Raw genomic sequence first — 170,359 nt, forward strand, 5'->3', positions numbered from 1 at the left:
CCGCCCAGCCAGCGCTCGTAGTCCTGGCCCTTGTTGCGGAAGTACTGCGCCACCTCGGGGTGGGGTAGCACCAGGAAGCGGCCGTCCTGCATGGCGGCCAGCACGTCGCCCGCCACCTGCTCGGGCGGCAGGATGCCGTCGTGCGAGGCCGAACCCCCATCGCCCGTGACCATGGCGGTCTGCACCGACTGCGGGCACAGGCAGGCGACACCCACGCCCTTGCGGCCGTAGGCGATGCGCAGCCACTCGGCAAAGGCCACGGCCGCATGCTTGGTGACGGCGTAGGGCGCGGACTCGACGATGGTCAGCAGCCCCGCCGCCGAGGCCGTGACCAGGAAGAAACCCTCGCCGCGCTCCACCATCTCGGGCACCACGGCGCGGGCGGCCCAGACATGGGCCATGCCGTGGATGTTCCACATCGCGTCCCACAGCGGGTCTTCGAGCTCGATGCCACCTGGGCGGCCCAGGATGCCGGCGTTGGAGATGTAGGCATCGACCCGGCCGTAGCGCGCGCGCGTGGTGGCCACCAGGGCCTTGATGTCGGCCTCGCGCGCAACGTCGCAGCGCACCGCCAGGCCACCGATCTCGTCGGCCACGGCCTGGGCTGGTTCCAGGTGCAGGTCGGCGACGACCACGGCGCACGCGCCCTCCTGTGCAAAACGCCGCGCGATGCTACGGCCGATGCCGCTGGCGCCGCCGGTGACGATGATGACCTTGTCCTTCGGGTCCATGGAATGCTCCTCTTGTGTGAGGGCGCCAGTGTCGGGCGGCTTGCCGGGCGCAGCAGCCGCGCAGGTGACAAGCTCAGTCCGCCTGGCGGATGGCGGCGCAGCAAAGCTGTTCCACGCCATGGGCCCACTGCCGCATCTCCTCGGGCCCCAGCTGCAGGAGCAGAACGTAGCGCCTCCCGCCCCAGGCGGACAGGTGCAGCTTGCGAGCCAGGTCCGGGGCCGTCGTCCGGGGCAGATCGGTGCAGGCCGCCAGCACCCGGCCCCACGCGGTGACGAGTTCCTCATGCGCGCGGCGGTGGTCGCGGGGCTCGGCCATCTGCGCTTCCAGCGCCAGCATCCCGGGGTAAAAGGTCGGCAGCTCGGGCGCATCCACGCCGCAGACCAGGCGCACCAGCTGGTGGATGCGCTCCTCCCAGGGCAGGCCGGCGGGCTGCACGGCCTCGCGCTCGATGGCCGCGAGCAGGGTTTCGATGCAGTGGCGCACGTAGCCTGAGAGCAGGGCCGTCTTGTTGGGGAAGTAGTCGTAGAGCGTGCCCACGGCGATACCGGTCTCCAGCGCCACGTTGCGCGTGGTGAGCTTGTCCCAGCCGTCGCGCTGCCAAATCCGAACAAAGGCGTCGTAGATGGCCTGCACGGTAAAGCGGGCCCGCGCCTGGCGCGGCCGTTTCAAAGGCCTGGCGGCTGCGGAGGGGGTGGCGGGCGGGGCCTTCATCGGTTTCCGAACCCGCGGCAGGGCCCGGCGCCATACAGTGACCAGAGCGCCTTTTCACACCCGTACCGGAGACACACCATGACCATGCAGACCCGCCTGTTGACCGACAAGAACGCATTGAATCACACACGCACTGTGCAGTCGCCCCTGGCACCGCTGCAGCCCGGCGAGGCCCTGCTGCGCGTGGACCGCGTGGCCGTGACCACCAACAACATCACCTACGCGGCCTTCGGCGATGCCATGAAGTACTGGGATTTTTTCCCCACCGGCGAAGCGGGCTGGGGCCACATGCCGGTCTGGGGCTTTGCCGAGGTCGTGGCCTCCGATGTCGAGGGCGTGGCCGTGGGCGAGCGCTTCTACGGCTACTGGCCGATTGCCAGCCACTTGCGCATGCAGCCTGTGCGCGTGACGGCGCGGGGCTTCTACGACGGCGCGGAGCACCGCCAGGGCCTCACCTCGGCCTACAACCAGTACACGCGCACCAGCGCCGACCCGGCCTACCGCGTAGCCGACGAGAACTGGCAGATGCTGGTGCGCCCGCTGTTCATCACCTCGTTCATGCTGGCGGACTTCCTCTCGGACAACGCATTTTTCGGTGCGAAGCGCCTGGTGTTCTCCAGCGCATCGAGCAAGACGGCCTTCGGCACCGCGTTCTGCCTGCAGGGGCAGGAGGGCATCGAGCGGGTGGCGCTCACCTCGCCACGCAACAGCGCCTTCGTGCAAGGCCTGGGCTGCTACGAGCGCACGGTGGCCTATGGCGAGCTGGAGGCGCTGGAGACGAGCGTGCCCACGCTGTACGTGGACTTTTCGGGCGACGAGGGCCTGCGCGCGCGGGTACACCACCACCTGGGCGCTGCCCTGGTCTACGACTGCTATGCGGGTTCGGCGCAGAACACGCAGTTCCTGCGCGATACCGCCTTGCCCGGGCCGGCCCCGGCGTTCTACTTCGCGCCGGTGCAGATCCGAAAGCGCAATGCCGACTGGGGGCCGGAGGTGGTGAACCAGAAATTCAACGCCGCGCAGCGCGCCTTCATCGAGCGCATCAGCGACGCCCGCCAGCCCTGGATGCGGGTGCAGGAGCACGCGGGCTTTGCCGCTGCGCAGGCGCTGGTGGAGGACCTGCATGCCGGACGCATCGATCCGCAGCTGGGACATGTCGTCACGCTGTAGACGTGGCATGCCGCGTGCTTTTACTTATAATGCGCGCATCCGAGGAGCGTTGCAGCGTCCCCAGCACTGGCGGGGCGTGAGGCTCGGAGTCATCTAGCAACGACGCTCATCCACTTCTCGTGTGGTGAGTGAGCCTTCCGTCTCATCCCCGCGCTGAACGTGGTCTTTCAAACATGCTTTGGAGCACACCACCATGAACGCACGCGTCAACGCCCCGGTCGTCAACACCGACTGCATCATTGCCGACATCGGCCTGGCCGCCTGGGGCCGCAAGGAAATCCGCATCGCCGAAACGGAGATGCCCGGCCTGATGGCCATCCGCGAGGAATTCGCCGCCCAGAAGGCCTTGAAGGGCGCCCGCATCACCGGCAGCCTGCACATGACCATCCAGACCGCCGTGCTGATCGAAACGCTGCAGGCCCTGGGTGCCGACGTGCGCTGGGCTTCGTGCAACATCTTCTCCACGCAGGACCATGCCGCCGCGGCCATCGCCGCCACCGGCACGCCGGTGTTCGCCATCAAGGGTGAAACCCTGGCCGAGTACTGGGACTACACCCACCGCATCTTCGACTTCGGCCCTGCCGGCAGCGAAGGTGAAGGCCCCAACCTGATCCTGGACGACGGTGGCGATGCCACGCTGCTGATGCACCTGGGCCAGCGCGCCGAGAAGGACGCCTCGCTGCTGGACAATCCCACCAGCGAAGAAGAAACCTGCCTGTACGCATCGATCAAGGCCAAGCTGGCCGTGGACCCGACCTGGTACACCCGCAAGAGCGCCCAGATCATCGGCGTGACCGAAGAAACCACGACCGGCGTGCACCGCCTCAAGGAAATGTCCGCCAAGGGCACGCTGCTGTTCCGCGCGATCAACGTCAACGACTCGGTGACCAAGAGCAAGTTCGACAACCTGTACGGCTGCCGTGAATCGCTGGTGGACGGCATCAAGCGCGCCACCGACGTGATGATCGCCGGCAAGGTGGCCTGCGTGGCCGGCTACGGCGACGTGGGCAAGGGCAGTGCCCAGGCCCTGCGCGCGCTGTCGGCCCAGGTCTGGGTGACCGAGATCGACCCCATCAACGCCCTGCAGGCCGCGATGGAAGGCTACAAGGTCGTGACCATGGAGTACGCTGCCGACAAGGCCGACATCTTCGTGACCACCACCGGCAACAAGGACGTGATCACCCACGAGCACATGAAGGCCATGAAGGACCAGGCCATCGTCTGCAACATCGGCCACTTCGACAACGAGATCCAGGTCGCCACGCTCGAACAGTACGAGTGGGAAGAGATCAAGCCCCAGGTGGACCATGTGATCTTCCCGGACGGCAAGCGCATCATCCTGCTGGCCAAGGGCCGCCTGGTGAACCTGGGCTGCGGCACGGGCCACCCGAGCTTTGTGATGTCCAGCTCGTTCGCCAACCAGACCATCGCCCAGATCGAGCTGTTCATGCACAAGGACCGCTACGAGAACGGCCAGGTCTATGTGCTGCCCAAGCACCTCGACGAAAAGGTCGCACGCCTGCACCTGAAGAAGGTCGGCGCCATGCTGACCGAACTCTCCGACGAACAGGCCGCCTACATCGGCGTGTCCAAGCAAGGCCCTTACAAGCCCGACACCTACCGCTACTGATCAGCGGTCGCCGCCGGCCGCTCTTTCCCAGGGGGAAGGGCGCCGGTGGCGCAGAACACCTTGGTGCCCTTGGGGCCATGAAATCCATTGCCTCCCGGCGAGAGAGTGACGCATGCGTGCAGATGTTTTTTTGGTGGAATTCGGCCATGCGGCCACGCGCTCGCAGGCGCAGCGGCTGATCGCGGCCGGGGTGGAGTGGCGCCTGTCGCCGCTCGCACCCTGGCAGAAGGTGGCCAAGAACGGTGACGACATTCCGTCGGTGGCCGAGCTGCGGCTGCTCGATGACTCCGAGGCGAAGTACCTCTCGCGCGGCGGCCTCAAGCTTGAGGGCGCGCTCGCCGCCACCAAGCTGTCCGTTAAGGGGCTGCGCTGCCTGGACGTGGGCCAGAGCACCGGGGGCTTCACCGACTGCCTGCTGCAGCAGGGCGCTGCCCAGGTGATCGGCGTGGACGTGGGGCAAGGCCAGTTGCATGAGCGGCTGCGCAACGACCCGCGTGTGGTGGGCGTGGAAGGGCTCAATGCCCGCGCCATGACAGCCGATTCGCTGCAGGAAGCCTGCGAGGAGGCCCTGTCCGAGCATGTGGAAACAGATATCGACGACAACGACACCCAGCCCGTGGCCCCCTATGCCTGGATGCGCAATGGCGGTGAAGTGGACGACGGGTACGACGACAGCGACGATGCCAAGGAACAGGACGTGGAGGCCTTCAAGGCCGAGCGCGTCGCCAAGGCGCGCGCGCGGGCTGAAGGCATCGTGCGCACGGTGCGCCGCCGCAGGGCGGGGCGGGAGCAGGTGGACATCACGCCCACCTTCGATCTGGTCACCGGTGACCTGTCGTTCATCTCGCTCACCCTCGTGCTGCCCGCGCTGGTGCCACTGTTGGCGCCGGGTGGGCAGTTGCTGATGCTGGTCAAGCCGCAGTTCGAGCTGCAACCCGGCCAGGTCGGCAAGGGCGGCATCGTGCGCGACGAATCCCTGTATGCGGTGGTCGAGCAGCGCATCCGCGACTGCTGCGCCGGCCTGGGCCTCGCGGTACAGGCCTGGCTGGAAAGCCCCATCGGCGGTGGCGACGGCAACCGTGAATTCTTTGTTTTTGCGAGGAGGGCCGCATGAACGCAGCCAAGGCACAGGCCACTGGCTTTCCGGTGAGCCTCGAATTCTTTCCGCCCAAGACACCTGCGGGCGCCGACAAGCTGCGCGCCGAGCGCCAGCAGCTGTATGTGCTGAGCCCAGAGTTCTGCTCCGTCACCTACGGTGCCGGCGGCTCCACGCAGGAGGGCACTTTCGGCACCGTGCGCGAGATCCTGGCCGAGAGCGTGCCAGCGGCCTCGCACTTCTCTTGCATCGGCGCCACACGCGCATCGGTGCGCGAGCAGCTGGACCAGCTCAAGGCCATGGGCGTCAAGCGCCTGGTGGCCTTGCGTGGTGACCTGCCCAGCGGCTATGGCGCGGGCGGCGAGTTCCAGTACGCCAGCGACCTGGTGGCCTTCATCCGGGCCGAGACCGGGCGCGACTTCCATATCGAAGTGGCCGCCTACCCCGAGGTGCATCCCCAGGCCCGCTCACCCGAAGCCGACCTCAAGGCCTACCTGGCCAAGGTGCAGGCAGGCGCCGACGCGGCCATCACCCAGTACTTCTACAACGCGGATGCCTATTTCCGCTTCGTGGACGACGTGCAGGCCCTGGGCGCCAGCATCCCTGTGGTGCCGGGCATCATGCCGATCACCAGCTCTACCCAGCTCTTGCGCTTCTCGGATGCCTGCGGCGCCGAAATCCCGCGCTGGATCCGCCTGCGCCTGCAGGCTTTCGGGGACGATATGGCGAGCATCAAAGCCTTCGGCCTCGACGTGGTGACGGATCTGTGCGACCGGCTGCGCAGTGCAGGCGTGCCTGCATTGCACTTCTACACCATGAACCAAAGCGCCGCCACCCTCGAAATTTGCCGCCGCCTGGTGTTGTGAGCGGCGTCCAACGGTAATATTCACACCCTTTGTTTCATTTTTTCTGGTGCGCCATGAAGGTTGTATTTGCCGTGATGCTGGCCCTGCTGGGGGCCTTGGGTGCATCGAGCGTGGGGGCGCAGACGCGCTACCACTGCCGCGATGCCAATGGGAATGACTATTCCCTGTCGCGTCCGTGCCCGAGTGGAAGCACCACGCGAACTGTGGAAGCGGGCCCTGCCCAGCCAACCTATTCCTACAGCCAACCCTCCCGCTCCACCGTGGTGCGCACGGCGCCCGATGTGCCGGACCACTACAGCTACATGAGCGGGCGCTGCCGCTCGCTGGACGAAAACATCCGCAATGCCTACTCGCGCAAGATCGCACCGGATGTGGTGCAGGGCATGCGCAATGAATACCGCCGCGACTGTGCACAGGAAGAGCGTGATGCGTCCGATCGCTTCTACCAGGAGCGGCGCGACGGGGACAGGCAGCGCCGCGATGAGGAAAAATCTGCCCAGATGGCGGCCCAGTCGGCCCGTGAGATGGATGCCCGCCAGGCCCAGCAGTGCGCTGAGTCGCAGCGTATCCTGAACAACAAGAAAGCCCGTACCGACCTCACCGAAGGGGAGCGGGCCGACCTCAAGCGCTTTGAAGAGGCGTTTCTTGCGCGCTGCAAGCGCTGATCTTTCGCGAGCAATTGCCTGCGCGCTGGTGGCCTGCTGCCTGCTGTGGTGGCCAGCGGCATGGGGCGAGGAAGCGGGTGTGCGTCTGGATGGCGCCACGGGCAGCGACCTCAGGGTGCCGCCGGACCCCGCCGAGACCCTGCCATTGCGCCCCGGGGCCGTGGGGGTGCAGGGATTGACCCGCCCCAGCCTGTCGGCGGATGTGGCGGACATGGATGAAGATGAGGACGACGACGCCCTCGGTGCGGACGAGGGCCCCCTGGAAACGGGCCTGGCCTCCTGGTATGGCCAGCGCTTCCACCGGCGGCGCACGGCCAGCGGCGAGTTGTTCGACATGAATGCGATGACGGCGGCGCACCGCACGCTGGCCTTTGGCACCCGCATCTGCGTGCGGGACCGGGAAACGGGCAAGGGCGTGGTGGTGCGGGTCAACGACCGGGGCCCGCACGTGGCCAACCGCATCGTCGACCTGAGCCGTGGTGCGGCCTTGGCCCTGGGGGTGCAAGGGGGGCTCAAGCCCGTGGATGTGTTCCCTGTGGGTGGCGATGCCGTCACCTGCCCACCCGCTCCCCTCGATAACCTTCCGCAGCGCTTTGCCCTGCCTGCGGCCCGCGAAACGCAGGCGCCAGCGGCCAACGCGCGCCGCAGCCGTGCGGCTGCGCCGCGCCTGCTGCGTTCCCCCTGAGCGTTGCGAGCGCCGCCGTGGCAGCCGTCCTGCTTATCCGCCGGACTCCAGGGTGTGCGTCGCGTTCCGGTCCTGCGCCAGCAGCTCCGCCATCTGCGGCAGGGCGTCCTTGAGCGCCGCCTTGAGCGTGAAGGGTGGGTTGATCAGGAACATGCCGCTGGCCGGCAGGCCGGGGCGCTTGGTGTCGCCGCTCGCGGTTTCGGTCATCTTGCTGGACTTGACGGTCAGCGTGGCATGCAGCCAGCTTTTCCCCGCCTTGGTGGCCAGGGTCTTCAGGCGGCGCGGCAGGTCATGGGCTTCGGGGCGCGGGATGATCGGGTACCAGAAGGCATAGGTGCCGGTGGCAAAGCGCTTGAGCGAATCCGCCGCCATGTCGAGCACCTTGCCGTAGTCATTTTTCATCTCGTAGCTGGGGTCGCACAGCACCAGCGCGCGCCGGGCCGGCGGAGGCAGGAATTTCTTGATGCCCTCGAACCCGTCCTCGTGCAGCACCGCCACCTGTCGCCCGGCTTCGAGCTGGGCCACGTTGCCGGCGAGTGCGCGCAGGTCGGTGGGGTGCAGCTCGAACAGCTTGAGCTTGTCATGGTCGCGCAGCAGGCGCTGGATGATGAAGGGCGAGCCCGGGTAGACGCGTGTGGCCGCCCCCTGGTTGAAGGCGCGCACCATGTCCACATAGGCCTGCAAGGCGGGTTTGAGCGCGGGTGCCCCGGGTGCGACCAGCCGGGCGATGCCGTCGGCGGACTCGGCGCTGGTATTGGCATAGTCGCCGTCCAGCCGGTACAGGCCTGCGCCTGCATGGGTGTCCAGCACGGTCAGGGCCGCGTCTTTCTCGGTAAGGTGCTGCAAGGTGGCAATCAGCACCGTGTGCTTGAGCACGTCGGCGTGGTTGCCTGCATGGAAGGCGTGGCGGTAACTGAACATGCCCCAATGGTAACGATTGTCAGCGCCTGGACCGATATTTCGGCGCTGGCCGCCGGATCAGATGGCCCCACTCCCGTCAATTGGGTCTTTCAGGCGCCACAGGTGGCATGGACAATGCAGTACAGGGCAGAATTGCGTGCTGGGAGGTTCCTGCGTGACGTTTTTGGCAGATATGTGGCTTTTTGTTTCAATGCCACCGGCTGTCATGCATCATGATCGCAGGTGCCGCGGGACGGCCCCTCTCAGCGGTTTCCTGCCCCCCGTCCCGGCGGCCTGTCCGCCCAGCCTTTTCGCACAATGACCGAAACCTCTGTTCCTGCTCCTGCCAGCGCCGTCAGCCATGTCGATGCGCTGCCGCCTGGAACGCGGCTGGCCGAGTTCGAAATCCTGGCCTTGCTGGGCGTGGGTGGTTTCGGCATGGTCTACAAGGCCTTCGACCATTCGCTGCACCGGGCGGTGGCGATCAAGGAGTACATGCCTTCGGCGCTGGCCGGGCGTGCCCAGGGTCAGTCGCTGTGGGTGCGTTCCTCGTCGGACCAGCAGACCTTCCACGCCGGCCTCGAATCCTTTGTGGGCGAGGCCCGCCTGCTGGCGCAGTTCGACCACCCCTCGCTGGTCAAGGTGTTCCGCTTCTGGGAGGCCAACAACACCGCCTACATGGTCATGCCCCTGTATTCCGGCATGACCTTCAAGCAGGCGCGCGCCCAGATGCGCACGCCGCCCACCGAGGAATGGCTGCGCAAGTTGCTGTGGTCGGTGCTGGGGGCCCTGCGCGTGCTGCACGACGGCAAGACCCTGCACCGTGACATCTCGCCGGACAACATCTTCCTGCAGGACAGCGGGCCACCGGTGCTGCTGGACCTGGGCGCGGCGCGCCATGCGATCAACGACAAGGACCACAAGCACACCGCCGTGCTGAAGGTGAACTACGCACCCATCGAGCAGTATTCCGAAGGTGACGACGACCTGCGCCAGGGGCCCTGGAGCGACCTGTACTCGCTGGCGGCCGTGGTGCACGGCTGCCTGTGCAACGACACGCCCCTGCCGGCCACCCTGCGCTCCATCAAGGACCGCATGGTGCCGTTCTCGCGGGTGGCCAAGACCGTCAAGAAGCAACTGGGGGTCGAGTATTCGCCGGCCTTCGTGGCCGCGGTCTCGCAGGCGCTGTCGCTCAGGCCGGAGGACCGGCCCCAGAGCATCGACGCCTTCCTGCAACTGATGGAGATGACCAGCCCCCCTGAGGGGGTGGAGCATTTCGACTTCCGCGCCGACCTGGGCGATATCTGGGTGGAGCCTGCCGACCAGCCCGGTCCCGGCCTGCTGACCCCGACGGTGGACGTGACGGCGGCCCCTGCCATCGTGGCCCAGATCGAGGCCCAGGTGAACAAGGCGCTGGAGGCGAAAGCCGAGGAGGCCCAGGCCGAGGAATACCCCGATACCGTGCAGCGGGGCGCGGCCGACACCGTCTTCATGGACCCCGTGGACACGCAGGTCCTCGAGGTGCCCATGCCCGGCGCGGACCGCAAGACTGCGCGCCACGGCCGTGGCGATTCCAGCGGCGCTGCGGGCCGGGTGCGCGCGGCCCTCACGGAGTCCGAGCGTGCCAGCGCAGCCCTGGCGGCGCGCGCCGACCGGCGTTCGAGTCGCATGCCGGTGTGGCTGGTGCTGGGTGCGGCCGGGTTGGCCGTGGCGGCTGCCGGGGTCTGGTGGTCGCAAGGCCGTGGTCCGAAAGCAGCCCCCGTGGACGACATCATCACCGAGATGGCCGAGCCGGCGCCCGCTGCGTCCGAGGCGGTGGCGGTTCTGGTGCCCGCATCGGAGCCCGCAACCACCGTGGCCAGCGCGCCTCTGGGGGCCACGCCGACGGTGGCCGAGGCTGCATCGGCGGCTGCGGCGGCCAAGCCCGTGCCCAAGCCGAAACGCGCCGTGGCCTCCGAGTCTGCGCCTGCGCCCGTCGTGGTCCATGAGGAGCCGCCACCGGCGCCACCGCCACCGCCACCGGTGGAGCGCCCCCGTCCCGCGCCGGTGCGCGTGCCGTCGCCGCAGGAGACCTGTGCCGACGCCAGCTTCCTGGCCCGTCCCATGTGCATCCACAACGAATGCCAGAAGCCGTCCCAGGCTGGATCCGCCATTTGCGTGGAGAACAAGCGCCGCTACGACGCCGAAGAGGCGCGCCGCCGCCAGTCGCCCTGAGCCTTCCCGGCGTGGAGCCGGGCGCCTTGCGCGGCTTTCGCAAGGCATGGCTTGCGCCGCAGGCTTGGTAATTCGTATAATCGAGGGCTTCGCAGCGCTTTGTGGTCCCGCGGCGAGGAATTTCATGCCACCTAAGAGGCTTCCTTCAGAGAAGCACCGACCGTGGAAAAGGACCCGCCAAACCCTCTTCAAAGAGAAAACTCATGACTACTACTTTCAGCGCCAAGCCCGCTGAGGTCGTGCACGAGTGGTTTGTGATTGACGCGACCAACAAGGTCCTCGGACGAGTAGCCAGCGAAGTTGCTCTCCGTTTGCGCGGCAAACACAAGGCCATTTACACGCCTCACGTCGACACCGGTGACTTCATCGTCATCATCAATGCCGCCCAGCTCAAGGTCACCGGCACCAAGTCCCTGGACAAGGTGTACTACCGCCATTCGGGTTACCCCGGCGGTATCACGGCCACGAACTTCCGCGACATGCAAGCCAAGCACCCCGGCCGCGCGCTGGAGAAGGCCGTCAAGGGCATGCTGCCCAAGGGTCCCCTGGGCTACGCAATGATCAAGAAACTCAAGGTGTATGGTGGTGCAGAGCATCCCCACACCGCCCAGCAGCCCAAGGCTCTGGAAATCTAAGGAGCCTTGAGATGATTGGTGAATGGAACAATGGCACCGGCCGTCGCAAGTCCAGCGTCGCCCGCGTGTTTCTGAAAAAAGGCACTGGCAAGATCACGGTAAACGGCAAGGACATCCAGTCCTACTTCGGCCGCGAAACCTCGATCATGATCGCCAAGCAGCCCCTGGCACTGACGAACCATGTCGAAACCTTCGACATCCAGATCAATGTGCACGGTGGCGGTGAATCCGGCCAGGCTGGCGCTGCCCGCCATGGCATCACCCGCGCCCTGATCGACTACGACGCGACGCTCAAGCCCGCACTGAGCCAAGCCGGCTTCGTGACGCGCGATGCCCGCGAAGTGGAACGTAAGAAGGTCGGTCTGCACTCTGCACGCCGCGCCAAGCAGTTCTCCAAGCGTTAAGCCTGGGCTGCCCTGCAAAAAAACCGCCTTCGGGCGGTTTTTTCGTTTAAGGTGCGCTCTTCGTTTTCGAGCACCCGTTTCCGCCTCCCATGCGTTTGCGCCTTCTTCGCCGCCGGCTGACCATCAGTGCCCCCCGTGTGGCCATCCGCAGCGCCATGCCCTGGCCTGTGCGCTGGCTGCTGCTGGCGGTGGTTTTCGGCTTGTGCGCCGCCGTGGCGCTATGGGCCTTCGAGTTCGGCAAGTCCATCGCCGGGCTCGATTCCGGCGCCCGCGAGGAGCTGGTGCGGCTGCGCGGCGAGGTGGCACGGCTGGTGGAGGAGACGCAGCGCCAGCATGCCGTCTCGCAGACGGCCGAGAGCATCCTCACCGCCGACCGGGCCACCCTGCAGACCCTGATGGCCCAGGTACGGCAGCTCGAGGCCGAGAACCGCACGCTGCGCGAGGACCTCGGGTTCTTCGAGCGCCTCATCCCGGCAGGCTCCACGGAGGGCGTGGCCATTCGCGGCCTGCACGCCGAAACCGTGGGCGGCATGCAGTTGCGCTGGCAGGTGCTGGTGATCCAGGCCGCGCGCAACGCGCCGGAGTTCAATGGCAAGCTGGAACTGGTGCTGGCGGGAACGCAGGACGGCAAGCCCTGGACGCAGACCTTTCCTCAGGGCGCAGCCCTGCAGCTGCGCCAGTACCGGCGCCTGGAGGGGATGTTGACCCTGCCACCCGATGCCGTGGTAAAAACCGTGACCGCGCGGGTGCTGGATGGCAGCACCCTGCGCACCTCCCAGACCATGGCCCTGGCGGCGGAATAGCCGCCACCTGCCGTCGCCCGCCACCTTGTGTGCGGAGCGGGCAGAAAGCCAGGGTTCTGCCTTTCATTTTTGCTGCGGATGGACCGACCGCCTGCCGACGCCCCTGGCGCCTGCGGGCCGCCATCCCTGACCCAGGAGTTTTGCCCATGTTTTCCCGAAAGAAGCAGCCCCCGATCAAGAGCCTGGTGGCCCATGGCACCCGCATCGACGGCAATGTGCTGTTTGGCGAGGGGATGCGCATCGATGGCGAGGTGGTGGGCGACATCCGCTCGGGCACCGAGCAGCCCAGCATCCTGGTGATCTCCGAATCAGCGCGTGTCGAGGGGGCAGTGCATGCCGACCACGTGATCGTCAACGGCTCGGTGACCGGCCCGGTGCATGCGGCCGAGCTGCTGGAGCTGCAGCCCAAGGCGCGCATCACGGGCAACGTGCACTACAAGGCGCTGGAAATGCACCAGGGCGCCATGATCACGGGCCAGATGTGCCCGCTGGCGGTGGTGGCCGACGAAAAGCCCCCACTGCAGTTGTCGTCAAAGCCGGCAGCCCCTGAATCCCCGACTGCTTTGCAGTAGTATTGGCCCCAAACCTGATAACGGAGCCCCCCATGAGCGCAGTTGCCGAGAACATCCAGACCGAAATGCCCGCCCCCATCCTGTTCACCGACAGTGCTGCGGCGAAGGTGGCGGACCTGATCGCGGAAGAAGGCAATCCCGACCTCAAGCTGCGTGTCTTCGTGCAGGGTGGCGGATGCTCGGGCTTCCAGTACGGCTTCACGTTCGATGAAATCACGAACGACGACGACACCACCATGACCAAGAATGGCGTCTCGCTGCTGATCGACGCCATGAGCTACCAGTACCTGGTCGGTGCCGAGATCGACTACAAGGAAGACCTGCAGGGCGCCCAGTTCGTGATCAAGAACCCCAACGCCACGACCACCTGCGGCTGCGGCTCCAGCTTCTCCGCCTGAGGCCGCCGGGTCGTGCCTACGGCCCCGGTGACCACAGCAAGCCGCCTTCGGGCGGCTTTTCATTTGGGGCTCTCGATTTCCCCGTAGCCTGGCAGCGCATGCAGCAAGAACAATCCCGCAAGGTCCTTCTCTGGCTGGTGGCCATCGGCTTCTTCATGCAGACGCTGGACGCCACCATCGTCAACACCGCGCTGCCGGCCATGGCGCGCAGCCTGGGTGAGAGCCCGCTGCAGATGCAGTCGGTGGTGGTGGCCTATTCGCTGGCCATGGCCATGCTGATCCCGGCCTCGGGCTGGCTGGCCGATCGCTTCGGCTCGCGCCGCGTCTTCTTCTCGGCCATCGTGCTGTTCGTGCTGGGCTCGGTGTGCTGCGCCATGGCCCAGAACCTTCCCCAGCTCGTGGCAGCCCGCGTGGTGCAGGGGCTGGGCGGTGCGCTGCTGCTGCCGGTGGGGCGGCTGGTGGTGCTGCGCACCTTTCCGCGCGAGCAGTTCCTGCAGGCCATGAGCTTCGTCGCCATCCCCGGTCTCATCGGCCCGCTGATCGGCCCCACGCTGGGCGGCTGGCTGGTGGAGGCCGCTTCCTGGCACTGGATCTTCCTGATCAATGTGCCCGTGGGGCTGGTGGGCTGCATCGCCACGCTGCGCTTCATGCCCGGGGAGCCCGTGACCTTCGTGCCCCGTTTCGACCTGGCCGGCTACCTGATGCTGGCCTTCGGCATGGTGTCGCTGTCGCTGGCGCTCGATGGCCTGGCCAGCATGGGCCTGCGCCAGGCCAGCGTGCTGGTGCTGATGGTCTTCGGCCTGGCCAGCCTGGTGGCCTACTGGCTGCACGCCGCGAGCCGCGCCGATCCGCTGTTCTCTCCGAGCCTGTTTTCGGTCGACACACTGCGCATCGGCCTGCTGGGCAACCTGTTCTCGCGGCTGGGCAGCTCCTGCATGCCCTTCCTGATCCCGCTGCTGCTGCAGGTCACCATGGGCTACTCGCCGATGCAGGCGGGCATGATGATGCTGCCGGTGGCGATTGCCGGCATGTCGATGAAGCGTTTCACCACGCCGCTGATCACCCGCTTCGGCTACCGCCAGGTGCTGGTGGGCAATACCCTGCTGGTCGGCCTGACCATGGCCAGCTTCGGCCTGGCCGATCCGTCCCAGCCGCTGTGGGCACGCGTGCTGCAGCTGGCGGTCTTCGGTGCAGTGAACTCCCTGCAGTTCACGGCCATGAACACGGTGACCCTCAAGGACCTGGACCATGCCACGGCCAGCAGCGGCAACAGCCTGCTGTCCATGGTGCAGATGGTGGCCATGGGCATGGGCGTGGCGGCTGCGGGCGCGGTGTTAGCGGCCTTCACTGCCTTCTTCCAGCCACCAGGCGCGGCGCACACGCTTTCGGCCTTCCAGGCCACCTTTGCCTGCATGGGGCTGATGACGGTGGCGTCGGCCGGCATCTTCTGGCAGCTGTCGCCCGAGGACCGGGCCAGCAGCAAGGCAGCGACCACGGCCGACGCCGCAGACCACGGCTGAGCTGAGAGCCTGTTTACGATCTTTTCAGGGTCGTGCAAGTACCTTGCCGGGATGGGATGCAAGGCGCGGGGTGCAGCCAATAGCTCGGCTATGGCAAGCGCCGCAACGCAGCAGACCGCCCGGCAAGGCACTTGCCCGAAGGGTTGAGGCGAAATCGGGCGATTGAGTGCCTCGGCTGCTTGCATGGGCATGGGCCCATGCAGCGCACCCGAAGCATCCACTCATCCCGATTGCGCCCCAACACGACCCCGAAAAGATCGTAAACAGGCTCTTATGCCGGGTAGAGGGCGCCCAGAATGCGCCCGCCGGCAGCGCCCGTCACGCTGGCCAGGTTGCCCGGCTGGCTGCTGATGGCCTGGCGCGCCAGCCAGGCAAAGGCGGCCGCCTCGACCTGCAGGGCGGGCAGGCCCAGGGCGTCGGTGGCGAGTACCTGCAGGGCAGGGCAGGCGGCCTGCAGCCGGGCCATGAGGTGGGCATTGAGCGCACCACCGCCGCAGACCGCCAGGGTCTTGGCGCCCGCAGCATGGCGGCTGGCATCGTCGGCGCAGGCCAGCGCCGTGAACTCCGTGAGCGTGGCCTGCACGTCCTGGGGCGCTGCGCCCAGGAAGGATTCCAGGCGGCTGGCGAGCCAGGCGGGGTTGAACAGGTCGCGCCCCGTGCTCTTGGGCGGTGGCTTGTGCAGAAAGGGCTCCTGGCGCAGCAGGGCCAGCAGTTCGGGCAGCACCTGGCCGCTGGCGGCCCAGGCACCGCTGGCGTCGAACGCCTGGCCGGTGTGCCCCTGGCACCAGTGATCCATCAGGGCATTGCCGGGACCGCAGTCGAAGCCCAGCACCTGGCCGTCGGCGCCGAGCACGCTGAGGTTGGAGATGCCGCCGATGTTGAGCACCAGCATGGTTTCGCCCTCGCGGCCGAACACGCCGCGGTGGAAGGCCGGCACCAGCGGCGCACCCTGGCCGCCGGCCGCCAGGTCGCGGCTGCGGAAATCCGCCACTACGGCGATGCCCGTGCGCTCGGCCAGCAGGGCTGGGCTGTTCAGTTGCAGGGTGTAGCCCGTGCCATCGAACTCCTGCGGGCGATGGCGCACGGTCTGGCCGTGGGCGCCGATGGCGCGAATGGCCTGGGGTGCCAGCCCGCTGCGTTCCAGCAGGGTTCGCACCACGCCGGCATAGGCGCGGGCCAGGGCATTGCCCGCCAGGGCGGCGCGGTGCAGCTCATCGCTGCCAGGGGTGTTGAGGGCCAAAAGTTCTGCGCGCAGTCCGGGCGCGAAAGGCGCGCTGGCATGGTGGGTCACCACCATGCGGTCATCCGCGAAATCCGCCAGCACCCCGTCGATCCCGTCGAGGGAGGTGCCTGACATCAGGCCGATGTACAGCTCGGACATGGCCGAGGGATGCTTATTCAGCGCTGGCTTGCTCGATGGAGACCGCAGCCGAGAGCTGGATGCGCATCGCGGAGGCCAGGCGGTCGAAGGCTGGGCGACCGGCCTTCGACACCGGTGCCGCGGCTTCGCTCGCGGCCACGATGGTCTGTGGATCCTGGTGCTGGCCGTTCACGCGGAATTCGAAGTGCAGGTGCGGGCCGGTGGCCCAGCCCGTGGAGCCCACGGCGCCCAGGGTCTGGCCCTGTTCCACCGACTGGCCCTGGCGCACGTCGATGCGGCTCAGGTGGGCGTACACGGTGACATGCTGGTTGCGGTGCTTGACGAAGACCACGTTGCCAAAGCCGTTCTGCACGCCGGAGAACTCCACCACGCCGTCGCCCACGGTGCGCACGGGCGTGCCCGTGGGGGCTGCGAAATCGGTGCCCAGGTGGGCGCGCCAGGTCTTCAGGATGGGGTGCATGCGCATCTTGAAGCCGCTGGTCACGCGCGAGAACTCCACGGGGGAGGTCAGGTAGGCGCGGCGCATGCTTTCGCCGTCCAGCGTGTAGTAGGCGCCTTTGGAAGCGTTGGCTTCCTGGAACCAGATCGCCTGGTGGGTCTTGTTGTTGTTGACGAACTCGGCGCTCAGCACGCGGCCGCTGCTCAGCGGCTCGCCATCGGCTTCGAGGGTTTCGTAGACCACCGAGAAGCGGTCACCCTTGCGCAGCGAGCGGCGGAAGTCGATATTGCCCGAGAACAGCTCGGCCATCTGCACGGCCACGGCATCGGGGATGTTGGAGGCATCGGTCGCGGCGAACAGCGAGCTGTTGATCACGCCGCCGGCCAGGCGGCTGCTGGTCGTCAGTTTGGCGGTCTCGACGCGCGAGCCGAACTTCTCGCCGGTGCGCTCCACGATCAGGCGGCGGAAGTTGCCGCTGTCGTCAGGCACCCAGCGCGCGGTCAGGCGCACCAGGCGGTGGTCGTCGGTGGTCTCGGCCGACACGAAGCGGCCGGTGCGGCCCAGCATGTTCTGTCGGACAGTATTGTCACCACGCAGGAAGGCAGCGGCGGCCGGATCGGCCACGCCCATGCGCTGCAACAGCGATTCGGGGGTGTCGCTGCTGCGCACCTGCTCGGAGCGGAACAGCGAGAAGCCGGGCGCATCGAGCTGGCCCAGCACCAGGTTCTCGGCCAGCGATTCCACCGGGTAGTTCACCATGCGCACCGGCATGTCGGCTGGATCGGGGGCGAACGAGGCCACGGCAAACGCGCCGCCGCCGCCCGTGAGCAGCAGTGCTGCGATGGCGGCGGTGATGCGTTTCGGGTGTTGTTGGATGCTCTGGGACAGTCGGTCTAGCAAAGCCGCGCTGGCGGTGGTCAAGCCGTGAATCAAAGGTCTATCCCCAGTGTGAGAGTGGTCTCCTGGCACTTCCCCGGTGTGAATACGGGGCAAGGCAAGGCGCACAGACTGTCTGTTTGCAGCGATTCGACAGAGCCCAGGGCGGGTCGAAACAGCGGGCCCATTAGAATCCGCCTCTGCAATGTGGGCTGGAGTATAGCGGTGCGCGCTGTATAGACATCCCAAAAAACCCTTATGAATCAATCTGCTGTTACAACGAACCCGGTTTCCGATGGTGTAGGACGGGCGCTTGAAATCTCGCTGCGCGGCGTGCAGGAGCTGCTTCCCCAGGACGAATGGGTCAAGAAGCTGGCGCGCTCGGAGGCCACGGGCAAGCCCTTGCGCATCAAGCTGGGCCTGGACCCCACGGCCCCAGACATCCACATCGGCCACACCGTGGTGCTCAACAAGATGCGGCAATTGCAAGATCTGGGCCACCAGGTGATCTTCCTGATCGGGGACTTCACCAGCCTGATCGGTGACCCCTCGGGCCGCAACAGCACGCGCCCGCCGCTCACGCCCGAACAGATCAAGGCCAATGCCGAGACCTACTACCGCCAGGCCAGCCTGGTGCTCGACCCGGCCCGCACCGAGATCCGCTACAACAGCGAGTGGAGCGAGCCCCTGGGTGCCAGCGGCATGATCCAGCTGGCCGCCAGGTACACGGTGGCGCGCATGATGGAGCGCGACGACTTCCACAAGCGCTTCACCACAGGCCAGTCCATTGCGGTGCACGAGTTCCTGTACCCGCTGATGCAGGGCTACGACTCCGTGGCCTTGAAGAGCGACCTGGAACTCGGTGGCACGGACCAGAAGTTCAACCTGCTCATGGGCCGCCACCTGCAGCAGGAATACGGCCAGGAGCCACAGTGTGTGCTCACCATGCCGCTGCTGGTGGGCCTGGACGGCGTGGACAAGATGTCCAAGTCCAAGAACAACTACATCGGCATCTCCGAAGAGCCCAACACCATGTTCGCCAAGGTGCTGTCGATCTCGGACACGCTGATGTGGGACTGGTTCACGCTGCTGTCCTTCCAGTCGCTGGAGCAGATCGCCGCCCTCAAGGCCGAGGTGGCGGGCGGGCGCAACCCCAAGGACGCCAAGGTCATGCTGGCCAAGGAGATCACCACGCGCTTTCACAGCGCGGCCGCGGCCGAGGCGGCAGAGCAGGACTTCCACAACCGCAGCAAGGGCGGCGTGCCTGACGAGATCCCGGATGTCAGCCTGTCCGGCGCCCCACTCGGTATCGGCGCGCTGCTCAAGGGCGCCAATCTGGCCCCGTCCAGCAGCGAAGCTGGCCGCCTGATCGATGGCGGCGGCGTGCGTGTGGATGGCAGCGTGGTCAGCGACAAGGGCCTCAAGCTCGAAGCGGGCACTTACGTGGTGCAGGTCGGCAAGCGCAAGTTCGCACGCGTGACCCTGGGCTGAACGTTCCTGCCTTGTCCTGCCAACGCCCTGCCGGCCCGCGCCGTCGGGGCGTTTTTCATGGTGCGCTGGCCACGGTGCGCAGCGTGGCCAGCATGGCCAGGGTGTGCGGGTCGGTTTCTGCCGTGCGGTAGGCCAGGTACAGGGTCGACGCGGCGTCCGGTTCCAGGATCGGCTTGTAGATTACCCCTTCGAGTCCGATGCAGCGCGTGTCCTGCGGCACGATGGCGATGCCCAGGCCAGCAGCGACCAGGCCGATCATGAAAGCCGGTTCGCGCGCCTCGCGCACCACCCGGGGGCGAAAGCCGGCCTGGGCGCACAGCTGCATCACCGGCCAGTACAGGCCGATGCCGGCATCGCGCGGGTAGGTGATCAGTGCCTCGCGCTGGAGGTCGGCCATGCGCACCGCCTCCTGGCGGGCGAGTGCATGCCCCTCGGGAACCGCGGCCACCAGCGGCGCCCGGTACCACTGCTCCAGGTGCACGCCCTCGGGCGGCCGCATGTCGGGCTTGCGCAGGATGCCCACGTCCAGCACGCGCTCGTACAGCGCGCCCAGTTGCGCCACGGAGGCCATTTCCTGCAGGTCGATCTCCACGTGCGCATGGCCCTGGCCAAAACCGCGCAGCGCGCGCGGCAGACGCTCTGTGAACATGGCCGAGGCCGTGACCCCGAGCGCGATGCGCCCGAAGATGCCGGCCGATGCACTGCGCGCCGCCTCCGTGGCCTCCTGGGCGGCCGCCAGGATGGCGCGGGCGCGCACCAAAAACTCCTTGCCTGCCTGGGTCAGGAACACGCGCCGCGTGTCGCGCACGAAGAGCTCAGCGCCGATCTCCTCTTCCAGCGCGCGGATCTGCGTGCTCAGCGGCGGCTGGGCGATGTGCAGCCGAAGGGCCGCGCGGGTGAAGTTGAGCTCTTCGGCCACGGCCACGAAGTAGCGCAGATGGCGCATTTCCATATGGGGGCTCCTATGGGTCAGGGTTGTCAGGGGTTATTTATACTTTTTTGGTACTGATTTTTATCCAAAAACAGTATTTCCAGATATCGATGAGGGTCCCTAGCATCCGTCCTGTCGCCGCCCGAAACGGTGCGATCCATACCAACAGGAGACAAGCTTGAACCCCCACCAGCCATCTGCCCGGCCTGCCCGCGCGTTCCCCACCCCCGCTTCGCGCGCCGCCTGGGCGCTGGCTGCCGGCATCGCGGCCGCTGCGCTCGGCACGTCAGCCCATGCACAAAGCGGCGTGGCCATCTTCGGCACGCTCGACCTCAACATCACCCATGCCAAGGCCGGTGGCGCCTCGGCCACCACCATGTCCTCGGGTGGCAACCTGGTGCCCAGCAGGCTGGGCTTTCGGGGCACCGAGGACCTGGGTGGCGGCCTGGCCGCGAGCTTCTGGCTCGAAGCCCAGTTGCTGCCCGACTCCGGCGCGCTCGAGGGATCGGCCCTGTTCCACCGCCGCTCCACCGTGAGCCTGTCCAGCGCCTCCTGGGGCGAGGTGCGCCTGGGGCGCGACTATGCGCCCACGTTCTGGAACGTCTCGCAGTTCGCGCCGTTCGGCACGGTGGGCGTCGGCGGCTCGGCCAACCTCATCGAAGGCTGGCCTTTCGGGACCGGCGGGGCCCGCACCTTTGTGCGCTCGGCCAACTCGCTGGGCTACCTGCTGCCGCGCAACCTGGGCGGCGTCTATGGCCAGGCCATGGTGGCGGCGGCCGAAGGGGCCGATGGCGCGCGCTATACCGGTGCCCGGTTGGGCTACGCCGCCGGCCCGGTGGACGTGGCGGTCGCCTACGGCGAGACTCCGGCCAAGGGGCAGACCAGCAAGGTGGCCAACATCGGCGGCGCGTACAACTTCGGCGTGGCCAAACTCATGGGCTACTGGCTGGACCAGCGCGCCACGGGCAGCAAGCATTCCAACTGGTTGCTGGGCGCCACCGTGCCGGTGGGCGAGGTCGGCACCGTGCGCGTGTCGGTGGCAGAGGCCAAGGCGCGCGGTGCTGCGGTGGTGGGCGACGGTGCGCGCCAGATGGCCGTGGGCTATGTGCATGCGCTGAGCAAGCGCACGGCGCTGTATGGGGCGTACTCGCGCATCACCAACCGGGGCAATGCCGCGTTTGCGACCGGCGAGTCCCCCGAAGGCGCTCCGGGCGTGAATGCCTCGGGCCTGCAGTTCGGCATCTCGCACAACTTCTGACCGTGGTATCGGAGTTTCAAACCATGCACAAGCGCAACCTCCTCCTGGGCGCCCTCGCCGTTACCGTCCTGGCCTGCACGGCCCACGCCCAGTCCACCCCGGGCTGGCCCAACGGGCCGGTGCGCCTGGTCACGCCCACACCGGTGGGCGTGGGCGCCGACGCCTTTGCCCGGCTCTATGCCGACCGCCTGTCCAAGCTGCTCTCGGCCCCCGTGGTGGTCGAGAACCGGCCCGGGGCATCGAGCACGCTGGCCACCGATGCCGTGGCCAAGTCCCCGGCCAATGGCCAGGTCTTCCTGTTCTCCACCAGCCTGCCCATCACCACGGTGCCGCACCTGATGGCCAAGCTGCCCTACCACCCCGAAAAGGACCTGGTGCCCGTGGCGGCGCTGTTCCGCGGCGGCTCCTTCATCGTGGCCAGCCAGTCGTTTGCCGGCAAGTCGCTCAAGGACCTGGTGTCTATCGCCAAGGCCAAGCCCGGCAGCATCAACTACGCCACCTACGGGCCCGCGAGCACGGCCAACCTGGGCATGGAGCTGCTGCAGGACGCAGCGGGCATCGACATGGTGCAGATCGCCTACAAGCAAAGCGCCATGCCCGACCTGATGGGGGGACAGCTCGATGTGGGCTGGGAACCGGCCTCCTCGGCGCTGCCCAACATCCGCTCGGGCAAGTTGCGTGCGCTGGCCTATACCGGTGACAAGCGCAGTCCCACGCTGCCCGATGTGCCCACCTTGTCCGAGCTGTACCCCGGCCTGGAGCTGTTCACCACCATCGCTGTCTGGGCACCCGCCGGCACACCGGCGCCGGTGCTGGAGCGCATGCGCAAGGCGCTCGAAGCCGCGTCCAAGGACCCGCAGGTCGCCAGCGCCCTGCAGGAGACGGGCAACGAGGTACTCAGCATCACACCCGCCCAGATGCAGGCCAACCTGGCGCGCGAGTCGCAGTCCATGGAGCGCCTGATCAAGGCCAAGAAGATCGCCATCAACTGACCCACCGAAGCCACGCATCCATGTCTGTCCCACTCCCATCCTCTTTGTCGCCCGCCTCCGGGGCCCCCTGGCTGATCGACCGGCTCACGCGGGGCCAGCCGGTGGCCGCCTTCGGTGTGCGCGGTGCCCGCACGCCCGAGATCGCCCGCCTGGCCAAGGCCAGCGGCCATGAGGTCATCTGGGTGGACCTGGAGCACAGCACCATGGCCATCGACGTGGCCGGGCAGATCTGCGCCTGCGCGCTGGACATCGGCCTCATGCCGCTGGTGCGTGTGCCCGAGCGCGAGTACGGCGTGATCGGGCGCCTGCTCGATGCGGGCGCCCTGGGGATCATCGCGCCCCGGGTCGAGACTGCCGCGCAGGCGGCCGACATCGTGGCCGCCTGCCGCTTTCCGCCGCAGGGCCACCGCTCGGCCATCGGCACGCTGCCCCTGGTGCAGTACCGCCGCTTGGCGCCCGAGGCCCTGTACCGCGCGGCCGACCAGGCCACGCTGGTCAAGGTGCTGGTCGAAAGCCCGCTGGGCATCCGCAACCTGGCCGAGATCGCGGCCGTGCCCGGGGTGGACCTGGTGGCCATTGGCACCAACGACCTGAGCGCAGAGCTGGGCGTGCCCGGCGACTTCCGCCACCCCACGGTGCGTGCCGCGCATGAATCGGCGCTGGCCGCCTGCCAGGCGGCGGGCAAGCCCCTGGCCATTGGCGGCATCGGCGACGCCGCCTACAGCGCCGAGCTGGTGCGCCTGGGTGCGGCGCCGCTGCTCATGACGGCCATCGATACCGACCTTCTCCTGGCTGCCGCGCAAGCCCGCGTGGCGCAGGCCCTTGCAACCCTGACCTGAACTCCCATGGCTTCCGAGATCCTTGTTCCCACCCCCACGCGCAGCGCAGACACCCTGTCGCGCCCCGCTTTCCCCATGCCGGCCGGCGCCTGCGACAGCCATGTGCATGTCTTCGGCCCGGTGGACCGCTACCCCCATGTGGCCCAGCCGCACTACACCCTGCCCGACGGCCCGGCACCGCTGCTCGACCGCATGACCCGCGGCCTGGGCCTGGATCGCTTTGCCATCGTGCAGCCGAGCTTCTACGGCACCGACAACTCCTGCATGCTCGACGCCCTGGATGAACTGGGCGGGCGGGCGCGCGGCGTGGCCATGGTCGAGGATGGGGTGGACGACGCCACGCTCGATGCCATGCACCGGCGCGGTGTGCGCGCGCTGCGGCTGGACCTGTTCCTGCGCGCGCAGTGGCCCATTGCGCGCATCGTCGACTACATCCAGCGCAGCGCCGAGCGCATCCGCCCCTGGGGCTGGCACCTGCAGTTCTACACGCCTGGCACCGTGGTGCGCGACCTGGTCCCGGCGATGCCCGATATCGCCTCGGACTTCGTGATCGACCACATGGGCTACATGCTGGAAAGCGATGGCCTGACGCGCACCGACTTCGACCGCCTGATTGCCGCCGTGGCCGGCGGCCGGGGCTGGATGAAACTCTCGGGCCCTTACCGCATCGCCAAGGACGGCAACTACGCACGCCTGCTGCCCTATGCCCAGGCCATTGCCGAAGCGCTGCCGGAGCGCACCATCTGGGGCAGCGACTGGCCGCACATTCCCAACGGCCAGATGGACACCGGCGCCCTGCTGAACCTGCTGGGCGAGTGGGTGCCCGATGCGTCCCGCCGCAACCGCATCCTCTGCGACAACCCGGCACGCCTGTACGATTTCCAGCCATGACGATGCACCCTCCGTCTGCCACCATGGCGCTGCGCGAAATCCAGCGCCTGCCCACCAGCGCCGCACGCGCCGTCGAGCCCTTCGCCATCGATGGCGTGCAGTACCTGGCCATCGCCCAACTGTCCGTGGACATCCCGGGCACTGCGCCCGGCATGGGTGCGGGCGACAGCGATGTCGAGACCATCGTCTACCGCTGGGACGGCGCCGCCTTCACCGAGTTCCAGCGCCTGCCCGTGCCCGGCGGCGAGGACGCCGAGTTCTTCACGCTAGACGGCCGCCACTTTCTGGCCACGGCCAGCCTGCGCAGCGGCCGCGGGCCCTACGACATGTCGCCGCCTTCGGTGGTCTACGAATTCGTGCAGGGGCGCTTCACGCCCTTCCAGCGGATCGCGGGCACGGCGGCCAAGCAATGGCATTTTTTCCGCGTGCAGGGCCGCTCGTTCCTGGCACTGGCCCAGGGCGCGGCCGGCCATGGGGTGGCGGTGGACGCATCGGCGCAGTCGTGCATCTTCGAATGGAATGGTGAAACCTTCGTGCCGTTCCAGGCCGTCGAGTCCGCCTGGGGCTACAACTGGCTCGCGTTCGAGGTGCAGGGCCGTACGCTGCTGGCCTATGCCGACCATGTCGCGCCCTCGCGCCTGCTGGTGTGGAACGGCACGGCGTTCGAGACCCTGCAGGTGCTCGACGGCACCAGCGGCCGCGCCTTCTGCCACTTCCATGCGTCGGGCACCGACTGGCTGGTGTTCGCCAACCTGCTGGGCGAGACCTGGCTGCTGCGCTGGGATGGCGCACAGTTCTCCGCCCACCAGCGCCTGAGCGGCCCGGGCGGGCGCGAATTCACCTGGCTGCCTGCCGGCGAAGGGGAGGAGGGCGGCCACCTGGTGCAGGTCAACTTCATCCACGGCTCGCGCGAGGCGCCCATCCCCGAGCTGCAATCGGTCATCTACCGCTGGCACGGCGATGGGCTGGAGGCGGTGCATGCCTTCGGCACCTCGGGCGGCACCGATGCGGCCGCCTTCACGGTGGGCGGCGTACCCTGCCTGGCCGTCGCCAACAGCCTGAGCGGGTCGCTGCATTTCCGCACCGACAGCCGTATCTACCAAATCCTGGCGGGTTCATAGCCCGCGACACACACCATGTACCAACCCCAAGCCGATTTCGCGGGCCTGTTCCATGCCTTCACCGGCGGGCCGGGCGCCATCGGGCCCGAGCTCACGGCCCTGATGCTGGAGCAGCAGGCCGGCAACCCGCTGCTGGTGTCCACCGCCTCGGACATCGCACTGTTCCCGGGCCGGGGCGCCGCGCCGCGCATGGAAAGCTTTCGCAAGTCCACGCGTGGCTTCATCGAGCTCACGGCCATCTCGCACCTGCCCCTGGCCATCGCCTATGTGGCGCGCCGGCGCGAGCTCGCGCCCGATGACGTCGCCGGCTGGCGCACCCCGCTGCAGGGCCTGCTGCCGCACATCGCGCGCGTGCGCGGCGCCAATGTCGCCGAGATGTGGCGCCAGCACGTGAACCTGCCGGCCTTTGCGGGCCAGGAGGCGAAGATCGCCGCCCTGGTGGCCTACACGCTCGATGCCACCGAGGCTTATGTCGAGCGTGCGCTAGTGGATGCGTCACTGCTCGACTTCGACGCCCTGGCGGCGCAGTACTTCGACCCGCCAGCCGGCGTGCTGCCGGTGTCCATGAACGCCATCATGTTCGCCACCTTCGGCCTGGCCTATGTGGACATCGCCTTTCGCATCGGCGCCTGGCTGCATGGCAGCGGCATCGACTGGGCGCGCGCCATGGTGCTGGTCAGCGGCCAGTCGGGCCGGCCCACGGCGGGGGTGACCTGGTCGTCCAACAGCATGTGCAACCTGGTCTGGCGCGTGAGCGATGGCCGGATGCCGGCCGACCGCCTGTACGTCGCACCGCATGCGCCCGGCTTCTCTGTCGACCAGTTCCAGGACCAGGCCGCGCTGGCCGGCCTGGAGCAGACCTACCGCCGGCTGTGGATGCACACGCGCACCAGCGTGGAGGTGTCGCGCCAGATGTTCGCGCACCACCCGGCCTATGTGTTCTCGCCCGATGAGCAACGCGACATGCCGCCCATCCACGGCCTCGATGACCAGGCCGCCTGCGTGGCGCGCCTGCGCCGCATCATGGAAGACCCGCAGCAACTGCTGGTGAACTGCGTGGCCGACTACGTGGTGGACGAGCTGCAGCGCAATGGCAACCGGCCCGGCGAGGTGCCGATTCCGGGCTTCACCAACGTCGATTACGAGGGGCTCGTTCGAGGCTAACGATTTCCGGCATGCCTTGCCCTGCCTGCCGCCCTGCCTGGTGATGGCGGCCGGCGGGGCAGGGCGCGCCGGAGACTGGCAAGCTGTTGGCGGTCTCAGTCGAAGTCGTCTACGGTGTCCGGGTCGGGCACATCGCCCACGGCCTCGCGCGTGGCCTTGGCCTGGATCTCCAGCCAGGCGCAGAAGGCCTTGATCTCCGGGCGGTGGGCGCTGCGCGGCCCCACCAGCAGCCAGTAGGCCAGCGGCGAATCCAGCCGGTGGTTGGGCAGCAGCTCCACCAGGTCGCCCGCGGCCAGTGCGTCGGCAATCAGCGGCATGCGGGCCAGCGCCAGGCCCTGGCCGCTCAGGGCCGCCTGCACGATCTGGTGTGCGTAGTTGAAATACAGCCAGCGCTGCGGCTGCAGCTTGGGGTGGCCCTGGTTCTCGAACCAGCGCTGCCAGCTCAGGTATTCCAGGTGCGTGCTGCGGTGGGCGTCGCCGGCCTCGATCAGCGTGAACTGGGCCACATCGGCGGGGGTGCGCACGGGTGGGCTGCTCTTGATGAGCCAGGGGCTGGCCACGATGGCCAACTGCTCGCCGCACAGGCGCACCGCGCCGGGCGGGGTGGTGGAGGGCAGGCTGTAGCGCAGCGCCAGGTCCACGTCCGAGGTTTCCAGGTCCACCGGCACGTCGGTGGCGTCGATGCGGATGTCGATGCCCGGGTTGTCGCGCTGGAACTCTTCCATGCGCGGTATCAGCCACATCGATGCAAAGCTGGCCCAGGTGCTGATGGCCACGCTCTTGCGCCCTGCCGTCTGGCGCACCAGGCGCACCGAGGCGTCCATGCGTTCGAGCGCTGGCGCCACCGAGCGCTGCAGCTGGGCACCGGCGCTGGTCAGCTCCACCGCACGCGTGTGGCGCAGGAACAGGGGCACGCCCACCTCGTCCTCCAGGGACTGGATCTGGCGGCTCACGGCCGACTGGGTCAGGGCCAGCTCATCGGCGGCGGCACGGAAGTTCAGGTGCCGGGCCACGGCCAGGAAGGCCCGCCAGTGGCCAACGGCCACGGGGCGGGTGCGCGAGAGGGCAGGGGTGGGGTCGGCGTTCTGCATGCTCTGATTTGAAAATTTATTCATGCGCTGTAAGCATCAATAGCGTACCGCGTTTTCATTGGACCGAAGGCCGCTACGAGCAGATCATCCAGGCTCTACAACGTTTTTTTCAAACACCAAGGAGCCCACCATGCTGTCCCGTACCGTTCTGGAATCGCAACAATCCGCCATCGCTTCCGCGGCCGGCCGCGTGTTGGCCGGAAGCTGGAAGCTGGACGCGGGCCGTGCCATCACGCTGAACCCGCGTGAGCGCAGTGTGCTTGAAATCTCGCAGGGCCGGGTATGGCTTTCGGTGGGTGCCAGGCCCGGCCAGCCCGAGCAGGCCACCGAGGACGTCGTGCTGCTCCAGGGGCAGACCCTGGTCATCGAACCGGGCCAGCAGGTGGTGATGGAGTCCTGGTTCCTGCGTGGCGGGGCGCCCAGTGCGGTGGCCTTCTGCTGGGACATTGCACCCGTCGCCTCCCTGGAGGCCGATCCGGCGCTGGACTGGGAGCTGGGCGTGGCGCAGCCGCTGCGCGACCTGGTCTGCGCGCTCGGCCAGGGCGGTCGTGCCGTGGTCGCCGCGGTGGCCAAGACCCTGGGCGCCAGCGGTCGACTGGCCGCCGGCCTGGCCCGGTTTGCTCTGCATCGGATAGCACCCCAGCGAGTGCGCATGCACGCTTGAGCGCGATTTGGCCGTCACCGGTATCCGGCCGTTTTTGGATTGATGCCGAACTTGAATCAATCAGGCCCTTGCAATTCATTGGACGCGCATCAAGCACAAGCGCACCATAGAGGCCTACAGGGTTTACCAGGAGAAAGCCATGACTGCATCGAATGTTCTGCAATTGCAACCATCCAGCGCCTTCCGCCGCGTTGCGGCCAAGGACATCTGCACGCTCAAGCCCGGCGAGGCCGCCAGCCTCAAGCCGCGCAAGGCCATGGCACTGCGCGTCGCCGAAGGCCAGGCCTGGGTGACCCTGGACGACGGCCCGCACGGCTCCAGCAGCGAATCCGCCGGCGACGTCTTCCTGCAGGCTGGCCAGACCCTGTGGGTCGCAGCGGGCCAGCATGCGGTGGTGGAGACGCTGGGCAACCAGCGCCTGCAGTACCGCTGGACGGGCCTGGCCGAGCGCTCGGCACCGGCCTGGTGGAAGCGCGCCGCGCTGGGTGTGACCTCGGTGCCCTCGGTGGACGGAACGCCCTGCTGCGCCTGATGTGCGACCACGCGGTGGCCGGCGCTGGCTGGCTCCGCATGGCGCTCCCCAACGAGACGGCCGCCTGGACCATTCCGGCGGCCGTTGTCTTTGGCGCTAGCGATGCAGCTCAGCGCGCAGCACCTCGAAGGCAGCCATCGCGGCCTCGCCATCGAGCTGTTCGAGCCGCACGAGCACCTCGGTGTCGTCCACCGACGTGAAGGCCAGGCTGAACCCGCGAAATCGCCGCTCGGCGAGCAGGCCATGGTGCAGCACCTCCACCCCCGTGTGGCGCGGGTCGTTGCGGATGCGCTCGGTGAGCTTGAGCACTTGCTTCTGCGTGCCCTCCAGTTGTTGGCAAAAGCGCATGCCATCGAAGACCAGCAGGCCGGTGATGCCCAGGCTGGCGTTCTTCACGCGGGCATGGCCGGCGATCTCGGCGACGACACTGGCGGGCTGGTCGGGTGCCAGGGTACTCACGTACAAGGCTTCATACAGGCTGTGGGCAGGGGTCATAGGTGCGGCGCAATGTAGGACGGCGCTGACAGCGGCGCAATGTCAAAAGACATAGCAGGACTGCGTGCACGAAAAAGGCCGTGGCGACCCATGGCGCGGGTCCAACACCGCAAAAAAATGCCCACCGGTGGGTGCCTCGGACGGTGGCCGGCTCCCTAGAATGGCGCCACGATGAACGCCACCCTGCCGCCCCAAGCGTGCCCGCCGCGCTGCCATGAATGCCGACTGCGCAGGACCGGTGCCTTCACGCCCGTGGAGCCCCAGGTGCTGGACTTCATCGAGGGCTTTCGCTCCGCCACCCAACCGGTGCCGGCCGGCGGCGCCCTGGTGCACGAGGGCCAGGTCAACTCCCGCCTGTTCACGCTCTACTCGGGCTGGGCGTTTCGCTACAAGACACTGAGCGACGGGCGGCGCCAGATCCTGAACTTCCTGTTGCCGGGGGACCTGGTGGGCCTGCAGCAGGAGTTCGGCGACCTGTCGGCGCATGGCGTCGAGGCGCTCACGGACTGCACGCTGTGCGTCTTCCAGAACGACAGCCTGTGGGCCGTGTTTGCCGAGCATCCGCGGTTGGGCTACGACGTCACCTGGCTGGCGGCCCACGAGGAGGGCCACGTGGACGATCACCTGTTGACCGCCGGGCGGCGCAACGCCACCGAGCGCGTGGCCATGCTGCTCATGCACCTGTACCGCCGGCTCGACCGCCTGGGCCTGGTGGATGCCGATGGCAGCGTGGCCTTCCCGCTCAACCAGCAGCACATCGCCGATGCCCTGGGCCTGTCGCTGGTGCACACCAACAAGACCCTGCGCCGCCTGGCGCTGCTGGGCCTGCACGATCTAAGGAACGGCCGGCTGCGGCTGCTCAATACCCGCGCGCTCGAACGCATTGCCGAGTACTACGACACGCCGCCGCGCCTGCTGCCGCTGCTGTAGGCAGGCGCCTGGCCAGCGGCGTGGCCGCTGCGCAGCCGATAATCGCCGTTCCGTGCCCGTGCGCCACCTGGCGTGCCGTCCTGCACACTGGCCTGGGCACCCCCATTTCGCATTTCCATGACGCAACTCGACATCCTCATCATGGCGGCCGGCAAGGGCACGCGCATGAAAAGCCGCCTCCCCAAGGTGCTCCAACGCCTGGGCGGGCGCCCCCTGTTGCACCACGTGCTGGACCAGGCGGCCCATCTGCAGGCGCGCAGCGCCACGGTGATCACCGGCCATGGCGCGGCCGAGGTGGAGGCCGCCACGCGCGGCGCGCCCGCTGGCGGTGTGGAACTCGCTTTCGTGCGGCAGGAGCCGCAGCTGGGCACCGGCCATGCCGTGCAGCAGGCGGTGCCCCACCTGCGCGACGACGGCACGGTGGTGGTGCTCTCGGGCGATGTGCCGCTGACCCAGGCCGACACCTTGCGCGCGCTGGTGGCCGCCGGCGGCGGCGAAAAACTGGCACTGCTCACCGTCACCTTGCCTGACCCCACGGGCTATGGCCGCATCGTGCGCAACGGCTCCGACGCCGTGCAGGGCATCGTCGAGCACAAGGATGCGAGCGAGGCGCAGCGCGCCATCACCGAGGTCTACAGCGGCATCATGGCCGTGCCGGCCCGACTGCTGGCCCCCTGGCTGGTGCGCCTGACCAACGACAACGCCCAGGGCGAGTACTACCTGACCGACATCGTCGCCATGGCCGTGGCCGATGGCGTGCCCGTGGTGGCCCACCGCATCACCGATGCCCTGCAGGTGGCGGGCGTGAACAGCCCGCTGCAACTGGCCGAGCTCGAGCGCGCCCACCAGCAGCGCCAGGCCCGTGCGCTGCTGGAGCAGGGCGTGCGCCTGGCCGACCCGGCCCGCTTCGACCTGCGCGACGACGTGCGCACGGGCGTGCGCGGCGAGCTGGTGTGCGGGCAGGACGTGGAGATCGACGCCAACTGCCTCTTCACCGGCCGCGTGGAGCTGGGCGAGGGCGTGCAGATCGGTGCCAACTGCTGCATCGCCAACGCGCGCATCGCTGCCGGCGCGGTGGTTCACCCCTACACCCATATCGACGGCGAGAAGCTCGGTGCCAGCGTGGGCGAGGGCGCGCTGATCGGCCCGTTCGCGCGCCTGCGCCCCGGTGCGCAACTGGGCCGCGAAGTGCACATCGGCAACTTCGTGGAGGTGAAGAACTCCACCCTGGCCGATGGTGCCAAGGCCAACCACCTGGCCTACCTGGGCGACGCCACGGTGGGCGAGCGTGTGAACTACGGTGCCGGCGCCATCACCGCCAACTACGACGGCGCCAACAAGCACCGCACCGTGATCGAGGCCGACGTGCACATCGGCAGCAACTGCGTGCTGGTGGCGCCCGTCACCATCGGTGCCGGCGCCACAGTGGGCGGCGGCTCCACCATCTCCAAGGATGTGCCGGCAGGTTCGCTGGGCGTGGCTCGCGGAAAACAGGTGGCCATTGCCAATTGGCAGCGTCCCACGAAGCAGCCCAAGGCATGAGGTGAACAGGAGGCCCGTGGCATGAGCGAGGACGACACCCCCGAGGCCGTGGAGGCCCTGCTCGCCGAGCTGGCGCGCAGCCGCCAGCAGCTGGCCGACATGGCCGCTGCGCAGGAGGAGTTCCTGCGCGCCGTCTCGCACGACCTGCGCGCGCCGCTGCGCCATGTGACCTCGTACGGCACGCTGGTGCGCGAGGTGCTGGGCGACCTGCCGGCCGATGTGGTGCAGGCGCCCGAGCTGCAGGAGGCGCTGGGCTTCCTGGCCACCATGGACCAGTCGGCCCGGCGCATGGGGCTCATGATCGACGGCCTGCTGGCCATCACGCGGACCACGCGCGCGCCGCTGCGCTGCGAAACCGTGGCACTGGCCGATGCCGTGGCCCAGGCGCGCACCGACCTGGCCGCGGCCGAGGCCGGGCGCGAGGTGCAATGGCACCTGGCACCCGACCTGCCCGCGCTCGATGCCGACCCTGGCCTGTTGCGCGAGCTGCTGGTGCAGGTGCTGGGCAATGCACTCAAGTTCACACGCGGCCAGGCGGTGGCGCACATCCACATCGGCGCCGAGCTACTGGCGGGCGGGCGCGTGGCCGTGACCGTGCGCGACAACGGCACGGGCTTCGACCCCGCGCGCGCGGGATCGCTGTTCGGCGTGTTCCAGCGCCTGCACCGCGAGACGGAATTCGAGGGCGTGGGCACCGGCCTGGCCTTGTGCCGGGTGATCGCGCAGCGCCATGGCGCGCAGATCACCGCCGCCGGTGCGCCGGGCCAGGGCTGCGCGGTCCGCCTGGAGTGGCCGCAGCCCTGACCGACCGAGGCATGCCGAACCAGGGCCCTGGCGCCCGCCAACCCCTTCACACCCCGCAGGTCCAGGGCTGGTGCCCCGGTGCCTGGCAACCCATGGCCTCGGGCGATGGGCTGGTGGTGCGCGTGCGCCCGCCGCTGGGGCGGCTGACCCTGCACCAGGCATGGCGGCTGTCGCGCCTGGCCCGCACGCACGGGGCGGGCATTCTGGAACTGTCCAGCCGCGCCAATGTGCAGTTGCGCGGCGTGGACCCTGCGCGGCATGCCGCGGTGCTGCGGGCCCTGGCGGGCTGCGGGCTGCTGGATGTGGACGTGCAGCGCGAGCGCCTGCGCAATGTGGTGCTGGACCCCTTGCACCGGCCCGGCGATGGCGTGCAGGCGCTGGCAAAGGCGCTGCTGCAGGGGCTGGCCGAGGCCGATGGCCTGGATGCGCTGCCCGCCAAGTTCGGCTGGTCCATCGACGGCGGCCATTCGTATTGGCTGCAGGCGGTGCCCGCCGACATCCGCATGCACAGGGTTGCGGGAACGCACCCCCCGGCCTGGCAGGTACAGCCGGATGGCCTGCCCTGGGCGCTGGCGGCGGCGGGGCCTGCGCAGGCCGCCGCCGCGGGGCTGGCCCTGGCGCGGTGGTTTGCCGCGCATTGCCTGGCGCAGCGCACCGCGGGGCGGCGGCCCGGGCGCCTGGCGGCACATGCCGGCGAACTGGAGCGCCTGCGGGCCGCCGCCACGCCGGCGGCCCCCTGGCCCGCCGGGCTGCCGCCAGGGGTTCACTGGGTGCGCGCCACCCACGGCCACGGCACGGATTCCACGCGGCCCGGCCCGCAGCCCGGCTTCCTGCCCGGCATCGGCACGCTGGTGGGCGCCCCTTTGGGGCGCTTGCCGGCGCAGGCACTGGCCCGGCTGGTGTGGGCCTTGCGTGGCAGCGCTTGCGGCCTGCGCGTGACCCCCTGGCGCATGCTGCTGGTCGAATCCGGTGCCTCCGCGGTCAGGCCGCCCGACTTTTGGCACACCGCCGGCCTGGACGTGGCCGCAGACTGGGTGACCCAACCCGGCGATGCCCGCTTGCGTGTCTCGGCCTGCACGGGGGCTCCCGGGTGCCCGCAGGCCCAGGCCCCCACGCAGGCACTGGCGCTGGCGCTGGCCGCCCATGTGCCGCCCCAGGCCCACCTGCACGTGGCGGGCTGCGTCAAAGGCTGCGCGCGCCAGGCGCCCGCCACGGTGACCTTGCGCGCGGAGCCCACCACCGGCGAACCGGTTTTCGCGGTGGTGCGGCAGGGGCGCGCCGCGGACGAGGCGGTCGACCACGTGGACCTGTCCGCACTGCAGGACAATCCCGGCCTGTTGTTTGAAAAGAATTGATGCTGCACCGCTACGAAACCGATGGCGCCGAGATCTACCGGCAGTCTTTCGCCACCATCCGCCGCGAGGCGTCCCTGGACCGATTCACCCCCACCGAGGAACGTGTCGTGGTGCGCATGGTGCATGCGGCCGGCATGGTCGAGCTGGCACCCCATGTGGCCTTCTCCCCCGGCATGGCCGAGGCGGCAGAGCAGGCACTGCGCCAGGGTGCCCCGGTGCTGTGCGATGTGCGCATGGTCAGCGAGGGCATCACCCGCAAGCGCCTGCCCGCCCACAACCGGGTGCTCTGCACCCTGCAGGATGAGCGCGTGGCGGCGCTGGCCCACGAAATGGGTACCACCCGCAGCGCCGCCGCGGTGGAGCTGTGGCGGCCTGATCTGGCGGGCGCCATCGTGGCCATCGGCAATGCACCCACGGCCCTGTTCCACCTGCTCAACCTGCTGCAGCAGCCCGGCTGCCCGCGCCCGGCGGCCATCATCGGCTGCCCGGTGGGTTTCGTCGGCGCGATGGAGTCCAAGGAGGCACTGATGCAGGACCTGCCCGTGCCCGCGATGGTCGTGCGCGGCCGCCTGGGGGGCTCGGCCATGACCGTGGCCGCCATCAACGCCCTGGCCAGCCATGCCGAGTGAGGCCATGGCGGTGGCGCAGACGGCGCCCGGCATCGTCTGCGTGGGCCTGGGCCCCGGCGACCCGGAGCTGATGTCGGTGAAGGCGCACCGCCTGGTGCGCAGCGCGCGCCACGTGGCCTTCTTCCGCAAGAAGGGGCGCCCGGGCAAGGCCCGCCAGGTGGTGGACGGCCTGCTGGCAGCGGAGGCCACCGAATACCCCATGGAATACCCCGTGACCACCGAGCTGCCCGTGGACAGCCCGGAGTACGTGGCCCAGCTCGCGGCGTTCTACGACGATTGGTGCACCCGCCTGGAAACCCTGGCGCGCACCGAGCAGGTGGTGGTGCTCTGCGAAGGCGACCCGTTCCTCTACGGCTCCTTCATGCACCTGTACACCCGGCTGCGCGAGCGCGCCGCCGTGCGCCTGGAAGTGGTGCCGGGCATTCCCGGCATGGTGGGCTGCTGGCACGCCACGGGCGAGCCCATCACCTGGGGCGACGACGTGCTCAGCGTGATGACGGGTACCCTGCAGGAAGACGAACTGGTGCGGCGCATGCAGACCGCCGATGCCCTGGTGGTGATGAAGGTCGGGCGCAACCTGCCGCGCATCCGCCGGGCGCTGCAGCGCACGGGACGGCTCGGTGCCGCCTGGCTGGTGCAGAACGGCACCACGGCCAGCCAGCAGGTGGCCAAACTGACCGAGGTGAGCGACGAGGCCTGCCCCTACTTCGCCATCGTGCTGGTGCATGGCCAGGGCCGCCGGCCGGAGGCCGCCTGGTGAGCCCGGGCCAGACCCCCGGCCGCCTGACCGTGGCGGGCCTGGGGCCCGGGGCCCTCGCGCAGGTCACGCCCGAAGTGGCCGCCGCCCTGCAGGCCGCGACCGACGTGGTGGGTTACCTGCCGTATGTGGATCGGGCCCGTGCGCTGTGGCAGGCGCAGGGCCAGGCCCGGGCGGTGGCCTGGCATGCGTCGGACAACCGGGTGGAGCTGGACCGGGCGCGCCAGGCACTGGCGCTGGCGGCGCAGGCGCGGCAGGTGGTGGTGGTGTCGTCGGGCGACCCCGGGGTGTTCGCCATGGCCGCGGCCGTGTTCGAAGCCATCGAGCAGGCGCCGCCCGAACAGGCCACCGCCTGGCAGGCGCTGGACGTGCAGGTGCTGCCCGGCATCACCGCCATGCTGGCCGCCGCGGCGCGCGCCGGTGCGCCGCTGGGCCATGACTTTTGCTGCATCAACCTCTCGGACAACCTCAAGCCCTGGCCGGTGATCGCCCGGCGCGTGCAGCTGGCGGCCGAGGCCGACTTCGCCATGGCCTTCTACAACCCGCGCTCGCGCAGCCGGCCCGAGGGCTTCGTGCGCCTGCTGGCCTTGCTGCGCGCGCACTGCGAGCCCACGCGGCTCCTGGTCTTTGCGCGCGCAGTGTCCACGCCCGACGAGGCGCTGCAGGTGTGCACGCTGGCCGAAGCCAGCCCCGACATGGCCGACATGCGCACCGTGGTGCTGGTGGGCAACAGCAGCACGCGGCTGGTGGGCCGCTGGGTCTACACCCCGCGCTTCTATGGGCTGGAAGGCACCTTGCCCGCCGCCTCGGGCAGCACGCCATGAGCGATCCAGTGCAGCACCGTGCCCACCTCTTCGGTGTGCGGGCGCTGCGGCAGCGGCGGGCGCTGCACCATCACCACCGGCAACCCCAGCGCGCGCGCGGCCAACAGCTTGCCGCGCGTGGCCTCGCCCCCGGCGTTCTTGGCCACCAGCCAGGTGATGCCATGGGCCTGCAGCAATGCCTGGTCGTGCGCGGCGCTGAAAGGGCCGCGGCCCAGCACCACCGTGGTGTCGGCCAGCGGCAGGCTGCCCGGCTGCGGCGCATCCACCAGGCGCAGCAGGTAATGGTGTTGGTGCCGGCCGGCAAAGGCATCCAGTTGCTTGCGCCCTATGGCGAGGAACACCCGCGCGGGATCTTCGGGCAAGGCCTGGGCCGCCGCCGCCATGTCCGGCACGTCCAGCCAGCGGTCTCCGGCCTCGGCCTGCCAGGGTGCGCGTTCCAGCGCCAGCAGAGGCACGCCCGTGGCGTCGCAGGCCGCACAGGCGTTGCGGCTCATCTGCGCGGCAAAGGGGTGGGTGGCATCCACCACGTGGGTGATGCCCTGGCCGCGAATGAACTGCACCAGCCCGTGCACGCCGCCAAAGCCGCCGCAACGCGTGGGCAGGGGCTGTGCCACGGGGGCCTGCGTGGCACCCGCGTAGGAAAACACGGCAGGTATCCGTGCCTGGCGCAGGGCCTGCGCCAGCTGGCTGGCGCCGCTGGTGCCGCCCAGCAGGAGAACATGCGTCATGGCTGATCCGTGGTTGACATTGGTGGGCCTGAACGAGCACGGGCTGGACGGGCTGGCACCCGCCGCGCGCCGGGCGCTCGACCAGGCCCAGGTGATTTTCGGCGGCCCGCGCCACCTGGCGCTGGCACAGGCCGGTGGGCGCGGCCGCCCCTGGCCCGTGCCGTTCGACACTGCACCCGTGCTGGCGCTGCGTGGGCAGCGCGTGGTGGTGCTCGCCTCGGGCGACCCGTTCTGGTTCGGTGCGGGTGGCAGCCTCGCGGCGCACCTGGCCCCGCAGGAGTGGCGCTGCCACGCGCAGCCCTCGACATTCTCGCTGGTGGCGGCCCGCCTGGGCTGGCGGCTGGAGGCCACCGACTGCCTGGGCCTGCATGCTAGCCCGCTGCAGCAGTTGCTGCCGCGCCTGGCGCCGGGCGGGCAGTGCATCGTGCTGCTGCAGGGTGGTCCGGCCGTGGCCGAGCTGGCCGCATGGCTCACCCAGGAGGGCTGGGGTGCGAGCGCGCTGTGGGTGATGGAGTCCGTGGGCGGCCCGCGCGAGCGCTGCCGCGCGTTGCAGGCGTACGAGGCCTGCGCCGTGCTGGCCGCCGACCCGGCCAGGGCCCCGGTGGCGGTGGCCCTGCGGGCCGCAGGCGGACCCGCCTTGCCCCAGGTCCCCGGGCGTGGCGACGGCTGGTATGCGCACGACGGCCAGATCACCAAGGCCCCGGCCCGGGCGCTCACGCTGGCGGCCCTGGCGCCCCGGCGCGGTGAGCGGCTGTGGGACATCGGCGGGGGCTCGGGCTCGGTGGCCGTGGAATGGTGCCTGGCAGGCGGCGTGGCCAGCAGCGTGGAGCAGCATGCGGTACGGGCCGACAACATCCGCAGCAATGCGGCGCGGTTCGGCCTGCAGCCGGTGCTGCAGGTGGTGCATGGCCTGGCGCCCGATGCGCTGCAGGGTTTGGCGGCGCCCCAGGCGGTGTTCGTGGGCGGTGGCTTCGATGCGGGCCTGTTCGCTGCCTTGCAGGCGCTGATGCCCATCGGCTGCCGGCTGGTGGTCAACGCCGTGACCCTGGAGACCGAAGCCCTGCTGGTGCAATTGCATGCCGACCAGGGCGGCCAGTTGCTGCGGCTGGAGCTGTCCAGCGCCGAGCCACTGGGACGCATGCGCAGCTGGAAGGCTGCGCGCCCGCTGGTGCAGTGGAGCTGGCAGCGGTGACGGCCACCCTTGCCGCCTCGCCGCATGCCTGCCTGGTGGTCGGCGTGGGCCTGCGCGCGCAGGCCACGCCTGCCGCCTTGCAGGCCCTGTGGCTGCAGGCGCAAGCCCTGCTGCCTGGGCCGATGGACCGCTTTTGCGCCGTGGCCGTGCTGCAGGGCAAGGAGCAGCACCCGGCGCTGGCCGGCTGGCTGGGCCCTGCACCCGCGCCAGTGCTGGCGGTGCCGGTGGATGCCCTGCGCTGCCAGCCGGTGGCCACGCAGTCGCCGCGCCTGCAGGCCCGTTACGGCACCGGCAGCGTGGCCGAAGCGGCTGCGCTCGCTGCCGCCGGGCCGCAGGCGCAGCTGCTGCGGCCCCGCCTGGTGGCCGAGGATGGCAGTGCCACGCTGGCCGTGGCCTTGCGCCACCCGGCCCCCTTCGATTGTTGTATGGCGGTGGCCGGCGCAGCACGCCAGGCCGCCGCGCTGACCCAAGGAGCAACGGCATGACCGTGCATTTCATCGGCGCCGGCCCCGGCGCCGCCGACCTCATCACCGTGCGCGGGCGCGACCTCATGGGCCGTTGCCCGGTCTGCCTGTACGCCGGCTCGCTGATCCCGCGCGATCTGCTCGCGCACTGCCCGCCGGGCGCGCACATCGTCAATACCGCGGCCATGGACCTCGATGCCATCATGGCCGAGATATCCGCCGCCCATGCGCGCGGCCAGGACGTGGCGCGCCTGCATTCGGGTGACCTGTCGGTCTGGTCCGCCATGGGCGAGCAACTGCGGCGCCTGCGCGCGGCGGGCATCGACTACACCGTGACTCCCGGCGTGCCCTCGTTCGCGGCGGCCGCGGCCACGCTGGGCGCAGAGCTCACGCTGCCCGGCCTGTGCCAGTCGGTGGTGCTGACACGCACTTCGGGCCGCGCCACCGCCATGCCCGAGGGCGAGAACCTGGCCGCCTTTGCCGCCACGGGGGCGCTGCTGGCGATCCACCTGTCCATCCACATGGCCGACAAGGTGCAGGCCGAGCTGCTGTCGCACTATGGCGCCGACTGCCCGGCGGCCATCGTCTGGCGTGCCAGCTGGCCCGACGAGGCCGTGGTGCGCACCACAGTGGGCGCGCTGGCCCAGGCCGTGGCCGCCAGCATGGAGCGCACGGCGCTGATCCTGGTGGGGCGCAGCCTGCAGGCCGAGGAATTTGCCGAAAGCCGGCTCTATGCGGCCGACTACGACCGCCGCTACCGCCCCCTGGGCACGGCACCGCGCTTCCCGGCACCGGACCTGCCCGAGGGCTCGGCGCTGGACACGGCACGGGACCAGTCCTTGAGCGCATGACAGCGAACATGCGCCCGCCTGCCGGCCCTGGCCTGCCATCGGTGGCGCTGGTGCTGATCGGCATCGGCACGGGCAACCCCGACCACCTCACCCGCCAGGCCATCACCGCCATGAATGCGGCCGACCTGATCCTGCTGCCGCACAAGGGCGAGGACAAGGCCGAACTCGCCGCACTGCGCCAGGCCTTGTGCGACGAGGTGCTGGTGGCGCCCGCCCCGCGCATCGCCGGTTTCGACATGCCGGTGCGCCGCAGCCAGGGCGACGACTACCTGGCCCAGGTCGACGAATGGCACGCCGCCATAGCCCGCTGCTGGCAGGACGCCATCACCCGTGCCGTCGACAGTCCCATGCCCGAGGTGCTGCGCGTGGCCCTGCTGGTCTGGGGCGACCCCGCCCTGTACGACAGCACGCTGCGCATCGCGGCGCGCATGCAGCCTGCGCCGGTGCGGGTGGATGTGGTGGCTGGCATCACCTCGGTGCAGGCGCTGGCCGCCGCCCATGCCGTGCCCCTGAACGACATCGGCCAGCCCTTCGTGGTGACCACCGGCCGCCAGCTGCGCGAGCAGGGCTGGCCCGCGGGCGTCGACACGGCCGTGGTGATGCTGGACGGGCAGTGCAGCTTCACGGTATTGCCCGCTGAAGGCCTGCATATCTGGTGGGGTGCCTACCTGGGCATGCCCCAGCAACTGCTGGACAGCGGCCCCCTGGCCGAGGCCGGGCCGCGCATCGAGCGCACCCGTGCCGCTGCGCGCGCGCAGCATGGCTGGATCATGGACATCTACCTGTTGCGGCGCTCGCCCCGGCTGCCGGCCATCGACGGCCCGCCGCTGTCAGCGGCCTGAGGTTGTCAGTTCCGGCGCCGCGGCGGGTCCCGCATCGGCGGAACTGTCCGTGACGCGGTTGCGCCCGGCGTTCTTGGCCACGTAGAGCGCGGCATCGGCCGCGTCCATCCAGGCGCGCAGGCTGCCATGGCGCGGGTGCACGGCCGCCACACCGATGCTGGTGGTCATGCGCAGGGCCGGCATGTCGCGCAGGCGGACGGCCTCGGTCTGCGCGCGGATGCGCTCGGCCACGGCGACGGCCTCCTCCACGGCCATGCCGGTCAGCAAAATGGCGAACTCGTCTCCCCCGTAGCGGCCTGCGCAGTCGGTGGCGCGCACGTTGCCGCGCACCACATGGGCCACCGCGCGGATCACCTCGTCGCCCACGCTGTGGCCATGCCGGTCGTTGATCTGCTTGAAGCTGTCGATGTCCATCATCAGCATGCAGGCCGGCTCGCGGCTGGCATGGTGGCGCCGTAGCGCGGCCTCGGCCTGCTCCTGCCAGTGGCCGCGGCCGTACAGGCCGGTCAGCGTGTCCACGCGGCGCAATTCGTCGAGCAGCAGGTTCTGCTGCGACACCTTGCGGATCAGCCGGTAGCTGACCACGCTGACCGAGATGGTGTGCAGCGCCATCACCGGCAGGCAGGCCAGGATGATGGGCAGGGGGCTCTCGGGCGACCAGTGCACGCCAGTGAGCAGGGTTCCGGCCGCACCGCCCGCGAGCATGGCCGGGATGGACCGGGCCCACAGCCCGCGGATGCCGGTGGTGATCTTGTCCACCATGGTCAGCGTGCACAGCAGCACGCTGGGCAGCAGGCTGAAGTGCATCAGCGGCACCAGGGCCGCCGCCAGGGCCGAGTCGGTGAGCAGGTTGCGGATCTCGGCGCGGTAGGGGTCGGCGCTGCGCCGTGCGAGCTGGTAGGCCACATGGGGCCAGACGAAGCAGGGCAGCACCATGCCCAGCCAGGCGAGCAGGGATGCCTGGCGTTGCCACAGCACGACGGCCACCACCACGCCACCGAGCCCCATGCCGAGCACGCGCAGCGGGTACACGCGCCGGGGCATCTGTTGTTCGTAGGTGGCCATAGAGAAAAGGGTGCGCAGGCGAAGGGGCAGCGGGGAGGGGCGCGGTGAGCTTACCTTTACCCGGCGGTAGAGGCCAGCGGCAAATGGCATGCCCCGCCGCCCCGCCGGGTCGATGGCGGGGGGCCGCGGATCGGCTCACGGCCCCTGCAGCGGGATGGCCGTGCCGAACTTGGCGCGCTTGGTGCTGAAGAAGGCCTTCACGTTGCGCACATTGGCATCGCCCGTGAACAGCTGCTGCGACAACGCCAGGTAGCCCGGCATGTCGCGCGTGTGCACCACCAGGATGAAGTCCGGGCCGGGCGACACGCGCCAGCACTGCTGCACGGCGGGGTGCTCCACCGCACGGGCCTCGAAGGCGTCGAGTGATTGCACATCCTGCCGGTCCAGCGACACCTCGACGATGCAGGCCAGGCCATGGCCTTGCACGGCGGCCAGGCGGTCCGGCTGCAGCAGGGCCACCTGCCGCTCGATCAGGCCCACCTCGTGCAGCCGCTTGACCCGGCGCAGGCAGGTGGGTGGCGAGACATGCACCTGCTCGGCCAGGGCCTGGTTGCTCTGGCCGGCGTCGGTCTGCAGCAGGTTCAGCAACTGCAGATCCACGTGGTCTAAAGTGATTGATTCCGAAATTTCCATATCTTTGGAATTTTATTTCACGAAATGGTTTATGTGAAATTTAAGTTCACTATTATCAAAATATCAATCACAAATTCCAATCTGCGCTGCCTACCATTGCGCCATCCATCCAACAGGAGCAGCAATCCATGTGCGGCATCGTCGGCGCGGTCTCCACGCGCAACATCGTTCCCATTCTTGTGCAGGGCCTGCAGCGGCTCGAATACCGGGGCTATGACTCCTGCGGCGTGGCCGTGCATGCATCGAGCCTCGATGCCAGCCGCCCGGCCGGCCTGCAGCGCGCCCGCAGCACGGCCCGCGTGGCCGAACTGCTCGAACAGGTGCAGGCCGACCACGTGGACGGCGCCACCGGCATCGCCCACACCCGCTGGGCCACGCACGGTGCGCCCGAGGTGCACAACGCCCACCCGCATTTCAGCCACGGCACGGGCGACGCGGCCGGCACGCCGGGCCGCGTGGCCCTGGTGCACAACGGCATCATCGAGAACCACGAGGAACTGCGCGCCGCCCTGCAGGCCCGCGGCTACGTGTTCACCAGCCAGACCGATACCGAAGTCATCGCCCACCTGGTCGACAGCCACTACAGCGGCGACCTGTTCGAGGCCGTGCAGGCCGCCGTGGCCCAGCTGCACGGTGCCTATGCCATCGCCGTGATGCACCGGGACGAGCCGCACCGCGTGGTGGGTGCGCGCGCTGGCTCGCCGCTGATCCTGGGCGTGGGCTCGGGCCGTGGCGGCTCGGTGGCGGGCGAGCATTTCCTGGCCAGCGATGCCATGGCCCTGGCCGGCGTGACCGACCAGATCGTCTACCTCGAAGAGGGCGACCTGGTCGACCTGCAGCTGGGTCGCTACTGGATCGTGGGCAAGGGCCGCGAGGCGCTGACCCCCGCGCAGCGCCCCGTGCGCACCGTGCAGGCCCACAGCGGCGCGGCCGAGCTCGGCCCCTACCGCCACTACATGCAAAAGGAGATCTTCGAGCAGCCGCGCGCCATCAGCGACACGCTCGAGGGCGTGGAGGGCATCGTGCCCGAGCTGTTCGACGGTGCCGACGGCACGGCCGCCTGGCGCGTGTTCAAGGAGATCGACAGCGTCCTCATCCTGGCCTGCGGCACCAGCTACTACAGCGGCTGCGCCGCCAAGTACTGGCTCGAAGAAATCGCCGGCATCCCCACCCAGGTCGAAGTGGCCAGCGAGTACCGCTACCGCACCAGCGTGCCCAACCCGCGCAGCCTGGTGGTCACCATCACCCAGTCGGGCGAGACGGCCGACACCCTGGCCGCCCTGCGCCACGCGCAAAGCCTGGGCATGCAGCACACGCTGACCATCTGCAATGTGGCCACCAGTGCCATGGTGCGCGAGTGCAAGCTGGCCTACATCACGCGCGCCGGCGTGGAGATCGGCGTGGCCAGCACCAAGGCCTTCACCACCCAGCTGGCCGGGTTGTTTTTGCTCACGCTGGCGCTGGCGCAGTCCAAGGGCCGGCTCACGGCCGAGCAGGAGGCCGCGCACCTCAAGGCCATGCGCCACCTGCCCGTGGCCCTGCAGGCCGTGCTGGCGCTCGAACCCCAGGTCATCAGCTGGGCCGAGGACTTCGCGCGCATGGAGAACGCCCTGTTCCTGGGCCGGGGCCTGCACTACCCCATTGCGCTCGAAGGCGCCTTGAAGCTCAAGGAGATCAGCTACATCCACGCCGAGGCCTACCCGGCCGGCGAGCTCAAGCACGGCCCCCTGGCCCTGGTCACCAGCGCCATGCCCGTGGTCACCGTGGCGCCCAACGATGCGCTGCTGGAAAAGCTCAAGAGCAACATGCAGGAGGTGCGCGCCCGCGCCGGTGTGCTCTACGTGCTGGCCGATGCCGACACCCGCATCGAAAGCAGCGAAGGCATCCACGTGATCCGCATGCCCGAGCACTACGGCCCGCTGAGCCCGCTGCTGCACGTGGTGCCCCTGCAGCTGCTGGCCTACCACACGGCCTGCGCGCGCGGCACCGACGTGGACAAGCCGCGCAACCTGGCCAAGAGCGTCACGGTGGAGTGAGCGGGGTGCGGCAAGGGTTTCGCTGACTACGCCCAACAAGGTTCGTCGGATGAAGACAAGGTCTGTCCGGCTTTTCCTGCATTGCGGAAATCAGCCGTGCTCTGCCCTGCCTGGTAATTGAGCACTCCGTCAGGACCCGCGTCGATGCTGGCTCTGCGGCACATACCACGGAGATATCCACAGCCTCATCCACGGCTTGCGTGGATAGATCGGGCCGGTGGGCAAGGCTGTCGGCGGTGGGGCGGCGCGCGCATTCGGCTCGGCCTTCAAGGGCATCGACAGCCACAGCGCTGTAGGCAGCACCGACACGCTCCGTGGACGCGACACCCTGCGCACCATGGCCCTGAACGGCCGGTGAGATCCGAGCCTGTGGTGGAAGATCGCTGACGCCAACGGGCTGGCGACCACAGGTCCGGATGGGGGCCCATGGTGAAGATGTGTGCACGGCTAGACTTTGGCCATGCAAACAAAATCACCCACCACCGTCATCCTGGACGGAAGCAGGCTCACGATCGAGGAGGTTGTCGACATCGCTACCGGCAAGCGGCGTGCATCGCTCGGTCAATCGGAGACATTTCGCCAGCGGATTGATGCAGGAGCCCAGTTTCTTGATCGCCTGCTGGTTGAAGACGGGGTGATCTATGGGGTCACCACGGGCTACGGCGATTCCTGCACGGTTCAGATTCCTGCGGACTTGGTTTCGGAACTGCCCCACCATCTGTATACCTACCATGGCATTGGCGCTGGCCGGCTCTTTACGCCAGAGGAGACGAGGGCCATTCTGGTGGCACGCCTCAATTCGCTGTGCCAGTGCGTCTCCGGCGTGAGTTGGGAGTTGCTGGTGCAGCTGGAACAACTCCTGGTCCACGACGTATTGCCCCTGATCCCCTCGGAGGGGTCGGTGGGCGCCAGCGGGGACCTGACACCCCTGTCGTACGTTGCGGCCGTGTTGTGCGGAGAGCGTGAGGTTTGGCACCAGGGGGCGAAGAAGCTCGCCGCAGACGCGTTGAAGGACATCGGGCTCAAACCCTTGCGGCTGCGCCCCAAGGAAGCACTGGCCCTGATGAACGGGACCTCCGTGATGACGGGTTTGGCCTGCATCGCATGGCTGCGCGCGCAAAGCCTCGAGCGCCTCAGCACCCGATTGACGGCGTGCAATGTGTGGGCCAGCGACGGCAATGCACACCACTTCGATGAGACGCTGTTCCTGGCCAAGCCGCATGCCGGCCCCCAGCTGGCGGCCAGGCGCATCCGGGAAGACCTGATGTCCGAAAAGCCGGCAAGGAATGAAAAGCGTCTGCAGGACCGCTATTCGTTGCGGTGTGCGCCCCACGTGATCGGCGTGCTGGGGGATGCACTGCCATTCCTTCGCCAGTTGATTGAAAACGAACTCAACAGCGCCAATGACAACCCTTTGATCGACCCGGAGGGCGAGCGGGTACTGCATGGTGGGCACTTCTATGGAGGACACATAGCGCTTGCCATGGATACCCTGAAAAATACGGTCGCCAACCTGGCGGACCTCATGGACCGGCAATTGGCGCTGCTGGTCGACCAGCGCTACAACCATGGGCTACCGTCCAATCTGTCGGGCTCCACCGGTCCTCGCGCTGCCATCAACCATGGCCTGAAGGCCCTTCAGATCAGCGTGTCGGCCTGGACCGCAGAGGCGTTGAAGCAAACCATGCCAGCGTCGGTCTTCTCGCGATCCACCGAATGCCACAACCAGGACAAGGTCAGCATGGGAACCATCGCCGCACGCGATGCCTTGCGGGTGCTGGAGCTGACCGAGCAGGTCGCTGCCGGCATGCTCATTGCGGCCCGGCAAGCGCTGGAACTGCGTCTGCGGATCAGCACGCTCCCGCTGCCAGCCCCTCTCAGGGACTTCCTGGACGATCTCTCAGGGGCCATTCCACTGGTGGTCGAAGATCGGGCACTGGACAAGGAATTGCAGGAACTGATGCACGGCCTGCGCACGGGCAAGTGGGAGGTCTACAGCGCTTGAGCAGGGCACCGGCGCCAATCAGGTGAGCGCAGCTGTCAGGCAGGGGGCTGCCATGGGTTTCTCGCCGCGGATCGATGCGGGAGCGGGGGTTGCGACTGGCAATGGGCGGAACACGCCGAGGCCCTCATCTGCGGCCAACCGATATGGCGGGGCAGGCTTTCATGCGGCTATTTGCAACGGGAATGACCGAGGCCCGGTCTCTGTGCGATATTCACGGGACCTGTTCTAGAACCCGTCATCCCGCAGCACCAGGCGCCATAGACCATGGAACGCACAGACCAACTTCTGGCCGACCTGCAAGACTGCGAAGCAGCCAGTCTGGTGGGGGCGCACGACGCCGGGGCCGAGATCGCTGCGCGGGCCTTGCAAACCGCCAGGGAATGCGGGCTGCGGCCCGAAGCCGCGCTGGCGTCCGCTTGGCTGGCCGAGCACCAGCTGCGCCGGGGCGAGAGCGAAAAGGCGGCAGAGAGTGCCCACGCAGCCCTGGCGGAGGCCGACGCGCTCGAATTGCATGGGGTCGGTATCAAGCTGCGCAACACCCTGACCCGGGCCTGGTGCCAGCTCGGGCGGGCGGACGAGGCGCTGCCCGAGGCGATGTGGGCACTGGGGCGGGCACGCACCCTGGGAGCGCCCGGGCTGGTGTCGCGCAGCCTCTCCAGCCTGGCGGGCGTGGTGGAGTTGCTGGGCGACCCTGCGCATGCGATCACCCTCTTGCACAAGGCGGATGAAGAGGCCCGACGTGACGCTGACAAGGTGGCGCAGTTCGCCGCGGTCGTCAATCTCGCAGGCGCACTGTGCCGATCCGGGCGCCAGCTCGCCCATCTGCCGGGCCCGCTGGCTCCGACCGAAGCGCAGGCTGCGCATCTGCGCGAGGCCCTGGCCGTGGTGCAGAGGGCGAAGGTGCTCGCGCGCGGGCATGTACGCTGGAAAATGGTCTGCGCCGAGATCGAATGCCTGGCCCTGGAGGCCCTGGGGCGGCTTGCGGAGATGCGTGTCGCGGTCGATCGGCACCGCGCATTCGCCATCGAGGCGAAGGCCCCTGATGCCCGTGCAGAAAACGAACTGCTCAACGCGGACTGGCTGTTGGCCAGCGGGCGCGCGGCCGAGGCCTGCGAAGCGCTGGACCACCGGGTGGATGCGGCCGCGGCCCAGCGCAACGAAGGATGCCGCCGGTGGTGGTGGAGATCCCGGTACCGTGCCTTCAAGGCCGCTGGCTCCGATGCGCAGGCCCTGGCGGCACTGGAGTCCATGATGGTGCAGGTGCGCCGCGACCGGGAGCTCAGCCTGAATGCCCAGGCGCGCGTGCTGTTGGGCGAGGTGAGGATGGAAATCGCCCAGCAGGAACTTGCGCAGTTGCGGCTCGAAGCGGAAGAACTGCGCGAGCGCGCCGACGTGGCGACGCAGAAATCCCTGCTGGACCCGCTCACCGGACTGGCCAACCGCCGGGCACTGGATGCCCGCCTGATGGCCGTGCTCCCGATGGGGCATGGCCAGGCGGAGGGCTTTTCGCTGGCCCTGATCGACATCGACCACTTCAAGCAGATCAACGATGGCTGGGGCCACGACGTCGGGGACGCCGTGCTGCGCGAGACCGCCAAGTTGCTGACCGGCGGCGTGCGAGGGGGCGACTTCGTGGCGCGCATTGGCGGCGAGGAGTTTGTCATTCTGCTGTGGGGACAGGCATTGGGTGATGCCTCCCTGGTGTGTGAACGGCTCAGGCAGCAGGTGCAGGCACATGACTGGTCCCGATTCGTGCCGGGGCGTGGGGTGACCGTCAGCATGGGGCTGACCTGTGCCCAGCCCCTGGACGATGCGGCCCAGCTTCTGCGGCGTGCGGACCAATGGATGTACGCGGCCAAGCGCGAAGGGCGCAATCGGCTGCAGGGAGGGTGAGGTGGGTGGCAGCCCCGTGGCCCGCATGCCCTGGCATGGCGGACCTGCAACTGCCGCACCACCTGCGCGCGCGGCAGGGAGTTTTGTATGGTTTTGTACGCAGCCATGGGCCGGCTACATTGGGTCAAGAAACCGCTGGGGCAAAGCGCCGTCCGCCTCAACAATCCGGCCGTCATTTCGACAAGCACACACTCCCCCAAGGACCCCACCATGACTGCTGCAGCAAGCACCCAAGACAATGTTCTCTACACAGGCCGCACCCACACCACCGGCGGTCGTACCGGCGCCTCGCGCAGTGACGATGGCCGGCTGGACATCGCGCTCACGCGCTTCGGCACCGTGGGCACCGGCACCAACCCCGAGCAGCTGTTCGCTGCCGGCTGGTCGGCCTGCTTCATGGGCGCCATGGCACGCGCCGCGCAGACCGCGGGCGTGCGGCTGCCGGACGACCTGGCGGTGGATGCCGAAGTAGACTTGGTGCAGGGGCCGGACGGTTTTGCGCTGGCGGCGCGCCTGAAGGTCAGCGTGCCCGGCGTCGACCGCGACAAGGCGCTGGCCATCGTCGAAGGCGCGCACCAGCTGTGCCCCTATTCCAAGGCGACACGCGGCAACATCGCGGTCGATCTGTCCGTCGCCTGAACGATCGCCTGCGTCCCGCCATGCCCTGGCCCATTTGCTAAGGAAGCCCGTGCCTTCATTCCTGCGGCGGCTCTGGCCGTCCACCCTGCTGGCACGCACCACGCTCCTCGTGGTGCTGGGCATGGCGCTCGCGCAGCTGCTGACCTACGTGGCCATCCGCTACGAGCGTGGCCAGACGCTCATGAACCTGATGGTCAGCGGTGTCGAGCGCGACATCGCCAGCTCGGTGGCCATCCTGGACCGGCTGCCCGCCAGCGAGCGGGCGGACTGGCTCCAGCGCCTGGAGCGGCCCAACTACACATTCTCCCTGCAAGGTGCCGTGGACACCGCGCCTCCGGCATCGCCGGCCCTGTCGCGCTTCGTCGAGGTCGTAGCCACCGCACTGCGCCCGTTCCCGGTGCTGGCCGTGGGCCAGCTCGAGAACATGCCGGAGACGGTGCGCATGCAGGTGCGCCTCGGTGATGGATCTTTGCTCTACGTGCTCGCGCGCCGGGTTCCGATGCCGGTCTCCGACTGGGTCACCTGGCTGCTGCTCGCCCAGTTGCTGGTGCTGGCGGCCTGTGCGTGGGTGGGCATGCGCCTGGTCACGCGGCCATTGAAGCGGCTGGCGATTGCGGCGGACCAGTTGGGCCCCGACCTGAAGCCCTCGCTCGTGGCGGAAAGCGGGCCGGCCGAGGTGGCGCAGGCCGCTCGCGCCTTCAACGCCATGCAGCGGCGCATCGCCGGTTACCTCAACGAGCGCATGCAGATCCTCGCGGCGATATCTCACGACCTGCAGACACCCATCACCCGCATGCGCCTGCGCGTCGACCTGCTGGAGGGCATGCCCGAAGCCGACAAGTTCCGCCACGACCTCGATGCCATGCGCACGCTGGTCCAGGAGGGCGTGGGCTATGCCAAGACCCTGCAGGGCTCGCAGGAGCAGCTGCGCCGTCTGGACCTGGATGCCCTGGTGCGCAGCATCGCCAACGACTACGCCGACACGGGCAGCCCGGTCACCATGGCGGGCGAGGTCACCGTGCCCGTCACCACGCGCCCCCATGCCTTGCGCCGCATCCTCACCAACCTGGTCGACAATGCGCTGAAATATGGCGAGCGTGCTGAGCTGCGCGTGCGGCTGGAGCAGGACCACCTGTACATCGACGTCTGCGACGCCGGACCGGGCATTCCCGAAGCGCAATTGCTGGCGGTGCTGCAGCCCTTCTACCGCGTCGAGGGCTCGCGCAACCGTGAGACCGGCGGCTCCGGCCTGGGCCTGGCCATCGCGCACCAGCTGGCCCTGTCGCTCGCCGGAGAGCTCAGCCTGCACAACCGCCCCGAAGGCGGCCTGTGCGCGCGCCTGAAACTACCCGCCCCAACCCCGATTGCATCCCCATGATGAGCACCACCGTTGCCCCCAGCGACCACATCCTCGTGGTCGACGACGACCGCGAGATCCGCGACCTGGTCAGCGCCTACCTGCAGAAGAACGGCTTTCGCGTCACCACCGTGCCCACGGGGCGGCACATGCGCCAGACCCTGGAGACGGCCGGTCCCTTCGAACTCATCATCCTGGACCTGATGCTGCCCGGAGAAGACGGCCTGACGCTGTGCCGCGACCTGCGCGCCGGCAAGTTCAAGGCCGTGCCCATCATCATGCTCACCGCCCGCGGCGACGAGGCCGACCGCGTGCTGGGGCTCGAGATGGGTGCCGACGACTACCTGGCCAAGCCCTTTGCCGCACGCGAGCTGCTGGCGCGCATCAAGTCTGTGCTGCGGCGCACGCGCATGCTGCCACCCAATATGCGCAGCACCGAGGAGGCGCGCTACCTGGCCTTCGGCGACTGGCGGCTGGACACCGTGGAGCGCGCCCTGCTCGACCACGAGGGCACCATGGTGCCCCTGAGCGGGGCCGAATACCGGCTACTGCGCGTGCTCGTGGACCACCCGCAAAAGGTGCTGACGCGCGACCAGATCCTGTCCATCACCCAGGGTCGCGAGGCCGAGCTGTTCGAGCGCTCCATCGACCTCATGATCAGCCGCCTGCGCAAGTGCCTGGGCGACGACGCGCGCGAGCCGCGCTACATCAAGACCGTGCGCAGCGAAGGCTATGTCTTTGCCGCCCAGGTCGAGGCGCAGGACGCGTAGGGGCCGCCATGCGCAAATGGTTGTTCTCGCTCCTGTTCCTGTTCGGCGGGCTGGCCTCGGAGATCGGCCAGCCGGCCGGCAGGCCGTGTGCCGTGCCGTCCGCCAATGCCGCACTGCCGCCCCGGCGGCGCGGTGGCCGGCGGCTGTCGTAGCCCTCCGTTTTTCCCTTCGTTGACCGCGCACCGCCACCTTCAGGGTGGCGGTGGCGTTTTCGGCGCGGCCCGGTGGGCGCTCGATGGCGGCGGCGGCTTTGTATGGCTGTGTATCCGGTGCCGGTTCGGCTACACCGCCATGCACTTCCAGGGGGCCCATGACACATGCCACATACACGGCGGCGGTGTACTAGGGGCAGCCGCAGACACCGTGTCGGCGCCCTTCAATCCCCTGAAAGAAACGACCATGGACACCACCACCAACCCCTCCACCCGCCGCCGCAGCTTCCTGGGCGGCGCCGCCCTCGGCCTGGCCATTGCGCCTATCGGCAGCCTGCTCACCGCCCCGGCGCGCGCTGCAACGGCCCCCGGCGGGGCGACCCGCTTCGATGGGCTCAAGACCGTCGATGCCGGCGACCTGCGCGTCGAATATGCCGAAGCCGGGCCGGCCAACGGCCCCGTCGCCCTCCTGCTGCACGGCTGGCCCTATGACATCCATGCCTTCGTCGATGTCGCGCCGCGCCTGGCGGCTGCCGGCTACCGCGTGATCGTGCCCTACCTGCGCGGCTACGGTGGCACCCGCTTCCTGTCCGCAGACGCCGTGCGCAATGGCCAGCAGGGTGCTGTGGCCCAGGACATCATTGCGCTGATGGACGCGCTCGGAATCCGCCAGGCCGTACTGGGCGCGTTCGACTGGGGTGCGCGCACGGCCTGCATCCTGGCCGCCATCTGGCCCGAGCGCGTCGCCGGCCTGGTCTCCGTGAGCGGCTACCTGATCGGCAACCCCAAGGCCAATGCCAAGCCGCTGCCGCCGGCCGCCGAGTTCGCCTGGTGGTACCAGTCCTACTTTGCGACCGACCGCGGCCGCGATGGCTACGCCGCCAACCCGGCCGCGTTCAACCGCTTCATCTGGCAGCAGGCATCACCGCAGTGGCAGTTCGATGAGGCAACTTACCAGCGCAGTGCACAGTCCTTCGAGAACCCGGACCATGTGGCCATCGTGGTCCACAACTACCGCTGGCGCATCGGCCTGGTGGGCGGCGAGTCGCGCTTCGATGCGCTGGAGGACAAGCTGGTGGCGGCGCCCAGCATCGCTGTGCCGTCCATCACGATGGAGGGCGATGCCAATGGCGCACCCCATCCGGCACCTGCCGCCTACGCGAAGAAGTTCACGGGCCGCTACCAGCACCGCCACCTGAGCGGCGGCATCGGCCACAACCTGCCACAGGAAGCGCCCGCCGCCTTCGCGCAGGCGGTGATCGACGTCACCCGGCTCTGACCCCCGGCCACCAACCCGTCTGGAGCTGCTGCCATGACCCTCTATATCCTCGCGTTCGCCGGCGGGATGCTGACCCTGCTCAGCCCCTGCATCCTGCCGGTCCTGCCCTTCGTCTTCGCGCGCCATGACCGGCCCGCTGCGCAGGGCCACCTGCCCTTGCTCGCCGGCATGGTCGTCGCCTTCGCGTCCGTGGCCTCGCTGGGTGCGGTGGCGGGTGCCTGGGCCGTGCACCTGAACCAGGCCGGCCGCTGGATCGCGCTGGCCTCGCTGGCCTGGTTCGCGGTCTCCTTGCTGCTGCCCGGGGTGGCGGGCTGGTGGAGCCGCCCGCTGGTCCGGGCGGGTGAGCGCCTGCTGCGCGTCAAGACCCGAAGCACCTGGCTGGGCTCCGCGCTGCTGGGCGTCGCCACCGGCCTGGTCTGGTCGCCGTGTGCGGGGCCGGTGCTGGGCCTGGTGCTCTCCAGCGCCGCCCTGGCCGGCCCGGATGTGCACACCTCGCTGCTGCTGTTGTCCTACGGCGCAGGTGCCGCCGTCGCCCTCGCGGCCGCGCTGCGGATGGGCGCCCGGCCCCTGGCGGCCCTGAAGGCGCGCTGGTTGCCTGGCGTCGCCGGCCGCCGCCTCGCGGGCGGCGTGATGCTGGCCGCGGTGCTCGCGGTCGCCTTGGGCGTGGACACCGGCGTGCTGGCCCGGCTCACCGGCCCCGGGGCTGCAGGTGGGTTCGAAGCCCGCCTGCTGCAGCGCGTGATGCCAGGGGCCGAGGCGGCAGAGCTGCCACTGGACCGCAATGGCGCGCCGCGCCCCTCCAGCCTGCCTATCGAATCCACGCGGGCCAGCCTCGATGGCGGCACCCGGTGGCTCAATGCCGCGCCGCAGTCCATTGCGTCCCTGCGCGGCAAGGTCGTGCTGGTGAACTTCTGGACCTACTCCTGCGTCAACTGCCTGCGCACGCTGCCCTACGTCAAGGCCTGGGCGCACAAGTATGCGGACCGCGGTTTGGTGGTGGTGGGCGTGCACACCCCGGAGTTCGCGTTCGAGAAGGACCCCGGCAACGTCCAGCGGGCCTTGCGCGATCTCGGCATCCCCTACCCCGTGGTGCAGGACAACGACTTTCGCATCTGGCGCAGCTTCAACAACCGCTACTGGCCGGCGCTGTACTTCGTCGATGCGCAAGGCCGGGTGCGGCACCACCAGTTCGGCGAAGGCGGCTACGCGGCCTCCGAGCGCGTGATCGAGGAGCTGCTGCGCGAGGCCGGTGCCTCCTCCCTCGCCAGCACCGGCGCCGTGTCACCGGATGCCAGGCCGGACACCCGGGGCCTGGGCATGGCTGCCGATGCGGACACGCTGCGCAGCCCCGAGACCTACCTGGGGTATGAAAAGGGGAGCCGTCCGCGCGTGGCCGGCAGCGTCGTGGCCGACCAGCCGGCGCACTACACCGCTGCACCGCTGCAGACCAACACCTGGTCGCTCGCCGGCAATTGGACGTTGGGCCCCGAGTTCGTGCAGGCCCAGCAGCCGGGCGGCCGCCTGGCGGTGCGCTTCGAGGCCCGCGACGCCAACCTCGTGCTGGGCGCCGCCACCGGGCAGCCCGTGCGCTTTCGGGTGACGCTGGACGGCCAGCCCCCCGGCATCCACCATGGCACGGACGTGGACGCCGAAGGCAACGGGGTGGCGGACGCGACGCGGCTCTACCAGCTGATCCGCCAGGGCGGCGCGGTGAAGCCCCGCACCGTGGAGATCCAGTTCCTGGAAGCGGGCGCGCGCAGCTATGCCTTCACCTTTGGCTGAACGGTACTGCGGCGACCCGTGCCGTGTTTGCACCGTGCCCACCAACGGGCCCCGGTGCGGGGCCTCGCCGGTATTGAAGACGGGCCTATCTGCTAGGTCCCATCTGGCGTAGCGGGCCGGGCACCGGCCGTTCAGAATGGAGCGGTGCCGTCGCGGCCCGCGACAGGACAGGACGACAACGGCAACGCCAGGAGACTTCATGCGCTTTACCTTTCCCCCCGCACGCCGATCGGTGCTGGCCCTGCTCGCCGTGCTGGCGCTGCCCGGCGCCTGGGCGCAGGTGCCGGCCTATCCCGACAGGCCCATCAAGCTGGTGGTGGGTTACCCGGCGGGCGGTGCGGTCGACATCATCGCGCGCACGGTGGGCCAAGCCATGTCCAGCAGCATGGGCCAGCCCATCGTCGTCGAGAACAAGCCCGGCGCCGGCACCAACATCGCGGTCAAGTCGGTGATCGGTGCTGCGCCCGATGGCTACACGCTGATGCTCGCCGCCAACGCGCTGGCGGCCAACATGGCGCTGTACCAGCCCGCGCCCTTCGATGCCGAAAAGGACCTGGTGCTGATATCGCAGGTGGGCCGGGTGCCCGTCGTCATTGCCGCCAACCCCACGGTGCCGTACAACACCGTGGCACAGCTCATTGCGGCGGCCAAGGCCAGGCCTGGTGGCATCTCGTTCGCCAGCCCGGGCAACGGCGCCACGCCGCACATGGCCGTGGAGCTGTTCGCCAAGGCGGCCGGCATTTCCTTGCAGCACGTACCCTACCGCGGCGGCGGCCCGGCCATCACCGACACCATTGGTGGCCAGGTGCCGCTGGTGGCGGTCAACGCGCTGGAGGCCCTGCCGCACGTGAAGAGCGGCAAGCTCAAGGTGCTGGCCGCGCTGAGCGCCAACCGCACCAGCATCTTCCCGGACGTACCGACCATCGCCGAATCCGGCTATCCCGGCTTCGAGGCCTCGGTCTGGTACGGCCTGGTCGCGCCCGCGGGAACGCCCAAGGCCATCACCGACAGACTGCATGCCGAAGTGCAGAAGGCCCTCGATCAACCCGAGGTCAAGGCGCGCATGACCGGCGTGGGCGGCGAGGTCACGCCCGGCAGCAGCGCCCAGTTTGCCGCGCTGGTGCGCTCCGAACGCCAGCGCTATGAAAAGCTGGTCAAGGAAACCGGCATCAAGCCGGATTGATCCCATGGCGGCCCTCTGGCCTCGGCGCCGATTCCTGCCCCTGCTCGGCCTGCCCTTGTTTGCCGGGGCGCGGCCGGCGCAGGCAGCGGCCGATTTCCCATCGCGGCCCGTGCGCATCATAGTGCCCTTCACGCCCGGGGGCTCCAGCGACATCCTGGCGCGGGCCGTGGGGCTGGAACTTGGGCAGTCGCTGGGCCAGCCGGTCATCGTCGAGAACGTGCCCGGCGCGGGTGGAACCCTGGGCTCCGAGCGGGCCCTGCGTTCGCCACCCGACGGCCACACCCTCTTCATGGGCCACACCGGCACGCTGGCGGTCAACCCCTGGCTGTACCCGCAGCTCGACTTCGATCCGCTCAAGGCGTTTGCGCCCGTGGCCCTGGTGGCCCGGGTGCCCAATGTGCTGGTGCTCCATCCCTCGGTGCCGGCTGGAAGCCTGGCCGAGCTGGTGGCGTACTCGCAATCGCACCCGGACCGTCTGGCCTACGGGTCGGGCGGCAATGGCAGCGCGGCCCACCTGGCGATGGAGCTGCTCAAGCTGCAGACGGGGCTGAAAGCCTTGCATGTGCCCTACAAGGGCACGGCACCTTCGGTGAACGACCTGCTCGCGGGCCAGGTGCAACTGCTGTTCACCGGCGTGCCGGCGCTGCTGCCGCACATCAAGGCCGGCAAGATCCGGCCGCTGGCTGTGTCGGGCCGCCAGCGCTTGGTGCAGCTGCCCGAGGTTCCCACGGTCGGGCAGTCCGGTGTGCCAGGCGCACAGGGCTTCGAGGCCGACCAGTGGTACGGCCTGGTCGCTCCCGCGCGCACGCCGGCCGATGTGGTGCAGCGGCTCAACGCGCGCACCAACGACGCCCTGAGGGTGCCGGCCGTGGCCCAGCGCCTGGGCAGCGAAGGGGCCGAGCCGACACCGACCACGGCCCAGGCGTTCGGTGCCCTGATCACGAGGGAAAAGGCCCGCTGGGAATCGGTGGTCAAGGCCGCCGGGGTGAAGGCCGAATAGGGCGGCGCAGCCCATCAGATCACCCGGTTGCGCCTGCGGTCTCGAACTCCACCGCCTTGAGGTCGCCCAGCGGCGACAGCAGGGCCGGATCGAACGCGCGCGGCGCCAGGCCATCGCGCAGGCGCTGAGGCCAGTCGGGATTGGCCAGCGCGCCGCGGCCCAGGGCCACGAGGTCGGCGCCATCGTCCAGCGCGTTCGCTGCGCGGGTGGGGTCGTGCAGGCCGCCGTTGGCGATAAGGGTGATGCCCGGCGCATGGCGGCGCGCCAGCTGCACCAGGCTGGCGCCGGCATCGGTGAAGGCCGGCCGCCAGGCCTCGAACTCGGTGACGTGCAGGCAGTCCGCGCCCGACTGTGCCAGGGCGCTGAACACGCTGGCCGCGCCGCCTTCGGCCTCGGGCCAGCGGTGGGTGAAGTCGTTGACCTTGCCCTGCGAGATGCGCACCCCGATCGGCGCTGCGCTGCCCAGCTCCTGCCTCACACCCTGCACCACCTCGCAGGCTAGCCGCACGCGCTGGCCGATGGGGCCGCCCCAGCCATCGCCGCGGCTGTTGGTGTGGCCCGTGAGGAACTGGTCGAGCAGGTAGCCATTGGCGCCATGGACCTCCACGCCGTCGAAGCCGGCCACCTCCACGGCCAGCCGTGCCGCCCGGCGAAAGCCGGCGATGGCCTCGCCGATCTCGGCCTCGCTCATCGCCACGGGCAGCGGGTAGAGGCCTTCGCCGCGGTACAGCGCCATCTGCTGCCCCAGCGGGCGCACGGCCGAAGGCCCTGCCGTGTGACCGCGAAAGCGGTTGAACTGCGACAGCGCGCCCGCATGCATGAGCTGCGCGAACACGCGCCCGCCTGCCGCGTGGATGGCCTGCACCACGGGGCGCCAGGCCAGGGCCTGGGCCCGGTCGCTCAGGCCCGGCTGGTGGGCATAGCCCTGGGCGTAGGCTTGGTCGGTGTAGAGGCCTTCGGTGATCACCAGGCCGAAGCCACCCTCTGCAAAGCGCGCGTAGTAGCGTGCCATGCGCTCAGTGGCCTGGCCTTCGGCCGTGGCGCTCACGCGCGTCATGGGCGCGACGACCAGCCGGTTGGGCAGGGCGAGGCCGCCGATGCGGGTGGGCGACAGCAGGGGCGTCATGCGCGCACCCCGGGGATGGTGGCGATGGCCTCGATCTCGATCATCGCGTCGGGCGAGTACAGGCCCGAGACCTCGACGATGGTGTCGGCCGGGTAGGGCGCGCTGAACCATTGGCGGCGCAGCTCCACGATCTTCGGGAAGTGCGCCATGGAGGTCAGGAAGATCGTGACCTTGGCCACGTGGCGCAGGTCCGAGCCGGCGGCCCGCAGCACGCGGTCGAGGTTCTTGAAGGCCTGTTCGGCCTGGGCATCGAAGTCGCCCTTGCCGACGATGGCGCCATCGTCGCCGATGGCCGCCTGGCCCGAGACGAAGACCAGGTTGCCCAGCGCAATGGCCTGGGACAGCAGGAAGGGGGCATAGGGATCGGGCTGGGTATGGACTTGCGTGAGAGGCATGGTGGCTCCTTGATGGATGAAAAGGGTTGGGTCATGTGACGCGCGAAGGCAATGACGTGCCGCCAGTTTCTCCAAATGAATGGCACCCGACAAAGGTCGATTTTTCAGGCGACAGATGAATCAAACTAAACTGTCGAGATGCGCAGACTTCCCCCCTTGGGTGCCATGCGGGTGTTCGAGGCCGCCGCGCGGCGGCTGAGCTTCAAGGACGCGGCCGACGAGCTGCATGTCACCCCCACGGCCGTGAGCCACCAGATCAGGCTGCTGGAGGAGCACCTGGCCGTGCGCCTGTTCGAGCGCGGCACGCGCCAGGTGGCGCTGACGGCGGCGGGGCACCAGCTGTTTCCCGTGCTGCGCGATGGGCTGGACAGCTTCGAGCGCGCGGTCGAGCGCGTGCGCCGCACACAGGGCCAGGCACAGGCGGCCACGCTGTCATCGACCGTGGCCTTCATGGCCAAGGTGCTGGCGCCACGGGTCGGCTCGTTCAGCGCACAGCACCCGGGCTGGAGCCTGCGCCTGGATGCCAGCCACCGCGTGGTGGACCTCGATACCGAGGCCGATGCCGCCATCCGCTACGGCAGCGGGCGCTATGCCGGCCTGGTGGTGGAGCCGCTGTTCCAGGACCGCTTCGCGCCCGTGTGCACACCGGCCCTGGCGGCGGCTGCACGGCGCGACTTGGGCGCCGTGCCGCTGATCCACTTCGAGTGGGGTCAGGCGCCACGCGACGAGTCCCTGGCGCCGGTGTGGCGCACCTGGCTGGCGCGCGCCGGCCTGGGCGGCGACGCGCCCCTGGATGCCGGACTCTCCTTCACCGAAGAGATGCATGCCGTGCAGGCCACCGTGGCGGGCCAGGGCGTGGGCCTGCTCAGCCTGACGCTGGTGGCCGACGAGCTGCGCTCGGGCGTGCTGGTGCAGCCTTTCGAGCTCGCGGTGGACAGCTACCGCTACGACCTGGTCTACAGCCCGCGCGCGGCCGACCGGCCGGCCACGCGCGTGCTGCGCGAGTGGGTGCACGGCCAGTTCGGCAACCGGGCGTGACAGGTCTTAGCGCAGCCCCATGTAGCTGGTCCACTTGCGTTCGTAGCCGTTCTTCTCGAACTCGTCGGCCATGAAGTCGATGAAGGAGCGCACCTTGGCCGAGAGGTGCTTGCGGCTCGGGTAGGCGATGTTGATCTGGATGCGCGGCAGGTCCCAGTCGTTGAGCACGGGCACCAGCCGCCCGGCCACGATGTCGTCGTAGACGATGTAGCTCGGCTGCACCAGGATGCCCAGGCCGCTGAGCGCCGCGGCGCGCAGCACCTGGCCGTCGTTCGATTCGAGCAGACCCTGGATGGGCACCACACAGCTGTCCGCGCCGCGGGCCAGCCGCAGTTCGTGCGCGTGGTTGGCGTAGACGTAGATCAAAAAGTCGTGCGCGGCCAGTTCGTCCGGCGACTTCGGCATGCCGCGCGATGCCAGGTAGGCCGGCGATGCGCACAGCACCCGGCGCGTGGAGGCCAGCTTGCGGATGGTGATGCTGCTGTCGGGCTCGAACTCGCGGTTGCGGATCGCCACGTCGATGCCGTTCTCGATCATGTCCAGGTAGCGGTTGGCGGCCTCGATGTGCACGCGCACCTGCGGGTACTGGCGGTGGTACTGCGCCAGGCGCGGCGCGATCAGCTGCATCGAGAACGACAGCGAGGCGCTGACGCGCAGCACGCCCGAGGGCTTGAGCGTGCTGGAGTTGATGGCCGTCTCCGCGTCCTGCAGCTCGGCGAGCACGGTGCGCGCGCGCTCGTAGAACTCCTGGCCCTCGCTGGTCAGGTACAGGCGCCGGGTGTTGCGCTCCACCAGCCGCGCCTTGAGCCGGCCTTCGAGCGACGCCAGGTGGCGGCTGGCCGCGGGGTTGGACAGCCCCAGCGCCTCGGCCGCGCCGCCCATGCTGCCCACCTCGGCCACCTTGATGAACAACTCCAGCTCGGTAAGGCGGTCCATATTTTCATTTAACGGAAATCTTCATTCCATTTTGACCTGTTTATGTTCTTTTGTGGAAATCATAAAGTCCGCATCCAGACCCCACGAACACGGCAAGGCGGAGACAACAACCATGCGCAACCTCGACCAGGACAACATCACCCAGGCGGTCATCGCCAGCTTTGCCGGCACGGCCGACCCCCGCCTCAACCAGGTGCTCATCAGCCTGGTGCAGCACCTGCATGCCTTCGCCCGCGAGGTGGAATTGACCGAGGACGAGTGGTTCAAGGGCATCGAATTCCTCACCCGCTGCGGCCACATCACCGACGACAAGCGCCAGGAATTCATCCTGCTGTCGGACGTGCTGGGCCTGTCCATGCTCACCGTGGCCATGAACAACCACAAGCCCGAGGGCTGCACCGAGGCCACGGTGTTCGGCCCCTTCTACGTGAAGGACGCGCCGACCTACGAGCTGGGCGCCGACATTGCCAACGGTGCCAAGGGCACGCCCTGCCAGGTGCGCGGCACGGTGCGCGGCACAGAGGGCGAAGCCATCCCGGGCGCCACGCTCGATGTCTGGCAGTCCGACGACGACGGCCTGTACGACGTGCAGCACGAGGCGCTGGAACAGGCGCAGGCGCGCGGGCAGCTGCGTGCCGACGCCGAGGGCCGCTACCACTTCCGCTCCATCGTCGCCGTGCCCTACGCCATTCCGCACGACGGCCCGGTGGGCGCCATGCTGCAGGCCACGGGCCGCCACCCCTGGCGCCCGGCGCACCTGCATTTCATGGTGAAGGCGCCGGGCTACGAGACGCTGATCACCCATGTCTTCCGGCAGGACAGCGACTACCTCGACTCCGACGCGGTGTTCGGCGTGCGCCAGTCGCTGGTCTGCGACTGGACGCAGCAGCCCGATGGCAGCTACCTGCTCGCCTACGACTTCGTGCTCAACCCGGCGAAGGCGGGGTGAGGCCAATGCTGTTCAGCTTTCTCCTGCTCGACCGGCCGGATGCCGGCGACCTGCGCCAGGCTGTGCGCCCGCAGCACAAGGCCTACCTGGGTTTGGTGCAGCAGCGCATCGCGTTCGCCGGGCCCCTGGTGCACGACGACGGCAGCACCATGCTCGGCAGCCTGCTGGTCATCGACTTCGAATCCCGTGAAGCGGCGCTCGCCTGGCTGGCGAACGAGCCATTCACCCAGGCGGGCCTGTACGCCGGCACCACCGTCCACGCCTTCATCAACCTCTGGCCCCAGAAGACGGGGTTCCCTGCATGAGCACCTACCCGCAAACCATCCGCCACATCGTGATGTGGAACGTGCAGGGCGACACCCCTGCCGAGCGGCAACGCAACATCGAGCGCCTGTGCACCAGCTTCGACAGCCTCAAGGGCCGCATCCCCGGGATGCGGCACCTGGAGATCGGCGTGGACGTGAGCCGTACCTCGTACGCCTGCGACGTGGTGCTCTACAGCGAGTTCGATTCGCCCGAGGCCCTGGCCGCCTATGCCGAGCACCCCGAGCACCTGCGCGTGCGGGCGGAGCTGGGCGCGATGCGCACCGCGCGCTACCAGGTGGACTACCCGGTCACCCCGGCATGAATCCGCCGCTGGAGAAGCACCCCGTGCACGACTTCATCCACCGCCACCAGTCCCCGCGCACCGTGTTCGGCGCCGGGTCGCTGGCCCACCTCGAACGCGAGATCGACCTGCTGGGCGCGCGGCGCGCCCTCGTGCTGTGCACGCCCGGCCAGGTGGGCCAGGCGCAGCGGGTGGCCGACCGCCTGGGTGCGCGCGCGGCCGGCGTCTTCGCCCGGGCCGAGATGCACGTGCCCATCGAGGCTGCGCGTGCCGCACGCGACGAGGCACGCCGGCTGGGGGCGGACTGCGCGGTCGCCATCGGCGGCGGCTCCACCATCGGCCTGGGCAAGGCCATCGCGCTCGACGCGGACCTGCCCATCCTGGCCATACCGACGACCTATGCGGGCAGCGAGATGACGCCGATCTACGGCATCACCGAGGCCGGCCTCAAGACCACGGGCCGCGACGCCCGCGTGATGCCGCGCACGGTGATCTACGACCCCGAGCTCACGCTGTCGCTGCCCGTGCCGCTGAGCATCACCAGCGGCATCAATGCCATCGCGCATGCGGTGGAGGGGCTGTATGCACAGGACGGCAACCCCGTCATGGACCTGATGGCCGAGGAGGGCATCCGCGCCCTGGCCCAGGCACTGCCGGCCCTGCACCGGGACGGCGGCGACGTGCAGGCACGCGGCGATGCCCTGTACGGCGCCTGGCTCTGCGGCAGCGTGCTGGGCAACGTCAGTGTGGCCCTGCACCACAAGCTGTGCCACACGCTGGGCGGCAGCTTCAACCTGCCGCATGCCGAGACCCACACCGTGGTGCTGCCCCATGCACTGGCCTTCAACCTCCGCCATGTGCCGGCTGCCGCCAGGCGCATCGCCCGCGCCCTGGGCGGCGTGGAACCGGGCGATGTGGCCGGTGCGCTGTTCGACCTGGCGCATGCCGCGGGCGCGCCCGTGACCCTGCGCGACCTGGGCCTGCGCGAGGCCGACCTGGACACCGTCTGCGACCTGGCCCTGACCCAGCAGTACCCCAACCCCCGCCCGCTGGAGGAGGGGGCCGTGCGCCACCTGCTGCAGATGGCATACGAGGGGCGGCGGCCCGAACCCATGCCATTGCCGTAACGAACCACCATTCCACAGGAGACAAGCATGACAACGAGAACCACCCAGCCATCCCCCCGCCGCCGCCTCATGGGCCTGGCGCTGCTCGCGCTGGCGCCCTGCCTGGCCGCACCGGCCCTGGCGCAAGACAAGTACCCGAGCCGCACCATCAAGGTGATCGTGCCCTTCCCGGCCGGCACGGCGCCCGACGTGATGGCCCGCTTCTGGGCCGAGCGGCTGGCCAAGGCCGTGGGCCAGGGCGTCATCGTCGACAACAGGCCGGGCGCCAGCACCATCGTGGGCACGCAGCAGTTCGCCGCAGCGCCGGCCGACGGCTACACCTTCCTCTATACCGCCAGCGGCACGATCTCGATCAACCCCTACGTCTACAAGAAGCTGCCCTACCAGGTGGGCGACCTGGTGCCGGTGATCCAGACCCTGTCGATCCCGCTGGTGATCACGGTGGCCAACAGCTCGCCGTTCAAGACCCTGCCGGACCTGATCAAGGAGGCGAAGGACAAGCCGGGCAAGGTGAGCTATGCCTCCTACGGCGTGGCGACCGCGCCGCACGTGTCCATGGCGCATTTCGCCAACAGCGCCAACGTCTCGATGAACCATGTGCCCTACAAGGACGGCGGGCTCAACGACATCGTGGGCGGCACGGTGGACACGGCCTTCAGCCCGATTGCCGACGTGCTGCAGTTCATCCGCACGGGCCGGGTGCGGGCGCTGGCCGTGTCGAGCCGCCAGCGCCTCGAATCGCTGCCCCAGGTGCCCACTGTGGCGGAGACCTTTCCGGGCTTCGAGGGCGATTCCTGGCACGGCATCTTCGCCCTGAAGGGCACGCCGCAGGCCGCCATCGACCTGGTGGCGGCCGCGTCGCAGAAGATCGTGGCGTCGGACGAGTACAGGAAGTACCTGGGCAGCATGGGCCTGGTGCCCATCGGCGGCACGCCCGAGGCCTTTGCCAGCGTGCTGCAGGTGGACGGCAAGCGCTGGGTCAACGTCATCAAGGGCAACAACATCACCCTGGACTGAGACCGGTCAGAGTAGGTGCTCCAGCCGGATCGGCAGGTCGCGCAGGCGCTTGCCCGTGGCATGGAAGATGGCGTTGGCGATCGCCGGTGCCACGCCCGTCATGACCACCTCGCCCAGGCCCTTCACGCCCAGGTGGTTGATGCGCGGGTCGGGCTCGTCGATGAAGTCGGCTTCGATGCTGCCGATATCGAGGTTCACCGGCAGCACGTACTCGGCCAGGTTGGCGTTGAGAAAGCCGCCGTAGCGCGGGTCCACCTCGCTGACCTCGCGCAGCGCGGCGCCGATGCCCCAGACCACGCCACCCTGCACCTGGCTGCGCGCAGTGCGCGGGCTGGCCACGCGGCCGCAGTCGGCCACGCTCACCACGCGCGGCACGCGCACCCGGCGCGTGTGGGGCTCGATGCGCACCTCCACGAAATGCGCGATGTAGCTGAAGGCCGCGAACTCCGGGTAGTGCGGTCCGGCTGCCGAGGGCAGGCCCTGGGCCAGGCGCGCATAGATCTGCTCGGGCTGGCCCGGCGCGCGGTGGCGGCTTTCCACCTCGATGAAGGGTGTGCGCGCGGCCTTCAGGATCTGCGCCGGCGTGCGGGCGCGCCGCGAGGGGTTGAGCGCCGCCAGCTCTGCCATGGCCTGCTCGGCCGCCTGGAGCGCTGCCGGCAGGGCCGTGGCCGTACCCCAGGAGCCGGCGGTCAGGTGCTGGGGCACGCCGCGCGTATCGCCCAGCACCACGCTGACCTGGCGCACCGGTACCTGCATCACCCCGGCCACCGTGTTGGCCACGGCCGTGCGGATGCCCTGGCCCATCTCGTGCCCGCCGATGTCGATGCGCACCCGGCCGTCGTCCGACACGCGCAGCCGCGCGATAGCTGGCGCCGTGGCCGCCTTGTAGGCCCCGGCGGCCACGCCCCAGCCGATCAGTGTGCCATCGGCCGCCTGCATGGAGCCGGGTGCCGGGCTGCGGCGTGCCCAGCCAAAGCGATCGGCGCCGCGCGTGAGGCACTGCGCTAGGTGGCGCGAGGAGAAGGGTTTGCCCGACTGCGGGTCGACCTGCGTGTCGTTGGCCAGGCGCAGCGCCACGGGGTCCTGGCCCAGCGCATGGGCCAGTTCGTCCATGGCGCTTTCGAGCGCGAAGCAGGTGAAGTGCTCCCACGGCCCGCGCATGAAGCCCGGCGTGTGGGTGTCGGTGCGCACCAGGCTCTCGCGCCCGCGAAAATTTGCACAGGCATACATGCTGGCCGAGATCTCGGTGCACGATGAAGGGAACAAATCGTGCTGCGAGGTCTGCTGCTGCACCTCGTGCGTGACGGCCTGCAGCCGGCCCGTGGCATCGGCCCCCAGCTGCAGCCGGTGCGTGCTGGCGGGCCGAAAGCCCGAGGCGTGGAACACCTGCTCGCGCGTCACCACCAGCTTGACCGGGCGGCCCAGCCGGCGTGCTGCCAGCGCCACCAGCACCGTGTGGCCCTGCAGCGAATTCTTCTGGCCGAAGCCCCCGCCGACCGAAGGTGAGACCACGCGTACCTGATCGGGCGGCACGGCCAGCTGCCGCGCCAGGCCGTGGCGCAGTGCGCCGCTGTTCTGCGTGGATTCGTAGACCGTGAGCGCATCGCCCTGCCAGTGCGCCACCGTGCCCAGCAGCTCGATGGGGTTGGCATGCTGGGCGGGGCCGCGGTACTGCGCCTCGATGCGCACGGGGGCTGCGGCATAGGCCGCATCGGCATCGCCGCGCAGCTTGTCGGCAAAGGCCGGCTTGGGCAGCGGCAGGTCGGCCTGTGGGAGGGCTCGGTTGCCGGGTGCGGCGAAATCCACGGTGAACGGCGCTTCGTCGTACGTGGCGCGCACCTGCGCGGCGGCCTCGGTGGCCGCCTCCAGCGTATCGGCCACCACGATGGCGATGGGCTGGCCGCTGTAGGCTATGGCCGTGCCGGCCAGCGGCTGCAGGCTCTGCACGCCATAGCCCCCGCCCAGGAGGAAGCCGGCCGAGGCCAGGCCCTGCACGTCCTCGTGCGTGAGGATGAGGCGCACGCCGGGCACGGCCTGGGCCGCGCTGCGGTCGATGGAGCGCACGGTGCCGCGGCCGATGCGCGCCACCGCGAGCATGGCGTAGGCCATGCCGGGCAGGTTCTGGTCCGTGCCGTAGCGCGTGGCGCCGCGCACCTTGTCATAGGCATCCACGCGCGCGGTGTCGGGGAATTCCCTGGGGGTCTGTGTTGTCGTCGTGGTCATGCCGTGCCTGCCCGTTCCCTGGCGATGAAGAGTGCGTCGGCCACCGTCTGGCGGCCGAGCTCGATGCGAAAGCCGCTGTGCTGCCCGGCCCGCGCATCCGCGAAGGCGATGGAGCCGGCGCGCAGCGCGCTTTCGCGCGTGAGCGGCTGGCCGAGCAGCGAATCTTCGGCCTGGCGCGCGCGCCAGGGCCGGGTGGCCACGCCGCCCAGCGCAATGCGTGCGGCGCGCACGACGCCGCCCTCGATCTGCAGCGCCACGGCGGCCGATGCCAGTGCGAAGGCATAGGACTCGCGGTCGCGCAGCTTGTGGTACGTGGAGGCGCGACCCAGTGGCGAGGCCGGCACGCGGATGCGCGTGACCAGCTCGTCGGGGGCCAGCGTGGTCTCGATGTGCGGCGTGCTGCCCGGCTCGCGGTGCAGCGCCTCGATGGGAATGCTGCGCATGCCGCGCGGGCTGATGGTGTCCACCACGGCGTCGAAGGCCGTGAGCGCAATCGCCCAGTCGCCGGGGTAGACGGCATTGCAGGCGTCGCTGGCGCCCAGCAGGGCCTGGCCGCGGTCGGCGCCGTCGATGGCGGCGCAGCCGCTGCCGGGCTGGCGCTTGTTGCAGGGGTAGGCCTCGCCGCCGCGAAAGTACGCGCAGCGCGTGCGCTGCAGCAGGTTGCCGCCCACGCTGGCCATGTTGCGCAGCTGCTGCGAGGCGGCCTTCCACAGCGATTCGGCCAGCGCCGGGTAGAGCACCATGACGCGCGGATCGGCGGCCACCCGGGCCATGGGCGCGAGCGCGCCGAAGCGCAGCTCGGCGCCCGTGGTGTGGATGGCCGAGAGCTCGCGCACACCGGTGATGTCGATCACGGCGGGCGGCGCCATCACGTCCAGCTTCATCAGGTCGTACAGCGTGGTGCCGCCGGCCAGGAAGCGCGTGCCCTCGGGGGCTGCGGCCATGGCGCGCACGGCATCGGCCGCCGTGGCGGCGCGGGAGTAGGCGAAGGGGCGCATGCTCAGAACCTCCGCACCAGGGGGGCCGCCTGCTGGATGGCGCCCACGATGCCCACATAGGCGCCGCAGCGGCACAGGTTGCCGCTCATGTACTCGCGGATCTGCTCGGGCGTCTTGGCGTGCCCTTCGCGCACGCAGGCGATGGCCGCCATGATCTGGCCCGGCGTGCAGTAGCCGCACTGCAGCGCATCGTGGTCGATGAAGGCCTGCTGCATGGGGTGCAGTGCGCCGCCGGGGCCCTCGATGCCCTCGATGGTGGTCACCGCGCGCCGGTCGGCCTGCGCCGCCAGGGTGAGGCACGAGGCCACACGCTGGCCATCGAGGTGCACCGTGCAGGCGCCGCACTGGCCGTGGTCGCAGCCCTTCTTGGCGCCCGTGAGGGCCAGGTGCTCGCGCAGCGTGTCGAGCAGCGAGGTGCGCGCATCGACCACCAGGTGGACCGTTTGGCCATTGACCTGCAGGCGGATGGGCAGTTCATAGGCCGGCGCAGAGGACGGCGTTGCCGGGGCGGCATCGGCGTCCATGGCGGTGCCGCCCACCAGCACGGCGGCAGCGCTGCCGACGACCACCTCGCGGCGGTTGAGTTCGGGGCCGGCCAGGGCGGCAGGCGCCGGGGTATCGGCGTGGAGGGGCGTGTCGGAAGAGGGGGGCTTCATCGGTGTTTCCTGCTAGGGGGAAACCAGCCCAACAGCACGTGTGGCGATTGGCAGGTCGTGGTGGGGCGGATCGTATGATCGGCCCGAGCCCATGGGAAGTAGGCACTTGAAAGTGCCTCACTTACCGCGCGGAAACCGCCATGACCCTGCCTGACACCAACTACGCCCACCGCCATCCACTGCACAAGCACCCGCCGGGCCCCACCGACCCGGAGCTCGACCGGCTGGTGCGCGAGATCATCGGCCGCGTGGCCGACAAATGGACCATGCTGGCGCTGGAGGTGCTGGCCGAGCACGGGCGCCTGCGCTTCACCCGCGTGGGCGAACTGGTGGGCGACATCAGCCAGAAGATGCTGACCAAGACCCTGCGCCAGATGGAGGCCGATGGCCTGGTGGTGCGCACCGTGTTCGCCGTGGTGCCGCCGCGCGTGGAGTACGAACTGACCGAGCGCGGCCAGAGCCTGGGCGCGGCCTTCTGCGGCGTGTGGCTGTGGGCCGAGGAGCACCGCCAGGGCATCCTCGAATCGCGCCAGGCCTTCGAGGACGGCAGTAGCGCTGCCGCGGGCGGGAGCGAGCCTGCTTCCTGACGGCTGGGCTCAGTTCGGCCGTTGGCCCGTGCGGCTATTGTCGCTGCCGGGCAGCGTGTTCCAGGTGATGGGTTGCCACAGTGCCAGCTGCGCCAGCGCGGGGCTGGTGTTGACCAGGTCGGCGATCGAGTAGCGGTCGAGCTCGCGCAGGAAGACCTCGGTGGCCTGCCGCAGGGCCACCTCCAGGCCGCAGCCGCCGGTCAGCACGCAGTGGTTGTCCTCACCCAGGCACTCGACCAGCGCGAAGTCTGCCTCCAGCCGGCGCACCACCTCGCCGAGCGAGAGCCGGCGCGGGTCGGCCGCCAGGCGCATGCCGCCATTGCGCCCGCGCACCGTGTCCACCCAGCCGGTCTTGCCCAGCGCCTGGGTCACCTTCATCAGGTGGGCCTGCGAGATGCCGAAGGCCTCGGTGATGTCGGCGATGGTCACCAGCGCATCGGTGCGGGAGGCCAGCACCAGCAGCACGCGCAGGGAGTAGTCGGTGAAAACGGTCAGGCGCATGGGACAGGGCGTGGAAGCATTGCGCCCGATTGTCTCAGTTGGCGTGTGGCTGGACTGCTGCAGTGCGGCCCAGCACATCGGCAAAGCCGTGGTTCACGTCGCGGTGGCCGGCTTCGTCGGCGCGCACGGCCAGCACCACGTCGCGCAGGCGGGCGTCGGCGGGCAGCTTCCAGTAGGCGATGGCGATGTCGGGGGCGGGCACGTTCTCGACCCGGCCTTCATCGATTTCCGCAAGGTACAGCGTGTAGCTGACCACGGCCTGCTCCTCGAAGTAGCCCACCAGGCGGTGTGCCGTGCGCGACGAGACCAGGTACAGCGCGAAGAAGCAGACGAAAAACACGGCCTGCGTGAGCAAAATCACCGCGCGCTCGAACCAGTTGGGCCGGGCGATCTCGATGAAGGTCATGAGGTGCATGCGCTCGTTCTCGGCCTCGTCGAGGAGGGTGCGGATCCAGCCCTCGTCGTCCACCATCCAGCGCAGGCAGCGCAGGTGCACGAGCATGCCGCCCACCATGCCGGGCACGGCGGCCACGGTCTCGAGCACGATGGCACGGTTGCCATAGCGCTTGGCGAAGAAGGTGTCGGCGAAAAAGCGCAGTGCGAGGGTGATGAACAGGGCCAGGCGGTCCGAGAAGCCGCTGGCGGCGTGGTGCGCATCGAGGCTGCGAGCACAGTGGGGGGCGTGGTTGCCGTGGAGGCTGTGGGTATCGGTGGTCATGGTTGCATTCCAGTCAAGGGCGCTGGGATCGAATTGCCAGGTACCTGGGTGGCTGGCTGTCTACCGCGCCGCGTAAACATGTATTCAATGTATATCTTTTATCGGGCGCTGTCAATTGGGCGGCTGCCGGTGGACCGGCCGGCGCCGCCTACCGCGGCAGGGGGATCAGGACTTCCATTGCAGCCGTGCGAGCAGCGGCGCGCCGAAGAGGTTGACGAGCAGCCCCAGCATCAGCAAGGCGCCACCCGCGAAGTGCACCGGCTGCAGCGTCTCGCCAAAAGCCAGCCAGCCCGTGGTCAGGCCCACCAGGGGCACCAGCAGCGTGAAGGGCGCGATGCGGTTGACGGGGTAGCGCGAGAGCAGGAAATTCCATACCGCAAAGCCGAACAGCGTGGCTCCCCAGGCGATGTAGGCCACCGAGGCGAAGGACGCCAGGCTGAAGCCCTGCAGCGCGGCGGAGATGGCGGCAGGCCCCTCGATCAGCAGCGACAGCGCCAGCAGCGGCAGCGGTGGCACCAGGCTGGCCCAGACCACGAAGGCCAGCTGGTTCATGGGCCCGTAGCGGCCCACGGCCCGGCTCACGAGGTTGCCGCAGGCCCACATAGTGGCTGCGGCCACGGTGAGCAGAAAGCCCAGCAGCGGCATGGAAGCACCGTGTGCGCTGCCGATCAGCACCAGGCCCCCGGCGGCCAGCAGCAGGCCCGCGAGCTGGTTGCCCTGCCAGCGCTCGCGCAGCCACAGGGCCGTGAGCACCAGCGTGAAGAACGACTGCGACTGCAGCACCAGCGAGGCCAGGCCCGAGGGCATGCCCACGTGGATGGCCGTGAACAGAAAGGCGAACTGCCCCACCGACATGGTCAGGCCAAACGCCAGGTACAGCCGCAGCGGCACCTTGGGCGCCTTGAAGAACAGCAGCGCCGGGAATGCGGCGAGCAGGAAGCGCAACGCCACCAGCAGCAGTGGCGGCACGCCGGCCAAGCCGACCTTGATGACGGCGAAGTTGACGCCCCAGACCAGAATGACGAGCAGCGCGAGCACCAGGTCGCGGGGGCGCAGGGAGGAGGCTGGGGTCATGGCGCCACCCCTGGAGTGGCGGGGCGGGCGGTGGAGCGGGTCGGGCAAGGCATGCCGGAATCTTAGATGCCCTTGCGCGCCCCTGCCATGCAGGCGCCAGACCACCGGCGGTCAGAATCGGACATTCACGGCCCGTCGATCACGATGGCCCGGAAGTCGTTCACATTGGTCAGCGTGGGTCCGGTCACCACCGCGTCGCCGAGCGCGCCGAAGAAGCCGTGGCCATCGTTGCGTGCCAGTGCATCGGCGGGCCGGATGCCCAGGGCCTGTGCGCGCTGCAGCGTGGTGGGGGTGAGCTGGGCGCCAGCGATCTCCTCCTGCCCGTCCACGCCATCGGTGTCGCCCGCCAGCGCATGGATGCGCGGGTGGCCCTGCAGCGCCAGCGCCATGGACAGCAGGCATTCCACATTGCGCCCGCCGCGCCCGTCGCCGCGCACCGTGACCGTGGTCTCGCCGCCCGAGAGCAGCACGCAGGGCGCGGCAAACGGCTGCTGGCGCTGGGCCACCTGCAGCGCAATGCCGGCCAGCACCCGGCCCACGTCGCGTGCCTCGCCCTCCAGCGCATCGCCCAGGATGTACGGTGTGTAGCCGGCCTGGCGTGCCACTTCGGCAGCGGCCTCCAGGGCCATCTGGGGCGTGGCCACCATGTGCACCACGCTGCGGGCCAGATGCGGATGGTCGGGTGGGGGCGATTCGCCCTGGCCCGACTCCAGCACCTCGCGCACGGCGGGTGGCAGCGCAATGCCGTAGCGGCGCACGATGCCGAGCGCGTCGGCGCAGGTCGTGGGGTCGCCCACCGTGGGGCCCGAGGCGATGTCCATGGGCGCATCGCCCGGCACGTCCGACAGCAGCAGCGTGAGCACGCGCGCCGGGTGGCAGGCCAGCGCGAGCCGCCCGCCCTTGATGGCCGAGAGGTGGCGCCGCAGGCAGTTCATCTCGGCGATGGTGGCGCCCGACTGCAGCAGCGCACGGTTCACCTCCTGCTTCATGGCCAGGGTGATGCCGGGCAGCGGCAGGGGCAGCAGCGCCGAGCCGCCGCCAGAGATGAGGCACAGCACCAGGTCGTCCTCGCGCAGCCCGGCCACGGTGCCGAGCATGCGCTGTGCCGCCGCCATGCCGGCGGCATCGGGCACGGGGTGGGCGGCCTCCACGATCTCGATGCGCCGGCAGGGCACGGCGTAGCCATAGCGCGTGACCACCAGGCCCGAGAGCGGTCCGTCCCAGTGGTCTTCCACCGCGCGTGCCATCGCGGCCGAGGCCTTGCCCGCGCCGATCACCACCAGGCGGCCCGTGCCCAGGTCCTGCCAGGACGGCAGCTGCGGTGGCACGCACAGCGCGGGCTGCGCGCTGGCAACGGCTGCGTCGAACATGCGGCGCAGCAACTGCTGCTGGGGCGTGGCCGCCATCAGCGGGCCGGCGCCTGGCCGATCTCGAAATGCGCCAGGGTCTCCAGCGCGCGCACCAGGGCCGAGTGGTCCCAGGCCGCGCCGCCCTGCGCCACGCAGCTGTTGAACAGCTCCTGCGCCGTGGCGGTGTTGGGCAGGGCCACGCCCAAGGCGCGCGCGCTGGCCAGGGCCAGGTTCAGGTCCTTCTGGTGCAGCTCGATGCGAAAGCCGGGGTCGAAGGTGCGGCGCAGCATGCGCTCGCCATGCACTTCGAGGATCTTGGAGGACGCAAACCCGCCCATCAGCGCCTGGCGCACGCGCGCCGGGTCGGCACCGGCCTTGGCGGCGAACACCAGGGCCTCGGCCACCGCCTCGATGTTCAGCGCCACGATGATCTGGTTGGCCACCTTGGCGGTCTGCCCGTCGCCATTGCCGCCCACCAGGGTGATGTTCTTGCCCATCAGCTCGAACAGGGGCTTGATGCGCGCGAAAGCAGCGTCCGGCCCGCCCACCATGATGGACAGCGTGGCGTTCTTCGCGCCGACCTCGCCGCCCGAAACGGGGGCATCGAGGTAGTCGCAGCCCAGGGCGTTGATGCGTTGCGCGAAGTTCTTGGTGGCGATGGGCGAGATGGAGCTCATGTCCACCACGGTCTTGCCCTTGGTCAGGCCGGCAGCCACGCCGCTCTCGCTGAACAGCACGTCTTCGACATGCGGGGTGTCGGGCACCATGGTGAAAATGATGTCGGCACGCTCGGCCACGCCGCGCGCGGTCACGCACTGGGTGGCCCGGCTCTCGGCGATGGCGGGCGGCACGCGGCCGCGGGTGTGCACGAAGAGCTGGTGGCCGGCCTGGATCAAGTGCTGCGCCATGGGCGCGCCCATGGTGCCCAGGCCGATGAAACCGATCTTGAGGGAGCTGGTGGTCATTGGAAGGTGTCCTTGAAAATCATGCGTGGGTCAGGGCCGTGCGCCAGCCCAGGCCGGCCTCGGTGGTGGTGGCGGGTTTGTATTCGCAGCCGATCCAGCCCGTGTAGCCGATGGCGTCGATGTGTTTGAAGAGCCAGGGGTAATTGATCTCGCCGGTGCCCGGCTCGTTGCGGCCCGGGTTGTCGGCCAGCTGGATGTGGCCTATGCGCGCCAGGTGCTTGCGCAGCGTGGCGGCCAGCTCGCCCTCCATGCGCTGGGCGTGGTAGATGTCGTACTGCACGAAGGCGTTGCCCGCATCCACCTCGTCCAGCAGGCTCAGCGCCTGGGCCGTGGTGCTCACGAAAAAGCCCGGGATGTCGTAGGTGTTGATGGGCTCGACCAGCAGGCGCAGCCCGGCCTGGCGCAGCGCCTGCGCGGCAAAGCGCAGGTTCTCCACCAGCGTGCGGTGCAGCAGCGCCGGGTCCGCACCTTCGGGCGCCTTGCCGGCCAGGCAGTTGAGCTGCTGCACACCCAGGGCCTGGGCATAGGCGATGGCCTGCGCCACGCCGTCGCGGAACTCGGCCTCGCGCCCCGGCAGGCAGGCGATGCCGCGCTCGCCCGCACCCCAGTCGCCTGCGGGCAGGTTGTGCAGCACCAGCTGCAGGCCATGGGCGTCGAGCTGGGCACGGATCTCCTCGGCCGGCCAGGCGTAGGGGAACAGGAACTCGACGGCGGTGAAGCCCGCACGTGCGGCGGCGCCGAAGCGGTCGATGAAGGGCAGCTCGGTGAAGAGCATGGTCAGGTTGGCGGCAAAGCGGGGCATGCGGTGTCTCCTTGAATATTGTTCAGTCAAGCAATCCGGCGAGTTCCAGGCCCGCGCGGCCACCGGGGTGGCGGCAATCGATGTCCTCGAACTCGTTGACCTTGTCGATCTCGGTGCCCATGGCGATGTTGGTGACCTTCTCCAGGATCACCTCCACGACCACCGGCACCCGGTGCTCACGCGCCAGGGCCAGGGCTTCGGTGAGGGCGCTGGCGATCTTCTCGGGGTCGGTCACGCGCAGCGAGCGGCAGCCCAGGCCCTGCACCACGGCCTGGTGGTCCACGCCATAGCTGCGCAGGTCGCCCTCGCCCGGCGCCACGTTCTGGTTCTCGAAGGCCAGCTGCACGCAGTAGTCCATGTCGAAGCCGCGCTGCGCCTGGCGGATCAGGCCCAGGTAGCTGTTGTTCACCAGCACCTGCACATAGGGCAGGTTGAACTGCGCGCCCACGGCCAGCTCTTCCATCAAAAACTGGAAGTCGTAGTCCCCCGACAGCCCCACCACCGTGCGCGTGGGGTCGGCCGCCACCACGCCCAGTGCGGCCGGAATGGTCCAGCCCAGCGGGCCGGCCTGGCCGCAGTTGATCCACTGGCGCGGGCCGTAGACGTGCAGGAACTGCGCGCCCGCGATCTGGCTCAGGCCGATGGTGCTCACGTAGATGGTGTCGCGCGGCAGCACGGCATTCATCTCCTCGTACACGCGCATGGGCTTGATGGGCGTCTCGGTGAAGTGCGACTTGCGGTGCATCAGCGCCTTGCGCTCGGCGCAGCGGCCAGCCCAGTCGCTGCGCTCGGGCAGGCCGCGGGCATCCCGGCGCTCGCGTGCCACCTGCACCAGGAGCTGCAGCGCAGCGCGCGCATCGCTGACGATGCCGAAGTCGGGGTTGAACACGCGGCCGATCTGCGTGGGCTCGATGTCGATGTGCACGAACTTGCGCCCCTTGCAGTACACCTCGGGCGAGCCGGTGTGCCGGTTGGCCCAGCGGTTGCCGATGCCCATCACGAAGTCGCTGGCCAGCAAGGTGGCGTTGCCATAGCGGTGGCTGGTCTGCAGGCCGCACATGCCGGCCATCAGCGGGTGGTCGTCGGGGATGGTGCCCCAGCCCATCAGGGTGGGGATCACGGGCACGCCGGTCAGCTCGGCAAACTCCACCAGCAGGTCCGAGGCATCGGCGTTGATGATGCCGCCGCCGGCCACGATCAGCGGGCGCTCGGCAGCTTCCAGCATGTCCAGCGCCTTTTCCACCTGCCGGCGCGTGGCGGCGGGCTTGTAGACCGGCAGCGGTTCGTAGGTGTCGATGTCGAATTCGATCTCGGCCATCTGCACGTCGAAGGGCAGGTCGATCAGCACCGGACCGGGCCGGCCCGAGCGCATCAGGTGGAAGGCCTGCTGGAAGGCGCGCGGCACCAGGGCCGGCTCGCGCACCGTCACGCTCCACTTGGTGACCGGCTTGGAGATGGACTCGATGTCCACCGCCTGGAAGTCTTCCTTGTAGAGGCGGGCGCGTGGCGCCTGGCCGGTGATGCACAGGATGGGAATGCTGTCGGCGATGGCCGAGTACAGGCCGGTGATCATGTCGGTGCCGGCCGGCCCGCTGGTGCCCACGCACACGCCGATGTTGCCGGCTTTGGCGCGGGTGTAGCCCTCGGCCATGTGCGAGGCGGCCTCCACGTGGCGGGCCAGGATGTGGGTCAGCGACTGGCGCTCGCGCATCGCGGCATACAGCGGGTTGATCGCTGCGCCGGGCACGCCGAACAACTGCGTGATGCCCTCCTTTTCCATCACCAGAACGGCGGCCATGGCGGCCTTCATTGTTGCCATTGCGGGGTCTCCTGTCAGGGGTTGAGTAATTGGTGGACTGGATGCTCCGCCCAATGGCCACCGCCCGGAACCCGCATCCAGGGCATTAGCGTTATTCCCTTTTGGAATGCAATCGGCCGCAGGGCGCTGCCGATAATCGATTCCATGGATCGCCTTCTCGGAGTCAAACTGTTCGTGCGCGTGGTCGACCTGGGCTCGTTCAGCAAGGCCGCGGCCGAGATGGGCGTGGGCCAGCCCTCGGCCACCAAGCTCGTGGCCCAGCTCGAAAAGCAGCTGGGCTCGCGCCTGCTGCACCGCAGCACGCGCGGCGTGTCGCCCACCGAGATCGGCCGCCTGTACTACGACAAGTGCAAGCTCATCACCCACCATGTCGAAGAGGCCGAGACCGTGGCCGCGTTGCTGCAGTCGCAAGTGCAGGGCGGGCTGCGCATCAGCACCTCGGTGGCCTTCGGGCGGCGCGTGCTGGTGCCGCTGGTGATGCGTTTCATGCGCGAGAACCCGCGCCTGCAGATCGACCTGGTCTTCGAGGACCGCTATGTGAACCTGGTGGAGCAGGGCATCGACGTGGCCATCCGCATGGGGCGCCTGGCTGATTCGACGCTGGGCGCGCGCTACCTGGGGCTCAACCCCTGGGTGCTGGTGGCCTCGCCCGCTTACCTGGCGCAGCGCGGCATGCCGGCCGCGCCGACCGACCTGGTGCGGCACGATGCCCTCATCTACAGCACCGTGCAGGGCGATGCGCGCTGGCATTTCAGCAACGGCACGGGCGTGGCGCATGCCGTGCCGGTGGCGGGGCCGCTGCGCTCCAACAACCTCTCGGCCCTGCTGGCCGCCGCGCGCGGCGGCATGGGCATCGCGGCGTTGCCGACCTATGTGGCGCAGGGCTCGCTCGATGGCGGTGCCGTCGTTCCCTTGCTGCCTGGCTGGACCCTGCCGCCGCAGGAGATCCACGCCGTCTACCCCTCGCCGCGCATGGTGCCGGCCAAGGTGGTGAGCTTCATCGAATGGCTGCAGCAACAGATGGGCGAGCGCTGGTGGGAAATACAAAGCGGCGATCAAGCACCTTGAAAACACGCTACGCTTGCAGTCCCTTCACCGACAGCCGCTTTCTCGACCATGCGTGAGACCATCCAGACCCTCGAACCTTCCATGATCCGCGAGGTCGCCAATGCCGGCCTGGGCCGCGATGACGTGCTGGCCTTCTGGTTCGGCGAGAGCGACGAGGTCACGCCCGAAGTGGTGCGCAACGCTGCCATCGAATCCCTGCAGCGCGGCGAGACCTTCTACAGCCACAACCTGGGCCTGCCCGCGTTGCGCGAGGCCGTGGCGCGCTACACCAGCACCCTGCACCCGGCGGTGGAAGCGGGCCGCATCGCGATCACCTCGGGCGGCGTGAGCGCGCTGATGCTGGCCGTGCAGACCCTGGTGGATGCGGGCGACGAGGTGGTGGTGGTCACGCCGGTGTGGCCCAACCTGGTGGCGCAGCCGGTGATCCTGGGCGCGCGCGTGCGCACCCTGCCGCTGACTCCCGCCGATGGGCAGTGGACGCTGGACCTGGATGCCCTGTGCCGGGCCGTGACCGCCCAGACCCGGCTGCTCATCCTCAACGCCCCCAACAACCCCACGGGCTGGACGCTCACCCGCGCGGAGCAGCAGCGCATCCTGGACCACTGCCGCAGCACGGGCACCTGGATCCTGGCCGACGAGGTCTACGAGCGCCTGTACTACGAACCCACCGAGAACCGCTGCGCGCCGAGCTTTCTCGACATCGCCAGCGCCGACGACCGGCTGGTGGTGGCGCACAGTTTTTCCAAGAGCTTCCTCATGACCGGCTGGCGTCTGGGCTGGCTGGTGCTGCCGCCCGTGCTGGTGGACGGCATCGCCAAGGTCATCGAGTTCAACACCTCGTGCGCCAGCGTGTTCACCCAGCGCGCCGGCTTGGCCGCGCTGGAGCACAGTGCCGAGATCACGCCGCGCGTGGTGGCCCACCTGCAGACCTGCCGCGACACCCTGGTGCCGCTGCTGGCCCAGCTGCCAGGCGTGAAGGTGGCGGCGGCGCGCGGTGGCATGTACGCCTTCTTCCAGATCGAGGGCGTCACCGATTCACTCGCATTGGCCAAGCGCCTGGTGACCGAGGCCGGCCTGGGCCTGGCGCCGGGCAATGCCTTTGGCGCCGAGGCGCAGGGCTGGCTGCGCTGGTGCTTTGCCTCCCAGGACCCGGCACGCCTGGTCGAAGGTGTGCGCCGCCTGCGCGCCTGGCTGGAGGCCAACCCGGTGCGCTGATCCCGGCTACTGGGCGTCAGCCTGTTGGGACGGATGCGCCTGCTGGAAGGCCGGCAGCGCCTGGCAGCGCCCGTCGATGGCCACGAGCGTGGGGTAGGGCGACAGGTCCACCTCGAAGCGGCGGGCATTGAAGATCTGCGGCACCAGGCAGCAGTCCGCCAGGGTGGGCGTGTCGCCAAAGCAGAACGGCCCGGCGCCGCTGCCGGGGGCCGTGAGTTCGGTCTCCAGCGCCGCAAAGCCCTCGGCGATCCAGTGCTTGATCCAGTCGCTCTTGGCGGCATCGGCCACGCCCAGGGTGCCGCTCAGGTACTTGAGCACGCGCAGGTTGTTGAGCGGGTGGATCTCGCAGGCGACCACCAGCGCGAGCTGGCGCACGCGCGCGCGGTCGGCCGCCGCAGCGGGCAGCAGGGGCGTGCCGGGGTACTGCTCTTCCAGGTATTCGAGGATGGCCAGCGACTGGCTCACGCGCATGCCGTCCTCGCCGAACACGGGCACCAGGCCCTGTGGGTTGATGGCCTTGTACTCGGGCTTCAGGTGCTCGCCCCCGTCGCGCACCAGGTGCACGGGGATCTGGGTGGCCGTGAGGCCCTTGAGGTTGAGCGCGATGCGCACCCGGTAGGCGGCCGAGCTGCGGAAATAGGTGTAGAGAATGCGGTCCATGGGCGGAATGATAGGCCTTAGCTGAGCGCCAGATACACCCGGCCGCCGTCAATGCGCACCGGGTAAGTGCGCACTGCATCGGTCACGGGCTGGCAGGTGGGCGCGCCGCTGCGCACGTCGAACTTGCCCTGGTGCAGCGGGCATTCGATCTCGTGTCCGTCCAGAAAGCCGTCGCATAGCCGGGCATGGCCATGGGTGCACAGGTTGTCGGTGGCGTAGACGGTGCCCTCCACGCCGTAGAGCGCGATGTCGCGACCGTCCACGGCCAGGGCTATCACGTCGTCCTGCGGCACGTCGTCGAAGGCGGCCGCATCGGTCCATTGCAGGGTGGTGGTGTCGGCGCTCATGGTCGGTGTCCTAGATGGGGTAGATGATCGAGTTGGGGATCATTTCGCTGTCGTAGACAACGAGCTTCTTCGCAAACTTCAGGCCTTCGGGCGTGCGCACCACCTCGTCGATGTAGCGGCCCGTGTTGAATACCGTGGACACCTGCGAGAGCTTGGTGCGCAGCACGGCGTAGTTGGCTTCGCAGTGGATGCGCTCACCCTCCACCTTGCGCACCACGGGTGCACCGATGATGTGGCGCTGGTAGTAGGGGTCGTGGAACAGGGTCTCCTTGATGCCATAGACCCGGTCGCGCAGCATGCCCTTGCTCTCGAAGGACAGCGTGGCCAGCGGAAAGCCGCGCTCATGGTTTTCGCGCGGCTGCAGGCGGTAGCTGCAGTCGTCGGTGAAGAAGCCGGGCCACAGGTCCCAGTCGCCCGAGTCGACGGCGCTCGCGTAGTCGGCATAGAGCTGGGTCAGGGCGTAGTAGGTGGTGAAGTCCATCTCAGTCCTCCATCACTTCGCGCCAATACTGGTACATGCCGCGGATCAGCGTCTCGGTGACCATGTGGTCGGTGTCGCCCACCTCGCGCCCGCCCAGTTCGGCCAGCGCGCGGTGAAAAGGCTTTTGCTCGAAGCCCTGCTGCGAGAACTCGATCACCTCGCCATCGTCGGCCGATACGAAACCCGCCGGGCCGAACAGGTTGGCCTGGCGCAGCCGGCGCTGGGTCATCTCCTCGGTGTCGTCCGCGAAGCCGAAATGCGTCCACACGAAGTCGAAAGCGCCATGGCCTGCGGGCTGGATGTGGCGCGTGGAGACGCTGTTGACCTGCTGCTGCAGGATCACGCTGGGGAACAAGGTCATCATCACCGCCGTGGGCCCGCCCCACCAGGGCTCGGGCACGATGTCGAGGAAGCGCGGGTCTTCGAGTTGCATGCTTTCCTTGAAGCTCGACACCTGCGTGACCTGGCCGGCCTTGCCTGCCTGGCCGCGCGTGGACACCATGGCCGCGTGGCGGTGGCGCGCGTCCATTTTCAACTCGCTCTTGTTGTCCGCACGCCAGAGCCCGAAGGTCACGAACCAGGTGTGCAGCAGCCCGGGGTGGTAAGGATCCTTGATGTTCTCCTGCATCAGCTTCCAGTTGCCCGGAATGCGCTGGCGGCTGTAGCCCAGCAGGGTGAGCTGGCGGCCGTTGAACAGGCGGTCGAAGTAGCCGAGGATCTCGGGGCCGAGGAAATCCTCGAACGGTTCCACGGAGTGGTCGAACGAGGCGAACACCACGCCGCCGCGCGTGGCCACCTTGAGCCGGTTGAGCCCGTGGTCGGCCGGGTTGAAGTCGGCCGGCATGCCGCCGTGGACCTTGCCGTCCTGCTTCAAACCGCGGCGAAACGGCACGCCCTGCAGCTCGCCCTTCAAGGTGTAGTTCCATTGGTGGTAGGGGCAGACCAGCTCCTTGCGGTTGCCCGAGCGCTCGCGGCAGAACTGCATGCCGCGGTGGGCGCAGACGTTCTCGATCACGTTGATGCCGCCCTCGGCATCGCGCACCATGACCACCGAGCGTTCGCCGATCGCCGTGCGCTTGAAGTCGCCCGCGTTGGGGATCTCGGCTTCGAGGCCCACATAGCACCAGTGCTTCTGGTAGAAGAAGCGTTCGAGCTCCTTGCGGTGCAGTTCCTCGTCTGTATAGACCTTGAAGGGCACGCGGCTGGTGCCCGGGCCCTCCCACCGGGCCTGCGCCGGGAAGATGGTGGCGGGTTCGTGGTTCATGCCTGTCTCCTTGCTTGCTTGTTTGTTTCTTATGGGGGTCGCGGGCCAGTGTCAGAGCCGCTCTTCGCGCCACAAGCCCAGGGCCTTCTGCACGGGGCGGTCCGAGTACGAGAAGAGCACGGTGTCGGCCCGGGCGCGCAGGGCCAGGGTGTGCCAGGACGGCACGACGAACACGTCGCGCTCCTCGAAGGGGATGGTCTGGCCCTCGATCTCGGCATCGCCGCCGCCCTCCAGGCACACGTACACCGTGCCATCGGTGCAGCGGCAGGGCCGGGTGGCAAAGCCGGCCGGCAGGCGCTGGGCAAAGGTGCCCAGGGTGGGCATGGGCGATGCGCCGGTGGCCGGGTTCACGAAGCGCTGCTTGAAGCCCAGGTGCGCATCGGGCGTGCCCTGGGCCAGGGTCTGCAGCGCCGCGCGGGTCTGGGCGTAGGGGTAGAAAAAGAGCCGGGTCGGGTCGCCCGGGCGCGGGTTGTCGTCGTCCACGGGCAGCATGTTGGCGCCGTAGCGCGCCAGGGCGTCGCCCTCGGGCCGCTCCACGCCCTGCGAGCGCTCCAGGGACTTTTCGGCAAAGCCCGCATCCAGGAAGCGCACCAGCGGAATATCGAGACCATCGAGCCAGACCACGGGCTCGCTGCCCAGGTTGCCATGGTCATGCCAGGTCCAGGCCGGGGTGATGATGAAGTCGCCGCGGTGCATGGTCACGCGCTCGCCGTTCACTGCCGTGTAGGCGCCTTCACCGTCGAGCACCAGGCGCAGGGCCGACTGGGTGTGGCGGTGCGCGGGCGCCACCTCGCCCGGCAGGATGAGCTGCAGCCCCGCATACAGCGACTGCGTGATGCACGACTGCCCGCGCAGGCCCGGGTTCTCCAGGATCAGCACGCGGCGCTCGGCCTCTTCGGCGCTGATCAGCCGGCCCGCCTCCATCACCTGGTCGCGCACCGCTGCGTAGGACCAGCGGTGCGGTACGGCGGGCGAGCGCGGCCGGGGCGGCACCAGCGCGCCCAGCACCTCCCACAGCGGGGTCATGCTGTCGCCACCGATGCGCTCGTAGTAGGCCTTGCGGGCGGCCAGGGTCTCTGCGGAATGGGTGCGGGGCTGTTCCATGGGGCTTCCTTGTGAGGTCAAGTGCCACTGGCGTAGAAGGCGTCCGCATGGATCTGGCTGGGCAGCACGCCCATGCGGCGCACCAGCAGTGCGGTGGCCTCCACCATCGGTGGTGCGCCGCAGAGGTAGGCGCGAAACCCGGCCAGGCTCTGCCAGTCCTGCGCGATGGCATCGGTGACCAGGCCCGTGCGGCAGCCCGCAGCGCGCCCGGAGGCCAGCACCGTGTGCACGCTGAGGGCAGGGTGCTCGTGCTGCAGCGCGGCCAGCCACTCCATGCCGTAGACGTCGCGTGGCGAGCGCACGCCGAAGTACAGGTGCACCGGGTTGTGCATGCCGGCGGCCAGTGCACCACGCACGATGGACAGGATGGGCGCCAGGCCCGTGCCACCGGCTACGCAGAGCATTGGGCCGGTGTGCTGGCGCCGCAGGTAGGCCGAGCCCAGCGGTCCGCTCACGCGCACCGCATCGCCCACCTTCAGCTCCTGCGCGATGTAGCCCGTCACGCGCCCCTCGGGCACCAGCCGCACATGGAACTCCAGCTCGCCATCACCGGCCAGGCCCGCCATGGAATAGGGGCGCGCATGCGCGGGCGTGAACTGCAGCTGCGCGTACTGGCCCGGCGAAAAGTCCAGGGGCTTGGCTGGCTGCAGCAGCAGGCGCTTGATGTCGTGGGTGGCATCCTCGATGGCGAGCACGGTGGCCTTGAGCGTGCGCGCGGTGTGCACCACCACCTCGTCGGGCTCGGCGATCTCTACCGTGCAGGGCTCGGTCACGAAGGTCTGGCAGGCCAGCACATAGCCGGCATCGCCATCGGTGGCAGCGCCCAGGCGGCGCTGGGCCTCGCGGCCCGATTCGAGCACCTCGCCTTGCACCACCTTGCAGCGGCAGGTGCCGCAGCGCCCTGCCATGCAGCTGTACGACACGGGCACGTCGTTCGCGCGCAGGGCCTCCAGCAGATTCACGCCGGCCGTGGTGTGCAGGGTGCGCCCCAGCGGGCGGACGTGGATTTCCATCGTGCGTTGTCTCTTCTTCGTTCTGGATCGCGGTGCTCCCTGCGGGAGTCATGGCCGCGATGATCCGGGCCCCTTGAAAATCAGTCAACGCGATGGGGTGAATGTTGAATATCATTGAAATCAATATTCATCGGGACAGGCCATGGAGCTCAAGGACATCGATCTCAATTTGCTGGTGGTCTTCAACCAGCTGCTGGCCGAGCGCAAGGTCTCCAAGGTGGCCGAGAACCTGGGCCTGGGCCAGCCCGCGGTGAGCAATGCCCTGGCGCGCCTGCGCCGGCTGTTCGATGACGAGCTGTTCCTGCGCACCGCCAACGGCATGCAGCCCACGCCGTTCGCCGAGCAACTGGCCGAGTCGGTGGGCTATGCGCTGGGCATGATCCATGGCGCGGTGAATGCGCGCAACGCCTTCGATCCCGCCAGCAGCCAGCGCAGCTTCACGGTGGGCATGACCGACATCGGGGAGATCTATTTCCTGCCGCAGCTCATGCAGCGCATCGGCGAGCTGGCGCCGGGCGTGGCCATCAGCACCGTGCGCAACACCGCGGTCAACCTCAAGGACGCGATGGAGGCCGGCCAGGTGGACCTGGCCATTGGCCTGTTGCCGCAGCTCAAGGCCGGTTTCTTCCAGCGCCGGTTGTTCGAGCAGGACTATGTGGTGCTGCTGCGCCAGGGCCACCGGCTCGCGCAGCGCCGGCAGTTGCGTGCGGTGGACTTCTTTGCGGCCGAGCATGTGGCCGTCGTCTCGGCCGGCACCGGCCACGGCCAGGTCGACGAGATCCTGGACAAGCATTCCCCCGAGCGGCGCGTGAAGCTCAAGGTGCCGCACTTCGTAGCCATCGGCCACATCCTGCAGTCCACCGACCTCATTGCCACCGTGCCCGAGCGCCTGGCCGGGCGCATGGTGGAGCCCTTCGGGCTGGTGGCGCGCCCGCACCCGGTCAAGCTGCCGCGCATCGCCATCAACCTGTTCTGGCACGCCAAGTACCACAAGGACCCGGCCAACCAGTGGCTGCGCACGCTGGTCTTCGACCTGCACTCGGACTATGCGGGCTGGGCGCAGGGGCCGGCGCTTCAGTAGCGGTCGTCCTCGTCGCTGCCATTGCCCCAGGTGCCGACATTGGCCGACTTGAGCAGCGGTGAGGCCTGGCCCGCCATGGCCAGCTCGTCCGCCGCGGCCATGAGCTCGGGGCCGAAGCGGGCCATGCTCTTGGCCGTGAGCCGGGCCGAGGGGCCGGCGATGACCAGCACGCCCGTGGTGGGCTCGCCCTTGCGGCGCACGGGGGCCGCCATGGAACTCATGCCGGGCGCATAACCATCCTGGATCAGGCTGTAGCCGCGCTTGGCATGCGCGCGCAAGGCCGTCTGCAGCGCCTTGAGCGTGGTGGGCGCGTTGGGCCCGAACTGGCGCGGGCTGCCCAGGCCCTGTTTGGACACGCGTGCGGCGGCCTCGTCTTCGGGCAGGGTCATGAGCCAGGCATGGCCTGCGGCGCTGCACGACAGGCGCAGGTCGATGCCCATGTCCGGGTCGTACAGCAGGCCCGACTTGGCGCCCTGGGCCTTGGCCACCAGGGTCAGCCGCTCGCCGTCGACGATGGCCAGGCGCACGAGTTCCTCGGTGGTGCGCGCGAGCCGGTCGATCACGGGCTGGGCGATGTCCACCACGCCCGAGCGGCTCAAAAAACTCAGCCCCATCGAGGCCATCTTGGTGGTGAGCGCGTAGTCGCCCTTGTGCGGCATCTGGCGCACGTAGCCATAGCCGATGAGCTCGTGCAGCGTGCGGTGGCAACCGCTGCGCAGCATATTCAGGTCGGTGGATATGCGCGCCAGCGCCACGCCATCGGGGTGCGCGACCAGGTACTCCAGGATGGCCAGGGATTTTTCGAGCGCTCCGCTCATGGGGTCTCCTTCGGGTGGATGGCCACGATCATACGCAGGCTTTCAGAATTTGAATGAGTTGTAAATGTTGAATGACGTTCAGAAAATGCGAATACCATCCGCCGTCGCACCGCGAAGAACGCCCCGTTGAAGGCGCGCCGCAGCGATCACCTCCCAAGACAGAAAGGAAGAGACAAGCATGACCACATCGAACCTGCGCCGTGCGGCGCTGGCCGCCATCGGCGCCCTGGCCCTTGCCTGCACCGCACCCTCGGCGCTGGCCCAGGACATCAAGGAGCGCAACCTCAAGTTCGCCTTCAGCCTGGCCAAGGACCACCCGCTCGGGCAGGGCGCGCAGAAGTTCGCCGACCTGGTTGCGCAAAAAAGCGGCGGCAAGATCAAGGTCACGCTGTTCGCCAACGCCGTGCTCGGCAGCGACACGCAGAACCTGTCGGCCGTGCGCGGCGGTACGCTCGACTTCGCGTCCATGGCCACGGGCCTGCTCGCGGGCATCGACAAGCAGTTCATGGTGTTCGACTTTCCTTTCCTGTTCGACAGCCCGCAGGAGGCCTATGGCCTGGCCGACGGCCCGGTAGGCACCCGGCTGCAGGCGGGCCTGGCGGCGCACGGCATTGTCGGCATGGGCATCTGGGACCTGGGCTTTCGCAACATGACCAACAGCAAGCGCCCCATCGCGCGGCACGAGGACCTGCAGGGCCTCAAGCTGCGCGTGATCGCCTCGCCCATCTACCTGGACATGTTCAACACCCTAGGCGCCAACCCCGTGCCCATGACCTTCGGCGAGGTCTACGGCGCGCTGGAGTCCAAGGCCATCGACGGCCAGGACAACCCGGTGGGCGTGATCGAGTCGGCCAAGTTCGCCGAGGTGCAGAAGTACCTCTCGCTCACGCGCCACGTCTATACCGGCATGCCCGTGCTCATGAGCAAGAAGACCTGGGACGGCATGTCCGAAGCCGAGCGCAAGCTCATCACCGACGCCGCCAACGAGGCGAAACAGGAGGAGCGCCGCATCGCCCAGGCCAAGGAGGCCGAGTCCATCACCAACCTGCGCAAGACCATGCAGGTCAACGATGTGGCGCCAGCCGAGCTCGCGCGCTTGCGCCAGAAGGTGCAGCCCGTGGTCGACAAGTTCGCCAAGGAAGTTGGCGAGCCGCTGATGACCCAGGTCAACGCCGAGCTCGCGCGCATGCGCGGCGCCGGCAACAAGTGAGGGCCGGCCATGGCACTGTTGGGGCAGGCCGCCCTGGCCATGTGGTGGGACATCGCGCCCGAGCGGCGTGCCGAGTTCGAGGACTGGCACACGCATGAACACTTCCCTGAGCGCATGGGCATCCCCGGCTTCCACCGGGGCTCGCGCTGGTCCGCGGTGGATGGCGGCGAGGGTTTTTTTGTGCTGTACGAGCTGGCGGCGTACGAGACCTTGTTCTGTGATGCCTACCTGGAGCGCCTGAACGCGCCCTCGCCCTGGTCCACGCAGATGATGCCGCACCACCGCCACATGGTGCGCAGCCAGTGCCGCGTGCTGGAAAGCCGCGGCGGCGCGCTGTCACGGTATGCGCTCACGCTGCGGCTGTCGCCGGCCGAAGGTGCTACGGATCGCCTGCGCGGCCATCTGGGTGGGCTCGCGGGGTTGCTGGTGTCGCGCCCCGGCACCACTGCGGGCCACCTGCTGCGGAACCAGACCCCGCAGATCGCGGCCACCACCGAGCAGCAGATCCGCGGCGGCCCCGATCCGGCAGCCGACTGGGTCTTCATCGCCTGCGGGTACGACCGGGCGGCGCTGCAAGCGCTGGCAGGCACTGGGCTGTCGGAGGCTGCGCTGGTGGCCGCCGGCGCGCAGGCCGGCGCGCTGCGCGGCCTCTATGCACTGGCGCACTCCAACACGGCGCAGGACCTGGGTTAGCGGCCCCGCAGCGCGCGGAGGTCAGACGATGCGCAGCTTCAGGTTGGGGAAACGGTCGATGTGGATCTCGATCTCGTCGCCCTTGACCACCGGGCCCACGTTCTCGGGCGTGCCCGAGTAGATGATGTCGCCGGGCTTGAGCTCGAAGGCGCGTGACAGGCGGCTGATCTGCTCGGCCACCGACCAGATCATGTGCTGCAGCGTGGCGTTCTGCTTGGTGGTGCCGTTGACCTTGAGCCAGATGTCGCCATCTTTGATGTGGCCCACCTGGCTCACGGGATACAGCGGCCCCACGGGCGCGGACTGGTCGAACGCCTTGCCGATCTCCCAGGGCTTCTTCTGGTCACCCATCTCGCGCTGCAGGTCGCGGCGTGTCATGTCCAGGCCCAGCGAGTAGCCGAACACATGGTCCAGTGCCTTCTCGACCGGGATGTCGCGCCCGCCTTTCGAGAGGGCCACGACCAGCTCCACCTCGTAGTGGTAGTTCTTGGTGAGCGTGGGGTAGGCATGGTCGGCCACCACGCCGGGCTGCACGAACTGGATCGCGTCGGCCGGCTTCTGGAAGAAGAAGGGTGGTTCGCGCGTCGGGTCCGAGCCCATCTCGCGCGCATGGGCCGCGTAGTTGCGGCCGATGCAGTACACGCGGCGCACGGGAAACACCTGGTCGCTGCCCACGATGGGAATCGTGGTCTGCGGCAGGTCGAAGGGGGTGGCGGCCGCTTTGCTGGCGCCTGCGGGCAGGGCGCAGCCGGCGACCGCGCCGGTGGCGAGGAGGGTGGAGTGGGTCAAGATGTTGCGTCGGGGTTGGTCCATGGGCTTTGTCTCCTGTGGCTGTTGTCGTGTGCACAGCGATTGTTGGTGCCTGCGACCGCCGCAACTTGCACGCAGCTACGCCGAAACTGGACACAGCCGCACACCACGGTGTGGCCGCTACCATTGGCGCATGCCCTCGCCGCCCCGACCGAACGCTCATGCCCGCCTGTACGGCATGCAGGAGCGCGCCGAGCACCTGGACTTCGACATCCGCTTCCAGGGCGCGCGCGACGTGCTCAGCCGCCCTCACCGGCACGAGTATTTCCAGATCCAGGTGAGCCTGGAAGGCGGCGACCGGCAGGTGGTGGGCACGGCCACACGGCCCTTCGGCGCGGGCACGCTGAGCTTCGTGCTGCCCTACCGCATGCACGTGGTACCGCACCCCGTGGGCGCGCGCTATGCCATCATCAACTTCGACCAGCGCTTTCTCTGGCCCGAGCTCGACGTGCTCGCGCTCGACCTGGAGGACGTGGGCATGGCCCAGCACCCGGAGCTCGCGCCCTTCCTGTTCCAGGAGCAGCTGGACTTCGTGTTCGGCCCCGAGGACTTCGCGCAGATCCGCCAGTGGCTCGATGCCCTGGTGGCGCACAACCAGCCGCGCACGCTGGGCTCGGCGGCCAGCATCCGCGGCATCCTGCTGCAGCTGCTGGGCCTGGCTTGCACGCGCTTTGCCGCCGACCTGCACGCCCAGGCCGCGCGCCACCACCGGCAGGGCGGGGTGCACCACGATGCGCTGCAGCGCGCGCTGCGCCACCTGCGTGAGCATTCGCACGAGGACCTTTCGCTCACCAACACGGCCACGGCCGTGGCGCTGTCGCCCAATTACCTCGCGCACTTGCTCAAGAAGCAGACCGGGCGCACCTTCACCGAGCTGCTCACCGAGCGGCGCCTGGAGCATGCGCGCGAGCTGCTGGCCGGCTCCGACACGCTGATCCGCGAGATCGCGCACCAGAGCGGCTTCCATGACGAGGCCTATTTCAGCCGCCGCTTCCGGCAGGACGTGGGCTTGACCCCGCGCCAGTTCCGCCAGCAGGCCCGCAGTCGGGGGTGAGCCTCAGGCGGGCAGGGGGTGGCCCGTGCGTTCACCCAGGGCCTGCAGCTCGGCGCGCAAACCCGCAGGCAGTGGAATGCCATCACGGCTGCGCTGCTGCTCGCACATGGCCTGGCGCTGGCCCGGGTAGCGCGCGTTCAGTCCGGCGGCCTGCAGGTAGGTCTGCAGCCAGGCGGACACGCTGGCATCGAAGGCCTCGCGCCCGGTGGTCAGTGCCGGGTTGATCACCAGGGCGAAGGCGCTGGCGTTGGCAGCGGACCCTGCCGTGCCGGTGGCCGCACCCGGCGCCGACGCGATACCGCCCATGCTCGCTGCCAGGCACTCCACCAGCATGGCCAGGCCCAGGCCCTTATGGCCGGCAATCGGCTGCATGGCGCCTTGCATCGTCGCCCCGCTGTCGCACCCGTTGGCCCGGCGCCGGCGCTGCGCGTTCGAGGACACGCTGGGCTTCGACCAGGTGGGCCTGCCGGCATCGACGGCGGTGCACACCATGCTGGCGCGGGCCGCGGCCATCATCGGGCGGCCCATCAACTACCGGGCGGTGGTCAGCACCTTCGATGCCTCGATGCGCTGCGTGCGCGCCGGCCTGGGCATCGCGGTGGTGCCGCGCGAGGTGGCCGAACCGGTGGCCGCCAGCCTGGGCATCCGCGTGCTGCCGCTCACGGACGACTGGGCCCAGCGGCGCTTCGCCATCTGCTTCAACGATGAAAAGCGGCTCTCACCGGCCGCGCGCATGCTGGTGGAGCACCTGCACCAGGTGGCCCTGGACGAGGCTCAGGCCGCGGGATAAATGCTGCGCACCCGGCCGAAGAGGCGCACCAGGCCCAGCAGGGCATCGATGTTCGGCGAAGGCTCGCCCACGCGGCGGCCGATCTCCTGCACCGCCGCCACGATGGCGTCGATCTCCAGCGCGCGGCCGGCCTCCGCGTCCTGCAGCATCGAGGTCTTGAACGCGCCGAGCTTGCGCGTCACGGCGTGGCGCTCCTCGGGGCTCTGTGCGATCGGGCAGCCGATGTGTGCGCCGATGCGCCCGGCCTCCTGCATGGCGGCGGTGCAGAAGCCGCGCACCAGCTCGTCGTCGAGCAGGCGGTCCACGGTGGCCCCGGTGATGGCCGAGACCGGGTTCATGGTCATGTTGCCCCACAGCTTGTACCAGATGTCGTAGCGCACATCGGCCGAGTGCGTGGCCTCGAAGCCGGCGTGGTTCAGCAGGTCCGCCAGGCGCTGCACGCGCTCCCTGCGGCCGCCACCGGGCTCGCCGATGACCAGGCCGCGCCCCATGCGGTGCTGCACCAGCCCGGGTTCGGGCGTGGAAGTGGCGGCATGCACCACGCAGCCCACCACGTGGTGCAAAGGGATGGCGCTGGCGATGCGGCCGCCCGGGTCCACGCTGGCCAGCGGCTCGCCGCCCCAGCCCGGCAGGCCCTGGCAGAACCACCAGGGCACGCCGTTCATGGCGGGCAGCACCAGCGTCTCGGGCCCCAGCAGCGGGGCGATGCCCTGCGCCACGCCCGCCAGTGCCGGGCCCTTGACGGCGATGACCACCAGGTCCTGCACGCCCAGGTCCGCCGGCCGGTCCGTGGCGTGCGCTGGCGCCTGCACCAGCCCGTCCGCGGTCTGCAGGCGCCAGCCGTGGTGGTTGAGCGCGGCCAGCGTGGCGCCGCGCGCCACGGCACTCACCTGGGCACCGCCGGCCGCCGCCAGCCTGGTGCCGATGAATCCGCCGATGGCGCCCGCGCCGATGATGCAGACCTTCATGGATGTTGCCTCTGTAGTGGATGAGGCGCGCGAGTCTGCCCGGCTTTGTGGCGCCACACAATCAATCCTTTCTGATCGATTGATTAGCGCAGCTCAACAGTGGCCTACCCCTTGGCCATCTGCGCCAGCATCAGGTCCAGGTTCTGCACGGCCGCACCCGAGGCGCCCTTGCCCAGGTTGTCGAACACCGCGGCCAGCAGCATCTGGCCGTGCTGCTGGTTGGCGAACACGGACAGGCGCAGCTGGTTGCTGCCGTTCAGCGCCTCCGGGTCCAGGTGCTCGGTGGACTCGGCCTCGGCCAGCCCCGTCACCTCCACATGGCGCTGGCCTGCATAGTGCTGCGCCAGGGCCTGGTGGATCTTCTCGGCGCTGGTGCCTGCGGGCAGGCTGCGCAGTTGCAGGGGAATGGTCAGCACGATGCCCTGGCGGAAGGCGCCATAGGCCGGCAGGAAGAAGGGGCGCGCCGACAGGCCGGCGTAGCGCTCGATCTCGGGCGTGTGCTTGTGCGCCAGGCGCAGGCCATAGACCTGGAAGGCGGGCGCCTTTGCTCCTGGGGCCTCGTGCTCCTGCACGCGGGCCCGCCCGCCGCCGGAATAGCCCGACACGGCATGGATCGCCAGGGGGTGGTCCGCGGGCACCAGGCCGGCCTGCACCAGCGGGCGCAGCAGCGCGATGGCGCCCGTGGGGTAACAGCCGGGGTTGGTCACGCGCTTTGCACTGGCGATGCGCTCGGCCTGGCCGGCGTCCATCTCGGGAAAGCCGTAGACCCAGCCGGCATCGGTGCGGTGTGCCGAACTCGCGTCGATCACGCGCACGGCTGGGTTGGTAACCGAGGCGGCAGCCTCGCGCGCCGGGCCGTCGGGCAGGCACAGCACGGCGATGTCGCTGGCGTTGATGGCCTCGGCGCGGCGCGCGGGGTCCTTGCGGTCCTGCTCGGGCAGGGTCAACAGGCGCAGGTCGGTGCGGCCGTGCAGGCGTTCGTGGATCTGCAGGCCGGTGGTGCCCTGGTCGCCATCGATGAAGACGAGGGGTGCGTTGCTGTTCATGCGGGATGCTCCTGGTGCGTGCCAAATGGGGGATGCGCAATCTTCAGGCGCTGCATAGAATTTGAAAAGTTGAATTTCACAAACATATGGATCAGGATTTCTGAACGACATGCGTGAACTGAACCTGGACCGATTGCGCACCCTGGTCACCATCGCCGACCTGGGATCGTTTGCCGAGGCCGCGCGCGTGCTGCACCTGGCGGCCCCCACAGTGAGCCTGCACATGGCCGACCTGGAGGCGCAGGTGGGCGCGCCGCTGCTGCTGCGCAAGCGCGGCGAGGTGCGCGCCACCGGCGTGGGCGAGGCCCTGGTCGAGCGCGCCCGGCGCCTGCTGGCCGATGCCGATGAAACCCTGGCCCTGGTGCAGCGCCAGGTGCAGGGCCTGGCGGGCCGGGTGCGGCTCGGGGCCTCCACCGGCGCCATCGCCCACCTGCTGCCGCAGGCGCTGGAGGTGCTGGGCCGGGAGCACCCGGACATCGACGTGCAGGTGGCGGTGCTGACCTCGCAGGACACCATGGTCCGCCTGGCCGGTGGCACGCTCGATGTGGGCCTGGTGGCGCTGCCCCAGCCCACCGTGCAGGGGGTGCAGGTGGAGCCCTGGCGGCGCGACCCGGTCATGGCCTTCGTGCCCGCCAAGTGGCAGGCGCCGACGCGCGCCACGCCGCACTGGCTGGCGGGCCAGCCGCTGATCCTCAACGACGAAGGCACCAGCCTCTCGCGCCTGACGGGTGAGTGGTTCGCGCTGGCCGGCGAGCAGCCCAGGGCGCGCATCCAGCTCAACTACAACGACGCGATCAAGAGCCTGGTGGCCGCCGGCTATGGCGCCACGCTGCTGCCGCACGAGGCGGCAGCCAGCACGCCACCGGACCCGCGCATCAGCATGCTGGCGCTGCGCCCTGCGCTCTGGCGCCCCCTGGGGCTGGCCCACCGTGCCGGCATGTTGGAGAAGGCCACGCAGCATGTGCTGGACGTGCTGAGGCAGCAGCGCCAGGTGTGATCGCAAGGGATGGAGACAGGCAAGAAAAAAGCCCGGGCAATGCATCTGCATCGCCTGGGCTTTTGATCAGAAACCTGAAACGACTGCTCCGGGAACACCCGTTGCAGGCCTCTTCTTTTTTCTCTGCGCCCCATGCGGCCGGGGGCTGCACGGTGCGCAGGGATGGGGCCGATCAGGCCGTTGCGTCCTTGAGCTTCTTGAGCGCGCGGGTCTTGATCTTCACGCTGGCGGGCTTGGCGGGGAACCAGCGCTCGGCACCGGTGAACGGGTCCTTGCCGAAGCGCTTCTTCTTGGCCGCCACTTGCTGCAGGCCGATCTTCAGCACGCCAGGCAGCGTGAATTCGCCGGAGCCCTTCTTGTGCACGGAGCCCAGGATGGCGGCTTCGAGCGCTGCCAGCACGGCCTTGGCGGCCTTGGGGTCCACGCCCGACTGCTCGGCCAGGTGGGCCACCAGGGTCGTCTTGTTGAAGGCGGCCTTGATGGGCTTGAGCGCTGCAGGCGTTGCCGCTGCGGCGGGTGCAGCCTTTTTCGCTGCAGGTGCTGCGGCCTTCTTGGCAGCAGGCGCTGCCTTCTTGGCGACAGGTGCCGCGGCCTTCTTGGCCACGGGTGCTGCAGCCTTCTTCGCTGCGGGTGCTGCCTTGGGTGCAGCGGTGGTTTTCTTTGCAGTTGCCATGATGTTGATTCTTTGTTTTCGAGAGTTGCAATGGGCCCCCTCGCATATGCAAGGAGGTGCGCGATTTTAGAAGCACTGCGCGCACGAATGCTATAGGACAAGACCGCAGAACCTCAGCGGCCTTTGCGCAGCGTGATTTTTACAACGCTTGCGCGGCCGCTTTTGCGCCATCACGCCACCAGAAACTCCGAGGGTGGGCGCCCCAGCCGTTTGCGGAACATGGTGGAAAAGGCCCCCGGGCTCTCGTAGCCCAGGTCCAGTGCCACCGTGGTCACGGCGTCGCCGCGCGACAGGCGCGACAGCGCGGCGAGCAGGCAGGCCTGCTGGCGCCACGCGCCGAACGACATGCCGGTCTGCAGGCGAAAGAAGCGGGTGAAGTTGCGCTCGCTCTTGTGCAGCTGCCGCGCCCAGTGGGCAGGCGAGGCATGCACATCGGGCTGGTGCAGGAAGCCCGCGCACAGCGCTGCCAGCGCCGGGTCCTGCGGCATGGGCGCAAACAAGGGCAGGACCGGCGCGCGCTCCAGTTCGTGCAGGACCAGTTGCACCAGGGCGCCGTCGCGCCCGCGCTGCTCGTACTCGGCCGGCAGATCGGCCGAGTCCAGCAGCAACTGGCGCAGCAGTGGCGAGACCTGCAGCACCTCGCACTGGCGGGCCTGCCGTGGCACGGCGCGCGGCTCGATGTACAGGCTGCGCGTGCTCACCCCCACCATGCGCACGCGGTGCGGCTTGCCCGCTGGTATCCACACGCCGCTGCTGGGCGGCACGACCCAGGCGCCATCTCCGGTGCCGACTTCCATGGTGCCCGTGGCGCCGTAGAGAAACTGCGCGCGCCGGTGGCTGTGCGTGTCGAGCAGGGTGCCGGCAGGGTAGTCGGTGGCAATGGCCAGCACTGGCCGGTCCACCGCGTCGACGGTGTGCAGGGGGATGTTGCGCATGGGCCTGGGTGGATGGCTGAAACGCAAACATTATTGACCTGGCGGCGAAAGCCGGCCAAGCCATTCCTGCCTAAGCTGGCACCGTGTTCGCAGCAATGGGAGGATGTGCGCATGGAGTTCTACCTGGTCCTGGCCGTGTTCGGTACCCTGGCCGGTGTCACCACCGTGCTCTTCGGCTTCGGTGGCGGCTTTGTCGTCGTGCCCGTGCTCTACCGCACGCTGGTGCACCTGCACGGGGCGGACAGCGCGGTCGGCCAGTCGGCCATGCAGGTCGCGGTGGCCACCTCCACCTGCGTGATGATCGTCGGTGCAGGGCTGGCCACGCGGCGCCACCACCGCGCCGGCAATGTGGACTGGGCGCAGGTGCGGCCGTTGCTGGTCTTCATCGCCGTGGGCGCGGTGGCGGGGGCGGCTGCCGCCAGCGTGCTGCGCAGCGACTGGGTGCGCTGGGCCTTCGTCGTGTACCTGGCGCTCACCATCCTCGACGGGCTGCTGCGCCCGGGTTTCATCCGGCCGCGCGTGGCCCAGGCCCAGCAGGCGGCCAGGCCGCGGCCCTCGGGTCCGCTCACGGCCTTGCTCGGGCTGGTCATTGGGGCGGTTGCCGCTTTCCTGGGCGTGGGCGGCAGCGTGATGACCGTGCCGCTCATGCGCCGGCGCGGTGCGCCCATGGTGCAGGCCACGGCCGCGGCCAACCCGCTGTCGCTGCCGGTGGCGCTGGCCGGCACCGCCACCTACGTGCTGCTGGCCTGGGACCAGCCCGTGCCGCTGGGCGCCTGGCATGCCGGCTTCGTCGACCTCAGGGCCTTTGCCGTGCTGGTCGTGGGCTCCTGGCTCGGCATCCGCCTGGGTGGGCGCTTCGTAGGTCGCCTGCCCGACGGGCTGCACGCCAAGGTCTACCTGGCGCTGCTCGCGGTGGTGCTGCTGGCCATGCTCATGCGCTGACGACCACGTCCGCGCGCGGCGGTGTCGCGTGCAGGGCGTGCACGTCGTCCTCGCGCTGGGCCAGCACCGCGCCCTGGTTGATGTAGCCCTTGTCGGTGATCTCGCCCGCATCCGCGTCGGGCGGCGTGCGCAGCACCAGCGCCCGCGTGGGGCATTGCGACGAGCCCGCGCCCGCATCGCGCCGGGCCTGCATCACGGCGCGCAGGGCCTGTTCCAGCCGTTCGCTCTCGCCCGCGCCGGCGGCCGATGGGAAGACCAGCATGCCCACCTCATCGCGGTCGTGCCCGGTGAGCACGATGTCCTGCACCAGCGGCGCCAGCTGCGAGACCAGCTCCACGCGCAGCGTGCCCACCGAGACCCAGCTGCCCGTGGACAGCTTGAAGTCCTCGGCCACGCGGCCGTTGAAGACCACGCCGCGCTCCGGCCGCTCGGCATCGGCCAGGGTGCCCGCATCGCCGATGCGGTAGAAGCCGTCTTCGTCGAACGCTGCCGCCGTCTCGCGCGGCGCATGGCGGTAGCCCGGGAACACCGACACGCCCTTGACACGCATCTCCAGCTTGCCGCCATTGGGGACCAGCTTGAGCGTGAGCCCGGGCAGCGGCGCGCCAATGCAGCCCGCGCCCTGCATGCGCCAGTGGGCCGTGGTGATCGCCGGGGCGGTCTCGGTGGCGCCCCAGGAGGTGGTGAGCCACAGCGGCTGCGTGGGCCGGGCGCGCGCGGCCACGGCTTCGAGCCTCTGCCAGGTGGAGGGCGCGAGCGCCGCCGCCGCATAGAAGGCCAGGCGCAGGCGCGAGAACACCTCGGCGGCCAGGGCCGGGTCGGCCTCCAGCGCGGGCAGCAGCATGTCGAAGCCGCGCGGCACGTTGAACAGCAGGGTGGGCCGCACCTCGCGCAGGTTGCGCACGGTCTTCTCGATCAGGCCGGGTGCGGGCCGGCCCTCGTCGATGTAGAGCGCGCCGCCATGGCACAGCACCATGTTCAGGTTGTGGTTGCCGCCGAAGGTATGGCTCCAGGGCAGCCAGTCCACCAGCACCGGCTTCTCATGGTCGAGAAAGCGCCAGGTCTGCGCAATCATCTGCTGGTTGGCGCAGAGCATGCGGTGGGTGTTGATCACCACCTTGGGCCGGCCGGTGGAGCCCGAGGTCAGCAGGTACTTGGCATGGTCGTCGGGCGTGATCGCCTCGAAGGACTGCATCACCGCCGGCGTTTCCCGGCCCGCGAGCAGTTGCGCAAAACCGAGGGCGCCCGGGACCTCCTGGGCATTGCGGCTGAAGACCTGCCTGGCATTGCCGGTGTAGCCTTCCAAGGCTGGTGCATAGGCGCGGGCGTCCGACGCATAGACTAGGCAGGGGTCCAGCGCCGCCAGCATGCTGTGCAGGCGCCCCGGGTCGCGCGAGCGCGCATAGGCGCTCGACAGCGAGCACGGCGTGCGGCCGATGTGCATGGCGGCGAGCATCAGCACGGCATGGTCCACCGCGTTGTCCGAGAGGATGGCGATGGGCCGGCCCGCGGGCAGGTCCATGTCGAGCAGCGACTGGGCCACCGCCCCCACGGCCTGGCGCAGTTGCGCGTAGCTCAGGTGGCGCCAGTCTGCGCCGCTGTCGTCGCGCTCGGCCAGCGCCAGGGCGTCGGGCGTCTCGCGCGCCCAGCGCTCCAGCCACTCGCCCACGCAGCGCGCGTAGGGGCCCAGCGGCTCGGGCGAGTGCAGGGTGAAGGCGCCATCGGCCAAAGGGGTGAGCACCGTGCGGGAGGGTGCCAGTTCGGCGGGGTCGTCGACGAAGTCGGGGTGCATCGTGTGGTCTCTTGTCGTTGTGGGGCTGGACTCAATCCAGGTGTGCCGACGACTGCTTGGCGCGGATCAGGTCCAGCAGCAGGGCATCGCGCGTGCGCGCCAGGTCCTCGGTGCTGCGCTCGCCCAGTTCCTCGGCCACACCTTGCACCACCTGCTGCTTCAAGGCCTCGGTCATCGCGGGCGTGCCCAGGTCCTGCCACCAGCTCTCGATGGGGCCGCCCAGGTGGGCCAGCACGTGGGCCACGCCGCCCGCACCGCCCGAGAGGTGCAGGTTCATGAACGGGCCCATCAGAGCCCAGCGCAGGCCGGGGCCCTGGGCAATGGCGGTGTCGATGTCGGCCACCGTGGCCACGCCCTCGTTCACCAGGTGGAAGGCCTCGCGCCACAGCGCGGCCTGCAGCCGGTTGGCGATGTGGCCCTTGATCTCGCGGCGCACCTGGATGGGGCGCTTGCCGATGGCGGTGTAGAAGGCCATGGCGCGCGCGATGGCCTCGGGCGTGGTCTTTTCCCCGCCGCCCACCTCCACCAGCGGAATCATGTGCGGTGGGTTGAATGGGTGGCCCAGCACCACGCGCCCGGGCCGTGCGCACAGCGCCTGCATGGCTGTGACCGACAGGCCCGAGGAGCTCGACGCCAGGATGGCATGCGCCGGCGCAGAGGCATCGATCTGGTGAAACAGGTCGGCCTTGAAGTCGGCGCGTTCCGGTCCGCTCTCCTGCACGAAGTCGGCCGTGGCCACCGCATCCTCCAGCCGGGCGTGGAAGGCCAGGCGTGACAGGCTGGCGCCCGGCGCCAGCCCCTGGCGTTCCAGCGTGGGCCAATGGGCGGCCACGGCCTCTCGCAGGCGCTCCTCGGCGCCGGGAGAGGGATCGGTCGCCTCCACGTCCAGCCCGCGCGCCAGGAAATAGGCGGCCCAGCTGGCGCCGATGACACCGGTGGCCACCACGGCGACGCGCTCCACGGTCGAATCCATGCGGGGGGCTCCTTTCAGGACTCGGCCGTAAAGCCGATTTTCTTGACCAGAGGGCCCCAGCGGTCGAATTCCGCGTGCTGCGAGGCCGCCATTTCCGCCGCTGTGGAGCCTTGGGCGATCAGGCCCACCACGGCCAGGCTGTCGATGACGGCCTTTTCCTTGATCGCTGCGTTGATCGCGGCATTGGCCGCGGCCACCACGGCGGCCGGCGTCTTGGCCGGCGCGTAGAAGCCGAACCATTCCTCGGTGGTCAGCTCGGGAAAGCCCTGTTCGGCAAAGGTCGCGACCTCGGGCGAGAACGGCGAGCGTGCCTTGCCCGAGGTGGCGATCAGCCGCAGCTTGCCCGCCTTGTGGTTGGGGATGAAGTCGCCGCTCGGCGTCACCATCGCCGCGATCTGGCCACCCACCACATCGGTCACTCCGGGCACCGAGCCGCGGTAGGGCACGTGCTTGAGGTCCACTCCGTTGTTGATGCCCAGCAGCGCGCCGATGAAGTGCGGCGTGGAGCCCGCCGCGGGCGAGCCGTAGTTGGCCTGGCCCGGGTTGGCCTTGGCCCAGGCCAGGAAGTCCTTCACCGTCTTCACCGAGGCCGGCACCAGCGGTCCCACGGCCAGGCCGTGGTGCATGATGGCCGCGATGGACACAGGCACGAAGTCCTTGACCGGGTCGTAGCTGAGCTTGCTGTAGATGTGCGGATAGATCGAGGTGCACGAGAACGGCGAGAGCGTGAGCACGCTGCCATCGGTCGCTGCGCCCCGCAGCGATTCGAGCGCGATGCGCCCGCCCGCGCCGGGCTTGTTCTCCACCACGCCGGCATTGCGCGTGTAGGCCGAGCCCGCGAGCTTCTCGCCCACGCGGCGGGCCACGCTGTCGCCCGAGCTGCCGGCCGGAAAGCCGTAGAGGATCTTCACCTGCTCGATGCCCTGGGCGAAGGCCGCCAGGGGCGAGAGCGAGCCCAGCGCAGCAGCAGCGCCCAGGTGGCCCAGGAAGTGGCGGCGGGTGGTGTGTGTCGTCATCGTCATGTCTCCTCGTTGTGGTCTTGGGGTGGTCGGTTCAATGCCCCGGGTCGGTCAACCCAGGGCAAACTCGGGGCGCGGGCCGTCCACGCGCGGCAGGCCCATCAGCGCGCGGGCCTCGGCCGGCGTGGCGGGCTCCATGTCCAGCTCGCGGATGATGCGCACGATGCGCTCGGTGAGCTGCACGTTGGTGGCCAACTCGCCCTGGCGAAAGTACAGGTTGTCCTCCAGCCCCACGCGCGCATGGCCGCCCAGCAGCAGGGCGGCGACGTTGGCTTCGAGCTGCGAGGGGCCGATGCCACTCACGCAGAACAAACTGTTCCTGGGCAGCGTGTCCACCATCATCTGCAGAAAGCGTGGCGAGTAGGGCATGGCGTTCTGGAAGGCGCGGTGCACGTTCATCACCAGGTTGATGAAGTGCGGGCCGTCGCCGTCGTGCCCCTCCTCGATCAGCGTTGTGGTGTCCTGCAGGATGTGGGTGGGGCTGAACACCTCCCACTCGGGCTTGATGCCGCGCGCCTTCATGCCGGCGGCCAGTTCGCGCCCGCGGCTGAGCGGCGTGTCCATCAGGATCTCGCGGCCGTCGAAGGAGAGGTTCAGCGTGGTCGCGTCCAGCGTGCACATCTCGGCCCCCGCGTCCATGCCCTTGATGCGCTCTTTCCAGGCGATCTCCCAGCGGCCGCCGGGCAGGGGCTTGACCATGTCGCCGTGCACGCCGCCGCCGGTGGAGTTGTTGAGCACGATGTCGCAGCCCTTGGCGCGGATGCGGCTGTTGATGTCGCGGTACACGTTGGCGTCGCAGGTGGCGCCGTCGTCGGGCCGGCGGGCATGGATCGCCACTACGCTGGCGCCGGCATTCCAGCAGCGCTCCACGTCGTCGGCGATCTCGGCCGGCTGGGTGGGCAGGTGGGGGTTTTGCGACTTGTGGGCCATGCCCCCCGTGGGGGCGATGGTGACTATGACTTTGCGCTTGCTCATCGGGGTCCTGGTGGAGAATTGCGGGGTGCTCCGCATTGTTTTTCTGGGCACCTTTCCACTCAGTCATCGCGATGACATTTGAGGGCAGGGTATACGCGGGGCCAGTGCTTTTTCCGGGAGAAACCCACTTTGTCACCCCCTGCGACACGGCCTTCCACCACCAGCCTGCTGGCTGCGTCGGCCTGGTTCCCGCTGCTCGATGCACCCGCGCAGCAGCGCGTGCTCGACGATGTGCGCGAGGTGGAGGTGACCGCGGGCGGTGCGCTGTGCCGCCGCGGCGACGTGCCCCTGCACTGGTACGGCGCCATCGAGGGGTTGCTCAAGTGGTCCGTCACCTCGTCCGATGGCCGCGCCGTGACCCTGGGCGGCCTGTCGGCCGGCAGCTGGTTCGGCGAGGGCACGTTGCTGCGCGCCCTGCCGCGCACGGCCGACATCATCGCCCTGCGGCCCAGCCGCGTGGCGGTGCTGCCGGTGGAGACTTTCTCGTGGCTGCATGCCACGCAGCGCAGTTTCGACCACTTCCTGCTGCGCCAGATCAACGAGCGCATGCACTGGTTCCTGGGCACCTTCACGGCCCACCACCTGCTCGACACCGACAGCCAGGTGGCGCGCGCGCTGGCTGGGCTGTTCCACCCGTTTCTCTACCCTGGCATGGACCGGCACCTGCAGATCTCGCAGGAGGAGATCGCCAACCTCACCGGCGTGTCGCGCCAGCGCTGCAATGCGGCGTTGAAGCGGCTGCAGGAGTCGGGCATTTTGCAGATCGAGTACGGCGGCATCACCGTGCTCGACCTGCCGGGGCTCAGGCGCTACGTGGAGTGAGCAAAAAGTCCGTGGCCGCAGCGATCACCGCGTCGGGCTGGTCGCGGTGCGGCGAGTGGCCGCAGGCGGGCAGCTCCAGCAGCGTTGTGCCCGGCACCCGGCGCGCGATCCCGCGGATCTGCTCCAGCGTGCCGTACTCGTCGTCCACGCCCTGGATGGCGAGCACCGGCGCGCGGATGGCGGCGATCTCGGCCTCGATGTTCCATTGCCGAAAGGGCGGGTGCAGCCAGATGCGGTTCCAGCCCCAGAAGGCCGAGTCGGCGTCATCGTGGTAGCGGCCGAGCTTGGCGGGCAGGTCGGTGCGCTGGTAGGCATCGCGTGCGATCTCGATGTTGGCGATGGTCACGTCTTCCACAAAGATGTGCGGCGCCATCAGCACCAGGCCGCGCACTGCATCGGGGAAGCGCGCCGCGTACAGCAGCGCGATGGAGCCGCCGTCGCTGTGGCCCAGCAGCCAGGGGGGCTCGGTGATGCCCAGCGCCTCGAAGAAAGCGGGCAGCACCTCGTGCGCCTGGCGGTGCATGAAGTCCACGTCCCAGGTTTCGTCAGGTTCGCGCGGGGTCGAGCGGCCATAGGCCGGACGCGAGAACACCAGGCCGCGCACACCGGCCGCGTTGCACAGGCGCTCGGGGAAATCCTTCCACATCGCCACCGAGCCCAGGCCCTCGTGCAGGAACACGAGCAGCGGGGCAGCGCTGCGCTCGGGCTCGATCCACTGGTGCTCGATGTGCACCGTGCGGCCGCGCCAGGCGATGCTGGCGAACCCCGTGGCGGGAGACGACGCCTGCGCCGTCACGCGCGGGCCTCCTTCTCGCGCAGGCGAAAGCGCTGGATCTTGCCGGTGGCGGTCTTGGGCAGCTCCTCGATGAACTCGATGAAGCGGGGGTACTTGTAGGCCGCCAGGCGCTCTTTCACGAAAGCCTGCAGCGCCTGCGCGTCCACCTGGTGGCCCTGCTTGAGCACCACGTAGGCCTTGGTCTTGGTCAGGCCCTCGCCGTCCTGCACGCCGATCACGGCCGATTCGAGCACGGCGGGGTGCTGCATCAGCGTGGCCTCCACCTCGAAGGGCGAGACGTAGATGCCGCTGACCTTGAGCATGTCGTCGCTGCGGCCGGCGTAGGTGTAGTAGCCGTCGGTGTCGCGCGTGTACTTGTCGCCGCTCTTGGTCCAGCCGCCCTGGAAGGTCTCGCGCGACTTCTCACGGTTGGCCCAGTACATCAGCGCCGCGCTCGGTCCGCGGATGTACAGGTCGCCCACCTCGCCATCGGGCACGGGGCGGCCGTCCTCGCCGCGCAGCTCCACCTCGTAGCCCTCCACCGGCTTGCCGGTGGTGCCGTAGCGCACGTCGCCCGGGCGGTTGGAGATGAAGATGTGCAGCATCTCGGTGGAGCCGATGCCGTCGATGATCTCGCAGCCGAAATGCGCCTTGAAGCGCTGGGCGATCTCGCCCGGCAGCGCCTCTCCGGCAGACGAGCACATGCGCAGCGCCACGGCCTCGCGTGTCGGCAGCGCGGGCGAGGCCAGCATGCCGGCAAAGCCCGTGGGCGCGCCGAAGAACACCGTGGGGCGGTGCTGCGTCCAGCGGCGGAAGGTGGCGTCGGGCGTGGGCCGCTCGGCCATCAGCACCACGGTGGCGCCCACCGAGAGCGGGAAGGTCAGCGCATTGCCCAGGCCGTAGGCGAAGTACATCTTGGCGGCCGAGAAGCAGACGTCGTCCTCGGTCAGGCCGAGCACGGGCTTGCCGTAGAGCTCGGCCGTCCACCACAGGTTGGCATGGGTGTGCACCGTGCCCTTGGGCTTGCCGGTGGAGCCCGAGGAATAGAGCCAGAAGCCGGGGTCGTCTGCCGCGGTGCTGACCGGCGCAGCGAGCGGCGTGGCCTGCGCCAGCGAGGCATCGAAGTCCTGCGCGCCTTCGGGCAGCGGCCCGGTGGGCTGCGAGACGAGCAGGGTGCGCACCTCGTGCGGCGCGCGGCCCATGGCGTCCTGCAGCACCGCCAGCAGCGCGCCCGAGACGATGGCCGCCTGGGCGCGGCTGTGGTCCAGCATGTAGGCGTAGTCATCGGCCGTGAGCAGGGTGTTCACCGCCACCGGCACCACGCCCGCGTACAGGCAGCCCAGGAAGGCCACGGGCCAGTCGCTGCTGTCGTGCATGAGCAGCAGCACGCGCTCTTCACGGCGCACGCCGGCGCTGGCGAGGGCCGATGCCAGGCGACGGGCGCGGTCTTCGAGCGCGCCGTAAGCCAGGCTGCCGCGGTCGTCGATGTAGGCCGTGCGCTGCGCGCGGTCCCGGTTCAGGTCGAACAGGTGCTGGGCGAAATTGAATCGTGGGGGCAGGCTCATGGTGTTGTCTCCTTGGGGCCTCTCGGGTCGATGCGCGTTGTGTGTCGCGTCTTGTGTGGATGTCAGAGTCCCAGTGCCGCCAGCACGCCAGGGCTGGCCTGCACGGCCGTGCGCTGGTGGTAGAAATCGAGCGCGCGCAGGCCGCCCAGCTCCGCGCCGCCGCCCGCGCGGCCCGGGCCGCCGTGCTGCGACATGGGCATCACGTTGCCGTGGCCGCTGTGCGCCTGCGCCACATCGGGCGTGACCACATGCACGCGGCCATGGCTGGCGGCCACGGCCAGTGCGGTCTGCGCCAGTGCGGTTTCGTCGCTGCCATAGAGCGAGGTGACCAGCGAACCCTGGCCCCGGTGCGTGAGCGCGATGGCATGCGCGCTGTCGCGGTAGGGCAGCAGCGTGGCCACAGGGCCGAAGACCTCCACGTCGTGCACCGCCTGCGCCGCATCGGCATCGCGCGCGCCCAGCAGCACCGGGCCGATGCAAGCGGCCACGGCCGGGTCGGCATCCACCAGCGGCCGGTCGCGCCCGTCGTGCAGCACGGCTGTCTGCGCCTGCAGCGCGGCCAGGCCTTCGCGCACGGCAGACAGCTGGGCCCGGCTGACCAGCGAGCCCATGCGCACGCCCTCGTTGCGCGGGTTGCCCACGCTGATGCCGGCGAGCTTGGCGCCAATGGCCTCGGCCGCGGCGTCGTACACCTCGGCCGGCACCAGGATGCGGCGGATCGCCGTGCACTTCTGGCCCGACTTCACCGTCATTTCGCGCACCACCTCGCGCACCAGCAGGTTGAAGGCCTCGCTGCCCGGGGCCTCGCCCGGCAGCAGCACGGCGCTGTTGAGGCTGTCGGCCTCGATGTTGGCGCGCACCGAGCGCCGGGCCACGGCCGGGTGCGAGCGGATCACGCCGGCCGTTTCGGCCGAGCCCGTGAACGACACCACGTCGAAGGGCTGCAGCTGGTCCATGAGCCCGGCCGAGCTGCCGGCGATGACCGACAGCGCGCCCGCAGGCAGCACGCCCGCGTCCACCACGTCCTTGACCATGCGTTGGGTGAGCCAGGCCGTGGCCGTGGCGGGCTTGACGATGACCGGCACGCCCGAGAGCAGGGCCGGCGCAGCCTTTTCCCACAGCCCCCAGGACGGGAAGTTGAAGGCATTGATGAACAGCGCCACACCCTGCGTGGGTACCGAGAGGTGCTGCGACTGGAAGGCCGGGTCCTTGCCCAGTCGGGCCGCATCTCCGTCGCGCAGCGCGCGGGCATCGCCCAGGGCGTCGCCCCATTTGGCGTACTGGCCCAGGGTGAAGATGGCGCCGTCGATGTCCACGCCCGAGTCGTTCTTCACCGTGCCGGCATTGGCCGTGGCGATCTCGTAATAGGCATCGCGGTGGGCCAGCAGCACCTTGACGATGGCGGCCAGCAGCGCCGCGCGCTCGCGGTAGGTCAGCGCGCGCAGCGCCGCACCCCCTTGCTGGCGCGCAAAGCTGAATGTCTCGGCCAGGTCGAGCCCGGTGGCGTCCACGTGCACCAGTTCGTTGCCCAGCACCGGGTCGAACAGCGGCGTGCCGTTGCCAGTGCCTGCCTGCCAGCGGCCGGCAGCGTAGTTGGAGAGAAGTTCGGTCATGGATATATATGGAAGAAGATGGGCGAACGGATTTCAGGTGCGCGTGAACTGGATCTGGCCTTCGGGCAGCAGGTAGAGCACCAGCGCGCGGCCCTGGGCCACGGTAGGGCGGTGGGCCGTGCCGGGGCCGTAGACGCACCAGCCCGCAGGCCGGCCATCGAAGGTGGCGGCACTGTCGGCCATGGGCATGATCAGGTCGATCTCGCCGTTCGGGTGCGTGTGGTGTGGGCCGGCCAGGTCCTGCATGTCGACCACGTCCACCGAAAAGCGATGCAGCGCGTCCTCGGCCTTGAACACCCGGCCGTACTTGATGCCGCCGCCCTCGCGCTCGCACAGCCAGCCTTCGGCCACGCCGGTGAGGCAGGCGTCGCGCAGCTGCGCATAGGTGGCGCTGCCGGCACCGTGGGCGGTGTTGAGCCACTGGTCCAGCGCCTTATCGAGCGGCCGGCCTTCGAGCTGCGCGGTGAGGTCGGCCAACAGGGCGTGGAAGGCATCCTTGCTGGAGGGGGTGGTGGCGGGCGTCATCATGGGGCGGGCTTTCAGGGGAAAGGCGGGCTGGGCAGGGCGTCTGTGCGCCGCTTGCCACGGAAAATGATTGCCTTGCAGGATCGCGCGACGTGCAGTATCTTGCGTGCACAGGGAAGATAAACCTCTGAGTGATCTTCGTCAAGCACTATAGTGCATATTTATTGGGGCTGCCGGACCGCAGACAATCGGGTGGTGTGAACAAGGACGCGCATGAATGAGCAAGACGACGCAGTGCTGGCCACTGCGCCCATCGACGGCAACGGCGCTGCGGCGCCTGGCGGCGAGGCCCGCAACCCGCTGCTGACGGCGCTGGGCGAGCGCGTGCGCAACCTGCGCGCGCAGCGCGGGCTCACGCGCAAGGCCGTGGCGATTGCGGCCGATGTGTCCGAGCGCCACCTGGCCAACCTGGAGTACGGCACGGGCAATGCCTCCATCCTGGTGCTGCAGCAGGTGGCGGGTGCACTGCACTGCTCGCTGGCCGAGCTGGTGGGCGATGTCACGACCAGCTCGCCCGAGTGGCTGCTGATCCGTGAGCTGCTGGAAAACCGCAGCGAGGCCGACCTGCGCCGTGTGCGCCTGGCGCTGGGCGAACTGCTGGGTACGGCCTCGGTCGACCCGGCCCGGCACAGCCGCATTGCCCTGGTGGGGCTGCGCGGCGCGGGCAAGTCCACGCTGGGCCAAATGCTGGCGGACGACCTGGAACTGCCCTTCGTGGAGCTGAGCCGCGAGATCGAGAAGCTGGCAGGCTGCAGCGTGCGTGAGATCCACGACCTCTACGGTACCAACGCCTACCGCCGCTACGAGCGCCGCGCGCTCGAGGAAACCATCCAGATCTACAGCGAGGTGGTCATCGCCACCCCGGGCGGCATCGTCTCCGACCCGGCCACCTTCAACGAGCTGCTGGCGCACTGCACCACGGTGTGGCTGCAGGCCGCGCCCGAAGAGCACATGGGCCGTGTGGCCGCGCAGGGCGACACCCGCCCCATGGCCGCCAGCAAGGAGGCCATGGACGACCTGCGCCGCATCCTGAGCGGGCGCGCGGCCTTCTATTCCAAGGCCGACCTCTCGGTGGATACCAGCGGCAAGAGCCTGGCCCAGGCGTTCCAAGGACTGCGCTCGGTGGCCAGACAGTCCATGAGCGCCTCCTGAGCGGCGCTCCCTCCACCGGCGGGCCGTAGCCGCCACACCTTTCGCAACGAAAAAGAGTACTCCAGGCATTGACGCGTCCGTAAACATGCAGCATGATGCATGTCACTGAAATCAAAAGCTGCATTATTTTTCTTGTTCCGAGGTTTGCAGCTGCTACCGGCCCCACAGGAGACATGCCATGACCGCCACCACCACCAGCGCCCCGGCGCGCGTCGACTACCGCACCGAACCCGGCCAGTACCGCCACTGGTCGCTCAGCGTCGAGGGCGCCGTTGCGCGTCTGTCGCTCAACATCGCCGAGGACGGTGGCATCCGCCCCGGCTACAAGCTCAAGCTCAACAGCTACGACCTGGGCGTGGACATCGAGCTCAACGACGCGCTCAACCGCGTGCGCTTCGAGCACCCCGGGGTGCGCAGCGTGGTCGTCACCAGCGGCAAGGACCGCATCTTCTGCTCGGGTGCCAACATCTTCATGCTGGGTGTCTCCAGCCACGCCTGGAAGGTGAACTTCTGCAAGTTCACCAACGAGACGCGCAACGGCATCGAGGATTCGTCGAAGCACTCGGGCCTCAAGTTCCTGGCCGCCGTCAACGGCGCCTGCGCTGGCGGCGGCTACGAGCTGGCCCTGGCCTGCGACGAGATCCTGCTGGTGGACGACCGCTCGTCCGCCGTCTCGCTGCCCGAGGTGCCGCTGCTGGGCGTGCTGCCCGGCACCGGCGGCCTGACCCGCGTGACCGACAAGCGCCACGTGCGCCACGACCTGGCCGACATCTTCTGCACCAGTGTCGAAGGCGTGCGCGGCCAGCGCGCGGTGGAATGGCGCCTGGTGGATGCGGTGGCCAAGCCCGCCCAGTTCGCTGCCGCCGTGCAGGACCGCGCCGTGCAGCTTGCTGCGGGCAGCGACCGCCCGGCCGGTGCCAAGGGCGTGGCCCTGACCCGCCTGGAGCGCGAAGACGGTGTCGACAGCCTGGGCTACTCCCACGTGCAGGTGCAGATCGACCGCGCCAAGCGCACCGCCACCCTCACCGTGAAGGCGCCCAGCGGCGCGCAGCCTGCCGACATCGCCGCCATCGAGGCGGCCGGCACGGCCTGGTGGCCGCTGGCCCTGGCGCGCGAGCTCGACGATGCCATCCTCAACCTGCGCACCAACGAGCTCGACATCGGCACCTGGCTGCTCAAGACCGAGGGCGATGCCAAGGCCGTGCTCGCCTCCGACGCCGTGATGCTGGCCCACCAGGACCACTGGCTGGTGCGCGAGACCATCGGCGCGCTGCGCCGCGCGTTGGCGCGGCTGGACGTGTCCTCGCGCACCTTGTTCGCCGTGGTGCAGGAGGGCTCGTGCTTCGCCGGCACCCTGGCCGAGCTGGCCTTCGCGGCCGACCGCACCTACATGCTGGCCCTGCCCGACGATGCAGAGCGTGCACCCAAGCTCACGCTCAACGAATTCAACTTCGGCTTCTTCCCCATGGTCAACGACCAGAGCCGCCTGCAGCGCCGTTTCTATGAAGAGGCCGCACCGCTGGACGCCGCGCGCGCCGCGGCCGGCAAGCCGCTCGACGCCGACGAGGCCCTGGCCCTGGGCCTCGTGACCGCTGCGCCCGACGACATCGACTGGGACGACGAGTTGCGCATGGCCATCGAGGAACGCGCCGCCATGTCGCCCGACGCCCTGACCGGCCTGGAAGCCAACCTGCGCTTTGCCAGCAAGGAGAACATGGCCACGCGCATCTTCGGCCGGCTCACCGCCTGGCAGAACTGGATCTTCAACCGACCCAACGCCGTGGGCGACAAGGGCGCGCTCAAGGTCTACGGCACCGGCGAGAAGGCCGGCTTCGACTTGAACCGCGTCTGACCCCGCCGCCCCAACCATCCAAGGAGCAACGATGAGCACGATCAACTACAGCGAGAAGATCCCCAACAACGTCAACCTCGGCGAAGACCGCACCCTGCAGCGCGCGCTCGAAGGCTGGCAGCCCAACTTCATCAACTGGTGGGACGACGTGGGCCCCGAGGGCTCGACCAACCACGAGGTCTACCTGCGCACCGCCGTGAGCGTGGACCCGCAGGGCTGGGCCCAGTTCGGCCACGTGAAGATGCGCGACTACCGCTGGGGCATCTTCCTGAACCCGGGCGATGCCAACCGCGAGATCCACTTCGGCGACCACAAGGGCGAGAAGGCCTGGCAGGACGTGCCCGGCGAGCACCGCGCCAACCTGCGCCGCATCATCGTGACGCAAGGCGACACCGAGCCCGCCTCGGTCGAGCAGCAACGCCACCTGGGCCTCACGGCGCCCAGCATGTACGACCTGCGCAACCTGTTCCAGATCAACGTGGAAGAGGGCCGCCACCTCTGGGCCATGGTCTACCTGCTGCACAAGCACTTCGGCCGCGACGGCCGCGAAGAGGCCGAGGCCCTGCTGCAGCGCACCTCGGGTGACGAGAACAACCCGCGCATTCTGGGGGCCTTCAACGAGGCCACGCCCGACTGGCTGGCGTTCTTCATGTTCACCTACTTCACGGACCGCGATGGCAAGTTCCAGCTTTCGGCCTTGGCCGAAAGCGCGTTCGACCCGCTGGCGCGCACCACCAAGTTCATGCTGACCGAAGAGGCGCACCACATGTTCGTGGGCGAGAGCGGCGTCTCGCGCGTGCTGGCCCGCACTGCCCAGGTGATGAACGAGCTCAAGACCGACGACCCGCAGAAGGTGCGTGCCGCCGGCGCCATCGACCTGGGCACGGTGCAGCGCTACCTGAACTTCCACTACAGCGTCACCATCGACCTGTTCGGTGCCGACCAGTCCAGCAACGCCGCCATCTTCTACAGCTCGGGCCTCAAGGGCCGCTACGAGGAGGGCAAGCGCACCGACGACCACGTGCTCAAGGGCCAGACCTACAAGGTGCTGGAGGTGCGTGACGGCCAGCTCCTCGAGAAGGAAGTGCCCATGCTCAACGCCCTGAACGAGGTGCTGCGCGACGATTTCATCAAGGACTCGGTCGCCGGCGTGGGCCGCTGGAACAAGGTGCTGGAAAAGGCCGGAATCCCCACCCGCCTGGTGGTGCCGCACAAGGCCTTCAACCGCCAGATCGGCGCGCTCGCGGGCATCAAGATGTCGCCCGAAGGCCGCGTGGTCAACGAGATGGAATGGGCCGCCAAGAAGGACGAATGGCTGCCCAGCCCCGAGGACTTCGCCTTCGTCGCGTCGCTCATGGGCCGTGTGGTCGAGCCCGGCCAGTTCGCCGGCTGGATCGCGCCGCCGGTGATGGGCATCAACCGCCAGCCGGTCGATTTCGAGTACGTGCGTTTCGGCTGATGGACAAAGAAACGCCCTCGGGGTATGAACGAGGGCAGGGATGAGGGCAGGCCCCACGAAAACCAGACGCCCCATCCCAACCCCCTGGTGGGGGGTGACACAGGAGAACCATATGGACATGGCCGTTGAAGCCGGGGTCATCAAGCAGCATTTGATCGACCCGGAAATCTGCATCCGCTGCAACACCTGCGAGGCGACCTGCCCCGTCAACGCGATCACGCACGATGACAACAACTACGTCGTGCGCGCCGACATCTGCAATGGCTGCATGGCCTGCATCTCGCCGTGCCCCACAGGCTCCATCGACAACTGGCGCACCATGCCGCTGGTGCGCGCCTATTCCATCGAGGAGCAGCTGACCTGGGAGTCGCTGCCCGCCGAACTCTCGCCCGAGGAACTGGCGGCCGCCGGCGTCGATGCCGACACCGCAAAGGCCCCTGCCGCTGCACCCGCCGCCGTGGCCACGGCAGAACCCGGCGTGCAGCCCCAGCCGCCCCTGCACCGCGGCGCCACCGTGCCGCCCTGGTCGGCCGCGCACGCCTACACCAACCTCTACCCGCCCAAGGCGCCTACCACGGCCACCGTGGTCGGCAACTTCAACTGCACCGAGGCCGGCTTCGAGAGCGAGACCCACCACGTGGTGCTCGACTTCGGCAGCCTGCCGTTTCCGGTGCTGGAGGGCCAGTCCATCGGCATCATTCCCCCGGGCACCGATGCCCTGGGCAAGCGCCACCATGCGCGCCAGTATTCGATCGCCAGCGCGCGCAACGGCGAGCGGCCGGGCTACAACAACCTGGCGCTCACCGTCAAGCGCGTCACCTCCGACCACGACGGCACCCCGGTGCGCGGCGTGGCATCGAACTACGTCTGCGACCTGCAGGTGGGCGACAAGGTGGAGGTGGTGGGGCCGTTCGGCCACTCCTTCCTGATGCCCAACCACCCCAAGTCGCATGTGGTGATGATCTGCACCGGCACGGGCAGCGCGCCCATGCGCGCCATGACCGAGTGGCGCCGGCGCCTGCGCAAGAGCGGCAAGTTCGAGGGCGGCAAGCTGATGCTGTTCTTTGGCGCGCGCACGCAGCAGGAGCTGCCCTACTTCGGCCCGCTGCAAAGCCTGCCCAAGGACTTCATCGACATCAACCTGGCCTTCTCGCGCACCCCGGGCCAGCCCCGGCGCTATGTGCAGGACCTGATGCGCGAGCGCGCACCCGACCTGGCCGGGCTGCTGCGCGACGGCAACAGCCACTTCTATGTCTGCGGCCTCAAGAGCATGGAAGAGGGCGTGGTGCTCGCCCTGCGCGACGTGGCGGCCGATGCGGGCCTGGATTGGGAGGCCCTGGCGGCCACCCTGGCGCGCGAAGGGCGCCTGCATCTGGAGACGTACTAGCCACCCGTCAAGCTGGCCAGGCCTTCCTGCTTGACCAGCTCCTCGTACCACTGCTGGTAGCCTGCGCTGCTCGGGTGCAGGCCGTCGGCCGCATGCAGCTCGTCGGCACGTTGCACGAACGGGTCCTGTGCGCGCGGCTTGAGCAGGCGCACATAGCGCACGCCGCTGTCGAGGGCCACGGTCTGCGCGGTGGCATGCAGCCGCTTGGAGCGGCTTTCCATGAACCATGACACTGGCGGCACGAACAGGGGCGCATGGCCGACGTTGCCGCAGGGCATTAGCACCACCTGCCTGCCGCGCGCCTTGGCCGTGCGGATGGCCTGCTCCATGTGGCCGTGCAGCTGCTGTTCCGACGTCAACCGGATCACGTCATTGCCACCGGCGAGCACCAGCACCAGGTCATAGCCCGTGCCGGCACGCTCGAGCTGGCCCTGCACGTCCTCGAACTTGGCGCCATTGGAGGCCAGGTTGTCGATCTGCCAGCGCGGGTGGGCCATGCCGATGCGCCCGGCCAGGCTGTCCTCGGGGCGGGCTGCGCCGGTGCCCACGGCCGTGCTGTCGCCGACCACGAGGATGCGCCGCTCGGGCTGGGCCGGTTGGGCGGTGTAGGGGCGCGAGGCCTTGGCCAGGTCCGAGGCCGTCATCAGGCGCCAGGGCGCGCAGCCCGTGAGCAGCAGGGCGCCTGCCGCGATGGCGGCCAAGGTCCACCAGCGGGGCCGCAGGGCGTGAAGGGGGGGCTGGTGGGCAGGGGTGGGCATGGGGCGATGGTGCAGGGCGACACAGGTCGATACTGCAGAGTACGCGCCGAAACCGGCGCTGGATGTCGGCTGCCTCAATGCCTGTGCGTAGGACGCGGGGCCACGCCGGTCTGCTCCTGCGTGCGGGGCCTATTTCTTGAACACCACGGCCTCCAGCCCCATGCGCTGGATGGCCTGCGCGGCCGTGTCGGCCTCGGCCTTGGAGTCGAAGGGGCCCACGCGCACGCGGATGCGGGTGCCCTTGGCGCTTTCCAGCGGCTGGCGGAAGGCCGGCAGGCCTTCGTTGAGCAGGCGCGACTGCGTCTTGCGCGCATTGGCCTCTTCGGCGAACAGGCCGACGTTGATGTAGAAGCCCGGTGCGCTGCCCACCATGGCGAGTTCGGGGTCGCTGGCCGCCGATGCGGGCGGCCGCGCCGGTGCAGGGGTGGATGCCTTGCTGGCGGCCTTGCCCGCGGCAACAGGCGCCGCGGGTTTGGACGCTGGGGTGGCCGGGCTGCCGGCCTTGGCCTTGGTGCCCGCAGCCGATGTGGCAGCTGCGGGCGCTGGAGCGGCCGACGGTGCCGGCTTGCTGGCGGTGGCGGCCGGTGCCGTCGCCTTGGGGGCTGGGGCGGAAGCGGCAGCGGCGGCCGGTGGCGCGGCCTTGGCTGCCGGCGGGGCCGGTGGTGGCACGGGCGGCGCAGCGGCCGCGGGGCTGCTGGCCGGCTGGCGGCGTGATGCCGCGGTGGGCGCGGCCACGGGGGCGGGTGCGGACGCCACGGCGGTGCTGCCCGCGGGCGCGGAGGAGGCGGCCTGCGCGCTGGCGGGGGCCGCGGCGCTGGGCGGTGCCAGTGCTTCCGATGGGGCGGGCGGCGCAGAGGCAGCGCTGCGCAGCACCGACACGGCGGCCAGCCCGGAGGTGGGGTTGGATGCCGGGGCGGCAGGGGCAGAAGAGGCCAAGGTGGCCGGGGCGGCAGCCCTGGCAGGCTCCGCCGCGCCACCCGGCGGGAACAGCATGTAGGCCAGCAGGGCCGTGGCCACCACGACCACATGCCCGATGACCACGCTGCTCAGCCGCTGGCGTGAACTGGCCTGGCGCTCCAGCAGCGCTGCAGCCTCGGGCACGGTGCGCGAGGCCGACAGGGCGCGCGCAATGCGCTTGCGGATCTCGGTGTGCAGCACGGCGTTGGCGAACAGCCCGGGCAGCGCGCAACTGAACAACGCGATGGCCGCCAGGATGCCCCACTCCACCGGTTGGGGCCAGTTCAGGAACTGCCGGCCCAGGCCGAAGACCAGCAGCGCCAGCCCCTCGGCCGCGGCCACATAGACCAGGGCTGCGCCCCACAGCTGGCGAAACACCAGCCAGCTCAGCGTGAACAGCGCGGCCGGCCAGTTCCAGGTGGTGGTGGTGCGCCCCGCATCGTCGAAGCGCGCAAAGATGGGCAGGTAGTGCTCGGTATTCACCGGGCCCAGGGCCACGCGGTACAGCGCCGTCATGGCGTTGTCCGACGGAGAGTCCAGCGACATGGGTGCTATGGCGTTGGCAGGGTCCAGTGTCAAGGGCATGCCCGATTCTGGCATGGGCCATGGCCCCTGTAAAAGAGGGAAGTGGCCGCCAGATTGGCGGTTCAAAGGTCGATCAGGCGCCACCCCTGACCATGGACATGACCTTGGCTGCATCCAGGGTCGCCGCCTTTTCGCGGATCTGCGGCAGGTACTGGGCCTGCAGGTCCTTGGCCGGGCCGAGCATGCCCTGGAAGCTCTCGCGCAGCACGGCCGTGCTCATCACCCGGCCGCCTGCGTAGTAGCGCCTGGCCACCTGGCCCAGGGCGTAGGTGGTGGCGAACGAAAAGGCCATGCCCGTGGCCGCCTGGCCGATGCCGCCGATGGTGCGGCCCGCCACCTTGCCCAGCAGGCCGCCGAGCAGCTTGCGGCCGAACTGCTCGATGTACTGCGAGGCCATGCCCACGCCGGCCGCCGCGATGAAATCCTTGATGTGGCCCTGGTCCAGCTCCACGCCATGGGCCTTGCCGACGGCGTAGACCATCTTGACCTGCATGGGGATGATGGCCATCGACGCCCAGGACTGCGGCAGCAGCTCCAGCGCGCCGCACAGCAGCGCGTAGTTCAGGATGCTCTTGTCCAGTTCGGCGTCGGAGACCTGCGCTGCAGCGCCGCGCACGGGCAGGGCCGCCGCGGCCGCCGTGCCCACGGCCACGGGCGCCAGGCCGCGCGCGATGGGGGCAGCGCGCTCGGCCACTTCCACGAGGGCATCGGCCTGCTGCTCGAAGGCCGCGGTGTCACCGTCACCGAGCTGCAGCCAGCCCTTGAGCTGCGCCAGGAAGGCGCGCTCGGCCTCTGTCTGGCGCCCGTCCACGTCGCAGACGCAGACCGCCATTTCGTAGGCCAGCTGGCGCAGGCCCGGCTCGGTCAGCGCCGCGGCGGCGGCCTGGGCGCTGGTGCGCTGCAGCAGCACGTCCTGGACCAGGCGCGGCAGGTCGATGGCCGGCGCGTCCTGCGCCAGCGATTGGGCGATGCGCCGGATCTCCTCGCGCTCGCTGTCGCCCTTGTGGCCATCGGCGAAGGCGGCGAACAGGGCGATGGTGAGGATGGATTGCTGCTGGTCGATTTGCATGGTGGCGTGGCTCCTGAGGAAGCCATGGGTGGCAGGACAGGGGTGCAGTGTGGCAAACCCGGGCTTTTCCATCACTGCGGTGGGGGCTTGCAGGGGCTCCAATGGCCGTACCGCTGCAAGGACGCGCCAATCGTCCTAGGATATTGGCCAACCTATCTGACCTTCTGGTGACCGCATGACCACAGCCCTCAAGATCGATTTCGTCTCCGACGTCTCCTGCCCCTGGTGCATCATCGGCCTCAAGTCGCTGGAGCAGGCGGCCGAGCGCCTCAAGGGCGACGTTGCGCTCGACCTGCACTTCCAGCCTTTCGAGCTCAACCCCCAGATGGCCCCCGAAGGCCAGGACATCGCCGAGCACCTGCACGAGAAGTACGGCGCCACGCCCGAGCAGAGCCAGAAGAACCGCGACGCCATCGCCGCGCGCGGTGCGGCCCTGGGCTTCACCTTCAACATGGCGCAGCGCAGCCGCATCTACAACACTTTCGACGCCCACCGCCTGCTGCACTGGGCCGAGGAAGAGGGGGACAAGCAGCCTGCCCTGAAGCATGCACTGTTCAAGGCCTACTTCACCGACGGCCAGAGCCCCGGCGACCATGAGGTGCTGGCGCGCGTGGCCGCCGGGGTGGGGCTCGACGAGGCCGAGGCCCGCGCCGTGCTGGCATCGGACCGGTACGCTGACGCCGTGCGCGAGCGCGAGCAGTTCTACCTGCAGCAGGGCATCCACTCGGTGCCGGCCATCATCATCAACGACCGCCACCTGATCTCGGGCGGCCAGCCGCCCGAAGTCTTCGAGCAGGCCCTGCGCCAGATCGCATCCGGAAAAGCATGAAGAAAGGGCGCCGCGGCGCCCTTTGTTGATTTACTTCAGTGGAATCGGCATCGCCCGGTCCACCGGCACGGCCGTCACGCTGTTCTGCGGCGAGCCGTCCACCAATTTTTCGGAGTAGGTCAGGTAGACCAGCGTGTTGCGCGCCGGGTCCACCATGCGCACCACGCGCAGGCGCTTGAACAGGATCGACAGGCGTTCGCTGAACACCTCCTCCTGCTTGCGCAGCGGCGCAGGGAAGCTCACCGGCCCGGTCTGGCGGCAGGCGATCGAGGCTTCGGAGCGGTCTTCCGCCAGGCCCAGCGATCCCTTGATGCCGCCCGTGCGGGCGCGCGAGACATAGCAGGTCACGCCCGCCACGGCCGGGTCGTCGTAGGCCTCGACGATGATGTCGTGGTCGCGGCCCAGCAGCTTGAAGGCCGTGTCCACCGTGCCGATCTTGTCGGGCGCGGCGCTGGCGGCGCCCGCCAGCAGCGTGAAGGCGGCCAGGGTCGCCATGCGCAGTGCAGCGCGCGTCATGCCGTGGTCCCGGCTTCGGCGCAGCGCTTGGCCAGGTGGGCCAGGGCTTCCTCGACCTGGTCGACCAGCACCAGGCACAGGTCGCCCGGCTGCAGGCGGGAAAGGGCCGTGTCGATGGCGATGAACTCGCCGCGGATCTCTTCCACGTGCGTGGTGCGTGCCGCGCCGGCCAGGCCTTCGCGCAGCAGGGCCATCACCTCGCCGTCGCCACGGCCGCGCTGGGCCGCATCCTGGTACAGGATCACGTCGTCGAACGCGCCACCCAGGATCACGGTCTGCTCGCGGATGTCCTCGTCGCGCCGGTCACCGGCACCGCTGATGACCACGCTGCGGCGCTTGCCGGGCAGGGCGTCCACGGCAGCCACCAGGGCACGCATGGCGTCGGGGTTGTGACCGTAGTCGGCGATCACCGTGGCGCCGTTGTGGTCCATGATGTTGAAGCGCCCCGGTGCGTTGTCGCTGTCGTTCACGAAGCCCGACAGGCCGCGGCGGATGGTCTGCCATGGCAGGCCGGCGCCCCAGGCGGCGGCCACCGAGGCCATGACGTTCTCGACCTGGAAGCCGATGCGGCCATTGCGCGTGATCGGCACGTCGCGCAGGTGGATGGTCTCGCGCCACGAGCCTTCCGAGGCCACGATGGAGTCGCCATCCACGTACACCGTGCGGTTGCCCTGGGCGCGGTGCGTGGCCATCACGGGGTGGTGGCGGTCGCTCGCGAAGTAGATGATCTTGCCCGGGCAGGCCGGAGCCATGGCCGCCACGATGGGGTCGGCGGCGTTGAGCACGCCATAGCCGTCGGTGGCCACGTTCTGCACGATCACGCGCTTGAGCACGGCCAGGTCTTCCACCGTGGTGATGTAGTTCAGGCCCAGGTGGTCGCCCGCCCCGATGTTGGTGACCACCGCCACCTGGCAGCGGTCGAAGCCCAGGCCTTCGCGCAGGATGCCGCCGCGCGCGGTCTCGAACACGGCCGCGTCCACCTCGGGGTGCAGCAGCACGTTGCGCGCGCTCTTGGGGCCGCTGCAGTCGCCGCTGTCGATCTGGCGGCCATTGACGTACACGCCGTCGGTGTTGGTCATGCCCACGCGCAGGCCCTGGGCCGTGAACAGGTGGGCGATCAGGCGCGCCGTGGTGGTCTTGCCGTTGGTGCCGGTCACGGCCACCGTGGGGATGCGGCCGTCATCTCCATGGGCATAGAGCTTGTCCACCATGGCCTGGCCCACGTTGCGCGGCTTGCCGTACGAGGGCGCCAGGTGCATGCGCAGGCCGGGTGCGGCGTTCACTTCCACGAAGCCGCCGCCTTGCTCCTCCAGCGGGCGCAGCACGGTCTCGGCGACCATGTCCACGCCGCAGATGTGCAGGCCTACCATCTGGGCCGCGGCAATGGCGCGGGCGGCGACTTCGGGGTGCACGTCGTCGGTCACGTCGGTGGCGGTGCCGCCGGTGGACAGGTTGGCGTTGTTGCGCAGGATCACGCGCTGGCCCTTGGGCGGCACGGAGTCGGGCGTCAGGTCCTGGGCCGCCAGGCGGGCTACGGCGATCTCGTCCAGGCGGATCTTGGTCAGCGAGGTGGCATGGCCCTCGCCGCGGCGCGGGTCGAGGTTGACCTGCTCGACCAGTTCGCGCACCGTGTGCTGGCCGTCGCCCAGCACCTGGGGCGGCTCGCGGCGCGCTGCGGCCACGAGCTGGTCGCCCACCACCAGCAGGCGGAAGTCGTGGCCGGGCAGGAAGCGCTCGACCATCACCGTGCCGTACTCGGCCGCGTTGCGGTAGGCGGCATCGAGCTGGGCGCGGTCGGTGATGTTCACCGTGACGCCCTTGCCCTGGTTGCCGTCCTGGGGCTTGACCACCACGGGCAGGCCCACCTTCTGGGCCACTTCCCAGGCCTCGTCGATGCTTTCGACGGGCTTGCCCAGCGGCACGGGCACGCCGGCCGCATGCAGCAGGCGCTTGGTCAGGTCCTTGTCCTGGCCGATGGATTCGGCCACGGCGCTGGTGGAGTCCACCTCGGCGGCCTGAATGCGGCGCTGCTTGGAGCCCCAGCCGAACTGCACCAGGCTGCCCCGCGTGAGGCGCCGGTAGGGAATGCCGCGCGCCACGGCCGCGTCCACGATGGATCCCGTGCTCGGGCCCAGGCGCTCGTCCTCGTCGAGCTCGCGCAGGTCGGCAACGGCCTTTTCTGCGTCGAAGCTGCCCTGGCCCAGTGCGGCCTGGATCAGCTGCTGCGCGTCCTCGAAGGCCTTGCGGCCCACGGCCTCTTCGCTGTACTCCACCACCACCTGGTAGACGCCAGCGTCGGTGGTGGCCGTGGTGCGCGCAAAAGTTACGCGGCAGCCGGCCTGGGCCTGCAGGGCCAGGGCGGCGGTCTGCAGCACATGGGCCAGCGAGATGTCGCCGTCGCCGCCCTCGGGGTGCAGCGCGCCGATGGCGGGGAACAGGGCGCGCAGGCGCGCCTCGAACCCGTCCATCTGGCGGATGGCACGTTCGTTCTCATCGCAGGCCACGACGGCCTCGATGGCCATGTGGCGGCTCCACAGGTTGGGGCCGCGCAGGGCCCGGGTGCGGGATACATCCATGGAAATTCTCTTTCTCAGTGTCCGTCGGGGCGCGCAGGCCCCGGAGTCATCACATCTGTTGGGTTGCTCGGCGTCAGTTTCACCCGAAGGGCAGCAATGCCTGAGGTGCATGCAACCGGCGCGGCGAAGGCCAGTGCCCCCGTGCAAGGGCCGCCCCGCCGCACTGGGGGCGTCCCCCTCCCGACTCGCGCAGCGAGTCGAGAGAGGGGGAAGGCGCGAAGCGACTCAGGGGGTGTTTATTCATGTACGCAGACCGGGCGGCGGCGGCAGGTCGGGCTCGAAGGTCTTGACGCCGGCACCGATCAGGTCTGGCGCGATGTCCAGGGCCCAGGCGGCGCCCACGGCGGCCAGCAAGGCCTCGGTGTCGGGCACCACGGCATTGCGGCCGAAGGTCAGCTCGGCCAGCGTGCCCAGCACATGCTCGGCGCTGCCGGTGGCCAGCACCACGCGGCCGTTCTTGACGACCACGGCACGGCCGTTGTCCTTGGCGCGGTGTTCGGTGATCGCGGGCAGTGCAGGGTCCTGCGCGTACAGCACCACGTCGCCATCGCACAGGCGGGCCAGGTCGACCACCTGCTCCTCGGCGGCGTTGAGCACGGCGGCACCGTCGGCGAGCACCACGTCCACCTGGGTGCGCAGCACCTTGGTCATCTGGTCCTGCTCGTGCACGTCGAACTCGGCCAGGGTGGCCACACCGTCCATGTCGGTCACCACGCCCACCTTGCAGCGGTCGTAGGCCAGGCCGTCGCGCAGGATGGTGCGGGCGTCGTTCTCGATCACGGCGGCCTGCACCATCTGGTTCATCAGCAGGCGGTGGGCGGCCTCCCAGTGGGCGCTTTCGGTGACGTCCACGTGGCGGCGGTCCAGGAACAGGCCATCGCGGCAGGCCACGCCCGTGTGGCGGCCGCTCAGGTGCAGCAGCCAGGCCACGAGGCGGGAGATGGTGGCGGTGTTGCGCGTGCCGGCCACGCCCACCACGGGGATGCGGCCGGCCGTGCCCTCGGCATGGTCTTCGGTCGGGAACAGGTGCTCCACGATGGCCTGGCCCACGGGGCGCGGGGCTCCCACGGCGGGCTTCAGGTGCATCAGCAGGCCGGGGCCGGCGTTGACCTCGACGATGGCGCCGCCCTGCGCGTGCAGCGGCTTGGAGATATCGAGCGCGACCATGTCGATGCCCGCGATATCCAGGCCCACCACCTTGGCAGCGAGCTGGGCGATGTAGGCGACCTCGGGGTGCACGTCGTCCGTGCAGTCCACGGCCACGTTGCCGTTGCGCTGCACGACGATGGTCCGGCCGGCGGCAGGCACGGAGTCGGCATCGAGGTCCTGGCGCTTGAGCTCCAGTTGCACCTTGGTGTCGGTGGCCAGGTCGATGATCTCGAGCGGGTATTCCTCCTCGTAGCCGCGGCGAGGGTCGGAGTTGAGCTGGCTGTCGATGAGTTCCTTGACGGTGGAGCGGCCGTTGCCGGTGATGCTGACCACCTCGCCGCGCGCGGCGGCCACCACCTTGCCGCCCACCACCAGCAGGCGGTGCTCGTCGCCGGGGATGAAGCTCTCGACCATCACGTCGCTGCCCTCGGGGTAGGCCACATGGTAGGCCGCCTCGATGTCTGCCTGCTTGCGCAGGTCCAGGGTCACGCCGCGGCCATGGTTGCCGTCCGAGGGCTTGACCACCACGGGCAGACCGATGTCCTGCGCTGCTTCCCAGGCTTCCTCGGGGCTGTTGACCACCTGGCCTTCGGGGATGGGCACGCCGCAGGCCTTGAGCAGGCCCTTGGTCAGGTCCTTGTCGCTGGCGATGCCTTCGGCGATGGCGCTGGTGAATTCGGTCTCGGCGGTCCAGATGCGGCGCTGGCTGGCGCCGTAGCCCAGCTGCACCAGGTTGCCGTCGTTCAGGCGGATGTGGGGGATGCTGCGGTCGGTGGCGGCCGTGACGATGCAGGCCGTGCTGGGGCCCAGGTACTGATCGTCCACCTCGGTGCGCACGCGCGCCACGGCGGCGGCCACGTCAAAGGGCTCGTCGTTGATGGCCGACATCAGCAGGCGGTGGCCCTGGGCCAGGGCTACGCGGGCCACCTGCTCGTCACGCGCCCGGAAGACCATGCGGTACACGCCGCGCTGCGAGGTGCTGCGCGTCTGGCCGAAGCCCGTGGGCATGCCGGCCAGGTTGAGCAGTTCGATCACGATGTGCTCCAGCACGTGGCCGCACCAGGTGCCTTCCTCCAGTCGCTGAAGGAAGCCGCCGCGCTCACCCACGCCGCAGTGGTGCTCGATCAGGGCCGGCAGCCAGGCCGTCAGGCGCTCATTGAGGCCGGGCAGGGTGTGCGAGGGATGGTCTTCCAGCACACCCAGGTCCAGCCAGACTTCCAGCACGGGCCGGTAGGTCCAGATGTTGGGTCCACGCAGGTAGTTGATGCGAAGCAGTTGGATGTCGTTGAATTTCGCCATGGGTTGCAGCGGGTAGGGGTTCCGGCCTTTCGGGGCTATGCGGGGGAGGACAACGAGAATATGGGGGAACATTGTGCTCCACTCGGATGGCAGCATTGGCTGTCAGCCAGGGAGCCATCGCAGACGTTACAGGTGGATGCCTTGGCGTCCTTGCGTGCAGTATCGGGGAGAATTCGCCCTGTGGCGCAATCGGTGACCGCTGGCTGCCAGGGGCGCAAATACCAATCCAACATGCAACATCACCATTCTGTGGACGCCTCCGGTGTCTTTTCCGGCCCCCTGGGGGCCGATCTGCGGGCCATGCTCGCTTCCCAAGAGAACGTGCTGGCCACGTTACAGGTTGACCTGAGCGGCGAACTGCGTTTCGCCACGGGCTGGGTGGTGGTGACTTCCGAGCGCCTGCTGGCCTGCGATCCTGGCACCAGCGCCTGGCGCGCATGGCCGCGGGCCCCGGGCCTTGCGCTGCGCATGCACGACCACGGCGGCATCGGGGCGCTGGAGCTGCACGATGCCGATGCGCGGCTGGCGCTGTGGCGCTTCACCCTGGGCCAGCATGCCCAGGCGCTGCGCCTGGTGCAGCGCTTCGAGCAGCCCGCCGGCGCCGCGCAGGCGGACGAGGCCACCTGCCCCCAGTGCCACGCCCCCCTGCCCCCCGATACCGAGGAGTGCCCCGCCTGCGCACGCGCCCAGCCGCCGCAGACCTCCACCTGGGTGCTGCTGCGCCTGTGGCGCTTTGCCCGGCCCTACCGCAAGCAACTGGCCGCGGGCTTCTGCCTGACGCTGGCCTCCACGGCGGCCACGCTGGTGCCGCCCTACCTGACCATCCCGCTGATGGACGACATCCTGATCCCGTTCCAGAACGGGCAGAAGATCGAGCCCGGCCTGGTGCTGCTGTACCTCAGCGGCCTGCTGGCGTCGGCCCTGGCGGCCTGGGGCCTGTCCTGGGCGCGCACCTACATCCTGGCGCTGGTGTCCGAGCGCATCGGCGCCGACCTGCGTACCACCACCTACGAGCATTTGCTGCGCCTGTCGCTCGACTACTTCGGCGGCAAGCGCACCGGCGACCTCATGGCGCGCATCGGCTCGGAGACGGACCGCATCAACGTTTTCCTTTCGTTGCATGCGCTGGACTTCGTGACCGATGTGCTCATGATCATGATGACGGCGGCCATCCTGTTCTCCATCAACCCCTGGCTGGCCCTGGTCACGCTGGTGCCGCTGCCCTTCATCGCCTGGATGATCCACACCGTGCGCGACCGCCTGCGCACCGGCTTCGAGAAGATCGACCGCGTCTGGTCCGAGGTCACCAACGTGCTGGCCGACACCATCCCCGGCATCCGCGTGGTCAAGGCCTTCGCCCAGGAAAAGCGCGAGGCCCAGCGCTTTCGCGATGCCAACCAGCACAACCTGGAGGTCAACGACAAGCTCAACAAGACCTGGTCGCTGTTCACCCCCACGGTGTCGCTGCTCACCGAGATCGGCCTGCTCGTGGTCTGGGCCTTCGGCATCTGGCTGGTCTCGCGCAACCAGATCACGGTGGGTGTGCTCACCGCCTTCATCGCCTACATCGGGCGCTTCTACAGCCGGCTCGATTCCATGAGCCGCATCGTCTCGGTCACGCAGAAGGCCGCCGCCGGCGCCAAGCGCATCTTCGACATCCTGGACCACGTGAGCAACGTGCCCGACCCGGCCCAGCCGGTCCAGGTGGACAAGGTGCAGGGCGCCATCGCCATGCGCAACGTGGGCTTCCGCTACGGCAGCCGCGCGGTGATCAAGGGGCTGGACCTGGACATCCGCCCCGGCGAGATGATCGGCCTGGTGGGCCACAGCGGCTCGGGCAAGAGCACCCTGGTGAACCTGATCAGCCGCTTCTACGACGTGAGCGACGGCTCCATCCAGGTCGATGGCGTGGACATCCGCCGCTTCGCCGTGGCCGACTACCGGCGCCACATCGGCCTGGTGCTGCAGGAACCCTTCCTGTTCTTCGGCACCATTGCCGAGAACATCGCCTACGGCAAGCCCGAGGCCACGCGCGAGGAGATCGTCGCGGCTGCCCGCGCAGCGCATGCGCATGAATTCATCCTGCGCCTGCCGCACGGCTATGACTCGCTGGTGGGCGAGCGCGGCCAGGGCCTGTCGGGCGGCGAGCGCCAGCGCATCAGCATCGCGCGTGCGCTGCTGATCGACCCGCGCATCCTGATCCTGGACGAGGCCACCTCGGCGGTGGACACCGAGACCGAGAAGGAAATCCAGAAGGCCCTGGACAACCTGGTGCAGGGCCGCACCACGATCGCCATCGCCCACCGCCTGTCCACCCTGCGCAAGGCCGACCGCCTGGTGGTGATGGACCGCGGCGAGGTGGTGGAGGTGGGGCCGCACGACGAGCTCATGGAGAAACAGGGCGCCTACTGGCGGCTGTACGAAGCCCAGGCCCGCCGTGCCGAAGAGGACGCCCAGGCCGCCGGCGTGATCATCGACAGCAGCCTGCTGCACCCGGCCCACCCTGCGGGCAGCGCCTGAGCGCCGCCCTTCGACGGACAACGACACCGCCATGACCGACCTGACGACCCCTTCCCCGACCCGCCCGCTGCAGCTGCACCGCAATCCGCACGGACGCCTGGTGCTGACCCAGCCCGACGGCACCGTGCACGAGGGCGTGGTGCCCGTGCGCGCCTTTCCCATCGCCGCCCCGGCCGAAGGCCTGTCCCTGGTGGGCAGCGACGGCCACGAGCTGGTGTGGCTGGACCGCCTCGACCAGCTGCCCCCGGCCGGGCGCACCCTGGTCGAAGAGGAGCTGGCGGTGCGGGAGTTTGTGCCCACTATCGAAAAAATTACTGCCGTATCGAGTTTTTCGACCCCCAGCACCTGGGATGTGGAGACCGACCGGGGCCCCGCGCGCCTGGTGCTCAAGGCCGAGGAAGACATCCGCCGGCTCGGCGGGCGCACCCGTCTGCTGATTGCTGCCGGTGAGGGCGTGCAGTTCAAGGTGCCCGACACCACGCTGCTCGATCGCCAGTCGCGCCGCTTCCTCGAACGCTTTCTCTGAGAACCTGTTTACGGTCTCGCAGGGGATTGCGCTCCAACCCCTCGGGCAGTGGCCTTGGCGGGCGGTCTGCGGCGTTGCGGCGCTTGTTGATAGCCGGGCTATCAACTGCGCACCGCGCCTAGCATCCCTTCCCGCCAAAGCCGCTGCGCGACCCCTGGGAGATCGTAAACAGGTTCTGGCCCGCACCCGCCCGCCGCCTGCTTCGTGTGGGCGGCGGGCTTTTTTTCGCCTGAACACCGCTTAAAAACTAGGGGTAAACCCTTAATTTTGGGCTTAAAGCCAAAAAAGACCTCAATTTCCCCTTTTGTTTGCCGTTATGAATGTACGAAGAGTCCGGAAGTGCCTCTGTCCATTCCATCCACCACCTGGGGCCTGCCATGCAAATGCCACCTGTTGATCGATCGCCGACCTGGCGTCCTCCGGGCGCCGATTTGTATTCCACCGGCGCCTCGGGGGCGCCGCCGATACGCCCTGTGAATGCGCCGCTGCCCGTCGAGTCCATGGACCGGCTCGGGGAGGGGGCCATCGTGCGCGAGCCCGACAAGCCTTCGGCGCCCGAGGCGCCGAACCGCGACTGGACCGAGGTGAAGAAGAAGGAAACGGTGGAAGAGCCGCCCGAGCCGCCGCCGGAGCCCATCTACAAGCAGTTGCTCGAGTTCATCCAGTCCATGTGGCGTGCCAGCGGCAGCGCCGTGGAAATGGCTCAGGACATCAACAAGGTGACCCTGCAGGAGCGCCTGGCCCAGCAGGTCAAGAACGAACCGCTGACCTACTCGGACCCCAAGGTCAAGCGCACGGCAGGGTTGTGAATCGGCTGGCAGGCTGAGGCGCCGCGACGGCGCCAGGGGATATCGTTTTTTTTGCTATCGAACGGTAGCGGGTGGGGTCAGGGAGCGCTGGCTGCAGGAGCGGGAGCAGCAGGCGTCTGTTGTTTCGCGCGATCCCGTTCGGCGCGGTACTTGGCCGCAAAAGCGCGCACCTCTGCGTACGAGACAAAGCCGTCATGGTCGGTGTCGGCCTCATCGAAGGCATTGGCCAGGCGCGGGAACAGTTTCACTTCGGTCCGGCTGAGCTTGCCGTCGCCGTTGAAATCCAGCATCTTGAACTCGCGGATGGCCTTGGCTTCGCCCTTGGACAGGCCTTCGGTGTCGGCCGGTGGGGGCGCCGCCGGTGCCTGGGCCAGCGCCATGCTGCTGCAAAGCAGGGCGGCGGCTGCGCCCCATGCCAATAGGTTCATCTTCATGCGTTCTGTTCTCTGTTCCTGTTGCGGGACCATGGTCGCACAGATGCGGGCGCACGGTGTTCATTGCAACCGGTCAGAGGCCTTCTTTCGCGGCAAGTTGCACACCATTGCACAACTTTGCACACCGCCAGGGCCGGCCCTTCAGTCTGCCAGCAGCGTGACGGGGTTGGACACCCCGCTGTTCACATGGCCCGCCGGCACATGCAGCGAGGCCGAGGTGACATGGCCGGTCTGGTCGTCGAAGAAGAAGTCGGGCTCGAACTCGCGCAGGAACTCCCCTTTTTGCAGGCCGCCGAGGAACATCGCTTCATCGACTGCGATGTCCCAGTCCATCAGCGTGCGGATGGCGCGTTCGTGGGCGGGCGCGCTGCGTGCCGTGACCAGCGCGGTGCGGATGCGCATGCCCGTGCCGCCCGCGTGCTGCAGCCGGTGCAGGGCCGCGAGCAGGGGCTTGAAGGGACCATCGGGCAGCGGCTGCGCCGCCTTGTCGCTCTCGTGCCGCTGGAAGGCGGCCAGGCCCTCGGCCTGGTAGACGCGCTCGGCCTCGTCGGAGAACAGCACCGCGTCGCCGTCGAAGGCGATGCGCACTTCATGGGGGTTGGAGTCGCCGGCACGCACCGATTCGGTCAGCACGCGCGCCGCCGGGTAGCCCAGGTGCAGCGCCTGGCGCACGTCGGCCTCGTTGGCCGAGAGGAACAGGTGGGCCCCCAGCGGTCGCAGGTAGCGGAACGGATCACGCCCCTGGGTGAACACGCCGCGCTGCACCATGGGCAGGCCGTGGGCCAGGCAGGAGCGGAACACGCGCATGCCGCTCACCGGGTCGTTGCGCGAGAGCAGCACCACCTCCACCCGCTGGTGCTCGGTGGTGTTGAAGGCCAGCAGCTTGCGCACCAGCGAAAAGGCCACGCCCGGCGCCGCCGGAATGTCGATGCGCTGGCGCTGCATCTCCACGTAGGCGCGGTCGTCCGTGTCGTCGAAGACGCTGTTTTCTTCCTCGAAATTGAACAGTGCGCGCGAGGAGATCGCGACCACCAGCTTGTCGTCCAGGGTGACGGCCATGGTGTGTGTCTACTTGACGAACTGGTTGAGCTGGATGATGGGCAGCATCACGGCCAAGACGATGGCCATCACCACCAGGCCCATGGCTACGATCAGCAGGGGCTCCAGGATGGTCGCCAGCTGCATGGAGCGGCGCTGCACCTCGACCGACAACTGGGTGGCGGCGCGCTGCAGCATCACCGGCAACTGGCCCGTCTGTTCGCCCAGGCGCGCGAACATCGACAGCAGGCCCGGAAAGCGCTTCTTCTGCGCCAGGGCCGAGGCCAACGGTGCACCCTCGCGCACCAGCACCAGGGCATCGAGCGCGTCGGCCCGCAGGGCGCGGTTGTTCAGGGTCTCGGCCGCGGCCTGCAGCGCGCGCAGGATGGGCACGCCGGCACTGGCCAGCATGGCCAGCGTGCTGGCAAAGCGCGCCGCGTTGTAGCCGCGCGCGAGCTTGCCCACCAGGGGCAGGTTGAGCCAGGCAGCGTCGAAGCGCTCGCGCACGCTCTCCGATTTCAGCGACCAGCGCAGGCCCAGCGCGCCGATGACCAGTGCGCCGAACAGGGCCAGCCCGTAGCTGCGCACCAGGGCGCTGATGCCCAGCATCACGGTGGTGATGAGGGGCAGGGCGCGCTTGGAGCCGGCGAACACGCTGGCCACCTGGGGCACCACATAGCCCAGCAGGAACATCACGATGGCGATTGCCACCAGGGTCACGATGGCCGGGTAGAGCGCCGCGCCTATGAGCTTGGCCTTGAGCGCCTGGCGGTCTTCCAGGTCGTCGGCCAGGCGTTCGAGCACCAGGCCCAGGTTGCCGCTATGCTCGCCGGCACCGATCACGGCGCAGTAGATGTCGGAAAACTCGCGCGGGTGCTGGCCCAGCGCGCGGGCGAAGGTGGCGCCGGCATTCACCTCGGCGCGCAGGGCGGCCACCAGGTGGCGCTGGCGGTCGTCGTCGGCCTCGTCCGAGAGGGCGCTCAGGGCGCGCTCCAGCGGCAGGCCGGAACTCACCAGCCCGGCGATCTGCCGGGTCCAGATGGCCAGGCCGGTGGCGTTGAACACCGGCCGGGTGAACAGGCTGCGGTTCCAGCCCTGGGCAGCGCCGTCCCGGGAATGCCCGGTCTGGACCTGCTCCACTGCAATCGGCACCAGGGCCTGCGCGCGCAGCTGGGTGCGGGCGGACTTGGCGGTGTCGGCCTCCATCAGGCCTTTGCGGGTCTGGCCCTGGGCGTCCAGGGCTTCAAAGGAAAAAGCGGGCATGCAGCAGGTGGTGGGTGGGCGGTTGGGAAGTGCACGAAGGGGCACCCTCGTCAGCCACGATGGTAGCGGCAACCGGCATGTTGCCCCGCAAGCTTGTCCTCAAACCTTACATGGCGCCGATGCGCCGCGCTGCGTTGCAGATCCCTGCGCTACGGCGGGGACGCCCATTGCACACGGAAAGAGACGCCTTTTCCGCCGATACCGGCCCCGATTTCCACGCCCGCGCCAATGCGCCGTGCCGCTGACCGGACCACGGCCAGCCCCAGACCGGAACCGCTCGCGCCGGCATCGGGTCCGCGCACGAAGCGTTCGAAGACCGCTTCGCGCAACTGCGGGGCAATGCCGGGGCCGTCGTCACGCACCTCGAGCACAAGGCGCCCGACATGCTGGCCCAGTTGCAACTCCACGCGCCCGCCATGGCGGCCATAGCGGATGGCATTGCCGACCAGGTTGTCGGTGATGGATTCGAACACCTGCAGCGGCCCGCGGCTGGGCAGCCGGTCGGGCCCGAGGTAGCACAGCTCGACGTCCCGCGCCGCCGCCGGGCCCGCGTGGGCCGCCAGGCAGTCGCGGGCGATGTCCGCCAGGTCCACGGCGGCAGGCGCGTGCGCCGCGTCCGCATCGAGCCGTGCGAGCGCCAGCAACTGCCCCACCAGGCGGCCGGCGCGCTCGACGCCGTTGCCCAGGCGCTCGGCCGCCGCGCGGCGCTCCTCGTCGCTGGCGCTGTGCAGCAGCAGGTCGCGCTGCGTGCCGATCACGGCCAGCGGGGTGCGCAGCTCGTGCGCCGCATCCGCGAGGAAGTTGCGCTCGCGCTGCAGCAGTGCGCGCAGCCGCGCCAGCGTGGCATTGAGTTCGCGCACCACCGGTGCCAGTTCGGCATGGGGCGCACTCACCGCCAGCGCCTCCAGGTTCCCAGGCGACCGCTGCGCGAGCTCGCGGGACAGCTGGCGCAGCGGGCGCAGGCCCGTGTGCACCGACACCCAGACCGGCAGCAGCACCAGGGGAAAAGCCACCAGCAAGGGCTGCAGCAGCCCCTCGCTGCTGATCATCACCGAGTCGAAGTTCAGGTGCCGGCTGTGCAGGGACTGGGTCACCTCGATCCGGTAGCGCCCATCGGCCGAGCGCAGCCGGTAGACGCGGTGGGGCTGGGCGCCGCCCTGGTCGGCATAGCCCTCGGGGCCGTCCGCCGGGGTATCGGCCACGCTGCCGCCCTGTGCCAGCAGCCGCCCCTGTGTATCGCGCACCCGGAACCCGAGGAATCCTTCGGGGTAGCTGAGCAACTCGGTATCGCTTTGGATGCGCGCGTCCAGGCCTTCGAGCGCCGCCGTGAAACGCGCCCCGTCGCCTGCGGCAGCGCTGGCCAGGCGGTCGATGCTGCGCGCCAGGGCCAGCATCTCGCGGTCGAAGCTGCCTGTTTCCCGAGCATAGACCATGGAGTGGCCGAGCGCGTAGATCGCCACCCAGACGAGTGCACAGGCCAGCAGCAGCGACAGCAACAGGCGCCGGGCGATGGACGGGCGCAGCAGGGAGGGCAGCGCCATCATGGCTGCAGCCCGGCGATGCGGTAGCCCACGCCACGCATGGTGCGGATGCAGTCCTCGCCCAGCTTGCGGCGCAGGTTGTGGATATGCCATTCGAGCGCGCTGAACTCCATCGGCTCGCCCAGGGGCGCCAGGGCCCGTGCCAGCCGGTGCTTGGGCACCACGTCGCCACCGTGGCGCGCGAGTTCGACCACGATGGCGAATTCGCGTGGCGACAGCGGCACCGGCCCGTCTTCGGTGCGCACCTCGCGCTGGCGCATGTCGATGGTGAGCGGGCCCACGCTCCAGGTGCTCGACGACTGCCCGGCTGCGCGCCGCGTCACGGCCTGGATCCGGCTCGCCAGTTCTGCCACCTGCACGGGCTTGATGACATAGTCGTCGGCTCCTGCATCGAGCCCGGCGATGCGCATCTCCAGCGCATCGCGCGCGGTCAGCACGATGACCGGCAACGCGATCCCGGTGCGCCGCCAGCCGCGCAGCAGGGACAGGCCTTCGCCGTCGGGCAGGCCCAGGTCGAGCACGGCGCAGGCAAAGGGCAGGGGCTCGTCGCCGCTGGCCTCGCACAGGGCCCGGGCCTGGCCGAGGCTGCGCACCCATTCGCTGCTCAGCCCATGGGCCTTGAGGGCCTTCTGCAGGTCGCTGCCCAGGTCCAGGTCGTCTTCGATGAGAAGGAGGTGCATGTCGGAAGTCCCTTCTTAGATCGTAAACACGTTCTTAGGTGGGGCGAAGCTTATGCCAGGCGGGCAAAGCGGGCGCAAAGGAAGCCCTGCCTAGCATGCGCAGGTTTTCCACCACCCCATGGAGCGACCGCTGTGCGCCTTGTCCGAACGATGCCCCTTTCCCTGATCGCCCTGTTGCTTGTCGGGGCCCTGCTGTCCGCCTGTGGCGGCGGCGACGACGCCCCGTCCCGCGAGCACGCCGCGGTCCAGGCCCTGCTGGAGCAGGCGGTACCGCCTGCCGCGCCACCCGGGGCGCTGGTGGCGGTGCGGGACGCCTCGGGGCGCACCACCCGCTACGCCGCGGGCCTGGGGGCGGTGGCGCCGGCCACCCCCATGCGGCCCGAAGACCGCTTTCGCGCCGGCAGCGTCCTCAAGCTGATGGTCGCCACGGTGGTGCTGCAGCTGGTTGAGGAGGGGCGGCTGGCGCTCGGCACGCCGCTCACCCGCTTGCTGCCGGCCGGGCGCATCGCCGGCTTCGAGCACCGCGGCGCCATCACCCTGGAACACCTGCTCAACCACACCAGCGGACTGGGCGACACGGCCTTCAGCGAAGCCCATGACGCCGATGTGCTGGCCCAGCCGGCGCGCCTGCGCAGCGAACAGGAGTACCTGGACATGGCGCTGCTGGAGGGCCAGCGGCTGCCTGGCGAACATGCCTATGCCAACACCAACTACATCCTGCTCGGCCTGGTGATCGAGCAGGCCACGGGCAAGAGCTGGCGCAGCCAGGTGCGCGAGCGCCTGCTCACCCGCCTGGGCCTGGCCGATTCTTCGCTGCCCGAGCCTGCGGACCTGGAGATGCCAACGCCGTTCGCCCATGGCTACCAGCCCATGGCAGGCGCAGGCCTGCTGGATGTCAGCCGCATCTCCCCCTCGATGGCCGGTGCGGCAGGCGGCCATGCCCTGGTGACGACCACGGCCGACCTGGCGCGCTTTGCCGCCGCGCTGTTCGGCGGCGAGCTCTATCGCCTGCCGGGCACCCTGGCGCAAATGCTGCGCTTCGTGCCGGCCGAGCCCATCGGCGACATGGCCTATGCCTACGGCCTGGGGGTCATGCGCCACCAGTTGCCCGATGGCACGGTGTTCCTGGGCCATGGGGGCTCCACCGCCGGCTATTCCTGCGCGATTCTTTACGACCCTGTGCGCCGGCTGACCGTGGTGGTCGCGCGCAATGCGCCGGACCTTGAAGCCACCTACCTGGAGGTGGCGATGCCGGTGGCGCGCGCCCTGCAGGCGCAACGCTGAGGTTTCAGGCCGGTACGCCGGCCTGCAGCGCCGCATGGGCCTGCGCCGCGATCTCCAGCGAACGCAGGCGCAGCGCCGGGTCGTACACGTCGCTCACCAGCATCAACTCGTTGGCGCCGGTCTCACGCACCAGGTCGGCCAGGCCGGCCTGCACCGTCTCGGGCCCACCGATCACCGCGGCCGCCAGGAAGTCGCCGATGGCGGCACGCTCCTGCGGCTGCAGGCGTGCCGCGAAGTTCTCCACCGGCGGCAGCAGCAGGCGCCGGTCGCCGGTGAGGATGCCCAGCACGCGCTGGTAGGTGCTGCTGGCCAGGAACTCGGCCTCCTCGTCGGTCGGTGCCGCGATCAGCGGCACGCCGATGGCCAGGTAGGGCTTGGGCCAGGCGGCCGAGGGGCGGTACAGGTTGCGGTACAGGTCGATGGCCTGGTGCAGCAGGCGCGGCGCGAAATGCGAGGCGAAGGCATAGGGCAGGCCGCGCTCGGCCGCCAGCTGCGCCGAGAACAGGCTCGATCCCAGCAGCCAGATCGGCACGTTCGTTCCGGCCCCGGGCGTGGCCACCAGGCGCTGGCCCGGTTCAGCCGGGGAGAACAGGCGCTGCAGCTCGGCCACGTCCTGCGGAAAGTCGTCGGCGGTTTCCACGCGGCTGCGGCGCAGCGCGCGCATGGTCGCCGGGTCGGTGCCGGGCGCGCGGCCCAGGCCCAGGTCGATGCGGCCGGGGTAGAGCTCGGCCAGCGTGCCGAAGGCTTCGGCCACCACCAGCGGCGCATGGTTGGGCAGCATCACGCCGCCCGACCCCACGCGGATGCGCGAGGTGCCGCCCGCGATGTGCCCCACCAGCACGGCGGTTGCCGAGCTGGCGATGCCTGCCATGTTGTGGTGCTCGGCCAGCCAGTAGCGGGCGAAACCGAGCTTTTCGGCGTGCTGTGCGGTGCGCAGGGCGATCTGCAGCGCCTCGGCCACGGTGCCGCCGTCGCGGACGGCAACCAGGTCCAGCATGGACAGGGCGGTGCGGGGGGAAACAGGTTCAGTCATGTGCCCATTGTGGTCCGGCACGGCCGGTACCGCTTGCACCGGGGCCGAGAGCCGAGGCTGGCAGCAGGGCTGCACTGCACACGCCGACAGGGGTATGCGATTTTTTGGTAGCCAAAAGGCAAAACGCTACACAGAATGTTTCAAATGGCGTGGCGTCTCTTGCACAGGGGCCCGCCCGCACACCAAAAAACGGGATGGAAAATGGGTTTCTTCAGCCGACTGTTCAAGATGCGGGAGCAGGACCCGACCAGTCCAGACACCACCTGGGCCATGGAAGACAACGGCAGCGAACTCGTGCTGGACGCGGAGTACGCCACCATGCTCATGACCGAGATCGATATCGACGCGGCCATTTCCAGCCATGAGCGCTGGCGCCTGCAGCTGCAGGACATGATCAATGGCCGTTCCAACGAGGTCATGCGCCCCGAGCGCATCTGCCAGGACGACCGCTGCGACCTGGGCCGCTGGCTCAACGGCACGGGCCGCGTGCGGCTGGGCCACTACCCGGCCTTCGGCATGCTGGTGGCGCGCCACAAGTACTTCCACCAGCAGGCGGCCGCTGTGGTCACCCTGTTCCAGGCGGGGCAAAAGCCCCAGGCCGTGCAGTTGCTCAACAGCAGCTGCCGCCATGCGTCGAACCAGGTGCTGCTGCTGCTGAAAGAACTCAAGCGAGGCCTCGGCAGCAGCTGAACTGCGACGCCTTTCCGGCTCAGTAACTCCTGCCGCCCTTGTACATGGCGTGCTGGCGGCGTTGCAGCGTCCCGACCTCGCTCAAGCGGGCCATGGCAGCGCCCGCATGGGCGTGGGTGATGGCCATGCCCAGGCCGTCGGCGGCGTCGGTGCCGGGCAGGCCGGGCAGGCTCAGCAGGCGGCGCACCATTTCCTGCACCTGGGGCTTGGTCGCACGCCCATGGCCGACCACGGCCTTCTTCATCTGCAGCGCGGTGTACTCGGCCACGGGCAGGTTGCTGGCCACCAGCGCGGTGATGCAGGCACCGCGGGCCTGGCCCAGCAGCAGGGTGGACTGTGGGTTCACGTTGACGAAGACGATCTCGACCGAGGAAGTATCGGGTTGGTAGCGCGCCACCACCTCGGTGATGCCGTCGAACAGCATCTTCAGGCGCCCGGGCAGGTCGCCCAGGGCCAGCGTGGTCGTGCGGATGGTGCCGCTGGCCACGTAGCTCAGTCGGTGGCCGTCCATGTCCACCACGCCGAAGCCCGTGGTCTGCAGGCCCGGATCGATCCCCAGGATCCTCATAGCCCGAAGTACCAGCGCACCGAATGGAAGAACACCGGTGCCGCGAAGCACAGCGCGTCGACCCGGTCGAGCAGGCCACCGGCCCCCGTGACCGACATGCCCTGCATGCCCCAGCTGGTGATGCCGCGGTCGCGCTTGAGCGCCTTCATCACCAGGTGCCCGAGGCTGCCGGCCACGCAGGCCAGCAGGGCCATGCCCAGCGCCTGGCCGGGCTTGAAGGGGGTGATGAAGGTCAGCAGGCCACCCACCAGGCCCCCCACGGCCACGCCTGCGAGCCAGCTCACCCACTGGAAGCTCTGGCTCACCTGGGGCGCCACGGGCTTGTGCGGAAAGCGCCGGCCCAGCAGATGCTGCACCACCATGCAGGTCTGCACCACGAACACCAGGAAGAACACCAAGAAGGCGCCCTTGTCCTTGTAGCCCGGGAAGTCGAGCAGCAGCAGCGCCGGCACATGGCTCATGCCGTAGACGCAGACCATGATGCCCCACTGCAGCTTGGCGTTGCGCTCCAGGAAGCGCTGCGGGTCGTTAGCCAGCGCGCTCACCACGGGCAGCGCCAGGAACACGTAGACCGGGATGAACACCGTGAACAGGTCGAAATGCCGGCTGCCCACGATCCAGAACTGCAGCGGCAGCACCACGAAGAAGGCCAGCACCAGGCTGCGGTGGTCGCCCCGGCGCGTGGGCGAGAGCGTGATGAACTCGCGCAGCGCGAAAAAGCCCACGATGGCGAAGAGCACGGTGGCCACGGCGTCACCCAGCGCCCAGCCGATCCAGAACACGGTGGCCATGACCCAGGAGGTCTTGAGCAGGCCCCAGAAGCGCTTGGCCTCCAGGGCCTCGGCCTCGGCCTGCGGGTCGTCGCTGGACTGCTCGCGCAGCATGCGCGCGTAGGCCCAAATGGTGGTGATCGACAGGATGCCGAACACCACCAGGAACAGGGCACCAATCTGCTGGGTCGCGGTGAGATTGCGAAGAAAGTTGTTCATTTCACACTTCCCGCAAAGCGATGACCGCGCGGCGCGCGCGGTCCAGGAACGGCCGGCGCTCTTCGTCGGCGGCCAGCTCGATCGGCGCGCCGAAGGTCACCGAGCACAGGATGGGCACGGGCACGACTTCGCCCTTGGGCATCACGCGCTGCACGTTGTTGATCCAGGCCGGCACCAGCACCACCTGCGGGAACATCTGCGCCAGCTTGTACAGGCCGGACTTGAAGGGCTGGGGCTCCTCGCCATGGCCGCGCGTGCCCTCGGGAAAGATCACGATGGAGTCGCCGCTCTGCAGCGCCTTCACCAGCGGCGCGAGCGGGTCGTTCTCGGGCAGCGCCGCGCGCAGCTCCTCGGGGGTCGGCGGTCGGGGCGGTGCCTCGGGTGCCGGGTCCGGCCCGCCGGCGGCAGCGGTTTCCGCCTCGGGCAGGGCCGCGCCCACCGGTGCCGCCTCCACAGGCGCCGGGCGTGCCGGCGTGGCCTGGCGGTCCACATACACCGCATTGAACACGGCGGTGGTGATCCACTGGCGAAACGGTGTCTTGGTCCAGTAGTCCTTGGCGGCGATCGGGCGGGTGATGCTGCGCAATTCCTCGGGCAGGGCCGCCCAGATCAGCACCATGTCGGCATGGCTCTGGTGGTTGGCGAAGTAGATGCGCTGCTCCGCCTTGGGCGGGCAACCATACCAGCGGGCCTGGGAGCCGGTCAGGAACCGCACTATTCCCAGAAGGAGGAGACTCATCAACTTGGCAAGCATGGCGCGGATGATACGGGCGAACCCGCGCGCCCTTGGCGAGCCGGGCCACAGGCGGCGGTCGCCCGCCAGACTGCGGGGGCCGGCCACTGGACCCTGGCTGCGGCGCGACAGTATCATCCGGGCCCACGCTGCTCCATGAAAAAGCCCCAAGTCTTCACCGTCCACGATGTCGCCCGCATGGCCGGCGTGTCCGCCATGACGGTGTCACGCGCGCTGAACCATCCCGAGCGCGTGGCCCCCGCCACGCTGCTCAAGGTGCGCGAGGTGGTCAGCCAGACGGGCTTCGTTCCCAATGGCATGGCGGGTGGCCTGCGCTCCTCGCGTGCCCGGCTGGTGGCCGCAGTGTTGCCGACGCTGACGGGCCCGGTGTTCCAGGAAACCGTGCGCGCGCTGAACCAGGCGCTGGACGAGCGAGGCTACCAGCTGATGCTCGGCCAGAGCGGCTACGACGCCTCGCGCGAGGACGCGCTGCTCGACGCCATCATCCGGCGCCGGCCCGATGGCATCGTGCTGACCGGCATCATGCATTCGGTGGAAGGTCGGCGCCAGTTGCTGGCTGCGGGCATTCCGGTGGTCGAGACGTGGGACCTGACACCCACCCCCATCGACATGCTGGTGGGCTTCTCGCACGAGCGCATCGGCGAGTCGGTCTGCCATTTCCTGTACCAGCGCGGCTACCGCCAGCCCCTGCTGCTCGGTGCCAACGATGACCGGGCGCGCCTGCGCATGGGCGGGTTCCGGCGCGCGGCCCGGGAGCTGGGCCTGGCGGCCGAGGTGCCGGCGGTGCTGGTGCCGGCGCCCACCACGCTGGGGTCGGGGCGCAGCGGGCTGGTGGCGGCGCTGGCCGCCCACCCCGGGACCGATGCGGTGTTCTGCAGTTCGGACATGCTGGCCCTGGGGGTGCTGATCGAGGCCCAGGCGCGCGGCCTGTCGGTGCCCGGGCAACTGGCCGTCGTGGGCCTGGGCGACCTGGAGTTCGCCGCCAGCCTGCAGCCGGCATTGACCACGGTGCGCATCGACGGCACCCGCATCGGCCGCACGGCGGCGCAGTTCATCGACGACCGCGCGGAAGGCCGCACGGTCGACACGCCCATCGTCGACATCGGCTTCGAGATCGTCTCACGCGCCAGCGCCTGAACACGGCCTGCTAGGGCGTGTGGGCCGTCGTGCGGGTTTCGAGAAAGGCCTTGAGCTGGTCGGCCGCCAGGGGCCGGCTGAACAGATAGCCCTGGTAGGCGTGGCAGCCGTGTTCGGCCAGGAACTGCTGCTGGCTCTCGTTCTCCACCCCCTCGGCGATGACGTGCAGCCCCAGGCTCTGGGCCAGTGCCACGATGGTCCGCACGATGGCGGCATCGTTGGGGTCGCTCAGCAGGTCGCGCACGAAGGACTGGTCGATCTTGAGCTGGTCGAGCGGCAAGCGCTTGAGGTAGTAGAGCGACGAGTACCCGGTGCCGAAGTCGTCGAGCGAGAAGCAGACGCCGCGGCGCTTCAAGGCAGCCATCTTGGTGACCGTCTCCTCCATGTCGCTGACCAGCAGGCTTTCGGTGAGCTCGAGCTTGAGCCGGCGCGGGTTGGCGCCGGCCTTGTCGAGCACGGCCAGCACCTGGTCGACAAAGTCGGGGTGGCGGAACTGCAGCACGCTGACATTGACTGCGACGGTGAGCCCGGCGGTCTCCGGCCGGGCCGACCACGCGGCGATCTGTGCGCACGCGGCCTCCAGCACCCAGCGGCCCAGGGGCAGGATGCTGCCCGTCTCCTCGGCCAGCGGGATGAACACCGCCGGCGACACCATGCCGCGCTGCGGGTGCTTCCAGCGCAGCAGCGCCTCGACGCCCAGCATCTCGCCCTGGCTGTCCACCTGGGGCTGCCAGTGCAGCAGGAACTCGTTTTGTGCGAGCGCCTGGCGCAGGTCGCTTTCCAGCGCGGCGCGGGCCGTCATGGCCTGCTGCATGTCGGGGTCGAAGAAGCGCAGGGTGTTGCGGCCTGCGGTCTTGGCCTGGTACATGGCCAGGTCCGCGCGCTTGAGCAGCTCGCCCACCTCCTCGGTCTGGGCGAAGGGCGCTATGCCGATGCTGCAGGTGCCGCGGTGCTCGTAGCCCATCAGGTCGAACGGCTGGTTCAAGGCGTTCAGGACGTTCTCTGCAACCGTGCGGCCCTGCACGGCGGTCTCGCTCGCGCTCCCGCTGAGCTGCTCCAGCATCACGACGAACTCGTCGCCGCCCAGGCGTGCCACCGTGTCGGTCTCGCGCACGCAACCCTTCAGGCGCGTGGCGACCTGCTGCAGCAGCAGGTCGCCCTTGTCATGCCCGAGCGTGTCGTTCAAGGTCTTGAAGTTGTCCAGGTCGATGAACAGCAGGGCGCCCCCACGGCCGTTGCGTGCGCTCGCGACGAGCGCGTGCTGCAGCCGGTCGACCAGCCGGATGCGGTTGGGCAGGCCGGTCAGCGGGTCGAAGAACGCGAGCTTCTGTATCTGCAGCTCGGTCACCTTGCGCTGCGTGATGTCGGTGTTGATGGCCAGGATCGAGCGCGGCATGCCGTGCTCGTCGCGCACCAGCGTCCAGTGCGCCTCCACCGTGAGGGTGCTGCCATCCTTGCGGTGCTGGGTGAATTCACCGTTCCACTCCCCCAGGGCCAGCACGTTGCGGATCGCCTGCTGGTAGGCGTGGGCATCGTCGTAGAGCAGGTGCGAGATCGAGCGGCCGATGGCCTCCTGTGGCGTCCAGCCGTAGAGGCGCTGTGCGCTGCGGTTCCAGAACAGCACCCGGTCCTCCAGGCAGCGCACGATGATGGCGTCCTGGGCCTTGTCCAGCAGCGACGCCTGGTCGCGGATCTGCGCGTCGGCCTCCTGGCGCTCGATCTCGGCCGCCGCGCGCGTGGCGAAAATGTGCAGCGTGGACGCCATCATGGCATCGAGCTCGCGGCTGCTGTCGAACAGCAGGGCCATCGCGCCCAGCGGGCGGCCCGATGCGCTGTCCAGCCGGCGCCAGATGCAGGTGTGGGCCTGCAGCCCTGGCAGCAGCCGGGTCGCGAACTGCGCCACCACCGCCCCTTGCACGGTGCCGTGCGTCTCCCGCAGGGCCGGTGCCAGCGGCGATCCTTCCAGGGCGAAGTCGAAGTCGGCGACGGCCCGGTCCTGCGCCAGCGCCGCCAGCATATGGGCCTGCGGCGCCTGGGCCGGCCGGTTCTCTCCACCTGTGCGCAGGCGTGCCACGAAGCCTCCACAGGCCCCCAGCGTCTCGGTGCCGCTGCGCACCAGCTGCTCGAAGAAGGCCGCCCCCGTGCCGGCGGAGACCGCTGCCGCGACCTTCGCCACCGCGGCCTGCAGGGCCTGCTGGCGGGCCTGGGCACGCAGGCCTTCGATGCCGAACGCCAGGTCGTTGGCCAGGTCCTGCAGGAGCTTGGCCTCTTCGGCCCCGATCACCACCGGCTCCTTGGCGCACAGGCCCAGCAGGCCCAGCGCGCCACCGGCGCGGCCCAGGGGCAGGAAGGCCGCGCCCAGAAAGCCGTGCGCCAGCGCCATGCGCGCCCAGGGTTCAGGCGCTGGCAGGTGGGCCAGGTTCTCGGCCACCGCCAGTTGCCCGCTGGCCAGCGCCTGTTCGATGGTGCGGCGCAGGCCGGCCTGCGAGGGGTCGTCCCAGGCGCCTTCCAGGGTCGTGAGCAGGCCACTGCCGTCTCCGACCCGGGCGGCCAGTTGCAGGCTGCCGCCGCCGCGCAGCCACCCGGCCCAGGCCATGTCGTAGCCGCCGATCTCCACCGTGATGCGACAGACCTCCTCGATCAGGGCCTGCTCGGTGCCGGCCCGGATCTGCACCTCGTTGCAGGCGCTCAGCATGCGCTGGGCCCGGTTGGCGCGGGCCAGTTCGCGCTCGGCGCGCACGCGCAGGCTCACGTCGTTGGCGAGCACCAGGCGGGCGCGCCGGCCATTGAAATCGACCAGGTCGGCCGAGATCTCTGTGTCGATGACCGAGCCATCCTTGCGCCGATGGCGCCGCTTGATGCCGGTGACCTTTTGCACCTCCTCCGTGCTGCGCAGGGTCTTTTCCCACTCGGGGCTGTCCTCGGGCAGCCACAGGTCCCGCACGTCCATGGCGAGAAACTCCTGCTCGCTGTACCCGTAGTGCAGCACCGCCGCCTGGTTCACGGCCAGGATCTGGCGCGAGCGCAGGTCCGACACCCACATGGGAAAAGGGTTGTGGTCGAACAGCAGCCGGTATTGTTCCCCCGAGGCCCGCCATTGCGACGTGGTGCCATGCCGAGCGAGGGTGGCGCCCAGCGATTCCCCCAGGACCTGCAGGCCGGGCAGCGCCGGCTCGGTGAAGGCACCCCGCGGGCCGGACACCGCGCAGACCCAGCCGAGGACGTCGGCGGCGGCGGTGCGCAGCGGGGCCATCAGCAGGGACACCGGTGCGCCGGCCTGTGCGACATCGGTCCAGAGCAGGGCCGGGTGGCTGTGGTCGCCGGGGCTGGACCGGTCGGGGGCTGCGCCGGGCCAGGCCAGGGCATCGCCCACCGCCGCCGCGATCTCGCCGCTGACCGCACGGCAGTGAAAGTCGCCGCCGTCCTCGCGCAGGTAGATGGCGCAACCCGCAGCCTCGGTCAACGCGCGCGCCCAGCCGGCCATGCGGGCGAGGATTTCGCCGCGGGCCAGGCCAAAGTCCAGCGCCAGCATCTCCTGCTGCAGGCGCACGAGGCGGGCAAGGGCCGCGGCATCTTCGCTGGCAGGCCGCAAGGGGTCTTCGGGGAGCAGGCCCATGGTGTCCTCTTTACCTTGGATGGGGGGCGCGGGCGGCGGAGCAACGGTGCCCCTGCAGCCGTCCGGGCTGTCCCCACTCTACCGCGCCGGATGCCGGTGCCGGCCCGCGCATGGCAAAGAAGGCGCCACCCTGCGTGGCGCACCGCCTGAGATTCGAGAGGGTCATGTTTCTACCCACCGACCCGGCCTGGGTGCCGCTGCGGCTTGAAAAAAGGCTGCACGGATGGGGGTTGGCCGGTACAAGTGCGCTATTGGTTTGCATGGGCACTTGGGGTGAGAATGTAAGCAAATGAATCACCATTGAAAAGACAAGATTCTTCGGTGGGTGATCAATCAATTTGATCACCAACGGTGTTGCAGGGGCCGATACACAGGTACTGGAGTGGTATGGCGACCGATTCCCTGATCAAATTTAATCTTCGGCAGTTGGGCGTATTCCGCTGCGTGGCGGAGAGTGGCGGCATCCGTGCCGCCGCGCGCCGGCTGGGCCTGACCCAGCCCGCCGTCACGCACGCCATGCGCGAGCTCGAGCAGGGCCTCGGGGTCGATCTCTTCGTGCGCAGCGCCAAGGGGGTGCGCCTCACGCCGGCGGGTGAAGCCCTGCTGCTGCGGACCCAGCGCATCCTGCACGAGGCGCAAAGCGCCCAGGCGGAGCTCGAACAGATGGGCGGGGGCCAGGGCGGGCGGCTGCGCATCGCCCTGAGTGCCGCCGCCAGCAGCGTACTGCCGCAGGCCCTGGTCGATTTCCGGGCACTGCGCCCCGACGTGGTGCTGGAGCTGCGCGAGATGACCTGGCCCACCCGCCTGGACGGCTGGAAAGAGGGGGAGTACGACTTTGCCGTGCTCGTGCAGGCCGATGTGCCGCACCAGGACGCCCTGGAGCGGGAGCCCCTGTTCTCCATCCCCGCGGTGCTGGCGGTGCGCACCGGGCATCCGCTGGCCGGTGCGCGTTCCGTCACCGCGCTGGCACAGGCGCTGTGGCTGGCACCCGGCTATGGCATGGACGTGCTGGACCGGCTGTTCGCGCAGCAGCACACGCCGCCGCCGCGGGACATCATCTACTGCCACTCCGTGTCGATCGCCCTGTCGCTGCTGCGGGCCACCGATGCCGTCGGCGTGGTCTCCTCGCACCTGTTCCTGGACGAGGGCGCCAGCCGGGGGCTGGTGGCGCTCGGGGTCGCGGAGCCCCTTCCGGCGGCCCAGGTCTGCGTGGTGATCCGGGACCGCCAGGCCCTGACACCGGCCGCCCGGCTGTTCATCGACTGCCTGCGCCAGGCGGCTGCCAAGGCCTCGTGAGCGGCGCGCGCCGCCGGGCGGTATGCTTGGCGCATCGGCTTTCCACCCCACCTGCCCATGACCATGATTCCACGTCCCCTGGCCCTCGCGCTGCTGGTGCTCCTTGCCGGGCCAGCCGCGGCAGAGCCGATGCCGGGGCTGTGGGAGCGGCGCTTCACGGGTTTCCTGCCGGACCCCGTGTCGGGGGTGGAGAAACGCTGGGCCGAGCCTGCCGATACGCGCTGCCTGTCCGAAGCCGACCTGCGCAAGCTGCCGTTTCTCACGGCAGCGGCCAGCAAGGTGGCCCACGAGCGGGACGGCGGCAGTTGCACGGTGTCGGGCGAAGCACACCCCCGCGAAGCCGCTTCCTGGAGCCTGGTGTGCAAGGAGGCCGGCGGGCGTGCCGTGGAGACGCGGATGTCGGTCGAGATCTCGGACGCGCGGATCGTTTCTCAGTCCCGCAGGATCACACCGGACAACGTGCCCGGCGCGCAGGATGTGCGGGTCGAAGTCCGGATGACGCGCCTGGGCGATTGCGACGGCGGCACCGCGAAAAAACCCTGATGGCGCCCAGGCCTGGCGAAGCAGGGCGGGCGCCGCATACAACGCAGGGCTGTGGCGATAAAACACCATCCCCGCACGCCGCGCTTGAAAACACCAGCGCTCGCCCGTAGCATTCGCCCTCTTTCAAAAACCTCACCTCGCGAGACCGACATGCCCCGCACCCCTCGTTCCTGCTGAACGACACGCCACACGAAGCCCGCGGCCTCAAGCCCCGGGTTATGCCGCTCGTGTGGGCCTGCGGACAAGCCAGCCAGTATTTCCCTCGCCGCCATCGCGGCCGGATGCTGAGCCCGCTGCCTTGATCCTGCCATCTCCGGTCACCCGCTGACCGCCTGCGTCGTCTTCGGCCCCTGTCCCAGGCACCGTTGCCTGGTTCCCTGCCTGCCGGAGACTTCCATGACGCAACCCTCTTTGCACAACCGCGAACTCGCGAAATATCCCCGTACGCCCCATTTGCAGGGCTCCCGCTACCAGCCCGGCGACAAGGGCGACCCCGTGCCCTACGCCGAACTGCTGGGCAAGACCCTGGTGGTCGAGGAAAAGCTCGATGCCGCCAATGCCGGCCTGAGCTTCGACGCCGCGGGCCAACTGCTGCTGCAGTCGCGCGGCCACTACCTCGACGTGGACCGCCTGGGCGGCCGCGAGCGCCAGTTCAACCTGTTCAAGCAATGGGCCCGCGCGCAAGAGGGCCGGCTGCTCGGCGTGCTCGAAGACCGCTATGTGATGTACGGCGAGTTCATGCACGCCAAGCACTCGGTCTACTACGACGCGCTGCCGCACCTGTTCTGCGAGTTCGATGTCTGGGACCGTCAGGTAGAGGCCTTCCTCGACACGCCCGCCCGGCATGCCCTGCTGGCTGGCGTGCCCGTGGTGTCGGTGCCGGTGCTCTACACCGGGCGGGCCCCGCCGCGCATGCAGGCACTGCAGGCCCTGGTGGGGCCATCGCTGGCGCGCACTGGACAGTGGCGCGCCGCTTTCGAGGACGAGGTGGCGCGCCAGGGCCTGGATCGGGCCCTGTGCTGGCAGCAGACCGACCGGTCCGAGCTGGCCGAAGGCCTGTACATCAAGGTGGAGGAGGGTGGGCGGACCGTGGGGCGCTTCAAGCTCGTGCGGCCGGACTTCATCCAGACCATCCTTGATTCGCAGTCGCACCACAGCGAGCGCCCGGTGGTCCCCAACCGCCTGCGTGCGGGCGTGGACCTGTTCGGCCCCGAGGTCGACAAGCGCTGGCCCATGGCGGGCGGCGGACGCCTCTGAACCCCAACGGCGGGCATGGCCCGCCCAGGAGAATTGCATGACGATGTTTGAATGGAAAGACGTGCAGGGCCTGGTCCCTGCCGCAGGCGGTGCGCCCGATCTGGCCGCCTGCCTCGATGCCTTCCCGCAGCTGCGGCTGGCCGCCACCACGCCGCAGGACCCCGTGTTCCATGCGGAAGGGGATGTGTGGACCCACACGGCCATGGTGCTGCGCTGCCTGCTGGACAGTGCGGACTATGCCGCGCTCGCGCGGGCCGACCAGGAGGTGGTGTTCCTCGCTGCGCTGCTGCACGACGTGGCCAAGTGCTGCACTACCGTGGTGGACGAGGCCACAGGCCGCATTTCGCAGCCTGGCCACTCGCGCAAGGGCTCCATCGACGCACGCATCGCGCTGTGGGATGCGGGCGCGCCGCTGGCCGTGCGCGAGGCCATCTGCCGTCTGATCGCCGTGCACCAGGTGCCCTTCTTCGCGCTGGAGACCTCGCGCAAGGGCAGCTCGCCGGAGTTCACCGTGCGCCAGCTGTCCTGGCAGGTGGATCTGCACCTGCTGGCTCTGCTGGCCGAGGCGGACATGCGCGGGCGCATCTGCCCCGACCCGCAGCGCACGCTCGACGCCATCGAGCTGTTCCGTGAGCTGGCGCGCGAGGAGCGCTGCTACGGCCAGCCGCGCGCCTTTGCCGACGCGCACACGGCCCTGTGCTACTTTCGCGGGGCCAACGTGCACCCGGACTATGCGCTGCACCAGGAGCCGGGTTCGCGCGTGGTGGTGATGTGCGGCCTGCCGGCCTCGGGCAAGGACACCTGGGTCGCCGCCCACCACCCCCGGCTGCCTGTGGTGTCGTTCGACGACGCGCGCGCGCAGCTGGGGTTGCGCCACGGCAAGAACGAGGGCCTTGTGGCCCACCATGCGGTGGAGCAGGCCAAGGCCCTGCTGCGCACGCACGCGCCCTTCGTGTGGAACGCCACCCACCTGTCGGACCAGATGCGCGCCAAGACGCTGGACCTGTGCCTGGCCTACCATGCCGAAGTGGAGGTCGTGTACCTGGAGCAGCCGCGCGCCCAGTTGCTGGCGCGCAACCAGCGGCGTGACACCTCGCTGACCAACAAGCGCCTGCTGGAGATGCTGCTGCGCTGGGAGGTGCCTTTGCCCACCGAAGCGCACGCAGTGCATTACACCCAGATCCGGTAGACCCAGAACGCCTCCTCGCGCTGAATGCCGTCGTACAGCGCCTGCGGCGCATAGCCGGTGATGCGCCGCGTGACGCGGCACAGGTGCGACTGGTCCGAAAAGCCGGCGCCCGCGGCCACCTCGGCCCAGCGCACTGGGGACTCGGCCGCGTCCGCTGCGAGGGTGTCGAAGAAGGCCTGCTCGGCCTTGCCGAAGCCGCGCAGCTCGCGCAGCGGCAGGCCGGCCCAGCGCTTGATGCGCCGCTCCAGCTGGCGCAGGCTGCGGCCGGGCGCCGAGTGCGCGGCGCGCTGCGCCAGGTGCGTGGCCCAGTCGCCATAGCGCTGCGTGGCCGAGGCGGGGCCGGGCCTGCAGGCCTGCCAGCGCGGCAGCAAAAACCGCTCCAGGCAGTCCATGCGGGACGCATCGTCGGCCTGGTGCTGCACCGCCTCGCACATGGCCAGCCAGTCGCGCGGCAGCAGCGTGGCGGCGTCCACCGTGCGGTCGGTCAGGTCCTCGGGCGCCAGGCCGGTGAGCAGGTGCAGCGCATCGGGCATGAACATCACCATCATGGCGTGCGTGGGTTCGGCGCACCAACTGGTCGAGGGCCGGGTCTGCGGACCCGCCAGCACCCAGCGCCCCGCGAAGGGCTCGCGCGGACTGTGCAGGTCCGGCATGCTGCCGGCCCGCCCGGGCACCAGGCACTCGCTGCGGCCCGTGAACCACCAGCTCAGGCTGCACAGCGGCGTGGCGGGAAAACGGTTGATGCGCTGTGCATCGCTGAGCGCATGGCCCAGCGTGCTGCGCACGATGGTGCCGCGCACGCAGGCCGAGAGGCCGGCGTGCGGCAGCCAGAGCTGGCCCGAGGGGATCAGTCCGTCGGGCTGCCGCGCAGAAGGGGGTGCCAGGATGGCCATGGAGCCCGAGTGTAGGGGAGCCGTGGTGTCGCAATCGTTCAATACAGCGCGGTGCGGTGCGCACCACCATGCGGGCATGAACACGACCCTTGCCAACGACCTGGCGCATGCCGCCGCCCCACCCGTCCCGCAGCCATCGGGCCCCTCATCACGCTGGTGGGGCCTGCCGCTGCTGCGCGCCATGCGCGCCGACTACCTGGGCTTTGTCACGCGGCTGCAGCGCGAGCATGGCGACCTCACGCGCATGCGCCTGGTCAACGAGGACGCGTGGGATCTCATGTCCCCCGACCTCGTGCGCGAGGCCCTGGTCACCCATGCCGACCACCTGGTGCGCTGGGAACGTGGCATCGAGGTGTTCGCGCAGGTCTTCGGCCAGAGCGTGCTGGTGACCGAGGGCGGTACCTGGCAGCGGCAGCGCCGCATGCTGATGCCGGCCTTTGCGCCCAGGCGGGTGGCAGGCTATGCGCAGCTGATGACCGGCGCCGCGCAGGCCGCTCTGGACGCTGCCGTGCCGACCGGCCAGGCCGAGGCCCTGGTGGGCATGGACGGGCTGTGGTCGGGTGTGGCCATGGACGTGATTCTGCGCACCCTGTTCGGCGAGTCGGCCAAGGAGGACGCACGCGACGCCGCCTGGGCCACGCAGGCCCTGTCGGCCACGGCGTTCTCGGAGATGTTCATGCCCTTCACCCTGCCCGACTGGCTGCCCCTGCCCGGCAAGGCCGCCAAGCGCCGCGCGCTGCGCCTGCTGCGGGGGCTGGTGCAGCGCCACATCGATCGGCGCCAGGCGCAGCAGGGGCTGGCGGGCACGGCGGAGCGCACCGACCTGCTGCAGATGCTGCTGGCGCTGCGCGACGAGGCCACGGGCGAGGCCCTGTCGCCGCAGGAGGTGTTCGACCAGTGCATGGTCAGTTTCCAGGCCGGGCACGAGACCAGCGCCACCGCGCTGCTGTGGTGGAGCCGGCTGATGGCCGAACACCCCGGGGCTGCGCAGCGTGCACAGGCTGAAGTGGATGCCGTGCTGCAGGGCCATGTGCCGGGCCCGGAGCACCTGGCGCAACTGCCCTGGCTCTCGGCCACCCTGAAGGAAGCCATCCGCCTGTACCCGCCCGTCGCGGCGGTGATGAGCCGGCGCACCACGGCCCCCATCACGCTGGGCGGTGTGGCCGTGCCCCAGGGGGCCTTGCTGCGCATCACCCCCTGGGTGCTGCACCGCGATGCGCGCTGGTTCGCGCAGCCCGAGTGCTTCCTGCCCGATCGTTTCGTCGAGGGGGCTCCCGACATACCCCGCGGGGCTTGGATTCCTTTTGGCCTGGGTCCGCGCGTGTGCATCGGCCAGCACTTCGCGATGCTGGAGATGGTGCTGCTGGCCGCCATGCTGCTGCAGCGCTATGCCTTGCGGGTGCCCGAGGGGGCAGCGCCGCTGCGGCCGCAACTGCACGTGACCCTGCGGCCGGAGCAGCCGGTGCAGTTGCTGCTCAGCCGGCGCGCTTGAAGCTCACGGCAGCTCCGCGCTGTTCATGCGCGCCAATATCGTGCGCGTGCGCCCGGCCAGGTAGGCCGATCCCGGCGTTTTCTCGAAGCGCTTGGGCGCCGGCAGCATCACGGCCAGGCGGGCCGCCTCGCCCGGGGCCAGGCGGTTGGCGCTCTTGCGAAAGTAGTGCTGGGCCGCGGCCTCGGCGCCGAACACGCCTTCGCCCCACTCCACGCTGTTGAGGTAGATCTCCAGGATGCGTTCCTTGCTCAGCAGCTGCTCGAGCAGCAGCGTGAGCACGAACTCCTGGCCCTTGCGCAGCAGGGTGCGCTCGCCCGAGAGCAGCAGGTTCTTGGCCAGTTGCTGGGTGATGGTGGAGCCGCCGCGGATCTTGGGCGCGCGCTGGGGCCGGTCGGGCGCGCGGGTCTGGGCCTTGGCGGCCTGGGCTTCGGCCTTGGCGTTGCGCTCCCAGGCCTTCTCGATGGCGGCCCAGTCCACGCCATCGTGGTTCGCGAAGCCGTCGTCCTCGGAGGCGATCACGGCGCGCTTCAGGTGGTCCGATATTTCGCCATAGGACATCCACTGCTGGCGCCAGCGCACGTGGCCGTTGGCGGCCACCTGCACCCAGGCCTCGGAGCGCTGGAAGCTGGTGGATTCGGGATTCACCACCACCATGGCCGCGATGCGCAGCACGAAGAACAGCTGCAGCGCCAGGGCGGCGAACACCACCAGGCCCAGCCAGCGCAGCACGGCTTTCATGTGCGGGTTCTTTTCCTGGCCAGGGTTCAGTGCTGGGGCTGCAGCGCCAGTTGCGCCTGCAGTTCGGCCAGCACCTGGGCCGAGGGCGGGCGCACGCCGCGCCAGAAGGCGAAGGCCTCGGCCGCCTGTTCCACGAGCATGCCCAGGCCGTCGCGCGGCACCGCGCCTTGCGCGGCCGCCCAGTCGAGGAAGCCCTGGGCCGCGGGGCCGTACATCATGTCGTAGGCCAGGCTGCCCGGGCGCAGCACGCTGGCCGCCACGGGCACTGCATCGCCGGCCAGGCTGCTGGCCGTGGCATTGATGACCACGTCGAAGTCGCCGGGCACGGCAGCCAGCGTGCTGGCCGCGAGCTGCGCACCCAGCTCTTTGGCCAGGGCCTGGTGCGACTGCACCAGCGCCTGGGCCTTGGCCAGGGTGCGGTTGGCAATGGTGATGTGGCGTGCACCCGCTTGCAGCAGCGGTCCGAGCACGCCGGCTGCGGCGCCTCCGGCGCCCACCAGCAGCACGCTGGCACCCTGCAGGGCCACGCCGGCATTGCGCGTGATGTCGGCCACCAGGCCCAGGCCGTCGGTGTTGTCGCAGTGGATGCTGCCTTCCGGCCGGAAAGCGAGGGTATTGGCCGCACCCGCGAGCTGTACGCGCTCGCTGCAATGCGTGGCCAGCAGCGGCGCCTCGGTCTTGAACGGCACGGTGACATTGCAGCCGCGCCCGCCCTGGGCCGCGAAGTCGTGCACGCCCTCTGCAAAGCCATCGAGCGCCACCAGGCGCCGCTCGTAGACCAGGTGCTCACCGGTCAGCTCGGCAAAGCGCGCGTGGATGGCGGGCGAGCGGCTGTGCGCCACCGGGTTGCCCATCACGCAGTACAGATCGGTGGCTTGGCTCATCTCAAACAATGCAAGGGGTGGGGCGCTTCTGCCAGGGCGTCGCGCGGGATTCAGCGGACGGTGGTTTCCAGCGTCTGGTCGCGGGTGAAGCGAAAGCGCGCCACCATGGCGATCTGGTCGGCCTTGGCGCGCATCTCCGTATTGAAGCTGCCAAATGGGCCGGCAGCGCGGGCGATGGCCTCGGCGCGGCGGTCCAGCGTGGCATTGCCCGAACCCTGGACGATCTCGGTTTCGAGCACGCGGCCGTCGTGGTTCACGGTGACGATCATCGTCAGCTCGCCATAGAGCTTCCTGCCGGCCTGCTCGGGGAAGTTTTCGGTGCCCTTGTCCTCGACCTTGCGGCGCAGCGCGTCGTAGTAGATCGCATAGGCCTCTTCGCGCGTGGCAGGGCTGATGTAGCGCTTCTTGGGCCGCGAGTTCTCTTCGTTGATGCGCTTTTCGATCTCGGCCAGCAGCTTGACCAGTTGGCGGCGCTTCTCGTCCTGCGCCGACTGTTCGGCGCTCTGGCTGGGCTTGCGCGGGTCGGGTGGTGGCATGCTGGCTAGTTGCTTGCGCAGCTGCGTGAGCAGCTGGGTCTGCTGCTCCTGCATCGCATCCATCTTGCGCTGGGCTTCCTCGAAATCGTCCCCCATTGCGGTCAGTGCCGAGTAGGGCAGGGGGCTGGTGGCCCGGCCTTTTTCCGCATCGCCGCCGCCGGCCAGGTTGGACTGGGCGATGGCCTGGGCTTTCTCCGGCCGCTCGTTGGACTTGGCATTCACCAGGATGACTTCGAGAGGCGTGTCCTGGAACACGCGGTTGAAGCCCTCCGGGTCGATGAAGCGCACGGTGATGAGCGCCGCATGCACGGCGATCGATACGCCGAGCGCAAGCTGCAGCGTGCTGAAGGTGCGGAGGAAGGCAGGCAGTTTCACGGCGTCAGATTATCAGCGCTCGCGGGCGCTTCGGCTTCGTTCACATCCACCGCGATGGCGATCGGGCCGGCCACGGTGTCGTCATCCTCCTCCGCTGCCTCGTCGGCACCGGTCTCGGCAGTGTCGCTATCGAGGCGTTCCAGCACCGTGCCATGGATGTCGAGCGTGATCTCGTCGATCTCGCCAAGCTTCACGCGCAGGCGGGCCCCGCGCGGCAGGTTCTGGGCACCCAGCACCGGGAACACCAGCGGAATGTCGTCCGCCCGTACCAGGAAGCTGCCGCCCGGGCCTTCCTTGAAGACCGTGGCGGTCAGCTCGGTGAGGCCGTGCTGCTGCACGTACTTCAGGGTCCAGAAGCGTTCCATGCCGGCCTGGTAGCCGTTGTAGGCGCTGTAGGCCCCATCGAAGCTGCTGATGATGGAGAACAGGTCCGCATCCTTGGGCTTGAACGGCGCGGCCAGTGCCGCCGTCTTGCCGTGGCGCGCGCAGGCGATGATCTGCCACTGGTTGACCAGGTCGGTGTAGCGGCGCAGCGGCGAGGTCGCCCAGGAATAGCATTTCACGCCGATGCCGGCGTGGGGCAGCGCCTTGGTGCCCATGCGCACCTTCACGCCCGGGGCCATGCTGGCCTGGCTGCGGTAGATGCCGGGCACGCCGAGCTCGGCCATCCAGGCGCCCCAGGTGCTGTTGGCCACGATGGCAGCCTCGGCCACGATCAGGTCCAGCGGCGCGCCGCGCCGGCGCGTGGTGATCTGCACCTGCTCCGAGCCATTGGGCTCGCCGCGGTCGTTGCCCACCAGGCGGAAGTTGTAGTCCGGCCGGTTGAAGTTCTCGGGCTTGCCGCGCACCACCTCGCGCTGCGCCTTGAGGCTCTGGGCCAGGCGGAACAGGAAGGACAGCTCGCCGCGCCGCACGGCCAGCTCCGCGGGCGTGCCCTCCACCTGCACGCTGGGGTCGGTCAGCCAGGCCTCGGTCACGATGTGGTCGAGCTGGTCGTGGCGCAGGTTGGCTGCCACCGGCACGCGCTCCAGGCGGGTTTCGGTGGACAGGATCTCCAGCGTGGTCTCGTTGATGGTCACGTACAGCGACACGGCCGGGTTGGCGCGGCCTTCGTCCAGCGTGTAGATCTGCACGACCTCGTCGGGCAGCATGGTGATCTTGTAGCCCGGCATGTAGACCGTGGACAGGCGCGCGCGACCGACCTGGTCGATGGCGCTGCCCGGCTGCACGGCCAGGCCGGGCGCTGCGATGTGGATGCCCAGCACCACGGTGCCCGTGCCCAGGCCCTGGACCGAGAGCGCATCGTCGATTTCCGTGGTCTGCGAGTCATCGATCGAATAGGCCTGCACACTGGCCAGCGGCAGGTCGTCCGGTGGCTGGGGGGCCGCCAGGTTCGGGAAACCCGTGCCCTTGGGGAAGTTCTCGAACAGAAAGCGCTTCCAGTGGAACTGGTAGGCCGAGTCGATGGCACCGGCCTTTTGCAGCAGGTCCAGCGGGGCGGTGTGCGTGGCGCGGCTGGCCTCGACCACGGCCTTGTACTCGGGCGCGTTCTTGTCGGGCTTGAACAATATCTTGTAGAGCTGGTCGCGGATGGGCTGGGGGCATTCCCCCCGGCCCAGGGCCGCGGCCCATTCGTCGATCTGGGCCAGCACGGCCTTTTTCTTCTCGATGGCGGCCAGCGCCTGCTGCAGGATCTCGGCCGGCGCCTTCTTGAAGCGGCCCTTGCCCGCGCGGCGGAAGTAATGCGGCGCCTCGTACAGGCGGAACAGCGCACCGGCCTGCTGGACCAGCGTGGCGTTCTCGGAGAAATAGTCGCGCGCCAGGTCGGCAAAGCCGAAATCGTCCTCGGGCGCGAACTCCCAGGCCAGGTCCAGCTCGATGGTTTCGGCCACGGCCTGCGCCTGGGCCACCAGCTCGGCCGGGGCGGGTTTCTCGAACTTCAACAGGACGTTGGCGGCCTTGACCTTGACCCGCTTGCCCGAATCGAGCTCGACTTGGGCCGAGCTCTCGGCCTCGGACAGGATACGGCCGGCCATGAACTTGCCGGCTTCTTCAAACAATGCGTGCATGGACGGCATTGTCCCATGGGTGCCTGGGCGTCTCTTGCGGCGGTATCAGGACTTTGCCAGGCCCATGCAGTCCAGGGGGGTGGCAATGGCCGGAATGTTGGTGGCGTCCGGGCCCTGGGCGGTCATCTTGTCCGGTACCTTGGCCTTGCCGCAGACCCAGGCAATGGGCACCTGGGGGAAATCCGGCACGATGGCCGGCCGCAGGGTCAGGACCTTGCCCGCGATGGCCTTGTTGGCCTTGTTGCCATAGACGATGTTCACCGCCCCGCCGGCCACGGTGACCTTGGCCACGTTGGTGCTGACGATGCGGTCCTCGGGCGGCAGGCCGGCGGCGGCATTGTCGGCGGGCATGGTTTTCTTGAGCGCGTAGTGCACGGCCACGGCCTGCTTGACGAACTCCACCATGGCCTGGCCCTCCTTCACCTGGGTGCGCAGCACCCGGTCCTGGTACGAGGGCAGGGCCATCAGGGCCAGCACGGCGACGACGGCGACGACCATCATCATCTCGATCATCGTGAAGCCCCGCGGGTGAAGGGGGAGCGAAAAGGCTGTGTGCTGCGGGTGGGTCATGTCGGTGGTGCACGCCGGTGAGGGCGGGGCTGCAGGAGGCATCGATGGGGCTGAATATAAGGGCTGGCGTCCCGGCCCCTGGGCCCGCACTCGCCGTGTGGCCGGCGCGCCACGGGGCGGGGCTCTATGATTCGCGGCTTCCTTCACCGTGCAACCCGCCCCTCGCCCGCCTCCCCGATGCCGATCGCTGCCATTGCCGCACCGCTGACTTTGCTGGCAGTGGCCCTGCCCTTCCTGTTCTCCATCACCAGCCCTCCGTCCACCAATGTCTGGCCGCTGCTGGCCTCGTGGTCGTGCATCACGCTGCTGGCGGCGCTGGCATGGCTGCGCGCACTGCGCTCGCGCCGCCACCCGGACCTGCGCGTTGGCGGCACCACGGCAGCCACCTGGCTGGCACTGGGGCTGCTGCTGGCCGCGGTCGTGGGGGGCGTGATCTGCCTCGTGCAGTACTTCGGGGGCGATGTGGGTCTGGCGCCCTGGATCAATGCCTCCACCCCCGGCCAGGCGGTGGGCAACCTGCGCCAGCGCAACCAGCAGGCCACGCTGGTGGCGCTGGGGGCCTGGGCGCTGGCCTGGGCGGTGGCGCAGTGGCATGCCCGCGCACAAGGCGATGGGCGCCCCCGGGAGTTGCCGCTTCCCGAGAGCCTGGTGGGCCTGGCCTTCGGCATGGCATTGACCGTGCTGGCCCTGGCCAGCGCCGCCACCTCCTCGCGCACCGGCGCCGTGCAGTGGCTGGTCATCGTGGTGCTGCTGCTGTGGTGGCGCCGCTCGCTCGGTCGCATGGCGATCGCCGTGGCGCTGGGTGGGGTGGTGCTCTACATTGCGGCGGCCTGGCTGCTGCCGCTGGCGCTGCACAGCTTCAGCGGTGTTCAGGCCGAGGGCCTGTTCAACCGTTTCTCCGGGGATTCCCACCAGTGCACCAGCCGCCGCGTGCTCTGGTCCAACGTGCTCACCCTGATCGCGCAGAAGCCCTGGACGGGTTGGGGCTGGAACGAACTCGACTACGCGCACTACACCACCCTGTTCCCCGGCGAACGTTTTTGCGTGCTGCTGGACAATGCCCACAACCTGCCCCTGCACCTGGCCGTGGAGCTGGGCCTGCCGGCGGCCGTGCTGCTGTGCGGCGCGGCGCTGGCGTTCATCCTGCGGGCTCGGCCCTGGAGCGAGACCGACCCCGTGCGCCAGCTGGCCTGGGGCATCCTGGCCCTCATCGGCGCGCACAGCATGCTGGAGTTCCCGCTCTGGTACGGGCCCTTCCAGCTGGCGGCCCTGGGGGCCGTGGCGCTGCTGTGGCCGCGCCGCGGCGCGCCGCGGCCCCCCTCCGCGGCGGTACTGGGCGCAGCCGGCATCGCCCTGGTCGCCGGTGCCGTGCTCCTGGTCTGGGTGGCGAACGACTACCACCGCATCAGCCAGCTCTACAAGGTGCCCGACAAGCGCGATCCGGCCTACCGCGACATGGCGCCGGCCACGACGGCGCCGTCCCTGCTGTTCCAGGACCAGGTGGACTTCGCCCGCCTGCCCTCCATCGGGCTGACCCCGGCCACGGCGCAGGAGGTGTTCATGCTGTCCGGCCAGTTGCTGCACTACTCGCCCGAACCCCGCGTGATCGAGCGGCGCATCGACAGCGCGGTCATGCTCGGCCAGGACGCCGAGGCGGCGTACCAGCTGCGCCGCTACCGCATCGCCTACCCCAAGGACCATGCGCGCTGGCTGAACAAGGTGCCGCCGGCTTCGCGCGCCTCGGAATCACAGCCGCAGGAATGAGGCCACCCGGGGCAGGTGCACCTCGAAGCCGCTGAGCGCATGGTCGCCGCCTTCCAGCACCTCCTGCTGCGCGGCCGGGTAGCGCGCCACCATCTCGCGCCAGTCCAGCACCTCGTCGCCCTTGGCGATGATGGCCAGCTCGGGGCCTGCGGGCGGCTGGCCGCGCACGTCCAGTGCCTGCAGCTCGGTGATGTACTCGGGCAGGAAGAAGAAGCGCTCCGCCGGGTCGTGCCAGCTGGTCTGCTCTCCGATGTAGCGCGCCAGGTCGCGCGCCGGGTCCACGGCCGGGTTGAGCATGACGCTCGGGCAGGAGAGCTGCTGCGCCACCCAGCTGGCATAGAAGCCCCCCAGCGAGGACCCCACCACCGCACTCGATGCCCGGGGCCAGTGCGCCACCGTGCCGGCCACCAGGGCCATGGCCTCGCGGGGTGAAGGCGGCAGTTGCGGGCACCAGAAATGCACGCCGGGGTGCTCGGCCGCCACATGGGCAGCCATCTGCCGCGCCTTGGCCGATTGCGGGGAAGAGCGGAAACCGTGCAGGTACAGAAGGTGGGTGGTGCGGTTCATGGAGCGGGCGACCAGAAAAACGTAACAGGCTTTTGGGGCAGGGGAATCACTGCCTTGGCAGGCCTTGCACAGGCATAAGATGTTGCAAAGTGTATTTCGCAGCCTGCGGTACCACGCCCAGCACTGATTCTCCCGACCATGACCGATTTTGCGCCGCTTTCCCCCGCCCGCCGCTCCGCCTGGGTGGTCGGGGACCGGGTGCCTGCGCCCCAGGGGCGGTTCGAGCTGCAGCAGGTACTGGTGGCCAACGGGCAGTTCACCCAGTGGCGGGCGCTGGACCGGCGCGGCAAGCGCCCGGTCACCATCCGGCAGTGGGCGGTGGCACCGCCGCACGCCGCGGCGGAGCTCGAGCGCTGGCTGGAATCCGCCGAGCGTGCCACCCGTCTGAACCATGCCTTCATCGTGCCCGTGCTCGAGGCCGACGTCCTCTCGCGCCAGCCCTACATCGTGCACGAGCAGGCGCCGGGCCCCACGCTGGCCGAGCACCTGGCCCGCCAGGGTCGCTGCACGCCGCACGATGCCGTGGCGCTGGTGATCGATGTGCTTGACGCGCTGGAGGCCGCACACGGCTCGGACTTGGTGCACGGCCGGGTGGACCTGGAGCATGTCGCCATGGACCCGCAGCGCCACGCCCGGCTGCTGGGCCTTGGCTGGCACGCTCCGGCGTTCGGCGACGGACAGGCCGAGGCCAGCGTGGCCGGCGACGTGCGCTCGGCCGCCCAGGTGCTGGTGCACCTGCTGACCGGCAGCCCCTGGGTGGGGGCCGCGGGGGCGGGGCGCGCCCTGCCGATCGTGCTCGCCGATACCCTGGACGAAGGCCTGCGCACGCTGCTGCAGCGCGCCCTGGGCCAGGATGGCGCGGCCCCCTTCGCCGGCGCGAGCGAGCTGCGCGATGCCCTGCGCGCCTGGGCCGCGCCTGTGAGCGCACCGACGGCCGCCAGCAATGCCACGCTCGACTTCCTGCTGCGGCGCATGCGCCACAAGAGCGATTTCCCGGCCCTCTCCGACTCGGTGACGCGCATCCAGCGCGTGGCCCATTCGGAGGACGACAGCATCAGCGACCTCACGCACGAGATCCTCAAGGACGTGGCGCTGACCCACAAGCTGTTGCGCCTGGTCAACAGCGTGCACTATGCCCACGCGGGGCGCGGCACCATCAGCACGGTCTCGCGCGCAGTGAGCCTGGTGGGATTCAACGCCGTGCGCAACATGGCCATGAGCCTGGTGCTGCTCGACCACATGCAGGACAAGGCCCATGCCGAGCAGATGCGCGAAGAGTTCCTGCGCTCCATGATGGCCGGCTCGGTGGCGGCCGAGCTGTGCGGGCCGGGGCAGGGGGCCGAGGAGGCCTTCATCGGCGCCATGTTCCAGAACCTGGGGCGCATGCTGTGCAGCTTTTACTTCCCCGAAGAGGCGCAGCAGGTGCGCGACCTGGTGGCCGGCGGCCGGCTCGAGGGCGGGGAGGAAGCCGCTGCCATGCAGGTGCTGGGCCTGGGTTTCGAGGACCTGGGTACCGGGGTGGCCCGCGTCTGGGGTCTGCCCGAGAGCCTGCAGCGCTGCATGCGCAAGCCCCTGGGCTCGCCCACGGCGCGCCCGCCCGAGCAGGGCGTGGAGCGCCTGCGCTGGGTGGCGCTGGCCGCCAACGAGGTGGCCGACATCCTGTTGCACAGCGATCCGGCCCGGCTCGACGAGCGCCTGCAGGGCGTGGGCACCCGTTACAGCCGCACCCTGGCCCTGGCACCTGCGGCCATTGCCGAGGCCACGTTGCGCGCGCGCCACAAGCTGGTGTCGCTGGCCGAGACCCTGGAGTTGCGGGTGCCACCGGGCACGCCCGCCGCGCGCCTGCTGCAGCTGCCCCCGTCGAACGAGGACGGGGCCGCCGCCATGCCGGAAGACGCGCTGGCGCCCCATGAACTCGGCGCGGGAGAGGCGCCGCCACTGCCGGCGGTGCTGGCCTCGCAGGCAGGGGGCGCTGTCTCGGTGGCCCAGGTCAACGAGGTGCTGGCCGCGGGGGTGCAGGACGTGACCAATGCCATGGTGGACACCTTTGCGCTCAACGACGTGCTGCGCATGATCCTGGAGACCATGTTCCGGGCACTGGGTTTCCGGCGCATGGTGTTCTGCCTGCGTGATGCGCGCACCGAGGTGCTGGTGGGCCGCTTCGGCCTGGGTGAGGGCAGCGAGGCCGCCGTGCGCGCCATGCGGGTGCCGCTCAAGGTGCCGGGCGACCTGTTCGCGGCCGTCTGCCTGCGCGCGGCGGACACGCTGATCAATGATGCCACCGATCCGCGCATCAAGGCGCGCCTGCCCGAGTGGTACCGCACGGGGCTCAACGCACCGTCCTTCCTGCTGCTGCCGCTGCAGATGAAGGGCCAGACCTTCGCGCTGATCTATGCCGACCAGTCGGAGGCCGGTGGCATCGTGGTGGACGACAAGGCCCTGGGCTTGCTGCGCACCCTGCGCAACCAGGCCGTGATGGCCTTCCGCCAGGCAGGGTGAGGCGCATTCCCCGGCCCGGCCCCTGGCCGCCAGCCGATAATCGGGGGATGGCCGCCGTTTTTGACAAGCCCTCCTTTGCCCAGCGCTTTCTTCCCCTGTTCCGCGGTTTCGATCTGCCCCTGGTGCTGATCATCCTGCTGCTCGCGGGTGCCGGCCTGCTGGCCATGTACTCCTCGGGCTACGACCATGGCACGCGCTTCATGGACCATGGGCGCAACATGCTCATCGCCTGCGCCATCCTGTTCGTGGTGGCCCAGGTGCCGCCCCAGAAGATCATGGTGTTCGCCGTGCCGCTGTATGCCGCCGGCGTGGCGCTGCTGGTGGCGGTGGCGCTGTTCGGCATCACCAAGAAGGGCGCGCAGCGCTGGGTGAACCTGGGCATCGTGATCCAGCCCAGCGAAATCCTCAAGATCGCCATGCCGCTGATGCTGGCCTGGTGGTTCCAGAAGCGCGAGGGCACCCTGCGGCCGCTCGATTTCGCCGCGGCCGGGCTGCTGCTGGCGATTCCGGTGGGCCTGATCATGAAGCAGCCCGACCTGGGTACCTCGCTGCTGGTGCTGGCGGCCGGCCTGTCGGTGATCTTCTTTGCCGGCCTGCCCTGGAAGCTGGTGCTGCCGCCGGTGCTGATCGGCGGCATCGGCATCGCCATCCTGGTGGTCATGGGCGACCCGTGGTGCGCCGACGGGGTGCGCTGGCCTGTGCTGCACGACTACCAGCAGCAGCGCATCTGCACCCTGCTGGACCCTACGCGCGATCCATTGGGCAAGGGCTTTCACATCATCCAGGGCATGATTGCCATCGGCTCGGGCGGCATGTTCGGCAAGGGCTTCATGGCCGGCACCCAGACCCACCTGGAGTTCATTCCCGAGCGCACCACCGACTTCATCTTCGCGGCGTTTTCCGAGGAGTTCGGCCTGGCGGGCAACCTGTTCCTGATCACCTGCTTCCTGCTCCTGGTCTGGCGCGGCCTGGCCATCGCCGTGGGCGCCACGAGCCTGTTCGGGCGCCTGATGGCCGGCGCCGTGTCCATGATCTTCTTCACCTATGCCTTCGTGAACATGGGCATGGTCAGCGGCATCCTGCCGGTGGTGGGGGTGCCCCTGCCCTTCGTCAGCTATGGCGGCACGGCCATGGTCACGCTCGGGCTGGCCCTGGGAATCCTGATGTCGGTGGCGCGCGCCCAGCGCGCGGACCCCAAGAATGCGCCGCCCGCCATGCAGGCATAGCCGGCAGACGGGAGCGGGTGCTTGCGCCATTGCCACGGCGGGCGCTTGGGGTTACAACTGCCGGTCACAGCGGCTTTTCGACAATCCCACGGAGGTGCTCCCATGGCGTCCAAGTTCGAGCTCAAGAAGTCCAGGAACGACAAGTTCGTCTTCAACCTGCTGGCCTCCAACGGCCAGGTGATCCTCACGAGCGAGCTGTACGAATCCCGGGCCAGTGCCCTGAATGGCATCGAATCCGTGCGCAAGAATGCGGCCGATGATGGCCGCTACGGCCGGCTGTGCGCCAAGGACGGCTCTCCCTACTTCACCCTCAAGGCCGGCAACGGCCAGGTCATCGGCCAGAGCCAGCGCTACTCGGGCGAGAAGGCGCGCGAAGCGGGGATCGAATCGGTCAAGGCCCACGCACCCGACGCGGTGGCCGACGACCAGAGCGCCTGATACGGTTTTGCCTTCAACCGTATAGCGTCGTTGGTTCGCCTTGCCGTGCTACAGCACTGTCTGCGGCTCCCGCCTATCTGTACGGTCGAATGCAAATCCGTATGAGCCCGCGCACCGCCCTGCAGGCCCGGCGGGTGCCCCTGCGCCGCACGGGGCCTGCCCGCGCGCCTAAAATGGCCGCATGACCTTCAGCTCCTCTACTGCCGCGCCACAGCGTGCGTCCACCACCCAGCGCATCGACGTTGCCCGGCAACTGCTTCTGGCACCCTTTGGCCTGGATGAAAGCCACCTGGCCCGGGCGCTGGCCGAGATCCGCACGCACCAGGTGGACGATGCGGACCTGTACTTCCAGTACACGCGCAGCGAGGGCTGGAGCCTGGAGGAAGGCATCGTCAAGACCGGCTCGTTCAGCATCGACCAGGGCGTGGGCGTGCGCGCCGTGAGCGGCGAGAAGACGGCGTTCGCCTACTCCGACGACATTTCCGAGGCCTCGCTGCTGGATGCCGCGCGCACGGTGCGCACCATCGGCGCGGCGTCGCAGGCCGGGCGGGTGAAGGTGGCGTCGCAGAAAATCGCCACCAGCCGCAGCCTGTACCCCGGCGTGGACCCCATCGCCACCCTCGACAGCACGGCCAAGGTGGCCCTGCTCGAACGCCTGGAAAAGCGCGCCCGCGCCAAGGACCCGCGCGTGGCCCAGGTCATGGCCGGCCTGGCCAGCGAGTATGACGTGGTGCTGGTGGCGCGTGCCGATGGCACCCTGGCCGCCGATGTGCGCCCGCTGGTGCGCCTGTCGGTCACGGTGATCGCCGAGCAGAACGGCCGCCGCGAAATGGGCTCCGCCGGCGGCGGTGGCCGCTTCGGGCTGGCCTATTTCGACGACGAGCAGATGGGCCAGTACGTGGACGAGGCCGTGAACGCGGCCCTGGTCAACCTCGAATCGCGCCCCGCGCCTGCGGGCGAGATGACGGTGGTGCTCGGCTCGGGCTGGCCCGGCATCCTGTTGCACGAGGCCATCGGCCACGGGCTCGAGGGCGACTTCAACCGCAAGGGCTCGTCCGCCTTCAGCGGCCGGGTGGGCCAGCGCGTGGCGGCCAAGGGGGTCACGGTGCTGGACGACGGCACCATTGCCGACCGCCGCGGCTCGCTCAACGTGGACGACGAGGGCAACGCCAGCCAGCGCAACGTGCTGATCGAAGACGGCATCCTGAAGGGCTACATCCAGGATTCGATGAACGCGCGCCTGATGGGCGTGGCGCCCACCGGCAACGGCCGGCGCGAGAGCTATGCCCACATCCCCATGCCGCGCATGACCAATACCTACATGCTCGGCGGCGACAAGGATCCCCAGGAGATCATCGCCAGCATCAAGAAGGGGCTGTACGCCTCCAACTTCGGTGGCGGCCAGGTGGACATCACCTCGGGCAAGTTCGTGTTCTCGGCCAGCGAAGCCTACTGGGTCGAGAACGGCAAGATCCAGTACCCCGTGAAGGGCGCGACCATCATCGGCAGCGGCCCCGAATCGCTCAAGAAAGTGACCCTGATCGGCAACGACATGCGCCTCGACAGCGGCGTGGGCACCTGCGGCAAGGAAGGCCAGAGCGTGCCCGTGGGCGTGGGCCAGCCCACGCTGCGCATCGAAGGCCTGACGGTCGGCGGAACAGCTTAAGCACCCCCTGAGTCGCTTCGCGCCTTCCCCCTCTCTCGACTCGCTGCGCGAGTCGGGAGGGGGACGCCCCCAGCGCAAGCGCTGGATATGCCGTCTTCGCGGCGGGGCGGCCCTTGCGCGGGGGCGCTGGCCTGGGCCGCGCTGGTTCAGAGGCTGTGAACGATGCCTGGCGCAAGCGAAGGCGAGGCCCCGGAGGTCTTACGGCCGCCTCGCCAATTGTTGCGTAGCCACACCATTCGCGCTGCCCATTGCCCGCAATTGGCCGGTCTTCACCTGCCAAATGGTGTGCCTGGGGCTTGCACGTAGCCGCATGGGGCCTGGGCGGCGCACAATCTCGGCATGCCTGCCACGCGCCCCAGTCTGCAGCACACACTTCAGTCGTTTGGCGACATCAGCCGTTTTTTGCGCGAGAGCGTGGCCGATGAGGATTCGCGCCAGCTGCGCGACAGCCTGAGCGGCCTGTCCACCCACATCGACGAGGCGGTGCGCACGCGCCGCACCAGCACCGACACGGCGGCCATCACGCGCCGGGTGGTGGGGCTTTCGCACTGCGCGCGCGAGCACCAGCTGTTCCTCACCGGCCTGGGCTCGGCCTGGCATGCGCTCTACGAGTTCGGTGCCTACCAGCGGGCCTTGCGCGAGCTGCGCAATGCCATCACCGCCTGGCAGCAGGCGCTGGAGCAGCGCAACACGCGCGAAAGCGCCTGCTTCGACCAGTTCGAGCTGCTCGCCTGGCGCACCCTGGGAGAGGCCTTGCTGCTGGTGGACATGTACGAGCACCAGAGCGAGCCGGTGAGCGAGTTGCCCAGCGAGCCACCGCCCCCGCGTTCGGCATTGCAGCGCGCGGCCGCCTGGCTGCGGCGCTTGCGCAGCTGATTTTCTCGGCTCCTTTGCCGCCCAGGATTGCCTTGCAAGCCGCCATGGCGTTGCGTCTTCGCAACGCCTGGGGGTTGTTGCAATGCGGCAAGACTGTGCTACATTGATTGCCATGCAAGTTCGCAGCGCGTTTTATTTTTGGTTTTTTATCTCAGTCCCCGGCGGATGAGAGGCGAACGCGCAAGCACACACAACCTCACCATACCAACCGCCGACGCTGCAAAGCCCGGCGGTTTTTGTTTTTCTGCCCTCCCCATTTCCATCCACTTTGCAGCCCACGAGGAAGACAACATGACGGCCCATGCCAACCCCACCAGCGATGCCTGGTACCGCAGCGTCGAGAAAACCAGCCAGACCGACGACGAACGTATCAAGGACATCACCGTGTTGCCCCCTCCAGAGCACCTGATCCGCTTTTTCCCCATCAGCGGCACGCCGGTGGAATCGCTGATCACCCAGACCCGCAGGAACATCCAGAACATCATGGCCGGCGAGGACGACCGCCTGCTGGTCATCATCGGTCCCTGCTCCATCCACGATCCAGTGGCGGCGCTCGAATACGCGCGCCGCCTCAAGGTGGCGCGCGAGCAGTACAAGGACACGCTGGAGATCGTGATGCGCGTCTACTTCGAGAAGCCGCGCACCACGGTGGGCTGGAAGGGCCTGATCAACGACCCCTACCTCGACGAGACCTACCGCATCGACGAGGGCCTGCGCATAGCACGCCAGCTGCTGATCGACATCAACCGCCTGGGCATGCCCGCGGGCAGCGAGTTCCTGGACGTGATCTCGCCCCAGTACATCGGCGACCTGATCTCCTGGGGCGCCATCGGTGCGCGCACCACCGAAAGCCAGGTGCACCGCGAGCTGGCCTCGGGGCTTTCGGCCCCCATCGGCTTCAAGAATGGCACGGACGGCAACATCCGCATCGCCACCGATGCCATCCAGTCGGCCAGCCGCGGCCACCACTTCCTGTCGGTGCACAAGAACGGCCAGGTCGCCATCGTCAACACCAATGGCAACAAGGACTGCCACGTCATCCTGCGCGGTGGCAAGGCCCCCAACTACGACGCCGAGAGCGTGGCCGCGGCCTGCAAGGACCTCGAAGCCGCCAAGCTGCCCGCCACCCTGATGGTCGACTGCAGCCATGCCAACAGCAGCAAGCAGCACCAAAAGCAGATGGACGTGGCGCGCGACGTGGCCGGCCAGATCGCAGGCGGCTCGCGCAGCGTCTTCGGCCTGATGATCGAGAGCCACCTCACGGCCGGCGCGCAGAAGTTCACGCCCGGCAAGGACGATGCCGCGGCGCTGACCTATGGCCTGAGCATCACCGACGCCTGCCTGGGCTGGGACGATTCGCTGCAATCGCTGGCCGACCTTTCCGCTGCCGTGCAAGCCCGCAGGGCCGCTTGAGCATCGGCCTGCGTGTAAGCTTCTGGCCATGGAGGGCCCCGTGCGCTGACCCTGTGCGGCGGCGGGGTCTTCCACCTCCGCTTACAAGAAAGGCACCCCATGCACAGCGAAGTCTCCGTCCGCCTGGCGGGCAACCAGGAATTCCGTTTCGACCTCGCGAGCGCCGAGCCCATGACCCATGAGGAAGGGCGCCGCTGGCTGGACGACCAGTTCACCAGCCTCGACTGCGAGCCCCTGCGCGCCAGCGGCAAGGTGCTGCTGGCCGACAAGGTGCTCACCGTGGCCCAGGCCGCCGGCAGCCCGCTGATGGGTGATGTGCAGTGGTCGCGCGATTTCGCACGCGCCGCCAGTGCGGCACTTGCCCGCCCCGTGGTGCGGGTCGACGTCCCTGCAATGGCCGTGACCTTCTGATTCCTATTGGGCCAGCGCCTGCAACAGGCGTGCGTGCACGCCGCCAAAGCCGCCGTTGCTCATGCACACGATGTGGTCGCCGGGGCGTGCCGCGGCACTGACCTGGGCCACCAGCGTGTCGATGTCGGGGGCGGTCTGCGCCCGCTGACCCGGCCCCACGCCCAGGGGGGCGAGGGCCTCGGCCGCGTCCCAGTCCAGCCCGGCAGTGTGGCAGAAGGCCAGGTCAGCGGGCTCCAGTGCCCAGGGCAACTGGCTCTTCATGGCGCCGAGCTTCATGGTGTTGCTGCGCGGCTCGAACACCGCCAGGATGCGCGCGCCGGCCGGGAGGCTGCGGCGCAGGCCGTCGAGCGTGGTGCGCAGCGCCGTCGGGTGGTGGGCGAAATCGTCGTACACCGCGATGCCGTTCACCGTGCCGCGCAGTTCCATGCGGCGCTTGACGTTCTGGAACTGACCCAATGCCCGCGCTGCCTGTTCGGGCGCCACGCCCACGTGGTGGGCGGCGGCGATGGCGGCCAGTGCATTGAGCTGGTTGTGCACGCCGGTCAGCGGCCACTCCACGCGCGCCACGGTGCGGCCCTGCTGCACCACGTCGAAGGCATGGGGCTCGCCCACGGCCGAGAAATCCCCCACCGCCGTGCCGAAGCTGCTCACGCTGCTCCAGCAGCCGGCGTGCAGCACGCGCGCCAGGCTTTCCTCCAGCCCGTTGACCACCACGCGGCCCGAGGGCGGCACGGTGCGCACCAGGTGGTGGAACTGGCGCTCGATGGCGGCCAGGTCGTCGAAGATGTCGGCGTGGTCGAACTCCAGGTTGTTCAGCACCGCCGTGCGTGGCCGGTAGTGCACGAACTTGCTGCGCTTGTCGAAGAAGGCCGTGTCGTACTCGTCGGCCTCGATCACGAACAGCGGGCTGGTGCCCAGCGCCCCGTCACCGGCGTGCGGCCGTGCGGCCGCGCCCAGGCGTGCCGAGACGCCGAAGTTCAGCGGCACCCCGCCGATCAGGAAACCGGGCTGCTGGCCTGCGCTCTCCAGTATCCAGGCCAGCATCGAGGTGGTGGTGGTCTTGCCGTGCGTGCCGGCCACGGCCAGCACATGCCGGCCCTGCAGCACCTGCTCGGCCAGCCACTGGGGGCCGCTGGTATAGGGCAGGCCGGCCTCCAGGATGGCCTCCATCAGCGGAAATTTGGGCGTGCCATCGGCCAGTCGCACCCGGCTGACCACATTGCCGACCACGAACATGTCGGGTTCCAGGCCCAGCTGCTCCGGGCCGAAGCCTTCGATCAGCTCGATCCCCAGGGCGCGCAACTGGTCGCTCATGGGGGGGTAGACGCCCGCGTCGCAGCCTGTGACCCGGTGGCCCGCTTCGCGGGCCAGGGCCGCGAGGCCGCCCATGAAGGTGCCGCAGATGCCCAGTATGTGTATATGCATGGTCGACGATTCTACTTTTCAAACCAGGGGCCTCGCGCAGCAGGGGCGGCCTGCCTGGGGAGCTATGAAATTGATAGTCCTGCGAGCGCCATGGCCCTGTGGGCAGCGCTGCTGTGGGGGCATGTGGACGACCCCGAAAGCGCGTTCGCGCCACAATGGAGCCTCCACTGCCTGGTTTGCGCCATGAACACACCTCTGAGTGCCGAAATCGCCAATACCACCGCCCGCATCGTCGTCGAGGAAGGGATGGAGTGGGGCCCCGCCAAGCGCCGTGCGCTGCGCGAAATGGGCTTGCCTGCCCGCACGGCACTGCCCGGCAACGACCAGGTGGAGGAGGCCGTGCGCGAGTACATTGCCCTGTTCTGCGCCGATACCCAGCCACGCGAGCTGCGTGCTTTGCGCCAGCTGGCCCTGGTCTGGATGGAGCGCATGGCGGCTTTCAGGCCCCACCTGGGTGGCGCCGTGTGGCATGGCACGGCCACGCGCCTGTCGGATATTTACCTGCAGTTGTTCTGCGATGACTCCAAGTCGGCCGAAATTGCGCTCATCGACCACCATGTGGACTATGAACCGCGCACGGTGTCCGGCTTCCATGGCGAATCGGTCGAGGCGCTGAGCCTGGGCAGCAAATCGCCGGAACTGGGTGAGATCATCGGGGTCCATCTGCTGATCTACGACCTCGATGACCTGCGCGGTGCGCTGCGGCCCGATGCCAAGGGGCGCTCCCCCCGCGGTGACATCACGGCCGTGCGCCACCTGCTCCAAGATACGGAATCCCCTGCTCCATGACGACCCCCGCTCCCGAGATATCCCAGCCCGCAGCCTCCGCCACTCCCGCCGATCCTGCCCGCCGCCGCTGGCTGTATGCGGGCGTGGCCGGCGCGGCCGCCGTGGGCGGCGCAGGCGTGGCGTGGTGGAAGTTCCAGCCCCATGCCATGGACAGTGGGGCCGAAAAGGCCCTGTGGGCCCTGGAGTTCGAGACGCCGGACGGGGCCACCCTGGCGCTGCAGCGCTTCCTGGGCAAGCCGCTGCTCATCAACTTCTGGGCCACCTGGTGCGCTCCCTGCGTCGAAGAGCTCCCCATGCTCAATGCCTTCTACCGCGAACAGGCGCCCAAAGGCTGGCAGGTGGTGGCCCTGGCCATCGATCAGCCGTCTTCGGTGCGCAAGTTCCTGGCCAGGCTACCGCTGGAATTCCCCGTCGGACTGGCCGGCATGCAGGGCACCGACCTGGGTCGCTCGCTCGGAAACCTCACCGGCGGCCTGCCTTTCACGGTGGTGCTGGGCGGGGAAGGCCGGGTGCTGCACCGTAAAATGGGCCAGGTCACGGCGCAGGATCTGCAGCAGTGGTCGGCCCTGCGCTAGGCGGGGCGGGCCTTCGAGGCCCTTTATTCCAGGCCTGAATGGCCCTTCGACGCTCTGGCGTTCATCAAAATTGTGGCCCAAAGACGGGCATAGGCCGAATTTGGAGTAAATTCGCGCCCTGTTCAGTTTTTAGCCGTTGGAGCTTTCATGGATCTGCGAAAACTCAAAACCCTCATCGACCTCGTCTCCGAGTCGAATGTGTCCGAACTCGAAATCACGGAAGCCGAGGGCAAGGTCCGTATCGTCAAGAGCGGCGGCGCCGTGGTCCAGCAGTATGTACCAGCGCCGATGCAGCAGGCTCCCGCCCCTGCCCAGGCTGCAGCCGCCCCCGTGGCCGAACTGCCCGCGCCGGCCCCGGCCGCGCCCGCAGGCCATGTGGTCAAGTCGCCCATGGTCGGCACCTTCTACCGTTCGTCCAGCCCCGGCGCCAAGGCCTTCGTCGAGATCGGCAGCCAGGTCAAGGAAGGCGAGACCATCTGCATCATCGAGGCCATGAAGATCCTCAACGAGATCGAGGCCGACAAGTCGGGCACGGTCACCCGCATCCTGGGCGAGAACGGCCAGGCCGTGGAATACGGACAACCGCTGTTCGTGATCGAATAAGGCGCGCATGTTCAAGAAGATCCTTGTTGCCAACCGGGGCGAGATCGCCTTGCGGATCCAGCGCGCCTGCCATGAGCTGGGCGTGAAGGCCGTGATGGTCTATTCCGAGGCCGACCGCGACGCCAAGTACGTCAAGCTGGCCGAAGAGGCGGTGTGCATCGGCCCCGCGCCCTCGCCCCTGTCCTACCTCAACATGCCGGCCATCATCTCGGCCGCCGAAGTGACCGATGCCGAAGCCATCCACCCCGGCTACGGCTTCCTGTCCGAGAACGCCGACTTCGCCGAGCGCGTGGAAAAGAGCGGCTTCCAGTTCATCGGCCCCACGCCCGAGTCGATCCGCATCATGGGCGACAAGGTCTCGGCCAAGCAGGCCATGATCCGTGCGGGCGTGCCCTGCGTGCCCGGCTCCGAGGGCGAGCTGCCCGAAGACCCGGTGCAGATCCGCCGCATCGCCAAGGCCGTGGGCTATCCCGTGATCATCAAGGCCGCCGGCGGCGGTGGTGGCCGCGGCATGCGCGTGGTGCACACCGAGGCCGCGCTGGTCAATGCCGTGCAGATGACCAAGGCCGAGGCCGGGGCTGCGTTCGGCAATCCTGCGGTGTACATGGAGAAGTTCCTCCAGAATCCGCGCCACATCGAGATCCAGATCCTGGCCGACAAGCACCGCAATGCGGTCTACCTGGGCGAGCGCGACTGCTCCATGCAGCGGCGCCACCAGAAGGTGATCGAGGAGGCGCCGGCCCCGGGCATCCCGCGCAAGCTGATCGAGAAGATCGGCGAGCGCTGCGTTGCTGCGTGCAAGAAGATCGGCTACCGCGGTGCGGGCACCTTCGAGTTCCTCTACGAAAACGGCGAGTTCTACTTCATCGAGATGAACACGCGCGTGCAGGTGGAGCACCCGGTGACCGAATGGATCACGGGCGTGGATATCGTGCGCACGCAGATCATGGTCGCCGCCGGCGAGAAGCTGCCCTTCACCCAGCGCCAGATCGAGATCCGGGGCCATGCCATCGAGTGCCGCATCAACGCGGAAGATGCATACAAGTTCACCCCCTCACCAGGGCGCATCACCACCTGGCATCCACCGGGCGGGCCCGGTGTGCGCGTGGACTCGCATGCCTACACCAACTACTTCGTGCCGCCGAACTACGACTCGATGATCGGCAAGATCATCGTGCACGCCGATACGCGCGAACAGGCGCTGGCGCGCATGCGCACGGCGCTGTCGGAGACCGTGATCGAAGGCATCAACACCAATGTGCCGCTGCACCGCGAGCTGATGGTGGACGCCAAGTTCATGGCCGGCGGCACCAACATCCACTACCTGGAAGAGTGGCTGTCCCAACACAAACGTTGAGCGGCCTTCCCGTCGTTTGATCCACATGCTGGCCCCTGGCAACGGGGGCCGGCATTTCATTTTTTCTGAGAGGCCTGTGCCCATGTTCGAGCTGATGCTGATGTGCCCCGAAGACCGGATCGAGCCGGTCAGTGACGCGCTGGACGCGCTGGACGCGCTCAGCGTCTCGGTCGAAGATGCCGACGCGCAGACCGATGCCGAGCAGGCCCTGTTCGGCGAGCCCGGCATGCCGCCACCCAAGGATGGCTGGCAGCGCAGCCGTGTGGTGGCCCTGTTCCCCACGCGCGAGGCCGCTGTCGAGGCGCAGCAACTGCTGTCGGTGCAGGACTTCTTCGAGGGTTGCCAGGTGCTGGGCGTGGCCGAGGTGGCCGACCAGGACTGGGTGCGGCTCACCCAGTCGCAGTTCGCGCCCGTGGACATCACGCCCGATTTCTGGATCGTGCCCACCTGGCACGAGCTGCCGGCCGCGGCCGTGCGCAGCATCCGTCTGGACCCGGGCCTGGCCTTCGGCACCGGCACCCACCCCACGACGCGCATGTGCCTGCGCTGGATCGCCCGCAAGGGCGCAACTGGCGAGGGCGCAGCCGCCTTCGGCCGCGTGCTCGACTACGGTTGCGGCTCGGGCATCTTGGCCATCGGCACGGCCAAGTTCGGTGCCACCGACATCGATGCGGTGGACATCGACACGGCGGCGGTCGAATCGACGGTCTTGAATGCGCAGGCCAATGGCGTGCAACTGCGCGCCGGCCTGCCCGACAAGGCCAGCGGCCAGTACCATACCGTGCTGGCCAACATCCTGGCCACGCCGCTGCGCGTGCTGGCGCCCCTGCTGTGCAACCACGTGGCGCCCGGCGGCCACCTGGTGCTGGCCGGCATCCTGGCCCGTCAGGCGGACGAGCTCAAGGAGGCCTACGCACCCTGGGTGAAGCTCGAGGTGGCGGACACCGAGGACGGCTGGATCCTCATGACGGCATCGCGCTGATGCCAGGTGCGGGGCGGTACATGCCGCACCCTACAATCGACCGCAGATGAGCCAGATCACACGCTGCCCGGCCTGCGCGACCCAATTCAAGGTGGTCGCCGACCAGTTGCGCATTTCCGAAGGCTGGGTGCGCTGCGGGCAGTGCAAGGAGGTGTTCGATGCGGCGGCCTACCTGGTGGCTGCGCCGCCTCCGCCGATGCTGCCCGACGTGTCGCTCACCGACACGCGCCCACCACCCGTGGTCGTGTCCCGGCCCGCCGAAGAGCGGGGCGCCTGGGGCGTGTTCGACCCGCCCGCGCCCCGGCCTGCTGCGGGCCGTGCCGTGGCCCAGCCAGCGGCACCTGTCCCGGCGCCGGTGCCGGCCATGCCTTCGCCCGTGGCCCCTGCTGCGTCTGCGGCGGGCTCCTCCGGCGCCCGGGTCGGCGAGGCGTTCGATATCCCCGCCCCCACGGTTCCGGCGTTCCTGTCGGCCACGCGCCCGCCCGCGGTGGCACCCGGTGCCGATGGGCTGAGCCTGGAGCCCTTGCAGACCTTTGGCTGGCGTGCCCCGGTGCCGCTGGCGCCCCTGGCCCCCCTTGTGCCGCTGGCTCCTGTGGTGCCGGTTGCGCCGCTGGCGCCCCCGGTACCCGCCACGCCACCCGCGGCGGCGGTGCCGCCTGCTGCTGCCGCCGCCGCGTTCGTCCCCCCGCCGCCGCGCGAGGAGAGCCGTGTGCTGCCCGGCCTGGCCGCCTCGCTGCTGGCCGACCTGGCCCCGGTGGCGAGCCCGGCGGCACGGCCCAGGGAGGTGGTGGATCCGGCCGCCGAGGGCATGGCGCTGCCTGCCGGCTACGAACTGCCGGTGGCGGATTTTTCCGATTCCCTGCCTGCGGTCGATCGTGACGGCTACGGCGACGATGGCCCGGACACGGAGATCATGTCCCTGCCCGAGGGCCCGGGCGATGGGGGTGCCTATCCGTCCCTGGACCTGCCGCCGGCCGTCCCGGCGGCGCAGCGCGATTTCCTGGTGCCGGACGAAGAGGACGACGACCACGATGACGGCGTGCCGCTGTTCGGCCATGTCGACGCGGTGCCCGAACCTGGGCCACGGCGCACGCCCGTGGCTTCGCCATCGTCCACCAGCGGGTTTTCCGACTCCGTGACGCCCTTTCCCGCCGATGCGGATTTCGAGCTGATGCCCGATCCGGTCTTTCCGGCATCGGCACCCGCCCGACCTGATGTTGCCAGCGGCGCGCGCGGGCCTGCAGCGGCGGCGGCCCTGGACGCCGACGAAGACGACGAGCTGCCGGCCGGCCATTCCGGTGCCGAGGAAGTGAGCTTCGTGCGGGCTGCGCGGCGCAAGGCCTTCTGGCGCCGGCCGCTGGTGCGCAGCGTGCTGGCGCTGGTGCTGGTTCTCCTGCTCGGGGTGCTGGCCCTGCAGGTCGCCGTGCACGAGCGCAACCGCATCGCCGCGATGGACAGCCGCTCGCGGCCCTGGCTGCAGCAGCTGTGCGCGCATGTGGGTTGCGCGCTGGCCCCCCAGCGCCAGATTGCCGACCTGGTGATCGACAGCTCGTCCTTCAACAAGGCGCGCGGCGATGGCTATGTGCTGGCGCTCACCGTCAAGAGCCGTGCCGAGATACCGCTGGAAATGCCAGCGGTGGAGTTGACGCTCACCGACGCCCAGGACCAGCCTGTGCTGCGGCGCGTGCTGCTGCCGGCCGACCTCGCAGCGCCGGTCGAGCTGGCGGCGCGCGGCGAGTGGAGCACCTCGGTCTCGGTGGTGGTGACCTCGGCCGCCTCGCGGGTGTCGGGCTACCGGGTGATGACCTTCTATCCCTGATCCCGCCGGACAGGGGCCTTTCCTTCCTCCAACCCTCTCTCTACCTTCTTCCTACTATGGCTGCCCTCATCTGCGGTTCCCTGGCGTTCGACACCATCATGACCTTCGAGGGCCGTTTTGCCGAGCAGATCCTGCCCGAGCAGCTGCACATCCTCAACGTGTCTTTCCTCGTGCCCTCGCTGCGCCGCGACTTCGGCGGCTGCGCCGGCAACATCGCCTACAGCCTGAAGCTGCTGGGCGGCGAGCCCCTGCCCATGGCCATGCTGGGCAGCGATGGTGCCGATTACCTGCAGCGCCTGGACACCCTGGGCATCAGCCGGCGCTTCGTGGGCCAGGTGGAAGACGTCCACACCGCCCAGGCCATGATCATGACCGACCGCGACAACAACCAGATCACGGCCTTCCACCCCGGCGCCATGATGCAGGCCCATGCCAACCGCATCGAGTCCGGCGATGGCATCCGCCTGGCCATCATCGCGCCCGATGGCCGCGATGCCATGCTCGAACATTCGGCGCAGCTGGTGGCGGCCGGTGTTCCCTTTGTCTTCGATCCTGGCCAGGGCCTGCCCATGTTCAACGGCGCCGAGCTCTCGCGCTTCATCGAACAGGCCACCTGGGTCACCGTCAATGACTACGAAGGCAAGATGCTCAGCGAACGCACGGGCTGGAGCCTGGCCGAGATCTCGCAGCGCGTCGACGGCCTGGTGGTGACGCTGGGTGGCGAGGGCTGCGAGGTATGGGTCAAGGGCGAGAAGACGCTGGTGCCCGCCGTGGTGCCGGCCGCTGTCGTGGACCCCACGGGTTGCGGCGATGCCTGGCGCGGTGCGCTGCTGTTCGGCCTGGAGCGCGGCTGGTCGTTGGTGAAGTGTGCGGAACTGGGCAACCGGGTCGGAGCCCTCAAGATCGCGCAGCGCGGTCCGCAAAGCTACACGCTGGACTTCCAGCCCGCGTGAGTTGAAGTGCCCCCGGAGGCGCTGCGCGCCTTCACGCCTCTCTCAGTTTGCTTCGCAATCTGGGGGGGGACGGCCCCCAGCGCACGCAAGCGAAGCGCCGCATATGCGGCGGGGCGGCCCTTGCGCGGGGGGCACTGGCCATGGCGCACCAGTTTCATGCGCCGCGGGTGGCGCGCAGTGCAATGGATGCCTGATGGATTGCGTCGCTGTGCCGGTGCCACGCACGGTGCAGGAGGCGCATCCTGTGCTTTCCGTTCGGGCATAAAAAAACCCGGTGCCGAAGCACCGGGTTGAGCGCGAAGCGCGTAAGCCAGAGACTTACGGCTTGGTGCCCGTGGGGAAGGGCCATGCTGCCTGAGGGTTCAGCGTGGTCTGCGCTGCGGGAGCGGCTGCGGCTGCAGCTGGCGCAGGGGCTGGGGCCTTGGCCGCTTTCTTGGCAGGAGCTGCCTTTTTGGCGGGTGCAGGGGCGGCCTTCTTGGCGGCTACGGCCTTCTTGGCAGGAGCGGCAGCCTTCTTGCTGGGCGCAGCTGCCTTCTTGGCAGGAGCGGCAGCCTTCTTGGCAGGTGCTGCTGCCTTCTTGGCGGGAGCGGCCTTCTTGGCTGGTGCTGCTGCCTTCTTGGCGGGAGCGGCCTTCTTGGCTGGTGCTGCTGCCTTCTTGGCGGGAGCGGCCTTCTTGGCTGGTGCTGCTGCC

At 69.3% G+C, this 170,359-nt stretch carries 161 protein-coding genes, 2 pseudogenes and 1 riboswitch (1 of these 164 only partly in view); of the genes and pseudogenes, 93 read left to right on the top strand and 70 right to left on the bottom strand.

Translation table 11 applies throughout. The annotated features are described in order from the left end of the window. Both AC07PA_RS11220 and AC07PA_RS11225 read right to left on the bottom strand, forming a co-directional pair. A protein-coding gene (locus AC07PA_RS11220) for an SDR family oxidoreductase (RefSeq protein ID WP_494605372.1) crosses the window boundary here: on the bottom strand, positions 1–731 show its 5' portion. The gene continues 46 nt to the left of window position 1, outside the view; 731 of the gene's 777 nt are visible here — the first part of the coding sequence; its start codon is at positions 729–731; the stop codon falls past the left edge of the window. Positions 732–804: 73 nt separating this feature from the next. Beyond that, complete coding sequence (locus AC07PA_RS11225) at positions 805–1,443, bottom strand: TetR/AcrR family transcriptional regulator (protein WP_494605373.1); 639 nt, start codon at positions 1,441–1,443, stop codon at positions 805–807. 78 nt (positions 1,444–1,521) lie between these two features. On the opposite strand from AC07PA_RS11225, the gene AC07PA_RS11230 reads away from it, so the two are divergent. From AC07PA_RS11230 to AC07PA_RS11255, 6 genes are all read left to right on the top strand, one after another. After that, positions 1,522–2,613 carry a DUF2855 family protein gene (locus AC07PA_RS11230; protein WP_494605375.1) on the top strand — a complete coding sequence of 364 codons (1,092 nt, stop codon included), beginning with the start codon at positions 1,522–1,524 and terminating at the stop codon, positions 2,611–2,613. Between the two features lie 37 nt (positions 2,614–2,650). After that, positions 2,651–2,728: riboswitch (S-adenosyl-L-homocysteine riboswitch) on the top strand. 78 nt (positions 2,729–2,806) lie between these two features. Beyond that, entirely contained in the window at positions 2,807–4,243 is a 1,437-nt protein-coding gene (gene ahcY / locus AC07PA_RS11235; protein WP_007859340.1) for an adenosylhomocysteinase, read from the top strand. A gap of 112 nt (positions 4,244–4,355) precedes the next feature. Further along, complete coding sequence (locus tag AC07PA_RS11240; protein WP_494605377.1) at positions 4,356–5,357, top strand: TlyA family RNA methyltransferase; 1,002 nt, start codon at positions 4,356–4,358, stop codon at positions 5,355–5,357. Then, on the top strand, positions 5,354–6,205 hold the full coding sequence (metF, locus tag AC07PA_RS11245) for a methylenetetrahydrofolate reductase [NAD(P)H] (RefSeq protein WP_494605379.1): 852 nt from the start codon (positions 5,354–5,356) through the stop codon (positions 6,203–6,205). The genes AC07PA_RS11240 and metF overlap by 4 nt, the downstream gene beginning before the upstream one ends. A gap of 53 nt (positions 6,206–6,258) precedes the next feature. Further along, the gene (locus tag AC07PA_RS11250) at positions 6,259–6,870 is read left to right on the top strand and encodes a hypothetical protein (protein ID WP_494605381.1); all 612 of its coding nucleotides are present in this window, start codon (positions 6,259–6,261) and stop codon (positions 6,868–6,870) included. A gap of 79 nt (positions 6,871–6,949) precedes the next feature. Continuing rightward, a complete protein-coding gene (locus AC07PA_RS11255) occupies positions 6,950–7,555 on the top strand; it encodes a septal ring lytic transglycosylase RlpA family protein (protein WP_494605383.1) in 606 nt (201 codons plus the stop codon). A 33-nt stretch (positions 7,556–7,588) separates the two neighbouring features. Here the strand turns inward: AC07PA_RS11255 and AC07PA_RS11260 are convergent, their stop codons facing one another. Continuing rightward, a complete protein-coding gene (locus AC07PA_RS11260; protein WP_007856952.1) occupies positions 7,589–8,476 on the bottom strand; it encodes a 23S rRNA (adenine(2030)-N(6))-methyltransferase RlmJ in 888 nt (295 codons plus the stop codon). A 297-nt stretch (positions 8,477–8,773) separates the two neighbouring features. Between AC07PA_RS11260 and AC07PA_RS11265 the strand changes: the two genes are divergently transcribed. The 7 genes from AC07PA_RS11265 to mdtD all read left to right on the top strand — a co-directional run bounded on the left by AC07PA_RS11265 (position 8,774) and on the right by mdtD (position 15,001). Next, complete coding sequence (locus AC07PA_RS11265; RefSeq protein ID WP_494605385.1) at positions 8,774–10,669, top strand: serine/threonine protein kinase; 1,896 nt, start codon at positions 8,774–8,776, stop codon at positions 10,667–10,669. Positions 10,670–10,872: 203 nt separating this feature from the next. Next, positions 10,873–11,304, top strand: coding sequence for a 50S ribosomal protein L13 (gene rplM, locus AC07PA_RS11270; protein WP_007856954.1), 432 nt, complete (start codon positions 10,873–10,875; stop codon positions 11,302–11,304). Positions 11,305–11,315: 11 nt separating this feature from the next. After that, positions 11,316–11,708 carry a 30S ribosomal protein S9 gene (gene rpsI, locus AC07PA_RS11275; RefSeq protein WP_007856955.1) on the top strand — a complete coding sequence of 131 codons (393 nt, stop codon included), beginning with the start codon at positions 11,316–11,318 and terminating at the stop codon, positions 11,706–11,708. Positions 11,709–11,797: 89 nt separating this feature from the next. Continuing rightward, entirely contained in the window at positions 11,798–12,511 is a 714-nt protein-coding gene (locus AC07PA_RS11280; protein ID WP_145695912.1) for a DUF6776 family protein, read from the top strand. Positions 12,512–12,657: 146 nt separating this feature from the next. Next, entirely contained in the window at positions 12,658–13,083 is a 426-nt protein-coding gene (locus AC07PA_RS11285) for a bactofilin family protein (protein ID WP_007856957.1), read from the top strand. Positions 13,084–13,115: 32 nt separating this feature from the next. After that, positions 13,116–13,481: an iron-sulfur cluster insertion protein ErpA gene (gene erpA, locus AC07PA_RS11290; protein ID WP_007856958.1), complete on the top strand. Its 366-nt coding sequence runs from the start codon at positions 13,116–13,118 to the stop codon at positions 13,479–13,481. Positions 13,482–13,579: 98 nt separating this feature from the next. After that, positions 13,580–15,001, top strand: a complete 1,422-nt coding sequence (gene mdtD / locus AC07PA_RS11295) for a multidrug transporter subunit MdtD (protein ID WP_494605389.1) — start codon at positions 13,580–13,582, stop codon at positions 14,999–15,001. 271 nt (positions 15,002–15,272) lie between these two features. Here the strand turns inward: mdtD and AC07PA_RS11300 are convergent, their stop codons facing one another. Both AC07PA_RS11300 and AC07PA_RS11305 read right to left on the bottom strand, forming a co-directional pair. After that, the gene (locus tag AC07PA_RS11300; RefSeq protein ID WP_494605391.1) at positions 15,273–16,382 is read right to left on the bottom strand and encodes an anhydro-N-acetylmuramic acid kinase; all 1,110 of its coding nucleotides are present in this window, start codon (positions 16,380–16,382) and stop codon (positions 15,273–15,275) included. Positions 16,383–16,395: 13 nt separating this feature from the next. Continuing rightward, positions 16,396–17,754 (bottom strand): peptidoglycan DD-metalloendopeptidase family protein, encoded by a 1,359-nt coding sequence (locus AC07PA_RS11305; RefSeq protein ID WP_494605393.1) that lies wholly within the window; start codon positions 17,752–17,754, stop codon positions 16,396–16,398. Positions 17,755–17,955: 201 nt separating this feature from the next. On the opposite strand from AC07PA_RS11305, the gene tyrS reads away from it, so the two are divergent. Next, complete coding sequence (tyrS, locus tag AC07PA_RS11310; protein ID WP_007856962.1) at positions 17,956–19,188, top strand: tyrosine--tRNA ligase; 1,233 nt, start codon at positions 17,956–17,958, stop codon at positions 19,186–19,188. Between the two features lie 55 nt (positions 19,189–19,243). Here tyrS and AC07PA_RS11315 read toward each other — a convergent pair whose 3' ends face one another. Beyond that, positions 19,244–20,140, bottom strand: coding sequence for a LysR substrate-binding domain-containing protein (locus AC07PA_RS11315; RefSeq protein WP_494605395.1), 897 nt, complete (start codon positions 20,138–20,140; stop codon positions 19,244–19,246). 157 nt (positions 20,141–20,297) lie between these two features. Between AC07PA_RS11315 and AC07PA_RS11320 the strand changes: the two genes are divergently transcribed. From AC07PA_RS11320 to AC07PA_RS11345, 6 genes are read left to right on the top strand one after another with little or no spacing between them, the layout of a single operon-like run. Beyond that, complete coding sequence (locus AC07PA_RS11320; protein ID WP_494605397.1) at positions 20,298–21,377, top strand: porin; 1,080 nt, start codon at positions 20,298–20,300, stop codon at positions 21,375–21,377. Between the two features lie 23 nt (positions 21,378–21,400). Beyond that, positions 21,401–22,369, top strand: a complete 969-nt coding sequence (locus tag AC07PA_RS11325; RefSeq protein ID WP_494605399.1) for a Bug family tripartite tricarboxylate transporter substrate binding protein — start codon at positions 21,401–21,403, stop codon at positions 22,367–22,369. A gap of 20 nt (positions 22,370–22,389) precedes the next feature. Further along, the gene (locus AC07PA_RS11330) at positions 22,390–23,208 is read left to right on the top strand and encodes an HpcH/HpaI aldolase family protein (RefSeq protein WP_494605401.1); all 819 of its coding nucleotides are present in this window, start codon (positions 22,390–22,392) and stop codon (positions 23,206–23,208) included. Positions 23,209–23,214: 6 nt separating this feature from the next. Next, complete coding sequence (locus AC07PA_RS11335) at positions 23,215–24,099, top strand: amidohydrolase family protein (RefSeq protein ID WP_007856967.1); 885 nt, start codon at positions 23,215–23,217, stop codon at positions 24,097–24,099. Continuing rightward, positions 24,096–25,220: a hypothetical protein gene (locus AC07PA_RS11340; RefSeq protein ID WP_494605403.1), complete on the top strand. Its 1,125-nt coding sequence runs from the start codon at positions 24,096–24,098 to the stop codon at positions 25,218–25,220. Before AC07PA_RS11335 ends, AC07PA_RS11340 begins: the two co-directional genes overlap by 4 nt. Positions 25,221–25,235: 15 nt before the next feature. Next, positions 25,236–26,384, top strand: coding sequence for a DUF5624 domain-containing protein (locus AC07PA_RS11345; protein WP_494605405.1), 1,149 nt, complete (start codon positions 25,236–25,238; stop codon positions 26,382–26,384). Positions 26,385–26,479: 95 nt separating this feature from the next. On the opposite strand, the gene AC07PA_RS11350 is transcribed toward AC07PA_RS11345, so the two are convergent. Continuing rightward, positions 26,480–27,475, bottom strand: a complete 996-nt coding sequence (locus AC07PA_RS11350; RefSeq protein WP_007856970.1) for a LysR substrate-binding domain-containing protein — start codon at positions 27,473–27,475, stop codon at positions 26,480–26,482. 130 nt (positions 27,476–27,605) lie between these two features. Here AC07PA_RS11350 and AC07PA_RS11355 point away from each other — a divergent pair, with 130 nt between their 5' ends. Continuing rightward, positions 27,606–28,139 (top strand): DUF2917 domain-containing protein, encoded by a 534-nt coding sequence (locus AC07PA_RS11355; RefSeq protein WP_494605407.1) that lies wholly within the window; start codon positions 27,606–27,608, stop codon positions 28,137–28,139. Positions 28,140–28,278: 139 nt separating this feature from the next. Continuing rightward, positions 28,279–28,671, top strand: coding sequence for a DUF2917 domain-containing protein (locus AC07PA_RS11360; protein WP_007856974.1), 393 nt, complete (start codon positions 28,279–28,281; stop codon positions 28,669–28,671). Between the two features lie 96 nt (positions 28,672–28,767). Here AC07PA_RS11360 and AC07PA_RS11365 read toward each other — a convergent pair whose 3' ends face one another. Then, positions 28,768–29,166, bottom strand: coding sequence for a BLUF domain-containing protein (locus AC07PA_RS11365; protein ID WP_007856976.1), 399 nt, complete (start codon positions 29,164–29,166; stop codon positions 28,768–28,770). 171 nt (positions 29,167–29,337) lie between these two features. On the opposite strand from AC07PA_RS11365, the gene AC07PA_RS11370 reads away from it, so the two are divergent. The 7 genes from AC07PA_RS11370 (at position 29,338) to cobJ (ending at position 36,007) form a co-directional block, all read left to right on the top strand. After that, positions 29,338–30,096, top strand: a complete 759-nt coding sequence (locus tag AC07PA_RS11370; RefSeq protein WP_007856977.1) for a Crp/Fnr family transcriptional regulator — start codon at positions 29,338–29,340, stop codon at positions 30,094–30,096. Between the two features lie 117 nt (positions 30,097–30,213). Next, the gene (gene glmU / locus AC07PA_RS11375) at positions 30,214–31,638 is read left to right on the top strand and encodes a bifunctional UDP-N-acetylglucosamine diphosphorylase/glucosamine-1-phosphate N-acetyltransferase GlmU (RefSeq protein WP_494605410.1); all 1,425 of its coding nucleotides are present in this window, start codon (positions 30,214–30,216) and stop codon (positions 31,636–31,638) included. Positions 31,639–31,659: 21 nt separating this feature from the next. Continuing rightward, the gene (locus tag AC07PA_RS11380; protein WP_494605412.1) at positions 31,660–32,442 is read left to right on the top strand and encodes a sensor histidine kinase; all 783 of its coding nucleotides are present in this window, start codon (positions 31,660–31,662) and stop codon (positions 32,440–32,442) included. An 11-nt stretch (positions 32,443–32,453) separates the two neighbouring features. Further along, positions 32,454–33,797, top strand: a complete 1,344-nt coding sequence (locus AC07PA_RS11385; protein WP_494605414.1) for a ferredoxin-like domain-containing protein — start codon at positions 32,454–32,456, stop codon at positions 33,795–33,797. Continuing rightward, positions 33,797–34,426 carry a precorrin-8X methylmutase gene (locus AC07PA_RS11390; RefSeq protein ID WP_007852791.1) on the top strand — a complete coding sequence of 210 codons (630 nt, stop codon included), beginning with the start codon at positions 33,797–33,799 and terminating at the stop codon, positions 34,424–34,426. Before AC07PA_RS11385 ends, AC07PA_RS11390 begins: the two co-directional genes overlap by 1 nt. Next, complete coding sequence (cobI, locus tag AC07PA_RS11395) at positions 34,416–35,186, top strand: precorrin-2 C(20)-methyltransferase (RefSeq protein ID WP_494605416.1); 771 nt, start codon at positions 34,416–34,418, stop codon at positions 35,184–35,186. Before AC07PA_RS11390 ends, cobI begins: the two co-directional genes overlap by 11 nt. Continuing rightward, positions 35,183–36,007: a precorrin-3B C(17)-methyltransferase gene (cobJ, locus tag AC07PA_RS11400; RefSeq protein WP_494605418.1), complete on the top strand. Its 825-nt coding sequence runs from the start codon at positions 35,183–35,185 to the stop codon at positions 36,005–36,007. The genes cobI and cobJ overlap by 4 nt, the downstream gene beginning before the upstream one ends. On the opposite strand, the gene AC07PA_RS11405 is transcribed toward cobJ, so the two are convergent. After that, positions 35,959–36,735: a cobalt-precorrin-6A reductase gene (locus tag AC07PA_RS11405; protein WP_494605420.1), complete on the bottom strand. Its 777-nt coding sequence runs from the start codon at positions 36,733–36,735 to the stop codon at positions 35,959–35,961. The two genes, cobJ and AC07PA_RS11405, sit on opposite strands and share 49 nt — an antisense overlap. Between AC07PA_RS11405 and cbiE the strand changes: the two genes are divergently transcribed. Genes cbiE through cobF form a run of 4 tightly spaced genes read left to right on the top strand, consistent with a single transcriptional unit; the run spans position 36,734 to position 40,084 of the window. Further along, positions 36,734–37,927, top strand: a complete 1,194-nt coding sequence (gene cbiE / locus AC07PA_RS11410) for a precorrin-6y C5,15-methyltransferase (decarboxylating) subunit CbiE (protein ID WP_494605422.1) — start codon at positions 36,734–36,736, stop codon at positions 37,925–37,927. The genes AC07PA_RS11405 and cbiE overlap by 2 nt on opposite strands. Next, positions 37,924–38,412, top strand: a complete 489-nt coding sequence (locus AC07PA_RS11415; RefSeq protein ID WP_494605424.1) for a cobalamin biosynthesis protein — start codon at positions 37,924–37,926, stop codon at positions 38,410–38,412. Before cbiE ends, AC07PA_RS11415 begins: the two co-directional genes overlap by 4 nt. Continuing rightward, positions 38,409–39,242: a precorrin-4 C(11)-methyltransferase gene (cobM, locus tag AC07PA_RS11420; protein ID WP_494605426.1), complete on the top strand. Its 834-nt coding sequence runs from the start codon at positions 38,409–38,411 to the stop codon at positions 39,240–39,242. Before AC07PA_RS11415 ends, cobM begins: the two co-directional genes overlap by 4 nt. Before the next feature lie 8 nt (positions 39,243–39,250). Further along, positions 39,251–40,084 (top strand): precorrin-6A synthase (deacetylating), encoded by an 834-nt coding sequence (gene cobF, locus AC07PA_RS11425; RefSeq protein WP_494655374.1) that lies wholly within the window; start codon positions 39,251–39,253, stop codon positions 40,082–40,084. Here cobF and AC07PA_RS11430 read toward each other — a convergent pair. Then, positions 40,073–41,149, bottom strand: coding sequence for a diguanylate cyclase (locus AC07PA_RS11430; protein ID WP_494605430.1), 1,077 nt, complete (start codon positions 41,147–41,149; stop codon positions 40,073–40,075). The two genes, cobF and AC07PA_RS11430, sit on opposite strands and share 12 nt — an antisense overlap. A 135-nt stretch (positions 41,150–41,284) precedes the next feature. Further along, positions 41,285–41,782 carry an Lrp/AsnC family transcriptional regulator gene (locus AC07PA_RS11435; protein WP_494605432.1) on the bottom strand — a complete coding sequence of 166 codons (498 nt, stop codon included), beginning with the start codon at positions 41,780–41,782 and terminating at the stop codon, positions 41,285–41,287. A gap of 128 nt (positions 41,783–41,910) precedes the next feature. Here AC07PA_RS11435 and glmS point away from each other — a divergent pair, with 128 nt between their 5' ends. From glmS to AC07PA_RS11495, 12 genes are all read left to right on the top strand, one after another. Beyond that, positions 41,911–43,818 (top strand): glutamine--fructose-6-phosphate transaminase (isomerizing), encoded by a 1,908-nt coding sequence (glmS, locus tag AC07PA_RS11440; protein ID WP_494605434.1) that lies wholly within the window; start codon positions 41,911–41,913, stop codon positions 43,816–43,818. Positions 43,819–44,035: 217 nt separating this feature from the next. Further along, positions 44,036–44,176, top strand: coding sequence for a hypothetical protein (locus AC07PA_RS11445; RefSeq protein ID WP_494605436.1), 141 nt, complete (start codon positions 44,036–44,038; stop codon positions 44,174–44,176). 102 nt (positions 44,177–44,278) lie between these two features. Then, complete coding sequence (locus tag AC07PA_RS11450) at positions 44,279–45,823, top strand: HAL/PAL/TAL family ammonia-lyase (RefSeq protein WP_494605437.1); 1,545 nt, start codon at positions 44,279–44,281, stop codon at positions 45,821–45,823. A gap of 264 nt (positions 45,824–46,087) precedes the next feature. Beyond that, entirely contained in the window at positions 46,088–47,716 is a 1,629-nt protein-coding gene (locus AC07PA_RS11455) for a GGDEF domain-containing protein (protein ID WP_494605439.1), read from the top strand. Between the two features lie 210 nt (positions 47,717–47,926). Continuing rightward, the gene (locus AC07PA_RS11460; RefSeq protein ID WP_494605441.1) at positions 47,927–48,355 is read left to right on the top strand and encodes an organic hydroperoxide resistance protein; all 429 of its coding nucleotides are present in this window, start codon (positions 47,927–47,929) and stop codon (positions 48,353–48,355) included. A gap of 49 nt (positions 48,356–48,404) precedes the next feature. Further along, on the top strand, positions 48,405–49,733 hold the full coding sequence (locus AC07PA_RS11465; RefSeq protein WP_494605443.1) for an ATP-binding protein: 1,329 nt from the start codon (positions 48,405–48,407) through the stop codon (positions 49,731–49,733). Beyond that, complete coding sequence (locus AC07PA_RS11470) at positions 49,730–50,482, top strand: response regulator (RefSeq protein WP_494605445.1); 753 nt, start codon at positions 49,730–49,732, stop codon at positions 50,480–50,482. Before AC07PA_RS11465 ends, AC07PA_RS11470 begins: the two co-directional genes overlap by 4 nt. An 8-nt stretch (positions 50,483–50,490) precedes the next feature. Further along, positions 50,491–50,634 (top strand): hypothetical protein, encoded by a 144-nt coding sequence (locus AC07PA_RS11475; RefSeq protein ID WP_494605447.1) that lies wholly within the window; start codon positions 50,491–50,493, stop codon positions 50,632–50,634. A 247-nt stretch (positions 50,635–50,881) separates the two neighbouring features. Then, positions 50,882–51,913, top strand: coding sequence for an alpha/beta fold hydrolase (locus AC07PA_RS11480; protein WP_494605449.1), 1,032 nt, complete (start codon positions 50,882–50,884; stop codon positions 51,911–51,913). 33 nt (positions 51,914–51,946) lie between these two features. Further along, positions 51,947–53,695, top strand: coding sequence for a cytochrome c biogenesis protein DipZ (locus AC07PA_RS11485; RefSeq protein WP_494605451.1), 1,749 nt, complete (start codon positions 51,947–51,949; stop codon positions 53,693–53,695). A gap of 199 nt (positions 53,696–53,894) precedes the next feature. Then, positions 53,895–54,878, top strand: a complete 984-nt coding sequence (locus AC07PA_RS11490) for a tripartite tricarboxylate transporter substrate binding protein (RefSeq protein ID WP_494605453.1) — start codon at positions 53,895–53,897, stop codon at positions 54,876–54,878. 4 nt (positions 54,879–54,882) lie between these two features. Next, positions 54,883–55,878, top strand: coding sequence for a Bug family tripartite tricarboxylate transporter substrate binding protein (locus AC07PA_RS11495; RefSeq protein ID WP_494605455.1), 996 nt, complete (start codon positions 54,883–54,885; stop codon positions 55,876–55,878). Positions 55,879–55,897: 19 nt separating this feature from the next. On the opposite strand, the gene AC07PA_RS11500 is transcribed toward AC07PA_RS11495, so the two are convergent. After that, entirely contained in the window at positions 55,898–57,004 is a 1,107-nt protein-coding gene (locus tag AC07PA_RS11500; RefSeq protein ID WP_494605457.1) for an oxidoreductase, read from the bottom strand. After that, positions 57,001–57,399, bottom strand: coding sequence for a RidA family protein (locus AC07PA_RS11505; protein ID WP_494605459.1), 399 nt, complete (start codon positions 57,397–57,399; stop codon positions 57,001–57,003). The genes AC07PA_RS11500 and AC07PA_RS11505 overlap by 4 nt, the downstream gene beginning before the upstream one ends. 138 nt (positions 57,400–57,537) lie before the next feature. Here AC07PA_RS11505 and AC07PA_RS11510 point away from each other — a divergent pair, with 138 nt between their 5' ends. Continuing rightward, positions 57,538–58,437 (top strand): LysR substrate-binding domain-containing protein, encoded by a 900-nt coding sequence (locus AC07PA_RS11510; protein WP_494605461.1) that lies wholly within the window; start codon positions 57,538–57,540, stop codon positions 58,435–58,437. Positions 58,438–58,443: 6 nt separating this feature from the next. Here the strand turns inward: AC07PA_RS11510 and AC07PA_RS11515 are convergent, their stop codons facing one another. After that, on the bottom strand, positions 58,444–59,373 hold the full coding sequence (locus AC07PA_RS11515) for a LysR family transcriptional regulator (protein WP_007855038.1): 930 nt from the start codon (positions 59,371–59,373) through the stop codon (positions 58,444–58,446). Between the two features lie 112 nt (positions 59,374–59,485). Here AC07PA_RS11515 and AC07PA_RS11520 point away from each other — a divergent pair, with 112 nt between their 5' ends. From AC07PA_RS11520 to AC07PA_RS11540, 5 genes are read left to right on the top strand one after another with little or no spacing between them, the layout of a single operon-like run. Further along, positions 59,486–60,322: an intradiol ring-cleavage dioxygenase gene (locus tag AC07PA_RS11520; protein WP_494605464.1), complete on the top strand. Its 837-nt coding sequence runs from the start codon at positions 59,486–59,488 to the stop codon at positions 60,320–60,322. A gap of 5 nt (positions 60,323–60,327) precedes the next feature. Beyond that, the gene (locus tag AC07PA_RS11525) at positions 60,328–60,627 is read left to right on the top strand and encodes a YciI family protein (protein WP_007855040.1); all 300 of its coding nucleotides are present in this window, start codon (positions 60,328–60,330) and stop codon (positions 60,625–60,627) included. After that, positions 60,624–60,950 carry a Dabb family protein gene (locus AC07PA_RS11530; protein ID WP_007855041.1) on the top strand — a complete coding sequence of 109 codons (327 nt, stop codon included), beginning with the start codon at positions 60,624–60,626 and terminating at the stop codon, positions 60,948–60,950. The genes AC07PA_RS11525 and AC07PA_RS11530 overlap by 4 nt, the downstream gene beginning before the upstream one ends. Next, positions 60,947–62,056 carry a maleylacetate reductase gene (locus AC07PA_RS11535; protein WP_494605467.1) on the top strand — a complete coding sequence of 370 codons (1,110 nt, stop codon included), beginning with the start codon at positions 60,947–60,949 and terminating at the stop codon, positions 62,054–62,056. The genes AC07PA_RS11530 and AC07PA_RS11535 overlap by 4 nt, the downstream gene beginning before the upstream one ends. 27 nt (positions 62,057–62,083) lie before the next feature. Next, a complete protein-coding gene (locus AC07PA_RS11540; protein ID WP_494605469.1) occupies positions 62,084–63,073 on the top strand; it encodes a Bug family tripartite tricarboxylate transporter substrate binding protein in 990 nt (329 codons plus the stop codon). 6 nt (positions 63,074–63,079) lie between these two features. On the opposite strand, the gene AC07PA_RS11545 is transcribed toward AC07PA_RS11540, so the two are convergent. Genes AC07PA_RS11545 through AC07PA_RS11555 form a run of 3 tightly spaced genes read right to left on the bottom strand, consistent with a single transcriptional unit; the run spans position 63,080 to position 66,950 of the window. Beyond that, complete coding sequence (locus AC07PA_RS11545; protein WP_494605471.1) at positions 63,080–65,296, bottom strand: xanthine dehydrogenase family protein molybdopterin-binding subunit; 2,217 nt, start codon at positions 65,294–65,296, stop codon at positions 63,080–63,082. Then, positions 65,293–66,294, bottom strand: coding sequence for an FAD binding domain-containing protein (locus AC07PA_RS11550; protein ID WP_494605473.1), 1,002 nt, complete (start codon positions 66,292–66,294; stop codon positions 65,293–65,295). The genes AC07PA_RS11545 and AC07PA_RS11550 overlap by 4 nt, the downstream gene beginning before the upstream one ends. Positions 66,295–66,296: 2 nt before the next feature. Then, entirely contained in the window at positions 66,297–66,950 is a 654-nt protein-coding gene (locus tag AC07PA_RS11555) for a (2Fe-2S)-binding protein (protein WP_494605475.1), read from the bottom strand. A gap of 140 nt (positions 66,951–67,090) precedes the next feature. On the opposite strand from AC07PA_RS11555, the gene AC07PA_RS11560 reads away from it, so the two are divergent. Next, positions 67,091–67,537, top strand: coding sequence for a winged helix-turn-helix transcriptional regulator (locus AC07PA_RS11560; RefSeq protein WP_494605477.1), 447 nt, complete (start codon positions 67,091–67,093; stop codon positions 67,535–67,537). A gap of 9 nt (positions 67,538–67,546) precedes the next feature. On the opposite strand, the gene AC07PA_RS11565 is transcribed toward AC07PA_RS11560, so the two are convergent. The 7 genes from AC07PA_RS11565 to gcl all read right to left on the bottom strand — a co-directional run bounded on the left by AC07PA_RS11565 (position 67,547) and on the right by gcl (position 74,765). Beyond that, positions 67,547–68,038 carry an RrF2 family transcriptional regulator gene (locus tag AC07PA_RS11565; protein ID WP_007855054.1) on the bottom strand — a complete coding sequence of 164 codons (492 nt, stop codon included), beginning with the start codon at positions 68,036–68,038 and terminating at the stop codon, positions 67,547–67,549. A gap of 34 nt (positions 68,039–68,072) precedes the next feature. Next, positions 68,073–68,756: an alternative oxidase gene (locus tag AC07PA_RS11570; protein WP_494605479.1), complete on the bottom strand. Its 684-nt coding sequence runs from the start codon at positions 68,754–68,756 to the stop codon at positions 68,073–68,075. A gap of 165 nt (positions 68,757–68,921) precedes the next feature. After that, positions 68,922–69,830 carry an EamA family transporter gene (locus AC07PA_RS11575; RefSeq protein ID WP_494605481.1) on the bottom strand — a complete coding sequence of 303 codons (909 nt, stop codon included), beginning with the start codon at positions 69,828–69,830 and terminating at the stop codon, positions 68,922–68,924. A 125-nt stretch (positions 69,831–69,955) separates the two neighbouring features. Next, positions 69,956–71,236, bottom strand: coding sequence for a glycerate kinase type-2 family protein (locus tag AC07PA_RS11580; protein WP_494605483.1), 1,281 nt, complete (start codon positions 71,234–71,236; stop codon positions 69,956–69,958). Continuing rightward, complete coding sequence (gene glxR, locus AC07PA_RS11585; RefSeq protein WP_494605485.1) at positions 71,236–72,144, bottom strand: 2-hydroxy-3-oxopropionate reductase; 909 nt, start codon at positions 72,142–72,144, stop codon at positions 71,236–71,238. Before glxR ends, AC07PA_RS11580 begins: the two co-directional genes overlap by 1 nt. Before the next feature lie 19 nt (positions 72,145–72,163). Beyond that, the gene (gene hyi / locus AC07PA_RS11590) at positions 72,164–72,946 is read right to left on the bottom strand and encodes a hydroxypyruvate isomerase (protein ID WP_494605487.1); all 783 of its coding nucleotides are present in this window, start codon (positions 72,944–72,946) and stop codon (positions 72,164–72,166) included. A gap of 22 nt (positions 72,947–72,968) precedes the next feature. Further along, positions 72,969–74,765, bottom strand: coding sequence for a glyoxylate carboligase (gene gcl / locus AC07PA_RS11595; protein ID WP_494605489.1), 1,797 nt, complete (start codon positions 74,763–74,765; stop codon positions 72,969–72,971). Positions 74,766–74,909: 144 nt separating this feature from the next. Between gcl and AC07PA_RS11600 the strand changes: the two genes are divergently transcribed. Both AC07PA_RS11600 and AC07PA_RS11605 read left to right on the top strand, forming a co-directional pair. After that, complete coding sequence (locus AC07PA_RS11600; protein ID WP_494605491.1) at positions 74,910–75,833, top strand: LysR family transcriptional regulator; 924 nt, start codon at positions 74,910–74,912, stop codon at positions 75,831–75,833. A gap of 30 nt (positions 75,834–75,863) precedes the next feature. After that, positions 75,864–77,048, top strand: a pseudogene (locus tag AC07PA_RS11605) (pyridoxal phosphate-dependent aminotransferase); the annotation flags it as partial. A gap of 6 nt (positions 77,049–77,054) precedes the next feature. Here the strand turns inward: AC07PA_RS11605 and maiA are convergent. The 6 genes from maiA to AC07PA_RS11635 are packed head-to-tail and all read right to left on the bottom strand — an operon-like array spanning position 77,055 to position 81,917. Then, positions 77,055–77,708, bottom strand: a complete 654-nt coding sequence (gene maiA / locus AC07PA_RS11610; RefSeq protein ID WP_007855064.1) for a maleylacetoacetate isomerase — start codon at positions 77,706–77,708, stop codon at positions 77,055–77,057. A 17-nt stretch (positions 77,709–77,725) separates the two neighbouring features. Continuing rightward, a complete protein-coding gene (locus AC07PA_RS11615; RefSeq protein WP_494605493.1) occupies positions 77,726–78,055 on the bottom strand; it encodes a non-heme iron oxygenase ferredoxin subunit in 330 nt (109 codons plus the stop codon). A 10-nt stretch (positions 78,056–78,065) separates the two neighbouring features. After that, on the bottom strand, positions 78,066–78,536 hold the full coding sequence (locus AC07PA_RS11620) for an aromatic-ring-hydroxylating dioxygenase subunit beta (RefSeq protein ID WP_494605495.1): 471 nt from the start codon (positions 78,534–78,536) through the stop codon (positions 78,066–78,068). 1 nt (position 78,537) lies between these two features. Beyond that, complete coding sequence (locus tag AC07PA_RS11625; RefSeq protein WP_494605497.1) at positions 78,538–79,800, bottom strand: aromatic ring-hydroxylating dioxygenase subunit alpha; 1,263 nt, start codon at positions 79,798–79,800, stop codon at positions 78,538–78,540. A gap of 51 nt (positions 79,801–79,851) precedes the next feature. Further along, positions 79,852–80,904 (bottom strand): gentisate 1,2-dioxygenase, encoded by a 1,053-nt coding sequence (gene gtdA / locus AC07PA_RS11630; RefSeq protein ID WP_494605499.1) that lies wholly within the window; start codon positions 80,902–80,904, stop codon positions 79,852–79,854. 17 nt (positions 80,905–80,921) lie between these two features. Beyond that, on the bottom strand, positions 80,922–81,917 hold the full coding sequence (locus AC07PA_RS11635) for a 2Fe-2S iron-sulfur cluster-binding protein (protein WP_494605501.1): 996 nt from the start codon (positions 81,915–81,917) through the stop codon (positions 80,922–80,924). A gap of 142 nt (positions 81,918–82,059) precedes the next feature. Here AC07PA_RS11635 and AC07PA_RS11640 point away from each other — a divergent pair, with 142 nt between their 5' ends. Further along, a complete protein-coding gene (locus AC07PA_RS11640; RefSeq protein ID WP_494605503.1) occupies positions 82,060–82,998 on the top strand; it encodes a LysR family transcriptional regulator in 939 nt (312 codons plus the stop codon). Here AC07PA_RS11640 and AC07PA_RS11645 read toward each other — a convergent pair. Beyond that, a complete protein-coding gene (locus AC07PA_RS11645; RefSeq protein WP_494605505.1) occupies positions 82,992–83,816 on the bottom strand; it encodes an IclR family transcriptional regulator in 825 nt (274 codons plus the stop codon). The two genes, AC07PA_RS11640 and AC07PA_RS11645, sit on opposite strands and share 7 nt — an antisense overlap. Positions 83,817–83,994: 178 nt before the next feature. Here AC07PA_RS11645 and AC07PA_RS11650 point away from each other — a divergent pair, with 178 nt between their 5' ends. Together AC07PA_RS11650 and AC07PA_RS11655 are read left to right on the top strand one after the other, a co-directional pair. Next, positions 83,995–85,026 carry a TRAP transporter substrate-binding protein gene (locus AC07PA_RS11650; RefSeq protein ID WP_494605507.1) on the top strand — a complete coding sequence of 344 codons (1,032 nt, stop codon included), beginning with the start codon at positions 83,995–83,997 and terminating at the stop codon, positions 85,024–85,026. 9 nt (positions 85,027–85,035) lie between these two features. After that, a complete protein-coding gene (locus AC07PA_RS11655) occupies positions 85,036–85,719 on the top strand; it encodes a hypothetical protein (RefSeq protein WP_494605509.1) in 684 nt (227 codons plus the stop codon). 21 nt (positions 85,720–85,740) lie between these two features. Here AC07PA_RS11655 and AC07PA_RS11660 read toward each other — a convergent pair whose 3' ends face one another. Then, positions 85,741–86,532, bottom strand: coding sequence for a fumarylacetoacetate hydrolase family protein (locus AC07PA_RS11660; protein ID WP_494605511.1), 792 nt, complete (start codon positions 86,530–86,532; stop codon positions 85,741–85,743). Positions 86,533–86,662: 130 nt separating this feature from the next. Between AC07PA_RS11660 and AC07PA_RS11665 the strand changes: the two genes are divergently transcribed. Continuing rightward, a complete protein-coding gene (locus AC07PA_RS11665; RefSeq protein WP_494605513.1) occupies positions 86,663–87,583 on the top strand; it encodes a helix-turn-helix transcriptional regulator in 921 nt (306 codons plus the stop codon). A gap of 3 nt (positions 87,584–87,586) precedes the next feature. Here the strand turns inward: AC07PA_RS11665 and AC07PA_RS11670 are convergent, their stop codons facing one another. Next, on the bottom strand, positions 87,587–87,955 hold the full coding sequence (locus AC07PA_RS11670; protein ID WP_494605515.1) for an Ldh family oxidoreductase: 369 nt from the start codon (positions 87,953–87,955) through the stop codon (positions 87,587–87,589). 13 nt (positions 87,956–87,968) lie between these two features. On the opposite strand from AC07PA_RS11670, the pseudogene AC07PA_RS11675 reads away from it, so the two are divergent. Beyond that, a pseudogene (locus AC07PA_RS11675) lies at positions 87,969–88,373 on the top strand (LysR substrate-binding domain-containing protein); the annotation flags it as partial. Here AC07PA_RS11675 and AC07PA_RS11680 read toward each other — a convergent pair. Then, positions 88,358–89,341, bottom strand: coding sequence for a 2-dehydropantoate 2-reductase (locus AC07PA_RS11680; RefSeq protein ID WP_007855098.1), 984 nt, complete (start codon positions 89,339–89,341; stop codon positions 88,358–88,360). The pseudogene AC07PA_RS11675 and the gene AC07PA_RS11680 overlap by 16 nt on opposite strands. 104 nt (positions 89,342–89,445) lie before the next feature. Continuing rightward, on the bottom strand, positions 89,446–90,387 hold the full coding sequence (argC, locus tag AC07PA_RS11685) for an N-acetyl-gamma-glutamyl-phosphate reductase (protein ID WP_007855103.1): 942 nt from the start codon (positions 90,385–90,387) through the stop codon (positions 89,446–89,448). A 109-nt stretch (positions 90,388–90,496) separates the two neighbouring features. On the opposite strand from argC, the gene AC07PA_RS11690 reads away from it, so the two are divergent. Then, positions 90,497–91,384: a LysR family transcriptional regulator gene (locus AC07PA_RS11690; protein WP_494605518.1), complete on the top strand. Its 888-nt coding sequence runs from the start codon at positions 90,497–90,499 to the stop codon at positions 91,382–91,384. Between the two features lie 172 nt (positions 91,385–91,556). On the opposite strand, the gene AC07PA_RS11695 is transcribed toward AC07PA_RS11690, so the two are convergent. Continuing rightward, entirely contained in the window at positions 91,557–92,057 is a 501-nt protein-coding gene (locus AC07PA_RS11695) for an HU family DNA-binding protein (RefSeq protein WP_035206192.1), read from the bottom strand. A 170-nt stretch (positions 92,058–92,227) separates the two neighbouring features. Beyond that, positions 92,228–92,992, bottom strand: coding sequence for an AraC family transcriptional regulator (locus AC07PA_RS11700; RefSeq protein ID WP_494605520.1), 765 nt, complete (start codon positions 92,990–92,992; stop codon positions 92,228–92,230). Between the two features lie 111 nt (positions 92,993–93,103). Here AC07PA_RS11700 and AC07PA_RS11705 point away from each other — a divergent pair, with 111 nt between their 5' ends. Next, positions 93,104–93,934, top strand: a complete 831-nt coding sequence (locus AC07PA_RS11705; RefSeq protein ID WP_007860047.1) for a sulfite exporter TauE/SafE family protein — start codon at positions 93,104–93,106, stop codon at positions 93,932–93,934. Here AC07PA_RS11705 and AC07PA_RS11710 read toward each other — a convergent pair. Genes AC07PA_RS11710 through AC07PA_RS11725 form a run of 4 tightly spaced genes read right to left on the bottom strand, consistent with a single transcriptional unit; the run spans position 93,924 to position 98,693 of the window. Beyond that, the gene (locus AC07PA_RS11710; protein WP_494605523.1) at positions 93,924–95,726 is read right to left on the bottom strand and encodes a feruloyl-CoA synthase; all 1,803 of its coding nucleotides are present in this window, start codon (positions 95,724–95,726) and stop codon (positions 93,924–93,926) included. The two genes, AC07PA_RS11705 and AC07PA_RS11710, sit on opposite strands and share 11 nt — an antisense overlap. A gap of 31 nt (positions 95,727–95,757) precedes the next feature. Beyond that, positions 95,758–96,699, bottom strand: coding sequence for a 3-hydroxyacyl-CoA dehydrogenase NAD-binding domain-containing protein (locus AC07PA_RS11715; protein WP_494605525.1), 942 nt, complete (start codon positions 96,697–96,699; stop codon positions 95,758–95,760). A 14-nt stretch (positions 96,700–96,713) separates the two neighbouring features. Beyond that, positions 96,714–97,715, bottom strand: a complete 1,002-nt coding sequence (locus tag AC07PA_RS11720) for a Bug family tripartite tricarboxylate transporter substrate binding protein (protein ID WP_145695834.1) — start codon at positions 97,713–97,715, stop codon at positions 96,714–96,716. Between the two features lie 54 nt (positions 97,716–97,769). Next, positions 97,770–98,693: a beta-keto acid cleavage family enzyme gene (locus AC07PA_RS11725; RefSeq protein ID WP_494605527.1), complete on the bottom strand. Its 924-nt coding sequence runs from the start codon at positions 98,691–98,693 to the stop codon at positions 97,770–97,772. 129 nt (positions 98,694–98,822) lie between these two features. Between AC07PA_RS11725 and AC07PA_RS11730 the strand changes: the two genes are divergently transcribed. Further along, the gene (locus tag AC07PA_RS11730) at positions 98,823–99,515 is read left to right on the top strand and encodes a Crp/Fnr family transcriptional regulator (RefSeq protein WP_007860064.1); all 693 of its coding nucleotides are present in this window, start codon (positions 98,823–98,825) and stop codon (positions 99,513–99,515) included. On the opposite strand, the gene AC07PA_RS11735 is transcribed toward AC07PA_RS11730, so the two are convergent. From AC07PA_RS11735 to AC07PA_RS11750, 4 genes are all read right to left on the bottom strand, one after another. After that, positions 99,496–100,311 carry an alpha/beta fold hydrolase gene (locus AC07PA_RS11735; protein WP_494605529.1) on the bottom strand — a complete coding sequence of 272 codons (816 nt, stop codon included), beginning with the start codon at positions 100,309–100,311 and terminating at the stop codon, positions 99,496–99,498. The two genes, AC07PA_RS11730 and AC07PA_RS11735, sit on opposite strands and share 20 nt — an antisense overlap. Next, the gene (locus AC07PA_RS11740; protein ID WP_494605531.1) at positions 100,308–101,855 is read right to left on the bottom strand and encodes a benzoate-CoA ligase family protein; all 1,548 of its coding nucleotides are present in this window, start codon (positions 101,853–101,855) and stop codon (positions 100,308–100,310) included. The genes AC07PA_RS11735 and AC07PA_RS11740 overlap by 4 nt, the downstream gene beginning before the upstream one ends. A gap of 62 nt (positions 101,856–101,917) precedes the next feature. Beyond that, on the bottom strand, positions 101,918–103,468 hold the full coding sequence (locus AC07PA_RS11745) for a 3,4-dehydroadipyl-CoA semialdehyde dehydrogenase (RefSeq protein ID WP_494605533.1): 1,551 nt from the start codon (positions 103,466–103,468) through the stop codon (positions 101,918–101,920). A gap of 33 nt (positions 103,469–103,501) precedes the next feature. Further along, the gene (locus AC07PA_RS11750; protein WP_494605535.1) at positions 103,502–103,996 is read right to left on the bottom strand and encodes a 4-hydroxylaminobenzoate lyase; all 495 of its coding nucleotides are present in this window, start codon (positions 103,994–103,996) and stop codon (positions 103,502–103,504) included. A 210-nt stretch (positions 103,997–104,206) separates the two neighbouring features. On the opposite strand from AC07PA_RS11750, the gene AC07PA_RS11755 reads away from it, so the two are divergent. The 4 genes from AC07PA_RS11755 to boxA all read left to right on the top strand — a co-directional run bounded on the left by AC07PA_RS11755 (position 104,207) and on the right by boxA (position 109,843). Further along, on the top strand, positions 104,207–105,145 hold the full coding sequence (locus AC07PA_RS11755; RefSeq protein WP_057201674.1) for a helix-turn-helix transcriptional regulator: 939 nt from the start codon (positions 104,207–104,209) through the stop codon (positions 105,143–105,145). Between the two features lie 178 nt (positions 105,146–105,323). Next, positions 105,324–106,997 (top strand): 2,3-epoxybenzoyl-CoA dihydrolase, encoded by a 1,674-nt coding sequence (gene boxC / locus AC07PA_RS11760; RefSeq protein ID WP_007860073.1) that lies wholly within the window; start codon positions 105,324–105,326, stop codon positions 106,995–106,997. 31 nt (positions 106,998–107,028) lie between these two features. Continuing rightward, entirely contained in the window at positions 107,029–108,456 is a 1,428-nt protein-coding gene (gene boxB / locus AC07PA_RS11765; protein ID WP_494605538.1) for a benzoyl-CoA 2,3-epoxidase subunit BoxB, read from the top strand. Positions 108,457–108,568: 112 nt separating this feature from the next. After that, positions 108,569–109,843, top strand: coding sequence for a benzoyl-CoA 2,3-epoxidase subunit BoxA (gene boxA, locus AC07PA_RS11770; RefSeq protein ID WP_494605539.1), 1,275 nt, complete (start codon positions 108,569–108,571; stop codon positions 109,841–109,843). On the opposite strand, the gene AC07PA_RS11775 is transcribed toward boxA, so the two are convergent. The 3 genes from AC07PA_RS11775 to AC07PA_RS11785 form a co-directional block, all read right to left on the bottom strand. Then, the gene (locus AC07PA_RS11775; protein ID WP_494605541.1) at positions 109,840–110,601 is read right to left on the bottom strand and encodes an SGNH/GDSL hydrolase family protein; all 762 of its coding nucleotides are present in this window, start codon (positions 110,599–110,601) and stop codon (positions 109,840–109,842) included. The genes boxA and AC07PA_RS11775 overlap by 4 nt on opposite strands. Positions 110,602–110,730: 129 nt before the next feature. Further along, a complete protein-coding gene (locus AC07PA_RS11780) occupies positions 110,731–112,143 on the bottom strand; it encodes an SPOR domain-containing protein (RefSeq protein ID WP_494605543.1) in 1,413 nt (470 codons plus the stop codon). Positions 112,144–112,216: 73 nt separating this feature from the next. Continuing rightward, the gene (locus tag AC07PA_RS11785) at positions 112,217–113,212 is read right to left on the bottom strand and encodes a YcjF family protein (protein ID WP_494605545.1); all 996 of its coding nucleotides are present in this window, start codon (positions 113,210–113,212) and stop codon (positions 112,217–112,219) included. 175 nt (positions 113,213–113,387) lie between these two features. Between AC07PA_RS11785 and AC07PA_RS11790 the strand changes: the two genes are divergently transcribed. Further along, positions 113,388–114,041 carry a DsbA family oxidoreductase gene (locus tag AC07PA_RS11790; RefSeq protein WP_007860089.1) on the top strand — a complete coding sequence of 218 codons (654 nt, stop codon included), beginning with the start codon at positions 113,388–113,390 and terminating at the stop codon, positions 114,039–114,041. A gap of 30 nt (positions 114,042–114,071) precedes the next feature. Here the strand turns inward: AC07PA_RS11790 and AC07PA_RS11795 are convergent, their stop codons facing one another. From AC07PA_RS11795 to AC07PA_RS11805, 3 genes are all read right to left on the bottom strand, one after another. Beyond that, positions 114,072–114,557: a CreA family protein gene (locus AC07PA_RS11795; RefSeq protein WP_007860091.1), complete on the bottom strand. Its 486-nt coding sequence runs from the start codon at positions 114,555–114,557 to the stop codon at positions 114,072–114,074. Beyond that, a complete protein-coding gene (cphA, locus tag AC07PA_RS11800) occupies positions 114,554–117,133 on the bottom strand; it encodes a cyanophycin synthetase (RefSeq protein ID WP_145695820.1) in 2,580 nt (859 codons plus the stop codon). Before cphA ends, AC07PA_RS11795 begins: the two co-directional genes overlap by 4 nt. Before the next feature lie 240 nt (positions 117,134–117,373). Further along, positions 117,374–119,581 (bottom strand): cyanophycin synthetase, encoded by a 2,208-nt coding sequence (locus AC07PA_RS11805; protein WP_494605548.1) that lies wholly within the window; start codon positions 119,579–119,581, stop codon positions 117,374–117,376. 231 nt (positions 119,582–119,812) lie between these two features. On the opposite strand from AC07PA_RS11805, the gene AC07PA_RS11810 reads away from it, so the two are divergent. The 3 genes from AC07PA_RS11810 (at position 119,813) to AC07PA_RS11820 (ending at position 123,436) form a co-directional block, all read left to right on the top strand. Next, positions 119,813–122,101 carry a cyanophycin metabolism-associated ABC transporter gene (locus tag AC07PA_RS11810; protein ID WP_035206199.1) on the top strand — a complete coding sequence of 763 codons (2,289 nt, stop codon included), beginning with the start codon at positions 119,813–119,815 and terminating at the stop codon, positions 122,099–122,101. Between the two features lie 31 nt (positions 122,102–122,132). Then, complete coding sequence (locus AC07PA_RS11815) at positions 122,133–122,627, top strand: cyanophycin metabolism-associated DUF1854 family protein (protein ID WP_494605551.1); 495 nt, start codon at positions 122,133–122,135, stop codon at positions 122,625–122,627. A gap of 377 nt (positions 122,628–123,004) precedes the next feature. Next, a complete protein-coding gene (locus AC07PA_RS11820) occupies positions 123,005–123,436 on the top strand; it encodes a hypothetical protein (RefSeq protein ID WP_035206059.1) in 432 nt (143 codons plus the stop codon). Positions 123,437–123,513: 77 nt separating this feature from the next. Here the strand turns inward: AC07PA_RS11820 and AC07PA_RS11825 are convergent, their stop codons facing one another. The 5 genes from AC07PA_RS11825 to AC07PA_RS11845 form a co-directional block, all read right to left on the bottom strand. After that, on the bottom strand, positions 123,514–123,870 hold the full coding sequence (locus tag AC07PA_RS11825; RefSeq protein ID WP_494605553.1) for an EF-hand domain-containing protein: 357 nt from the start codon (positions 123,868–123,870) through the stop codon (positions 123,514–123,516). Between the two features lie 141 nt (positions 123,871–124,011). Next, a complete protein-coding gene (locus AC07PA_RS11830) occupies positions 124,012–124,929 on the bottom strand; it encodes a 5'-nucleotidase (RefSeq protein ID WP_007859704.1) in 918 nt (305 codons plus the stop codon). 9 nt (positions 124,930–124,938) lie between these two features. Further along, positions 124,939–126,171 carry a type II secretion system inner membrane protein GspF gene (gspF, locus tag AC07PA_RS11835; protein WP_494605555.1) on the bottom strand — a complete coding sequence of 411 codons (1,233 nt, stop codon included), beginning with the start codon at positions 126,169–126,171 and terminating at the stop codon, positions 124,939–124,941. 149 nt (positions 126,172–126,320) lie between these two features. Next, entirely contained in the window at positions 126,321–127,712 is a 1,392-nt protein-coding gene (locus tag AC07PA_RS11840) for an ATP-binding protein (RefSeq protein WP_494605557.1), read from the bottom strand. Further along, positions 127,712–128,392 (bottom strand): response regulator, encoded by a 681-nt coding sequence (locus AC07PA_RS11845; RefSeq protein WP_494605559.1) that lies wholly within the window; start codon positions 128,390–128,392, stop codon positions 127,712–127,714. Before AC07PA_RS11845 ends, AC07PA_RS11840 begins: the two co-directional genes overlap by 1 nt. Positions 128,393–128,542: 150 nt before the next feature. On the opposite strand from AC07PA_RS11845, the gene AC07PA_RS11850 reads away from it, so the two are divergent. Continuing rightward, a complete protein-coding gene (locus tag AC07PA_RS11850) occupies positions 128,543–129,676 on the top strand; it encodes a serine hydrolase domain-containing protein (RefSeq protein WP_494605561.1) in 1,134 nt (377 codons plus the stop codon). Between the two features lie 4 nt (positions 129,677–129,680). Here AC07PA_RS11850 and AC07PA_RS11855 read toward each other — a convergent pair whose 3' ends face one another. After that, on the bottom strand, positions 129,681–130,709 hold the full coding sequence (locus AC07PA_RS11855; protein WP_035206056.1) for an LLM class flavin-dependent oxidoreductase: 1,029 nt from the start codon (positions 130,707–130,709) through the stop codon (positions 129,681–129,683). A gap of 201 nt (positions 130,710–130,910) precedes the next feature. On the opposite strand from AC07PA_RS11855, the gene AC07PA_RS11860 reads away from it, so the two are divergent. After that, positions 130,911–131,399 (top strand): CZB domain-containing protein, encoded by a 489-nt coding sequence (locus AC07PA_RS11860; RefSeq protein WP_007859697.1) that lies wholly within the window; start codon positions 130,911–130,913, stop codon positions 131,397–131,399. Positions 131,400–131,418: 19 nt separating this feature from the next. Here AC07PA_RS11860 and ruvC read toward each other — a convergent pair whose 3' ends face one another. Genes ruvC through AC07PA_RS11875 form a run of 3 tightly spaced genes read right to left on the bottom strand, consistent with a single transcriptional unit; the run spans position 131,419 to position 133,710 of the window. Then, positions 131,419–131,967 carry a crossover junction endodeoxyribonuclease RuvC gene (ruvC, locus tag AC07PA_RS11865; protein WP_007859696.1) on the bottom strand — a complete coding sequence of 183 codons (549 nt, stop codon included), beginning with the start codon at positions 131,965–131,967 and terminating at the stop codon, positions 131,419–131,421. Further along, positions 131,964–132,956: a phosphatidate cytidylyltransferase gene (locus AC07PA_RS11870; RefSeq protein ID WP_494605564.1), complete on the bottom strand. Its 993-nt coding sequence runs from the start codon at positions 132,954–132,956 to the stop codon at positions 131,964–131,966. The genes ruvC and AC07PA_RS11870 overlap by 4 nt, the downstream gene beginning before the upstream one ends. Position 132,957: 1 nt before the next feature. Continuing rightward, a complete protein-coding gene (locus AC07PA_RS11875; protein WP_035206063.1) occupies positions 132,958–133,710 on the bottom strand; it encodes a lysophospholipid acyltransferase family protein in 753 nt (250 codons plus the stop codon). Positions 133,711–133,845: 135 nt separating this feature from the next. Here AC07PA_RS11875 and AC07PA_RS11880 point away from each other — a divergent pair, with 135 nt between their 5' ends. After that, on the top strand, positions 133,846–134,847 hold the full coding sequence (locus tag AC07PA_RS11880; RefSeq protein WP_494605566.1) for a LacI family DNA-binding transcriptional regulator: 1,002 nt from the start codon (positions 133,846–133,848) through the stop codon (positions 134,845–134,847). A gap of 10 nt (positions 134,848–134,857) precedes the next feature. Here the strand turns inward: AC07PA_RS11880 and AC07PA_RS11885 are convergent, their stop codons facing one another. Further along, positions 134,858–138,463 carry a sensor domain-containing protein gene (locus AC07PA_RS11885; RefSeq protein ID WP_494605569.1) on the bottom strand — a complete coding sequence of 1,202 codons (3,606 nt, stop codon included), beginning with the start codon at positions 138,461–138,463 and terminating at the stop codon, positions 134,858–134,860. 387 nt (positions 138,464–138,850) lie between these two features. Here AC07PA_RS11885 and AC07PA_RS11890 point away from each other — a divergent pair, with 387 nt between their 5' ends. From AC07PA_RS11890 to AC07PA_RS11905, 4 genes are all read left to right on the top strand, one after another. Beyond that, positions 138,851–139,759, top strand: coding sequence for a LysR family transcriptional regulator (locus AC07PA_RS11890; RefSeq protein WP_494605571.1), 909 nt, complete (start codon positions 138,851–138,853; stop codon positions 139,757–139,759). 57 nt (positions 139,760–139,816) lie between these two features. Beyond that, entirely contained in the window at positions 139,817–140,302 is a 486-nt protein-coding gene (locus tag AC07PA_RS11895) for a DUF3617 domain-containing protein (protein ID WP_494605573.1), read from the top strand. A gap of 396 nt (positions 140,303–140,698) precedes the next feature. Then, on the top strand, positions 140,699–141,559 hold the full coding sequence (locus tag AC07PA_RS11900; RefSeq protein ID WP_494605575.1) for an RNA ligase family protein: 861 nt from the start codon (positions 140,699–140,701) through the stop codon (positions 141,557–141,559). A gap of 37 nt (positions 141,560–141,596) precedes the next feature. Next, entirely contained in the window at positions 141,597–142,748 is a 1,152-nt protein-coding gene (locus AC07PA_RS11905; RefSeq protein ID WP_494605577.1) for an AAA family ATPase, read from the top strand. Here the strand turns inward: AC07PA_RS11905 and AC07PA_RS11910 are convergent. Continuing rightward, a complete protein-coding gene (locus AC07PA_RS11910; protein WP_494605579.1) occupies positions 142,730–143,641 on the bottom strand; it encodes an AraC family transcriptional regulator in 912 nt (303 codons plus the stop codon). The genes AC07PA_RS11905 and AC07PA_RS11910 overlap by 19 nt on opposite strands. 76 nt (positions 143,642–143,717) lie before the next feature. On the opposite strand from AC07PA_RS11910, the gene AC07PA_RS11915 reads away from it, so the two are divergent. Next, positions 143,718–145,133 carry a cytochrome P450 gene (locus tag AC07PA_RS11915; protein ID WP_494605581.1) on the top strand — a complete coding sequence of 472 codons (1,416 nt, stop codon included), beginning with the start codon at positions 143,718–143,720 and terminating at the stop codon, positions 145,131–145,133. A 3-nt stretch (positions 145,134–145,136) separates the two neighbouring features. Here the strand turns inward: AC07PA_RS11915 and mtgA are convergent, their stop codons facing one another. From mtgA to AC07PA_RS11940, 5 genes are read right to left on the bottom strand one after another with little or no spacing between them, the layout of a single operon-like run. Continuing rightward, on the bottom strand, positions 145,137–145,871 hold the full coding sequence (mtgA, locus tag AC07PA_RS11920; protein ID WP_494605583.1) for a monofunctional biosynthetic peptidoglycan transglycosylase: 735 nt from the start codon (positions 145,869–145,871) through the stop codon (positions 145,137–145,139). A 26-nt stretch (positions 145,872–145,897) separates the two neighbouring features. Continuing rightward, positions 145,898–146,755 (bottom strand): shikimate dehydrogenase, encoded by an 858-nt coding sequence (gene aroE, locus AC07PA_RS11925; protein ID WP_494605585.1) that lies wholly within the window; start codon positions 146,753–146,755, stop codon positions 145,898–145,900. Between the two features lie 50 nt (positions 146,756–146,805). Next, positions 146,806–147,666, bottom strand: coding sequence for an energy transducer TonB (locus tag AC07PA_RS11930; protein ID WP_007854157.1), 861 nt, complete (start codon positions 147,664–147,666; stop codon positions 146,806–146,808). Then, positions 147,663–149,735, bottom strand: coding sequence for a ribonuclease catalytic domain-containing protein (locus AC07PA_RS11935; RefSeq protein ID WP_494605587.1), 2,073 nt, complete (start codon positions 149,733–149,735; stop codon positions 147,663–147,665). Before AC07PA_RS11935 ends, AC07PA_RS11930 begins: the two co-directional genes overlap by 4 nt. A 45-nt stretch (positions 149,736–149,780) precedes the next feature. Continuing rightward, the gene (locus AC07PA_RS11940) at positions 149,781–150,347 is read right to left on the bottom strand and encodes a pilin (RefSeq protein ID WP_108016302.1); all 567 of its coding nucleotides are present in this window, start codon (positions 150,345–150,347) and stop codon (positions 149,781–149,783) included. A gap of 135 nt (positions 150,348–150,482) precedes the next feature. Between AC07PA_RS11940 and AC07PA_RS11945 the strand changes: the two genes are divergently transcribed. Next, positions 150,483–152,069 (top strand): PglL family O-oligosaccharyltransferase, encoded by a 1,587-nt coding sequence (locus tag AC07PA_RS11945; protein WP_494605589.1) that lies wholly within the window; start codon positions 150,483–150,485, stop codon positions 152,067–152,069. On the opposite strand, the gene AC07PA_RS11950 is transcribed toward AC07PA_RS11945, so the two are convergent. Then, complete coding sequence (locus AC07PA_RS11950; RefSeq protein ID WP_494605591.1) at positions 152,052–152,636, bottom strand: YqiA/YcfP family alpha/beta fold hydrolase; 585 nt, start codon at positions 152,634–152,636, stop codon at positions 152,052–152,054. The genes AC07PA_RS11945 and AC07PA_RS11950 overlap by 18 nt on opposite strands. A 138-nt stretch (positions 152,637–152,774) precedes the next feature. Between AC07PA_RS11950 and AC07PA_RS11955 the strand changes: the two genes are divergently transcribed. The 7 genes from AC07PA_RS11955 (at position 152,775) to AC07PA_RS11985 (ending at position 161,165) form a co-directional block, all read left to right on the top strand. Beyond that, on the top strand, positions 152,775–155,135 hold the full coding sequence (locus AC07PA_RS11955; protein WP_494605593.1) for an HDOD domain-containing protein: 2,361 nt from the start codon (positions 152,775–152,777) through the stop codon (positions 155,133–155,135). 47 nt (positions 155,136–155,182) lie between these two features. Then, positions 155,183–156,361, top strand: coding sequence for a rod shape-determining protein RodA (gene rodA / locus AC07PA_RS11960; RefSeq protein ID WP_007854173.1), 1,179 nt, complete (start codon positions 155,183–155,185; stop codon positions 156,359–156,361). A 102-nt stretch (positions 156,362–156,463) separates the two neighbouring features. Continuing rightward, complete coding sequence (locus AC07PA_RS11965) at positions 156,464–156,799, top strand: YegP family protein (protein ID WP_007854175.1); 336 nt, start codon at positions 156,464–156,466, stop codon at positions 156,797–156,799. Between the two features lie 181 nt (positions 156,800–156,980). Further along, a complete protein-coding gene (gene tldD, locus AC07PA_RS11970; protein ID WP_494605596.1) occupies positions 156,981–158,465 on the top strand; it encodes a metalloprotease TldD in 1,485 nt (494 codons plus the stop codon). 339 nt (positions 158,466–158,804) lie between these two features. Further along, entirely contained in the window at positions 158,805–159,341 is a 537-nt protein-coding gene (locus AC07PA_RS11975; protein ID WP_007861145.1) for a hypothetical protein, read from the top strand. Between the two features lie 291 nt (positions 159,342–159,632). Beyond that, a complete protein-coding gene (locus tag AC07PA_RS11980; protein WP_494605599.1) occupies positions 159,633–160,754 on the top strand; it encodes a 3-deoxy-7-phosphoheptulonate synthase in 1,122 nt (373 codons plus the stop codon). Between the two features lie 99 nt (positions 160,755–160,853). Next, positions 160,854–161,165, top strand: a complete 312-nt coding sequence (locus tag AC07PA_RS11985) for a hypothetical protein (protein WP_007861138.1) — start codon at positions 160,854–160,856, stop codon at positions 161,163–161,165. A 3-nt stretch (positions 161,166–161,168) separates the two neighbouring features. On the opposite strand, the gene mpl is transcribed toward AC07PA_RS11985, so the two are convergent. Further along, complete coding sequence (gene mpl / locus AC07PA_RS11990; RefSeq protein ID WP_494605601.1) at positions 161,169–162,590, bottom strand: UDP-N-acetylmuramate:L-alanyl-gamma-D-glutamyl-meso-diaminopimelate ligase; 1,422 nt, start codon at positions 162,588–162,590, stop codon at positions 161,169–161,171. Positions 162,591–162,773: 183 nt separating this feature from the next. On the opposite strand from mpl, the gene AC07PA_RS11995 reads away from it, so the two are divergent. The 7 genes from AC07PA_RS11995 to AC07PA_RS12025 all read left to right on the top strand — a co-directional run bounded on the left by AC07PA_RS11995 (position 162,774) and on the right by AC07PA_RS12025 (position 169,668). Next, positions 162,774–163,379 (top strand): hypothetical protein, encoded by a 606-nt coding sequence (locus AC07PA_RS11995; RefSeq protein WP_035206350.1) that lies wholly within the window; start codon positions 162,774–162,776, stop codon positions 163,377–163,379. Further along, positions 163,376–163,954, top strand: a complete 579-nt coding sequence (locus AC07PA_RS12000; protein WP_494605604.1) for a TlpA family protein disulfide reductase — start codon at positions 163,376–163,378, stop codon at positions 163,952–163,954. Before AC07PA_RS11995 ends, AC07PA_RS12000 begins: the two co-directional genes overlap by 4 nt. A gap of 147 nt (positions 163,955–164,101) precedes the next feature. Continuing rightward, a complete protein-coding gene (gene accB / locus AC07PA_RS12005; RefSeq protein WP_007861134.1) occupies positions 164,102–164,557 on the top strand; it encodes an acetyl-CoA carboxylase biotin carboxyl carrier protein in 456 nt (151 codons plus the stop codon). 7 nt (positions 164,558–164,564) lie between these two features. Further along, positions 164,565–165,914 (top strand): acetyl-CoA carboxylase biotin carboxylase subunit, encoded by a 1,350-nt coding sequence (gene accC, locus AC07PA_RS12010; protein ID WP_007861132.1) that lies wholly within the window; start codon positions 164,565–164,567, stop codon positions 165,912–165,914. An 82-nt stretch (positions 165,915–165,996) separates the two neighbouring features. Continuing rightward, positions 165,997–166,896 (top strand): 50S ribosomal protein L11 methyltransferase, encoded by a 900-nt coding sequence (gene prmA / locus AC07PA_RS12015; RefSeq protein WP_007861130.1) that lies wholly within the window; start codon positions 165,997–165,999, stop codon positions 166,894–166,896. 46 nt (positions 166,897–166,942) lie between these two features. Then, positions 166,943–168,715, top strand: a complete 1,773-nt coding sequence (locus AC07PA_RS12020; protein ID WP_494605607.1) for a zinc-ribbon and DUF3426 domain-containing protein — start codon at positions 166,943–166,945, stop codon at positions 168,713–168,715. 56 nt (positions 168,716–168,771) lie between these two features. Then, entirely contained in the window at positions 168,772–169,668 is an 897-nt protein-coding gene (locus AC07PA_RS12025) for a carbohydrate kinase family protein (RefSeq protein WP_007861126.1), read from the top strand. A gap of 318 nt (positions 169,669–169,986) precedes the next feature. Here the strand turns inward: AC07PA_RS12025 and AC07PA_RS12030 are convergent. Beyond that, a partial coding sequence (locus AC07PA_RS12030; protein WP_494655375.1) for a histone occupies positions 169,987–170,359 on the bottom strand: 373 nt, incomplete at its 5' end.

The sequence above is a fragment of the Acidovorax sp. GW821-FHT09B03 genome (genome assembly GCF_059418305.1).

What these genes read in the sequence shown, in the direction of transcription:
- AC07PA_RS11225 (WP_494605373.1), bottom strand. Translation starts at nt 1,443, where the DNA reads ATGAAGGCCCCGCCCGCCACCCCCTCCGCAGCCGCCAGGCCTTTGAAA.
- AC07PA_RS11230 (WP_494605375.1), top strand. Translation starts at nt 1,522, where the DNA reads ATGACCATGCAGACCCGCCTGTTGACCGACAAGAACGCATTGAATCAC.
- ahcY (WP_007859340.1), top strand. Translation starts at nt 2,807, where the DNA reads ATGAACGCACGCGTCAACGCCCCGGTCGTCAACACCGACTGCATCATT.
- AC07PA_RS11240 (WP_494605377.1), top strand. Translation starts at nt 4,356, where the DNA reads ATGCGTGCAGATGTTTTTTTGGTGGAATTCGGCCATGCGGCCACGCGC.
- metF (WP_494605379.1), top strand. Translation starts at nt 5,354, where the DNA reads ATGAACGCAGCCAAGGCACAGGCCACTGGCTTTCCGGTGAGCCTCGAA.
- AC07PA_RS11250 (WP_494605381.1), top strand. Translation starts at nt 6,259, where the DNA reads ATGAAGGTTGTATTTGCCGTGATGCTGGCCCTGCTGGGGGCCTTGGGT.
- AC07PA_RS11260 (WP_007856952.1), bottom strand. Translation starts at nt 8,476, where the DNA reads ATGTTCAGTTACCGCCACGCCTTCCATGCAGGCAACCACGCCGACGTG.
- AC07PA_RS11265 (WP_494605385.1), top strand. Translation starts at nt 8,774, where the DNA reads ATGACCGAAACCTCTGTTCCTGCTCCTGCCAGCGCCGTCAGCCATGTC.
- rplM (WP_007856954.1), top strand. Translation starts at nt 10,873, where the DNA reads ATGACTACTACTTTCAGCGCCAAGCCCGCTGAGGTCGTGCACGAGTGG.
- rpsI (WP_007856955.1), top strand. Translation starts at nt 11,316, where the DNA reads ATGATTGGTGAATGGAACAATGGCACCGGCCGTCGCAAGTCCAGCGTC.
- AC07PA_RS11280 (WP_145695912.1), top strand. Translation starts at nt 11,798, where the DNA reads ATGCGTTTGCGCCTTCTTCGCCGCCGGCTGACCATCAGTGCCCCCCGT.
- AC07PA_RS11285 (WP_007856957.1), top strand. Translation starts at nt 12,658, where the DNA reads ATGTTTTCCCGAAAGAAGCAGCCCCCGATCAAGAGCCTGGTGGCCCAT.
- erpA (WP_007856958.1), top strand. Translation starts at nt 13,116, where the DNA reads ATGAGCGCAGTTGCCGAGAACATCCAGACCGAAATGCCCGCCCCCATC.
- mdtD (WP_494605389.1), top strand. Translation starts at nt 13,580, where the DNA reads ATGCAGCAAGAACAATCCCGCAAGGTCCTTCTCTGGCTGGTGGCCATC.
- AC07PA_RS11300 (WP_494605391.1), bottom strand. Translation starts at nt 16,382, where the DNA reads ATGTCCGAGCTGTACATCGGCCTGATGTCAGGCACCTCCCTCGACGGG.
- tyrS (WP_007856962.1), top strand. Translation starts at nt 17,956, where the DNA reads ATGAATCAATCTGCTGTTACAACGAACCCGGTTTCCGATGGTGTAGGA.
- AC07PA_RS11315 (WP_494605395.1), bottom strand. Translation starts at nt 20,140, where the DNA reads ATGGAAATGCGCCATCTGCGCTACTTCGTGGCCGTGGCCGAAGAGCTC.
- AC07PA_RS11325 (WP_494605399.1), top strand. Translation starts at nt 21,401, where the DNA reads ATGCACAAGCGCAACCTCCTCCTGGGCGCCCTCGCCGTTACCGTCCTG.
- AC07PA_RS11330 (WP_494605401.1), top strand. Translation starts at nt 22,390, where the DNA reads ATGTCTGTCCCACTCCCATCCTCTTTGTCGCCCGCCTCCGGGGCCCCC.
- AC07PA_RS11335 (WP_007856967.1), top strand. Translation starts at nt 23,215, where the DNA reads ATGGCTTCCGAGATCCTTGTTCCCACCCCCACGCGCAGCGCAGACACC.
- AC07PA_RS11340 (WP_494605403.1), top strand. Translation starts at nt 24,096, where the DNA reads ATGACGATGCACCCTCCGTCTGCCACCATGGCGCTGCGCGAAATCCAG.
- AC07PA_RS11345 (WP_494605405.1), top strand. Translation starts at nt 25,236, where the DNA reads ATGTACCAACCCCAAGCCGATTTCGCGGGCCTGTTCCATGCCTTCACC.
- AC07PA_RS11350 (WP_007856970.1), bottom strand. Translation starts at nt 27,475, where the DNA reads ATGCAGAACGCCGACCCCACCCCTGCCCTCTCGCGCACCCGCCCCGTG.
- AC07PA_RS11355 (WP_494605407.1), top strand. Translation starts at nt 27,606, where the DNA reads ATGCTGTCCCGTACCGTTCTGGAATCGCAACAATCCGCCATCGCTTCC.
- AC07PA_RS11360 (WP_007856974.1), top strand. Translation starts at nt 28,279, where the DNA reads ATGACTGCATCGAATGTTCTGCAATTGCAACCATCCAGCGCCTTCCGC.
- AC07PA_RS11365 (WP_007856976.1), bottom strand. Translation starts at nt 29,166, where the DNA reads ATGACCCCTGCCCACAGCCTGTATGAAGCCTTGTACGTGAGTACCCTG.
- AC07PA_RS11370 (WP_007856977.1), top strand. Translation starts at nt 29,338, where the DNA reads ATGAACGCCACCCTGCCGCCCCAAGCGTGCCCGCCGCGCTGCCATGAA.
- glmU (WP_494605410.1), top strand. Translation starts at nt 30,214, where the DNA reads ATGACGCAACTCGACATCCTCATCATGGCGGCCGGCAAGGGCACGCGC.
- AC07PA_RS11380 (WP_494605412.1), top strand. Translation starts at nt 31,660, where the DNA reads ATGAGCGAGGACGACACCCCCGAGGCCGTGGAGGCCCTGCTCGCCGAG.
- AC07PA_RS11385 (WP_494605414.1), top strand. Translation starts at nt 32,454, where the DNA reads ATGCCGAACCAGGGCCCTGGCGCCCGCCAACCCCTTCACACCCCGCAG.
- AC07PA_RS11390 (WP_007852791.1), top strand. Translation starts at nt 33,797, where the DNA reads ATGCTGCACCGCTACGAAACCGATGGCGCCGAGATCTACCGGCAGTCT.
- cobI (WP_494605416.1), top strand. Translation starts at nt 34,416, where the DNA reads ATGCCGAGTGAGGCCATGGCGGTGGCGCAGACGGCGCCCGGCATCGTC.
- cbiE (WP_494605422.1), top strand. Translation starts at nt 36,734, where the DNA reads ATGGCTGATCCGTGGTTGACATTGGTGGGCCTGAACGAGCACGGGCTG.
- AC07PA_RS11405 (WP_494605420.1), bottom strand. Translation starts at nt 36,735, where the DNA reads ATGACGCATGTTCTCCTGCTGGGCGGCACCAGCGGCGCCAGCCAGCTG.
- cobM (WP_494605426.1), top strand. Translation starts at nt 38,409, where the DNA reads ATGACCGTGCATTTCATCGGCGCCGGCCCCGGCGCCGCCGACCTCATC.
- cobF (WP_494655374.1), top strand. Translation starts at nt 39,251, where the DNA reads ATGCGCCCGCCTGCCGGCCCTGGCCTGCCATCGGTGGCGCTGGTGCTG.
- AC07PA_RS11430 (WP_494605430.1), bottom strand. Translation starts at nt 41,149, where the DNA reads ATGGCCACCTACGAACAACAGATGCCCCGGCGCGTGTACCCGCTGCGC.
- AC07PA_RS11435 (WP_494605432.1), bottom strand. Translation starts at nt 41,782, where the DNA reads ATGGAAATTTCGGAATCAATCACTTTAGACCACGTGGATCTGCAGTTG.
- glmS (WP_494605434.1), top strand. Translation starts at nt 41,911, where the DNA reads ATGTGCGGCATCGTCGGCGCGGTCTCCACGCGCAACATCGTTCCCATT.
- AC07PA_RS11450 (WP_494605437.1), top strand. Translation starts at nt 44,279, where the DNA reads ATGCAAACAAAATCACCCACCACCGTCATCCTGGACGGAAGCAGGCTC.
- AC07PA_RS11455 (WP_494605439.1), top strand. Translation starts at nt 46,088, where the DNA reads ATGGAACGCACAGACCAACTTCTGGCCGACCTGCAAGACTGCGAAGCA.
- AC07PA_RS11460 (WP_494605441.1), top strand. Translation starts at nt 47,927, where the DNA reads ATGACTGCTGCAGCAAGCACCCAAGACAATGTTCTCTACACAGGCCGC.
- AC07PA_RS11470 (WP_494605445.1), top strand. Translation starts at nt 49,730, where the DNA reads ATGATGAGCACCACCGTTGCCCCCAGCGACCACATCCTCGTGGTCGAC.
- AC07PA_RS11475 (WP_494605447.1), top strand. Translation starts at nt 50,491, where the DNA reads ATGCGCAAATGGTTGTTCTCGCTCCTGTTCCTGTTCGGCGGGCTGGCC.
- AC07PA_RS11480 (WP_494605449.1), top strand. Translation starts at nt 50,882, where the DNA reads ATGGACACCACCACCAACCCCTCCACCCGCCGCCGCAGCTTCCTGGGC.
- AC07PA_RS11485 (WP_494605451.1), top strand. Translation starts at nt 51,947, where the DNA reads ATGACCCTCTATATCCTCGCGTTCGCCGGCGGGATGCTGACCCTGCTC.
- AC07PA_RS11490 (WP_494605453.1), top strand. Translation starts at nt 53,895, where the DNA reads ATGCGCTTTACCTTTCCCCCCGCACGCCGATCGGTGCTGGCCCTGCTC.
- AC07PA_RS11495 (WP_494605455.1), top strand. Translation starts at nt 54,883, where the DNA reads ATGGCGGCCCTCTGGCCTCGGCGCCGATTCCTGCCCCTGCTCGGCCTG.
- AC07PA_RS11500 (WP_494605457.1), bottom strand. Translation starts at nt 57,004, where the DNA reads ATGACGCCCCTGCTGTCGCCCACCCGCATCGGCGGCCTCGCCCTGCCC.
- AC07PA_RS11505 (WP_494605459.1), bottom strand. Translation starts at nt 57,399, where the DNA reads ATGCCTCTCACGCAAGTCCATACCCAGCCCGATCCCTATGCCCCCTTC.
- AC07PA_RS11510 (WP_494605461.1), top strand. Translation starts at nt 57,538, where the DNA reads ATGCGCAGACTTCCCCCCTTGGGTGCCATGCGGGTGTTCGAGGCCGCC.
- AC07PA_RS11515 (WP_007855038.1), bottom strand. Translation starts at nt 59,373, where the DNA reads ATGGACCGCCTTACCGAGCTGGAGTTGTTCATCAAGGTGGCCGAGGTG.
- AC07PA_RS11520 (WP_494605464.1), top strand. Translation starts at nt 59,486, where the DNA reads ATGCGCAACCTCGACCAGGACAACATCACCCAGGCGGTCATCGCCAGC.
- AC07PA_RS11525 (WP_007855040.1), top strand. Translation starts at nt 60,328, where the DNA reads ATGCTGTTCAGCTTTCTCCTGCTCGACCGGCCGGATGCCGGCGACCTG.
- AC07PA_RS11530 (WP_007855041.1), top strand. Translation starts at nt 60,624, where the DNA reads ATGAGCACCTACCCGCAAACCATCCGCCACATCGTGATGTGGAACGTG.
- AC07PA_RS11535 (WP_494605467.1), top strand. Translation starts at nt 60,947, where the DNA reads ATGAATCCGCCGCTGGAGAAGCACCCCGTGCACGACTTCATCCACCGC.
- AC07PA_RS11540 (WP_494605469.1), top strand. Translation starts at nt 62,084, where the DNA reads ATGACAACGAGAACCACCCAGCCATCCCCCCGCCGCCGCCTCATGGGC.
- AC07PA_RS11545 (WP_494605471.1), bottom strand. Translation starts at nt 65,296, where the DNA reads ATGACCACGACGACAACACAGACCCCCAGGGAATTCCCCGACACCGCG.
- AC07PA_RS11550 (WP_494605473.1), bottom strand. Translation starts at nt 66,294, where the DNA reads ATGCGCCCCTTCGCCTACTCCCGCGCCGCCACGGCGGCCGATGCCGTG.
- AC07PA_RS11555 (WP_494605475.1), bottom strand. Translation starts at nt 66,950, where the DNA reads ATGAAGCCCCCCTCTTCCGACACGCCCCTCCACGCCGATACCCCGGCG.
- AC07PA_RS11560 (WP_494605477.1), top strand. Translation starts at nt 67,091, where the DNA reads ATGACCCTGCCTGACACCAACTACGCCCACCGCCATCCACTGCACAAG.
- AC07PA_RS11565 (WP_007855054.1), bottom strand. Translation starts at nt 68,038, where the DNA reads ATGCGCCTGACCGTTTTCACCGACTACTCCCTGCGCGTGCTGCTGGTG.
- AC07PA_RS11570 (WP_494605479.1), bottom strand. Translation starts at nt 68,756, where the DNA reads ATGACCACCGATACCCACAGCCTCCACGGCAACCACGCCCCCCACTGT.
- AC07PA_RS11575 (WP_494605481.1), bottom strand. Translation starts at nt 69,830, where the DNA reads ATGACCCCAGCCTCCTCCCTGCGCCCCCGCGACCTGGTGCTCGCGCTG.
- AC07PA_RS11580 (WP_494605483.1), bottom strand. Translation starts at nt 71,236, where the DNA reads ATGGCGGCCACGCCCCAGCAGCAGTTGCTGCGCCGCATGTTCGACGCA.
- glxR (WP_494605485.1), bottom strand. Translation starts at nt 72,144, where the DNA reads ATGACCACCAGCTCCCTCAAGATCGGTTTCATCGGCCTGGGCACCATG.
- hyi (WP_494605487.1), bottom strand. Translation starts at nt 72,946, where the DNA reads ATGCCCCGCTTTGCCGCCAACCTGACCATGCTCTTCACCGAGCTGCCC.
- gcl (WP_494605489.1), bottom strand. Translation starts at nt 74,765, where the DNA reads ATGGCAACAATGAAGGCCGCCATGGCCGCCGTTCTGGTGATGGAAAAG.
- AC07PA_RS11600 (WP_494605491.1), top strand. Translation starts at nt 74,910, where the DNA reads ATGGATCGCCTTCTCGGAGTCAAACTGTTCGTGCGCGTGGTCGACCTG.
- maiA (WP_007855064.1), bottom strand. Translation starts at nt 77,708, where the DNA reads ATGGACCGCATTCTCTACACCTATTTCCGCAGCTCGGCCGCCTACCGG.
- AC07PA_RS11615 (WP_494605493.1), bottom strand. Translation starts at nt 78,055, where the DNA reads ATGAGCGCCGACACCACCACCCTGCAATGGACCGATGCGGCCGCCTTC.
- AC07PA_RS11620 (WP_494605495.1), bottom strand. Translation starts at nt 78,536, where the DNA reads ATGGACTTCACCACCTACTACGCCCTGACCCAGCTCTATGCCGACTAC.
- AC07PA_RS11625 (WP_494605497.1), bottom strand. Translation starts at nt 79,800, where the DNA reads ATGAACCACGAACCCGCCACCATCTTCCCGGCGCAGGCCCGGTGGGAG.
- gtdA (WP_494605499.1), bottom strand. Translation starts at nt 80,904, where the DNA reads ATGGAACAGCCCCGCACCCATTCCGCAGAGACCCTGGCCGCCCGCAAG.
- AC07PA_RS11635 (WP_494605501.1), bottom strand. Translation starts at nt 81,917, where the DNA reads ATGGAAATCCACGTCCGCCCGCTGGGGCGCACCCTGCACACCACGGCC.
- AC07PA_RS11640 (WP_494605503.1), top strand. Translation starts at nt 82,060, where the DNA reads ATGGAGCTCAAGGACATCGATCTCAATTTGCTGGTGGTCTTCAACCAG.
- AC07PA_RS11645 (WP_494605505.1), bottom strand. Translation starts at nt 83,816, where the DNA reads ATGAGCGGAGCGCTCGAAAAATCCCTGGCCATCCTGGAGTACCTGGTC.
- AC07PA_RS11650 (WP_494605507.1), top strand. Translation starts at nt 83,995, where the DNA reads ATGACCACATCGAACCTGCGCCGTGCGGCGCTGGCCGCCATCGGCGCC.
- AC07PA_RS11655 (WP_494605509.1), top strand. Translation starts at nt 85,036, where the DNA reads ATGGCACTGTTGGGGCAGGCCGCCCTGGCCATGTGGTGGGACATCGCG.
- AC07PA_RS11660 (WP_494605511.1), bottom strand. Translation starts at nt 86,532, where the DNA reads ATGGACCAACCCCGACGCAACATCTTGACCCACTCCACCCTCCTCGCC.
- AC07PA_RS11665 (WP_494605513.1), top strand. Translation starts at nt 86,663, where the DNA reads ATGCCCTCGCCGCCCCGACCGAACGCTCATGCCCGCCTGTACGGCATG.
- AC07PA_RS11670 (WP_494605515.1), bottom strand. Translation starts at nt 87,955, where the DNA reads ATGCAGCCGATTGCCGGCCATAAGGGCCTGGGCCTGGCCATGCTGGTG.
- AC07PA_RS11680 (WP_007855098.1), bottom strand. Translation starts at nt 89,341, where the DNA reads ATGAAGGTCTGCATCATCGGCGCGGGCGCCATCGGCGGATTCATCGGC.
- argC (WP_007855103.1), bottom strand. Translation starts at nt 90,387, where the DNA reads ATGAACAGCAACGCACCCCTCGTCTTCATCGATGGCGACCAGGGCACC.
- AC07PA_RS11690 (WP_494605518.1), top strand. Translation starts at nt 90,497, where the DNA reads ATGCGTGAACTGAACCTGGACCGATTGCGCACCCTGGTCACCATCGCC.
- AC07PA_RS11695 (WP_035206192.1), bottom strand. Translation starts at nt 92,057, where the DNA reads ATGGCAACTGCAAAGAAAACCACCGCTGCACCCAAGGCAGCACCCGCA.
- AC07PA_RS11700 (WP_494605520.1), bottom strand. Translation starts at nt 92,992, where the DNA reads ATGCGCAACATCCCCCTGCACACCGTCGACGCGGTGGACCGGCCAGTG.
- AC07PA_RS11705 (WP_007860047.1), top strand. Translation starts at nt 93,104, where the DNA reads ATGGAGTTCTACCTGGTCCTGGCCGTGTTCGGTACCCTGGCCGGTGTC.
- AC07PA_RS11710 (WP_494605523.1), bottom strand. Translation starts at nt 95,726, where the DNA reads ATGCACCCCGACTTCGTCGACGACCCCGCCGAACTGGCACCCTCCCGC.
- AC07PA_RS11715 (WP_494605525.1), bottom strand. Translation starts at nt 96,699, where the DNA reads ATGGATTCGACCGTGGAGCGCGTCGCCGTGGTGGCCACCGGTGTCATC.
- AC07PA_RS11720 (WP_145695834.1), bottom strand. Translation starts at nt 97,715, where the DNA reads ATGACGACACACACCACCCGCCGCCACTTCCTGGGCCACCTGGGCGCT.
- AC07PA_RS11725 (WP_494605527.1), bottom strand. Translation starts at nt 98,693, where the DNA reads ATGAGCAAGCGCAAAGTCATAGTCACCATCGCCCCCACGGGGGGCATG.
- AC07PA_RS11740 (WP_494605531.1), bottom strand. Translation starts at nt 101,855, where the DNA reads ATGAGCCTGCCCCCACGATTCAATTTCGCCCAGCACCTGTTCGACCTG.
- AC07PA_RS11745 (WP_494605533.1), bottom strand. Translation starts at nt 103,468, where the DNA reads ATGACCGAACTTCTCTCCAACTACGCTGCCGGCCGCTGGCAGGCAGGC.
- AC07PA_RS11750 (WP_494605535.1), bottom strand. Translation starts at nt 103,996, where the DNA reads ATGATGACGCCCGCCACCACCCCCTCCAGCAAGGATGCCTTCCACGCC.
- AC07PA_RS11755 (WP_057201674.1), top strand. Translation starts at nt 104,207, where the DNA reads ATGAATGAGCAAGACGACGCAGTGCTGGCCACTGCGCCCATCGACGGC.
- boxC (WP_007860073.1), top strand. Translation starts at nt 105,324, where the DNA reads ATGACCGCCACCACCACCAGCGCCCCGGCGCGCGTCGACTACCGCACC.
- boxB (WP_494605538.1), top strand. Translation starts at nt 107,029, where the DNA reads ATGAGCACGATCAACTACAGCGAGAAGATCCCCAACAACGTCAACCTC.
- boxA (WP_494605539.1), top strand. Translation starts at nt 108,569, where the DNA reads ATGGACATGGCCGTTGAAGCCGGGGTCATCAAGCAGCATTTGATCGAC.
- AC07PA_RS11775 (WP_494605541.1), bottom strand. Translation starts at nt 110,601, where the DNA reads ATGCCCACCCCTGCCCACCAGCCCCCCCTTCACGCCCTGCGGCCCCGC.
- AC07PA_RS11780 (WP_494605543.1), bottom strand. Translation starts at nt 112,143, where the DNA reads ATGCCCTTGACACTGGACCCTGCCAACGCCATAGCACCCATGTCGCTG.
- AC07PA_RS11785 (WP_494605545.1), bottom strand. Translation starts at nt 113,212, where the DNA reads ATGCAAATCGACCAGCAGCAATCCATCCTCACCATCGCCCTGTTCGCC.
- AC07PA_RS11790 (WP_007860089.1), top strand. Translation starts at nt 113,388, where the DNA reads ATGACCACAGCCCTCAAGATCGATTTCGTCTCCGACGTCTCCTGCCCC.
- AC07PA_RS11795 (WP_007860091.1), bottom strand. Translation starts at nt 114,557, where the DNA reads ATGACGCGCGCTGCACTGCGCATGGCGACCCTGGCCGCCTTCACGCTG.
- cphA (WP_145695820.1), bottom strand. Translation starts at nt 117,133, where the DNA reads ATGGATGTATCCCGCACCCGGGCCCTGCGCGGCCCCAACCTGTGGAGC.
- AC07PA_RS11805 (WP_494605548.1), bottom strand. Translation starts at nt 119,581, where the DNA reads ATGGCGAAATTCAACGACATCCAACTGCTTCGCATCAACTACCTGCGT.
- AC07PA_RS11810 (WP_035206199.1), top strand. Translation starts at nt 119,813, where the DNA reads ATGCAACATCACCATTCTGTGGACGCCTCCGGTGTCTTTTCCGGCCCC.
- AC07PA_RS11815 (WP_494605551.1), top strand. Translation starts at nt 122,133, where the DNA reads ATGACCGACCTGACGACCCCTTCCCCGACCCGCCCGCTGCAGCTGCAC.
- AC07PA_RS11820 (WP_035206059.1), top strand. Translation starts at nt 123,005, where the DNA reads ATGCAAATGCCACCTGTTGATCGATCGCCGACCTGGCGTCCTCCGGGC.
- AC07PA_RS11825 (WP_494605553.1), bottom strand. Translation starts at nt 123,870, where the DNA reads ATGAAGATGAACCTATTGGCATGGGGCGCAGCCGCCGCCCTGCTTTGC.
- AC07PA_RS11830 (WP_007859704.1), bottom strand. Translation starts at nt 124,929, where the DNA reads ATGGCCGTCACCCTGGACGACAAGCTGGTGGTCGCGATCTCCTCGCGC.
- gspF (WP_494605555.1), bottom strand. Translation starts at nt 126,171, where the DNA reads ATGCCCGCTTTTTCCTTTGAAGCCCTGGACGCCCAGGGCCAGACCCGC.
- AC07PA_RS11840 (WP_494605557.1), bottom strand. Translation starts at nt 127,712, where the DNA reads ATGGCGCTGCCCTCCCTGCTGCGCCCGTCCATCGCCCGGCGCCTGTTG.
- AC07PA_RS11845 (WP_494605559.1), bottom strand. Translation starts at nt 128,392, where the DNA reads ATGCACCTCCTTCTCATCGAAGACGACCTGGACCTGGGCAGCGACCTG.
- AC07PA_RS11850 (WP_494605561.1), top strand. Translation starts at nt 128,543, where the DNA reads ATGCCCCTTTCCCTGATCGCCCTGTTGCTTGTCGGGGCCCTGCTGTCC.
- AC07PA_RS11855 (WP_035206056.1), bottom strand. Translation starts at nt 130,709, where the DNA reads ATGACTGAACCTGTTTCCCCCCGCACCGCCCTGTCCATGCTGGACCTG.
- AC07PA_RS11860 (WP_007859697.1), top strand. Translation starts at nt 130,911, where the DNA reads ATGGGTTTCTTCAGCCGACTGTTCAAGATGCGGGAGCAGGACCCGACC.
- ruvC (WP_007859696.1), bottom strand. Translation starts at nt 131,967, where the DNA reads ATGAGGATCCTGGGGATCGATCCGGGCCTGCAGACCACGGGCTTCGGC.
- AC07PA_RS11870 (WP_494605564.1), bottom strand. Translation starts at nt 132,956, where the DNA reads ATGAACAACTTTCTTCGCAATCTCACCGCGACCCAGCAGATTGGTGCC.
- AC07PA_RS11875 (WP_035206063.1), bottom strand. Translation starts at nt 133,710, where the DNA reads ATGCTTGCCAAGTTGATGAGTCTCCTCCTTCTGGGAATAGTGCGGTTC.
- AC07PA_RS11880 (WP_494605566.1), top strand. Translation starts at nt 133,846, where the DNA reads ATGAAAAAGCCCCAAGTCTTCACCGTCCACGATGTCGCCCGCATGGCC.
- AC07PA_RS11885 (WP_494605569.1), bottom strand. Translation starts at nt 138,463, where the DNA reads ATGGGCCTGCTCCCCGAAGACCCCTTGCGGCCTGCCAGCGAAGATGCC.
- AC07PA_RS11890 (WP_494605571.1), top strand. Translation starts at nt 138,851, where the DNA reads ATGGCGACCGATTCCCTGATCAAATTTAATCTTCGGCAGTTGGGCGTA.
- AC07PA_RS11895 (WP_494605573.1), top strand. Translation starts at nt 139,817, where the DNA reads ATGACCATGATTCCACGTCCCCTGGCCCTCGCGCTGCTGGTGCTCCTT.
- AC07PA_RS11900 (WP_494605575.1), top strand. Translation starts at nt 140,699, where the DNA reads ATGACGCAACCCTCTTTGCACAACCGCGAACTCGCGAAATATCCCCGT.
- AC07PA_RS11905 (WP_494605577.1), top strand. Translation starts at nt 141,597, where the DNA reads ATGACGATGTTTGAATGGAAAGACGTGCAGGGCCTGGTCCCTGCCGCA.
- AC07PA_RS11910 (WP_494605579.1), bottom strand. Translation starts at nt 143,641, where the DNA reads ATGGCCATCCTGGCACCCCCTTCTGCGCGGCAGCCCGACGGACTGATC.
- AC07PA_RS11915 (WP_494605581.1), top strand. Translation starts at nt 143,718, where the DNA reads ATGAACACGACCCTTGCCAACGACCTGGCGCATGCCGCCGCCCCACCC.
- mtgA (WP_494605583.1), bottom strand. Translation starts at nt 145,871, where the DNA reads ATGAAAGCCGTGCTGCGCTGGCTGGGCCTGGTGGTGTTCGCCGCCCTG.
- aroE (WP_494605585.1), bottom strand. Translation starts at nt 146,755, where the DNA reads ATGAGCCAAGCCACCGATCTGTACTGCGTGATGGGCAACCCGGTGGCG.
- AC07PA_RS11935 (WP_494605587.1), bottom strand. Translation starts at nt 149,735, where the DNA reads ATGCACGCATTGTTTGAAGAAGCCGGCAAGTTCATGGCCGGCCGTATC.
- AC07PA_RS11940 (WP_108016302.1), bottom strand. Translation starts at nt 150,347, where the DNA reads ATGCCTCCTGCAGCCCCGCCCTCACCGGCGTGCACCACCGACATGACC.
- AC07PA_RS11945 (WP_494605589.1), top strand. Translation starts at nt 150,483, where the DNA reads ATGCCGATCGCTGCCATTGCCGCACCGCTGACTTTGCTGGCAGTGGCC.
- AC07PA_RS11950 (WP_494605591.1), bottom strand. Translation starts at nt 152,636, where the DNA reads ATGAACCGCACCACCCACCTTCTGTACCTGCACGGTTTCCGCTCTTCC.
- AC07PA_RS11955 (WP_494605593.1), top strand. Translation starts at nt 152,775, where the DNA reads ATGACCGATTTTGCGCCGCTTTCCCCCGCCCGCCGCTCCGCCTGGGTG.
- rodA (WP_007854173.1), top strand. Translation starts at nt 155,183, where the DNA reads ATGGCCGCCGTTTTTGACAAGCCCTCCTTTGCCCAGCGCTTTCTTCCC.
- AC07PA_RS11965 (WP_007854175.1), top strand. Translation starts at nt 156,464, where the DNA reads ATGGCGTCCAAGTTCGAGCTCAAGAAGTCCAGGAACGACAAGTTCGTC.
- tldD (WP_494605596.1), top strand. Translation starts at nt 156,981, where the DNA reads ATGACCTTCAGCTCCTCTACTGCCGCGCCACAGCGTGCGTCCACCACC.
- AC07PA_RS11975 (WP_007861145.1), top strand. Translation starts at nt 158,805, where the DNA reads ATGCCTGCCACGCGCCCCAGTCTGCAGCACACACTTCAGTCGTTTGGC.
- AC07PA_RS11980 (WP_494605599.1), top strand. Translation starts at nt 159,633, where the DNA reads ATGACGGCCCATGCCAACCCCACCAGCGATGCCTGGTACCGCAGCGTC.
- AC07PA_RS11985 (WP_007861138.1), top strand. Translation starts at nt 160,854, where the DNA reads ATGCACAGCGAAGTCTCCGTCCGCCTGGCGGGCAACCAGGAATTCCGT.
- mpl (WP_494605601.1), bottom strand. Translation starts at nt 162,590, where the DNA reads ATGCATATACACATACTGGGCATCTGCGGCACCTTCATGGGCGGCCTC.
- AC07PA_RS11995 (WP_035206350.1), top strand. Translation starts at nt 162,774, where the DNA reads ATGAACACACCTCTGAGTGCCGAAATCGCCAATACCACCGCCCGCATC.
- AC07PA_RS12000 (WP_494605604.1), top strand. Translation starts at nt 163,376, where the DNA reads ATGACGACCCCCGCTCCCGAGATATCCCAGCCCGCAGCCTCCGCCACT.
- accB (WP_007861134.1), top strand. Translation starts at nt 164,102, where the DNA reads ATGGATCTGCGAAAACTCAAAACCCTCATCGACCTCGTCTCCGAGTCG.
- accC (WP_007861132.1), top strand. Translation starts at nt 164,565, where the DNA reads ATGTTCAAGAAGATCCTTGTTGCCAACCGGGGCGAGATCGCCTTGCGG.
- prmA (WP_007861130.1), top strand. Translation starts at nt 165,997, where the DNA reads ATGTTCGAGCTGATGCTGATGTGCCCCGAAGACCGGATCGAGCCGGTC.
- AC07PA_RS12020 (WP_494605607.1), top strand. Translation starts at nt 166,943, where the DNA reads ATGAGCCAGATCACACGCTGCCCGGCCTGCGCGACCCAATTCAAGGTG.
- AC07PA_RS12025 (WP_007861126.1), top strand. Translation starts at nt 168,772, where the DNA reads ATGGCTGCCCTCATCTGCGGTTCCCTGGCGTTCGACACCATCATGACC.